The following is a 195,074-nucleotide window of genomic DNA, read 5'->3' on the forward strand; positions in this document are numbered from 1 at the left end:
GCCGCCCACAACCTCGCGATCGCGAAGGTCCTCGGGCGTTCGAAGTTCCACATGGTGGTCAACCCGGACGTGTACTTCGAGCCGGAGGCGATCGAGCAGCTCCACGAGTTCATGCTCGAGCACCCCGAGGTCGGGCACGTCATGCCGAAGGTGCTGTACCCCGACGGATCCCTCCAGTATCTGGTCAAGCGGAACCCCTCCGTCTTCGACCTGTTCGCCCGCCGGTTCCTGCCCGGTCCGCTGAAGCCGCTCGTCGCGAAGCGCATGGCCCGCTACGAGTACCGCGACATCGACGAGAACCCGGCGCACGACTACAACAAGACGATGTTCGACGTGCCCTACCTCTCGGGCTGCTTCATGTTCCTCCGGACCTCCACCCTGCACCGCGTCGGCTTCTTCGACGAGCGGATCTTCATGTACATCGAGGACGCCGACCTCACCCGTCGCTTCCTCCAGGTGTCCCGGACCGCGTACTACCCCGGCGCGACGATCCACCACCACTTCGCGAAGGGCTCGCATCACAACCGGAAGCTGATGTGGTACTCGATCCAGGGGGCCTTCGTGTACTTCCGCACGTGGGGATGGTTCGGACGATGAGCCGGGTGCTCGTGACCGGTGCGACCGGCTTCATTGGGACGAACCTCGTCCCCGTCCTCGAGGCGGCCGGACACGAGGTCGTGCCGTTCTCGTTGCGCGGGTGGACGGGGGAGCCCTTCCCCGCGGATGTCGATGTCGTGGTGAACCTCGCCGGGAAGGCGCACGACCTCGACGGCACCGCCTCTCCCGAGGTGTACCGCCGGATCAACACCGACCTCGCCGAACGCGCGTACGTCGCCTTCCTGGCGTCGGACGCCGCCACCTTCATCCAGCTGAGCAGCGTCGCCGCGGTGAACGAGGCGACGGTCGACGGCGTGCTCGACGAGTCCGCCGAGCCCCACCCGGTGACCGCGTACGGGAAGTCGAAGCTCGCAGCCGAGCGGCTCCTGCTCGCCGTCGAACCGCCCGCCGGTCGCCGGACGATCGTCCTCCGTCCGACGATGGTGCACGGGCCGGGGGACAAGGGCAACCTGCGCCTCCTGTTCGGTCTGCTGTCCCGCGGTATCCCGTACCCGCTCGACGCCTTCCGCAACGAGCGCAGCTTCGTGTCGATCCAGAACCTCACGTGGGCGATCACGAGCATCATCGACACGCCCGCCGTCACGACGGGTGTCTACCTCGTCGCCGACGACGAGCCCGTGTCGACGGGGCACCTCGTCACCCTCATCGGCGAGGTCACCGGTCGCCGGGTCCGTCGCCTGGCGCTCCCACCGGCCCTCGTGCGGTTGGCGGCCGCCGTCGGCGATCGCGTCCCCGCCGTGCCGCTCAACTCCGGGCGTCTCGCGAAGCTCACCGAGGACTACCGCGTCTCCGGAGCCCGACTGCTCGGTGCACTCGGGCACGAGCGCATGCCGACGGCGACGGACGACGGTCTCCGGTCCTCGATCGCAGCGCTCGCCGCGGAGCGCGGTGCGCCCGGCCCCGACGCGCAGTCCGTGCGCAGCCAACGCGAAGCCGGCGATCGGTAGGATCGACACGTTATGACCTCCACGCTCCCCGACGCCCCCCGTAGATGGACGCAGGCGCCCGGTCCTCGTTTCGCCGCGAAGACCGCCCTCGACGCACTGTGCTGGGTGCTCGCCATCGTGGTCGCCCAGCTCGTCCGGTTCGAGCTCGAGTACGAGCGCGTGGCCCTCGTGGGGACGGTCCTCCTGTGCGTCATCGCCGTGGTCGCCCAGCTCGTCGTGGCCTACCTGTGGAGCTACTACCACGGCCTGCACAGCTTCGGCAGCTTCTACGAGGCGAAACAGCTCATCGTCGTCGCGCTGATCGTCACCGCGATCCTCATCGCGGTCAACGCGGTGTTCGGCGTCGCGTGGGGGGTTCCACGGTCCACCACGGTGATCGCGTTCCCGTTCGCGATCGTCTTCATGGGCATCACGCGCTACGTCAAGCGACTCTTCGTCGACAGCCGCAGCCGGCCGATCGAGGCGCAGCGCGTCCTCGTCTACGGAGCCGGTGCGCTCGGGATGTCGATCATCCCTCGGCTCATGCGCGACCCGCAGTCGCCCTACCTCCCGGTGGGTGTCATCGACGACGACCCCTCGAAGCGCAACTTCCGCATCGCCTCCGTCGCCGTGGTCGGCACGGGAGCCGACCTGGTGGCGGCCGTCAAGCGCACCGGGGCGCAGGCGCTCATCATCAGCATCGCGGACGTCGACAACGACTTCATCCGCCAGGTCAGTGAGCGAGCCGACGAGGCGAAGCTCCGGGTGCTCGTCGTGCCGCCCATCGACACGATGCTGGCTCCCGGGACGGGCGAGAGCGCGCCGAGCCTGCGCGACCTCAACGTCGAGGACTTCATCGGCCGCAACACCGTCGACCTGCAGGTCGAGAGCATCGCGGGGTACCTCACCGGCAAGCGCGTGCTCGTCACCGGTGCCGGCGGATCCATCGGCTCCGAGATCGCCCGGCAGGTCAACCAGTTCGGTCCGGCGGAGCTCGTCCTGCTTGACCGCGACGAGACGGGGCTCCACACCACGCAGCTCTCGATCTCCGGACACGGTCTGCTCGACACCAAGGAGGTCGTGCTCGCCGACATCCGCGACCTCCCGTCGCTCATGGAGATCTTCGAGGACCGCCGTCCCGACGTCGTCTTCCACGCGGCAGCACTGAAGCACGCTCCGATGCTCGAGCAGTACCCCGACGAGGCCTGGAAGAACAACGTCCTCGGCACCCTGAACGTGCTGAACGCGGCGCGGGCCGTCGGCGTCGGCACCTTCGTCAACATCTCGACCGACAAGGCCGCGAACCCGACGACCGTCCTCGGCTACAGCAAACGCATCGCCGAGAAGCTCACCGCCTGGATGAGCGCCCAGGAGACCGACGCGCGCTACCTCTCGGTCCGGTTCGGCAACGTCATCGGCAGCCGCGGCTCCGCCATCCCGGCGTTCACCGCCCAGATCGAGGCCGGCGGTCCGGTCACGGTCACGCATCCCGACGTCACCCGCTTCTTCATGACGATCCCCGAAGCGTCGAAGCTCGTCATCCAGGCCGGCGCGATCGGCGACCCGGGCGAGGTCCTCATCCTCGACATGGGCCGTCCGGTCCGCATCCTCGACGTCGCCAAGCGCATGATCGCCGCGTCCGGCAAGGACGTCGAGATCGTGTACACCGGTCTCCGGCACGGCGAGAAGCTGCACGAGGTCCTCATCGACACCGACGAGATCGCCGACCGCTCGAAGCACCCGAAGGTCTCGCACACGCGGATCCAGCCGCTCGACCCGGCACTGCTCGACATCGCCGTCTGGCGGGAGACGATCGCCGACGAGGGCGCCGGCACCCACCACCTGGTGCAATGACGGTTGCCATCCTGGCGGGGGTGTTCGCGCTCGTCGTGAGCCTGCTGTCCCAGCTCGCCATCCGCCCGATCCTCATCCGTCGGTCGGTCGTCGACACCCCGAACCACCGATCCATGCACGTCACCCCGACGATCCGCGGGGGAGGGATCGGCGTCGCCGTCGCGGTCGCCGTCGGTCTCGGCACGGCGGCGGTCCTGCTCCACAGCCTGCCGCTCTGGATCGTCGCCGCCGTGTCGGTCGTGAACGCTGCCATCGGAGCCGTGGAGGACGTCCGCGGACTCCCGGTCCGGGTGCGCTTCGGGTTGCAGGTCGTGCTCGGACTCGTGGCGACCTGGGTGCTCGTCGTGTCGATGGCCGCGAGTTTCTGGTGGATCCCGCTCGGGATCCTGGCACTCGTCGCTTACACGAACATCGCGAACTTCATGGACGGCGTCAACGGCATCTCCTCGATGCACGGCACGGTCGTCGGCGGGTTCTACGCCGGTCTCGGCGCCGTGGCCGGTCTCCCGGGCGTCACGGCAGCCGGCCTCGTCGTGGCGGCCGCGTTCCTCGGGTTCCTGCCGTGGAACCTCGCTCGGCGCCGGATGTTCCTGGGCGACGTCGGCAGCTACCTCCTCGGCGGCTCCCTCGTCGCGGTCGCCATCTACGCGGCCTTCAGCGGTATCTCCTTCGTCGCGCTGATCGGCCCGGTCCTCGTGTACGTCGCGGACACCGGGACGACGATCATCGCGCGCTGGCGGCGGGGGGAGCCGCTGCACGAGGCACATCGCAGCCACGTGTACCAGCGTCTCGCCGCCGGCGGACTCGGTCACCTCGGGTCCACCGCCGTCGTCAGCGTCGCGACCCTCGCCACCGGACTCCTCGGGGTGGTCGTCGCGACCGGCGCCTGGCCCTTCCAGGTCCTCGCCGTCCTCGGCATCCTGCTCGTCCTCGCCGTCTACCTGTGCCTGCCCAGACTGCTCGGAAGACGCCCGAGGCTATGATTGAGCGTCGTCACCCCGATCATCCGGCCGACTGATCACCGATCGGCGGCCCCGTTCAGCCAGGACCCACCACATGCCGCAGACCTTCGATTGCCAGGATCACGCGCAGTTGCTCGCCGGGATGCGCCTGGCGCGGACGGCCCTGGCGAGGGGTGAGCTGGTCGTGCTCCCGACCGACACGGTCTACGGGGTGGCCGCCGACGCGTTCTCGCCGGCCGCGGTACAGCGCCTGCTCGACGCGAAGGGTCGGACCCGGCAGTCACCGCCGCCCGTCCTCGTCTCGGGTGTGAACACGCTCGAGGCCTTGGCGGCGTCCGTGCCCGATGCCGTGCACCGGCTGGTCGAGGCGTTCTGGCCCGGTGGCCTGACCATCGTGCTCGAGGCCCAGCCGTCGCTCGCCTGGGACCTCGGCGAGACCGCCGGCACGGTCGCGCTCCGGATGCCGTCGAACCCGGTGACCCTCGAACTCCTGCAGGACACCGGCCCGCTCGCGGTCTCCTCGGCGAACCTCACCGGCCGACCGGCCGCCACCTCCGCCGCTGCCGCGCTCGAGATGCTCGGCGACTCGGTCTCGGTCTACCTGGACGGCGGCGAGAGCGGCGAGCAGTCGTCGACGATCATCGACGCGACCCGACTCGGAACGGCCGACGAACGGATCGTCGTCCTGCGCGATGGAGCCGTCTCCCGCGAGGCGATCCGCGGCGTGGTGGGCGATCTGCTCCCCGAGCCGCGCGAACCATGAACCAGTTCTCCGGGTACCTCATCGTGCTCGTCGTGAGCGCGGGCATCACCTTCGGCTTCGCCCACCTCGCGCGGCGGGTCGGCGTGAAGTACGGTCTCCACCCGCCGATCCGCGAACGGGACGTCCACCAGACGCCGACGCCGCGCCTCGGTGGGGTCGCGATGTTCATCGGCATCCTCGTCGCGTTCGGCGTGGCCTGGCAGCTGCCCTTCTTCGACCTCGTGTTCGCCGATCCGGAGCCGGTGCTGGCGATCCTCGGTGCCGCCCTGTTCATCGTCGGGATCGGCGTCGCCGACGACCTGTGGGACCTCGACTGGATGATCAAGCTCGCCGCACAGTTCATGGCGGCAGGGCTCGTCGCCTGGCTCGGTGTGCAGATCTACTCCTTGCCCATCGGTGGCCTGACGGTCGGCTCGTCGTGGGTGTCCTTCTCGATGACGGTCTTTGCCATCGTGCTCGTGATGAACGCGATCAACTTCGTCGACGGGCTCGACGGGCTCGTCGCCGGTGTTGCCGTCATCGCGAACACCGTGTTCTTCGTCTACACACAGCTGCTCGTGACCTCCACCGGGGCGAGCGACTACTTCAACCTCGCTTCGCTGATCGCCGCGATCCTCGTCGGTGCGTGCCTCGGCTTCCTCCCGCTCAACTGGCACCCCGCCCGACTGTTCATGGGCGATGCCGGTGCGCTGCTCGTGGGGCTGCTCATGGCGACCTCCGCAGCCGCCGTGACCGGCCAGGTCGACCCGGCTGCCCTGGGCCGCACGCAACTCTTGCCCGCGTTCATCCCGATCCTGCTGCCGTTCGCCATCCTGGTCGTGCCGCTCGCCGACTTCGTGCTGGCCGTCCTCCGTCGTCTCCGCGCCGGCAAGTCGCCGTTCAGCGCCGACCGGATGCACCTCCACCACCGGCTGCTCGACCTCGGTCACAGCCAGGTGCACGCCGTCCTCATCTTCTACGGCTGGACGGTCGTCATCTCCGTCGGATGCCTGGCGTTCTTCGCGGCCCCGACCTGGCTGGCCGTGCTCTTCGTCTCCGTGGGCGTCGTCACCTGCACGGCGTTCACGCTCCTGCCGATCGGTCGCCGCAGGCGGGCCGACCGGCTCGCGCAGCGCGTGGCCGCCGGCACGGAGGGCGCTCCCGGGTCGGCGCTGTACGATCGGCTCGACGAGGCCTCCGGGCAGCGCGACCCCGAGGCGCCCGTGAGCGGCGACACCCTCGACACCCTCGACTCTCTCGCCAAGAAGGACCAGCACCCATGACTCCTCCCGCCCAGGCCGGCTCGCACGCGAGCGCCAACCGGGTCTTCCGCACGGCACTCCGGTACAGCGCGCTCCTCGCGCTCGTGATCGCCGTCGTCGGGGGAGTGGTCGGCTGGAGCGTCGACGGTTCCCGCGGCCTCACGAGTGCGCTCATCGGCACCGCGATGGCGCTCGTGTTCCTCGGCATCACCTCGGTGAGCATCCTCTTCGCCAACCGCTGGTCCGGCCAGGAGTTCTTCGTCGGCATCCTGTTCGGGGTGGTGATGGGCAGCTGGCTCGTGAAGTTCGTCATCTTCCTCGTGCTCGGCTTCATCCTGAAGGACCAGCCGTGGGTCAACGCACCGATCCTGTTCGGGAGCGTCATCGTCGGTGTCGTCGGATCGCTCGTGATCGACGCCGTCGTGGCGGCGAAGGTGCGGGTGCCCTACGTCTCGGACGACATCCTCCCGAAGGCGTCGCCGCAGGACTCCGACCAGGGCTGACGCTGCGGACGCATCCAGGTCGCGCGGGAGCATGCCGGAACCGGTATTCGAGGCGCAGCCGAGGTCGCGGCTCGGAATATAGCCGTGGAATACCACCCCTGGGTTCGTCGGGGCCCGGTTTCCTTGCTAGACTCGTCAACGAATCCTCCCACTAGCACCGCTTCGGCGTGCGGCGAGGAGACATCCCCCCTGTTCGTCGCCGCGAGAGCTCTGCTCCACGCCCCCGAAACTGGAGATACGTGCTGTTCGCTAACGCCGTGCACCTGATCGCACCGATGGCCACCGATGATGGTGGGTTCCATGGTCCAACGATCAATGAGTTCTTCCCAGACGCCATCTTCTTCGAGGGGACGCCGTTCGAGATCAACCGGGTCATCCTGATCCGGTTCATCGCGGTCATCGCCCTCCTCCTGTTCTTCTGGCTGTCGACGCGCAAGATGCGCCTCGTGCCCGGCCGCGCTCAGAGCCTCGCCGAGATGGGGCTCGGCTTCGTCCGCGTCAACATCGCGGAAGACCTGCTCGGTAAGAAGGACGGCCTGCGGTTCCTCCCGATCCTGACGACCATCTTCTTCATGGTCCTCGCCATGAACCTGACGGGCATCATCCCCTTCCTGAACCTCGCCGGCAGCTCGGTCATCGGCGTCCCGCTCGTGCTCGCCCTGGTGTCCTACGTCACCTTCATCTACGCGGGCGTCAAGAAGAGCCCGGGCAAATTCTTCAAGAACTCCCTCTTCCCGTCCGGTGTGCCGTGGCCGGTGTACATCATCGTCACGCCGATCGAGCTCATCTCGACCTTCGTCATCCGGCCCCTCACGCTGACGCTCCGACTCCTCATGAACATGATCGTCGGGCACCTGCTGCTCGTCCTGTTCTTCGCGGCGACGCAGTTCTTCCTCTTCACGGCCGGCGGATGGTTCGCCCTCATGGGTGTCGGCACCCTGGCTTTCGGCCTCGCCTTCACTCTCTTCGAGCTCCTGGTGGCCGTCCTCCAGGCGTACGTCTTCACCCTCCTCACCGCGGTCTACATCCAGCTCGCGGTCGCAGAAGAGCACTAACCGAGCCCGGCGCCCGCCAGGTCTCACCCAACGGAAGGAAACAAACGTGGACGCAACTACCGTTCTCGCCGCCCTTGAAGGAAACATCGCGACGGTCGGTTACGGTCTCGCAGCCATCGGCCCCGCCATCGGTGTGGGTATCGTCGTCGGCAAGACGATCGAAGGCACCGCGCGTCAGCCCGAGCTGGGTGGTCGTCTCCAGGTCCTCATGTGGATCGGTATCGCCTTCACCGAGGCGCTCGCCTTCATCGGCATCGCGACCTACTTCATCTTCCAGTAAGCCCCCTTTCACATCTCCGAAGGAGGCAAGATGTCTCACGCAGTGATCACCGCTGCTGAAGAGGCGGCCAAGAACCCGCTGATTCCAGAGTGGTACGACATCATCTGGTCTGCGGTCGTCTTCATCATCATCCTCGGTTTCTTCTGGAAGCTGATCCTGCCCAAGGTGCAGAAGCTCCTCGACGACCGCGCAGCGGCCATCGAGGGCAACATCGCCAAGGCCGATGAAGCGCAGAAGCAGGCCGAAGCGGCGCTCGAGCAGTACAACGCTCAGCTCGCCGAGGCCCGTCAGGAAGCCGGCCGCATCCGCGAGCAGGCTCGTGTCGAGGGTCAGACGATCCTCGCCGAGCTCAAGGAGCAGGCCACGGTCGAAGCCGCTCGCGTCACCGCGAGCGCTCAGGCACAGATCGAAGCCGAGCGTCAGGCGGCCGTCGTGTCGCTGCGTGCCGAGGTCGGCACGCTCGCGCTCGACCTCGCCAGTGGCGTCATCGGCGAGACGCTGAACGACGACGCGAAGGCCACGGCGGTCGTCGACCGGTTCCTCGCGGAGCTCGAAGCGTCGGAGAAGGCAGCCAAGTAATGGGAAGCGCGACCAGAGAAGCACTCGCCTCGTCGAAGGAGGCCCTCGCCGCCCTCGGCGCCGGGGCCGATCTGGCCACCGCGGACGGACTGTTCGCAGCGGGCCGGGCCATCGGCGGCTCGAGCCACCTGAGCGCGGCGCTCAGCGACCCCGCAGCCGACGCCGGTGCCAAGCGCACCGTCGTCGAGCGGATCTTCGGCACCCAGCTGAGCGCGCAGGCGCTCGGCCTGCTGCAGACCGTCGTCTCCGGCCGCTGGTCCAGCGAGGCCGACCTGCTCGCAGGCATCGAGGAGCTCGGCCTCCGGGCCGCCTCGATCTCCGCCGGTGCGCAGGGCGACATCGAGGCCGAGTTGTTCGAGTTCGGGAAGCTCGTGTCGAGCAACCACGAGCTCGAACTCGCGCTCAGCAGCAAGCTCGGTTCGTCCGCTGCGAAGGGCGCCCTGGCGGCGTCCCTCCTCGCGGGCAAGGCGAGCCCGCAGACCGTCAGCATCGTCGGTCAGCTCGTGCAGCAGCCGCGAGACCGTCGGATCGGAGAACTGCTCCGGTACGCATCAGGCATCGTCGCCGACCAGCAGGGCCTCGCGGTCGCCACGGTCACGGCAGCCGCACCGATCGAGGCGTCGCAGCTCCAGCGCCTCGAGCGCCACCTCGCCACGGCCTACGGCCGTCAGGTGAAGATCAACCAGGTGATCGACCCCGCCGTCGTCGGTGGACTGCGCGTGCAGCTCGGGGACGACGTCATCGACGGCAGCCTCGCTGCCCGACTGAACGACCTCCGTCTGCAACTGGCCGGATAACGGCCCGTGCAGCGCGGGGACCGGCCCGACGGTCTCCACAACTCAAGACGTTGATCCTGACGGATCGCACCTCTCGGAACCCCCGGGTTCCACAACCAAAAGGAACATGATGGCAGAACTCACGATCAGCCCAGACGAGATCCGGGATGCTCTCAAGGACTTCGTCAAGGCCTACGAGCCCGGCACCGCCGCGGCCACCGAGGTCGGACGCGTGATCGATGCCGCTGACGGCATCGCCCACGTCGAGGGCCTCCCGGGCGCCATGGCGAACGAGCTCCTCCGCTTCGCGAACGGCACCCTCGGCCTCGCGCTGAACCTCGACGAGCACGAGATCGGCGTCGTCGTCCTCGGTGAGTTCGACGAGATCGTCGAAGGCATGGACGTCACCCGCACGGGCGAGGTCCTCTCGGTCCCCGTCGGCGACGGCTACCTCGGCCGTGTCGTCGACACGCTCGGCAACCCGATCGACGGCCTCGGCGAGATCGCCAGCACCGGCCGCCGCGCACTGGAGCTCCAGGCTCCCGGCGTCATGCAGCGCAAGTCGGTTCACGAGCCGCTCCAGACCGGCATCAAGGCGATCGACGCCATGATCCCCGTCGGCCGTGGCCAGCGCCAGCTCATCATCGGCGACCGCCAGACCGGCAAGACCGCGATCGCGATCGACACCATCATCAACCAGAAGGCCAACTGGGAGTCGGGCGACGTCAACAAGCAGGTCCGCTGCATCTACGTCGCCATCGGCCAGAAGGGCTCGACCATCGCCTCCGTCAAGGGTGCGCTGGAAGAGGCCGGCGCGCTCGAGTACACGACGATCGTCGCCTCGCCTGCGTCCGACCCGGCCGGCTTCAAGTACCTCGCCCCGTACACCGGTTCGGCCATCGGCCAGCACTGGATGTACGAGGGCAAGCACGTCCTGATCATCTTCGACGACCTGTCGAAGCAGGCCGAGGCCTACCGTGCCGTCTCCCTCCTCCTCCGTCGTCCGCCGGGACGCGAGGCCTACCCGGGTGACGTCTTCTACCTGCACTCCCGTCTGCTGGAGCGTTGCGCGAAGCTGTCCGACGAACTCGGCGCCGGTTCGATGACGGGTCTGCCGATCATCGAGACCAAGGCGAACGACGTCTCGGCGTACATCCCGACCAACGTGATCTCGATCACCGACGGTCAGATCTTCCTGCAGTCCGACCTCTTCAACTCCAACCAGCGCCCCGCGGTCGACGTCGGTATCTCCGTCTCGCGCGTCGGTGGTGACGCTCAGGTGAAGAGCATCAAGAAGGTCTCCGGAACGCTGAAGCTCGAGCTCGCGCAGTACCGCTCGCTCGAGGCGTTCGCGATGTTCGCCTCGGACCTCGACGCGGCCAGCCGCCGTCAGCTCGCCCGAGGCGCCCGCCTCACCGAGCTGCTCAAGCAGCCGCAGTACTCGCCGTACCCCGTCGAGGAGCAGGTCGTCTCGATCTGGGCCGGAACCAAGGGCAAGCTGGACGACGTCCCGGTCGAGGACGTCCTCCGCTTCGAGCGCGAACTGCTCGACTACCTGGGTCGGAACACCGAGGTCCTCACCACGCTGCGCGACACGAACGTGCTCGACGACGACACCGTCTCGAAGCTCGATGCCGCTGTCGACCAGTTCAAGCTCGAGTTCCAGACGGGCGAGGGCGCTGCCCTCGGTTCGGAGCAGGTCGAGGAGCTCCCGGTTGAAGACGTCAACCAGGAGAAGATCGTGAAGGGTCGCCGCTAGTCCATGGGCGCTCAACTCCGGGTCTACACGCAGAAGATCAAGTCTGCGCAGACGACCAAGAAGATCACGAAGGCGATGGAGCTCATCGCCGCGTCGCGCATCCAGAAGGCGCAGGCGCGGGTGGCGGCATCCGGACCCTATTCTCGTGCGATCACTCGTGCCGTGTCCGCCGTCGCGACGTACTCCAACGTCGACCACGTGCTCACGACCGAGCCGGAGAAGGTTGAGCGGGCTGCGGTCGTCGTGTTCGCATCCGACCGAGGCCTCGCCGGCGCCTTCAACTCGCAGGTCCTCCGTGAGGCCGCCGAGCTGACCGAGCTCCTGCGTAGCCAGGGTAAGGACGTCACGCACTACCTCGTGGGCCGGAAGGCCGTCGCCTACTTCACGTTCCGACGGATGCAGGCTGCAGGGGAGTGGGTCGGCAACACGGAGAACCCCGACTTCGCCACGGCGCAGGAGATCAGCGAGTCCATCCTCAAGGCGTTCCTCACGGACGCCTCCGAGGGTGGCGTCGACGAGATCCACATCGTCTACAACCGCCTCGTGAGCATGATGACGCAGACCCCCGAGGTCGTCCGTCTCCTGCCGCTCGAGGTCGTCGAAGGCGTCGAGGAGCCCACCGACACCGCTGTGCTGCCGCTGTACGAGTTCGAGCCGGATGCCGAGAGCGTGCTCGATGCACTGCTCCCGAACTACATCGAGAGCCGGATCTTCAACGCGCTGTTGCAGTCCTCCGCCGCGAAGCATGCCGCGACGCAGAAGGCGATGAAGTCGGCCAGCGACAACGCCGACAAGCTCATCACCGACTACACCCGCCTCCGCAACAACGCGAGGCAGGCCGAGATCACCCAGCAGATTTCCGAAATCGTTGGCGGCGCAGACGCGCTCTCGTCCTAGTCATCGCAACACGCACACGTATCTGTAGAGACAGAGAAGAGAAGAACATGACTCCCACCGCAACTGCCGAGCAGGGCGCTGCAGAGGTGAAGGCCGGCGCCGTCGGCCGCATCTCCCGCGTCACCGGCCCGGTCGTCGACATCGAGTTCCCGCACGACGCGATCCCGGGCATCTACAACGCCCTGAAGACCAGCGTCGTGATCGGCGAGCAGACGATGGTCCTCACGCTCGAGGTCGCACAGCACCTCGGCGACGACCTCGTGCGCGCCATCGCCCTGAACCCGACGGACGGCCTCGTCCGCGGCCAGGAGGTCACCGACACGGGTTCGCCCATCTCGGTGCCCGTCGGCGACGTCACCAAGGGCAAGGTCTTCAACGTCATCGGCGAGGTGCTCAACGCCGAGCCCGGCGAGCAGATCGAGATCACCGAGCGCTGGCCGATCCACCGCCAGCCGCCGTCGTTCGACCAGCTCGAATCGAAGACGCAGCTGTTCGAGACCGGCATCAAGGTCATCGACCTCCTGACGCCGTACGTCCTCGGTGGCAAGATCGGTCTGTTCGGTGGTGCCGGTGTCGGCAAGACCGTCCTCATCCAGGAGATGATCCAGCGCGTCGCGCAGGACCACGGTGGTGTGTCGGTGTTCGCCGGTGTCGGTGAGCGCACCCGTGAGGGCAACGACCTCATCCACGAGATGGAAGAGGCGGGTGTCTTCGAGAAGACGGCCCTCGTGTTCGGCCAGATGGACGAGCCGCCGGGAACGCGTCTCCGCGTCGCCCTCTCCGCGCTGACGATGGCGGAATACTTCCGCGACGTCCAGAAGCAGGACGTGCTGCTCTTCATCGACAACATCTTCCGCTTCACCCAGGCCGGTTCCGAGGTGTCGACCCTGCTCGGTCGTATGCCGTCCGCCGTGGGGTACCAGCCGAACCTCGCAGACGAGATGGGTCTCCTCCAGGAGCGCATCACCTCGACGCGTGGTCACTCGATCACCTCGCTGCAGGCGATCTACGTCCCCGCCGACGACTACACCGACCCGGCACCGGCGACCACCTTCGCGCACCTCGACGCGACGACCGAGCTCTCCCGTGAGATCGCGTCGAAGGGTCTGTACCCGGCCGTCGACCCGCTGACCTCGACGAGCCGTATCCTCGACCCCCGCTACCTGGGTGCCGACCACTACCGCGTCGCCACCACGGTCAAGCAGATCCTCCAGAAGAACAAGGAACTGCAGGAGATCATCGCCATCCTCGGTGTCGATGAGCTCTCCGAGGAAGACAAGATCACGGTGTCGCGTGCGCGCCGGATCCAGCAGTTCCTCTCGCAGAACACCTACATGGCGAAGAAGTTCACCGGTGTCGAGGGTTCGACCGTTCCGCTCAAGGAGACGATCGAGTCGTTCGACGCCATCGCCAAGGGTGAGTTCGACCACGTGGCCGAGCAGGCCTTCTTCAACGTCGGTGCCATCTCCGACGTCGAAGAGAAGTGGGCTCAGATCCAGAAGGAGAACGGCTAGTCATGGCCTCCGCTCCTCTGACCGTGAGCGTCGTCGCGGCCGACCACGAAGTGTGGTCGGGCCCGGCACGCCAGTTGATCGCGAAGACCGTCGACGGCGAGATCGGTATCCTGCCCGGCCACGAGCCGATGCTGGCCATCCTCGCCGCCGGTGAGGTCCGTGTCACGCTCGAAGACGGCTCGAAGATCGTCGCGAACGCTGAAGACGGCTTCCTGTCGGTCGAGAACAACACCGTCACCGTCGTGGCCGGCAACGCCACGCTCGTGACCAGCTCCTGATTCGGTGCTGATCCTCCTTCCCCCTTCGGAGACGAAGCGGGACGGCGGCGACGGACGAGCCCTGGACACCGCCCTGCTGCGGTTTCCAGGGCTCTCCTCGTCCCGGAACGATGTCGTTGACGCCCTGGTGTCGCTCGCTGCCGATGAGACCGCGACGGTCAAGGCCCTGAAGCTCGGTCCCAAGCAGCTCGGTGAGGTCCAGCGCAACCGCGTGGCGGCGACGTCCGCGACGATGCCGGCGATCGACCGGTACACGGGGGTGCTGTACGACGCGCTCGAAGCAGACACGCTCTCAGCGGACGCGCGACGCTTCGCCGCTGAGCACCTGGTCGTGCACTCGGCGTTGCTCGGCCCGGTCGGCGCGCTCGATCCCATTCCGGCCTATCGGCTCTCCCACGACTCCAGGCTCCCGGGGTTCGTGCTCAAGCGGCACTGGGCGGGGCCCGTCGCCCGCGAGTTGAACGTCGTCCCGGCTGTCCTGTTGGACCTGCGCTCGGAAGGCTACGCGGCGCTCGGGCCGTTGCCGGACCGCGTCGGGGCCGTCTACCTGCGTGTGCTCACGGTCGGCGACGATGGCCGCCGCCGCGCGCTCAACCACTTCAACAAGCAGGGCAAGGGCCGGTTCACCCGCGCGGTGTTGGAGGCCGGTGTCGACCACCCTGATGTCGACTCGTTGCTCGACTGGGCGCGATCGACCGGATGGGTGCTCGACGTCCACGCCCGTGCCGACGACGGTCGGGCGACCGAGCTCGCCCTCGTCGTCTGACCCCTCCGGATCAGGGAGCGCTGTCGGAGCGCCAGCAGCCGACGAGGTGGTCGTCGACGAGGCCTCCGGACTGCATGAGGGCGTACATCGTCGTCGGGCCCACGAAGCGGTAGCCGCGCTTCCGCAGGTGGGCACTGAGTGCGGTGGACTCGGGGGTCACCGCGGGGACCTCGGTCCACTGGGCGAACCGCGCGGGCCGTGGCGGGGGAGCGAAGCTCCAGAGGAGCTCGTCCAGGTCGTCGCCCAGCTCGAGGGCGGTGCGGGCATTGCCGATGACCGCGTTGATCTTCCCGCGGTGGCGGATGATCCGGGCGTCATCGAGCAGGCTCTCGACATCCGCCTCCGTCATGGCTGCGACGGCGTCGAGGTCGAAGCCGTGGAACCGTTCCCGGAACGCCGGTCGCTTCCGAAGGATCGTGATCCAGGAGAGCCCGGCCTGGAACCCTTCGAGACTGATCTTCTCGAAGACCTGCCGCTGTCCGTGGAGCGGCACGCCCCACTCCTCGTCGTGATAGCGCTGGTACTCCGCGTCCGTCCCGGCCCAGGCGCAGCGGGTCAGGCCGTCGGTGCCGACGATGGTCGGGGAGGCTGGACTCATCGGCGGTACGGGATCCCTTCGTGGTCGAGGAGCCAGCGTTTGGTGGCCGGTCCGTCTCCGCCAGAATAGCCCGTCACGATCCGCCCGGTTCCGAGGACGCGATGACAGGGGATGAGGAGCGCGATGGTGTTCGCCCGAACCGCCTGGCCGGCCGCCCGGCCGCCCTGCGGGGCACCGGCCGCGGCCGCAAGGGCGCCGTACCCGATGGTGTCGCCGAACGGCACTTCGCCGAGTGCCGACCAGACCGCCTGCTGGAACGGCGTGCCGGTCGTGACGAGCGGGAGGTCGAACACGGTGCGTCGTCCGCGGAAGTACTCGTCGATCTGCTCCGCGGCGTCGAGGAGGACCGCGGTGGGGCGTTCGTCCACCCCGTCGAGTGGGAGTCGCCCGTGGTGCTCGAAGCGCACGGCTGAGACCGCGTCGTCGACGGAGCGGAGCTCGATCCGCCCCACCGGTGTCGGCATCCTGAGGAAGCCCTCGGCGGTCGGGTCGGCGATGACGGAGCAGGGGAGTACGGGATCGGTGATGGTGAGGTGTGTGGTCATGCACCGAGCGTAGGAAGCCCGTGATCGGCGCGATGCGTCGCGTGGGCCTGGCCGCGGCGTCGGGGGCCGACGGGTGCCTGTGGAGGACGCTCGGGCTAGCCTGGATGCATGTCTGATCTCAACTATCGCCCACTCGGTCGCAGCGGCCTCCTCGTCTCAGCGGTCGGTATCGGCTGCAACAACTTCGGACGCGAGGGCACGGTCACCGAGAGCCTGGACGGCACGCGAGCCGTCGTCGACACGGCGATCGACGCCGGGGTCACCCTCTTCGACACCGCGGACATCTACGGCCGGGAGTGCGGGCTGAGCGAAGAACTCCTCGGGCAGGCGATCGCCGGGCGGCGGGATGAGATCGTGCTCGCTACCAAGTTCGGCCATGTGGACTACGAGAGCCCGATTCCGAACTGGGGGGCCAAGGGCTCCCGTCGCTACATCCGGCTCGCGGTCGAGGGCTCGCTCCGCCGTCTGGGCACCGACTGGATCGACCTGTACCAGCTGCACACCCCCGACCCGTTCACGCCGATCGAGGAGACGATCGCGGCCCTGGACGAGCTCGTCCAGGAGGGGAAGATCCGCTACGCCGGCCACTCGAACTTCGCCGGTTGGCAGCTGACCGAGGCGGACTGGGCGGCTCGTACCGCCGGCCACCCCGCCTTCATCTCGGCCCAGAACGAGTACAGCCTGCTCGTCCGGGGCGCGGAGCGCGAGCTGTTCCCGGCCATGCGCGCCGCCGGTGTCGGCTTCCTCCCGTACTTCCCGCTCTACAACGGCCTGTTCACGGGGAAGTTCTCCCGCGACGGCGGGCCGGCCGACAGCCGCATCATGCGCCAGCGCAAGCACCTCCTCGACACGGCGCCCTGGGATGCGATCGAGGCCTACCAGGCCTTCTGCGACGAGCGCGGCATCTCCATGCTCGAGGCGACCTTCGGCTGGTTGCTCGCTCAGGACGGGCTCACGAGTGTCATCGCCGGTGCGACCACTCCGCAACAGATCCGCGCGAACGCCGCGGCCGGTTCGGCGTGGTCGCCGACCGCCGAGGAAGCGGCCTGGATCTCGGACCGCTTCCCCGTCGGTTGAGCCGTCCGGTCAGTCCTTCGAGCGGCGCTGCTCCGGGTCCTGCGTCTGCGGTTCCGTGGATGCGGCCGATGGCCCCGGTGCGTCCGGGGACGCGAGCTGCCGGAGGTCGAGCTGGGCGGTCATCGTGCCGAAGTGCTCCGTGACCTGCTCCGAGACCTGATCGGACAGCTGTTCGCTCACGTCGGCTGAGACGCTCTCGGTGAGCTCTGCGGCGAACAGGCGGCGCTTCGCCCGCTGCTCCCGTCGCACCTCGATGCCGAAGGCCTTGAACGACGAGACGCACATGAGGATGATCACGACGCTGAAGGGCAGCGCGGTGATGATGGCCGCCGTCTGCATCGACGCGAGACCGCCCGCGATGAGCAGCGAGATGGCCAGGAGGCTCGTCACGAGTGCCCAGGCGATCCGGACCCGGTTCCGCGGCTCCGTCCCGCCGGTCGTGAGCATGCCCATCACGAGTGATCCCGAGTCGGCCGAGGTCACGAAGAACAGGAGGATGAGCAGCAGGGCGCCGACGGTCGCGATCGATCCACCGGGGAGGCCGGCGAGCATGTTGAACAGGGCGGTGTTGAGGTCGACGGGACCATCCGCACCGCTGAAGTCACGGCCCTCCAGCGACTGCATGATGGCGGTGCCGCCGAGCACGGCGAACCAGAGGAAGGTCACGAGGGTCGGGACGAGGAGGACGCCGAGCACGAACTGCCGCACGGTGCGCCCCTTCGAGATGCGGGCGATGAAGACGCCGACGAAGGGTGCCCACGACATCCACCAGCCCCAGTAGAAGGTCGTCCACGAGGACTGCCAGGCCTCGCCGGCAGCACCCTGGTACGCGGAGACGTTGAAGGTGAGTCCGACCACGTTCTGGAGGTACGCGCCCATCGACTGCACCCACTCGCGCAACAGGAACAGCGTCGGGCCGGCGAACAGGACGAAGAACAGGAGGAGCCCGGCGAGGATGAGGTTGGTGTTCGAGAGCCACTTCATGCCCTTGTGCACGCCGGAGACGAGGGAGAAGATCGTGACGCCGGTGATCACGAGGATGAGGACAACCTGGGTGAGGATGTTCGGCTCGGCGATGCCCGTGTAGCCGAGTCCTGCGGAGATCTGCAGCACACCGAGCCCGAGTGAGGTCGCGACGCCGAAGACGGTGCCGATGACGGCGATGGTGTCGATCGCGTTGCCCCAGCCGCCCTGCACGCGCTTGCCGAGGAGCGGTTCGATCGCCCAGCGGATCGACATCGGCCGTCCCTTGCGGTGCACGGCGTAGGCCAAGGCGACGCCGACGACCGCATAGATCGACCAGGCGTGGAGTCCCCAGTGCAGGTACGTCTGACTCATCGCCTGTTGGGCGAGGGACTGCTCGGACCCCGTGACGCCGGGGCGCGGCTCGAGGAAGTGCGTCAGCGGTTCACCGACGCCGTAGAAGACGAGCCCGATGCCCATGCCGGCGGCGAAGAGCATGGAGAACCAGGACAGGAGCGAGAACTCCGGTTCGTCGTCGTCCTTGCCGAGCTTGATGTCGCCGAACTTCGACACAGCGAAGACGATGGCGACGATGACGAAGGCCGCGACGAGGAGGACGTAGTACCACCCGAGACTCCCGATGATGCCGGACTGGATCGAGCCGAAGACGGACTCGGCCTGCTTCGGGAGCAGGATCGAGAACAGCGCGACGCCGAGGATGACGACGAGCGAGGGCCCGAGCACCCACGGGATGACCTTCGCTGGCGCACCACCGGCGGCCGCGTCGGAGGTGGGGATGGTCTTCGTGCTCACGTGTGCGCTCCTCGGGCCCTGGGGCGACCCTGCGTCGCTCCGATCATCAAGGGTAGGGAGCCGCGGCGATCCGGACAACGTTGCGGAGCGGGCCCTGGTGTGCAGTCCCAGTGGCGTGTCACTGGCGGAGCTCGGCGCGTCCCCGGGCCGTCCGTGCGGCCACTGAGCGAATACGTCCCCCACTCGGGGCACGGATTCACGGGAATCGGCACCGTGGCGAGGCTTTGTCGGGCACAATTGCGGATGACCATGCAGGAGGATCCGTGCCGAGAACGCCCCGCGACCGACGACGTACCCGGACGGCCGTCGCCCTCGGCGTCGTCGCCGTCCTCCTCGCCGGCGGTGCGCTCGCGGTGTCGCTCGTGAGCCGCGTCCCGAACGCCGCCGCCGGCCCGTTCGACGGAGCGCAGTTGTACGTCGATCCGTCCTCGCTGGCCGCTCGCGCCGCCGCGGCCGATCCGGCGGCCGCGACCGAGGAACCGACGAGTTCCGCCACGGCCGGGACGAGCGGTGGTTCGAACGGCGACCCGAGCGACGTCGCCCAACAGCTCGCAGCGGCGGAGCGGCTCGCGGCGGAACCGACCGCGATCTGGCTCGTGCCGGAGCGCTATCCGATCGGAACCGTCCGGGACACCGTCTCCGAGGTCGTCCGGTCCGCCGAGCGCTCCGGGTCCATGCCGGTCTTCACGGTCTACGGCATCCCGGAGCGGGACTGCGGCAACCAGTCCGCCGGTGGGTTGTCGAGCGACGAGTACCAGGACTGGGTCGCCGAGATCGTCGCCGCCGTCGCGGATCACCGCGTCGCCGTCATCCTCGAACCGGATGCCGTCGCGCTCGCGCCGGACTGCGGTGACCGCACCGCGCGGATGCGGCAACTGGCAGCCGCGACCGAGCAGTTCGCGGACGCATCCGTCCCCGTGTACCTCGACGGCGGGCACTCCGACTGGCGACCGCCCGCCGAGATGGCCGAGCTGCTCCGGGAGGCCGGTGTTGCCGACGCCACCGGCTTCGCCACCAACGTCTCCAACTACAACACGACCGAGGACGAGATCGCCTATGCGGAGGAACTGAGCGGCCTCCTCGACGGCGCCCACTACGTGATCGACACCTCTCGGAACGGCAGCGGCTCGAACGGCGAATGGTGCAACCCGTCCGGCCGGACGGTCGGGCAGCAACCCCTCACCGCACAGGCCGAACACCTCGACGCGAACCTCTGGGTGAAAGCCCCCGGCGAGAGCGACGGAGCGTGCAACGGTGGCCCCCTTGCTGGGGTATGGTGGCCGGAGCAGGCCGTGCAACTGGCCAAGGGATTCAGCGCGTGGTGAGTCGGGAACGGCCACATCCGGCACGTCGCTGACGGGTGGAACGGGTAGGGGCATCGTGACCGAAGAGCTGAGCGAACGTCGGACCGCGGTCGTCATCGAAGACGACGCGGACATCCGCCAACTGCTCGAGACCGTCCTCGAGCAGGCCGGCTTCGAGACGGTGTCCGCGGCGAACGGTCTCGACGGCGTCGAGGCGGTGCGGACGCACAACCCCCTCGTCACGACCCTCGACGTCAGCATGCCGGGTATCGACGGGTTCGAAGCGGCCAAGCGCATCCGCGCCATCAGCTCCACGTACATCGTCATGCTCACCGCCCGCGGCGACGAGATCGACACCCTGCAGGGCCTCGACTCCGGCGCAGACGACTATATGACCAAGCCCTTCCGTCCGCGCGAGCTCCGTGCCCGCATCGAGGCGATGCTCCGTCGGCCTCGCGCGAACGGAGATGCTCCAGCGGTCGCCGCGGCGGCACCGGCACAACCGGCTCCGACCGCGGTCGCGCCGGCTCCCGTCACTCAGGTCGCGCAGGCCCAGGTCGCGGCACCGCCGCTGCAGCAGCAGGTGTCGTCGCCCGACCCCACGATCGTCCACGAGACCGTCGCGCGTCATGCCGCTCCCGTCGGTCAGTCGGTCGTCCCGATCATCATGCAACCGACCGCCGCAGCGCCCGATGACGGCGAGGGGTGGCTCGTCCACCGCGGTCTGAAGCTCAGCTCCGCCACCCGCATCGTCGAGGTCGACGGCACCGAGGTCGACCTCACGCGGAGCGAGTTCGACCTGTTGCAGGCACTGATGGAGTCCCGCCGTCGGGTGCGCAGCAAGGCGGACCTCGCGCTCATGCTCCGTGGCGAGAGCTACATCACGGCTTACTACGTCAGTGAAGCCGACAAGCGTGCGATCGAGGTGCATCTCGCCAACCTGCGACGGAAGCTCGCGGACAGCACCGTGGCCCCGCGGTTCATCGAGACGGTGCGCGGCGTCGGCTACCGCATGACCTCCGACGACTGAGACCGCCGCGGTCCCGACCGCGACGGAGCCTCGCCGGCGACCAACGACGCCTGGTGGACGGAGCTCAGGATTCCGCCGCGTCCGCCGCGTCGAGTTCGAGCAGTCGTTCGCAGCTGCGGCGGCCGACCTCCTGGAGGGCGGTGTGGATCTCGCGTGCGCGTTCGAGTCGCCCGAGCTCGATCGCCTGGAGACCGGCACTCGCGAGTCCGGCCACCCCGATCACGCCCAGCATGACGCTGGAGGAGCGGATGCTGAGGAGGACGACCTTGGACTCGTCGGTGTCATGCGCGTCGAGCGCCGCTCCCAGACGTGCCAGACGGGTGGGCCACATCTCGACGTAGGTCTGGACGAACCGACGACGACTGCGCAGGTCGCCCGAGAGTTCTCGGAGCAACCTGCGCAGTTCGTCGGCGTCGACCGTGCCCGGGTCGGGGGACGTCACACGCGGTAGCCGCGCTGACGACGGATGAGCTTGCCGAACATGCTGAGCGTCTGCAGCACGGTGATGACGCCGAGGACCGGCCAGCCCGCCCAGAGGATCGTGGACTGGACGACGGGGGAGAGCTGGGTCCAGGCGGCGACGATCGCGATGATGGCGGCGAGGACGAACAGGAGCGGCGCGAGGTGCGCGTTGCCCGAGCCGCGTTCTGCCTTCGCCTGCTCGGCCCAGTTGTCGACCTTCTTGTTCGACGCGAACTTCGACCAGGCACGGATGAAGTGGCCCATGCGGATCCACATGTAGAACTCGGCTGGGAAGATGAGGACCGCGAAGAGGATGTCGCGGGCGTTCCGCTTCTTCATCGACAGCGCGATGCGCAGGTTGAGGAAGATCGCGACCAGCGGCGGGATGAGCCACACGGGGCTGAACACGAAGGCGTGGATCGACAGCGACCCGGCGAGCAGCACGACGAAGAGGATGCGCGTGACGATGTTGAGGAGCATCTCCGCGTTCTCGAGCCACCGCAGTCGGAGGTTCGGGTGGAACGGCTGCCCCTTGGTGTCGCCGCGCTGGCCGGGCCACATGAGCTCGATCGCGCCGTAGTTCCACTTGACCTGCTGGGCGTCGAGGGAGCGGACCGTGGTCATCCCGCCGACGTCGGCACGGGCACGGGCGCTGATCTTCGTGAGGTAGCCGGCGCTCTTGATCTGCAGCGACAGGAGCGAGTCCTCCACCTCGGAGTCCTTCACCCACGGGGTGGACTGGTGGTTCTGCTCCATGGCGTCGCGCAGGGCCTGGACGGAGAAGATCGAGTACTGCCCGCCGAGCACGGCCATGTTGCGGCCTCGGAGCATGTTCTGCATGTTGAACGCGGCGAACTGCGTGCGCTGGCCGGCGATGAGGAACGCCGGGACGAGCTGCTTCTTGAACGGCTCGTCGTCGATCGAGAAGATCGCGGAGATGCCGCCGATGCGACTGTCCGAGACGATCTCGGCTTCGAGCGACTCGATCGCGGTCGGGTCGGCGACCGTGTCACCGTCGACACCGAGCAGGTAGTCGTAGCCTTCGACGAGCGTGAAGCCGTAGTTGAGCGCGCCCACCTTCTTGTCGGGGTTCTTCCCGATGTCGTGGATGAACACCTCGGTGAACTGCTCGTAGCCGTCCTCGTCGACCCGGGAGTGCGGGCCGGCGTAGGGCGCGGCGACGTCGACCGACCGGTCCGTGGTGTTGTTGATGACCACATGGATCACATCGGGCATCCGCGTCTGCTCGAGGAGGGACGCGAGCACCGCCGGCAGCGACTCCTCCTCGTTGTAGGCGGGGATGATGCACCCGATGGTCGCGCGGTACTCGGGGAGCGAGTTGACCGAGTCGATGAATTCGTTGGCATACGCTTCAAGTTCGGGCGCGAGAAGCGGCTGCGTCTGAATGTACCGAGGGTCAGGCTGCTGGGCGTTGGGCCGAGAGCTGTCCGGTCGCGCTTCGAGTTCTGACATCAGGGGTCCTGTTCCGAGTGGGTCGAGTGCAACGGTTCGCGCTGCAGTTGCAACTCTGCCGCGTTGGGCGCGGCTTTCGCGCGTGAATGCGATAGCGTCGGCTCAGGATTTCCTCAAGATTCGCGCTGGCCCCAGTTCGTGGGTCATACGGACCCTCGAGGGTCACTCGATCATCCCTCCGACACCCGCCAGGAGCCTCATGTCGAACCACCCAAGCCCGGTCCGGAACCGGCACGTCAGGCACGCCCTCCAGGCCGCGACCGCCGCCGCGCTCGTCCTCGGGCTGAGCGCCTGCGGGACGCCTCCGTGGGAGGAGCCGGGCGCGCAGCCGACCAGCTCGCCGCGCGTGTCGAAGACACCGAGGCCGACGGTGAGTGCGATCACCAACGAACTCGCGAGCGGGAGTGCCAAGCACACGCTCACGGCGGGCTCCGCCACCCTCACGGTCGACTACTGGTCCACACTGTCGATGGACGCGTGGACCGCGGACGTCAACAAACCGGTGAGCTTCTCGCTCAGCGGCGTGCTCAACCCCGACGACCTCCAGGCGCTCTATCTCTCGCGGGTGACGCTCACCACGACCGTCCACGGACCGAAGGGGCAGCTGGAGTCGCCTGCCCCGTTCACCGACCAGTCGACGGTGGCACCGGGGTACCTCATCAAGGCACCGTACAGCTACAGCCAGACGTTCGTCCTCCCCGAGGTGGACAGCTCCGCGACCGGCGTCACCTTGACGATCACCTACGAGCTGCTGGTGCAGGCGACGCCGACGTCCGCCGAATATGCGAAGCAGACTGCGGTGGACACCCTGACCATCGCGATCGCCCCGCCCGCCTGACCGAGCTCGATCCGATCCGTCAGCGGCCCGTCGGCGAGGACGAGGCGAGGACCGTGCGGTTCCCGCCGGACGCTGCGGCACGCAGGCTGGCGTCGCTGGCGGCACGCGTGAGGACGGCGACGTCGTACCCGAGGTAGTCGGTCAGAGCGATCCCGATGCTGGCCGTCGGGCGCAGGCGCGGCGTGGTCTCGACGGGGTGGTCGAGCAGGCCGTCCTGGATGCCCTTGGCCGCCTGGAGCGCGACGTCGGCGTCCGTTGCGGGGGTCGCGATCAGGAGACACCCCGCGCCGTCCTCGCCGATGTCGGAGAGCGTCGGGCCGTACCGACGGACCGAGGAGATGAACCCCTCGGCGACCTCACTGCTGAACGCTGCTCCGAACGCCGTCTTCATCTCATCGAGGTCGTCGAGCCGGACGTGGAGGATCGCGAGCTGCTCGTCATGGAAGTTCGCCCGTTCCAGCCAGTCGTCGACGATCCGGACGAAGGACTCCTGGAGGAGGACATCGTCGCCCGTGTACGCGACGATGCTCCCGTGCCGTCGGCTGGCGGGTGCGGCGCGCTCGGCCCGCAGGACCGAGAGCACCACGGTCGCGACGATGAGGAGCGCGATGAGCAGCAGCGAGGCGGCCACGGTCCCGAAGAGCGTCGTGAACAACGAACCGTCCGGCCCCTCCACGAGGAGTGCGACCAGCCGAGCCGCGAAGAACGCCGACGCGATGCCGAGCACGATGGTGAAACCACGGGTGGTCGGGTTGTCCCGCATCGCGCCGACGAGCGTCTCAGCCGCGCCGAGGCCCGCGAAGAGGGCGATGCAGAGGAACGTCGCAGGCGCGCCCGCCCAGGGGCCTCCCGAGGGGCCGGCGGCGAGCGCGGCGACGATCGTGACCGCCGTCCCGATGAGTGAGACCCAGAGCAGACTCGATTTGCCGTTGAAGAGCCGCGCGCCGGACCACAGGGCGGCGATGCTCAGCACGTATCCACCGTTCCCGGCGGCGATCGCCCACCAGGCCTCCTGGCTCAGGGCGCTGACGACGTAGGAGAAGCTGGTGAACATCCCGGCCATGTAGGACACGGACCACACCCTCCCGCTCGCGTCGTCCTTCCGCATGAAGGTGTTGACGATGAACGTCGCGCCGCAGACGAAGATGACGAGCGCGTTGATCACCGCGACGGTCTGGCTGTCGAAGGTCATTCGGTGCCGCCTCTCGGAATACGGACGACCGCGGTCGTGCCCTCACCGAGCACGCTGTGGACGGTGAGGTCGCCGCCGTGCAGACGGACGATGTCCCGACTGATCGCGAGGCCGAGACCGCTGCCGTGCACCGTGGAGTTGCGGACGAGGTCGGAGCGGAAGAACCGCTCGAAGAGCTTCGGTTGGTCCTCCTCGGAGATGCCGATGCCGGTGTCCCGCACGATGACCCAGGCGGTGTCGCCCTCCGCGGTGACACCGACGCTCAGCTCGCCGCCGTCCCGGTTGTACTTGATGCCGTTCGAGAGCAGGTTGTCGACGACCTGCCGGAGGCGGAACGGGTCGGCGAACAACGGCACGGCCTCCTCGTCGTGGCGCACGATGGTGATGCTCCGTTCGGCGGCCACGTGCGCCAACGACTCGACCGAGCGGTCGACGATCTCCCGGAGCTCGCACTCGGAGCGTTCGAGCACCATGGTCCGGTTCACGTCGCGGGAGGCTGCGAGGATGTCCGCGATGAGTTCGAGGAGTCGATCGCCGTTCGTCTGGGCGATCGTGAGCTGCTTCGCGACCCGCGGTGGGAGCCCCGGGTCGTCGAGCGCGAGGTCGAGGTACCCGAGGATCGACGTCAGCGGCGTCCGGAGCTCGTGCGACACGGAGGCCACGAGGTCGTCCCTGGCGCGGATCGCGTTGATCTCGCTCGTGACGTTGCGTGAGACGAGCACCGTGCCGTCGTAGCCGCCCTCGTGGTCGTAGAGGCGGCGGGAGGTGAGGGCGAGGGCGATCCGCTCGGTACCGGGGGCGCCGAGCCACACCGTGAGGTTCTCGAACTCCTCACCACGGCGTGCACGGATGTACGGCTTGTCCTGCGGCTGGAGGAGGGTCAGTCCGTCCTCGGCCCACACCGGGAGTGCGGGATTGACGTCGGACAGCTCGCCGACCTCGTCCTGCAGCCGCGTCTGGAACCGGTTGACCATCGCCCGGGCTCCGATGCGGTCGAAGCGGACGACGCCGAAGTTCACGGCGTTCAGGATCTCCGCGAGGCGGCTCTCCTGGTCCTGTGCACGCCCCAGGGCGGTCTCGAGCTGTCCGGCCTGCTTGTTCAGCAGCACGCGCTGCGCCTCCGTCCGCTTCGCGGTCATCGCGGTGGAGACGGCGACGAACGCGAGGACCGTGGGCAGGATGACGAGCGCCGGCAGGTTGGCGATGGTGATCTGTCCCGGCGTCATCGCGAGCGTGGACCAGCTCGAGGTGCAGACGAGCACGATGGCGGTGATGGCACCTGCGAGGCCGAAGGCCGTCGCCATCCAGATGGTCGGGAAGACCCAGAGGAGTCCCGCGCCGATCAGGGGTTCGCCTTGCCGGATGAGCGCGATGGCGATGATGTCGAGGATCGGGAGCGCGATGAGGAGCCGCGGCACCTGGTGCCACGGCACGATCGGCGCGAGCGCCGTCGCGATGAACGCCAGGATCACCCCGATGTAGAAGAGGACGGAGTTGTCGTCGACGCCCTGGAACAGGAGCGTGGCGAAGAGGATGGCGACGACTGCCAGGCCGAAGAGCAGCTGTGGGAAGGCGCTGTAGCCGGTCATCCGACCGACGCGTCGTGGGACCTCGACCGCGTGCGGGCCCGTTCTCGTGGGCCCGGTGTCCGCGAGACCGGGTGCCGAGGCGGTGTCACCCGACGCCGACGGGCCGGACGGGGGAGTCCGTTCTCCGATCGGCTTCGCGGGCATGGGTTGAGCGTACCTCTGTCGGGGGTGGCGGAACGTCATACTGGGGACGGCTTGCGCCGGTGCGGGGATCCCCTCTAGCGGGTGCCCCAGTCGTAGAGCTGCTTGTGCAGGCGCAGGTAGACGAAGGTCTCCGTTCCGGAGACACCGTCGACGGTGCGGATCTCGTCGTTCAGCAGCGCGATCAGTTCCTCGTCGTCCTCGCAGACCACTTCGACCAGCAGGTCGAAGGAGCCGGCGGTCAGGACGACGTAGTCGACGGCCGACAACGCGGACAGGCGGTCCGCGACCACGCGGGTGTCACCGGTCACCCGGACGCCGATCATCGCCTGTCGGGTGAAACCGAGCTGCATCGGGTCGGTCACCGCGACGATCTGGATGACGCCGGACTCCGTGAGCTTCTGCACCCGTTGCCGCACCGCGGCCTCGCTGAGTCCGACGGCCTTCCCGATCTCGGCGTAGGAGCGGCGTCCGTCGGTCTGGAGCTGCTCGATGATCGCCTTCGAGGTGTCGTCGGGCGGCGCCGCCTTCGCCGGTGCATCGGAGCTCGCTCGTGTCATGCGTCGATCATGACAGCGTGGACGGGTCGCGGCAAGCGGATCCGTAGGACCGACCGACCCCGGCGCCCGGATCCGTCGTCGCCGATCCCCGGACGGAATCCGCCGAGCCGGGTGGGGCGGTCCTGCGGTCGGCCGGTACCGTACTATCGTCGAGGGTGCATCAGCCACCGCCAGCCGTATTAGAGGAGCAGACGTGACCGAGCACGGGCAACGGATCGTCACGCTGCCCGGCGGGCGTCGAGTCTCACTCGCGTGGGCCGGCATGACCGATGTCGGCAAGCGACGCGAGTTGAACGAGGACGCCTTCGTGGCGCTCCCTCCCGTGTTCGCCGTGGCCGACGGCATGGGTGGGCACTCCGCCGGCGAGGTCGCGAGTGCCGCGGTCGCGCACCGCCTGACCAAGGCCACCGAGGGAGCCGAGATCCTCACCGTCGACGGCCTCGTCGACGCGCTGCGCATGGCCGTCGCGGACATGATCGACACCGCGGAGGAGGGCGAACTCGGCATGGGCACCACCGTCACCGGTGTCGTGCTGACTGCCGACGAGGGCGAGGGTCGCGTCGCGGTCTTCAACATCGGCGACTCCAGGGTGTACCGGCTGCAGGACGGCGAGCTGGTTCAGGTCACCGAAGACCACTCGATCGTCCAGGAGCTGATCCGCGCGGGAGCGATCAGCCCGGAGGAGGCCGAGTTCCACCCGAACAGCAACATGATCACCCGGGCCGTCGGACCGTCGGACGACCCCGTACCTGACGTCGAGCTCTTCCCGATCGAGACCGGTGCCCGATGGCTCGTCTGCTCGGACGGGCTCACGAAGGAACTCACCGACCACGGGATCTGGTACTTCCTGACGGAGGGGGCCACGCCGGTCGACGCGGCCGAACTCCTCCTGCGTGCCGCCCTCGACAACGGCGGACGCGACAACGTCTCGGTCATCGTGCTCGACATCGCGGCGGTCGACGAGAGCGTCGAGCAGCCCGCCTCCTGAGCCCGCTCCACAGCCGCTGCTCGCGCGGGCTTCGCGCCCGGTCGGATCGTCCCGTCAGCCGGTCAGGGCCGCAGGGTGCTCCACTGGAGCCATGAGCCCTTCGGACGTGACGCCCTCCGCGACCACCTCGCACCGGCCCGCGACGACGCCGGCCCGCCTCCGTGCCCCCAGCCCGCCGGCAGAGCCGCCCACCGGGTCGCTCCCGATCCTCGCAAGTCTCGCCCCGGTCGTCGGGTCGGTCGCCCTGTTCGCGATCACCGGCTCACCCGTGACCCTCGTCTTCGCCGCGCTCGGGCCCCTCATCGCCGTCGCCGGCTACATCGACGCACGCTGGACCAGACGTCGGCGCGGACGGCGGGCGCGCGCGGCGTATGACGCTGCGGCGCTGGAGCTGGAGCAGGACATCGCGCGAGCACACGTCGAGGAACGCGAGGAACTGCGAGCACTCCACCCTGCCGGTCGGCTCCTCGAGGTCATCGACGGACCCGATCGTGCCAGGTGGCGGGTACCGGAGGCCCGCCGCACGCTCGTCTGCGTCGGGCGAGGGGAGACGAGGAGTGCCGTCCGAGTGGACGCGGGGGCGGACGACGACCGATGGGAGTGGGCGGCACGGCTGTCCGAGGCGCCGGTCGTGGTCGAGGCGGTCGAGGGGATCGGCATCGTCGGTGGGAAGGTGTTCGCGCGCGCGGTGGCCCGCAGCATCCTCCTGCAGCTCGCCCGACAGCTCCCGCCGCAGGCAGCGCAGTTCTCCGGTGAGCCCGCGGCTCCCGACGACCGCACCTGGGCGTTCCTCGAGGACCTCCCGCACCGTGCGGTCTCGGACCCCGCCGACCCGATGCCCGGTGGGCGACCGGCGGAGCCGACCCTCGTCTCGGTCGTCGAACGCTGGGAAGCGGTCGGGTCCGCCGCGGGGCGATCGGGAGGACGCCCGCCGACCGGCGGTGTACTCGTCGCCCTGTCCGACACCGTCGAGCTCATCCCCACCCGCTGCCGACACTTGCTCGTCCTCGATACCGACGGCCAGACCGTCCTCGCCGACGGTACCGGCGCCTCCACGTCCGTGCCGGTGTCGCCGACCCTGCTCGCGGAAGCCGAGGCGGAACACGTCGTCGGGGCGCTCACCGCCGCCGCACTCACGACGGGGGAGTCCCCGACCCTCTCGAGTCTGCCGACCGACGTCGCCTTCGCGCAGGTGCATCCGGTGCGGGGCCGTCGCCCGTCGGCGGGATCCGGCTGGCGGCCCGATGCGCTCCGGGTCGCCGTCGGCACCGGCGTCGAGGGCGTGCAGCTGCTGGACCTCGGAGCGGACGGACCCCATGCACTGGTCGGCGGCACGACCGGGAGCGGCAAGAGCGAGCTGCTCATCACCTGGATCACGGCTCTCGCCGCGCAGTGCTCGCCGCAGGAGCTCTCCCTGCTCCTCGTCGACTGCAAGGGCGGCGCCTCCTTCCAAGCGGTGGAGACCCTGCCGCACGTGGTCGGGATGGTGACCGACCTCGAACCGGGAGCGGCGGACCGCGTCGTGTCGAGTCTGCGTGCCGAGCTGCGCCACCGCGAGCGTGTGCTCGCCGGACACGGGGCGCGGCACCTGCTCGACCCCGTGCTCCTGCTGGAGCATCGCCCGGCACGGCTCGTCGTCGTCGTCGACGAGTTCCAGGCACTGCTCGACGCGAGCCCGCACCTCCATCAGGTGTTCGCCGACCTCGCGGCCCGCGGGCGATCACTCGGCCTGCATCTGATCCTCTGCAGTCAGCGTCCTGCGGCGGTCGCCGCCGACGCCATCCTCGCGAACTGCACGCTCCGCCTCTCGCTCCGGGTCACCTCGCGCCCCGACAGCGCCGCGATCCTCGGTGTGCCCGATGCGGCCGCGATCCCGGCCGGAACACCCGGCCGCTGCATCGTCTGGAACGGCGACCGACGACTCGTGTTCCAGTCCGCGGTCACCACGTCCGACGACATCCTCGCGGTCCGTGAGCGCTGGCGCGACGCGCCTGCACCTCGGCGACCATGGCTCGACCCCCTGCCGGCACGCCTGGCCTTGAGCGCCGTCTCGGCGATCGAGGCGGGACGTGCCGGAGGCTCGGAGCGCACCGGTGTCGACTGTCCTCCCGGGGAGGGCATCGTGTTCGGCCTCGCGGACCTCCCCGAGGAGCAGGCACAACGCCCCGCGGTGTGGTGTCCGGAGCACGACGGCTCGCTGCTGGTGCTCGGCACCGGACGTTCCGGTCGAACGACCCTGCTGGACACGCTCGAGGTCGGCGCGCGCGATCGCTTCCGCGTGGAGCGCGTCGGCCAGGATGCCGAGCAGGCCTGGGACACCGTCATGGCGCTGTCGGATCCGCTCCGCCCGACCGAGCGCACCCTCCTGCTCGTCGACGACGTGGAGTCGCTCCTCGCCACCGCCGGGGACGAGCACGGCGCCGCACTCCGCGATGCACTGCTCGGCCTGCTTCGAGACGGGGGACGCCGCGGCATCAGCGTCGTCCTCGTCGCCTCCCGGCTCGGCGGTGTGGTCCACCGGTTCTCGGCTCAGCTGGGCAGCACCCTGGTCCTCCGCCTCGCCGATCGGCAGGATCATCTCGTCGCCGGCGCACCCGCCTCCTGCTTCGATCCACGCCGACCCGCCGGCCGCGCGCACTGGCAGGACTCGGAGGTGCAGATCGCGCTCGCTCCACCGTCGCCGACGTCACCGTCCTCTGCGCCCGGGGTCCACCGCTGGCGGCCGAGCCCGGCACGCGCGACCGTCATCGTCACGCGCGCGACCGGAGCGGTCCGGGCGATGCTGCAGCGCTCGACCGGGACGGAGCAACGCGTGCGGCTCATCGAACCGGCAGCGCACCTGTTCCCGTCCGCACCGCTCGCGGGCGTCGCGGGCATCGAGAGCGACGTCCTGGAGGACGACGCCGCGATCGTCGTCCTCGTCGACCCCGAGACGTGGCTGTCGGGCCGGTTGGTCGTCGGGCGAGACCTTCCGCCGAGCACCGCCGGTGCCGACCTGGTGGTCCACAGCTGTTCCGCCGCCGACTTCCGGCAGGTGACCAGGAGCCGTGAGCTCCCGCCGCTCCTCGGCTATGCGAGCGGCCGTGCCTGGTGGTGGCGGGCCGGACAGGAGGCGATGCGTGTGGACCTACTCGGCTCCTGACCCGAAGCCGCCGAGGCTGTCGGCCGGGCGGTCAGACCGCGGTGACGGCGATCCGGCCGACGACGGCGGCTCCGCCGTGGATGGCCAGGTCGAGTTCCGGTTCGAGGGCGTCGACGGCGGCCGCATCGAGCGCTCCGACCGAGACGAGCAGTCGGAGGGCGACGATCGTCGAGGCCCGGAGCGAGCCGTCGAGGACCTTGAGCGCGACGGTCGCGCCGCCGGGTGCTGACATGACCATCACGCCTTCCGCCCCGAGCTTCGCGAACAGGCCGAGGCGTTCGATGACGAGCGTGTTCGCCCGGCCTGGTCCGTCGAGCGCCCAGCCGTTGGCGAGCACCGCAGCCGTGAGCAGCCCGGCGTTCCGGTACAGGGCGAACGGCGAGGTGGGGGAGGAGTTGACGACGCGTCCGATGCCACGCGCGAGTCCGGTCAAGGAGACGGCGTACACCGGCGCCCCGCAGCCGTCGACCCCGCTGGCGGCGGGCTTCTCGCCGGTGAAGCGCTCGACGGTGTCGCGGACGGCGAGCTGCAACGGATGGTCGGGCTCGAGATACGTCGCCTGGTCCCACCCGTTCTGCGCGCAGGCGAGCAGCATGGCCGCGTGCTTGCCGGAACAGTTCATGTACAGGGGGCTCGTGCCGAGGCCGTCCCGAACCAGCTCGTCGCGGGATGCTCGATCGCCGGGCCAATCGGCCGGGCACTGCAACGCCGAGTCCTCGATCCGAGCTCGGCCGAGCATGCTGCGCACGACCTGGACGTGCTTCCGGGTCCCCGCATGGCTCGCGGTCGCGAGCACGGCCTGAGCGCCCTCGAGGGACACCCCGGCGTTCATGATCGTGATCGCCTGGAAGGGCTTGAGGCATGAGCGGGGGAAGACCGGTGCGTCCGGTGCTCCGAGGCTCGCGAGGACTTCACCCTCCGGCCCGAGGACGATCGCCGATCCGGCGTGACGTGACTCGATGAAGCCGCTGCGCTCGACGACGGCCAACTCCACCGCGTCCGCGACGCCGAAGGTCTGGGGGACCGCCGTGCTCACAGTGCTGCGAGCGCCTGATCGATGACCGTCATCGCGTCCGCGATGAGCTCGTCGGAGACGGCGAGGCTCGGGAGGAAGCGGAGGACGTTGCCGTAGGTGCCGGCGGTGAGGACGAGCACGCCCTGCTGCGCGGCGGCTGCGGCGATGGCGCTGACGGCGGCCGGGTTGGGCTCCTTCGTCGTCGAGGCGGTACCCGGCTGGACGAGTTCCATCGCGATCATCGCGCCGATGCCGCGGACGTCGCCGATGATGTCGTACTTGCCCTGGAGCTCGAGCAGCGCCGCCGTCAGGGTGGCACCGATGCGATCCGCTTCGGCCAGCAGACCGCGCGACTCGATCGACTCGAAGACCGCGACCGACGCGGCACACGCGACGGGGTTGCCGCCGAAGGTGCCACCGAGCCCGCCGGGCTGGCTGGCGTCCATGATCTCGGCGCGTCCCGTGACCGCAGCGAGCGGCAGACCGCCGGCGATGCCCTTCGCGCTCAGCACGAGGTCGGGGACGAGGCCGAAGTGCGAGCTCGCGAAGTACTCGCCCGTGCGCGCCATGCCGCTCTGGATCTCGTCGGCGATGAACACGACGCCGTTGGCCGTGCACCACTCCTGGAGCGCGGGGAGGTAGCCCTCCGCGGGGACGACGAAGCCGCCCTCGCCCTGGATCGGCTCGACGACGAGGCACGCGAGGTCGGTGGCACCGATGCGCTTCTCGAGGTAGGCGATGGTGCGGGCCGCAGCCGCAGCTCCGGACAGGCCGTCGTGGTAGGGGTAGGAGTTCGGAGCGTGGTAGACGTCGCCGGCGAACGGACCGTAGCCGGTCGCGTAGGGGGCGGCCTTGTAGTTCATCGCCATGGTCAGGTTGGTGCGACCGTGGTAGCCGTGGTCGAGCACCGCGACAGCCCGCCGACCCGTGTACTTGCGAGCGATCTTCACGCCGTTCTCGACCGCCTCGGCGCCCGAGTTCACGAGTACCGACTTCTTCGCGAAGTCGCCCGGGGTGTGCTCGGCGAGCAGCTCCGCGACGCGCACGTACTCCTCGTAGGGGGTGATCGTGAACAGGGTGTGCAGGACGTCGGCCGCCTGGTCCTGGACGGCGCCGACCACGGAGGACTCCGTGTGGCCGATGGTGGTGACGCCGATACCGGCACCGAGGTCGATGAACTGGTTGCCGTCGACGTCGACCACGATCGCGCCGTGCGCGCGCTCGATGTACACCGGGAGGACACTCGACACGCCATCGGACACGACGGCGGTCCGGCGGGCGTGCAGCGCCTGTGAGCGCGGGCCCGGGACGGCCGTCACGATGCGACGCTCCTGCGTCACGCTGGGGGCGGAGGCGGTCGTCTGGTCCGTGGTGTCGAGCGTGTCAGTCATAGTCCTCCAGCGTAGCGCGACCTCCCGACAGCGGGGCCGCGAACGCGGGCCGCGGTGGAGAGGCCAGTGGGATACTGGTGGCATGATCACGGGCCACCACGACTACACCATCGGCGTCCGCTGGGACGGAGACCTCGGGACGGGCACGAGCGGGTACCGGGATTACTCCCGGGAGCTCACGGTGACGGCCGCCGGGAAGCACGACCTCGAGGGCTCGGCCGACAAGCCGTTCCGCGGCGACCCGGGTCGATGGAACCCTGAGGAGCTGCTCCTGGCGGCCCTCGCGCAGTGCCATCTCCTGTCCTACCTGCACGTCGCCGTGACCCTTGGCGTCGTGGTGACCGCCTACACGGACGACGCCGTCGGGACCATGGTCGAGGACGGCGCGGGGAGCGGTGCGTTCACGGAGGTGGTCCTGCGTCCGCAGGTCACGGTCGCCGATGCATCGATGGTCGAGGCGGCGCGAGCAGGGCACGCCCGCGCGAACGAGCTGTGCTTCATCGCCAACTCGGTGAACTTCCCGGTCCGTCATGAGCCGACGATCGTGGTCGCGACGACCACCTGAGGAGTGGACCGACGCCGCGGCTCAGAGCCGCTCGGGGCGGAAGGCGCGCTTGATGCGCTCGACGGTGTCGGCGGGCGGTGACTCGTTGTAGGCGTTCGCGAGCTCCTGGCCCGTGAGGGCGTGGATCGCCGCCATGATCTCGTCCGTCGCCTTGCGTCTGGCGCGTCCTGAGGTCGCCGGTCCATGGTGGCTCACGTCGATGGGTTCTCCGAAGATCACCGTGACCGGTTTGAACTTCGGGATCGTCGTGCCCACCGGCATGAGGTCGTCGGTGCCGATGAGGCCGACCGGGACGACCGTCGCGCCCGTGGTGAGTGCCAGCCAGGCGACACCGGTCCTGCCGCGGTACAACCGTCCGTCGAGCGACCGGGTGCCCTCGGGGTAGATGGCGAAGGCCTCGCCGCTCTCGAGGATCCGGCGCCCCTGGTCGAGGGCTTCCTGTGCTGCCTGCCCGACACCACGCTCGACCCCGACCGCGCCGATCGAGGTGAAGAACGTGCGCGAGACCCAGCCCTTCAGGCCCCGTCCGGTGAAGTAGTCGGACTTCGCCAGGAACTGCACCCGTCGTGGCGCGCTGATGGGGATCGCGATGCTGTCGATGAACGAGAGGTGGTTGCTCGCCAGGATGACCGGCCCACGCTTCGGGACGTTCTTCCGGCCGATGATCTTGGGACGGTAGAGCAGCTTGGCCGTCGTGTTCAGGACGGCTCGTCCGAAGTAGTAGACGACACCGGGTTTCGAGGGCGTGGCCACCGTGTCGTCCGTCGACGGCTCGACCGTGGCCTGGTCGGAAGGTTCCTGGGCGCGTCGCTGCGTCTGTTCCTCATCGGCCATGCGCACGACTGTACCCGCCGACGCATGCGCGACTCGGCATACTCACGTGCGACCGCGCACCGCGGATGTTCGGCGCGCTGTCAGCCAGCATGGAGCCTGGTGGGTGAGACTGGACCGACCCCTCAGCAACGACCGAAAGTTCCCCTGTGCGCAAGAGCCTCTGCCTTCTGGCCGTCATCGCGTCCCTCGTGTCGCTGACCGCGTGCAGTTCGGCGACGTCGCAGTCGCAAGCGCTTCCCAGCCCGGGGGAGTGTGCAGACACGAGCGCAGGCAAGGCGTCCAAGGCGATCAGTGTCAGTGGCGACTTCGGCTCGATCCCCGAGGTCACCTTCGCCAAGGGCACCCTCGCCGCAGACACGACTGAACGCACGATCGTGGCCAAGGGCGACGGAGAGCGGGTCGATCCCGGCGACACGACGTTCGTCGAGATGTCGATCTACAACGCCGTGACCGGGTCGATCGTCGCGCAGACCGCCTACGGTGCGAGCCCGGCGACGGCGATCGTGGTCAACGACCAGAAGTACCTGAAGGGCCTCGTCCGCGCCGTCGAGTGCACGAACGTCGGATCCCGCGTCGCGGCGTTCGTCACGGCGGGCGACGGGTTCGGTTCCGCAGGGTCGAGCGACGGCACGGTCCAGGCCGACCAGCCGCTGGTCGTCGTGGCCGACGTCCTCAGCACGGTGCACAGCGACGCCAAGGCGGACGGCGTCCCGCAGGAGCCCGTCGCCGGGATGCCCGCGGTCGAGCTCGACACCGCCGGACGACCCACGGTCACCATCCCCGAGGAGCCCGCTCCGGCCGATCTCCAGGTCGCGGTCCTCAAGCAGGGCGACGGAGCGGTGGTGCAGCCCGACGCCGAGGTCATCATCAACTACCAGGGTGTGAACTGGCGGACCGGCGAGGTCTTCGACGAGAGCTGGGGCAACGGACCGACCAACTTCCAGCTGTCCGCCGTGGTGAAGGGCTTCTCGAGCGCCATCGCCGGCCAGCACATCGGATCGCAGGTCATCGCCGTCATCCCACCCGACCTCGGGTACGGACCGAGCGGCGGCAACAGCCAGGCGGGCATCGAGGCCGACGACACCATCGTGTTCGTCATCGACATCCTCGACGCGAGCAGCACCACGGCTCCCGCCGCGGGCTGAGCGGCCCGCACCGCCGCCGACGTAGACTGACCGCCGTGAGACGCGTCATCATCCTCGGATCAACCGGCTCGATCGGCACACAGGCACTCGACGTCATCCGGGGTGACCGCGACCGCTTCGAGGTCGTCGGCCTGACGGCCGGCTCGAACGCCGAGCTCCTCGCCGAGCAGGCCGCCGCCTTCCACGTCGACGACACGGCCCTGGGCGCGGCCGACGCCGAGCGGCTCATCCGCAGCGTCGACGCCGACGTGGTGCTGAACGGCATCACGGGCTCCATCGGGCTCGGCCCGACCCTCGCGGCCCTCGAGACGGGCAGGACGCTCGCGCTCGCGAACAAGGAGTCGCTCATCGTCGGTGGCGACCTCGTCCGGCGGATCGCGACACCCGGCCAGATCGTGCCCGTGGACTCCGAGCATTCCGCGATCGCCCAGGCCCTCCGATCCGGCACCGCCACGGAGGTGCGACGGCTCGTCCTGACCGCCTCGGGAGGACCGTTCCGCGGACGGGACCGCGCGTCGCTCGCCGGCGTCACGCCGGCCGAGGCACTCGCCCACCCCACCTGGGACATGGGTCTCGTCGTCACGACGAACTCGGCGACCCTCGTCAACAAGGGGCTCGAGGTGATCGAGGCGCACCTGCTGTTCGACGTCCCGTACGACCGCATCGAGGTGACGGTCCACCCGCAGTCGATCGTCCACTCGATGGTCGAGTTCATCGACGGTTCCACGATCGCCCAGGCCTCACCTCCCGACATGCGGCTCCCCATCTCCCTCGGGCTCGACTGGCCCAACCGGGTCGGAGGTGTCGGCGTCCCGCTCGATTGGACCTCGCCCCAGCAGTGGACGTTCGAGCCCCTCGATCACGAGGCCTTCCCAGCGGTGCGACTGGCCAAACTCGTGGGCGGACAGGGCCGCACCTATCCGGCCGTGTTCAACGCCGCGAACGAGGAGGCCGTTGCGGCCTTCCATGCGGGTCGACTGGGCTACCTCGGCATCCTCGACACCGTCCGCGCGGTCGTCGACGACCACGAGGCGCCCGACGGCGAGCTCACCCGTGAGGCGCTCGCGGAGGCTGAGCGCTGGGCGAGGGCTCGCGCGCAGCAGCGCATCGGCTGACGTGCCCGCTCATCGTCGGAGGCTTCCGAGCGGCCGTACAGCCGGCGTGCAGCCGGTGACCCGACCGCGCGAGTAGGGTTGCGCCGTGGAATCCGTCCTCCTCTACCTCCTCGGCATCGTGATCGTGCTCGTGGGCCTCATCGTGTCCATCGGGCTGCACGAGGTCGGTCACCTCGTGCCCGCGAAGCTGTTCGGCGTGCGGGTCACCCAGTACATGATCGGCTTCGGTCGTACCATCTGGTCGCGCCGCAAGGGCGAGACCGAGTACGGGGTCAAGATGATCCCGCTCGGCGGCTACATCTCGATGATCGGCATGTTCCCGCCCAAGCAGCCCGGCGGTGCCGCCAGGAACGCCAGCACCGGCTTCTTCGACACGCTGGTCCAGGACGCGCGTGAGGCGAGTGCCGACACGATCGGCGCCGGCGACGAGGAGCGCACCTTCTACCGGCTGCCCGTCTGGAAGCGGATCGTCGTCATGCTCGGCGGGCCGTTCATGAACCTCGTCCTCGCCGTCCTCTTCATCGGTATCGCCGTGTCGGGGTTCGGCGTCCCCCAGCAGAGCAGCACGCTGACCTCGGTGTACGAGTGCGTGCTGCCGTCGACAAGCGACCGCCAGAGCTGTGCAGCGGGGGATCCGCAGGGTCCGGCCGCCGCCGCAGGCTTGAAGCCGGGCGACACGATCCTCTCGATCGACGGCACCCCGATCTCCACCTTCGCCGAGATATCCGCGGCCGTGCAGGATTCGCCGGGCAAGCCGTTGGCCCTCGAGGTCGCCCGCGGCGAGCAGCGACTCGATCTCACCCTGACGCCGTTGCTGCTCGAGCGGGACGTCGTCGACGCCCAGACCGGAAAGATCGTCACGAACGCCGACGGGTCGGCGAAGACCCACGAGGTCGGCTTCGTCGGCATCACGCCGCAGCAGCAGATGGTGGCGCAGCCCGTCACCACGATCCTGCCGACCGTCGGCGACACGATCGCCCGGACCGCCAACATCATCCTGAACCTGCCCCAGCGACTCATCGACGTCGGGCAGGCCGCGTTCGGATCCGGTGAGCGCGATCCCAACGGGCCGATGAGCGTCGTGGGCGTCGGACGGGTCGTCGGCGAGGTGGTCAGCCTCGACGAGATCCCCGTCGCGTCGAAGGCGGCGACCGTGTTCGGCATCCTCGGGTCGCTCAACGTCGCGCTCTTCGTCTTCAACCTCATCCCCTTGCTGCCCCTCGACGGCGGGCACGTCGCAGCAGCGCTCTGGGAGGCGATCCGTCGCCGCTTCGCGAAGGTCTTCCGACGTCGCGACCCGGGACCGGTGGACGCGGCGAAGCTCATCCCGCTCACGTTCGGCGTGGTGATCGTCCTCGGCGGCATGAGCGCGCTCCTCGTGTACGCCGACATCGTCAAGCCGGTCAACCTCTTCGGCTAGGACGACGCGACCGGAGCCCGCGGGACCGTCCCATCCCGGTACGGCCGTACTCCCCGGGGAGTACGGCGCAGGCTCCGTGCGGGCGACGCGGCGGCTCGGACCCGCGAGTAGCATGCAGGGATGGCATCGGTCGAGACGGGTTCGGCACCCTGGATGACGCCGGGCGATCGCCGACCCGGACGCCCCGTCTGGCGCCTCTGGGCGCCGGTGGTGGTGTCCTTCCTCGTCCAGGTGCCCGCGACAGCGGTGCTCGCCCTCCACGGTTCCTTCGGCCCGGGTGCCGGTGCCTCGGGGTGGTCCCGTTCCTCGGCCGTCCTCCTGGCACTCGCCGGCGTGCTCTGCCTGCTCGCTGCCAGGCGGTCGCCCGGGCCGACGGTCGCGGCGGTCGCCATGCTGTCGAGCGCCTCGATGCTGACGGGTCCCACCTGGGGCCCTCCCGCCGTGGCGCTGGCGTTCGCCGCGGGTTCCGGCATCGTCCGTGGGGCGCGCGGCTGGACCTATCCGTCGCTGGGACTCGGGTGGGCGCTCGCCCTGACCGTCGCGCTCGCCGTCGGTTGGAAGGTGTCGGGCTTCCGCGTCGGGGCGACGACCGCCCTCGTCATCGTCGCCGTCCTCCTCGCCGAGGGACTCCGCACCCGGCGCGAACAGCTCGACGCGGATCGCCGGCGTCAAGGCGAACGTCGGGCGTCCGCCGCCCAGGAGGAGCGCGTGCGCATCGCCCGTGAGCTGCACGACGTGGTCGCCCACTCACTCGCGCAGATCACCGTCCAGGCCGGTATGGGGCTGCACCTCATGGACACCCAGCCCGAACGTGCCAGGGAGGCGCTGACGAACATCAAAGGGTCGAGTAAGGCGTCGCTCGACGAGGTCCGTGGCCTCCTCGACGTCCTCCGTGGTGCCGATGCGGCCCAGGACCCCACGACAGGCGCGCCGAGGCGACCTGGGCCGGATCTCGAAGCACTGCCGCTCCTCGTCCAGTCCCTCCGGGACCAGGGTGTCGACGCGGTCCTCGAGCAGCGCCTCGTCTCCACGCCCGGCGCGGCCGTGCAGCAGGCGCTGTACCGGATCGCACAGGAGAGCGTCACGAACGTCCTCCGGCACGCGCAGGCCGGACGGGTCTCCGTCGAGCTCGTCGAGGTCGACGGCACCTACCGCCTGCTCGTGGAGGACGACGGAGTCGGTGCCCCACCCGGACCCGCGGAGCACGGCAACGGCCTCCTCGGCATGACCGAGCGCGCCGAGCTCCTCGGCGGCACCCTTGAGACCGGGCGGAGTCCGCTCGGCGGCTTCCGTGTCACGGCCCGGGTGCCGGTCCGAGGCGTCGCATGATCCGCGTGGTCGTCGCCGACGACCAGGCACTCATCCGCGGCGGGTTCCGCGCCCTCCTCGACGCGGAGCCCGACATCGCGGTCGTCGGTGAGGCGGCCGGTGGGGACGAGGCGCTCGTCGTCGTCCGTCGGGAACGCCCGGACGTGGTCCTCATGGACATCAGGATGCCCGGAGGGGACGGCCTGGCCGCCACCGAAGCCATCGTCGCGGATCCGACGCTCGAGGCCACCCGCATCATCGTCGTCACCACCTTCGAACTCGACGAGTACGTCGCGCAGGCGATCCGGGCGGGCGCGAGCGGCTTCCTCGTCAAGGACACCGAGCCGGCCGAGCTCATCCGAGCCGTCCGCGTGGTCGCGTCTGGTGACGCCCTGCTGTCGCCCGGGGTCACGAGGCGGCTGCTCACCCAGGTCGCCGGAGCGATCGCCGCGCCGCTCGACGATGCCGTGATCGCCGGGCTCACCGAGCGCGAACGCGAGGTGCTGGGTCTCGTCGGACGCGGACTCACCAACGAGGAGATCGGAGCGGCGCTGTTCCTCAGCCCGCTCACCGCGAAGACCCACGTGTCGCGCATCATGTCGAAGCTCGCGGCGCGCGACCGGGTCCGACTCGTCGTCATCGCCTACGAGACCGGGCTCGTCAGTCCCGGCGTCTGAGCGCCGGGTGGTCGTACTCCCGGGGGAGTGCGGTGATCCGTCCCGTCGTCGGATGCCCTCGGTCCTCATCCGGAGGAGGCTCGGGGTCGTGATGCGGACGACGTTCGTCGTCCGCCCGACGAACGGAGTCCTCCATGTCCACCTCCCTGATCGTGCTCGCCGCGACCGCCATGCATCCCGGTGGTCCCGGGCCGGGCTTCCACCTCCTCTGGCTGCTGCTCATCCCCGCGTTCTGGATCGCCGTGATCGTCCTCATCGTCGCGCTGGTCGGTCGGCGGTGGCGTCGCCGAGCCTGGTCCGGGGCGACGCCGGACGGCCACCAGGGCCCGCCGTGGGCCTGGCGTCAGGACGGGTCCCGGAGCGCCGAGCAGACGCTCGCCGAACGCTTCGCCCAGGGCGACATCGACGAGGTCGAGTACCGGGAACGGCTCGGCGTCCTGCGTGCGAATCGCGAGGCACCGCCCGCCCGTTGACCGTGGATCGCGACGTCCCAGCAGGCATTCAGCTCACGGGGAGCCTGCGGGGCGTCGCGCGCGTAAGCTGAGGCTCGTGGTAGCTATCAATCTGGGTCTTCCGTCGGTTCCCGAGACGCTCAGCCCGCGGCGCAAGTCGCGACAGATCAAGGTCGGCAAGGTGCTCGTCGGCGGCGACGCCCCGGTGAGCGTCCAGTCGATGACGACGACCCAGACGACCAACATCAACGCGACCCTCCAGCAGATCGCCGAGCTCACGGCCTCCGGTTGCGACATCGTCCGCGTGGCCGTCCCGACCCGCGACGACGCCGAGGTGCTGCCGATCATCGCGAAGAAGAGTCAGATCCCGGTGATCGCCGACATCCACTTCCAGCCCGCCTACGTCTACGCCGCGATCGACGCGGGGTGCGCGGCCGTCCGGGTCAATCCCGGCAACATCCGGAAGTTCGACGACCAGGTCGGCGAGATCGCCCGGCGCGCGAAGGCCGCCGGCGTCTCCCTCCGCATCGGTGTCAACGCGGGTTCCCTCGACCCGCGGCTGCTGCAGAAGTACGGCAAGGCGACCCCCGAAGCGCTCGTCGAGAGCGCCGTCTGGGAGGCGAGCCTGTTCGAGGAGCACGACTTCCACGACTTCAAGATCTCCGTCAAGCACAACGACCCGGTCGTCATGGTGAAGGCCTACCGGCTGCTCGCCGAGCGCGGTGACTGGCCGCTGCACCTCGGCGTGACGGAGGCAGGTCCCTCCTTCCAGGGGACCATCAAGAGCGCGACCGCCTTCGGCATCCTGCTCTCCGAGGGCATCGGTGACACCATCCGTGTCTCGCTCTCCGCGCCGCCGGCTGAGGAGATCAAGGTCGGCCTGCAGATCCTGCAGTCGCTGAACCTCCGCGAGCGCAAGCTCGAGATCGTCTCCTGCCCGAGCTGCGGGCGCGCCCAGGTCGACGTCTACAAGCTCGCGAACGACGTGACCGACGGCCTCGAGGGGATGAGCGTCCCCCTGCGCGTCGCCGTCATGGGCTGCGTCGTGAACGGCCCCGGGGAGGCTCGTGAGGCCGACCTCGGCGTCGCGAGCGGCAACGGGAAGGGCCAGATCTTCGTCAAGGGCGAGGTCATCAAGACGGTGCCGGAGTCCGAGATCGTCGCGACGCTCATCCAGGAGGCCAACCGCCTGGCCGCCGAGATGCCCGCCGACGACACCTCCACGGGCGCACCGGTGGTGACGGTCGGCTCCAATTGAGCCTGGAGCGCCGCCCGACCGGTCTCCGGTCGAGCGGCGCTCCCGTCAGCGGGCCGTGCGGTGACGAGCCCCGTGCGGAGCGCGCACCGGCGTCTCCGTCTCGATCGGCGCGAGCCGGCGGGAGGCGATCGGTTGCCGCTCGGCCGGCTGGACGCCCCGAGCGCGACGGACCAGACGGCGAGCGATCTGCAGCGGCCGCCCGATGACGAAGGCGACCGTGCCCAGCGCGCTCGTGTCGGCCCGCCCGAACGCCCGACGACGCTCCCAACCGGTGCGGAGCATGCCGCCGCGACTCTGTCGTGCCCGAGGACGGATCGGCAGGGTCCCGAGGTCGCGCGCGGCGAACGCCGCCTCCGACCGCTGGATCCAGTCGTCCTCTTCGGCGGGGTGGAAGTAGTTCTGCTGCAGCCAGTCCGGGTTCGGGTGCCGGAACCGGGCGGCCATGAGGTCGTCCTTGGAGGCCAACAGCCCGCTGCCCTCGAAGACGGTGTTGATGAGCGCCGGGTCCACACCGAAGTCGTCGAGCAGGATGACCGGGACCCCGGCCGCGATGGCCTCGATCGCGGCGGTGGAACTCACGGTGACGAGCCCGGCCGCATGGCCGAGGTGGACCGCCATCGAACCGGTGGCGACCCTCAGATTGTCGGGTGTCGGACCGGTCAGGAGGGTGTCGAAGGGGTAGTGCTCGTGATGGGTCTGCGGGTCGCCGGCGAGGCCGCGCACCTTGATCACGACGTCGAGGTCGCGGTGCCGGTTCGCGAGGGTCCGGAGCCAGGAGAGGATCCGGAGCCGGTCGCCGCGATCGGCCGGGACGGTGGCCTGGGCGGCGAAGACGACCCGGGTACGCGGGGCGGGCTCGGCCGGTGACTCGGTCGCCGTGTCCGACAGGAACGGCAGGGTCGCGAGCGCGAACGCCGGTTCGACCCCGTGCGTCAGGGCGAGTTCACGGTAGGCGGCGACCTCGCGATGGCTGTGCAGGACGAAGACGTCCGCCTGCGCGCGGAGGAAGATCCCCTTCCACTTCGCCGGGATCGAGATGCCGGGCAGACCGGTGAGCAGCACTGGGCGGGTGGCGCGCCCGAGCGCGAGGAGTTCCGAGATGACGACCTCGGCGACCGGGCCACGTGTGGAGACGAACACGCCGTCCGGCTGCTCGGTCCGGATGAGGTCGATGAGTCGTCGGAGCGACAGGCGACGGACGGTCCGCCCCTCGAACGCCGTGTGGAGCAGGGCGATGTCCACCTGCCGGTCCGTGGCGGACACGTCGCTCTCGATGAGGACGAGGTCGACGTCCCAGCCGGTCGCGCGGGACAGGGTGGCGGCGCCCCACTTCACGAAGGAGTCGGAGTCCACCACCCCGATCACCCGACGGCGGGGCCCATGATCAGGCATCGACCCTGCGCAGCTTCGCGAGCGGGGCGAGTTCGCCGGGGAAGATGCGCTTGACGCCGTCACCCATGGCGGTCTCGATGACCCGGATGTCGCGGACGAGGTTCGAGAAGCCGTGCGGTTCGAGCGACGCGGCGTGGTCCGAGCCCCACATGGCACGGTCGAGCGTGATGTGGCGTTCCACCATCGTGGCCCCGAGGGCGACCGCGGCGAGGGAGATCTGCAGACCGGTCTCGTGGCCGGAGTACCCGATCGGCACACCGGGGTACCGGGCGGCGAGGCTGTCGATCATCCGGAGGTTCGCCTCTTCGGCGGGCAAGGGGTATGTGGAGGTCGCGTGCAGGATGACCAGCGGCGAGACCCGGAGGATCTCGACGGCGCGGTCGATCTGCTCGAGCGTCGACATGCCGGTCGAGAGGATGATCGGCTTCCCGGTCGCGGCGAGACGGGTCAGGAGGCCCGAGTCGGTCACCGAGGCGGACGCGACCTTGTGTGCGCTGACGCCCAGGTCCTCGAGGAAGTCGACGGACGGTTCGTCCCACGGAGAGGCGAACCAGCTGAGGCCGCGCAGGGTGGCGTGGTCGCCGATCTCGATGTACTGCTCACGGTCGAACTCGACCCGGTAGCGGTAGTCGAGGTAGCTCATCTCACCCCACGGCGTCTGCCGCGGGACGTCGCGCATGTGCGCCGGCGTCGAGATCTCCGGCGTGCGCTTCTGGAACTTGACGGCCTGTGCGCCCGCGTCGGCGGCCACGTCGATGAGTCGCTTCGCGAGCTCCACGTCGCCGTTGTGGTTGAGACCGATCTCCCCGATGACGTACGCGGGGGCGCCGCCGCCGACGGGGATGCCGTCGATGCGCACGGGAGACGGCTGCGTCCGGCCGTCGAGGTCGGTGGTGTCGTTCGCGTCCTGGTGGATGCTCATGGTCGTGCTCCGTTCGATTGCAGCGTGGACAGCTTCAGGGGGTCGAGGACCGCGCGTGCGGCGAGGACGAGGTCGGCGAGTTCTCGGACGGCGCCGTCGCCGCCTCGGCGTTCCAGGACGAGACGGGAGACGGCACGCGCCTCCGGGTGCGCGTCGGCGACGACGATCGGCCAGCCGACGATCTCGAGGGCCGGGATGTCGTTGACGTCGTTGCCGAGGTACGCGATGCGGTCGAGTGGGACGCCCTTCGCCCGTGCCCAGTCGCGGAGCGCGGTCGCCTTGTCGGCTGAGCCGTACACGACGTCGACGCCGAGCTTGGCCGCGCGTGCGGCGACGATCGGTACCCGCTCGGTCGACAGGATCAGGAACGGCAGCCCGGCCTCGCGCAGCAGGCGGACGCCGAGGCCGTCACCGCGATGGACGCTCACCCGTTCGACCCCGTCGGCGTCGATGCTGGCGCGGTCGTCGGTGTGGACCCCGTCGAAGTCGGTGACGACGGCGTCGACGTCGAGGTGGTGCTCCGAACGCTCCGACCCCGACGGGATGCCCAGCTGACGTTCGGCGAGTCCGGCGATCGCCTCGGCGACGAGCAGATCCTCCGGTTCGTCGATGTCGAGCGCGGCGAAGGACCTGGTGACGGCCGGCGCGATACGGCCGAAGAAGCGGTGCCCGGCCTCGAGGAAGCCGTCCGTGTCGAAGACGTAGAACGAGCCGGTCTCGCGGTACTGCGGCGCGCGGTCCTGCCGTCGGGGACGCTCGCGGTGGTCGTGACCGATCCCTCGGGCACCCTTCGTCTTCTCCGTCCAGAGGAATCCGTGGTCGAGCACCGCGGCGAAGACGGAGTCCGCCCGCCCGGAGGAGACCAGCGCGACGGCGTCGTCGAGCGCTTCCACGTCGAGGAAGGGCGACGTCGCCTGCGCGAACACCGTCACGGGGGTCAGCTCGCCGCGCTCCGCGAGGACACCGAGCGCGTGGAGGAGCGCGGCCTCGGAGGAGGTGCTGTCCTCGGCGAGTTCGGCCGGCCGGTCGATGACCTCGGCACCGGCGGCGACGGCGGCGGCGGCGAGGTCCGGGTGATCGGTCGTGACGACCACGCGCGAGACTCCACCCGACCGCAGCAGTCCTTCGACCGATCGTGCGATGAGGGTGCTCCCGCGGACCGTCCTGAGGTTCTTGCGGTGGATCCCCTTCGAACCGCCCCTGACCGGGACGATCGCCGTCGCGCCGTCGGTCTCCGGGTGCCTCCCGTGCGCTGCAGATGTCATCGATCCACGGTAGGAAGCGGCGGTGGACGCGAGGGGGACGGTGGGCGAACGGCGGCCGACGCCCTGGTGGCCGTCCGGTGGCCGAGGCGTCCGAGCTCCGGATCTTCACACGTAGACTGTTCGGACCGCCGGGTTCCACCAGGCGGATCCGCGTTCGACGGTCATCCGTCCGGACCGCCAGCCTCGCCAGGGAGACCAGTGACCGTGACGCCGAGCACCCCCATCGCGCCAGCCGAGCTGCAGCGGGCCCGCAGCATCCTCTCCGAGATCGTCGGTGCCTACGACGCGAAGGTGGTCGGCCAGCAGGGCCTGCGCACCACCCTGCTCGCGGCACTCGTCTCGGGCGGGCACGTCCTGCTCGAGAGCGTCCCAGGACTCGCGAAGACGACCGCGGCGGAATCGATCGCCCAAGCGGTGAACGCCTCGTTCAAACGCATCCAGTGCACCCCCGACCTGTTGCCGAGCGACATCATCGGCACCCAGATCTACGACGCCCGCACCGGCGCGTTCCAGACCCAGCTCGGTCCCGTGCACGCGAACTTCGTGCTCCTCGACGAGGTCAACCGGTCGAGCGCGAAGACCCAGAGCGCGATGCTCGAGGCGATGCAGGAACGCCAGACCTCCATCGGCGGCACGCACTATCCGTTGCCGAAGCCGTTCTTCGTGCTCGCCACGCAGAACCCCATCGAGCAGGAGGGCACGTACCACCTGCCCGAGGCGCAGCTCGACCGCTTCCTCCTCAAGGAGGTGCTCGACTACCCGACGATCGGCGAGGAGGCCGAGATCGTCCGTCGGGTGAACTCCGGGCTCTACGAGACCGACCAGGACCGCCCGGGGGTGAGCCTCGAGGACGTCCTGTTCCTGCAGTCCCTCGCCAAGCGGGTCTACCTCGACGCATCGATCCTCAACTACATCGTCCAGACGGTCTACGTGACCCGCCATGCGGGCGACTACCTGCCGCCGAAGCTCGCGAGCTACATCGAGTACGGGGCGAGCCCGCGTGCCAGCATCGCGTTCAGCACGGTCGCGCGGGCGCTCGCGATCCTCGCCGGGCGTGACCACGTCATCCCCGAGGACGTCAAGGGCTACCGCCACCAGGTGCTGCGGCACCGCATCATCCTGAACTTCGAAGCCGCGGCCGACGACGTCTCGCCCGAGACGATCATCGACGCCGTCTTCGGAGCGGTCCAGGCGCCGTAGGCCCGTGTCAGCCCCGCTGCTCCACCGGGTGAAGTCCAAGCTCTTCATCCACGCCCACCGCCGCGTGCGGGGGATGCTCGACGGCGAGTACCGTTCGGTGTTCCAGGGGAGGAGCCTCGACTTCGATGACCTCCGCGAGTACACCCCGGGCGACGAGATCAAGGACATCGACTGGAAGGCGACGGCCAGACACGGTGCTCCACTCGTGAAGCGCTTCATCGCCACGCGGAAACACCAGGTGCTGTTCGTCGTCGACACGGGTCGTGATCTCGCGGCGCTCGCCGAGGGTGGGAGCACCAAACGCGAGGTCGCCATCCTCGCGGTCGGCATCCTGGGGTACCTCGCGATCCGGCACGGCGACCTCGTCGGTCTCGTCGCCGGCGACGCCGCCGCACCGGAACTCGTCCGACCCGCCGGCACCGAATCGGCACTCGAACGCCTGCTGCAGCACATCGACCGGCGTGCATCGCTCGCGGCGCCCCAGAGCGATCTCGACGAGCTGCTCGGCTATGCGGCACGGTCGGTCAAGCAGCGCTGTCTGCTCGTGATCGTCTCGGACGACGAGGAGATCACGCCGAAGCGGTCGGAGATCCTCCGTCGCCTGCACGTCCAGCACGAGGTGCTCTGGATCTCGGTCGGGGACGCCGACCTCATGCGCGCGGAGTACACCGGTCGGGCGATGGTCGACGTCGCCGACGAGCGGTCCCTGCCGGCCTTCATCCGGTCGGACGACGCGCTCCGTCGCGAGTTCACCGAGGCCGTCACCAGCGCGACCGCCCGACACCTCGACCAGCTCGAGGAACTCGGCATCAGCGGTCAGCGCGTGACCGGGGCCGACGACGTCGTCCCCGTCCTCTTCCACCTCCTCGAGGCCCACCGACATGCCCGGCGATAACGGCTACTACGCACCGGTCCAGTACACGCTGCTCTGGCCGGTGCTCGGACTCGTGCTCATCGCGCTCGTGATCGGGTGGTACGTCTGGATGCTCGCCCACGTGCGCCGTCGCGCGCGCGGGAGCGCTCCGCGCCCGGCGCCGCAGCCGTCGCCGACCGTCCTGCGCGACCGCTACCTCGCACTCATCGGCGAGATCGAGCGCGAGCACGTGGACGGCGCCCTGAGTACGCGGCGCGCCCACCAACGGCTCGGCGCGATCCTCCGGATGTACGCGCACGAGTCCAGCGGCGTCCGCGCCCAGGTCATGACCCTCGCAGACCTCGATCGCGCCGGACTCGCGCCACTCAGTCGTGCCGTGTCGGCCTACTACCCGGTCGAGTTCCGCGAGGCCGAGACGGGCAGCGTCGCCGAGGCCGCCGCGCTCGCCCGCCAGGTGGTGACGACGTGGAGCTGATCTACTGGTGGATGCCGCTCGTCTGGCTCCTCGCCGTGGCAGCGGTGGTCGCCGTCGTCGTCCTCGTGGCCCGCACCGGGCGGCGCCGGAAGGCGAACGCCGAGCCGCTGTGGGTCGCGCACTCCGAACGGCTCACCGCGCTCCCCGGATACCGTCGTGCGCTGTCGCGGTACCGGCGCCTCATCATCGCGACGATCGCCGCGCTGGGGGTGCTGCTGCTCGCCGGCACGGCCCTCGGGTCCCGCGTGGTGAGCACGACGGTGTTCCAGCCCGAACTGCGCAACCGCGACATCGTGCTCTGCCTCGACGTGTCCGGGTCGATGACGGAGTACGACGCCGCGCTGGTCGGGGTGTTCGAGAAGCTCGTGCAGCGGTTCGACGGTGAGCGGATCGCGCTCGTCCTGTTCAACGCGTCCGCGACCACGTACTTCCCGCTGACGAGCGACTACGACTACGTGGCCGCGCAGCTCGACCACCTCGTCGAGGACCTCACCTCGCCGGAGAGCGACTACGAGTACTGGAACGGCACCGATCTCGGGAACGGGTCGTCCCTCATCGGCGACGGTCTCGGGTCCTGCGTCATGCGGTTCGACCAGGTCGGCGAGGAACGGTCGCGCTCGATCGTGCTCGCGACCGACAACTACGTCGCCGGCGAGCCGATCCTCACGCTCAAGGAGGCCGGCGCGTATGCGAAGGCGCAGGACGTGACGGTGTACGGGATCAACCCCGGCGACGTCTCCAGCAAGGACTACCTCGACGACCTCGCCGCGGAGATGGACGAGGTCGTGACGTCCACCGGCGGGGACTACTACGCGCTCGCCGACCCCGGCGCGGTCGGCGGCATCGTCCAGCAGATCACGGCGGAGCAGACGAAGACGCTGAAGGGCGCCAAACAGCTCGTGCAGGTCGACGAGCCGTTCGTGTTCGTGCTGGCGGCGTTCGGCGGCCTCGCGGCGCTCATGCTGCTCGCCTGGAGGTTGCGCCGATGACCATCAACCCCGTTCTGCCGATCTGGGCCGTCGCCGTGCTGGGCACCGTCCTCGCGGCCTTCGCCGTCTGGCAGTTCCTCGCCGGGGTGCGGCGGCCAGGAGCCTGGCACTGGATCGCCCGACTGGCCATGGTCGTCGTGCTCGTGATCATCGCCCTCCGACCGACCATCCCCGGCAACCATCGCCCGCCGTCCGCGATGGGCGACCTCGACGTCTACTTCGTCGTGGACACGACGAGCTCGATGGCCGCCGAGGACTGGCCGGACGAGACCGCGTCGGGGACGGACGAGAACGGCGCCCCGAAGCCGCCGACCCGACTCGACGGTGCAAAAGCCGACATCACCGGTATCGCCGACCGGCTTGCCGGTGCCCGCTACGCGCTCGTGACGTTCGACGCCGTGGCCGTCCAGCGCATGCCCCTCACGACGGACGCGACGGCGCTCCGGTCGGCTGCGGAGGCGATGACGCAGGAGATCACCACCTACTCCCGCGGCAGCAGCATCGACGCTCCGGTGGAGTTCATGACCACGCTGCTGACCCAGGCCGAGGAGCAGGAGCCGGGTCGGAACCGGATCATGTTCTACCTCGGTGACGGCGAGCAGACGAGTGGCGCGGCGCCCGGATCGTTCGAGAGCATCGCACCGCTCATCGGCGGCGGTGGCGTGCTCGGCTACGGGACCGAGGCCGGTGGGACCATGCGCGAGTTCTCCGGGTACCAGGACGGCAGCGTCCGCTACATCCAGGACTACTCGACCGGTGAGCCCGCCGTGTCCCGGCTGGATCCGGGCGCACTCGAGACGATCGCGTCGCAGCTCGGCGTCGAGTCGGAGATCAGGACACCCGGCGCGTCGCTCGACGACGCACTCGACGGCCTCGCCGTCGGCGGCGTCACCGTCGAGGACGAGGTGGACATCCGGCGCACCGATGAGCTGTACTGGGTGTTCGCGCTCGGGTTCGGTGTGCTGCTCCTCACCGAGCTCCCCGGCCTGGTCGGCGCGCTGGGCGAGCTCCGACGGACGAAGGGTGGGCAGGCATGACCCTCTTCGACGATCGGACCCGCACCGACCGGCCCGACGACGCGCCGCGCAGCCCGGAGCCACGGCCACGACTCGAGGAACCGCGGCGTCCGCCGCTGGCCCCGGCCGAGGTCGCCCGGTTGCGCCGTCGGCTGTTCTGGTGGTCCCTTCCGCTGGTGCTCGTCGCCCTCGTCGTCGGGGTCAAGTTCGTGAGTCTGCCGGTCGTCGCGCAGTCGGCGATCGCCGAGTACCGCGCCGAGGACTACTCCGGGGCGCAGCTGAGCGCGGGGCACCTCTTCACGGCGAACGTCGTCGAGCCGTGGATCGCCTGGTTCGACCGGGGCACCGCAGCCGCGGCCGGGCAGGACTGGGTGCAGGGGACCGACGACCTCGGGAAGGCGCTCGAGCTCGCGCCGACGGAGGAGACCGCCTGCATCGTCCGGGTCAACCTGGCGCGCGCGTACGAGACCCAGGCCGACGAGTACGTGAAGGGCCAGTTCTTCCAGGGCGCCATCAACCTCTACGACACGGCGAAGCGGATCGTCGACGAGGGCGAGGGCTGCTTCGAGGGGGAGTCCCAGGATCAGAACGAGGACCCCCAGGACCCGCAGGACCCGCAGGACCCGCAGGACCCGCAGGACCAGGGTGATCAAGGTGGTCAAGGAGGTCAGGACGACCAGGGCGGTCAAGGTGACCAGGGCGATCAGGGCGACCAGGGTGACCAGGGCGACCAGGGCGGAACCGGGCAGCAGCCCGACGTGATCGATCCGAAGGGTACGCCCGGTGAGAACCTGCAGGACACCGGCGATCGCATCGACCGCAAACGTCAGGATGCGACCGACCAGCGCGACCGGTCCGGCGGGCAGGGCCAGCAGGATCCTTCGAACGGGGGACAGGGCGACGGCGACTCGAGCGGCTCGAGCGGTACCGGTGACAGCGAGGTCGACGGGAAGGTCGACAAGTTGAAGGACGCCGGCCAGGACGCCCAGCAGGACAAGTCGACCGAGGACGCCAAGAACCGCGGTCGGAACAACGACAACGGGAACTTCGCCGATCGCCCCTGGTAGCGGTTCCGGGCTGCCTGCGTGTGACGGACTAGCATGGACAGGTGGTTACGCGCCTTTCGAATTACTTCCTCCGTACGCTCCGTGAAGACCCTTCCGACGCGGAGGTGACGAGTCACCGCCTGCTGGTGCGGGCGGGGTACATCCGACGCCAGGCGCCGGGTGTCTTCGCCTGGTTGCCGCTCGGGTTGCGGGTGAAGAACAAGATCGAGGCCATCGTCCGCGAGGAGATGGCGAACGCCGGCGCGTTCGAGGTGCACTTCCCCGCGCTCCTGCCGCGCGAGCCCTACGAGGTCACCGGCCGGTGGGAGGAGTACGGCGACGCCCTCTTCCGCCTGCACGACCGCAAGGGTGCCGACTACCTGCTGGCGCCGACGCATGAGGAGGTCTTCACCCTGCTCGTGAAAGACCTGTACTCCTCCTACAAGGACCTGCCCCTGTCGATCTATCAGATCCAGGACAAGTACCGCGACGAGGCCCGTCCCCGGGCAGGCCTCCTGCGCGGTCGTGAGTTCACCATGAAGGACGCCTACTCGTTCGACGTGTCCGATGCCGGGCTCGACGCGAGCTACCAGGCGCAGCGCGACGCCTACGAGCGCATCTTCACGCGGCTCGGCCTGGAGTACGAGATCGTGCAGGCCGACGCCGGCGCGATGGGCGGTTCACGGAGCGAGGAGTTCCTGCACCCCACCGCGGTCGGTGAGGACACCTTCGTGCGTTCGGCCGGCGGGTACGCCGCCAACGTCGAGGCCTACACCACCGAGGTCCCGGAGGCCCGCCCCATCGAGGGTCTGGCACCCGCGACGGTCTTCGATTCGCCGAACACCCCGACGATCTCGACGCTCGTCGACCTCGCCAACGAGCGGCACCCGCGCGACGACGGACGGGCCTGGACGGCCGCCGACACCCTCAAGAACGTCGTGCTGGCACTGCGGCACCTCGACGGCACACGCGAGCTGGTCGTCATCGGCCTGCCGGGCGACCGCGACGTCGACCTCAAGCGCGTCGAGGTGGCCTTCAGCCCCGCGGAGGTGGAGGCCGCGACCGAAGCGGACTTCGCCGCGAACGCCGGGCTCGTCAAGGGCTACATCGGACCGTGGTCCCCGCAGGGGCCCGTCCTCGGTGAGGAGTCGGCAACGGAGATCCGGTACTTCCTCGACCCTCGGGTCGTCGACGGCACCGAGTGGATCACCGGCGCGAACGTCGATCAGCAGCACGTCTTCGGCCTCGTCGCCGGGCGCGACTTCACCGCCGACGGCTTCGTCGAGGCGGCCGAGGTCCGCGCGGGCGACCCCGCGCCCGACGGCTCCGGACCGGTCGAGCTCGCTCGAGGCATGGAGATCGGACACGTCTTCCAGCTCGGGCGCAAGTACGCCGAGGCGCTCGGACTGAAGGTGCTCGACGAGAACGGCAAGCTCGTCACGGTGACCATGGGCTCCTACGGCATCGGGATCACCCGCATCCTCGCGATCATCGCCGAGGGCAACAACGACGAGCGCGGCCTCATCTGGCCGAAGGCCGTCGCCCCGTTCGACGTGCACGTCGTCGCAGCAGGACGAGACGCGGCGATCTTCGAGGTGGCCGAGGAACTCGTGGCCTCGCTCGAGGCGAGCGGGAAGGACGTCCTCTATGACGACCGCACCGGCAAGGTGTCCCCGGGCGTCAAGTTCGGCGACGCCGAGCTGATCGGCGTGCCCGTCGTGGTGGTCGTCGGTCGCGAGGCCACCGAGGGCTTCGTCGAGCTCTGGGACCGGGCCGCCGGCACGAAGGACCGGGTCGCGATCGCCGATCTCGCCCTCTGAGCCACGAGAGCGCAGGAACGGTCGTCATCCCGTCCGGATGACGACCGCTACTGCGCTCTCGTGCTGAGGCGGTAGCCGGCTCCGCGGACCGTCGCGATGGCGTCCTTGCCGATCTTGTTCCGGAGATACCGCACGTAGACGTCGACGACGTTCGAACCGGGATCGAAGTCGTAGCCCCAGACCCGGCTGAGGAGTTCCTCCCGGCTGAGGATCTGGTCCGGGTGGCGGAAGAACTCCTCGGCCAGGGCGAACTCGCGGGTGGACAGCTCGACCGGCACACCGTCGACGAGGACGCGCCGTTCGCGCAGCTCGAGCTCCAGATGACCGACCGACAGCCGTTCCTGGACGGCGGTGGTCGACGCCGGAGCCCGCTCGGCCAGGCGTCGGCGGATCCTGGCCAGGAGCTCCTCGAACCGGAAGGGCTTCGACATGTAGTCGTTCGCCCCGCCGTCGAGGCCCGCCACGAGGTCTCGCGCGGAATCGCGGGCGGTCAGGATGATGACGGGGAGCTCGCTGCCGTCGTCGCGGAGCCGTCTGAGCACCTCGAAGCCGTCGACGCCGGGGAGTCCGATGTCGAGGACGAGCAGGTCGAAGTCGCCGCTCTCCGCCAGCTCGACGACCTGCGAGCCGTCGACCGTCACGTCCGCCGTGTGTCCGGCGGCACGCAGGCCCTTGCTCACGAACGCGGAGATCCGCGTCTCGTCCTCGGCGACCAGGATCCGGCTCATGCGTGGTCCTCCGGCGCACTCCGCCGAGCCGAGGTGTCGACGAGGTCCGGGAAGTCGTCCTCAGGGGACGGTGCTCGCGAGCGTGGTGGTGCGTCGATCGCGGGGCGTGCATCGCCGGGTGTCGGTCCGGCCTCCATCGCCGCGGTCGTCTGCGCCTCGGCGGCTTCCTGAGCCGCCTGCGCCTCTCGCAGCGCGATCGCCTGGGCCATCGCGCTGCGTGGGATCGCCGCGGTCTCGTCCGGGTCGAGGTCGAGGTCCGCGTCGGACCCCTCGTCGTCGTCCGCCACCGCGAGCGGCAGTCGGATGCTGAAGAGGGAGCCGGCCTGCTGCGTGTCCTCGACCTCGGCCCACCCGCCGTGTGCCGCGGCGATCGCCTGCACGATCGACAGGCCGAGGCCGGAGCCTGCGACACCCCGTCCACCGCTCACCCGGGTGAACCGGTCGAAGATGCGTTCGCGGAGCGCCTCCGGCACCCCGGGCCCGTCGTCGGCGACGGAGAGCACGAGCGCCGGGTCGTCCGACTCGTCGAACCGGCTCGAGATCACGATCGTCGACCCGGCCGGGGAGTACTTCGCGGCGTTGTCCGCGAGCTGCAGCCAGGCCTGGGCCAGTCGCCCGGCGTCGACGTCCGCGGTGAGTGCGGCCTGCTCGCCCAGGGTCCACTCGTGTTCGGGCGAGATCGCCGTGGCCTTCTCGTGGACCGAGGCCGTGAACGCCTCGATGTCGACCGGCTCCCGGTCGAGGGTCGACGCGAGTCCGGCCGTCGAGAGCTCCGTGATGTCGGCGACGATGGAGCTCATCCGGTCGAGTTCGTCGAGGGCGAGGTCCCGGGTGGCGGCCACCTCCGCGGGGTCGGACGGATCGAGGAGCTCGAGGTGTCCGCGCACGATCGTCAGCGGCGTCTTCAGCTCGTGGCCGACGTCGTCGAGCAGCTGGCGTTGACTGGTGAAGGCCTCGTCGAGCCGGTCCAGCATGCCGTTCACGGTCGTGGTGAGCTCCGAGACGTCGTCGCGACCGACGACCGGGATCCGCTCGTCGAGGTCCGACTCGGTGATGCGGGCCGCGGCGTCCCGCAGCAGCCGGATGGGGTGAAGCAGTCCGCCCGCGAGCTGCCAGCCGACGAGGCCGAGCAGGAGCAGGCACACCACGGCGACCACGATCTCGACGGCGAGGATGCCTCGGGACTCCGCGAGTGCCGCGTGCACGTCGGTGGCGATGACGACGTGGGCCACACTCGGGTCGCCGACGACCTGCACCGGGATGATCGCGTACCGCACGGTGCGGTCACCGGTGGCCTCACCGGTCACGACGCCGCGGGACGATCGGGCCGTGATGGTGTCGAGGAGCTGCGGGTCGTCGTCCAGGCGGAAGGCGGACGGGGCGCTGGGCGCGACCGTCGAGCCGTCGGCGCGCACACCGATGGCGGTCTCGTCCTCGGCGAAGATCCAGCGTCGCATCACCGCGTCGACTGCCGCGTCGCTCGTCGCCGGGGCATCGGCGGAGTCGCCTGAACCGACCACCATGAAGGCGATGAGCTCGGCGCTGTGCTCCAGGCGGGCGTCGATGGTCGCGAGGGTCTGCTGTCGGCCGAGCGTGTAGGTGGAGACGCCCACGAGCGTCATCGCGAGCGTCGTCGCGAGCAGGATCGCGACGAGGATCCGCACCCTCGTGCTCCGCATGACGTTCCGCAGCTCGCCCAAGACCATTGGCCAATCATGTCACCCGCCCCGAGACGCGGTCGAGCCGGGAGCGGGACCCTCGAGGACGCGCGGCGGCTTCCCAGCTGGGTGGATGACGTACCCCTCGGCATCCGGTACCGTAGACAGACGGGTTCGGCAGCACGGCAGCAGCATGCCCGTCGTGCCGCTGCACGTCTTGCCGCGGCACCACCAGTTGAATAGAGGAGGCCATCGATGGACATCGATCTCGGTTTGTTGAAGTCGATCGAACGCGAGAAGGAGATCCCGTTCGAGGAGCTCGTCGTGATCATCGAGCAGGCCATCCTGAGTGCGTACCTGAAGAGCACCGAGGGTACCGACACCACCTCGCGCGGCGACGTCCCGGCAGCGCGGGTCCAGCTCGACCGCAAGACCGGCCACGTCGGGGTGTTCGTGCCCGAGTTCGACGACGAGGGTGTCCTGATCGGAGAGGCCGAGAGCACGCCGGACGACTTCGGCCGCATCGCCGCCTTCGCCGCGAAGCAGGTCATCTTCCAGCGGCTCCGCGACATCCAGGACGACGCCGTCCTCGGCGAGTTCAAGGGCCGCGAGGGCGACATCATCGCGGGCGTCATCCAGCAGGGCCCGAACCCGCGCATGATCCACGTCGACCTCGGCACCATCGAGGCGATCCTTCCGCCCGAGGAGCAGGTGGCCGGTGAGGAGTACCCGCACGGTGCACGCATCCGCGTGTACGTGACGAGCGTGACGAAGGGCCTCAAGGGTCCGCAGATCACCGTCTCGCGCACCCACCCCGGACTCGTACGGAAGCTGTTCGCCTTGGAGGTCCCGGAGATCGCATCCGGCATCGTCGAGATCGTCTCACTCGCTCGCGAGGCCGGACACCGGACCAAGATCGCGGTGAAGGCGAACGACCCGAGCATCAACGCCAAGGGCGCCTGCATCGGTGAGCTCGGGCGTCGTGTCCGCGCGGTCACCGACGAGCTGGGTGCCGAGAAGATCGACATCGTCGACTACTCGCCCGACCTGCCGACGTTCGTCGCGAACGCGCTCTCGCCGGCCAAGGTCACGAGCTCGTACGTCATCGACCAGTCGCTCAAGGCCGTCCGGGCGCTCGTGCCGGACTACCAGCTGTCGCTCGCGATCGGCAAGGAGGGGCAGAACGCCCGTCTCGCCGCCAAGCTCACCGGCGCCAAGATCGACATCCAGCCGGATTCGATCCTCGAGTCGGACTGAGCCGGATGGAACCGGTGCGGACCTGCGTCGGCTGTCGCCGTCGCGAGCCGCGCTCGGCACTGCTGCGCGTCGTCGCGGTCGAGGGGGCGCTCGTCCCCGACGCCGCGACGCGCCTGCCGGGCCGCGGATCCTGGGTGCACCCGACGTCGGCGTGCGTCGACCAGGCGGTGCAGCGTCGGGCGTTCACGAGGGCGCTCAGACTGACCACGGGACCCGACGCGTCGGCGGTCCGGGCCTTCGTGTCGACGGAACCGGCCGCGCCGACGGCTGAATGACGTCGTCGGGCTCGAACGACCCGCTCACGATCCGGTGGTGAGCCCGCACCCAGGGTCGGGGTGTACGATGGTGACTGCACGCGAGAGCGCTCCGGCGCACACCGTGCTTCCCACCGCAGGTATCAGGCCCGGATCCCGGGCCTGCATCCTGCTGCCGCCCCACCCGGGTGCGGCATTCCGAGAGAACAGGCTGAACGGCTAATGGACAACTCATGAGCGGCTCGAAATGAGCACCGTCCACCACTAACGCTTGCCCCTGCCTGGGTGCAAGCTCAGACAGGAGAATTGTGGCTGCAAAACCACGTGTACACGAGATCGCATCCGAACTCGGAGTAGACAGCAAGATCGCCATGGCGAAGCTCAAGGAATTGGGCGAGTTCGTCAAGGGACCGTCTTCCAGTATCGAACCACCGGTGGCCCGCAAGCTGCGCGCGGCCCTCGAGGCCGAGGGCGCGAAGGCGTCAGCCGCCCCCGCCGCCCCGGCGAAGCGACCGGCCACGCCCGGCGCTCCGACCCCGGGTCCCGCCGCTCCCAAGGCTCCGGCCCCCGCGGCACCCGCCCCCAAGGCCGAGGCGCCCGCTGCGCCTGCGCCGAAGCAGGCCGCCCCAGGCCCGAAGGCTCCGGCCGCCCCCGCCCCTGCGGCGGAGGCACCCGCAGCCGCTGCTCCGGCGGCACCGTCCGCACCCGCGGCTCCGACCGCCGGCGACTCGCCCTCCGGCGACGCCGCGAAGCCGGGCGGCCCCCGTCCCGGTGCTCCGCGTCCGGGGAACAACCCGTTCGCGTCCTCGCAGGGCATGGGCCAGCGCCCGACCGGCACGCCGCGTCCGGGGAACAACCCGTTCGCAGCGGCTCAGGGCATGGGTCAGCGTCCGAACCCCAGCAACATCCCGCGTCCGCAGGCTCCGCGCCCCGGCTCGCCCCGTCCGGGCGTCGGGCAGGGTCAGCGTCCCGGTGGCCCCGGTCGTCCGGGTGGCGCAGGTCGTCCCGCCGGTGGCGGCGGCTTCCGTCCCGGTGGCGCCGGTGGCGGCTTCCGTCCCGGTGGTGCCCCCGGTGGTGCACCAGCCGGTGGATTCGCGGGTCGCCCTGGTGGCGGCGGCGGTCGTGGTCGCGGACCCGGCGGTGGTACCGCAGGTGCCTTCGGTCGCGGTGGCGGCAAGAGCAAGGCACGTAAGTCGAAGCGGACGAAGAGGGCCGAATTCGAGCTGCGGGAAGCCCCGTCGCTCGGCGGCGTGAGCGTCCCCCGCGGCGACGGCAACACCATCATCCGTCTGCGTCGTGGCGCGTCCATCTCGGACTTCGCCGACAAGATCGACGCCAGCCCCGGCAACCTCGTCACCGTGCTGTTCCACCTCGGTGAGATGGCGACGGCGACGGAGTCGCTCGACGAGGCGACCTTCGACGTGCTCGGTTCCGAGCTCGGCTACAAGATCCAGATGGTCTCGCCCGAGGACGAGGACCGGGAGCTCCTCGAGGGCTTCGACATCGACCTCGACCAGGAGCTGGAGGACGAGTCCGACGAGGACCTCGCCGTCCGTCCTCCCGTGGTCACCGTCATGGGTCACGTCGACCACGGTAAGACGCGCCTCCTCGACGCCATCCGCAACGCGAACGTCGTCGCCGGCGAGGCCGGTGGCATCACGCAGCACATCGGTGCGTACCAGGTCGTCGCAGAGCACGAGGGCATCGAGCGTCCGATCACCTTCATCGACACCCCGGGTCACGAGGCGTTCACCGCCATGCGTGCTCGTGGTGCGCAGGTCACCGACATCGCGATCCTCGTGGTCGCGGCCGACGACGGCATCATGCCGCAGACGGTGGAGGCCTTGAACCACGCGCAGGCGGCCAACGTGCCGATCGTCGTCGCGGTCAACAAGGTGGACAAGCCCGACGCCAACCCGGCCAAGGTGCGCCAGCAGCTGACCGAATACGGCCTCGTCGCCGAGGAGTACGGCGGAGACGTCATGTTCGTCGACGTCTCGGCTCGTGCCGGCACCGGCATCAAGGACCTCCTCGACGCCGTGCTGCTCACCGCGGACGCCGGTCTCGACCTGCGCGCCAACCCGAACAAGGATGCACGCGGTGTGGCCATCGAGGCCAAGCTCGACAAGGGCCGCGGTTCGGTCGCGACCGTCCTCATCCAGTCGGGTACGCTCCGCGTCGGTGACGCGATCGTCGCCGGTACGGCCTACGGCCGCGTCCGTGCGATGGTCGACGAGAACGGCGACACCGTCGCCGAGGCGGGTCCCTCGCGTCCCGTCCAGGTGCAGGGCCTCTCGAGTGTTCCTCGGGCCGGCGACACCTTCCTCGTCACCGAGGAGGACCGCACCGCGCGTCAGATCGCCGAGAAGCGTGAGGCCGCGGAGCGCAACGCCGCTCTGGCCAAGGCTCGCAAGCGCATCTCGCTCGAGGACTTCACCCGTGCACTCGAAGAGGGCAAGGTCGAGTCGCTCAACCTCATCATCAAGGGTGACGTCTCCGGTGCCGTCGAGGCACTCGAGGAGTCGCTGCTCAAGATCGACGTCGACGACAGCGTCCAGCTGCGGATCATCCACCGCGGTGTCGGTGCGGTCACCGAGTCCGACGTCAACCTCGCCACGATCGACAACGCGATCATCATCGGGTTCAACGTGCGCCCCGACCCGAAGGCCCGCGAGCGTGCGGCCCGTGAAGGTGTGGACGTCCGGTTCTACTCGGTCATCTACAACGCACTCGAGGACGTCGAGCAGAGCCTCACCGGCATGCTCAAGCCCGAGTACGAAGAGGTCCAGTCCGGTGTCGCCGAGATCCGCGAGGTGTTCCGTTCCTCCAAGTTCGGCAACATCGCGGGTGTCATCGTCCGCTCGGGCACGATCACGAGGAACGCCAAGGCGCGGGTCATCCGCGACGGCGTCGTGGTCGGCGACAGCCTGGCGATCGAATCGCTGCGTCGGTTCAAGGACGACGTCACCGAGGTGCGTACGGACTTCGAGGCCGGTATCGGTCTCGGCAAGTTCAACGACATCCAGATCGGCGACGAGATCGAGACGATCGAAATGAAGGAGAAGCCGCGCGGCTAGTCCGCTCGGCCGGTCCCCGTCGTCCTCCTCCGGGAGGGCGGCGGGGATTCCTGCTTGTATTGTGTGTGCAGCATCCGTCGGGCGGCCCTCCGCCCGACGGTCATCAGAGGAGGACGAGATGGCAGAGAACCCCAGGGCCCGCAAGTTGGCGGACCGCATCAAGGAAGTCATCGCCAAACGGCTCGACAAGGGCATCCGCGACCCGCGGCTCGGCTTCGTGACGATCACCGATGTACAGGTGACCGGCGACCTCCAGCACGCGAACGTGTTCTACACGGTGTACGGCTCCGACGAGGAACGCGCCGACACTTCGGCCGCGCTCGAGTCCGCCAAGGGCCTGTTGCGTGCCGAGATCGGCCGCAACATCAACACCCGGCTGACGCCGAGCCTCGACTTCTTCCTGGACGCGATCCCGGAGAACGCGCAGCACATCGAAGACCTGCTGCGCGAGGCGAAGAACCGCGACACCGAGGTGGCCGGGCTTGCCGCCGGTGCCGCCTACGCCGGCGACGAGGACCCCTACGTCAAGCCGCGCGACGTGGACGCCGAGGACTAGACACCTCGCACAACCCCTTCGACAGGCTCAGGGACCGGGATTCCTTCATCCGGTCACTGAGCCTGTCGACGAGGGGATTCCTTCGTTCGGTCACTGAGCTTGTCGACGAGGGGATTCCTTCGTTCGGTCACTGAGCTTGTCGAAGTGCGGATTCCTTCGTTCGGTCACTGAGCTTGTCGAAGTGCGCCCTTCGACAGGCTCAGGGCCCGTTTGAGGCTGAGGGGCCGTTTGGGGCTCAGGGGCGGTTCGGGCTGAGGGGCCGCATAAGGCTCAGAGACCGGGCAGGGCTCAGGGACCGGTCAGTCGTGGGGGAGGGCGTACCCGCCGTCGACGCGCACCGCGAGGCGGTCGGCGACCAGTCCGGCGAGTGCGCGGTCGAACTGCTCGCCGTCGGGCCAGAGCGCCCGGAGCTCCTCGTCCGTCAGTGAGCGGTGGGTCGAGCGGAGCTCGGCCATGATGATGCCCCGGACCTGTCGGTCGCTGCCCGCGAACTGCTTCTGCTTCGTCTTGACCGGTCCGTCGTAGGCCGGGTATCCCGCCGCGCGCCACGCGCACACCTCGCGGAGCGGACACTCCTCGCACCGCGGGGCTCGAGCCGTGCAGACCACCGCGCCGATCTCCATCAACCCTGCGTTGAAGACGGCTGCCTCCGAGCGGGACTCCGGCAGGAGCGCCTCCATGGCGGGGAGGTCCGCCTTGGCGTTCGGTGGGCCGGGCTCGCCTTGGCCGCGGACGGCGCGGGCGATGACCCGTCGGGTGTTCGTGTCCACCACCGGGTGCCGGTCCCCATAGGCGAAGACGGCGACGGCGCGGGCGGTGTAGTCGCCGATGCCGGTGAGCGCCAGGAGCTGGTCCACGTCCGACGGGACGATGCCGTCGTGCCGTTCGGCGATCTGGGTGGCCGCCGCATGGAGCCAGAGCGCTCGGCGCGGATAGCCGAGTCGGCCCCAGGCGCGGACGGCTTCGGCCGGTGGTTCGGCCGCCAGGTCGGCGGGCGTCGGCCAGCGCCCGAGCCACTCCTCGAGCCGCGGGATCACCCGGCTGACCTGCGTCTGCTGGAGCATGAACTCCGACACGAGCGTGCCCCAGGCGGGGAACCCCGGGCGTCGCCACGGGAGGTCGCGCGCGTTGGTGCGGAACCATCCCGTCACGAGCGGGGCGAGGTCGGAGGGTTCGGGCGGCACCGCACCAGCCTACGATCCGCGCGGGTAGGCTCGGCGCTATGAAGCTCGTCACGACACCACGGATCGAGTTGCTCCGGCAGCTGCGAGACCAGTTCCAGCGGGACTACCCACGAGGCCGCACCCTCATCGCGGTGGACGGCGTCAGCGGCTCCGGCACGGCGGCGTTCGCCGACGGACTGGCCGAGGTGTTCGACGAGGCCGGACGCGCGGTGTTCCGTGCCTCGATCGACGACTTCCACCGTCCTCGCGAGGAACGGTACGCGCGGGGGCGGGACTCGGCCGAGGGCTACTGGCTCGACTCGTTCGACTATTCGCTGTTCCGCCGGGTGCTCGTCGAACCCTTCCGACTGGCAGGCAGCGCCGGCTTCCAACTCGTCGGGTTCGACGAGCAGCGCGACGTCGGCGCTCCCTTGCGTTGGACGACCGGCCCGCAGGACGCCGTCCTCATCGTCGACGGCGTCTTCCTGAACCGTCCCGAGCTCCGCGGCCTCTGGCATGCGTCGGTCTGGCTCGACGTCCCGATGGCGACGGCCTACGAGCGGCTGCACGAGCGCCTCGGCGTCGACGGCGACCCGACGGCGCCGTCCAACGCGCGCTACGTGGGCGGGCAGGCGCTCTACCGCAAGGACGACGACCCGACCGCGCGGGCGACCGCCCTCGTGGACAACACGGACGAGCGGCACCCACGGCGGATCTTCGCCGACTTCTGCTGAGCGCCGCCGCCCAGGGGTGCTCCGGCCGCCCGGCGGTGCCGACCGCCGCTGGTACCGTTGCAAGGTGGTCGAGAACAGCACAGCAGCACCCGGGTCGGCGTCCGCCCGTCCCGGTATCCTCCTCATCGACAAACCGCAGGGGCACACCTCCCACGACGCGGTCGCCCGGGTGCGACGGCTCGCCGGCACGCGCAAGGTGGGGCATGCGGGAACGCTCGATCCCATGGCCACCGGGCTGCTCGTGTTGGGCACGCGCTCGTCGACCCGACTGCTGACGTTCATCGTCGGTCTCGACAAGGAGTACACGGCGACCATCCGCCTCGGCGAGGCGACCTCCACCGACGACGCCGAAGGTGAGGTCACCGAGCGCGCCGACCAGGCCGCGGTGGCAGCGGTGGACGACGATGCGATCATCGCCGCGATCCGTCCGCTGACGGGCGACATCGAGCAGGTGCCGAGCACGGTGAGCGCCATCAAGGTGGGCGGGAAGCGCGCCTACGCCCTGGCCCGCGAGGGGATCGAGGTGGAGCTGAAGTCCCGTGCGGTCACCGTCAGTGCGTTCGACGTGCTGGCCATCCGTCGGGATGGTGCGGCCGTCGACGTCGACGTCCGGGTCGTCTGCTCCTCCGGCACCTACATCCGTGCCCTCGCCCGCGACCTGGGGGCTTCCCTCGGCGTCGGCGGCCATCTCACCGCGCTTCGCCGGACCCGGATCGGACCCTTCGACGTCACAGACGCGTCGACGATCGACGACCTCGACGTTGAGACGGCGCTGTTGCACCCGGCCGACGTCGCGAAGCGCCTGTTCGGTGCCCTCGAGCTCACGGAGCAGGAGGCGGTCGACCTCGGCCACGGGAAGCGGCTCGAACGCGAGCTGCCGGCCGGCCACACCGGTCCGATCGCCGCCCTCGCGCCGGACGGCAGACTGGTGGGGCTCGTCGAGCGCCGTGGCGGTTTGCTCAAGTCGGTCGTGAACTTCCCGGCGGAGGAATCGGCATGATCGAGTGGTTCACCCTCGCCCAGATCGCGGTCGCGGTCGTGGCCGGGCTCCTCTGCATCGTGCTCGGGTTCGCCGGGCGCGCGCCGAACGACCTGACGATGGGGGCGACGGCACTCGTCGAGGTCCTCCTCATCGCGCAACTGGTGGTGGCGATCGCCGCGCCCGCGTTCGGGAACACCGCCACGGGGAGTGTGCCCGAGTTCTACACCTACCTCGTCTCCGCGATGATCCTGCCGATCGCCGGCGGGTTCTGGGCGCTCGTCGAGCGCACCCGATGGTCGACGGTCGTCCTCGGCGTCGTCTGTCTCGCGATCGCGGTGATGCTCTACCGCATGGAGCAGATCTGGACCGTCCAGCTCGGCTGACCGTCGGCGCACCGACGGCGGTGGAGGACGACGGCACCGCAGCTCGCGTGACCGTCGCGAAGTGTCTGGGCGAGGGCCTGCGTCGCATAGAATCGTCGGGTCATGCCTCTCCCCACCACCGCTCCAGCCCGCCCACGCGTCCGTGGTGTCGGGGTCGTGCTCGTCGCCGTCTACGGCATCCTGGCGCTCGCCGCCACCGGCCGGTCCGTGGTGCAGATCACGACCAAGTTCGACGAGGCGCCACTGGCCTATCTGCTCTCGGCCGTCGCCGCGGTGGTGTACATCCTGGCGACCGTCTCGCTCGTCGCTCCAGGCGCCGTCTGGCGGCGGATCGCATGGGCCACGATCTCCTTCGAGCTCGCCGGGGTCCTGATCGTCGGCTTGCTGAGCCTGCTCGATCCCGAGCTGTTCCCCCACGACACGGTCTGGTCCGGCTTCGGCCGCGGCTATGTCTACATCCCGCTCGTCCTCCCGGTCCTCGGACTGTGGTGGTTGGCCGGACATCGGCGTACCGGCAAATGATCACGTTCACCGAGCTCGACCAGGTCCCAGACGCGTTCGGACCGTCGGCCGTCACCATCGGCAAGTTCGACGGCGTCCACACGGGTCACCGTGCGGTCGTCGCCGCGCTCCTCGAGGAGGCCGCGGCAGCCGGTCTCAGCTCCGTCGCCGTCACCTTCGACCGCAACCCGCTGAGTCTCATCAACCCCGACCGCTGCCCGGCGTCGCTCGTGAGCAACGAGCAGAAGCTCGGTCTCCTGGCGGACGCCGGGGTCGACGCGGCCCTGCTGCTGCGCTTCGACCAGACCCTGGCCCAGCTCACGCCGGAGGAGTTCGTCACCTCGATCCTCGTCGGAGCGTTGCATGCCAAGACGGTCCTCGTCGGCGAGGACTTCCGCTTCGGCCATCGCGGCCTCGGCACGGTCGCCACGCTGGAGTCGTTCGGTGAGGTCTACGGCTTCTCCGTGCGCGTCGTGGACGACGTCCGTCCCGGCGGCGGGCGTCGGGTGTCGTCCACCTGGATCCGCGAACTCCTCGAGGAGGGGGACGTCCGCGAGGCGTCGCGGCTCCTCGGTCGTCCGCCCGGCGTGCGGGGTGTCGTCGTCCACGGCGCCAAGCGTGGCCGGGAACTCGGCTTCCCGACCGCCAACCTGTCTCCCGATTCGCAGGGTCTCATCCCCGCGGACGGCGTGTATGCAGGGTGGCTGTTCTGGCGAGGACGTCGGTATCCGGCGGCGATCTCGGTCGGGAACAACCCGACCTTCGACGGCGTCCCGCAGAAGCAGGTCGAGGCCTACGTCCTCGACGAGACCGATCTCGACCTCTACGACGACGAGGTCGAGGTGCAGTTCGTCGAGCGCATCCGCGGGATGGTCGCCTTCACCGGGATCGAGCCGCTCATCGTGCAGATGACCGACGACGTCGAGCGCGCGCGCCGGATGCTGTCCTAGCCGACGCGCTGCGTCTCGGGGTGTCTCCGACGCGCATGAACGTGCCGATCGATAGGCTGGTGAACGCCCGTTCGGGCCACATCACCCGGGGGAATCCAACCATGCACTCACGTCTTCGTGTCCTGCCTGCGCTCGTCGCGGGTCTCCTGCTCCTCGTCGGCTGTGCGCCGCAAGCGGCTGCGCCGAGTGCCAGCCCGACGACGACCGCAACGTCGTCCACACCCACGGCGGCACCCGCGCCGGTGGCCTCGCGCGTCGTGATCGGCGCGGAGACCGTGGAGGTCGTCGCGGAGGACGACACGCTGATCGCCTCTGCGCGCTACTTCGACCCCGCCGCATCGCTCGTTGCAGCCCTCACGGCCGCGTTCGGCGCAGACCCCGTCGTCTCAGCCGATCCCGCTGGGAACGAGACCCCACCCGGCACCCGCTACACCTGGGGTGGCCTGGCCGTCGTCGAGAGCGACGTCGAGCAGAGCGAGCCGTACACCCCTGCGACGGTCGTGTTCGTCGAGTCCGCCGAGGAGTCGGGTGTCCGGATCGAGGTGGTCGGTGGCTACGCTGTGGGCGACGACACCGAAGCCGTGGCTGCGGAGGTCTCGGGTGCCGAGGGAGCCGCACCGGAGGATGTCCAGCGCTACACCCTGCCTGACGGTACGCCAGGGGTGTTCATCCGGGCCGACGTCACGCCCATCCCGCCGGTGGGGGACGAGCCGGGAGTCGAATCCCGGTCCTGGGCGGTCGGCGTGATCGGTTCGGACGCCGCACCGATCGAGCGTGTCGTGGCGCCGTCGCCGAACTGGGGCGCGTGACTCCCGAAACCCCGCCCCTGTGGCGGGGGAGGGCCCTCGCGCTCGTCGGTATCGTGCTGGTCGCGGCGAACCTCCGCACGGCCGTCACCTCGCTGTCGCCGATCTTCGCCGAGATCGACGGCGACATCGGCGTGGGGTCGGTCGGGCTGGGGCTCCTCGGGATGCTGCCGCCACTGTGCTTCGCCCTCTTCGGCGTCTTCACCCCGCGACTCGTGCGTCGGCTGCACCTCGAGCCGGTGCTGCTCATCGCACTCGGGTCGATCGTGGCCGGGCACCTCATGCGCTCGCTCGCCCCCGACTTCGCCGTCCTCGCGATCGGGAGTGCGCTCTGCTTCGCCGGGATCGGCATCGGCAACGTCGTGCTCCCACCGCTGGTCAAGAAGTACTTCCCCGACCGCGTCGGCCTCGTCACCTCCCTCTATGCGACGGTCCTGTCGGTCAGCACGTTCATCCCGCCGCTGATCGCCGTACCGGTCGCCGATGCGGCGGGGTGGCAGGTGTCGCTCGGGGTGTGGTCCATCGTCGCCATGCTCGCCGTGCTGCCCTGGATCACGCTCATCGTCCGGGAGCGTCGAGACGCCCGGGCCGCCGCCGCGACGGACCCCGAGATCGAGGAGGTGCCCCGCGCCGGTCGCGTCCTCGTCCACCGCTCGCCGATCGCGTGGGCCATCGCGGCGGTGTTCGCCACCTCGTCGCTGAACGCCTACGCGATGTTCACCTGGCTCCCGACCATCGTCGGTGACGTCGCCGGCGTCACCCCGGCCCAGGGTGGCCTGCTGCTCTCGCTCTTCTCCGCGATGGGTGTCCCGGCGAGCTTGATCGTCCCGATGCTCGTCGCGAGGCTGCGGAACGTCGCCGTCCTCGTCTACGTCGCGAGCGCGTGCTTCGTGCTCGGCTATCTCGGGCTGCTCCTGTGGCCGGCGACGCTCACGTGGCTGTGGGTGCTGCTGGCCGGGCTCGGCCCGCTGCTGTTCCCGCTCGCCCTCGTGCTCATCAACCTGCGGACGGCGACCCACGAGGGCGCGGTCGCCTTGAGCGGCTTTGTGCAGAGCGTCGGCTACACCCTCGGTGCACTCGGCCCCCTGGTCGTGAGCCTGTTGCACGCCGTGACCGGATCGTGGACCGTCCCGTTGCTGCTCCTGCTGGCCACGGGCGCGCTGTGCGCCATCGCCGGCCGGATCACCGGCCGACCGACGACGATCGAGGCAGACCTCGCAGCACGCGGTCGCTGACCGGTCTGTTTCGACCTCCGGACGGATCCCCGGCGGCGATGCGCATCCGCGCACCGGCCTCTGCTCATCTGAGCATGGGTACCAACAGGCGTTGTCCGGGTGGTGACGGCGTCCTAGGCTGGAGACGATCCGGAGGAGGCCCGAGGTGATCGAAAGCGACGAGCTGCTCGCGGTGCGCGCCGCGGAGCTGTACTACGACGAGACGAAGACCCAGGACGAGATCGGCGCGCTGCTCGGCATCACGCGGTGGAAGGTCGGTCGGCTCCTCGCCCAAGCCCGCGAACTCGGCTACATCCGCATCGAGATCGTGCACCCGCGCGCACGCCGCCTCCCACTCGAACGGGCGCTCCGCGAGCGCTTCGGACTCACGGACGCGGTCGTCGTGCCGAGTCCGAGTGACAGTGCCGACCTCCACGAACGCGTCGCGCGCGCGGCGGCCGACTACCTCGGTGCCATGCGACCGGTGCCGCGGACGCTCGGCGTGAGCTGGGGGAGGACACTCCGCGACATCGCCGACCACCTGTCCGACGGCTGGGCGACGGGGCTCTCCGTCGTGCAGATCAACGGCGGCGTGAGCCTCAACCAGCGCGTCGGCACCGCGGCCGCCACGGCTGCACGGATCGCCGAGAAGGGCCGTGGCGACGTCACCCTGCTCCCGAGCCCGGCGATCTTCGAGCGCCTGGAGACGAAGCTGAGCATCGAGTCGGACCGCACCGTCGCGGAGGTGCTCAGCACGGCCGCAGCGGCCGACACCTACCTGTACGGTGCCGGCGTGGCCGGGCCGGACTCCGCCCTCGTCCACAGCGGGTACCTCACGGCCGCGGACGTCGACGTCCTGGTCGCACGCGGTGCCGTCGGCGACGTCGTCGGGCGCTACATCGACGCCGAGGGCATGATCGTCGACCCCACACTCGACGAGCGCACGGTCGGGCTCGGACTCGAAGCGCTCCGACGTGCCGGTCGCAGCATCGCGGTCATCGCCGGAGCCCAGAAGCACGCCGTCGCGAGAGCCGTCGTCAGCAGCGGCCTCTGCACCGTGCTCGTCACCGACGAGGCGACCGCGACGGCACTCCTCGCCGACCACGAACCATCATCCGCCAAGCAGCACACCCCGGAGCAGGAACTGCTCGGAAGGAACGCACCATGACCACACCACCAGGCGACCTCGTGGCGAAGCCGACGGCGCTCGAACTCGTCGACGGCCCCGTCACCGATGCCAGCCTCAGACGCTACCTCGACGGCCTCGCGGGCGTCGACGCCGTCGGGCTCGAACAGCGCGCAGCGGATCTCGGAACGCGCTCGATCAAGACGACGTCGAAGGCCTGGGCGCTCGACCGCATCATCGAACTCATCGACCTCACCACCCTCGAGGGCGCCGACACCCCCGGCAAGGTGCGCTCCCTCGTGGCCAAGGCGATCACGCCGGACGCCGGGGACCCGACCACCCCGCGCGTCGCCGCGGTCTGTGTCTACGGCGACATGGTGCCGTACGCCGTCGAGGCGCTCGGCGCGGCGCACACGCAGCCGGGTGCGGGACACGACGCAGGCGGGATCAACGTCGCGGCGGTCGCGACGGCCTTCCCGAGCGGACGCGCCTCCCTCGCGGTCAAGCTGGCCGACACGGCCGACGCCGTCGACGCCGGAGCGGACGAGATCGACATGGTCATCGACCGGGGTGCGTTCCTCTCCGGTCGGTACGGCCAGGTCTTCGACGAGATCGTCGCGGTCAAGGAGGCCTGCCGTCGCAGCGACGGCACCTCGGCGCACCTCAAGGTCATCCTCGAGACCGGCGAGCTGAACACCTACGACAACGTGAAGCGCGCCTCCTGGCTCGCCATCCTCGCGGGCGGCGACTTCATCAAGACGTCCACCGGCAAGGTCGCGCCCGCGGCGACCCTCCCGGTCACCCTCCTCATGCTCGAGGTCGTCCGGGACTGGCACCGCCTCACCGGTGAGCAGATCGGTGTGAAGCCCGCCGGCGGCATCCGTTCCTCGAAGGACGCGATCAAGTACCTCGTGACCGTCGCGGAGACGGTCGGCGAGGAGTGGCTTCAGCCGCACCTGTTCCGCTTCGGTGCCTCGAGCCTCCTCAACGACGTGCTCCTGCAGCGTCAGAAACTCACCACCGGCCACTACTCCGGCCCCGACTACGTCACCATCGACTAGGACATCATGAGCTTCCTCGAATACGCACCAGCCCCGGAGTCGACCTCCGTCCTCCACCTCCGTTCCGAGTACGGCCTCTTCATCGACGGCGAGTTCACCGAGGGCACTGGTGGGACCTTCCAGACGATCTCGCCGAGCACCGAGCAGTCGATCGCGACGATCTCCGCCGCGAGTGACGCCGACGTCGATCGCGCCGTCACCGCCGCGCGGCGTGCCTACGACCGCGTCTGGTCGAAGCTGTCGGGCGCCGACCGCGGCAAGTACCTCTTCCGGATCGCGCGCCTCGTCCAGGAGCGCGCCCGCGAGCTCGCCGTGGCGGAGAGCCTCGACAACGGCAAGCCGATCAAGGAGTCCCGCGACGTCGACGTCCCGCTCGTCGCCGCCTGGTTCTTCTACTACGCCGGTTGGGCCGACAAGCTCGACTACGCGGGCCTCGGCGCGAACCCCCGTGCCCTCGGCGTGGCCGGGCAGGTCATCCCGTGGAACTTCCCGCTCCTCATGCTCGCGTGGAAGGTCGCACCGGCGCTCGCCGCGGGCAACACGGTCGTCATCAAGCCGGCCGAGACCACGCCGCTCACGGCGCTCATCTTCGCCGAGATCCTCCAGCAGGCCGAGCTGCCGGCCGGTGTCGTGAACATCGTCACGGGTGCCGGAGCGACCGGGGCGGCGATCGTGCGCCACCCCGACGTCAACAAGGTCGCCTTCACCGGGTCGACCGCCGTCGGGCGCGAGATCGCGAAGACCATCGCCGGCAGCGACAAGCGCCTGACGCTCGAGCTCGGTGGCAAGGCCGCGAACATCGTGTTCGACGACGCCCCCATCGACCAGGCCATCGAAGGCATCGTCAACGGCATCTTCTTCAACCAGGGTCACGTCTGCTGCGCCGGATCCCGGCTCCTCGTCCAGGAGAGCATCCACGACGAGGTCGTCGACCGCTTGAAGAGCCGTCTGCAGACGCTGCGCGTCGGCGACCCGCTCGACAAGAACACGGACGTCGGCGCGATCAACTCGGCCGAGCAGTTGGCCCGCATCCGCGAGCTCTCGGACATCGGCGAGCTCGAAGGCGCCGAACGGTGGAGCCCGGACTGCGAGCTGCCCCAGAACGGGTTCTGGTTCGCGCCGACGATCTTCACGAACGTGTCCACCAGCCACCGGATCGCTCGCGAGGAGATCTTCGGGCCGGTCCTCTCGGTCATGTCCTTCCGGACGCCCGCGGAGGCCATCGCGAAGGCGAACAACACCCCGTACGGACTGTCGGCCGGGATCTGGAGCGACAAGGGCAGCCGGATCCTCGCGGTCGCGGACAAGCTCCGCGCCGGCGTCATCTGGGCGAACACCTTCAACCGGTTCGATCCCGCCAGCCCGTTCGGCGGGTACCAGGAGTCCGGGTACGGCCGCGAGGGTGGCCGCCACGGGCTCGGTGCCTACCTCGCGCCGGCCGGTTCCGCACTGTCCGCCCCCACCGCGGCCCCCAAGGCTGCCAAGAAGGGAGCCCAGCGATGAGCCGGCTCACCATCCCGAAGACCTACAAGCTCGCCATCGGCGGCAAGTTCCCACGCAGCGAATCCGGAAGGACGTACGAGGTGACGAACGCCAAGGGGGAGTTCCTCGCGAACGCATCGCTCGCCTCGCGGAAGGACGCCCGCGACGCGGTGGTCGCCGCACGATCGGCACTCGCCGGTTGGTCGGGTGCCACCGCCTACAACCGCGGGCAGGTGCTGTACCGCATCGCCGAGCTGCTCGAGGGTCGCCGGGCGCAGTTCATCGAGGAGATCGTCCAGGCTGAAGGCGTCTCGCAGGCGAAGGCCGCAGCACAGGTCGACGAGGCCATCGACCTCTGGGTCTGGTACGCGGGCTGGGCGGACAAGTACGTCCAGGTGGTCGGGGGAGCGAACCCCGTCTCCGGTCCGTACTTCAACCTCTCGGTTCCGGAGCCGACGGGCGTCGTCGCGCTCATCGCGCCGCAGGACTCGTCGCTCCTCGGATTCGTGAGCGTCGTCGCTCCAGCGCTGGTCGCGGGGAACACGGTCGTCGTGATCGCGAGCGAGCGCCTGCCGCTCTCGTCGATCAGCCTCGCCGAGGTGCTCGCCACGAGTGACGTCCCCGGCGGCGTCGTGAACGTGCTGACCGGATCGCCGGCTGAGATGGCTCCGTGGCTCGCCTCGCACGCCGACGTCAACGCGATCGACCTCGCCGGCGCCGGAGCACTCGACTGGATCGAGCTCGAGGTCCTCGCGGCCGAGACGCTCAAGCGTGTGGTCCGCCCGAACGGTTCCCGGGGCTCGGTCCCGGCGAGCCTCGACCGCATCACCGCGTTCACCGAGGTGAAGACCGTCTGGCACACGAAGGCGCTCCTCTAGCGGATCGCGACGCCCACGGGGTGCTTGCACAGCGGCGCCCGGCTGTACAGCCGGGCGCCGCTGGCGTCGACGGGTCGTAACGTTGCATCCATGACCGAATCATCGACTCCGAAGCGCGTGCTCGTCACGGGTGCCACCGGCTACATCGGCGGGCGGCTCGTGCCGCGGCTGCTGGAGGCCGGGTACACGGTCCGGGTGCTCGTGCGCTCGCCGCAGAAGCTCACCGACGTGCCCTGGCGCGATCAGGTGGAGGTCGTCGAGGGTGATCTCGGTGACGCGGCTCAGGTCGCATCGGCCTGCGTGGACGTCGACGTCGTCTACTACCTCGTGCACTCCATGGGCGGCAAGGGCGACTTCGAGCAGACGGAGCTCGACGCCGCGGAGCACGTGGCCGCCGGCGCTGCCGCTGCAGGGGTGTCGCGCATCGTCTACCTCGGTGGCCTGCACCCCGAGGGCGTCGAGCTGTCGAAGCACCTGCGGTCCCGCACCGAGGTCGGGCGGATCCTGCTCGCCTCGGGCGTTCCGACGATCGTCCTGCAGGCCGGCGTGGTCATCGGTTCCGGATCGACCTCGTTCGAGATGATCCGCCATCTGACGGACATCCTGCCGTACATGCCGGCGCCGCGCTGGGTCCGGAACTTCATCCAGCCGATCGCGGTCCGTGACGTCCTGCACTACCTGCTGGCGAGCGCCGAGGTCGACCGCGACGTGAACCGGGCCTTCGACATCGGCGGCCCCGACGTCCTCCGGTACGGACAGATGATGAACGGCTACGCGGTCGAGGCCGGCCTCCCGCAGCGCCCGATCGCGCCGCTCCCGGTCCTCACCCCGTGGCTGGCCTCGCAGTGGGTGAACCTCGTGACGCCGATCCCACGCCGGCTCGCGTCGCCGATCATCGAGTCGCTGCTCGTCGACTGCGTCATGGGCGACCACGACATCGACGCGGTCATCCCGCCGCCGGAGGGCGGCCTGACGGGGTACCGACGCGCGGTGCGCCTGGCACTGCAGCGCATGCGGGACGGTGAGGTCGAGACCTCCTGGCGGAACGCGACCGTGGACGGCGCGCCGAGCGACCCGCTGCCGAGCGACCCCGACTGGGCCGGACACACCGTCTACATCGATCTCAAGGAGCGGAAGACCTCGGCGAGCGCCGACCGTCTCTTCTCGGTGATCGAGTCCATCGGCGGCGAGAACGGTTGGTACTCCTTCCCGTTGGCGTGGGCGATCCGTGGCTGGATGGACAAGCTCGTCGGTGGTGTCGGGTTGCGACGTGGTCGCGACGATCCGCAGCACCTGAGCGTCGGGGACGCCCTCGACTTCTGGCGCGTGGAGTACCTCGAACGCGGTCGGATGTTGCGCCTGCGCGCGGAGATGCGCGTGCCCGGTCTGGCATGGCTCGAGATGAGCGCGACCCCGGTCGGCGACGGCTCGGTCTACCGGCAGCGCGCCGTCTTCTTCCCGAAGGGGCTCGGCGGACGCCTCTACTGGTTCGCGATCCTGCCCTTCCACGGGATCATCTTCAACGGGATGGCGAACCGCATCACGGAGGCGGCGGTCGCGCTGCCGTCCGAGACCTCGGCCCAGCGGAAGAGCCGGGTGGGCCCGGTGTCTCCCGAGGAGCACGACGCAGTGGACTCCGCAGAGGCGGACATGCAGGCCTCCCGACCCACGCCGGAGGCCGCGGAGTAGCGTGGGCGTATGAGCGAACCCACCGTCGTCACCGTCACCGGAGCCGGAGGCCAGATCGGCTACTCCCTGCTCTTCCGCATCGCGTCAGGTCAGCTGCTGGGGCCGGATCGGCCCGTCGTCCTGCGCCTGCTCGAGATCCCGCAGGGTCTCGGAGCGGCCGAGGGCACGGCATTGGAACTGCAGGACTGCGCGTTCCCGCTCCTGGCGGGGGTCGAGGCGACGACCGAGATGTCGCGCGCCTTCGACGGGGTGGACGTCGCCCTGCTCGTCGGTGCCCGTCCACGTGGTCCGGGCATGGAGCGAGCCGACCTCCTCGCGGCCAACGGCGGGATCTTCGCACCGCAGGGCGCGGCGATCGGAGCCGGCGCGGCCGATGACGTGCGCGTCCTGGTGGTGGGCAACCCGGCCAACACGAACGCACTCATCGCGCAGTCGGCGGCAGGCGGGGTGCCGGCCGAACGGTTCACCGCCCTGACCCGACTCGACCACAACCGTGCCGTCGCGCAGTTGGCCGCCAAGACCGGCGCACCCGTGTCCGAGATCGACGGCGTCGTGATCTGGGGCAACCACTCGGCGACCCAGGTGCCGGACCTCTCCCACGCGACGGTCGGAGGTCGTCCGGCCCTCGAACTCGTCGACGAGGAGTGGATCGCCGACGAGTTCATCCCACGGGTGGCGAAGCGCGGTGCGGAGATCATCGCGGTGCGCGGCTCGTCGTCCGCCGCCTCGGCCGCTGCCGCCGCCATCGACCACGTGCATGACTGGGTGAACGGCACGGCGATCCCGGGCCGGCCGGAACGCTGGACCTCCGTGGCGCTTCCATCGGAGGGCTGGTACGGCGTGCCGGAGGGGCTCGTGAGTTCGTTCCCGGCCCGCTCGGTCGACGGACGCTGGGAGGTGGTCGAGGGGCTCGACGTCGCGCCCGTCTGGCAGCGCCGCATCGACGCCTCCGTGGCGGAACTCGAGGAGGAGCGGGCGGCGGTGCGGGCGCTCGACCTGCTCGGCTGACCCGGCGATCGCGTCCCGCGGACGGTTGCAAGGGGTACCCCCTGGGGGTATAGTGAAGGCTCCGATCCACTGAGGAGGACGCATGTCCGAAACCACCGCAACCACCACCTACCGGGTCGACGGCATGACCTGCGCGCACTGCGTGTCCGCCGTTACGACCGAGCTCTCCGCGCTCTCCGGCGTTGACGGGGTCGCCGTGGATCTCGACGCGGGGACGGTCACGGTCTCGGGTGCCTCATCGGCCGACGAGGCGGCCATCGGTGCCGGTGTCCAGGAAGCCGGCTACACCCTCGTGGGTCGTCGCTGATGAGCGCTCCACTCATCCAGCTCGACCTCGACATCGAGGGCATGACCTGCGCGAGTTGCGTGGCACGCGTCGAGAAGCGGCTGACCGCGCTCGACGGTGTCGAGGCGCAGGTCAACCTCGCGACCGAACGGGCGACGGTGACCGCGCCCTCCACCGTCACCGCGGACGAGCTGGTCGCGGCCGTCGCGAAGGCCGGCTACACGGCGACGGTGCGTCCGCCCGCTGACGAACGCGACGCGGCGAACCGGGAGCAGACTCCGACGTCGGGACCGCCGTCGGACCCCTCGGCGACCGTGACGACGCTCCGTACCCGCCTCGTCGTCAGTGCGGTGCTGGCGTTGCCCGTCGTGCTGCTCGCGATGATCCCCGCCTGGCAGTTCGACCACTGGCAGTGGCTCTCGCTGACCCTCGCGACGCCGGTCGTCTTCTGGGGTGGGTACCCGTTCCACCGGGCGACGTTCGTGACGCTGCGGCACGGCTCGGTGACGATGGACACCCTCATCACGCTCGGGACGGGGGCCGCGTACCTGTGGTCCGTCTGGGCGCTCTTCTTCGGCATGGCCGGGATGACGGGCATGCGGCACGAGTTCACCTTCTTCGCACCCGACGCCGACCCGTCGAGCGCGCTGTACCTCGAGGTGGCCGCCGGCGTGACCGTCTTCCTGCTCGCCGGCCGCCTCATCGAGCAGCGGTCGAAGCGTGCCGCCGGCGAGGCACTCCGCGACCTCATGACGCTGGGCGCCTCCGAGGTCTCCGTGCTCCGGCACCGTGCGCCGGACCCCACCGACCTCATGGCGCCCACCCGCACCGAGGAACGGATCCCGATCGAGCAGCTGCTCGTCGGAGACCACTTCCTCGTGCGTCCCGGCGAGTCCGTCGCCACCGACGGAATCGTCGTCGAGGGGGCGGCGAGTGTCGACGAGAGTCTCGTGACGGGGGAGTCCGTCCCGGTCGAGCTCACGGCAGGCTCGCGGGTCATCGGTGGCACGATCGCACGCGGCGGCAGTCTCGTCGTGCGGGCGACGGCCGTCGGCGCCGAGACGCAGCTGGCGCGCATGGCTCAGGCGGTCGAGGCGGCGCAGCTCGGGAAGAGCCGGGTCCAACGGCTCGCCGACCGCGTCTCGAGCGTGTTCGTCCCGGTCGTCCTGGTGATCGCCCTCGGCACCGCCATCGTGTGGGCGTTCACCGGCTCGACCATGGAGGCGGCGTTCACCGCCGCGGTCGCCGTCCTCATCATCGCCTGCCCGTGTGCGCTGGGACTCGCGACCCCGGTGGCCCTCCTCGTCGGGACGGGGCGTGGCGCGCAGCTCGGCATCCTCATCGCCGGACCGGAGGCGCTCGAGCGGGCGAGCGGCATCGACCGCATCCTGCTCGACAAGACGGGGACCGTCACGTCCGGGCGGATGAGCGTCAGGGAGGTCTGGGCGGCCGGTGCGACGGACGAGGTGCTCGCGCTCGGCGCGGCGCTCGAAGCGGCATCCGAGCACCCCATCGCCGAGGCGATCGTCGCGGAAGCGACCCGCCGCGATGCAGCTCGTCCGGTGGTCTCGGACTTCGCGAGCCTCGAGGGTCTCGGCGTCACCGGCACGATCAACGGCGGAAGCGTGCTGGCCGGACGTCCCGCCTTCGCGGAGGACCAGGGCTTCCGCATCGGGCCGGACGCGGCGAGCGCCCTGGCTGCAGCCGCGGAGCGTGCGAGCACCGTGGTGGTCGTCGCCTGGGACGGCGAGGTCCGCGGCGTCGTCGAGGTCGCCGACACCGTGAAGCCGGAGGCCCGCGCCGCCATCGGACGTGCCGTGTCCCTGGGGATGACACCGGTGCTCCTCACCGGCGACAACGCGGCCGTCGCAGCGCGGGTCGCGGCCGAGGTCGGGATCACCGAGGTGATCGCCGACGCGAGCCCCTCCGACAAGGTCGCCGCCGTCGAACGGCTCCAGTCGGCTGGTCACCGCGTCGCGATGATCGGCGACGGGGTGAACGACGCCGCGGCGATCGCCACGGCCGATCTCGGGATCGCCATGGGGACGGGCACGGATGCGGCCAAGGGTGCAGCCGACCTCAGCATCGTCTCCGGTTCCCTCGCCACGGCGATCGACGCCGTGCGGCTCTCCCGACGGACGCTCGGGATCATCCGCGGCAACCTGTTCTGGGCGTTCGCGTACAACGTGGCGGCGATCCCGCTCGCCGCCCTCGGCCTCCTCAACCCGATGATCGCGGGTGCGGCGATGGCGTTCTCCAGCGTGTTCGTCGTGCTCAACAGCCTGCGCCTCCGCCGGTTCCGTCCGGCCGCCTGAGGTTACCCGTCGACCGGCGGGCTGCGGCGGATACACTGTCCGCAGAACCGGTCGACGTGGATGGGTGGTGGTGAGGTGTCCAGTCCGTGGCTGGCGGCCCCGGCGCGTGCCGAAGCGCAGCGCGGACTCGTCCGACGGCTTGTCCGCGAGTCGTGGGAACGGTCGATGGGCCGTCATCTCGACCCGGACAACCTCATGCCGGAGCTCGCCTTCGACGAGGACGAGTTGCGCGACCATCGGCTCGGACACCCGCTCGCCGGCGTCCTCCCGGTGATCACCAAGCTGCTGGTCAACGACGCGGACGACGACTCCGGCATGCTCGTCGCGGTGGGCGACGCCATGGGCAGACTGCTCTGGGTGGACGGCGACCGCCATCTGCGGCGACGGGCGGAGGGCATGCTCTTCGTCGAGGGTGCCGGGTGGTCGGAGCGGGAGGTGGGGACGAGCGCACCGGGCACCGCGCTCGAACTCGACCACGGCATCCAGATCCACGCGGCCGAGCACTTCAACCGCCTCGTGCACCCGTGGAGTTGCACGGCCGTCCCGGTGCACGATCCCGAGACCCGGCAGATCATCGGCGTGATCGACATCACCGGTGGCCCGCAGGCGGTCGCCTCGCATGCACTGCCGCTCATGGAGGCGACCGCGGCCGCCGTCGAGTCCGAGATCATGGTGCAGCGGCTGCGCGCGGTCGCCGACCGTCGGTTCGCCGGTCGCCCACGCACGGACACACCCCGCCGGACGACCACGGTGCGGCCCGGCCTGCAGGTGCTCGGCCGTGACACCGGCCTGCTGGTCGGACACGGGGCGAGCCGCCCGACCGAACTCAGCCGACGGCACGCCGAGATCCTGACCCTCCTGGCCTGGCACCACCAGGGCCTCAGCGCCGACGCGCTCGCCGGGCTGCTCTACGACGCGGACGAGGCGTCGGTCACCCTCCGGGCGGAGCTCGTCCGGCTGCGGAAGGTGCTCGGCGGGACCGCGCCGACACTCGTGCCGGCCTCGCGGCCGTACCGGCTCACCACCCCGCTCCAGCTCGACGCCCACCAGGTGCTGTCCCTCCTCGACCGCGGCGCCCACCGCGCAGCGCTCGCCGCGTACCCGGGTCCGCTCCTGCCGGACTCCACCGCCCCCGGTGTCATCGACCTCCGCGACCGGGTCGCGACGCGCCTCCGCGAGGCGATGCTGACCGACGCCTCGGCGGACCTGCTGCACGACTACATCCGGACCGCGGCCGCGCCCGACGACGTCGAGGTCCTGCACGCCTGCCTCCGACTGCTGCCGCCGCGGTCACCGAAGCGTGCTGGCCTCGTCGCTCGCATCGAGGCGATCGACGCCGACCTCTCGGCGTCCTGACGGCCGATCCGGTCCGCGGTCCTCGACGCAACCTCCTGCAACCTCCGGCCGACTAGCGTCGACGGCACGCACCTGAGCGGTGCGACACCGACAACGTCGTCGACAAGGAGTGACATGACCGTCTACGCCAACCCGGGTACCGAAGGTGCCGTGTTCAGCTACGCCCCCCGCTACGACCACTTCATCGGGGGCGAGTACGTCCCGCCCGCGAACGGTCAGTACTTCGAGAACCAGACCCCGGTCACCGGAGCCGTGTTCACCGAGATCGCCCGAGGCACCGCGGCCGACGTGGACCGAGCGGTCGAGGCGGGATGGAAAGCGTTCCCCGCCTGGTCGAAGACGAGCGTCGCCGAGCGCGCGGTGATCCTCAATCGCATCGCCGACCGCATGGAGGAGCACCTCGAGGAGATCGCCGTCGCCGAGAGTTGGGAGAACGGCAAGCCGGTCCGCGAGACCCTGGCCGCCGACATCCCCTTGGCGATCGACCACTTCCGGTACTTCGCCGGGGCGATCCGTGCGCAGGAGGGCGGCATCTCGGAACTCGACCATGACACGGTCGCCTACCACTTCCACGAACCGCTCGGCGTCGTCGGACAGATCATCCCCTGGAACTTCCCGATCCTCATGGCCGTGTGGAAGCTCGCACCGGCGCTCGCAGCAGGCAACTGCGTCGTGCTGAAGCCGGCCGAGCAGACCCCGGCGTCGATCCACCTCATCGTCGACCTCGTGAAGGACCTGCTGCCGGCCGGGGTGCTCAACGTCGTCAACGGCTTCGGCATCGAGGCCGGCGCCCCGCTGGCCTCCCACCCGCGGATCCGGAAGATCGCGTTCACCGGTGAGACCACGACCGGTCGCCTGATCATGCAATACGCGAGCGAGAACCTCATCCCGGTGACGCTGGAGCTCGGCGGCAAGAGCCCGAACGTGTTCTTCGAGGACGTGGCGCGCGAGCACGACCAGTACTACGAGAAGGCGCAGGAGGGCTTCACGATGTTCGCCCTGAACCAGGGCGAGGTCTGCACCTGCCCGAGTCGGGCGCTCGTCCAGCGTTCCATCTACGACGGCTTCGTGGGCGACGCGCTGGCCCGCATCGGCAAGATCAAGCAGGGTAATCCGCTCGACACGGACACGATGATCGGTGCCCAGGCGTCGAACGACCAGCTCGAGAAGATCCTCTCCTACATGGACATCGGCAAGCAGGGCGGCGCGAAGCTGCTCATCGGCGGCGAGCGCGCCGACCTCGGCGGTGAGTTGAGCGGCGGGTTCTACGTCCAGCCGACCGTCTTCGAGGGGGCGAACGACATGCGGATCTTCCAGGAGGAGATCTTCGGGCCCGTGCTCGCGCTCACGAGCTTCGCCGACTACGACGAGGCGATCTCCATCGCGAACGACACCCTCTACGGCCTCGGCGCCGGTGTGTGGAGCCGTGAGGCGACGACGCTGTACCGGGCCGGGCGGGCCATCGAGGCGGGACGCGTCTGGTCGAACACCTACCACCAGTACCCGGCGCACGCGGCGTTCGGCGGGTACAAGCAGTCGGGCATCGGCCGGGAGAACCACAAAATGATGCTCGACCACTACCAGCAGACGAAGAACCTGCTCGTGAGCTACGCGGAGGGGCCGATGGGCTTCTTCTGATCGACATCCCCGGTCCCTGAGCCCCCATCCGGTCCCTGAGTCCCCATCCGGTCCCTGAGCCTGTCGAAGGGCGCCCTTCGACAGGCTCAGGGACCGGCGGAGGGGCAGGGCCGGATCCACGACACGACGAAGGAGGACACCATGACCGGACGGGTCGACGTCACCGACGCTGCGGCCGCACTGGTGCGGGAGATGACCGCGCTGCACGGACCGCTCATGTTCCATCAGTCCGGCGGCTGCTGCGACGGGAGTTCGCCCATGTGCTACCCCGTCGGGATGTTCCGCACGGGCGCGGTCGACGTCCTGCTCGACACGCTCGACGTGCCCGGGCTCGACGCGCCCGTCGAGGTCTACATGTCGCGTTCCCAGTTCGAGTACTGGAAGTACACGCACCTGACGATCGACGTGGTGCAAGGGCGCGGCAGCGGGTTCAGTGTCGAGGCCCCGACGGGGCAGCGCTTCCTCATCCGCTCGCGCATGCTCGACGACGCCGAACTCGAGCGGTTCGGACTCGTCGACAGCGCGCCGGACTGAGCGCTCGCGACCGATGCGGCCGATGGCGTAGACTGGGCACACGCCCGTCGGGCGCCCGTGTCGGTCTCGTGCAACGCTCTGTTGCTCCACGACGACCAGTCGGGCCCGGCGCCCGTCTCTTCCGGCCCCTCGGCCGATGAGGCTCTTCGACTGCTCAGGAGGAGCATGCCGCACACCGGCCAGCAACGCCGTTCCCAGGGGCGTTCCAGCACCCGTTCATCTGGCCGCTCGAACCCCAGAGGGTCCTCGTCGCGTCACGACGACGACGCGCCGATCATCCCCATCCTCGCCCGCAAGGTGCGCGAGGTCGAGGCGAAGGCGCAGAAGGGCAAGGTCGGGCCAACCAACCGGACCAAGTACCAGGTCATCGCCTTCCTCGTCCGCGAGGAACGTGCCAGGGTCAAGGCCGACACGAGCTACAGCGACGCCACGCGGGCCGAGCTCCTGAAGCGTCTCGACGGTGTGGCGACCATCCTCGCCAAGACGGCGGCGCGCGACACCTCGCTCATCCAGCTCCTCGAGGCCGACGCCGCGACGAGCCCCGTCGCGCAGCGGCTCCGGCGCGACTGGCTCCTCGAGTCGGGCGCCGAACTCAGCGCCGACGAACTCATCATCACCGTCGAGAAGCCCGTCGTGGAATCAGTCGTCCCGGCCGAGCTCGCCGAGAAGCAAGTCATCCCGCAGTCGGTCAAGGCACGTCAGTTGGCCAATCCGTTCCTCGCCCCGGACTTCAGCCAGGCGGCACCGCAGCCGACCGTGCGTCGACGACTCGACAGCTGGGAGCTCATGGGCCCCCTGTACAAGGCGTTCGAGCTCGGTTCCGGCGGGGGAGCGGCCTCGATGGACCTGCCCGAGGCCCCGAAGCTCGACCGGCTCTCGCCGCGCGGGCTCGAGGTCATGAAGCACCAGGCGCGCTTCGTCGAGAGCGTCCGTGAAGGACACCGTTCCTTCCTGCTCGCCGACGAGCCGGGCCTCGGCAAGACCGCGCAGTCGGTCCTCGCCGCCTCGGTCGCCGAGGCGTACCCGCTCCTCGTCATCGTCCCGAACGTCGTCAAGATGAACTGGGCGCGCGAGGTCGAGCGCTGGACGCCACACCGACGCGCCACGGTCATCCACGGCGACGGCCAGGCGCTCGACGCCTTCGCCGACGTCATCATCGTGAACTACGAGGTCCTCGACCGCCACCTCGCCTGGCTCGGGACGCTCGGCTTCCGCGGCATGGTGGTCGACGAGGCGCACTTCATCAAGAACCTCCACTCCCAGCGCTCGCAGCACGTGCTGTCACTCGCGAACCGGATCCGGAAAGCGACGCCCGGCCAGGACCCGCTGCTGCTCGCGCTGACGGGTACGCCGCTGATCAACGACGTCGAGGACTTCAACGCCATCTGGCAGTTCCTCGGCTGGATCAAGGACGGCAAGCCGACCGCCGAACTCATGGAGCGGCTCGAGGACACCGGCCTGACCCCGGCCGAGCACGCCTTCTACGCCGCCGCGCGGTCCGCCGTCATCGACATGGGCATCGTGCGCCGCAAGAAGCTCGACGTCGCCAAGGACCTGCCCGCCAAGCGCGTCGCCGACCTCCCGGTCGAGCTCGACGACGAGGCGATCCGGTCCATCCGCGACGCGGAGGCCGAGCTCGGGCAACGGCTCAAGTCCCGCTACGTGCGGGTCCTGGAGTCGCGTGGTGAGCGCGTCGACGCGCTGCACGAGCCGAACACCGACCTCATGCGCATGGTCGCCCAGGCCGAGCTCGACGAGTCCAAGGCCGCCGGTGGCACGGAGAACGTGTTCACCATGATCCGCAAGATCGGTCAGGCGAAGGCCGTCCTCGCCGCCGACTACACGGCGCAGCTCGCGAGGTCCGTGGGCAAGGTCGTGTTCTTCGCGAAGCACATCGACGTGATGAACGCGGCCGAGCAGTTGTTCGCGGGTCGCGGCTTGAAGACGGTGTCGCTCCGCGGCGACCAGACCGCGCAGGCGCGTCAGGCCGCGATCGACGCGTTCAACACCGATCCGGAGGTCGCGGTCGCCGTCTGTTCGCTCACCGCCGCCGGCGTCGGCGTCAACCTGCAGGCCGCGTCCAACGTCGTGCTCGCCGAGTTGTCCTGGACGGCCGCCGAGCAGACCCAGGCGATCGACCGCGTGCACCGCATCGGTCAGGAGGAGCCGGTCACCGCCTGGCGGATCATCGCCGCGCACACGATCGACGCGAAGGTCGCGGAACTCATCGACAGCAAGCAGGGCCTGGCCGCTCGCGCGCTCGACGGCAGCGACCAGGACGTCGCGTCGGTCGACTCGGTGCAGCTGAACGCCCTCGTCCACCTGCTCCGCGAGGCGCTGGGCGCCTGACGTCCGGTTCGTCCGGCCGGGTGACCACGGGTCGCCCGGCCGGACGTCGTCGGCTGGTCAGACGCCGAGTGCCGCCTTCACCTGAGCGAGCGACGGGTTCGTCGCGGTCGAGCTGTCGGGGAAGATCACCGTCGGGACCGTCTGGTTGCCGCCGTTCAGCGAGGCGACGAGGTCGGCGGTCCCCGGGACCTGCTCGATGTCGACCTCGGTGAACGGGATGCCGGCTGCGGACAGCTGGTGCTTCAGTCGGGCGCAGTACCCGCACCAGGTCGTGGAGAACATCGTGATGCCGCCATCGGCGGGCAGGTAGTCGTCGGCACTCATCCCAGCAGCCTAACCCCGGTGGACGAGGCACCGACCCTCTGGGCCGGAGGACCGTCCGCGCCGGATGAAGCACCGTCGGCGAGACGGTATTGTCGGGGATGACTCCCGGCACCTGAGGTGCCCCGATCCCCATGAGGACTGTTGATATGAGAATTGGTGTGCTCACGAGCGGCGGCGACTGCCCCGGCCTGAACGCGGTCATCCGAGGAGCGGTCCTCAAGGGGACGAAGATCCACAACCAGGAGTTCATCGGCATCCGCGACGGCTGGCGAGGAGTCGTCGAGGGCCTGACGATGCCGCTCGACCGCCACAGCGTGCGTGGTCTCGCCAAGCAGGGTGGCACCATCCTCGGCACGAGCCGCACCAACCCGTTCGAAGGACCGCACGGCGGCCCGGAGAACGTCCAGCACACCATGGACCGGCTCGGCATCGACGCGCTCATCGCCATCGGCGGAGAGGGCACGCTCGCCGCTGCGAAGCGGCTCACCGACGCCGGCCTCAAGATCGTCGGCGTCCCGAAGACGATCGACAACGACCTCGACGCCACCGACTACTCCTTCGGCTTCGACACCGCCGTCGAGATCGCGACCGAGGCCATCGACCGCCTCCGGACGACTGGCGAGTCCCACAAGCGGTGCATGGTCATCGAGGTCATGGGCCGGCACGTCGGCTGGATCGCCCTGCACGCCGGCATGGCGGCGGGTGCCCACGCCATCCTCATCCCGGAACAGCCGCAGTCGATCGAGCAGATCTGCGAGTGGGCGGACAGCGTCTACCAGCGCGGTCGCGCCCCGATCATCGTCGTGTCCGAGGGCTTCACGCTCGACACCATGGAGACCGCGCACTCCGAGAAGGGACTCGACGCGTTCAACCGTCCCCGTCTCGGCGGCATCGCCGACGTGCTCGCACCCGAGATCGAGCGCCGCACGGGCATCGAGTCCCGCGCGACCGTGCTCGGCCACCTGCAGCGCGGTGGCGTCCCGAGCGCCTACGACCGCGTGCTCGCCACCCGCCTCGGTATGGCCGCCATCGACTCCGTCATGGCCGGCGACTGGGGCACGATGATCGCACTCCGCGGCACCGAACTCGTCAACTGCCGCTTCGAAGAGGCGCTCGGCAAGCTGAAGACCGTGCCGCAGGAGCGCTACGACGAAGCGGCGATCCTCTTCGGCTAGACACCCGCCGCACCGACGACGCCCCTGCTCCGGACGGAGCAGGGGCGTCGTCGCTTCCGATCAGGCCGGATCGGTGTCCGTGAGTTCGAGCACATCGAGCAGCCAGGCGAGCTCCTCGGCGCGCTCACGCCACGCGTTGTAGCGGCCGCTCACCCCGCCGTGCCCGGCGCTCATCTCGATCTTCATCAGTGCCGGTGCTCCGGCGTCCCGCAGACGGGCCACCCACTTCGCGGGTTCCACGTACAGGACGCGGGTGTCGTTGAGGCTCGTCGTCGCGAGGATGCGCGGGTAGCGCTTCGCCGGGTCGACGTTCTCGTAGGGGCTGTACGCCTTCATGTACGCGTAGACCTCGGGGTCGTGGAGCGGATCGCCCCACTCGTCCCATTCGATGACCGTCAGGGGGAGCGACGGGTCGAGGATGCTCGTCAGCGCGTCGACGAACGGGACGCCGGCGAGGATGCCGGCGAAGCGGTCGGGAGCACGGTTCGCCACGGCGCCCATGAGGAGGCCACCGGCGCTGCCGCCCTCGGCGACGAGCCGGGCAGGCGTCGTCCAGCCCTCGCGGATGAGGTGGTCGGCCACGTCGACGAAGTCGCTGAAGCTGTTCTGCTTGTGGAGCTTCTTGCCGTCCTCGTACCAGTGACGCCCGAGTTCGCCGCCGCCGCGCACATGGGCGATCGCGAAGGTCACGCCGCGGTCGAGCATCGACAGCCTCGCGATCGAGAAGGACGGGTCCATGCTCGCCTCGTACGAGCCGTACCCGTAGAGGTGGAGCGGCCCTGGCCCCTGGACACCGACCCGGCGCACGATGGAGATCGGCACGCGGGTCCCGTCCACGGCCGTCGCCCACTCCCGGAACTGCTCGTAGTCCGCCGGGTCGTAGTCGCCGAGGACCGGCTGCTGCTTGCGCACGAAGCGTTCGCCGGACCGGACGTCGAGTTCGAGCACCGTGGACGGCGTCACGAGCGACCCGTATCCGAACCGGAGCATCGGTTGGGCCCATTGACCGTTGCCGTGCCAGCCGACGGTGGACAGCGGTTCGTCGAAGGCGATCTCGTCGATGTCGCCACTCGTCGGGTCGAGCAGGCCGATGCGGGTCAGGCCGTCGCGCCGGTAGGAGACGGTGGTCACGGCCTCGAACGCCTCGACGTCCTCGAGCCGGCGCTCGCTGCTGTGCGCGACGACGACCCGCGCCGTGCCGAGCGGATCCGACAGCGGCACGTCGACGAGCTCGAAGTCCGGCGCGTCCCGGTTGTGCAGGATGAGCAACCGGTCTGCGCCGTCGGCCACCCGGTGTTCGACGCTGTACTCGACGCCGTCGGTCCGCGGCCAGACGACCCGCGCCTCCTCGGACAGTGCGTCGGCGGGGACGAGCCGGGTCTCGCTCGTGACCGAGGAGCCGGCCTCGATCAGGAGCAGCGCGCGGCTACGGGTGAATCCGGCGCCGACCCAGAACCGCTCGTCGGGCTCGTGGAAGAGGACCGTGTCGTCGTCCTGGGACGTCCCCACCCGGTGCAGGTGCACGGTGTCGGGGCGCCAGCTCTCGTCGACCGTCGTGTAGACGATGGCGGTGCCGTCGGGGGAGAACTCCGCCCCGCCCGCGGTCCCGAGGAGCTCGTCGTCGAGGTCGACGCCACTCGCGAGGTCCCGGACACGGACGGTGTACCGCTCGTCGCCTTCAACGTCGACGCCGTAGAGCAGTCGCGTGCCGTCGTCCGACACGTCGAAGCTGCCGAGGGAGAAGAACTCGTGGCCCTCCGCCTCGACGTTGGCGTCGAGGATGATCTGCTCGCCGGGGGCCGCGCCGCCCTCGGGCAGGGTCGGCGGCGTCCAGTCCTCCGGGTCGGTGACCGGGATGCGGCACTGGATGCCGTACTGGCGGCCTTCGACACTGCGGCCGTAGTACCACCACGCACCGGAACGGGTCGGGACCGAGAGGTCGGTCTCGAGCGTGCGACTCTTGATCTCCTGGAAGATGCGCTCGCGCAGTCCTGCCAGATGGGCCGTCTCCTGCTCGGTGTAGGCGTTCTCCGCCTCCAGGTGCGCGATCACCTCCGGTGACTCCTTCTCGCGGAGCCACTCGTACGGGTCCACCACGGTGTCGCCGTGGTGGGTGCGTTCGGTCGGTCGGGTCTGGGCACGGGGGGCAGAGAGCTTCGCCATGGTCCAACGCTAGTCGAGAGGCGCCCTCCCAGCCCGCTCGGAGCCATCCGAGGGCCGCCGGGTCTAGCGTGGGGTGATGACGACCATCCCAACATTCGCGCTCAACGACGGTTCGAGCGTCCCCGCGATCGGTTTCGGCACGTACCCCCTGCGAGGCCGCGAGGGCACCGACGCCACGCTGTCCGCCATCGACGCGGGCTACCGACTGATCGACACCGCCGTGAACTACCGCAACGAGGACGCCGTCGGCGCCGCGGTCCGCGAGACCGACGTCCCCCGCGACGAACTCGTCGTCGCGACGAAGCTGCCCGGCCGCGACCACGGCTTCGAGGAGACCATCACCTCGTGCCGCGGATCCCTGGCCTCGCTCGGCCTCGACCACATCGACCTGTACCTCATCCACTGGCCGAACCCCTCCGTCGGCCGCTTCGTCGAGTCGTGGAAGGCCATGATCCAGCTGCAGCGCGAGGGCCTCGTCCGCAGCATCGGCGTCTCGAACTTCACCGAGGAGTTCCTGACCCGCCTCGCCGACGACACGGGTGTGCTGCCGGCCGTCAACCAGGTCGAGCTGCACCCGTACTTCCCGCAGGAGGAACTCCTCGCCTTCCACCGCGAGCACGGTGTCGTCACCGAGGCGTGGAGCCCGCTCGGCAAGGCACAGGCGCCGTTCGCCGAGGAACCCGTCGCAGCGGCCGCCGCGGCGCACGACGTCTCACCGGCGCAGGTCGTCCTGCGCTGGCACCACCAGCGCGGCGTGCTCCCGATCCCGAAGTCCGCCTCCCCGGAACGCCAGCGCACGAACATCGACGTCTTCGGCTTCGAGCTCAGCGACACCGAGGTGCAGGCGATCACCGCACTCGGGCGAACCGACGGCAGGCTCTTCGACGGAGACCCCAACACCCACGAGGAGATGTGAGTCCCGGCGGGCGCGTCCGCGCGCCCGCCGGCACCCCTCCTAGACTTGGCCGGGTGAAGCCCAGACGTCGTCGCCTGTCCCCGGTCCGTGCCCGCTCCTCGCGGGTGCTTCTCGTCGCCCTGGCCCTGGGGGTGGGTGCACCGCTCGTCGCGACCCTGGCGAGCACGCAGCCCGCCGCGGCCGACGCTCGGACCGACGTGTCCGACTTCACCTTCGCGTCCTTCGACGGCGACTACACCCTGAGTCGTGGCGGCGACGGTCAAGCCGAGCTGCGCGCGGTCGAGACCTTCGTCGCGGAGTTCCCCGACTCCGACCAGAACAAGGGCATCATCCGAGCGATCCCCGACGAGTTCGACCGGGCACCACTGCACACCGAGATCGTCTCGGTGACCGACGCCGACGGTGCGCCATTGGAGTGGGAGACCGACCGCGACGGTGACTTCCTCGAGCTGTCGCTCGGGACGGACGACTACGTGCGCGGCACGCAGAGCTACATCATCACCTACACGCAGCGCGGCGTCGTCGGCGCCTATCGCGACACACGCTCCGACGAGTTCTACTGGGACGCGCCCGGGACCGGCTGGGACCAGCCGTTCGCCGACGCCAGCATGACGGTGCGGGTCGCGCCCGACATCGCCGACACGCTAACCGGTGACGGCGCCTGCTACCGCGGGGATCCGGACGACAGCTCGCCGTGCGACCTCTCCCAAGCGGAGGACGCCGACGGAGACGTCTTCACGACCTCCTCCGTCCCGTTGCAGGCCCGCCAGACGCTGACGGTCGCGATCGGGTTCGAACCGGGCACGTTCGTCCAACCGGCCCGCCCCGGCGAGGCACCGGTCTTCTCCATCGTCCCGATCGTCCTCGGCGCGCTGTCGGCCGCGGGGCTCGGAGCACTCCTGTGGATCCGACTGCGCTTCTGGCGGGACCACCCTGGTCGTGGCGTCATCGTGCCGCAGTACTCCGCCCCGAAGCAGATGAACCTCCTGCTGGCGGGCGACCTCGCCGGTCGCGCCGCCTCGTCGATGGCCGCCGAGATCGTCAGCCTCGCCGTCCGCGGCAAGCTCCGGATCGTGGACGGACCGGGCGAGAAGGACTATTCCCTGCAGTACCTCGACGACAGCGCGACGGATGAGCAGGAACGGCGCGTGCTCGCCGCGCTCTTCCCCGACCGGAACCGACCGCGGGAGATGAAGGAGGTCGACCCGGCGCTCGGCAAGGCGGTCACCGCGGAACTCGCGGCCGCCAAGCGGAACGCCCTCGACCTCGGCCTCCGACGCTCGGTCTCCTCCGGGCGGGCGTGGATCATCGTGGGGGCGCTCGCCGTCCTGGGCGTCGCCGGGATCGTCTTCTTCGGGGTCGCCTACTCCCAGCGAGCGGACAACGGCTGGTCGGTCGCCGCGCTCTTCGTGACCGGGATCGCGCTGCTCGCCGGGATCGTGTTGGCCATCGCACCGAAACCGCTCACCGCCACCGGTGCCGATGCGCGGGACGAGTTGCTCGGCCTCCGCGACTACCTCGCGCTGGCGGAGCAGGACCGCTTCCGCATGTTGCAGAGCCCCGACGGTGCCGAACGGGTGGACCTCGGCGACCCCGGCCAGCTCGTCCGGGTCACCGAACGGCTCCTGCCCTTCGCCGTGCTCTGGGGCGTGGAGCGCGAGTGGGCGAAGGAACTCGGCATCCGCTACGAGCAGGCCGGGAGTGCGCCGTCGTGGTACGCCTCGAACACCCCGTTCCAGGCGGCGATGTTCGCGAACGCGTTCTCCGGCTTCTCCGGATCGGCGTCGAGTACGTCGGCGTCCTGGTCGACCAGTGGGGGAGCGAGCTCGTCCGGCGGCTCGACCGGCGGCGGCTTCGCGGGCGGCGGCGGAGGCGGCGGAGGCGGCGGCGGGCGCTGATCGGCGTCGAGTTGACCTCGACCGGGCAGGGTGTAAGGATCATGTACGGCGGGTGAACCGCCCGTATCCAGCACGTGAATTCCCCCCAAACATCTCGTCGGGGAGCACTGTGTCCGTATTCGCTCCGCCTCGAGAAAGACACCAGTGGAACTCGTTACCCTGACTGTCGTGCTGGTCATCGCACTGGCACTGTTCTTCGACTTCACGAACGGGTTCCACGACACGGCGAACGCCATGGCGACCCCGATCGCCACGGGCGCCCTCAAGCCGAAGACCGCCGTCCTGCTCGCCGCGATCCTCAACCTCGTCGGTGCGTTCCTGTCCACGGAGGTCGCGAAGACCATCTCGGGCGGGCTCATCCGAGAGGGCGAGGGCGGCATCCGGATCGGACCGGAGCTGATCTTCGCCGGGCTCATCGGCGCGATCGTCTGGAACATGCTGACCTGGCTCCTCGGTCTGCCGTCGTCGTCCAGCCACGCACTGTTCGGCGGGCTCATCGGCGCGGCGATCGTCGGCGCCGGCTTCGGCTCGATCGACTTCGGTGTCGTCCTCTCCAAGGTCATCCTCCCGGCGTTGATCGCCCCCGTCACGGCGGGGCTGGTCGCCTACTCGGCGACGAAGCTCGCCTATCGGATCACGCGCCGCTACGACGGCAAGCCCGACGGTCGCGACGGGTTCCGGTACGCGCAGATCTTCTCCTCGTCCCTCGTCGCCCTCGCGCACGGTACGAACGACGCACAGAAGACCATGGGTGTCATCACGCTCACCTTCATCGCGGTCGGCGTGCAGGCGGTCGGGACCGGCCCCGAGCTCTGGGTCATCGTCGTCTGTGCCCTCGCCATCGCGCTCGGCACCTACATGGGCGGCTGGCGGATCATCAAGACCATCGGCACGGGACTCACCGACGTCAAGCCGGCGCAGGGCTTCGCGGCCGAGACGAGCACCGCCGCGACGATCCTCGCGTCGAGCCACCTCGGCTTCGCCCTCTCCACCACGCAGGTCGCCTCCGGATCCGTCATCGGCTCCGGTCTCGGGCGGCGCGGATCGAAGGTCCGCTGGGGGACCGCCGGGCGCATCGCCCTCGGCTGGTTGATGACCCTGCCCGCGGCCGGCATCGTCGGGGCACTCGCCGCCGCCGTCGCCCACCTCGGTCTTGTCGGCATCATCATCGACGCCGTGGTGGGGGTCGGTGTCATCCTCACCATCTTCCTGATCTCGCGCCGGAACCAGGTCGACCACAGCAACGTCGTCAGCGAGGTCGCCGACTCCGGTCGTGCGGTCAAGATCAAGCGCAACCCCAAGCCCAAGAAGGTGAAGAAGTGATCGACTGGGCAGCATTCCTGATCGTCTTCGCGACGTCGCTCATCGGTGCGACCGCGATCGTCAGTCTGTACTCCCTCGGGCTCCGGCTCCTGACCACCGCCGGACGCGTGCCCGTGGTGGCGCCGGCCGAGTTCACCGACGCGATCACGGTCATCACGCCGGAGGAGGCCGCGAAGGCGGCGAAGCGGGCCGCGAAGGCCGCTCGGAAGAACCCGTTGACTCCGGCGCAGCAGAACCTGGCCCGCGCCGGCGCCTACGCCTGCTTCGCCCTGTGTGCGGCGGCGGTCCTCTTCGGCATCTACCTGATCGTGCCGTTCTTCCACCAGGGCTGACCCCTCGGATCCGCCGGCGCACCGCGCTGACGCGAGCGCGGGCCACAGGTCCGGGACCGATCCGTGTGGGGGCGCCAGCGCGGTGCGCTGACGCGAACCGCACCTACCCGGCGTGACCGCGCGTCACACACGTGAGCGCGGGGCTCGAGAGACCCGCGCTCACGCGTACGACCCGCGCTGACGCCAGCGCACCGCGCTGACGCACCCGCACCGGACGGGTCAGGCGGTCTTCCGCCAGCGGCCGATGGTCGTCATCACGTGGTAGATGACGATCGCGGCGATCGTGCCGAGCGCGATCCCGTTGAAGCTGACGTCGCCACCCGCCACCCAGGTGAAGTCCGCGATGCCGATGATGAGCGCCGTCGCCGCGGTGAACTGGTTGACGGGCTTCGAGAAGTCGACCTTGTTGTCGAGCCAGATCTTCACGCCGATGATCCCGATGAGTCCGTACAGGGCCGTCGTGACGCCGCCGAGGACGCCCGCCGGGATGGTGTTGATGACCGCACCGACCTTGGGGGAGAGGCCGAGGAGGACCGCGAACAGACCGGCGACCCAGTAGGCCGCCGTGGAGTAGACCCGCGTCGCCGCCATGACGCCGATGTTCTCGCCGTAGGTCGTCGTGCCCGAACCGCCGCCGAAGCCGGCCAGCATCGTCGCCAGGCCGTCGGACAGGAGCGCGCGACCGGTCTGCTTGTTGACCGAGGCGTCGGTCATCTGCGCGACGCCACGGATGTGGCCGACGTTCTCGGCGATGAGGACGAGCACGACGGGGAGGAACGCCGGGAGGACCGCCCAGACCGCCGGGTTCGAGATCGGGTTGTCCGCGAGGTGGAACTCGGGGAGGCCGACCCACGCGGCGTCCGCGATCTTCGAGAAGTCGATCTCCTGACGGATCGCCGCGACGATGTACCCGACCACGACACCGATGACGATCGACAGTCGGCCGAGGATCCCGCGGAAGACGACGGTCGACAGGATGACGGCCGCGAGCGTCACGAGGGCGGTGATCGGAGCCGCCACGAAGTTGTTCTTCGCGGCGGGGGCGAGGTTGAACCCGATGAGCGCGACGATGGCACCGGCGACGACCGGCGGCATGAGCGCATCGATCCACCCGGTGCCCGTGACCTGCACGATGACGCCGACGAGCGCCAGGAGGAGCCCCACCGCGAGGATGCCGAAGAGGGCGCTGCCCATGCCCTGGCTCGCGACCGCGGCGGAGATGGGGGCGATGAAGGCGAACGAGGAGCCGAGGTAGCTCGGCACGCGGTTCTTGGTGATGACGAGGAACAGGATGGTGCCGACGCCCGAGAAGAACAGCGTCGTGGTGGGCGGGAACCCGGTCAGCACGGGGACGAGGAACGTGGCGCCGAACATCGCGACGACGTGCTGCATGCCGAGTCCGATGGTCCGCGGCCAGGTGAGCCGTTCTCCGGGGCCGACGATCGCGTGGGTCGGGACGTGCTTGCCGTCGCCGTGCAGAGTCCAGGGCAGCGCCATGTGAGCTCGATTCCGTGAGGAGGGTGCTGGGTAAGGGGTCCAGCCGATCGTAGCGGCACCCTCGCATCCCGGTCGTCGCGGGGCGGTCCGCCGTGCCGGTACGCTGGTTGCTTCGATGCAGACCCAGGAGGTCCAGTGACCACGACGCCCACCGCTCCGCGCTCGTTCCGAGAGCGTCTCGACGGTTTCTTCGAGATCAGCAAGCGCGGCTCGACCGTCGGAGGCGAGGTGCGCGGCGGCCTCGTGACCTTCGTCGCGATGGCCTACATCGTCATCCTCAACCCGATCATCCTGAGCGGCTCGGCCGACGTCACCGGTGGCGAGCTCGGCTTCGCCCAGGTCGCCGCCGTGACCGCCCTGACCGCCGGCGTCATGACGATCCTCTTCGGTCTCGTGGCGCGGCTGCCGTTCGCCTTCGCGGCCGGCCTCGGCATCAACTCGTTCCTCGCGGTCAGCGTCGTCGGTCAGGTCACCTGGGCCGAGGCGATGGGGCTCGTCGTCATCAACGGGCTGATCATCGTCCTCCTCGCGGCGACCGGACTCCGCGCCATGATCTTCAACGCGGTGCCCATCCAGTTGAAGATCGCGATCACGGTCGGCATCGGCCTCTTCATCGCGTTCATCGGCTTCGTCGACGCCGGCTTCGTCCGCTCGACGGGCGCCGGTTCGCCGCCCGTCGGCCTCGGGATCGAGGGCTCGGTCGCCACCGTGCCGACCGCCGTGTTCGTCATCTCCCTGCTGCTCACGGGGGTGCTCGTCGCACGCAAGATCAAGGGCGCCCTGCTCATCGGCATCGTCGCCTCCACGATCATCGCCATCATCGCCGAGGCCGTCTTCAAGGTCGGCGCCTCCAACGGCGGCGAGAACCCCGGTGGCTGGAACCTCAGCGTCCCGACCCTGCCCACCCAGGTCGTCGGGGTGCCCGACCTCAGCCTGCTCGGCCAGGTGAGCTTCGGCGGCTTCGAGCGCATCGGCGTCCTCGCCGCGCTCATGCTCGTCTTCACCCTCGTGTTCACGAACTTCTTCGACGCCATGGGCACGATGACCGGGCTCTCGAAGGAGGCCGGTGTGGCGGACGCCAAGGGCGACTTCCCGCGACTCCGCTCGGCGCTCATCGTCGAGGGTGTCGGTGCGGTCGCCGGTGGCGCGACCTCGTCCTCCTCCTCGACCGTCTTCATCGAATCCGGTGCGGGCATCGGCGAAGGGGCACGGACCGGCCTCGCGAACCTCGTGACCGGTGCGCTGTTCCTGCTCGCCATGTTCTTCACGCCGCTCACCCAGATCGTGCCCTCCGAGGTCGCCGCCGCCGCGCTCGTCATCGTCGGGACGCTCATGATGTCGCAGATCAAGGACATCGTCTGGACCGAGTTCTCGGTCGCGCTCCCGGTGTTCCTGACGGTCGTCGTCATGCCGCTGACGTACTCGATCGCCAACGGCATCGGCGCCGGCTTCATCGCCTGGGTCGTGCTCCGCTCCCTGTCCGGCAAGGCGCGCGAGATCAGCCCGCTGCTGTGGGTCGTCGCAGCCGGGTTCCTCGTCTTCTTCGCCCGCGGACCCATCGAGCAGCTCCTCGGCGTCGCGTCCTGACCGTCCGCGGTCGGCCGCCCTCGGGTGGTCGACCGCGGCGGAGCACGTCGGCGGTGGCTCGTAGACTCGGAGCATGACTTCCGACGTCCGTTTCGGTCAGTACCCGGCTCCCGACAGGGTCATCGTCCATCTGAGCGACCCGCACCTCCTGGCGGACGGCCGACGCCTCTACGACGCGGTCGACGTGCAGGCCAACCTGGAACAGGCCCTGCGCCAGATCGAGCGCATGCAGCTCCGGCCCGACGCGATGGTGTTCACGGGCGACCTCGCGGACCTCGGAGAGGCCGACGCCTACCGTCGACTCCGGGAGCGGGTCGAGCCCGTCGCCGAGCGACTCGGCACCACCATCGTCTGGCTCATGGGCAACCACGACGAACGGTCGGTCATGCGGACGGAGCTCCTCGACCTGCCGGCAGGGGAGCAGCCGCTCGACGCCGTCTGGGACTTCGGCGGCTTGCGCGTCATCGGCCTCGACTCGACCGTCCCGGGGTGGCACCACGGCGAGCTCGAGGACAGCCAGCTGCAGTGGCTGGAGTCGGTGCTGGCCACGCCGGCGCCGCTCGGCAGCATCCTCGCCATGCACCACCCGCCGGTGCCGTCGAGTATCCCGTTCTTCGACATCCTCGAGCTCCGCGACCAGCACCGGCTCGAGGCCGTGCTGCGCGGGAGCGACGTCCGGGCCATCCTGGGCGGCCATCTGCACTACTCCACCTCGAGCACCTTCGCCGGCATCCCCGTCCAGGTCGCCAGCGCGAGCTGTTACTCGATGAACCTCTCGCTCCCGTCCGTGGAGGTGAACGGGATGTTCGGCGGTCAGTCCTTCAACCTCGTGCACGTCTACGACGACCGCATCACCCACTCCACGGTCCCACTCGGTGACTACACCACCGCCGACACCTTCAGTGCGGCGTTCATCGACCGCATGGCCGCCCTGAGCCCGGCCGAGCGGCTGGAGGCGTTCTCGCGCAAGCGGTGACCCACGGTCGCTGAACCGCAGGCACGGAACCGTCTCGGGTCCAAGACACCGCAGAGGCATCGCGGATCGCACCCGGCTACGCTGGAAGGGACATCCACCCACCAGGCAACGGAGCCACGAGTGACGATCAGCACCACCAGCAGCAGCACCCCCACCACCCTTGGAGCAGACGACGACATGGCGGACAGGACGAACAGCGACGAGACTCGGACGGAGTCGGATTCACTCGGTTCAATGGAGATCCCGGCCGACGCGTACTGGGGCATCCACACGGCACGCGCGCTCGAGAACTTCCCCATCACGAAGCGTCCGATCTCCGTCTACCCCGACCTCGTCGTCGCCATCGCGAGCGTCAAGCAGGCCGCCGCCCGCGCGAACGCCGAGATCGGGGTCCTCGACCCGGCGAAGGCGAACCTCATCGACCGCGCGTGCCAGATCATCATCGACGGTGACTTCCACGAGGAGTTCATCGTGGGTGTGATCCAGGGCGGCGCAGGTACGTCGACGAACATGAACGCGAACGAGGTGATCACGAACATCGCGCTCGAGCTCGCTGGCCACGCCAAGGGCGAATACCAGTTCCTGCACCCGCTCGACGACACCAACCGGTCGCAGTCCACCAACGACGTCTACCCGACCTCGATCAAGATCGCGCTCGCGTTCTCGCTGCAGTTCCTCCTGACGGAGCTCGGCCTGCTGCGCGACTCGTGCAGCGCGAAGTCCGTCGAGTTCTCCCACGTCCTCAAGGTCGGGCGCACGCAGCTCCAGGACGCCGTCCCGATGACCCTCGGGCAGGAGTTCCACGGCTTCGCCACGACGCTGAACGAGGACTACGACCGCCTCCACGAGACCCTCTGGCTGCTCGCCGAGGTCAACCTCGGCGCCACCGCGATCGGGACGGGGATCACCGCCGACCCGCGCTACGCGGAGGCCGTCGTCCGTCACCTCAACCAGATCACGGGCCTCGCGCTCACCACGGCACCCGACCTCATCGAGTCGACGAGCGACGCCGGCGGGTTCATGTCGTTCAGCGGCACCCTGAAGCGGAGTGCCATCAAGCTCTCTAAGATCTGCAACGACCTGCGTCTGCTGTCGAGCGGTCCGCAGGCAGGCCTCGGCGAGATCAACCTGCCGCCCCGACAGGCCGGATCGAGCATCATGCCGGGCAAGGTCAACCCGGTCATCCCGGAGGTCGTGAACCAGGTGGCGTTCAGCGTCGTCGGCGCCGACATGACGGTCACGATGGCGGCCGAGGCCGGGCAGTTGCAGCTCAACGCCTTCGAACCGGTCATCGCCCACTCGCTGCTGCAGAGCATCGTCTGGATGGCACAGGCGTGCAAGACGCTGCGGGTGAACTGCATCGACGGCATCACGGCGAACGAGGAACGGCTCGAGGTGATGGTCGGCGCGTCCGTCGGCGTCATCACCGCCCTGACCCCGTTCATCGGGTATCAGTCGGCTGCGGCGCTCGCGAAGACCGCGCTGCTGACGGGCCGCAACGTCGCGGACCTCGTGGTCGAGGCCAACCTCATGACGCGCGACGAGGTGACGAAGCAGCTCTCGCCCGCACGGCTCTCGGGGATCGAGGCCATCACCTCGGCCATCCCGATCATCGACCTGCCGATCCCGGGCGCGGACTCCGACCCGAGTCGCTGACCGACGCGGCTGTGCACGACGAAGCCGTCCGGACCAGGGTCCGGACGGCTTCGTCGTGTGCTGTGGGGGAGTCGCTACCCGGCGGTGACCGTGCAGTGCGTCGTGAGCGATCCGACGCCTTCGACGGACACGGTGACCGTCGCGCCGTCGGTCAGGAAGACCTGCGGGTCGCGCGAGTATCCCGCGCCGCCCGGGCTGCCCGTCGAGATGAGCGTTCCGGGCAGGAGGGTCGCGGAGCCCGACAAGTGTTCGATGAGCGTCGCGACGCTGCGGACCATGTGACTGGTCGAGGAGTCCTGGAGCGTCACGCCGTCGAGGACGGTCGAGATGTGGAGGTCCTGCGGGTCGGGGATCTCGTCCGCGGTCACGACGACCGGGCCGGTCGGGGTGAACCCGTCGAAGGACTTGCAGCGCGACCACTGCGCCTCGGAGTACTGGATGTTGCGGGCGGTGATGTCGTTGACGACGGTGTACCCGAACACGTACCCGAGGGCGTCGGCCGCATCGACGTCGCGAGCGGCCCGGCCGATGACGACACCGAGCTCCGCCTCGTAGTCCACCTGCTCGCTGATCGCCGCTGGCCAGCTCGTGGTGCCCTCGTGACCGGTGAGCGAGTTCGCCCACAGGCCGAAGATGGTGGGGGCGTTGTCGGTCTTGAGGTTGAGCTCCTGCGAGTGCGCCGAGTAGTTGAGCCCGACCGCGAGGATCGTCGGCGGACGGAGGACCGCGGATGCGTGGACAAGCCCGTCGAGGGGTTCTCCGCTGACACCGTGGGCGAGCGACGTCTCGACGAAGCTCCGTACACGGTCCAGCTCGGCCGGGCCGCGCTCGATGAGCTCCTGGAGGTCGCGCGGGGCGTCCTCGAGGATCTCGTCGAGGAACACCGCCCCGGTGTCGCTGATGACGGCGAGTCGGACCCGCGGCTCTGCGGGGGTACTCGGCTGGTGGTCTGTGGCGACGAAATGGGCGAACTTCACCCGTCTACGGTATCGCAGGCGCGTCGGGCGCGGGCGTTGTGGACATAGCGGTCCGAGCTGCGGGTGCCCGGACACGATGGAACGGGATGCGAGGCGGATCCTCGGGCGACGGCCCCGGACAGACTCATCGCCCGGTGCTGCGGCAATGCCTGCGAGTCGCCCGGGCGATGAGTTGGTCTGTCCCTCCAGCATGCACCCGGGGGCCACGGCCCGCAACCCCCAAGTACCGGGTGCGGCGCCACGACCACGCCACCAGGGGCCGGCCCGGGACGTCACGCGCTCAGCGAAATCCGCATGAACCGATCGGGCGGAACTGCTTGGATGGAGTCATGACCGATTCAGCACGCACCAAGCCCGAGGTCGACGCCCCCACGGGCCCGGCCCCCACCGAACTCGTCATCGAGGACATCTTCCTCGGCGAGGGCGACGAGGCCCAGGCCTCCTCGACCGTCGACGTCCACTACCTCGGCGTCGGCTACGACTCCGGCGAGGAGTTCGACTCCTCCTGGAGCCGCGGGCAGTCCATCAACTTCCCGCTGCGCAACCTCATCCAGGGCTGGCAGCACGGCATCCCCGGCATGAAGGTCGGCGGTCGCCGCAAGCTCACGGTCCCGCCGGAGCTCGCCTACGGCCCGGCCGGCGGTGGCCACCAGCTCTCCGGCCAGACGCTCGTCTTCGTGATCGACCTCCTGGGCGTCAAGTAACCATCCGCAGGTCACCCCTCGTCTCTCTCGACCGACGTGTCGCGGAGGCGAGGGGTGTCGCATGTCTCCCAGACCGAACGAGGACCACATGACCACCGCAACCCAGTACGTCGACCGCCTGACGGCGACCATTCCGGACTTCCCGACGCCCGGCATCCTGTTCCGCGACCTGACCCCGGTCTTCGCCGACGCCGACGCCTTCCGCGCGATCATCGACGAGCTGGCGGCGCGCTTCGAGGGTCGCTTCGACGCCGTCGCCGGTGTCGAAGCCCGTGGGTTCCTGCTCGCCGCGGCCGTCGCGTACGCGACCCACACGCGACTGGTCCCCATCCGCAAGGCGGGCAAGCTGCCGGGTGAGGTGCTCCGCGAGGACTACGGACTCGAGTACGGTGCCGCCGCCCTGGAACTGCGCACTGAGCAGCTACCGGCCGGGACGCGCGTGCTCATCCTCGACGACGTGCTAGCGACGGGCGGCAGCTGCGGTGCGGCGGTCAACCTCATCGAGCGCGCCGGATACGAGGTGGCAGGGCTCGGGCTGGTGCTCGAGCTCGAGGGACTGCCCGGCCGAGCCTCGCTCAGCGGTCGCGACGTCTTCTCGATCGCCACGGCTCCCGCCTAGACGCTACGGCGTCGGCGTCCGGGCGTCGTAGCGGCGGAAGGCCCCCTGGACGCGGACGAGCGTCCAGACGAGGACGACGACCAGGAGTCCGCCGGCGAGCGCCGGTACCCAGAGCGCGAAGGCCGAAGCCGCGAGGCCGATGTAGAGGTCGCCGACGCGGGGTCCACCGGTCACGACGACGGTGAAGACGCCCTGCAACCGGCCCCGCACGGCATCGGGCACGGCCGCCTGGAGGATCGTCATCCGGAAGATCGAACTGATGTTGTCGGCCGCTCCGGCGACGGCGAGGGCGATCGCCGCGATCACGATGGCGGGGAGGTTCGCGTCGGCGGCATCGTGCGTCGCCGTTCCGGAGAACGTGACCCACGAGAGGACCGCGCCGAAGCAGGCGATGGCGAGCCCGTAGACGATGATGGCCCGCTCGATGGCGCGGCCCTGGCGGTCGATCCGGCCGAGTCGTCCGGAGACGAGGCTCGACAGCAGGGTGCCGACCGCGCCGGCCGCGGTCAGGACCCCGACGGTGATCGCGCCGCCGCCGAGCAACAGGGTGCCGACGGCGGGGTAGAGCACCCGCGGGTTGCCGAACGTCATCGCGACGATGTCGACGATGAACGTCATCCGGACGTTGGGGGCCGTCCGGAGGAAGGTCCAGCCGTCGACCAGGCTCGCGAGGCCCGGGAGCCGGCTGACGCCGCCTTCGGGCAGGATCTTCGGCAGCGACGCGATCCCGAGGAAGGCGGCGACGAACAGCACGACGTCGATCGTGTAGGTCCAGCGGAATCCGACGCCGGCCACGAGGACGCCGGCGAGTGCTGGTCCGACCGTCACCATGACCCCCGCGGCGATGCCGGACAACGCCGCGGCGGACGGCAGGAGGCGGGCCGGCAGCAGTCGGGGGAGGATCGCCTGCCGCGTCGTCCCGACGACGGTCGTCGACACGGCGTTGATCGTCGTGAGGAGGTACAGGGGCCAGACCAGCTCCGAACCGCTCCAGGCGAGCACCGCGATGATCGCCGTGGACACCCACGTGACCACGGCGGCCGTCAGGGCGACCGTGCGTCGGTCGAACGCGTCCGCGAGCATGCCCCCGTAGAGCCCGAAGCAGATCATCGGGATGAGGGCGATGACGCCCACGAGCGAGACCGCGAACGTCGACGCGGTGAGGTCGTAGACCTGGAGGCCGACGGCGACGATGGTCATCTGGCCGCCGATCCCGGTGATCGCCCCGCCGATCCACAGGCGGGCGAAGGCGGGACTCTCCCGGAGTGGACTCAGATCGACGAGGAGCCCGCGCCGGCCGGATCCGGGTGCAGCGCTCACCGGGGCATCGGGTGACGGGATGTGGCGCGCTCAGACATGCACCTCAGCCTACGCGCGTCGCGGCAGGGCTCCGCGGCGAGGGTCATGCGCTGCGGCGAGGGGCAGGGGCTGCCCGGAGTCGGTTGTCAGCGCGCTCGGGCAGGATGGAGACATGCGTCTCTGGTCGATCCATCCCCGGTACTTCGACGCCCAGGCGCTGACGTCGTCCTGGCGTGAAGGGCTGATCGCCCAACGGGTCCTGCAGGAGCCAGGATCGAGCCTCCGTGCACACCCGCAGCTCCAGCGCTTCCTCGAGGCCGACGAACCGTTGGAGGCGATCGCGGCCTATCTCAACGGTGTCGCCGACGAGGCGCAGGAGCGCGACATCGTCTTCGATCGCGCGCGGGTCGTCGCCTCCGGCGTCCTCCGGGACCCTCTCGTCGTGACCGACGGCCAGCTCGACTACGAATGGGGCAACCTGCGGCGGCACCTGCTCGGACGCAGCCCGGACGTCGCGTCGCGATGGGCGAAGGTCTGGCGACCGCAGCCGCACCCGGTGTTCGTCGTCGTCGGCGGTGGCGTCGCCTCGTGGGAACTCGCCTGAGGTCCTGACGGCCCGAAGACCCGGCCGAGGTCGGTCAGGACCGAGCTGCTCGACGGTTGCCGCCTGACCCACTACCGTTGCGGCATGGGCAGACACGCTGATGTGGGAGCCGCGCCGCTCTCGGCGACCGGCACGGTGGTGCGGCTGCGGCCGGACCTCGAGGAGGCGATCGACGACGCCGGTCGACTGTCGTTCTTCCGCGGCCTGCCGAACAGCGCACAGCGGGAACTCGCGACGTGGGTGGAGCGATCCGACGACGCGCACCGGGATGCACGGATCGAAGCGGTCATCGAGTTGCTCGCCCAACGGGCCGTGGAGCTCCGGACGGCCGCTCCGGCGCGAACCGCGGGTGGTCAGCGGCGCTGACGGACGCATGGCGCCGCGCCCGGGCGTCGGCAGGGCTCAGAACCCGAAGTCACCGCCACCACCGAAGTCACCGCCACCACCGAAGTCGCCGAATCCACCGTCACCCCAGCCACCGCCGTCGGCGGAGACGTCTGTCGCCGCGCCGTCTCCCGCCCCGGCCTCGGCACCGCTCTGATCGGCGCCACCGGCGTCGGCTGCGGGATCGGTCCCGACGGTGTCCGGGATGAACGCCTGCGCGATGGCCGAACCGACCACGACACCGGCGATGGTGCCGAGCATGGAGCTCGCCAGCATGCCGCCGAAGCCCATCCCGCCGCCCTGCGGACCGAGGTTGCGCTCGAGGGTCCCGGGCTGCCGCACCTCGGCCCGGGTGGCCGAACGCGCGAGGGCCTTGGGGGAGTCGTCTGCCGGTGCCTCACCGGTTGGAGCGTCCTCGGACAACTGTCGGTACAGGATGCCCCGCTGCTCGGGGGTGAGCTTCGTGAAGGCCTCTTCGTGGACCTGTTCGATGGTCTCCGGCGGCGCGGTCCGCAGGAGGTAGCGGTAGCGTTCGACGGCGATCTCGTCCTCCGTCCGCGCGCGGGCCGGAGCCGGGCTCCCGCCGGCCGTCGCCTGGACAGCTCCATCGGACTCTGGGCGTCCGAGCAGTCGATCGAGGAATCCCATGCTGTGCTCCTTCACGGTCGCGGGCGTCCAGCGTACGCGTCAGGTGTGGCATCTGGCTTGGATCGCCCTGGGAATCCACTGCGGTCGCCGAGGCGGAATATGTCGGGCCGTCCGAGCGCTGCACCCTGATGCGTCTGTCGCCGTTCGGCAGCGCGACGAAAGGTGACCATGCGACTCTCGATACTGGATCTCATCCCCGTCCGCACCGACCAGGACACCGCGGCTGCCCTCGCAGCGACGATCGCCCTGGCGAAGCGCGCCGACGAGCTGGGGTATCACCGGTATTGGGTGGCCGAGCACCACAACATGCCGTCCGTCGCATCGACGAACCCCGCGGTCGTCATCGGCATCCTGGCCGCCGCCACGCAGCGGATCCGGGTCGGCTCCGGCGGCGTGATGCTCCCGAACCACGCGCCGCTCGTCGTCGCCGAGCAGTTCGCGCTCCTCGAAGCGTCCGCGCCCGGCCGCATCGACCTCGGCCTCGGCCGGGCACCGGGCAGCGACCCGGTCATCTCCGCCGTGCTCCGCCAGTCGGGCAACACGAGCGACGTCGACCGGTTCCCGAACAACGTGCAGGACATCGTCGCCCTCCTCGGCGTCGACGGTGCGAGCGTGCGGATGACCTCCGGCGAGGAGTACGCCCTGCGGGGAACGCCGAAGGCCGGCAGTGTGCCGGACGTGTGGTTGCTCGGTTCGAGCGACTACTCGGCGGCGCTCGCCGCAGCACTCGGACTGCCCTACGTCTTCGCGCACCACTTCTCCGGCCAGGGGACGGCTCGGGCCCTCGAGCTCTACCGGTCGAGTTTCCAGCCGTCCGCACATCTCGACGCGCCTCGCACCTTCCTGACCGCGAACGCAGTGGTCGCCGACACGGCCGCCGAGGCGGAAGCGTTGGCGCTCCCCAACCTGCAGCAGATGGCGAGACTGCGTTCCGGCAAGCCGCTCGGACCCATCGCGACCGTCGAAGAGGCCGCCGCGACCGAGCAGAGCGATCTCGAGCTCGGTTTCGTCGAGCAGATGCGCGCTGCCTGGATCATCGGCGACGCCGACCAGGCTGCGGCGGAGCTGCAGGGTCTCGCCGACCGCTTCGGTGTCGACGAGGTCATGGTGTCGCCCGTCGGGTCTGCACGGGAGGGCACGCCGTCGAAATCGGCGCCCGCACGTGAGCGGACGATCGAACTGCTGGCGGAGCGCTTCCCGCAGCACTGACGCCGTCGGCGTCACCCGACTGGCGAGGAATCGTCAGTCGCGTGGCGGCTGGACGGCGCGCACCCGTTCGACGAGTTCCTGCCAGGGACCGGTGAGCTGCTGCTCGCCGAGGGTGGCCTCCTTAGGCGCACATCTGATGCGGTAGACGTACCGATCCGGGACCGGTGGTCCTTGTGGGGTGTCGTCCCACGGGAGGCGGTCGAGCAGGACGATCCACCGGTCGACGTCGGGCTGCTCGTCGACGACGACCTCCCAGCGTCGGGTGAGACCGGCTACACCGCCGCTCCTCGTCACCGTGACCTTCATGCCGCGATGCTACTCCGCGAGCCCGGGCGCTGCCACGACGCTCACGCGGACGGCTCGATGCCGACGAGCGCCCACGCCTGCCCGACCGCGGTGTGCTCCTCCGAGTCCACACCGAACCTGGCGGCGGCCGCAGCGATCGTCGCCGCGGCGAAGGTCGCGAAGTCGGCGCGCTCCGACAGGCCGCCGATGAGGGTGTCGTACCAGATGAGCCCCGCACGCTCCCAGGCGTTGCCGCCGAGGGCGACGGCGAGCGTCGCGAACGCCCGGTTGGGGATGCCGGAGTTGAGGTGGACGCCTCCGTTGTCGTCGGTCGTCTCGATGTAGTCGTCGAAATGCGCCGGCTGCGGGTCCTTCCCGAGGACGTCGTCGTCGTAGGCCGTGCCCGGGGCGAGCATGGAACGCAGTGCGTTGCCCTCGACCTCGTCCGTGAAGAGCCCTTCGCCGATGAGCCAGGACGCCGATGCCGCGTCCTCGCCGCGCGCATGCTGTTCGACGAGGGCGCCGAAGACGTCGGACACGTGTTCGTTGAGCGCTCCAGGCTGCCCCTCGTAGACGAGGTTCGCCGTGTACTGCGTCACGCCGTGGGCCAGCTCGTGGCCGATGACGCTCAGGGAGCTCGTGAAGCTGCGGAAGACCTCGCCGTCGCCGTCGCCGAAGACCATCTGTTCGCCGTTCCAGAACGCGTTGTCGTAGTCGTCGCCGTAGTGCACCGTGGCGAGCAACGGCAGCCCGCGGCCGTCGATGGAGTCGCGTGCGAACGCCTCGGCGAAGAGGGCGTGGGTGTCGCCGAGGCCGTCGTAAGCGGCGGAGACCGCGGCGTCGGTGGTGGCGGGCTCACCCTCCGAGCGGACGAGCGTGCCCGGGAGGGTCTCGGTCCGCCGGGCGTCGTGGATGCTGCGTTCCGGGGTGCCGACCGGACGCTTGCCGGCCGTGGCGCTGCGCACGGGATCAGCGGCCCGCTCCGACCCTGGCTCGGGGAAGCGGTATGGTCGCGTGGCGAGCAGCGAGTACCGTGCGGCACTGGCGGCGCGTGCCAGCTGCGGAGCGTCGAGTTCGGCGATGCGCTCGAGCAACCAGGGCGGGACGATGCCGCACACGTGCCGCGGGGCCGGTGTCGGCATGCTGGACGAAGGGTTCGGTGAGCCGTTCATGCGGTGATCCTGCCATAGCCGGCCGACACGGCGTACGGCTCGCGCGGCGCGCTGTGGACAGGATGCCGAACGGGCCGGGAATAGCGCGGGTGTGAACGCCGTTGTCCTGGATATCCATGCAAACGCATGAAAGAAGGAGTGGGAGCGCATGATGCAATTCGGAATCTTCACGGTGGGGGATGTCACCACCGACCCGACCACCGGGATCACGCCCACCGAGCACGAGCGCATCGAGGCGATGGTCGCGATCGCCGTGAAGGCGGAGGAGGTCGGTCTCGACGTCTTCGCGACCGGCGAGCACCACAACCCGCCCTTCGTCCCGTCGAGCCCCACGACCATGCTCGGCTACATCGCGGCGAAGACCACGGACCTCATCCTCTCGACGAGCACGACGCTCATCACCACGAACGACCCGGTGAAGATCGCCGAGGACTACGCCATGCTGCAGCACCTGGCCGGCGGCCGGGTCGACCTCATCATGGGCCGTGGCAACACGGGGCCCGTCTACCCCTGGTTCGGCAAGGACATCCGCGAGGGCATCAACCTCGCCATCGAGAACTATGCGTTGCTCCACCGCCTCTGGCGAGAGGACTACGTCGACTGGCAGGGCCAGTTCCGCACCCCGCTGCAGGGCTTCCAGTCCACACCGCGACCGCTCGACGGCGTGCCGCCCTTCGTGTGGCACGGCTCCATCCGGAGCCCCGAGATCGCCGAGCAGGCGGCCTACTACGGCGACGGCTTCTTCGCGAACAACATCTTCTGGCCGAAGGAGCACTACATGCGCCTCATCCAGCTGTACCGTCAGCGGTTCGAGCACTACGGGCACGGCACGGCCGCGCAGGCGATCGTCGGACTCGGCGGTCAGGCGTTCATGGCGAAGAACTCGCAGGACGCCGTCGCCCAGTTCCGGCCGTACTTCGACAACGCCCCCGTGTACGGTCACGGGCCGACGCTCGAGGACTTCACCGAGCAGACGCCGCTCACCGTCGGCAGCCCGCAGCAGGTCATCGACCGGTACGCCGGGATGCGCGAGACCTTCGGCGACTACCAGCGTCAGCTGTTCCTCATGGATCACGCCGGGCTCCCGCTCGCGACGGTGCTCGACCAGCTCGAGATCCTCGGCGGCGAGGTCGTGCCGGTGCTGCGCAAGGAGTTCGCGAAGGACCGTCCGGCCGACGTGCCGGAGGCGCCGACGCACGCGTCGATGGTCGCGGCCGCTGAGGCGGAACTCGCTTCGCGCTCCGGTGCGGTCGAGACGAGCCGGGTCGCATCCGGTTCGGCGTTCGGCGCGGCGGCGGTCGGGGCGACCCGATGACCGCGAAGCGCACGCTCGCCGTCGTCTCGGCCGGCCTCAGTCAACCGTCGTCCACACGCCTCCTCGCCGACCGCCTCCGCGACGCCACCGTGGCGCGCCTCGAGCAGGACGGGTACACGGTCGAGACGACGTCGATCGAGCTGCGCGACTTGGCGCAGGACATCACGAACAACCTGCTGACCGGGTTCCCCAGTCCACGGTTGTCCGAGGCGATCGAAGCCATGACCGCCGCCGATGGCGTGATCGCGGTGACGCCGATCTTCTCCTCCAGCTACTCCGGCTTGTTCAAGTCGTTCTTCGACGTGGTGGAGCCGACCGCCTTGACCGGGGTGCCCGTCGTCCTCGGTGCGACGGGTGGGTCGGCCAGACACTCCCTCGCCCTCGAATACGCCGTGCGTCCATTGTTCGCCTACCTGCGGGCGGTGACCGTGCCGACCGCCGTGTTCGCGGCCTCCGAGGACTGGGGGTCGGGCGACGCGCAGGTCGGTGCCCTGCCGGCGCGGATCGACCGTGCGGCCGGTGAGTTGAGCGCACTCGTGGCGGCCTCGGATCGTTCCGGGCGCCTGGACGACCCGTTCGCCCTCGATCGCCCGTTCTCCGAGCTGCTCGGCGGTCTCGGGGCCTGATCGGACGACTGCGTCCGACCACCCCGATGCGGGCGGGGACCGCCCGGTGCGGTCCCCGCCTCCGTCGTTCCCAGGCTCGGCGCCGCGGTCTTTGGGATACTGGTGGCGTGCGTCGCCGTCCGGCGTCGCCGGAGGGAATGGTGACCAGGTGATCCCCGGAGCGCGTCGACTCGGTTCGCTGCTGCAGCGTGCCGCTCGTACCGCGGCGCTCGCCGTGGTGGCGGTGTCGATCGGCGCCGGATCCCTCGTCCTGCCCCTCGCCGCATCCGCTCCCGCGTCGGCCGCCGGCACTGGCACGATCGAGAGCCCGACCGACGGCGACACCGTCTACCGCGTCGACTACACCCTGGACGGTGAGCAGGTGAGCGGATTCGACGTCACCGGCACCGCCGATGCAGGTGCCGACGTCGTGCTGTCCTACTGGCGCTCGATCGACCTCTACGACTCGGCGAAGGCCTGCTTCAGCAGCTCCACGGCCGATGACGCGTCGTGCGACCTGCAATCCACCGGCGGGACGGGGGCGACCGAGTTCCGCTTCGACGGCCAGCCGATCGAGATCGGGAGCGACGGCGGATGGTCCACCAGGATCAACATGACCCAGTGGCTTCGCGGCGCGGACGCGGGGGAGTACGACATCACCCTCGCTCTCGTGTCGACGAACGCCGACGGCGGGGCCACGCTCGGCGACCCGGTCCGACTCGTCTACGACTCCACGACGACCGCGGAGGCGGCGGAGGCGGCGGCCGAGCCCGCGCCGAACGCCGGTGCCGGACCGCCGCTCTGGGTCTGGTTGCTCCTCGCCTTCCTGGTCCTGGACCTCATCGCGCTCGTCCTCATCCTCGTGCTGCGTCGCCGACGCCGGGTCGCCGCCACCGAGGCGGAGGAGCGGGCGAACGCGAAGCGGCGCTCGACGCACCGCGAACCTCCCACGCTCTGAACCTGCTAGAATCACAAGGTTGCCGTCGAACGGCCGCGGATCAAGAGAGCCCACGCATCAGGCGACGGGCACCGCGCAACGAACAGAGAGGGGATCACCACTATGGCGCTTGAAGGAGACCGTAAGAAGGCGATCATCGAAGAGTACGCAACCCACCCAGGTGACACCGGATCCCCCGAGGTCCAGGTGGCGGTCATGACCCGCCGCATCAAGGACCTCACCGAGCACCTCAAGGAGCACAAGCACGACCACCACTCGCGTCGTGGCCTGCTGCTCCTGGTCGGACAGCGTCGCCGCCTCCTCGGCTACCTCCAGGCCGTCGACATCGAGCGCTACCGCTCGCTGATCGAGCGCCTCGGACTCCGCCGCTAGGCAGCACTCTGAACCCTCCGCCAGCTCACGAGACCCACGGTCCCTGAGCCTGTCGAAGGGCGCTGACACCGCGAGCTTCTTCGTGACGGGCCGTCATCCTCCGGGATGGCGGCCCGTTCGTGTTCGATCAGGAACCCTGCAGCCGGAGAACATCACGTCTGCGACTCGACCTCAGCCTGCTCATCTGGCAAGGTCGAGAGTCGGCTTCGAGCGAGGCCACGAGGTATCGCACCACGGCAAGGAGCACCATGAGCATCTGGCGGACGAAGAGCATCGAGGACTCCCTCGCGGATTCCAGCGTCGAAGGGCGCAGCCTGAAGCGCACCCTCGGCACCTGGGACCTCATGATCATGGGTGTCGCGGTCGCGGTCGGCGCCGGCATCTTCTCCGTCGGAGCCAAGGCCGCGGGCAACTACGCGGGTCCGTCCGTGTCGCTCGCGTTCATCCTCGCGGCCGTCACCTGTGCCCTGGCCATCATGTGTTACGCGGAGTTCGCCTCCACGGTGCCCGTCGCCGGCTCCGCCTACACCTTCACCTACGCCACCCTCGGTGAGCTCCTCGCGTGGATCATCGGGTGGGACCTCATCCTGGAGATGCTCACGGCGGCCGCCGTCATCGCCAAGTACTGGGGCATCTACCTCAGCAACGTCTTCCTGCTCTGGGGCTGGGACGTGCCGAGCGAGCTCGACGTCTTCGGGCTCAAGGTCAGCTGGGGCGCGTTCGTCATCGTCGCGATCTTCACCACCCTGCTCGTCCTCGGGACGAAGCTGTCCTCGCGTGTCGCGAGCGTCTTCACGATCATCAAGGTCGCGATCGTCATCTTCGTCATCGTCGTCGGCGCCTTCTTCGTCAAGGCCGCGAACTACACGCCGTTCATCCCCGACGAGGTCCCGACGAAGGGCGGGGCGTCCGACGCCTGGTCGCAGTCGCTGTTCTCCTTCATGACGGGGGCCGCGCCCGCGCAGTACGGCGTCTTCGGTCTGCTCGCCGGTGCCTCACTCGTCTTCTTCGCCTTCATCGGGTTCGACGTCGTCGCCACGAGCGCGGAAGAGGTCAAGAACCCGCAGCGCAACCTGCCACGCGGCATCTTCGGTGGCCTCGCCATCGTGACCGTCCTCTACGTCGGCGTGAGCCTCGTCCTCACCGGCATGGTGCCGTACACGACGCTCGCCGAGGCTGAGGACCCCTCACTCGCGACGGCGTTCATCGCGGTCGGCGCGGACTGGGCGGCGCAGGTGATCTCGATCGGCATCCTCGCCGGCCTGACGACCGTCATCATGGTGCTCCTGCTCGGCCTCGCCCGCGTGGTCTTCGCCATGAGCCGCGACGGCCTGCTCCCGCGCTCACTCAGTGTCACCTCCGAGAAGCGCAAGACACCCGTGCGGGTGCAGCTCATCGTCGGCGCGCTCGTCGCGCTGATCGCCGGCCTGACCGACGTGGGCATCCTCGAGGAGATGATCAACATCGGCACGCTCTCCGCGTTCGTGCTCGTCAGCATCGCCGTTATCGTCCTGCGGAAGAAGTACCCGAAGCTGCCACGCGCGTTCCGCGTCCCGTGGTCGCCGTTCCTCCCGATCCTCTCAGCGGTGCTCTGCGTCTGGCTCATGCTCAACCTGACGACGCTCACCTGGGTGCGGTTCCTCGTCTGGCTGGCGCTCGGCTTCATCATCTACTTCGCCTACAGCCGGCGGCACTCCATCGTCGGCAAGAAGGCGCGGGGCGAGCTCGTCGAGTGAGGCCTGCGTCCGTCGCCGTCGTGCGGCCAGGGCCGCGCTGATCCGGTCGACGGTCACGCCCAGGCCGACGGCGACGACGATCGAGACGGCGGTCGCGAGTACCGGCTGATCCGGGAGGAACCGGCCGACGACGGCTCCGACGCCCACGTTCCACAGTGCCCAGGCGAGCCCTGCGAGGACGGTGATCGGAAGGTACCGACGGGGGCGGAGGCCACTCGCCCCGGCGACGAGGTTGACCGCGATGCGCGCGAACGGGATGTAGCGCGCGGTGAGGATGGCTGCAGCGGCGCGGCGCTCGAGTGCGACGCCCGCGCGTCTGATCGCGCCGGCGACCCGCGGGCGCCGCATCCAGGCGAAGCGCGTGGTCCCGATCCGTCGTCCGAGGAGGTAGCAGGACACGTCGCCGGTCACGGCGCCCGCCCAGGCCACGCCGATGAGGAGGGCGAGGTCCGGCGAGCCGCTCGACGCCGAGATCGCCCCGAGCGCCGTCACTGCGGTCTCGCTCGGCAGGACGACCAGGAACGCGTCGGCGACCGTCAGCAGGTACAGCGCCGGGAACACCCAGCCCGACGCGGCGATCTCGAGCAACCACGCCGTGATCGCCGTCTGCAGCTCATCGACCCATGCCATGTCCGCGATTCTCGCTCGGCCGGGTGAACGGCGCGTGACGTCCCCTGCGGCCAGGGTGGTCCTCGCCCGGGAAGCGTGTGAGCATGGAGGTCGGCGGAAGCCGGCAGAGGAGGCATCATGGCGAGGTTCGTGCGGTTCGACCGGTTCGGTGGCCCCGAGGTGTTCCACCTCGTCGAGGGCGACATCCCGGTGCCCGGCCACGACGAGGTCCGCGTCCGTGTCCTCGTCGCAGGCCTCAACCCCGTCGACCACAAGCTCGCGGTATCACCCGAAGCGCTCGCCTCCTTCGGCCGAGGCGTCCCGAGCGGGAACGGCAACGACTTCGCCGGGGTGGTGGACGGCGTGGGGAGCGGCGTCCAGGGATTCGCGACGGGCGACCACGTCTACGGTGGACACCGGTTCCACGCGCAGGCGGATTTCCTCATCGCCCCGGCCTGCATCCTCCATCACGTGCCGGACGGGCTCACCATCGAGCAGGCCGGCGCGCTGGACATCGCGGGACGCGCGGCGATCGCATCGGTGGCCGCCGTCGGCGTCCAGCAGCCGGACACGGTGCTCGTGAGTGCTGCGGCCGGCGGGGTCGGCGTGCTCGCGGCGCAGCTCGCCAGACGGACCGGCGCGGTCGTGCTCGGCACCGCCGGTGCGGCCAACCAGGAGTTCCTCCGCGGTCTCGGCATCGTCCCCGTCCAGTACGGCGACGGGCTGCGCGAGCGTGTCCTCGAGGCGGCCCCTGGCGGGATCACCGCCGTCATCGACACCCACGGTCGGCCCACCCTCGAGCTGGCGCGCGACCTCGGCGTTGCGCCGGAGCGGGTCAACACGATCGCGGACCGACCCTTCGCCGCCGAGCACGGGTTCCGGGGCGTCGGCGGACAGGACGCGACGCTCGACGAGCTGGCAGCGCTCGGCGAGTCGATCGCGCGGGGTGAGATCGTCCTCCCGATCGACAGCGTGTGGCCCATCGAGCGGGTCGTCGACGCCTACCGTCACCTCATCGACGGTCACGTCCGCGGGAAGGTCGTCCTCGTCACCTCGTGACGTCGCGGCGGGACCCGGTCGGGTCGCTCCGAGGGGGCTCCGGGTCGAAGGCCCGCTTGCGACTGAAGATGAACGCCGCGCGGGGTTCGATGAGCGGTCTCGTGATGCGGCGCACGGGTCCGCTGGAGAGCACGATGACGATCAGGACCGACAGCGCCAGCAGGCCGATGAGGACGAGCTCGGGGCTGCCCGTGTCGGTGAGGACGCCCGACTCACGCAGGGGGTAGAGCACGAAGGAGTGCAGCAGGTAGACGTACATCGTCGACTGTCCGTACCGGGTGATCCACGACTGGCCGCGGGGGACGAGCACGAAGAACGCCGCGGTGAGGACGACGGCCAGCAGGATCGCCGCGAGTCGCACCAGGCCGCCCGTCCCGTCCTCGTTGCCGAGCGCGGTGTAGCCCCGGTCGTAGAAGAACCAGTAGCGCAGGTCGATGCGCCGCCACAGGTCGATCCCGCCGACGAGGACGACCGCCCAAGCGATGAGGACGACGGCGGCGGCGATCCGGATCCACCAGGCCCTCGTGCGGACGAGGCGCCAGCGGTCCACGAGCCGCCACCGGTTGATCTGCCACCCGAGCACGAAGAACGGGAGGATCCCGAGTGCGCGCGAGAGCGAGAACGTGCTGTCGACGTTGTCCAGGTAACCGACGCCGATCGAGATCACCACGCTCCAGAGTAATGGCCAGCGCAGGAGCGCGAGATAGGGCAGGACGAGGCGGAAGATGCCGAGCGCGAGGAGGAACCAGAGGGTCCACGACGGTTGGGTCGGGTTGAACGCGCGTTTGCCCTCGACGAGGAACTGCACGAGGGACCAGATCCCCTCCATGATCAGGTAGGGCAGGAGGATGTCCGTGATCACCCGGCGCATCTGTCGTCGTCCGGGAGGGGCCGACTTCGAGAAGTACCCGCTGATGATGGCGAACGCCGGCATGTGGAAGGCGTAGAGGAACAGGTACACGACGAGCGCGGGGTCGGACTCGGAGGTGAGGCGCTGGATCGCGTGGCCCATGACCACGAGCGTGATGCACGCGAAACGGGCGTTGTCCCAGAACGGGACGCGCTGCTTCGGGCGAGCGGCTGCCGGCGCGGGATGCGTCAACGTCACCTCCTGGGGTCCGCACCAGCGTAGCCCGGGAGGCCCCGCGCGACGGCGGGGCCCGGGCGCCGGGCTCAGGATGGCGTAGCGTTGGATGGTTGCACGAGAGCGGAGGACCGGATGGCTGAACGCGGTCTGAAGACCTCGCTGATCAGCTTCGCGCCGTCGCCGAAACGTTGGCCCGCCGCGCTGACCGCGGCCATCGCGATGGCCGTGCCGGTCGCGGTCGCGACGTTCTTCGGACTCACGCCGCTCGGCCTGCTCACCGGCCTCGGGGCGTTCACCGCGCTCTACTGCGCGCCGCTCAGCCGCCGGGACCGTCTGCGGGTGCTGCCGCTCATCGGAGCAGGACTCGTCACTGCCGCGGCGCTGGGTGTCGCGATGTCGGGTTCTCGGCCGCTGACCGCGATCGGCCTCATCGTCGTCGGGTCGGTGGTGATCTGGCTGGTGCAGGGCATCGTCCTCGGCCCTCCGGGCGCGCTGTTCTTCATCCTCGTGTTCGGCATCGCCGGCCACCTGACCGCGCCCGTCCCGATCGGCGGCGCCGGGCTCGACGGCGGACTGGTCATCCTGCTCGTGGCGGCCGGTTCCGCCTTCGCCTCGCTGGTGGTCGTCGCGCCGTTGCTCGTGCCGGCCGTCCGCCGCAGCGCGGGGAAGCCGACGCCGATGCGCGTGCTGTTCCCCGAGTACCGGCTGAGCGCGACCGACCGCCGGATCGCGACACGCCTCACGGTCGCGCTCGCGATCAGTGCGGTCCTCGGAGCGGTCCTCGGCCTCGGTCACGGGTACTGGATCGCCGGGTCCGCCGTCGCGATCCTCAGCGTCGGGCACTCGCGCACCCTGAGCGCGACACGCGGCGTGCACCGCGTGCTCGGGACGGTCGTCGGCGCCGGGATCTTCCTCGCCGTGGCCTCGCTCCAGCCGCACGGCTACATCCTCGCGCTCGTGCTGGCCGCCCTGCAGTTCACGATCGAGCTCGTCGTCATCCGGCACTACGCGTTGGCGCTCGTCTTCATCACGCCGCTCGTGCTCATCATCAGCACGTCCTCGTCGACGCAGCCGGTGCTCGCGATCGTGGGGGAGCGCGTGCTCGACACCCTCCTCGGAGCGGCCGTCGCGATGCTCCTCCTGCTCGTGTCGTGGGGACACGACCGCCGGCGCGCGGCGTCTTCGGACGCCCCTGGCACCCCGCCCATCACCTGAGGATCCGTGTCGTTCCGGGGATCGCCGAACCCCCCTCTGCTAGGCTGACCGACGGCGGACCGTGAAGGTCCGCTCCGCGCACAGCCAGCCGACAGGAAGCTGGTCCTCGGTGGTGTATCCCTCGCGATCCGCGGGTGGTGTTCTACTGGTGGCCAGCCAAGTCCCGGAAGACCGGGCGGCTTGAGCAAGTACTGCGGCTGTGTTGCGCGCTGCATCATGCACGACCGCGCTCGACGGCGCGTCCATTCGGGACGCGCGGCCCGTCACCCGACGGGAGCGCACACGTACGAAGGAGAGACCTGTGGAAGGTCCAGAAATCAAGTTCGCCGAGGCCGTTCTCGACAACGGCAAGTTCGGCAAGCGCACGGTCCGGTTCGAAGCCGGCCGCCTCGCGCAGCAGGCACAGGGCGCGATCGCCGCGTACCTCGACGAGGAGACCATGCTCCTCTCGGCCACCTCGGCCGGAAAGCATCCCAAGGACAACTTCGACTTCTTCCCCCTCACGGTGGACGTCGAGGAGCGCTCCTACGCCGCCGGCAAGATCCCCGGTTCGTTCTTCCGTCGTGAGGGCCGCCCCTCGACCGAGGCGATCCTCGTCTGCCGCCTCATCGACCGGCCGCTGCGCCCGTCGTTCGTCACCGGCCTCCGCAACGAGGTCCAGATCGTCATCACCGTCCTCTCGATCGCTCCGGGTGAGTTCTACGACGCCCTCGCGATCAACGCGGCGTCGATGTCCACCCAGATCTCGGGTCTGCCGTTCTCCGGTCCGATCGGCGCCGTCCGTCTCGCGCTGATCCCCGGCCAGGCCGGCGAGGCCGACCAGTGGGTCGCCTTCCCGAAGGTCGACCAGCTCGAGGAGGCCGTCTTCGACATCATCGTCGCCGGTCGCATCGTGACCGACGCCAACGGCAACGAAGACGTCGCGATCATGATGGTCGAGGCGGAAGCCACCGAGAACAGCTGGAACCTCATCAAGGGCGGCGCCACGAAGCCCGACGAGGCGGTCGTCGCTGCCGGTCTCGAGGCCTCCAAGCCGTTCCTCAAGCAGCTCGTCAAGGCGCAGAGCGAACTCGCGGCTCAGGCGGCCAAGGAGATCGCGGCCTACCCCGTGTTCCTCCCGTACACGCAGGAGAGCTACGACGCCGTCGCCGGTCTCGCACACGACGAACTGGTGAACGTCTACCAGATCGCCGACAAGATCGAGCGCCAGAACGCCGACGACGCCCTCAAGGACCGCGTCAAGGCGGAGATCACCGAGCGTGTCGAGGCCGGTTCGCTCGACGCCGAGGTGCTCACGCAGTTCTCGGCGGCGTACAAGTCCGTCTCGAAGGTGGTCATGCGCGGCCGTGTCCTCCGCGAGGGCATCCGCATCGACGGCCGTGGCCTGACCGACATCCGTCCGCTCGACGCCGAGGTGCAGGTCATCCCGCGCGTCCACGGTTCCGCGATCTTCCAGCGCGGCGAGACCCAGATCCTGGGTGTCACCACGCTGAACATGCTCAAGATGGAGCAGCAGATCGACTCGCTGTCGCCCGTCACGAAGAAGCGCTACCTGCACCACTACAACTTCCCGCCCTACTCGACCGGTGAGACCGGCCGGGTCGGTTCGCCGAAGCGTCGCGAGATCGGGCACGGCTTCCTCGCCGAGCGCGCACTCGTGCCGGTGCTGCCGAGCCGTGAGGAGTTCCCCTACGCGATCCGTCAGGTCTCCGAGGCCCTCGGGTCCAACGGTTCGACCTCGATGGGTTCCGTCTGCGCCTCGACCCTGTCGCTGCTGAACGCCGGTGTGCCGCTCCGCGCACCCGTCGCCGGTATCGCCATGGGCCTCATCTCCGACGTCGTCGACGGTGAGACCCGCTACGCGGCGCTCACCGACATCCTCGGCGCCGAAGACGCCCTGGGCGACATGGACTTCAAGGTCGCCGGTACCTCCGAGTTCGTCACGGCCATCCAGCTCGACACGAAGCTCGACGGCATCCCGACCTCGGTCCTGACCGGTGCGCTCCAGCAGGCCAAGGACGCCCGCACGACGATCCTCTCCGTGCTGAACGCGGCGATCGACGCTCCCGACGAGATGGCGCCGACCGCGCCTCGCGTCATCAGCGTCCAGATCCCCGTCGACAAGATCGGCGAGTTGATCGGCCCGAAGGGCAAGACGATCAACTCGATCCAGGACGAGACCGGCGCCGACATCTCCATCGAGGAGGACGGCACCGTCTACATCGGCGCCGTCGACGGTCCGTCGGCCGAGGCCGCTCGCGCCCAGGTCAACGCGATCGCGAACCCCACCAACCCGGAGGTCGGCGAGCAGTTCCTCGGAACCGTCGTCAAGATCGCCGCGTTCGGCGCGTTCGTCTCGCTGCTCCCGGGCAAGGACGGCCTGCTGCACATCTCCGAGGTCCGCAAGCTCGCCGGTGGCAAGCGTGTGGAGAACGTCGAAGACGTGCTCGGCGTCGGCCAGAAGATCCTCGTCGAGATCACGAAGATCGACGACCGCGGCAAGCTCTCGCTCGCTCCGGTCGTCGCCGATGAGGCCGACACGCACGGCAGCGACGCTGCCAGCGAAGGCCCCGAGGCCCCGGCCGAAGGCTAAGCCTCAGCAGCTGCACCCGAACGCCCGTCCCGCTTCCGCGGGGCGGGCGTTCGCCGTTGCGCGGAGTGTCGACGGTTGAGCGCCAGGGTGATCCGGCGTAGCCTCGGACCACCTCGCGATGACGCGAGGGCACGGCATCGCTCACGAGGCACCGCCGTGAGGTCACCGAACTCAAGGCGGCGTGCATCGTGTCGATGGAGACTCACACCCAATTCCCGCAGGATTCTGACGAGCGGGGCGGTGATGCACGCGAACCGGTCCCGGTCGACCACGGGTGCGTCCAGCTCCTCGATCCGGACGGCGTCCGTCAGGAGGACGCCCTCTACGACCTCTTCGTCGCCGACCTCGGTCACACCGAGCTGCTCGCGCTCTACGAGGACATGGTCGTCACGCGTCGCATCGACACGGAGGCGACGGCTCTGCAACGGCAGGGCGAGATCGGTCTGTGGCCACCGTCGCTCGGGCAGGAGGCCGCCCAGGTGGGGTCGGCGCGGGTCCTGCGGCGCGGGGACTTCGTCTTCACGAGCTACCGCGAACAGGCCGTCGCCTATTGCCGTGGCGTCGAACTCGACCAACTGATGGCGATGTGGCGGGGGACCGCGCTGTCGGGCTGGGACCCGTTCGCGGTCGGCATGGCGACGCCGGCGGTCATCATCGGGGCCCAGACGCTCCATGCGACGGGCTACGCGATGGGCTGTCAGCGCGACGGGTCCGACGCGGTGGCCGTGGCCTACTTCGGCGACGGGGCGACGAGTCAGGGCGACGTGAACGAGGCGCTGGTGCTGGCCGCGAGCTTCCAGGCACCCGTGGTCTTCTTCTGCCAGAACAACCAGTACGCGATCTCCGAGCCCGTCGGGCTGCAGGCCCAACGCCCCATCGCGGACCGGGCACCGGGCTTCGGGGTGCCGAGCATGCGGGTCGACGGCAACGACGTGCTCGCCGTGACGGCGGCGATGCGGATCGCCGTCGACCGCGCACGTTCCGGTGGTGGGCCGACCTTCATCGAGGCCGTCACCTACCGCATGGGGCCGCACACCACCTCGGACGATCCGACGCGGTACCGGGACGAGAGCGAGGTCGCGTCATGGCGTGCGAAGGATCCGATCGCCCGTCTCGAGCGTCTGCTGGAGTCCGAGGGGGTCCTCGACGAGACGGCCCGAGCCCACGTCGCGTCCGTCGCCGACGCCGCGGCCGCCCGGGTCCGTGCGGGGTGCCTCGCATTGCCTGCCCCTGACCCGCTCTCGCTCTTCGACGAGGTCTACGCCACCGCCCACCCCGGGCTCGAACGGCAACGCGAGGAGTACCGCTCGTACCTCGCGATGTTCGACGGTGGTGCCCGATGACCACGCTCACCCTCAGCAAGGCGATCAACACCGGACTGCACCACGCCCTCGCCGATGACGACCGGGTCCTGTTGCTCGGCGAGGACATCGGCAGACTCGGTGGGGTGTTCCGGGTGACCGACGGCCTCCAGGCGGAGTTCGGTGCCGATCGCGTCGTCGACATGCCGCTGGCGGAGTCCGCGATCATCGGAGCGGCGATCGGTCTGGCGTTCAGGGGCTTCCGCCCGGTGTGTGAGATCCAGTTCGACGGGTTCATCTATCCGGGGTTCGACCAGATCGTCGCGCAGTTGGCGAAGCTGCACTACCGGACGAAGGGGGCCGTGCGCATGCCGGTCACCATCCGGGTGCCGTACGGCGGAGGCATCGGCGCCGTCGAGCACCATTCCGAGTCCCCGGAGGCGTACTTCGCGCACACGGCGGGACTGCGCGTGGTGACGTGCTCGGACCCCCAGGACGCGCACACCATGATCCGTCAGGCGATCGCGTGCGACGACCCGGTGCTGTTCTTCGAGCCGAAGCGGCGGTACTGGACGAAGGGCGAGGTCCTCGACGACCTCCCCGCCGATCCGCTCGCCTTCACCCGTGCGCGGACGGTTCGCGCCGGCACGGACGCGACGTTGGTCGCCTACGGGCCGCTCGTCCAGACGGCGCTCGAGGCTGCGGAGGCTGCGGCCGACGAGGGTGTCGACCTGGAGGTGATCGACCTCCGATCCCTGGCGCCCCTCGACGTCGACGCCGTCGCGGCCTCGGTCGAGAAGACGGGGCGACTCGTCATCACGCACGAGGCGCAACGCTCCGGAGGGGTCGGAGCCGAGCTGGCGGCCTCGATCACCGAACGCTGCTTCGACCTCCTCGAAGAGGCCCCGGTGCGGGTGACGGGGTTCGACACGCCCTATCCCGCGTCGGCGCTCGAGGACCACTTCCTCCCGGACCTCGACCGGATCCTGGACGGGGTGGATCGCGCACTGGGGCGTCGGTCCTCCGCCTCGGCCGTGGGCAGGGCCGATGCCCGGCCTGTGACCGGTGGGGAGGGACGGCGATGAAGCGGTTCTCCCTGCCCGATCTCGGTGAAGGCCTGACCGAGAGCGAACTCGTGTCCTGGCGCGTCGCCGTCGGCGACCACGTCGAGCTCAACCAGGTGATCGCCGAGGTCGAGACCGCGAAGGCGCTCGTCGAACTGCCCGCGCCGACCGCCGGCGTGGTCACGAGGCTCCACGTCGAACCGGGGACGACGGTCCTCGTCGGTGAGGCGCTCGTCGACTTCGCGCCCGATGGTGAGACCGGTCCGCCCCCGTCGGTCCCCGAGGCCGACCGAGCGGAGGTCGACCGACCGAGTGGGGCGGCGGACCGCGAGCCGGTCCTCGTCGGCTACGGCCCTCGCACGGCGAGCGGTGAACGGCCACGGCGCCGTGCCCGGGCCGCCGGCGATGACACACCTGCCCCGGCGCACACCGCCCCGGTGCCGGAGCGTTCCCGGCCCCGCGCGACACCGCCGGTCCGGCGACTCGCCCGTGATCTGGGCGTCGACCTCGGGACGCTCGTCGGCACCGGCGTCGGTGGTCGGATCGCGCGTGAGGAGGTCGAGCGCGCTGCGACCGACCTGAGCGGGCAGCTGCCGGAGCGTGCTCGCGGAGCAGCAGCGGCACCGGCCGGGACCCCAGAGGTGCTGGCCACGGCGGCCGACGGCTCGGTGCGTCGGCCGATCACGGGGGTCAGGCGCCGGACCGCCGAGGCGATGGTGAGCAGCGCGTTCACGGCTCCCCACGTGACGGAGTTCCTGACGGTCGACGTGACGCCGACGATGTCGCTGCTGGACGCGCTCGCCCGCTCGCCTCGGACCGGGGACCACCGGGTCAACATCCTGACCGTCCTCGCCAAGGCGGTGTGCATCGCCGTGAGACGCACCCCGGCGGTCAACGCGAGTTGGGATGAGGCTGCCGGGGAGATCGTCGAGTACGGCCACGTCGGACTCGGGATCGCCGCAGCGACGCCGCGGGGACTCCTCGTCCCGAACATCGCACGGGCCGAGGAGCTCAGCCTGTTCGAACTCGCGGACGCCGTGTCGGACCTCGTCCGCACGGCCCGCGAGGGACGCACCGCTCCGGCGGAACTGCGAGGGGGGACGATCACGATCTCCAACGTCGGCGTCTTCGGCGTCGATGCGGGGACGCCCATCCTCAACCCCGGTGAGGCGGCGATCATCGCGCTCGGTGCCGTCCGTCACCGGCCGTGGGAGTTCGAGGGGCAGGTCGCGCTGCGACACGTCGTGACGCTGTCGCTGTCGTTCGACCATCGGCTCATCGACGGGGAGCAGGGGTCCCGGTTCCTCGTCGACCTCGGGACGATGCTGTCCGATCCGGCGATGGTCCTGACGATGGTGTGATCGTCGAGTCCAGGCCCTCGCGCCCGCCCTCCCAGGCGGCCGTTTGGGCCTGGACGCGACGACCGCGACGTGGCATCGTGCATCGTGTACGCATCGGGAATCAGCGAAGGAGCGCCTCATGGTCTCGTACACGGATGTCTTCAGCGGGTTCTCGGTCGACGACATCGACGCGGCGAGGGCGTTCTACCGGGACGTCCTCGGTCTCACGGTCACCGACAACGCCATGGGGTTCCTGGACGTGGCGCTCCCCGCCGGCGGGTCGGTGCTCGTCTACGGCAAGCCGGACCACACACCAGCCTCGTTCACGGTGCTGAACCTCGTTGTCGAGGACATCGACACGGCGGTCGACGAGCTGCAGGCGCAGGGCGTGGTGACGAAGCTCTACCCGGACGACGTCCTGCCGACGGACGCGAAGGGGATCATGCGCGGGAACGGCCCGGACATCGCCTGGTTCACCGATCCAGCGGGGAACGTCCTGTCCGTGCTCGTCGACTGAACCGGTCCCGCGTCCTCACTCGGCGAGCAGGGCGGCCAGTGCCATCCGCTCGAGCGTCGAGCGCACCGCCTCGCGGTCGGGTGTCCCGGCCTCGTTCCGGCCGAGGGAGGTGCTGTGGGACGTGGAGTTGATCAGTCCGAAGCCCGCGAGCGCGCGGACCCGCAGGTCCGCCGCGGGGATCGTGGGATGGAGCGTCGTGAGGACGTCCACCCACCGCTCGACGTACCGCCGCTGGAGGGTGCGGACCGCGCGGCGGTCGTCCGGTGCCAGGCTGTCGAGGTCGTGGTCCTGGATGCGGATCACGTCGGGGTCGTCGAGGGCGAAGGCCACGTGGAAGGTGACCAACGAACGCAGTGCCCGATCGCTGTCCGGAGCCTGCTCGACCTCGCGGGTCCCCCCGTCCAGCAGATCCTGACTGACGCCGACGAGGAGTGCTGCGAGGACGGCCTGCTTGCTCGGGAAGTGGCGGTAGACGGCGGGTCCGCTCATGCCGACGGCTGTTCCGAGGTCCTCCATCGACACCCCGGCGAAGCCGCGCTCGGCGAACAGTCCGGCCGCTGACCGCAGGAGGGCGGAGCGACGTGCCGCTTTCGCCTCCGAGCGCCCGAGGTGCGGCGGGTTCGGGGACGGCGTGTCACGACCGGTCATCGGATCTCCTCGGGGTGGACTTTTTCAGTTAATGAACTGTAACCTCTCTTTCAGTGAGTGATGAGTAACTGAATGCACTCACGGTCGATGACGACAGGAGCCCGAGTGCCCACCCTCACGAGCGGTGCCGATCCCACCTCAGCCCGATTCCGCGAGCAGGAGGCGGCGCAACGGGAGCTCGTGACAGTGCTCGAACAGACGATGGCGACCGCGGCCCTGGGCGGACCGGAGGCGTCGCGGGCCCGGCACGTCGCCCGGGGGAAGCTGCTGCCGCGCGATCGGGTCGACCGCCTGCTCGACGAGGGGAGCCCCTTCCTGGAGATCGCGCCCTTGGCCGCGCACGGCATGTACGACGACGCGACTCCCGGCGCCGGGGTCATCGCCGGGATCGGCCTCGTCCACGGACGACACGTGCTCGTCGTGTCGAACGACGCGACCGCGAAGGGCGGCTCGTACTTCCCGATGACGGTGAAGAAGCACCTCCGGGCCCAGGAGATCGCTGCCGCGAACCGGCTGCCCTGCCTGTACCTCGTCGACTCCGGGGGAGCGAACCTCCCGACGCAGGACGAGGTCTTCCCCGATCGGGACCACTTCGGCCGGATCTTCTTCAACCAGGCCCGGATGTCGGCGGCCGGCATCCCGCAACTCGCCGCCGTACTCGGGTCCTGCACCGCCGGAGGTGCGTACGTCCCCGCCATGAGCGACGAGAACGTGATCGTGCGCGGCCAGGGCACGATCTTCCTGGGCGGTCCACCCCTCGTGAAGGCCGCGATCGGCGAGGTCGTGACGCCGGAGCAGCTCGGCGGCGGCGACCTCCACGCCCGGGTGTCAGGGGTCACCGACCACCTCGCCGACGACGACGCGCACGCGCTCGACATCCTCCGGGACGCGGTCGCGACGCTGCCGGCGCCCCACCAGCGCGCGTGGGAGGTGCGTCCGAGCGTGCCGCCGGTCGTCCCGGAGGCGCAACTGTACGGGGTCGTCCCGGCGGAGCTGCAGACGGCCTACGACGTCCGTGAGGTGATCGCGCGGCTCGTCGACGGCAGCGACTTCTCGGAGTTCAAGCGCGAGTACGGCGACACCCTCGTGACCGGGTTCGCGAGGCTGCACGGGCACCCCGTCGGCATCATCGCGAACAACGGCGTGCTCTTCAGTGAGTCGGCCCTGAAGGGCGCCCACTTCATCGAGCTCGCCGACCAGCGCGGCATCCCCTTGCTGTTCCTCCAGAACATCTCGGGCTTCATGGTCGGCAGTGACGCTGAGGCCGGAGGCATCGCCAAGCACGGCGCGAAGATGGTCACCGCGGTCGCGACCACCCGGGTGCCGAAGCTGACGGTCGTGATCGGCGGTTCGTTCGGCGCCGGCAACTACTCCATGTGCGGCCGGGCCTACGATCCCCGGTTCCTCTGGATGTGGCCGGGCGCGCGCATCTCCGTCATGGGGGGACAGCAGGCGGCGAGTGTCCTCGCGACCGTCAAGCGCGACCAACTCGAGGCTCGCGGTGAGGCGTGGACGGCCCAGGCGGAGGAGGATTTCCGGGCGCCGATCCTCGCCGACTTCGAGGAACAGGGCAACCCGTACTACTCGACCGCACGGCTCTGGGACGACGGCATCATCGATCCCGCCCGGACCCGCACGGTCCTCGGACTCGCGCTCGAGGTGTGCTCCCGCGCGCCCCTGCCAGAACCCGGCTTCGGCCTCTTCAGGATGTGACGGCATGACGATCCAGACACCGAACCGGCCGGGCCACGCATCCGCGCGTCCCTTCCGCTCCGTCCTCGTCGCGAACCGCGGCGAGATCGCCTGTCGCGTGATCCGCACGCTCACAGCGATGGACATCGAGAGCATCGCGGTCTTCAGCGACGCTGACCGCGACGCCCCACACGTCCGGCTCGCGGACCGCGCCGTCCGCCTGGGACCCCCGCCGGCCTCGGACAGCTACCTCGACGTCGACGCCGTCGTCCGAGCCGCCGTCACGACCGGGGCCGAGGCGGTGCACCCGGGCTACGGCTTCCTGTCCGAACAACCCGCGCTCGCGAGGGCGCTCGCCGCTGCCGGGATCGTGTTCATCGGACCGGACGAGCGCGCCCTGGTCCTCATGGGCGACAAGATCCGGGCGAAGGACCACGTCGCGGCTCGAGGCGTCCCGATCATCGAGGGCGTCGCCGACGCCTCGCTCGACGACGACGCGCTCGTCCGTGCCGGCGCCGCCATCGGCTTCCCGCTCATCGTCAAGCCGGCGGGCGGTGGCGGCGGCAAGGGGATGCAGGTGGTGGAGCGCGCCGAGGAGCTCCCATCGGCCATCGCCTCCGCGCACCGGGTGGCCGAGGCGGCCTTCGGCGACGCCACGCTCCTCCTCGAGCGGTTCGTCTCGAGACCCCGGCACATCGAGGTGCAGGTGCTCGCGGACGCCCACGGTGCGGTCGTGCACCTCGGCGAGCGCGAGTGCTCGCTCCAGCGTCGGCACCAGAAGGTGGTGGAGGAGTCCCCGTCGCCGCTCATCGACGACCGCCAGCGCGCGCGACTCGGCGAGGCGGCCTGCACGGTCGCCCGGAGCGTCGGCTACCGAGGGGTGGGGACCGTCGAGTTCCTCGTCGCCGACGACCGACCCGACGAGTTCGCCTTCCTCGAGATGAACACGCGGTTGCAGGTGGAGCATCCGGTCACCGAGCTCGTCACGGGTCTCGACCTCGTGGAGTGGCAGGTGCGAGTCGCCGCCGGTGAACCGCTGACGATGACGCAGGACGACGTCGTCCTGCGTGGTCACGCGGTGGAGGCGCGGCTGTACGCGGAGGATCCGTCGAGCGGCTTCCTGCCCCAGACCGGGGTGCTCGAGCGGGTGCGTCTGCCGCACGGGCCGGGCGTCCGCGTCGACGGCGGCATCGTCGCCGGGCAGTTCGTCGGCCCCTGGTACGACCCCATGCTCGCGAAGATCGTGTGCTGGGCCGAGGATCGCGGGACCGCGCTCCGGCGACTCGACGCCGCGCTCGCGGCGACGGTGGTCTTCGGTGTCCGCACGAACCTCGGCTTCCTCCGGCGGCTCCTCGCCGACGAGGACGTCCTCGCGGGACGACTGCACACCGGTCTCATCGCCGACCTGCTCGACGACAGCCCGTCCGCCGCGACGTCCGAGCGGGTCCTGACCGCCGTGGCGCTCGCCGAAACGGACGACCGGCGATCCGAGGCCGCAGCACGGACCGCCGGACTCGGGACGCCGTGGTCGGATCCCGGTGGGTGGCGCCTCGGCGCGGCAGCACCGACGCGACAGCACCTGCGTCTTGAGGACGGACGCATCGTCCGCATCGAGGTGCGTGGGTCGAGCGACGATGCGAGCGTCTCCGTCGATGACGCGGCACCGGCCCGGGCCGCGGTCCGCAGCCGGTCGGACGGCACCCTGCGGTTCGAGCACGACGGTGTCAGCACCCCGTTGGAGACCGTCCGCGTGGGGGACGAACGATGGATCGCGCTCGACGGTGCCATCAGTGTGGTCGAGGTGGTCCCGCGTGAGGCGCTCCCAGCCGGCGGGGATCCGACTGCGGCCGGTGCGGTCGATCCGGAGGTGCGGACGCCGATGCCCGGCACCGTCACGGCCGTGCACGTCACGAGCGGCGACGCCGTCACCGCCGGTCAGCCGCTGGTCACCGTCGAAGCGATGAAGATGGAGCACCTCCTCACCGCCACGACCGACGGCACGGTCACCCTCCACGTCGCCACGGGTGGCACGGTCGCCACCCGTCAGTCGGTCGCGACGATCGCCGCAGACCCCGTCGCAGCACACCTGAACGCAGCCCCAACCGATGCAGCACCCACGAACGGAGCATCAGCATGAACACCGAGCTCAGCCCCGAGCACCAGCGGATCGTCGACACGGTCAAGGCGTTCGCCGACGAGGTCGTCGCGCCCGCCGCCTATCAGTACGACACGGAACGGCGTCTGCCGTACGACATCATCGCGCAGATGGGGGAGCTGGGACTCTTCGGGCTGCCGTTCCCGAAGGAACTCGGCGGCGGGGGGATGGACTACTTCGCGCTCTGCCTCGCCGTCGAGCAGCTCGGACGCGTCGACCAGAGCATCGGCGTCACCCTCGAGGCCGGCGTCGGCCTCGGAGCCATGCCGATCTACCTGTACGGCACCGACGCCCAGCGCGAGGAATGGATCCCGCAGCTCGCGAGCGGGCAGGCGCTCGCCGCGTTCGGCCTCACCGAGGCGCGTGCCGGCAGTGATGCAGGCGCGACGGAGACCACCGCCGAGCTCGTCGACGGTGAGTGGGTGATCAACGGCACGAAGCAGTTCATCACCAACTCCGGGAGCGAGATCACCCGTCTCGTGACGGTCACGGCCGTCACGGGGGAGCGGGTCCGATCCGACGGCCGGGTGACGAAGGAGCTGTCGTCGATCCTCGTGCCGGTCCCGACGCCGGGCTTCACCGCGCTACCGCCCTACGACAAGGTCGGGTGGCACACCTCCGACACCCACCCGCTGCGGTTCGAGGACGTCCGCGTACCGGAGGGCAACCTGCTCGGCGAACGCGGGCGCGGGTACGCCAACTTCCTCACAGCGCTCGACGGTGGACGGATCGCCGTGGCCGCGCTCGCCGTCGGAGCTGCCCAGGGCTGCCTCGAGGAGGCGATCCGCTACGCCAAGGAGCGGGTCGTGTTCGGTCGGGCGATCGGTGACAACCAGTGGATCGCCTTCCGGATCGCGAAGATGCAGGCGCGGGTCCACACCGCCAGGCAGGCCTACTACGACGCCGCGTCGCGCATGCTCCGGGGAGCGCCCTACAAGATGGAGGCCTCCATCGCGAAGATGGTCGCCGGGGAGGCCGCGATGGACAACGCCCGCGACGCGACCCAGATCTTCGGCGGCTACGGGTTCCTCAACGAGAACCCGGTGGCGCGGCACTACCGGGACTCGAAGATCCTCGAGATCGGTGAGGGCACCACCGAGGTGCAGCTCATGATCATCGCCCGCGAACTCGGCTTCGCGTCGTGAGGTCATGATGACCGACTCGTCCGAGACGTCGTCCGGCCCCGTGATCGAGCAGCGAGGCCTGTACTTCGAGGAGTTCGTGGTGGGTGCGACCTACCGCCATCGCCCCGGGCGCACCCTCACGGAAGCCGACAACGTCCTGTTCTCGACCCTCACGATGAACGGGCAATCACTGCACGTGGATGCCGCGTGGTCTGCGACCGGGCCCTTCGGGGAACGGCTCGTGAACTCGATGCTGACCCTCTCGACGCTCGTGGGGCTGTCGGTCGCGCAGCTCACCGAGCAGACGATCGTCGCGAACCTGGGCTTCACCGACATCGCCTTCCCGAACCCGATGCACCACGGCGACACGCTGTACGCCGAGACGCTCGTGACGGCCAAACGGTTGTCGTCGTCAAGGCCGGGCGAGGGTGTCGTCACCCTGCTCCACACGGGTCGGAACCAGGACGGCGTCGTCGTCGCGACCGCGACCAGGAGCACGCTCGTCCAGTGCTCGGGTGCATCGTGACCGGCGCCGCGGCGTTCGACCTGGGGCCGGCGATCCTCTTCGTCCCAGCGGACCGTCCGGACCGCTTCGCGAAAGCGGCCGAGCGCGCGGATGCCGTCATCCTCGATCTCGAGGACGCCGTGGCCCCGGCCGACAAGCCGGCCGCCCGCCGGGCGATCGTCGACCATCCGCTCGATCCCTCGCACACGGTCGTCAGGGTCGACCCGGCTGGAACCGTCGACTTCGACGACGATGTCGCGGCGCTCGCGGACACCGCCTATCGCACGGTCATGCTTGCGAAGACGGAGACGACCGCGGCGCTCGACCGGCTCGTGGACGCGATCCCGGACGTCCGGATCATCGCGCTGTGCGAGACCGCTGCCGGTGTCGTGCAGGCACCCGCGTTGGCCGCCCATCCTGCGGTCGTCGCGCTCATGTGGGGCTCTGAAGACCTCATCGCCTCCCTGGGCGGCACGAGCAGTCGGCGGGCCGACGGGCGATACCGGGACGTCGTCAGACAGGCGCGGTCGTCGGTGCTGCTCGCCGCGGGAGCCGCCGGGGTGGCCGCGATCGACGCGGTCCACCTCGACATCGACGATCTCGACGGGCTCGCGGACGAGGCGGCGGACGCGGCCGCCGTCGGCTGTATCGCCTCCGCGTGCATCCACCCCGGACAGGTCCCGACCGTTCGCGCCGCCTACCGCCCGGACCCCCGATCGGTCACAGCGGCGCGTGCGCTGCTCGACGCTGCAGCGGGAGCCGCCGGCGTGTTCCGACACGAGGGACGCATGGTCGACGAGCCGCTCCTGCGGCACGCGCGACTCGTGCTCGCCCGTGCCGAGGTGTCCGTCGATCCGAGGTGATCGACCGACTCCCGCAATCGTTACGAATCAGTTGCCACCCGGTCGTGATGTCGTCCAGCCGAAGTCGCCGGTCTCCTCTAGCCTGGTGAGCAAGCACCGGCCCGTCGCGCCACGCACGGATCCCGACGGTGCAGCGCGTCACCGGTCGGCGGACCGAGAGAGGGGCAGGGGATGCCACACCTCTGGCGCTCGTCGAGCACCCGTGGCAGTTCTCTCGTCGGCGGAGCAGCGGACGGCGTCGACGACGACGCGAGTCGGCGTCCCGAGCAGCTCGTCCCGCACCCGTCCTTCCCGACGCCCGTCCAGGACCCCGAGCCCTCCGAGGCACCGAGGCGCACGATCGGCGACTCCGAGTTGTCGGTCTTCCCGGTCGTGCTCGGCGGCAGCGTGTTCGGGTGGACCGTCGACCCCGACACGACATCGGACATCCTCGACCGGTTCCACGACTCCGGCGGCAACATGGTGGACACCGCCGACAGCTACGCGGGCGGACGCAGCGAGATCCTCATCGGCAACTGGATGCGGAAGCGCCGCAACCGGGACGACATGGTCGTCGCGACGAAGATCGGCCGGCACCCCGACTACCCGGGTCTCGGCTCGGTGAGCATCATCCGCGCGGTCGAGGCGGCGCTCGAACGGTTGCAGACCGACCACATCGACCTGCTGTCCTTCCACGACGACGACCCGAGCATCCCGTTGGCCGACAGCCTCGGGACGGTCGACTGGCTGATCGAGACCGGCAAGGTCCGCTACCTCGGCACCTCGAACACGACCCCTGAACGGCTGATGGAGGCGCGGATCCTCTCGGCGAGCGGCTTCACCCAGTTCGTCGCGCTCGAGACGCACTACAGCCTCATGCACCGGGAGCCGTACGAGAGCACCCTCGCGCTCGTCGCGACGGCCCAGCACCTCGGTGTCCTGCCCTACTTCGCCCTCGCGAACGGGTTCCTGACGGGCCGCTACCGCACTCGTTCCGACCTCGACCCGAGCACCCGCGGCAGTCGCGCCGCGACCCATCTCCACCGCCGCGGACTGCGGGTCCTGCACGTCCTCGACGAGATCGCGGAGGAGAACCGCTGCACGGTGGCCTCGGCCGCGCTCGCCTGGGCCATGTCACGTCCCGGCGTCGTCGCGCCCATCGCGAGCGCGTCCCAGCCGGCTCACGTCGACTCGCTCATCGCGGCGGCCGACGTGCGGCTGAGCCGCGGGCAGATCCTCGAGCTCGACCGCGTCTCCGGTCGCTTGCGCTGAGTCGACCGGCGGTCGCCTGCGCACGGTCGCTCGCGCGCGACGCCCGGGAACCTGACGTATGGTTGGGGTGATGAACGCCGCCGTCGACTTTCCGCTCACTCGTCCCGAGCTCGCGTTCACCGCATCCGGGGACGCGCTCGTCCGCCGGACGGTCCTGCCCAACGGGCTGCGCATCCTGAGCGAACACATGCCGGGCAGCCGTAGCGCGACGATCGGCTACTGGGTGGCCGTCGGCTCCCGCGACGAACAACCGGCGACCGCCGATCGACCGGCGACCTTCGGCTCGACGCACTTCCTCGAGCACCTCCTGTTCAAGGGCACGCCGTCGCGTTCCGCCCTCGACATCGCGGTCGCCTTCGACGCCGTCGGCGGCGAGCACAACGCGCTCACGGCCAAGGAGCACACCTGCTACTACGCCAAGGTGCGCGATCGCGACCTGCCGATGGCGGTGGACGTCATCACCGACATGCTCACCTCCTCGCTGCTCGACCCGGAGGAGTTCGAGAACGAACGCGGCGTCATCCTCGAAGAGCTCGCGATGATGGACGACGATCCGGGGGACGTCGCCAACGAACGGTTCTTCGAGCGCGTGCTCGGCGAGCACCCCCTCGGGCGTCCCATCGGCGGTCACCCGCAGTCGATCGTCGAGGTCGGCCGGGACGCCGTCGTGGCGCACTACCGAGCCAACTACCGCGCGAACGACGTCATCGTGACGGCGGCCGGCGCGGTCGACCACGACGCGCTCGTCGCCCAGGTGTCCGAGGCGCTCGTGCATGCGGGCTGGCCGGCGGACGCGGTGGCCGCACCGGTCGCGCGTCGGACGCTCGCTCCTGCTGCCATCGTCGGCGGCTCGCCGCTCTCGGTCGTACACCGGCCCACCGAGCAGGTCCACCTGCAGATCGGCGGAGCGGGCCTCATCGCGGGCGATGAGCGACGATTCGCCATGAGCATGCTCAACTCCATCCTCGGTGGCGGCATGTCCAGCCGCCTGTTCCAGGAGATCCGCGAACGGCGCGGGCTCGCCTACTCGGTGTACTCGTTCGCCGGCAGCTACTCGGACGCCGGCGTCTTCGGCCTCGCTGCCGCCTGCTCCACGGCGAAGGCGGCGACCGTCGCCGAGCTCATGCTCGCCGAACTCCACCGGCTCGCCGAGCACGGCGTGACGGACGAGGAGTTGTCGCGCGCGCTCGGCCAGCTGAGCGGCGCCTCGGCGCTGGCGCTGGAGGATTCGGACTCGCGGATGAGCCGCCTCGGTCGAGCGGAGCTGACCCTCGGCGAGTTCATCGACCTCGACGAGAGCATCCGTCGCCTGCAGTCCGTCGGTCAGGACGACGTCCAGCGGCTCGCGCAGCACCTCGCCGCGCAGCCCATCACGGTGTCGGCGGTCGGAGCCGTCGACGAGGACACCTTCGCTCCGATCATCGCGGGGGTGCGTTGAATGTCCCATTACCTGTATCTCGTCAGACACGGCGAGCAGCAGCACGCTGAGCACGGCTTGCCCGACGGACCACTGTCGGCACGCGGTCGGCGTCAGGCACAGCTGCTCGCGGAGCGCCTCGGCGGTGTGCCCATGACCGCGGCATGGCACTCGCCGTTGCAGCGGGCTGCGGAGACCGCCCAGATCATCGCGGAGCGGATGCCGGCCGTTACACCGGAGCCGTCGTCGCTGCTCTTCGACTGCGTCCCGAGCGGTCGGACACCGGAGACGCCGTCGGCGTTCGACCCCTTCTTCGGTTCGATCACCGAGGCGGAGATCGAGGCGGGCGAAGCGCAGATGGCCGACGCCGCCGCCGAGTTCCTCTCGCCGAAGCGCGGTGACCATCACGAGCTGCTCATCACGCACAACTTCGTCATCGGGTGGCTCGTCCGCGAGGCGCTCCAGGCGCCCGCATGGCGCTGGGTGAGCATCAACCAGGCCAACGGCGGACTGACGGTGCTGCACCAGCGCGCCGGGCGTCCGTGGAGCCTCATCACCCACAACGACCTCGCGCACCTCCCCATGGAGCTCCGCACGGGTCTTCCCGAGCCGCACATCGTCTAGCCGGGCGGCCCGCCTCCTCCCGGACGGGCAGCACGTAAGCTGAGGGCATGACGACACGAGTGGCGCTAGCCGGCGCGAGCGGCAAGATGGGCCGACTGTTCACCAGCATCATCGGTTCACTCGACGACTTCGAGCTGGTCGCGTCGCTCGGTTCGTCGAGCGAGCTGAGCGAGATGGACGGGGCGGACCTCGTCGTCGACGTCACGGTCCCGGGTGTCAGCCAGCGGATCGTCGACCACGCCGTCGCTCAGGGCATCAACGTGCTCGTCGGGACGAGCGGTTGGTCGGCCGAGCGTATCCAGCGACTCGACCGCCGGCTCGCCGAGCTGCCCGAGCAGGGCGTCGTCATCATCCCCAACTTCTCGCTGGGGTCCGTCCTGTCGACGAGTCTCGCGACCGTCGCGGCCCGCTTCTTCGACTCGATCGAGATCATCGAGTCCCACCGCGACACGAAGGTGGACTCGCCCTCCGGGACCGCCGTGCGCACCGCCGAGCTGATGATGGCCGCGCGTGGCGACCGTGGGCCCGTCGCCGCTCCGCACACCGACCAGCGGGCGCGGGGACAGCAGGTCTCGAGCATCCCGATCCACAGCCTGCGGCTCCAGGGCGTCGTCGCCCGCCAGGAGGTCGTGTTCGGTGGCGTCGACGAACTCGTCACGATCACGCACGACACGATCTCGCCCGCGTCCTACGAGCGGGGCATCCGGCTCGCCCTCGTCGCCGCCCGCGACGCCCGGGGGGTCACCGTCGGTCTCGACAGTCTGCTCGACCTCGGACTCGATCGCCCTGGGCCGGCGGGTCGGCGGGCCGCCCAAGGGGCGCCCGAGCACGTCTCCGGCCAAGCCGCGGCGGCCAGCGCCCTGTGAAGACCCGCGTCATGGTCGCGATCATCGCGGCGCTGCTCGTCCTCTACATCGTCCTCGTCGGGTACCGTGCCGTCGTCCTCCTCGGCACGGGCGAGCCTGTCGGCATCGCCATGGGTGCGGCGCTCATCGTCCTGCCGATCCTCGGCGTCTGGGCGCTCTGGCGCGAGATCGCCTTCGGGCTGGGCGCCGAGCGACTCGGAGTCCGCCTCGAGGCCGAGGGCGGCCTTCCGCCCGAGCAGGTCGAGACCCGCGAGAGCGGCCGGCCGATGCGTGATGCCGCAGACGAGCTGTTCCCGAAGTACCGCGACGCGGCCGAGGCCGCTCCAGACGACTGGCGGTCCTGGTACCGCCTCGGACTCGTCTACGACGGTGCCGGAGACCGCCGCCGCGCACGGCAGGCCATCCGACAGGCGATCCGGCTCTCGCGGAGCTGACCGGAGCGGCGGCGTCCCGTCGTTCAGTCGCGAGCGAGTGCTTCGGCCAACGCCTGCTCGACGGTCGGCGTGCTGAACGTGAAGCCGTCGTCCAGGAGCCGACGAGGTTCGACGCGCTGATCGCTCAGCAGCAGTCCGTCGGCGGCGTCGCCGAGGAGCGCCTTGAGGGCGAACTTCGGGACGCGGAGCAGATAGGGCCGGTTCATCCGTCTGGCGAGCTCGAACATGAGGTCGTCGGCGCGGGCGGCCTGCGGACCGCACAGGTTCACCGGTCCGGAGAGCGTCGAGGTCAGGAGGTGGGTGATCGCCCGGACCTCGTCCTGCAGCCCGATCCACGGCCAGAACTGGCGGCCCGAACCGAGCGGACCGGCGACCCCGAACCGGGTGAGCGGTGCCAGCGGCTTGAGCACGCCTGCCAGGTCGACGACGATGCCGTTGCGGAGCAGCACGGTGCGGACGGCGTCGGGCGCCGCGAGCGCCGAGTCCTCCCAGGCGACGACGACATCGGCGAGGAATCCGGTCCCTCTGGAGGAGTCCTCCGTGAGGGTCTCTCCCGGACGGTCGCCGTAGTACCCGACCGCCGAACCACTGAGGAAGGCGGCCGGTGGCTGCTCCGCCCGGTTCATGGCGTCGACGAGTGTCCGGGTGGCGCTGAGTCGTGACCAGAGGATCGTGGATCGGTAGGCCGCCGTCCAAGGCAGCTTGCCGAGGGAGGCGCCGGAGAGGTTGACGACCGCATCGGCGCCGCTCAGGACCGCCGGATCCAGTACGCCTGCCAGCGGATCCCACTCCGCTTCTCCGGCACCACGCGCCGGACGTCGTACGAGCCGGACGACGTCATGGCCGTCGGTCTCGAGGGAGCGCCCGAGCGCCGTTCCGATGAGCCCGGAGGCTCCGCCGATCACGATGCGCATGCGCGTCGCCTTCCTGGTCGTGCTGCTGGACGGTGGTGGTTACGCGAGGCTGGCCTCGAGGGTGATCGGGATGCCGGCGAGCGCCTGTGAGACCGGGCAGCCGTCCTTCGCCGCCGTGGCGATGCGCTCGAAGTCGGCCTCGGAGATGCCGGGCACGACCGCGCTGACGAGCAGGTGGCTGCCGGTGATGCCGGTGCCGGGGGTGAAGGAGACCGCTGCGGTCGCCTGGATGCGCTCCGGCGGGAATCCGGCGCTCGTGAGCTCGTTGGCGAACGCCATCGAGTAGCAGGAGGCGTGTGCAGCCCCGAGCAGTTCCTCCGGGGTCGTCGTCGTGTTGGACCCCTCGGAGCGTGCCTTCCAGTCGACGGCGAACTCGGCCGCCTCGGAGGTGTCGAGGCTCGTGTGCCCGGATCCCTCGAAGAGCGTGCCGTTCCAGACCGTCGTGGCTTCGCTTGTTACCGCCATGGTGCAACCTCCATCGTCGGGCCGTGCAGGAGCGCATCGGCGCTGGTGTTCGTGGGGTCAGCCTAACCGGATCGACCTGGACGGTCACCCCGTCGACAAACGGTGTCGACAGGTGCTTCAGGCCACCGTCACGCTTGTCGTCCGATGACGCGGGCGCGGAGGAGGAGCACATACAGGCGGCAGCCGAGGCAGAACCCGAACGCCGCGTTGAGGAAGGCGGCGACGAACGCGGCACCGGCGGAGACGGCGAGGGATCCCGGCAACCCGACGAGGTGCAGCACGAGTCCGATCGCGACCACCACGAGCCCGACGCCCTGCGCGAAGGTCGGTGGTTCAGGTGCCTCGAGTTCGACGGGCGGGCCGAGCCTCGGGCGGATGAGGCGTCGGAACACGACGCCGTACGGGTGGCGTCGGATCCCGGCGAACGCGCCCCACGCGAACAGGGCTGCGATGACGACGAGGAGGACGAAGGCCGGTTGGCCGGCCCGCGCGGGCAGCGTGTCGGCGAGCGGCGCCGTCAGCGCGAGGAAGACGGCGACGAGGAGGAGCACGGCGGTCACGGTCGCGCCGAACCGCGGGCTGCGCGGGTCGATGCCGGTCGGCTGTGCTGCTGGAGGGTTCGAGGTCATGCTGGTCTCCCGAGGACGGATCGGAGCTCGCCGGCGAGTACCGCACGGCGTGCGGCCCCGGAGAACCGACCGCGCACGATCCCGGCGCGGTCGAGGAGGAGGACGGTGGGCGTCTGCAGGACGGAGAAGCGGTCCGCGAGGTCGGGACGGTGGGTCAGGTCGACGTCGAGGACGCCCACGCCCGCCTCCCCGTCGGCCAGCTCGTGCAGCAGTCGTCTGGTCCCGGGGCACTGGGCACAGAACTCGGTGCTGAACTGCACCAGGGTGGCCGATCGGCCGAGCGGAGTGGTCGTCCCGAGTGCCGCCGACGAGAGGCGGTCCCCGTCGGTGCGGTGCGACGCACGCCCGCTCCGTGCACGCACGACCAGACCCACCGCCGTCGTGGACAGGACGAGGACGAGCATCAGCGAGAGGGCGGGCAGCGGGGACATGGTGTCCGTCAGCATAGGTTCCGGGTGCCGGTCCCTCGGCCAGTGTGACGCGAGGTGACGGCCGTGCGGATGGTGACCCGCAAGAGGGAAACCCGATAGCCTGAGAGGGTGTCGCGTGCAGAGAACCCCTTCGGTCAAGTCCTCGTCGCCCTGGTGACGCCGTTCACCGCCGACGGCGAGGTCGACTGGAAGGCCGTCGAGCGACACATCGACGACGTCGTGACCGCGGGGGCCGACGGCATCGTCGTCACCGGCACCACGGGTGAGACCTCGACGCTGACGGACCCGGAGAAGGTCAAGCTCGTCGAGGTCGGCAAGGCCGTCGCGGGCGGGCGCGCGAAGATCATCACCGGTGGTGGCTCCAACGAGACGGCCCACGCGATCGAGCTCGCGAAGAAGAGCGAGCAGGCGGGCGCCGACGGCAACATGATCGTCACCCCGTACTACAACAAGCCCACCCAGGCCGGCGTGCTCACCCACTTCCGCATGATCGCCGACTCCACGGATCTGCCGGTCATCCTCTACGACATCCCGGGGCGAACCGGCATCCCCATCACCTACGAGACGATCCTGCGTGCGGCCAAGCACCCGAACATCCTCGCGGTGAAGGACGCCAAGGGCGACCTCAGCGAGGTGAGCCGGGTCATGAACCAGACGGACCTCATGTACTTCGCGGGCGACGACGCCAACGCACTGCCGACGCTCGCCATCGGCGGCACCGGCCTCATCGGCGTCACGGCCAACATCGCGCCGACGCCCTACCGACACATGGTCGACGCGGTGAACTCCGGCGACCTCCCCGCAGCCACCGCAGCGCACCGGCAGCTCGAGCCGCTCGTGCGCGCGGTCATGACCCACGTCCCCGGCACCGTCGCCGCCAAATACATCTTGCACGGCCTCGGCCGGATCCAGAGCCCGCGGGTACGTCTTCCGCTGGTCGGTCCGGAGGAGTGGGAGGCCGCGCAGATCGAGGATGAGATCGACCTGGTGAAGGACATCCCAGGCGTCGACTTCCGCAACTTCCGGCCAGACCGCAACGCCGCCGCCGGTGGCGCGCTGCCCAAGGTCGCCGGTACGACTCGCTAGACAAACCAGAGGGGGGCTACATGCCCAATACCATCATCGATCCGCCAGTCCTCGAGCCGGGGACGCTCCGCGTCATCCCCATCGGAGGACTCGGCGAGATCGGCAGGAACATGACCTGCTTCGAGATCGACGGCAAGATCCTGATCGTCGACTGCGGCGTGCTCTTCCCCGAAGAGCACCAGCCGGGCGTCGACCTGATCCTGCCCGACTTCACCTCCATCAAGGACCGGCTCGACGACATCGTCGGGGTCGTGCTCACGCACGGTCACGAGGACCACATCGGCGCCGTGCCGTACCTCCTGAAGCTCCGCAAAGACATCCCGCTGATCGGTTCCGGCCTGACGCTCGCGCTCATCGAGGCGAAGCTCAAGGAGCACCGCATCGTCCCCTACACCCTGCCGGTGAAGGAGGGCCAGATCGAGGCGCTGGGGCCGTTCGACCTCGAGTTCGTCGCGGTCAACCACTCGATCCCGGACGCGCTTGCGGTGTTCATCGACACCGACGCCGGCACCGTCCTCGTGACCGGTGACTTCAAGATGGACCAGCTGCCGCTCGACGGCCGCCTGACGGACCTCCGCGCCTTCGCCCGCCTCGGTGAAGAAGGCGTCGACCTCTTCCTCGTCGACTCGACGAACGCCGACGTGCCGGGATTCACGCCGCTCGAGCGGTCCATCGGGCCGGTCCTCGACCAGGTCATCGCGAAGTCCGAGCGCCGCGTCATCGTCGCGAGCTTCTCGAGTCACGTGCACCGCGTCCAGCAGGTCCTCGACGCGGCTCACGCCCACGGCCGCCGCGTTGCGTTCCTCGGTCGTTCCATGGTGCGCAACATGGGTATCGCAGCCGACCTCGGGTACCTGAACGTCCCCGAGGGCCTGCTCATCGACTACAAGAAGGCGAAGGACCTCCCCGAGGACAAGATCGTCTACATGTCGACCGGGTCACAGGGCGAGCCGATGGCCGTCCTCAGTCGGATGGCGAACCTCGACCACGCGATCGAGCCGGGCCCGGGCGACACCGTCATCCTCGCCTCGAGCCTCATCCCGGGCAACGAGAACGCGGTCTACCGCGTCATCGACGGCTTGACGAAGCTCGGCGCCACCGTCGTCCACAAGGGCAACGCGAAGGTCCACGTCTCCGGTCACGCGGCCGCCGGTGAGCTGCTCTACTGCTACAACATCCTCCAGCCGAAGAACGTGCTCCCGGTCCACGGCGAGTACCGTCACCTCGTTGCGAACCAGAAGCTCGCGATCGACAGCGGTGTCCCGGCGCAGAACACCTTCATCGGCGAGGACGGCATCGTCATCGACCTGAAGGACGGCGTCGCGAAGGTCGTCGGCCAGCTCGACGTCGGGCTCGTCTACGTCGACGGCTCGACCGTCGGCGAGATCACCGACGCCGACCTCAAGGACCGTCGCATCCTGGCGGAGGAGGGCTTCATCTCGGTCATCGTCGTCGTCGACTCGAAGACCGGACACATCATCTCCGGCCCCGAGGTGCACGCGAAGGGCTTCGCCGAGGACGACAAGGTCTTCGCCGACATCAAGCCGAAGGTCGCCAAGGCACTCGCCGAGGCGGCGGAGAACGGCGTCCGAGACACGCACGCGCTGTCGCAGGTGATCCGTCGGACCGTCGGCCGCTGGGTCAACACGTCCTTCCGCCGCCGCCCGATGATCGTCCCGCTCGTCATCGAGGCCTGATCACCGGTCGGGTCCGCTCGGTCCCACCCGCCAGGAGGCGGTCGAACATCATTCGCGAGGGTGATGTCCGGCCGCCTTCCGCGTTGCTACCTTGGAATCCCCTATGGCCGCTCGTCACTCCGACTGCGGTGGATTCCGGAGGTCGGCGTGGGCATTGTCCGCACCTGGGTGTTCCCCATTCTGAAACTGCTCGTCTTCGCCGCGATCGCGGTGGCGCTCGTGAAGGTCGCGTTCTTCCCGGACGCACCACAGGAGGAGGGGCCGACGCAGCCGACGGGGAGCCTCGTGGAACCACAGGTCCAGGCCGCGCTCGGCACCGTGGTCAACACCGTCTCGGTGGAGGGCCAGGTCGTCGCCGACCCGGCCAGCACGGCGAAGTCGACCGTCGCCGGCACCGTCGACGAGGTGTTCGCCGCCAAGGGGGCCGTCCTCGCGGAGGGTGATCCCATCCTCGACGTCAAGACGATCGACGAGGAGGGCAAGGAGCGGTACGTGCAGGTGACCGCGCCGGTCGCGGGCACCCTCGGCAACGTCAAGCTCATCCACGGGCAGTCGGTGCAGATCGGCGACGCGGTGGCGCAGGTGTCGCCGGCCACGTTCTCCATCACCGGGGCGTTGAGCGCCGACAAGCAGTACCGTCTGCTCACCATCCCCGGCGAGGCGACGGTCACCATCAACGGCGGCCCGGCCCCGTTCGTCTGTCCGGCGGTGCGCGTCACGACGCCGTCGAGTGGTGGCGACGAGGAGGAGCCGACGACGGGCGGTGGATCCGGGCAGACACCCGGTGCCGGCGGAACCGCCGTCACCTGCGCGGTGCCCGGTGACGTCCGGGTCTTCGCCGGACTCGCCGCGACGATCGAACTCGCGGGCGGCGTCGCCGAGAACGTCCTCGTGCTCCCGACGACCGCGGTCAAGGGTTCTGCCGGGACCGGGACCGTCTGGGTCGTCGGCGCCGACGGTGCGCAGGAGGAACGGCCGGTCACGCTGGGACTGAACGACGGGCAGCAGGTGCAGATCGTCGACGGTGTCGCCGAAGGCGACTCGGTGCTCCAGTTCGTCCCTGGAGCCGTCGCACCCGCGCCCGAAGGCTGCACCACGCTTCCGGACGGCAGCATGGCTTGCGACGGGTCGGTCGGGTGACGCTCCTCGAACTCCGCGGGATCACCAGGGTCGTCCAGATCCCCGATGCGCCGCCGCTGACGATCCTCGACGGCGTCGACCTCGAGGTGCACGAGGGCGATCGCGTCTCCATCGTCGGTCGGTCGGGTTCGGGCAAGTCGACGCTCCTGAACCTGCTCGGCCTGCTCGACAAGCCGACCTCCGGATCGCTCGTCTTCGACGGCCGGCCGGCGGAGCGTCTCGGGTCCGGTGCGCGCGACCGCCTGCGCGGAGCCCAGATCGGCTTCGTCTTCCAGCAGTTCAACCTCCTGCCGGGCCGGACCGCGCTCGAGAACGTCACGACGCCGCTCCTCTACGCGAGCGGACGCTCGTTCTGGCGTCGCCGTGAGATCGCCGCCGCGATGCTCGAACGCGTCGGACTCGGCGACCGCCTCGACGCGATGCCGACGAAACTGTCCGGCGGCGAGCAGCAGCGCGTCGCCATCGCACGGTCGCTTGTCCGCGGGCCACGGCTCATCCTCGCGGACGAGCCGACCGGCGCTCTCGACGTCGAGACCGGCACCTCCGTCATGTCCCTGCTCGACGAGGTGGCGAGCTCCACGGGCGCCGCCCTCGTGACGATCACCCACGACCGGGCGATCGCCCGACTCGCGACGACCCACCACCGTCTCGACCACGGCGTGCTCACCCCCGATCACGAACTGGAGGCCGCGGATGTCTAGGATCCTGACCTCGATCGTCGGAGCGGTCGTCGAGGCCGCCCAGGAGCTGCGGATCCATCGTGGCCGGGTCATCCTGTCGCTCATCGGCGTCGGCGTCGCGGTGTGCGCCCTCACGAGCATGGTCGGCATGTCGTCGCTCGCGGCGCAGGCCCAGACCGAGTCGCAGGAACGCTACGGTGGCCGACCCGCCACGCTCATGGCATCGGCCTACGGCACCGGAACGGAGCAACCCGACCCGGAGACCTACATCACGGCGGTGCACGACCTCGCCGAGCGGTACGGCATCGGGTACGTCTCGCAATCCGGCAGCACCCAGCTCAACGTGCAGTTCGCCGATGGGACGGTTGCGGTACCGGCGACCGTCGTCGATGTCCCGTACGGCGAGATGCACCGCATCAGACTCGACGAGGGCACCTGGTTCCAGGAGGACGACGGCGACCGCCTCGCACCCGCGATCGTCGTGAACCCGGCGTTCTGGCAGCGCCTCGGGTCGCCGCCCATCGAGGCGCACCCGACGGTCACGGTCCACGGTGAACACCCGGTCACGGCCGTGATCGTCGGGGTGTACGCGAGCAACGAGTGGGACACCGAACCGCAGCTGTCGATCCTGCCAGCGGGGACGGCGCTCGTCGGTCCGGTGGCCGGCGCCGAGGAGGGCATGGGCCAGCCCGGTCAGCTGCCGCAGTTCGAGTTCTGGGTCCCGAACGCGGACGCCGAAGCCTTCACCCAGCGGATCCAGTCCGACCTGCGTGCCGAACTCGGTGACGCGTACAGCGTCGACGTGTTCCGCAACGATTTCGGCCAGACGGGGGAGGACCCGCTCCTGTCGTTGAAGCTCGTGGTCGGTGCCGTCGCCGGACTCATCCTCCTGCTCGGGGCCCTCGGGCTGATCAACCTCTCGCTCGTCACCGTCCGCCAGCGGATCCGCGAGATCGGGATCCGACGCAGTTTCGGGGCGACCGCGCCGCGGGTGTTCTTCGCCGTGATGATGGAGAGTGTCGTCGCCACCTTCGTCGCCGGGGTCATCGGTGTCATGCTCGCCGTCGCCGTCGTGAAGAGTCCGATCGTCGAGCAGTTCATCGGTCAGGGGCTCGTGACGGACTTCCCGCCGTTCCCCATCGAGGCGGCGGTCCTCGGGCTGGTCAGCGCCACGGCCGTCGGGGCGATCGCCGGGCTCCTCCCGGCGCTCGTCGCCGTCCGCGTGAAGGTGATCGACGCCATCCGGTACTGAGCGCCAGCGACCCCTCACGCGTCATCTGCTCGAAACACCGTTGGCGTACCATCCGTCCATGGCGGTCTACTCGATCCGCGAAGCCGCGGTGGCTGATGTGCGCGTCCTCACCGACATGATGGTCGAGGCGGCGAACTGGAACGCCGTCGCGCCGCGTCCCCGGTCCGCCGTCCTCGCCGATGCGCAGCACACCCGGTATGTGCACGGCTGGCGTCGACCCGGCGACGCCGGGGTCGTCGCCGTCGGGCAGGACGGAGCGCCCGTCGGCGCGTGCTGGTATCGACTCTTCCCGTCCGATGCACCCGGCTTCGGCTATGTGGCGGGCGGGGTCCCCGAACTCATCCTCGGGGTCAGCCCGATCCACCGCGCCCAGGGCGTCGGACGGCAGTTGCTCCGTTCGACCGTGCAGCTCGCCAGAGCAGCCGGGTACCAGCGCATCAGCCTGAGCGTGGAGCGGGCGAACCACGCCGTCTCGCTGTACCGCACCGAGGGGTTCGCGACCGTGGACCGGCGGGGGACCCGCGACACGATGGTCCTGAATCTGCGCTGACCGCCCGGCGGATCGCGGATCGTGGACACCCCGCCAGCTTGCCGGGCTGCGTCGGTGGCGACGAGTACCGTGAACGCATGGCCGCACGTTCCAACTCGACCAGCCGTTCGCGCAGCGCTTCCTCGCCGAGTGGCGCTTCGTCGCGCACCACGAGCACGAAGACGAACACCAAGCCCGGCCCCAAGGCGGGCGCGTCGACGACGAAGCAGCAGAAGACCGTCGCCTATCCGGCCGCCGAGGAGCAGCGCAGTGTGCTGACCTCGATGTGGCTCGGTCTCGCGCACGGCGTCGGTGGAGCGGTCCGCGCCCTCGGTCCCGAGCGCATCGCCAAGGAGGACCGTCGCGACGGCTTCCCCTTCCTGCTCTTCCTCCTGGCCGTCGTCGGTGCCGTCGTCGAGTGGTTCGGCGCGGCCGACCCGGTCGCTCAGACCTTTGACGCCTGGTCGTTCGGTGGCCTCTTCGGCCGACTCGCCTTCGTGCTCCCGGTCATCATGATCGTCTTCGCGGTCTGGCTGTTCCGGCACCCGGCCTCGGTCGACGACAACGGTCGCATCAGCATCGGCCTCGGTCTGCTCCTGATCAGCATCTCGGCGCTCTGTCACATCCACGGTGGCCAGCCGAACCCGAGTCAGGGCCTGCCCGCGTTGGCGCAGGCCGGCGGTCTCCTCGGGTGGATCCTCGGCGCTCCGCTCGCCGCGATCATCACCCCGATCGGCGCGACCGTCCTCATCTCGCTCCTGATCCTCCTCAGTCTCTTCATCGTGACCAAGACGCCGCCGAACCGCGTCGGTGCCCGCGTGCGGCAGTTCTCCACCTGGATGTTCGGCGAGCAGCCGGAGGCACCAGAGGGAGAGCCCGCAGAGCCGAAGAGTGCGCGGACGAAGCGACTCGACGACCTCGACGAGGAACCCGACGAGCCGGCGGCCCTGCCGTGGTGGCGTCGCAACACGAGCCGACGCGAGGACGACCCGACGTTCGAGGACCCGCTCATGGGCGACAACATGACCGAGCTCCTCGGCCTCGAGAAGCCGTCCGGCGGATTCGACTCGCCGCTCGAACCGGTGGCCGCGCCTGCCGCGTCGCCGAAAGCCGCGCCGGTGCACGACGCCTTCGGCTCCGAGCTCCTCGGCGACCTCGAAGCGGCGGAGAGCGCCGTCAAGCGGTTCAACACGGGCGAGATCAAGCCGCAGACGGGTCTGCACGACGACAGCATCCCCGGCGCGACCGAGGTCATCGAAGACCTCGATCCGGCGCTCCTCGGCGCACCCGACCAGATCGACTTCTCGGCGCGCCCGATGGCGCAGCAGGGCCAGGACGACACGCCGTACCGTCTCCCGTCCGCAGGGACGCTGGCGGCGGGGGAGCCCGCGAAGACCCACAGTGCGGCCAACGACGAAGCGGTCGCCGCGATCACGAGCGTCCTCGACCAGTTCGGCGTCGACGCGAAGGTCACCGGCTTCTCCCGCGGCCCGACCGTGACGCAGTACGAGATCGAGCTCGGCCCAGGCGTCAAGGTCGAGCGCGTCACGGCGCTCAGCAAGAACCTCTCCTACGCCGTGGCGTCCAACGAGGTCCGCATCCTCTCGCCCATCCCGGGGAAGAGCGCCATCGGTATCGAGATCCCGAACACCGACCGCGAGATCGTCACCCTCGGCGACATCCTGCGCTCGACGGCGGCCACGAACAGCAACCACCCGATGACGATCGGTGTCGGCAAGGACGTCGGCGGCGGCTACGTCGTCGCGAACCTCGCGAAGATGCCGCACCTCCTGGTCGCCGGGTCCACCGGCTCCGGCAAGTCGGTCTTCGTGAACTCCATGATCACCTCGTTGCTCATGCGCGCGAAGCCGAGCGAGGTGCGCATGGTCCTCATCGACCCCAAGCGCGTCGAGCTCGCGCCGTACGCGGGCGTCCCGCACCTCATCACGCCCATCATCACGAACCCGAAGAAGGCGGCGGAAGCGCTGCAATGGGTCGTGAAGGAGATGGACATGCGGTACGACGACCTCGCGAGCTTCGGGTACCGGCACATCGACGACTTCAACAAGGCCGTCGTGGCCAACGAGATCGTCCTCCCCGCGGGCAGCGAACGCGTGCTGAAGCCCTACCCGTACCTGTTGGTCGTCGTCGACGAGCTCGCCGACCTGATGATGGTCGCCCCCCGCGACGTCGAGGACTCCATCGTCCGCATCACGCAGCTGGCCCGTGCGTCCGGTATCCACCTCGTCCTCGCGACGCAGCGTCCGTCGGTCGACGTCGTCACCGGCCTCATCAAGGCGAACGTCCCCTCGCGCCTCGCCTTCGCCGTGACGAGCGTCACCGACTCGCGGGTCATCCTCGACCAGCCGGGCGCCGACAAGCTCATCGGTCAGGGCGACGCCCTGTTCCTGCCGATGGGTGCGAACAAGTCCATCCGCGTGCAGGGTGCATGGGTCGGCGAGAACGAGATCCAGCGGGTCGTGGAACACGTCACGAACCAGGCGCGGCCGGAGTACCGGAAGGACGTCCAGGCCGTCGCGGAGCGCAAGGAGATCGACGCGGACATCGGCGACGACCTCGAACTCCTGCTCGCCGCAGCGGAGCTCGTGGTGTCGACGCAGTTCGGATCGACGTCGATGCTGCAGCGGAAGCTCCGGGTCGGTTTCGCGAAGGCTGGCCGGCTCATGGACCTCATGGAGTCCCGCGAGATCGTCGGCCCGTCCGAGGGCTCGAAGGCCCGCGACGTCCTCGTCACCGCCGAGCAGCTGCCGGGGGTCCTGGCCCGTCTGCGCGGCGAGGACGATGGTTCGGCCGCTCCGGCCCCCGCAGCGGCGGCCTCGGCAGCCGCCGTGGCCGCCCCGGTCGTCGGTGCCGCCGGCGGCGTCGAGCCCGACCGCTACGGTGCGGACCCGGTCGAGGCCCAGTTCCAGGACTATCCTGAGGTCGAGGGCGGTTCTGACGAAGACGCCTGGAGTCTCACCGGTCGGGAGTAGACATGACGGCATCGAACGCGTCGGCTGCTGCGCCGCGCATCTCGAACTGGAACCTCCCGAACGCGATCACCGTCGCGAGGATCGTGCTCGCGCCCGTGTTCATGTGGATGCTGCTGGCGGACGACGGATCCGACGGCGCACTGCGGTGGTGGGCGGCCCTGCTCTTCGTCGTCGCGATCGCGAGCGATGGCATCGACGGGCACATCGCCCGCAGTCGCAACCTCGTGACGGACCTCGGCAAGATCCTCGACCCGATCGCCGACAAGGTGCTGACGGGCGGAGCGCTCGTCGCGTTGTCGATCCTCGGCGAACTGCCGTGGTGGGTCACGATCGTCGTGCTCGTGCGCGAGATCGGCATCACCGTCCACCGCTTCATCGTGATCTCCGACCATGTCGTCGCCGCCGCGTGGATGGGGAAACTCAAGACTCTCGCACAGGCCGTCGCGATCTCACTCGCCCTCGCGCCGTTCTGGGTGCTCCTCGGTGACTGGGTGCTCTGGGTGAACGGGGTCTTCATGACCATCGCCGTGCTCCTGACCATCGCGAGCGGCATCGACTACGTCGTCACCGCCGTCCGGGGGTCGCGCGCCGACCGGCAGGTCAAGCGATGACGTCCGATGCCGTCGAGTCGGCCGATGCCGGTGCCGCCTCGGCGGTCCACGCCCTCATCAACGCCCGGTTGACGATCGGTGTCGCGGAGTCCCTGACCGGCGGGCTGCTGGCCGCGGCGCTCATCAGCGTTCCCGGTGCGTCCGCCACGGTTCGAGGCGGTGTGGTCGCCTACGACACCCGCCTGAAGCACTCGTTGCTCGGAGTCGACGCCGGCCTCCTCGCGCTCCATGGCGCCGTGCACCCGGAGGTGGCCCTCCAGATGGCCGACGGCGTGCGCCGTGCCCTGGCGATCGACGGGCTTCCGGCAGACGTCGGTATCGCGACGACCGGCGTCGCCGGGCCTGACCCGCAGGACGGCCAGGCCGTCGGGGCGGTCTTCGTCGGGATCGTGACGCGAGCGGGTGGACGGGTGGTGCCGCTCACCCTGGACGGAGGCCGTCAGGAGATCCGACACCGGACCGTCGAGCTGGCGTTGGAAGCCCTCGTGCGCGAACTCGGCGCACTCGAGTGAACGCCGACTCCGATCGGCGGAATACCGTCCGTTTCCATCGCGTTACAGATGACGTATTCACAAGAAAAGCCCAGTGATCCTGGTTACTGTTCGGCATACGGTGGTTGTAATGTTGGCCATCCACGAACGAGACGGCGATCAGCTGGGACGACGTGAATCCGCGTTGCAGAAGCAGAGCGCTGTACGACACGAGGTCGTAGAGCACAGAGGGAGGGTCACGTGGTTCTAGTCCGTCAAGAGATCGGCGACGTGCTGAGGGACTTTCGGTTGCAGAAGGGTCGCACGCTGCGCCAGGTGGCGAGCAAGGCGAGCGTCGCACTCGGATACCTGAGCGAGGTCGAACGAGGCCAGAAGGAGGCATCGAGCGAGATCCTCGCATCGGTGGCCGACGCCCTCGACACCCCCATCTCCGTCATCATGCGAGAGGTCGGAGACCGCCTCGCGGTCATCGAGGGTCTCTCCCCGAACATCCCGGACACCGTTCCGGACGAACTGGTCAACGAGCTGGACGAACTCGTCTCCCGCTGATCGAGCGAGCACGGCAGCAGAACGCCCCGGGATCCCTCTCCCGGGGCGTTTCCGCGTCCGGACGGACGACGGAGGAAGGGACAGGAGCAGGAATGAAGCTGAGTGAGTTCAGGACGGCCGTCGCCGACGAGTTCGGCGCGGCCTACGGAGCGGTACTCACCGGTGACCTCGGACTCACCGAGTTCGGCTCGAAGACCGCCGAGGAGGCGTTGCGCGCCGGTGTCCCGCCCCGCGACGTCTGGATCGCGCTCTGCACCGCGACCGACGTGCCGGACGAGCGACGCCACGGCGTCGGACGACTGCAGCCGGGCGCGTAGCGCGTCCAGGGCCACGGGCGAAGCGGTCTTCGACACGCCGCCCGATCGGTATCGAACATCCGTTCTAGTGGTGCTAGTGTCCTCCACAGGATCATTCGTGAGTGCGTTCTGCACGGATCGGGCCGTCCGCCGGTGTATGTCGGTGGTGGCGCGTACCGTCGGAGACATCAGGAACGACCGACGCCTTGTCGCCCTCGGGCCCCGACCTTCAGCAGAAGCGGGTCCCGGAACACGCGGCGACAGCCTATAGGCACCCGACACCGAGCAGAGAGAAGCACACCATGCCAAGTCCAGCTGAACGCGAGAAGTCCCTCGAAACCGCACTCGCCCAGATCGACCGTCAGTTCGGCAAGGGCTCGGTGATGCGCCTCGGTAGCGACGAGCGCGCACCGGTCGAGGTCGTCTCCACCGGCTCGATCGCCCTCGACGTCGCACTCGGCATCGGAGGGCTCCCGCGTGGCCGCATCGTCGAGATCTACGGGCCTGAGTCCTCGGGTAAGACGACGCTCACGCTCCATGCCATCGCGAACGCCCAGCGTGCCGGGGGCATCGCCGCCTTCATCGACGCGGAGCACGCACTCGACCCCGAGTACGCCAAGAAGCTCGGCGTCGACATCGACTCGCTGCTCGTCTCCCAGCCCGACACTGGTGAGCAGGCGCTCGAGATCGCCGACATGCTCGTGCGCTCGGGTTCCATCGACCTCATCGTGATCGACTCCGTCGCGGCGCTCGTGCCCCGCGCCGAGATCGAGGGCGACATGGGTGACTCGCACGTCGGTCTGCAGGCCCGCCTCATGTCGCAGGCGCTGCGCAAGCTGACCGGTGGCCTGAACCAGACGAACACGACGATGATCTTCATCAACCAGCTGCGCGAGAAGATCGGTGTGATGTTCGGCAGCCCCGAGACGACCGCCGGTGGTAAGGCCCTGAAGTTCTACGCCTCGGTCCGCCTCGACATCCGACGCATCGAGACGCTGAAGGACGGCACGGAGGCCGTGGGTAACCGCACGCGCGTGAAGGTCGTCAAGAACAAGATGGCTCCGCCCTTCCGGCAGGCCGAGTTCGACATCCTGTACGGCGTGGGCATCTCGCGCGAGGGGTCGTTGATCGACTTCGGTGTCGAGCACGCCATCGTCAAGAAGGCCGGCGCCTGGTACACCTACGAAGGCGACCAGCTCGGTCAGGGCAAGGAGAACGCCCGGAACTTCCTGCTGAAGAACCCGGACATCGCCGCTGAGATCGAGCGCCGGATCCTCGGCAAGCTCGGTGTCGGGGCCGAGGGTGCCGCCACCAAGAAGGCCGCGGATGCCGCCGCAGCCGAGGTCGCTGCTGCCGAGGCCGCCGCGCTCGAGGCGGCGACCGGTGGAGCCCCGCAGCTCGCAACCGCCGGCGCACCGAAGTCCGCCGCGAAGCGCAGCGCGTAGCGCGCGCCCCGAACAGCGAGGTCACCATGGTCGTCTCCTTCCCTCCCGCCGGTCCGGCCGACGAGTCGTCGGAGCACGTGGCCCCCGTGACCTCGCTGTTCGGTCGCCGTCCGGCGCCAGATGCCGCTGCCGAGCCCGACGGTTGGTTCGTCGGGCAGCCCGACGAGGCTCCGGTCGTGGCCGCGCCCGTCGCGCGTCCCGTCGCTCCGTTGCGGCGGACGTCCACCGAGCGCGCCGAGACGATGACCACCCCGCCGGGCGACGCATCGAGCGATGCCCCCGCGGCGACGAGCCCGACGACACCACCCGCGCCCGCCCCGCGGACGCTCGCCTGGACCTCGGCCGTCCAGGCGCCGGAAGACGACGACGCAGACGACCGCGCCGAAGCCGATGAGGTCGAGGCTCCGGTCGATCCGGAGGTCCGGCTGGCCGAACTCGACCTGCTCGCGGTGCGACGACTCGCTCGCCGCGGGTGCTCCGAGTGGGAGATCGCGGAACTCCTCCGCGGCCACGACGCCGCACCCGACGAGGTCGAGCACGTCCTCGCCGAGCTCCGCCGACGCGGCTATCTCGACGACGCCGAACTCGCGCGTCAGCTCGTCGAGAGCCTGCACACCCGCAAGGGGCAGTCCCGTGCGGTGATCGGCCGCGAACTCTCCTCGCGACGCATCGACGCCTCGATCGTCTCCGAGGCCCTCGAAGCCATCGACGACGACGACGAGCTCCGACGAGCGCTCGTCGTCGCCGAGAAGCGCGCCGGTCAACTGCGCTCCCTCGATCAGGCGACGGCCGAGCGACGTCTGTCGGCCTATCTCGCGAGACGCGGATACGGCTCGGCGATCATCCGTGAGGCGTGCTCGCGCGCCCTGTCGGGGTCGAAGCGTTCCGGCGTGAGTTTCCGCTGACCGGAGGCATCTCAGGCCGCGCGTAGACTGCCGGTATGAGCAGCATCGTCGAGACGCCCACGGTCATCAGCGCCTCACCCGCCGCGATCGACGAGTCAGGTCGGCAGCGGAGCTATGAGGTCCGCACCTACGGGTGCCAGATGAACGTGCACGACTCCGAGCGGCTCAGCGGGTCGCTCGAGGCAGCCGGTTACGTCAAGGCGGACGGCGAGCAGGCCGACATCGTGGTCATCAACACCTGCGCGGTCCGCGAGAACGCCGACAACAAGCTGTACGGCAACCTCGGCCACCTGGCATCGATCAAGAAGCAGCGCAGCGGCATGCAGATCGCCGTCGGCGGTTGTCTGGCGCAGAAGGACAAAGAGGTCATCCTCCAGAAGGCCCCGTGGGTGGACGTCGTCTTCGGGACGCACAACATGGGCTCACTGCCGTCGCTGCTGGAGCGGGCCCGGCACAACGACGAGGCCCAGCTGGAGATCCTGGAGTCGCTCGACACCTTCCCCTCGACCCTCCCGACCAAACGCGATTCCAGCTACAGCGGTTGGGTCTCGATCTCCGTCGGGTGCAACAACACGTGCACCTTCTGCATCGTGCCGTCGCTCCGTGGCAAGGAGAAGGACCGTCGTCCGGGCGAGATCCTCGGTGAGCTGCGCGCGCTCGTCGAGGACGGCGCCATCGAGGTGACGCTGCTCGGGCAGAACGTGAACTCCTACGGTGTCGAGTTCGGGGATCGTCAGGCGTTCGGCAAACTCCTGCGGGCGGCCGGCACGATCGAGGGCCTGGAGCGCGTCCGGTTCACGAGCCCGCACCCGGCCGCCTTCACCGACGATGTGATCGACGCGATGGCCGAGACGCCGAATGTGATGCCGCAACTGCACATGCCGCTGCAATCGGGTTCCGACCGCATCCTCAAGGCGATGCGTCGCTCCTACCGGTCCGAGCGCTTCCTCGGGATCCTCGACCGGGTTCGTGCCAGAATCCCGCACGCGGCCATCTCGACCGACATCATCGTCGGGTTCCCCGGCGAGACGGAGGAGGACTTCCAGGAGACGCTCCGCGTGGTCGAGGCCGCTCGGTTCGCCAGCGCCTTCACCTTCCAGTACTCGATCCGAGCGGGTACACCGGCGGCCACCATGCCCGATCAGGTCCCGAAGGCCGTCGTGCAGGAGCGGTACGAGCGACTCATCGCGTTGCAGGACCGCATCAGTCTCGAGGAGAACCAGCGCCAGGTGGGCCGGCAGGTCGAGTTGCTCGTCGCGGTCGGCGAGGGTCGCAAGAACGACACCACGCATCGACTGAGCGGGCGGGCCGAGGACTCCCGGCTCGTCCACTTCGAGGTGCCGGCGGGCTCCGAGGTGCCGCGACCGGGCGACGTCGTGACCGTGACCATCACCGAGGCGGCGTCGTTCCACCTCATCGCCGACGCACCGGGCGGTGAGCCACTGCGGGTCCGTCGGACGCGTGCCGGAGACGCCTGGGATCGAGCTCAGGCCGATTCCTGCGGTGTGCCGACGACGACGGGTGCTGCGGAGCCAGGCCGCGTCTCCCTCGGCTTGCCGGGCCTGCGCATCGGGGCAACGACCGTCGGCGTGACCACGTCTCCCATCTACGACCCGAGCGACGGCGAACGTCGGTGACCGGCTTCCTCGCGGTCGTCGGAGCGACCGGGACGGGGAAGTCCGCACTGTCGCTCGAGCTGGCGACCGCTCTCCGCGAGGCGGGGCGTCCAGCCGAGATCGTCAACGCCGATGCCATGCAGTTCTATCGCGGCATGGACATCGGGACCGCGAAGCTGCCCATGGAGGAGCGGCGCGGGATCCCGCACCACCTCTTCGACGTCCTGGACGTCACGCAGGAGGCGTCCGTCGCCTGGTACCAGCCGACGGCCCGTGCCGTGATCGACGAGCTCACCGCGCGTGGGGTGACGCCGATCCTCGTCGGCGGTTCCGGGCTGTACGTCTCGAGCGTCATCCACGACTTCCGGTTCCCGCCGAGAGACCGCGCCCTGCGCGAGCGCCTGGAACGGGAACTCGAGGAGGAGGGGCTCCCGGCGCTCATCGAGCGGCTCCGCCTGGCGGATCCCACGACCGCCGACCGCATCGATGCGGCGAACGCCCGTCGGGTCGTGCGCGCACTCGAAGTCCACGAGTTGGCCGAGCGCGGCCACGGTGCAGCGCTTCCGGAACGCCCCGTCCCGTGGCGGCCGGTCGAGGTCATCGGGGTCTCGACACCGCGAGAGGTCCTCGTCGAGCGCCTCGACCGGCGCGTCGAGATGATGTGGGACGCGGGACTCGTCGCGGAGACGGCCGAGCTGCTCGGCCACGGCCTCGAGCAGGGTGTGACCGCCGGCCGTGCGATCGGCTACGCGCAGGCGGTGGCGCAACTGCGGTCGGAGCTCACCGAAGCGGAGGCGATCGCCGAGACCCAGCGCCTGACGAGGCGGTACGCGCGCCGTCAGGTCAGCTGGTTCAAGCGCTATCCGGCGATTACCTGGGTGGAGGGCGGCAGCGCCGAGGCGAGTGAGCTGGCCCGCCGAGTGCGCCCGTAGACTGGTCGGATGGCGTCGACACTCTCCTTCACGAAGGGCCACGGCACGGGCAACGACTTCGTGCTCTTCTCCGATCCTGACGGCCAGGAGGCCCTCGATCCGGGCCAGATCGCGGCGCTCTGCGACCGGCACTTCGGGATCGGTGCTGACGGCGTCATCCGCGCCGTCCGGTCCGCGCACCTCGATGCCGGGGCGGCCGTGCTCGCTGAAGACCCTGCCGCGGAGTGGTTCATGGACTACCACAACGCCGACGGTTCGGTCGCGGAGATGTGCGGCAACGGCATCCGGGTGTTCCTGCACTACCTGCTCGAGAGCGGGCTCGTGGAGCTGGCCCCCGGCGAACAGCTCGCCATCGGCACGCGCGCCGGCGTCCGGATGGTCGGCTACGACCCGCTCGGCTACGTCGTCGACCTCGGCCGCTGGAGCCTCGACGAGCGGGAGACGCTCGTCCGGGTGAAGGGGCTGCCCGTGGCACGCCCGGGGATCGGGATCGACGTCGGCAACCCGCACATCGTCGTCGCGGTCGCCGACGCCGCCGAACTCGACGGAGCGGAACTGGAGTACGTCCCACAGCTCGACCCCGCACCGCCGCACGGTGCCAACGTCGAGTTGGTCGTCCCGGGTGAGCCGCTCATCGCCGACGGCGTGGCCCGGATCCGCATGCGCGTCCACGAGCGCGGGAGCGGTGAGACCCTGAGCTGTGGCACCGGGACGGCTGCCGCGGCGCTCGCGTTCCGCCACTGGGCGGGCGCGGCGGCTCCGAACGACTGGCGCGTCGAGGTGCCGGGCGGGGTGCTCGGGGTGCGCATGGTTCCCGGCGCAGATGGCGAGCACGTGGTGCTGGCCGGTCCGGCGACGCTCGTCTACTCCGGGACGATCACCCTGGCCTGAGCCGGTCAGGCCGAACGGAGCTCCCGGCGCCGGGCGTGCAGGACGCGGAAGCCCTTGGCCATGGCCGCACGTCCGACGTGGAACGACGTCGGCAGCTGCTCCTGCAACCACTTCTGCAGTGAGTCCGAGCCGAGGTTCTTCTGCACGACGAGCCAGGCGTCACCCTCGTCCTCGAGCCGCGGCAACCAGTGCATGAGCATGCGGTGCAGTTCGTCCTTACCGACGCGGATCGGCGGGTTCGACCAGATGGTCACGAAGCGGACCGTGTCGGGGACGTCGTCGGGGAGGACGGCACGGATGTTGACGAGTCCGAGGCGTTCCGCGTTGATCCGGGTCAGGTCGAGCGCGCGTTCGTTCACGTCGACCGCCCAGACGGTCGCGTCCGGCGACGCGAGCCCGAGCGACAGGGCGATCGGACCCCAGCCGCAGCCGATGTCGAGGAGGTCGCCCGTCGGCGGGGGAGGAGGGGTGTTCGCGAGCAGCACCTGGGTGCCCTGATCGAGGTGACCCGGACTGAAGACGCCGCCCGCCGAGACGAGCGAACGGTCGACGCCGCCGAGGCGTGCGGTGATCGGTTTGAGCTGCAACTCGCTCGCGGGTTCGGCGGTGAAGTAGTGCTCGTTCGACATACAGGAACGGTACCGGACCAGGAGGAAGTAGGGTTAACGCGATGCCTAGACCACCGATGGACGCACCCCAGGACCACGCAGACGACACCGATGTCGATGTCGAGGCGGTGGTGGACGACGCCTCGGTCACCGATCCCGACGACGTCGTCGCACGTGTGCTCACGAGTGCCGCGTCCCGATCGAGCGGGTACACCCTGTTCGGCAGTGGTGCCGCGGCGTTGCAGACCGGCGATGCCTCGGGCGGCAGCTCCGACGACGGCGAGCAGTACGACCGCGAGGACCGACAGGCCCTCCGTCGCGTCGCCGGGCTCTCGACGGAGCTCGAGGACGTCACCGAGGTCGAGTACCGGCAGCTCCGGCTGGAGAACGTCGTTATCATCGGCGTCTACCCGCAGGGTGCGCTCCACGACGCGGAGAACTCCCTCCGCGAACTCGCAGCGCTCGCGGAGACCGCCGGCGCCGTCGTCCTCGACGGGCTCCTGCAGCGCAAACCGCACCCCGACCCGAGCACGTATCTCGGTCGAGGCAAGGCCCAGGAGCTGAAGTCCATCGTCCAGGCGCTCGGCGCCGACACGGTGATCGCCGACACGGAGCTCGCACCCAGCCAGCGTCGCGCCCTCGAGGACGCGGTCGGCGTGAAGGTCATCGACCGCACGGCGGTCATCCTCGACATCTTCAGCCAGCACGCGAAGAGCCGAGAGGGCAAGGCGCAGGTCGAGCTCGCCCAACTCGAGTACCTCCTGCCCCGCCTCCGAGGCTGGGGTGAGTCCATGAGCCGTCAGGCCGGTGGCCAGGTCGGTGGTGCCGGTGCCGGTATGGGGTCGAGGGGCCCCGGTGAGACGAAGATCGAACTCGACCGACGCCGCATCCACACCCGGATGGCGAAACTGCGCAAGTCGATCACGGCGATGAAGCCTGCGCGCGAGGCCAAGCGGGCCAACCGTCGCCGTAACACGGTGCCGTCGGTCGCGATCGCGGGGTACACGAACGCCGGGAAGTCCAGCCTGCTGAACCGCATCACGAAGGCCGGCGTCCTGGTTGAGAACTCGCTCTTCGCGACGCTCGACGCGACGGTCCGCCGCAACGTGACCTCCGACGGACGCGAGTACACCCTGGCCGACACGGTCGGCTTCGTGCGCAACCTGCCGCACCAGCTGGTCGAGGCCTTCCGCTCGACGCTCGAGGAGGTCGCCGACAGCGACGTCATCGTGCACGTCGTCGATGCCGCCCACCCCGATCCTGCCGGCCAGATCGCCACCGTGCGCGATGTCATCGGTGAGGTCGGAGCTCGGCACATCCCCGAGCTGGTCGTGTTTAACAAGGCCGACCTCGTGGACGACGGCCAGCTGCTCGTGCTCCGCGGTCTCGTCCCGGACGCCGTCTTCGTGTCGGCCCGCACCGGTCTCGGGATCGACGAGCTCATGGAGCGCATCGAGACGCTGATCCCGTCGCCGAGCAACGAGGTCCACGTCATCGTGCCCTTCGACCGCGGAGACCTGGTCACACTGCTGCACGAACGCGGCAAGGTGCTGTCGACGGACTACGACGAGCGTGGCACGATCGTGCACGCCCTGGTCGGTGCCGAGCTCGCCGCCGCCCTCGCGCCGTTCGCCGAGGTCGTCCCGGCACCCGCCGTGGCCGGCTGACCGGACCCCCCACCGACTCCTCACGCGCAGCGCGCGCGGACGGCATCCTTGAGCGCCTCCGCCGTGTCGGCGTCGAGCGGCAGGGTCATGACGGCCTCCGGCCCGTTGCCGATCCGCACGACGAGTGGGAAGAGGGTCCCCACCTTGTCCTCCGCCAGGGCGTGCGGGTCGCACCGGGTCGGCACGATCCGCAGTTCGATGGACTGCGGACCGTCGGCGGCGTCGACGGTCCGGCTGAGCGGCCAGTCCTGGGGTGGGTCACCGCCGCCGTCCGTCGGCGCCGGTCGCAGCAGGACCGTCGAGCGCAGCGCGACGAGCTCCAGCCGACCCGGAGCGCCGGTCGGCACGGCCGTGATCGTCAGGACGGCGACCGTCGTGGCTCCGGCACCCTCGAGGCGGATCCCGGGAGCTGCGGCCACCTCGGCGATGCGTTGCACGGCCGCCAGGGTGCACGTCGAGGCACGGATCGGCTGCAGCGCGTTCGTCGGATCGGGGAGGTCGGCGGCGGACAGGACCGCGCCGTCGTCGAGTCGGAGCAGGAGATCGACCTGCGCGTCCTCGTCGCGTGCGTCGCAGTCGATCGGGGGCAGCTCGACGGCGAGGTCCGTGGTCTGTCCAGCGCGGATCGTCGAGGAGCGGTCCCGGACGGTCGGCGCGGTGAACGCCGACCCCGCCAGCTCGAGTCCGACGATCGTGATGTCGTGGTCGCCGCCGTTGCCGACCCGGACGATCGCGGCGTCGCTCGCGGACTGGTCCCGGTTCTGACGGAACTCGACGACGAGGTCCTCCGCTGAGGCTGCACGTGTCGCCGTCGGCGCGGACGAACCGGCGGCCGTGCACCCGGACAGGGCGATCACCACCGCCACGCAGGACGCGATGACGCGCGAACCGAGTACTCGGCGCTCGGCGCCCCGGTGCCTGGTGCCCGCGGTCATGGCATCAGCGTAGGACCAGAGCGCCGCCGGGGGAATGTGTCGCAGGATGACGCTGTCGGACAGATGTCCGTCGCGCGGATCGTCGGGCGTTGCTATCGTCGTGCGCATCGTAACCGCCCTCACCGGCGGAATCGGAGCGACAGCCGAGCCCGGCACCCGCCCACGACACACCAGCGGAACCGCTGCGTGCTGCGTGGTCGCCGGCTCTCGATCCGCTGCCACCGAGACGAGACCCCATGACCATGACGGAGCCCGCCTGTCCCGGGCGTACCCCCTTCTCCTTCGAGCTGTACCCGCCCAAGACGCTCGACGGCGGCGTCGCGCTCGCACGGACGGTCGAGCACCTGGCCGCCGCCGGCCCGGAGTTCATCTCGGTCACCTTCGGCGCCGGCGGTTCCTCGCGAACGGCGAGCCTGGACGTGCTGCGGAGCATCCGGACGTCGACCTCGGTGGACCCGATGGCCCATCTCACCTGCGTCGGTTCGACGCACGCGCAGGCCAGCCGACTCATCAAGGACTTCCTCGATGCCGGGGTGCACAGTTTCCTCGCGCTCCGCGGCGACCCGCCTGCCGGAGCCGTCGAGGGGGACGCCTTCCTCGGTGATCTGGGGAGTGCCGCGGAACTCGTGCAGCTCATCGGCCGGGTCAGTGCCGAGCACGAGCCCTACGCCGAGGGGTCGCTGGTCGGCCTCCCGGGCGCGGTGCAGCTCGGGCGACGCCATCGGCCGCGGATCGCGGTCGCCGCGTTCCCCAACGGCCACCCGCGCTCGCGGTCGACGACGCAGGACCTCGACACCCTGTTGGCCAAGCAGGCGGCTGGGGCGACGCTCGCCATCACCCAGCTCTTCTTCCACGCCGACGACTACCTCGCCTTCGCCGAACGCGCGAGACGTCACGGCGTCACCATGCCCATCCTGCCGGGCGTGATGCCCATCACGAGTCCGGCGCGGTTGCGTCGAGTGCTCGAGCTCAGCGGCGAGGCGCTCCCGAGCGACCTGGCCATCGCGCTCGAGGTCGAGCCGGACGAAGCGGGACGGATCGACATCGGCACCGACTACTCCGCGAGGCTCATCCGCGACGTCGTCGCGGGCGGCGCGCCGGGCGTCCACCTCTACGCCTTCAACCAGCATCGGACGGTGCTCGACGTGTTGCACCGTGCCGGCATCCCCGTGCAAGGCGGCCGACCGGTCCGTCATCCCATCCCCGATCCACTCACCAGCAAGGACGCACGATGAACCCCACTTCCGCATTCCCCGTCGGCACCATCCTCGGCTACCCGCGCATCGGGCCGAACCGGGAGTTGAAGCGCGCCGTCGAGTCCTTCTGGGCCGGCCGGATCGACGCCGAGGCGCTCGAGCGGACGGCCTCCGAGCTGCGCGCCGCCACGCGTGCCCGCCTCGCGGGGCTCGGCCTCGACCCGACGAACGCCGCGATCCCCGAGAGCTTCTCGTTCTACGACCAGGTCCTGGACGCAGCGCTCACCGTCGGCGCCGTCCCGGAGCGCTTCTCGTCGCTCGTCGGGGCCGACGGTCGGGTCGACCTCGTCGGGGCGTTCACGATCGCTCGTGGCGCCGGCGACCTCGCCCCGCTCGAGATGACGAAGTGGTTCGACTCGAACTACCACTACCTCGTCCCGGAGATCGGCGAGTCGACGCCGTTCGCGCTCTCCGACGACCGAGTGGTCGAGCAGTTCCGCGAGGGCCTCGCCGAGGGGTACGTGACGCGGCCGGTCATCGTGGGCCCCGTGACGTTCCTGCTGCTGTCCAAGGCGGCCGAGGGGGCCTCAGCGGGATTCGCCCCGATCGACCGACTGGAAGCGTTGCTGCCCGTCTACGCGGAACTCCTCCAGCGCCTGGCCGCTGCCGGCGCGCCCTGGGTGCAGCTCGACGAACCCGCACTGGTGTCGGAGACGTTCGACGTGCCGAGGTCGACGGTCCTCGCGGCGCTCGAACGATCGACGGCCGTCCTGTCCGCCGTGTCCGACCGTCCGTCGATCTTCGTCGCGGCTCCCTACGGCGCCTTGGGCGATGCCCTCCCGGTGCTGGCCGACTCGGGGGTCGAGGCTGTCGGTGTCGACCTCGTCCGAGGAGGCCTGCCGGACTCGTCTCCCGGACTCGCGTCGAAGACCGTCGTCGCGGGAGTGATCGATGGCCACAACGTGTGGCGCGGCGACCTGGCCGCCGCGGCCGATCTCCTGGAGCGCGCGGCGGACCGTTTCCCGCAGCTCGCGGTGTCCACCTCGACGTCCCTCCTGCACGTCCCGCACGACGTGTCGGTGGAGACGAAGCTCGACCCACGTTTGCGGAGCTGGCTCGCCTTCGCCGACCAGAAGGTGGATCAGATCGCGGTCCTCGCACGTGGTCTCACCCAAGGGCGTGCGTCCATCGCGGCCGAGCTCACCGCAGCGTCGGCCGCGCTCGACGATCGGCTCGCCGCGCCGGGGGTGGTCGATGCCGCCATCCGCGCACGGACGGCAGCGCTCGCACCAGCGGACTTCACCCGAGACGACTACCAGGAGCGCGCCACGGCGCAGGAGCAGGCGCTCGGCCTGCCGTTCCTCCCGACGACGACGATCGGCTCCTTCCCGCAGACCGGCGACATCCGTCGCGCCCGCGCGCAGCGGGTCGCCGGGACGCTCGACGAGGAGGCCTACGTCGCGACGATGCGCGCGGAGATCGGGCGCGTCGTGGCGCTGCAGGAGGACCTCGGGATCGACGTCGTCGTCCACGGCGAGCCTGAGCGCAACGACATGGTCCAGTACTTCGCCGAGCACCTCGACGGGTTCGCCGTGACGGAGCACGGGTGGGTGCAGTCCTACGGTTCGCGATGCACCCGTCCGTCGATCCTGTGGGGTGACGTCTCGCGACCGGCGCCGATCACGGTCGAGTGGTCGGCCTACACGCAGTCGTTGACCACCAAGCCGGTGAAGGGCATGCTCACGGGCCCGGTGACGATCCTCGCCTGGTCGTTCGTGCGCGACGACCAACCGCTCGCCGAGACGGCGAACCAGGTCGCCCTCGCCCTGCGTGACGAGATCGCCGACCTGGAGCGGGCCGGCATCCGCATCATCCAGGTCGACGAACCCGCACTCCGCGAACTGCTCCCGCTCCGGCGGGCGGACCAGGGGCGGTACCTCGACTGGTCGGTGGGCTCCTTCCGGCTGGCGACCGCGGGCGTGCGGGCCGAGACGCAGATCCACACCCACCTCTGCTACTCCGAGTTCGGCGTGGTGATCGACGCGATCCGACGACTGGACGCCGATGTGACGAGCATCGAGGCGGCACGGTCTCGGATGGAGGTCGTGTCCGACATCCGGGCGAGTGGTTTCGACCACGGCATCGGCCCGGGCGTCTACGACATCCACTCGCCTCGGGTGCCGAGCGTCGCGGAGGTGACCGCGTTGCTCGAGATCGCGCTGGAGGGGATCCCGCAGCGACAGGTCTGGGTGAACCCGGACTGCGGACTCAAGACGCGAGGGTACGAGGAGACGGTCGCCTCCCTCGCCAACATCGTCGAGGCCACGCGTGTGGTCCGCGCACGGGTCGGTGCGACCGGCTGACGTCGTCGGTCCGGCACGGACGAAGGCCGGGACGATCCACGGATCGTCCCGGCCCTCGTCGGTGTCGCGGAGTGGTCCGGTCGGTCAGACCGTCCGGAGCACGGCGACGACCTTGCCGAGGACCTCGGCGTGGTCGCCGAGGATCGGTTCGAAGGCCGAGTTCCGGGGGAGCAGCCAGGTGTGACCGTCGCGCTGGCGGAACACCTTCACGGTCGCCTCCTCGTCGAGCATCGCCGCGACGATCTCGCCGTTCTCGGCGGTTTTCTGCTCGCGGATGACGACCCAGTCGCCGTCGCAGATCGCGGCGTCGACCATCGAGTCGCCGACGACCTTCAGCATGAACAGACTGCCCTTGCCGACCAGCTGACGCGGCAGGGGGAAGATCTCCTCGACCTGCTGCTCGGCCGTGATCGGGATGCCGGCGGCGATGCGACCGACGAGCGGGACCATGGCGGCGTCGCCGACCGGGGGAGCGGAGTCGGGATCGCTGCCCTCGACGGCGCTCGGCAGGTCGATGAGCACCTCGATGGCGCGGGGACGGTTGGGATCGCGTCGGAGGTATCCGCTGAGTTCGAGCTGTCCGAGTTGGTGCGTGACACTCGACAGGGAGGCGAGCCCGACGGCGTCGCCGATCTCGCGCATGCTCGGCGGATATCCGCGCTGAGAGACCGAGCGCTGGATGACGTCGAGGATCGCCAGCTGCTTGTCGCTCAGGCTCTTCCGTCGCCGGGTGCCGCCGATCTGGCGCTCCCGGGCTCCGTCGCCCGCCGTGTTCGCTGCCATCTTCGCTCCTGCCCTGATCGGCTGTCGGTGACCGATGTCGGTGGGTGGTGGTGTACTGCTTCCAACACTCGAAACTGTATCCGCACCAGCTCGTCCAGACAAACATCTGTTCGAGCGTGTCGCCGATCCCGCGCGTCTCAGGTACGAAGACAGGGTTGAGTATTCGAACAATCGAAGATATATTCGGAACACAGGTTCGTATCCGGCACTCCTGGTCGAGTGTCGGGTACGAGTCCTCATCACATGATGAGCACACTCTTGGAGGGTTGACATGAGCGCAGCACTGATCGGGTCCCACCGGGCGCTTCCCGCACGGACGGCGCAGGCACCGACGTCGGACGCACCGTCCACACGCCGACTCCGCCTGACGAAGCGCGGCCGCGTCGTCTTCACCACGCTCGCCGCCATCCCGCTGGTCATCGGCGTCGCGGTCGTCGGACTCTCCGCAGGCGGTGCCGCGGCCAACACGGCGGCGGCGGGAGCCACGTTCACGTACATCACGGTCGACCCGGGCGAGTCGCTCTGGCAGCTGGCCGAGTCCATCGCACCCGACGCCGACCCGCGCGACGTCATCGCCGAGATCATGAACCTCAACCAGCTCAGCACCGCCGGTGTCGAGCCTGGGCAGCGCCTGGCGATCCCGCAGCGGTACGCGGCCGAGTAGGCCGACAATCGGCGGGTCACTCCGCGCTGGTTCTCAGCTATCGTCGATGGCGCGGTGCAACGACGCCCGCAGCATCGTCGGAGGCAAGCATGAGTACAGACGATCGGAGCCGCTCGCTGCTCCGGAAGAAGCCGATCGCGGAGATCGAGGATGAGACCTCCGGTTCGAAGCTGTTCAAGAGCCTCGGGCTCTGGCAACTCACGGCCATCGGGGTCGGTGGCATCATCGGGGTGGGGATCTTCTCCCTCGCCGGACTCGTCGCTCATGGGAGCGAGGCCTCGCCCGCTGTCGGGCCGGCCGTCCTCTTCTCGTTCCTGATCGCGGGTCTCGCCTCCGCGGCCGCGGCGTTGTCGTACGCGGAGTTCGCCGGCATGATCCCGAGAGCCGGGTCCGCCTACACCTACGGGTATGTGGCGCTCGGCGAGATCATCGGCTGGTTCATCGGCTGGGACCTGTTGCTCGAGTACATCGCGATCGTCGCGGTGGTCGCGATCGGGATCTCCGGCTACTTCGACGCCTTCCTGTCCGGCATCGGGATCCACATGCCGGCCTGGATGACCTCGACCGCCGACGAGGGGAAGGGCGGCCTCGTCAATCTCCCCGCCATCTTCGTCTGTCTCCTCGTGACCTTCATCCTGAGTCGCGGGACGAAGGCCTTCGGTCGATTCGAGCTCATCGCGGTCGGCATCAAGGTCCTGCTCATCCTGTTCATCATCGGCCTCGGGGTCTTCTACATCAACGGGGAGAACTACGATCCGTTCCTCCCCAGCGGTTTCGGGCCGGTGTTCGCCGGTGCCGCGACGGTCTTCTTCGCGGTCTTCGGATACGACGCGATGAGCACGGCGGCCGAGGAGGCGAAGGACGGCAAGAAGCACATGCCGAAGGCGATCATCCTCTCCCTCATCGTCGCCATGCTCCTGTACGTCGCGGCCACCCTCGTCCTGACCGGTATGCAGAACTACACCGACATCGACCCCACCGCCGGGTTCGCATCGGCGTTCCAGAGTGTCGGCCTGCCCGTGGTGGCGACGATCATCTCCGTGTTCGCCGTCCTGTCGATCCTCACCGTGATGCTGACGTTCCTGTTGGGCGTCACCCGTGTCTGGTTCTCGATGAGTCGTGACGGTCTCCTTCCGCGGTGGTTCTCGCGCACGGACCGGCGAGGCGTGCCGCAGCGGGTGACCTGGATCGCCGGCGGCGCGGCAGCCGTCTTCGCCGGGGTGTTCCCGATCAAGCAGGTCGCCGACCTCACGAACATCGGCATCCTGGCCGCCTTCATCGTGGTCTGCGTGTCGGTGATCGTGTTCCGGTACACGAAGCCGGACGAGCCCCGCTCCTTCCGGTTGCCGTTGATGCCGTTCGTCCCGGCGTTCGGCGTCCTGGCGTCCGGCTTCCTGATCCTGCAGTTGCACTGGGAGACCTGGCTGCGGTTCGGGGTCTGGCTCGTGATCGGTCTCATCGTGTACTTCGCCTACGGGCGACGCCACTCGCTGTTGAACCCGGCGAGCCCCCGGCACGAGGTCCTTCGTCGGGAGCGTCAGGCGGAGTGAGCGCGCCGGTCGGAGTGGCTAGCATTGTGGAGTGACCGCTCTCGACGACCTCCCCATCCGCGACGACCTCCGAGGACAGCGCCCGTACGGCGCTCCCCAGGCCCTGGTGCCGGTGGCGCTCAACGTCAACGAGAACACGCACCCGATCCCTGAAGCGGTCGCGCACGACATCGTCGCCTCGCTCGCGTCGGCGGTCCTCACGGTGAACCGATACCCCGATCGCGAGTTCACGGAACTCCGCGAGGCCCTGGCGGGATACTTGGGTCACGGGGTGTCCCCGGAGCAGATCTGGGCGGGGAACGGGTCGAACGAGGTGCTGCAGCACATCCTGCAGGCCTTCGGTGGTCCCGGGCGATCGCTCCTCGGGTTCACGCCGACGTACTCGATGTATCCGCTCCTGGCCGCCGGCGTCGGCACCAGGTGGATCCCCGCGACGCGCGACGCCGAGTTCGAGCTCTCGCCCGAGACCGCCGCGCGTCAGGTGGCCGAGGCGGATCCTGACCTCGTGTTCCTCTGCTCGCCCAACAACCCCACCGGAACACCGTTGTCGCTCGAGACCGTCACCGCGGTCTACGAGGCCTCGCGGGGCATGGTGATCGTCGACGAAGCGTATGCGGAGTTCGCTCCTGACGACGAGGCGAGCGCGCTCACGCTGTTGGAGGGGCGTCCGCGCCTGATCGTCTCCAGGACGATGAGCAAGGCATTCGCCTTCGCCGGGGTCCGTCTCGGGTACCTCGCCGCCGACCCCGCGGTCGTCGACGCGCTGAGACTCGTCCGGCTCCCGTACCACCTGAGCGCCCTGACGCAGGCGGCCGCGACCGCCGCACTCCGACACGCCGACGAGATGCTGGCGATGGTCGACGACATCCGGACCCAGCGCGATCGCCTCGTCGTCGAGCTCGGGCGTCTCGGCTACGACCCGAAGCGGAGCGGATCCAACTTCGTCCTGTTCGGCGGCGTCGCCGATCCGCACGCGGCGTTCGAGGCGCTCTTGGCGCGGGGGATCCTCATCCGTGACGTGGGTATCCCAAACCACCTGCGGGTGACCGCAGGCACCGAAGCGGAGACGACCGCGTTCCTCGAGGCCTTGGCGGCGATCAGCCCCGCCTGACCAGCCCTCGGCCGGGCGGAGGTGGGCGCCTGCTCACGGCAGGCGGGTCAGGGCCGCCTCGGCGGCGACCCAGGGGAGCATGGCGCACTTCACGCGGGCGATGTAGCGCGAGACGCCGCTGAACGCCGCGGCGTCTCCGAACCGTTCCTCGTCGAACTCGAGCGTGCCCCGCGAGCGGATGACCGTCCGGAACTCGTCGACCAGGGCCTGGAGCTCGGCCGGTGTGAGGCCTGCCGCGAGGTCGCTCAAGCAGGAGCTCGACGCCTGCGAGATCGAGCAGCCGTGCCCCTCCCAGGCGATCGGTGCGAGACGACCGTCGGGCCCGGGGTGGAGCTGCAGGGTGACCTCGTCGCCGCAGGTGGGGTTGAGCTGGTGCGACTCGGCGGCGGGCGCGTCCCGCAACCCGAAGCCGTGGCGCTGGCGGGCGTGGTCGAGGATGAGCTCCTGGTAGAGGCTCTCCAGGCCGCTCATCGGGACACCCCGAAGAACGGACCGACGAGGGTGGCGGCCTCGAGGAAGGCGTCGATCTCGGCCTCCGTCGTGTAGAGGTAGCTGCTCGCGCGGGTGGACGCGGTGAGGCCCAACCGGCGGTGGAGTGGTTGCGCGCAGTGGTGACCGACGCGCACCGCGATGCCGCGATCGTCGAAGAACTGACCGACGTCGTGGGCGTGCACGCCGGTGAGGTCGAAGCTCGCCAGCCCGGCGCGAGGCGTCCCGGGCGGCGGCCCGATGAGCGTGACGCCGGGGATGGCAGCGAGTCCGGCCGCGAGACGCTGTCCGTAGGCCGCCTCGGTGGCGTGGACACGGTCCATGCCGACCGCTTGCAGGAACCGGACGGCGCTCGCGAGGGCGATCGCCTGCGACACCGGCTGGGTCCCGGCCTCGAACCGTTGCGGAGCGGGCAGGAAGTCGGCGCCGTCGAGTGTGACGGTCGTGATCATCGACCCGCCGGTGAGGAAGGGGGGAAGGGCGTCGAGCAGCCGGCGGCGACCCCACAGGGCCCCGATGCCGTTCGGACCGAGCATCTTGTGGCCGGAGAACACGAGGAAGTCGACGCCGAGGGACGCGACGTCGACGGGGAGGTGCGGCACGGACTGGCAGGCGTCGAGCACGGTCAGCGCGCCGACGCGTTCGGCGAGCGCGACGAGCTCGGAGACCGGCGCGATCGCCCCGGTGACGTTGGACACGTGTGCGAACGCGATGATGCGCGTGCGTTCGCTGATGACGTCGCCTGCGGCCTCGAGGCGCAGCACGCCGTTGTCGTCGACCGGCAGGTGACGGAGGGTCGCACCGGTGCGTGCGGCGAGTTGCTGCCAGGGGATGAGGTTCGCGTGGTGTTCGAGTTCCGTGACGACGATCTCGTCGCCTGGACCGAGTTGGAACCGCTCGGCGGCAGCACCACCGAGGCCGGCGCTCGCGGTCCCGATGGCTCCGGCGATGAGGTTGAGGGCTGCGGTCGCGCCGGAGGTCCAGACGAGTTCCCGCTCGTCGGCACCGATGAACGCGGCGACGGTCGCGCGAGCGTCCTCGAAGAGCTCCGTCGCCTCAGCTGCCAGGAGGTGGGCACCACGGTGGACGGCGGCGTTCTGGTGCGTCGCGTAGTCACGCTCCGCGTCGATGACCTCGATCGGGCGTTGCGAAGTGGCTCCGGAGTCCAGATAGACGAGCGGGTGTCCGTTCATCTCCCGGGCGAGGATCGGGAACCGTTCACGGAGAGCGGCGATCTCCGTCGCGTCGAGTGGGACGGCCGGGGCGATGCTGGGTGTGGAAGTCATGACCTCTCAACGATAGGCGTCGGCACGGCCTGGTGCAGCCGCATGACGCGACGATGCCCACCCGTCGACACGCGGCGTGCAGCGGCGGTGCGCTCGATACACTGGATCCCATGACCACCCAGCAGCGCACGGCCCGGATCCAGCGCGCGACGAGCGAGTCCAGCATCGAGCTGGAGTTGAACCTCGACGGCACCGGCACGAGCAGCATCGAGACCTCCGTCCCGTTCTACAACCACCTGCTCACGGCCTTCGCGAAGCACTCGCTGACGGACCTGACCGTCCGTGCGACGGGCGATGTCGACATCGACGTCCACCACACGGTCGAGGACGTCGGTATCGTCCTGGGCCAGGCGATCCGTCAGGCGCTCGGCGACAAGGCCGGCATCTCGCGATACGGGGACGCGCTGGTCCCGCTGGACGAGGCCCTCGTGCAGGCCGTGGTCGACATCTCCGGTCGTCCGTACCTCGTGCACGGCGGGGAACCGGCCGGATTCGAGTTCCACCTCATCGGCGGGCACTTCACGGGTTCGATGGTGCGTCACGTCTTCGAGGCGATCACCTTCAATGCGGGCCTCACCGTGCACGTGAACGTCCTCGGCGGTCGCGATCCGCACCACATCGCCGAAGCGGAGTTCAAGGCGTTCGCGCGGGCCTTCCGGCAGGCGAAGGCGTTCGACCCCCTGGTCCAGGGCATCCCGTCGACGAAGGGCGCGCTGTGAGTGCACGCCCGTCGGTGGTCGTCCTCGACTACGGCTCCGGCAACGTGCACTCCGCCGTCAAGGCCCTCGAGCTCGCCGGCGCCGACGTCGTGCTGACGGGCGACCGCCAGGCCGCCCAGGCCGCCGACGGTCTCGTCGTGCCAGGGGTCGGTGCCTTCGATGCGGTGATCGGCGCCCTCCGTTCTTCCCACGGCGACGAGGTCATCGACCGTCGTCTCGCGGGAGGCCGTCCCGTCCTCGGCATCTGCGTGGGGATGCAGGTCATGTTCGAGCGTGGTTTGGAGCGCGGTTCCGAGGCCGAGGGCCTGGGGGAGTGGCCCGGCGCGGTCACAGAACTCGAGGCGCCCGTCCTGCCGCACATGGGCTGGAACACGGTGTCGCCGGACGCGGGGTCCGTGCTCTTCGACGGCCTCGCCGACGAGCGCTTCTACTTCGTCCACTCCTATGCCGCACAGCAGTGGACCCTCGAGGTCATGCCGCCGTTCCCCGAGCCGCGCCTCACCTGGGCGACCCACGGCGTGCCGTTCCTCGCGGCCGTCGAGAACGGTCCGCTGTCGGCGACGCAGTTCCACCCGGAGAAGTCGGGCGACGCCGGTATCCGTCTGCTGTCCAACTGGCTCGGCACCCTGTAGCCGACTAGGATCAGGTGCTTGTGCCACGAGGCATGCTGTGCGCCGGGAACCGAGGGGCTCGCAGCTCCCGAAGAGACGGTGGATCATGAACGAGTTCAACACGACGGCCGGACTGACGCTGCTCCCCGCGATCGACATCGTGGACGGCAAGGCCGTCCGGTTGACGCGCGGCGAGGCCGGTTCGGAGACGAACTACGGCGAGCCCGTCGACGCGGCCCTGGACTGGGCTCGCCAGGGGGCGGAGTGGATCCACCTCGTCGACCTCGACGCCGCGTTCGGTCGTGGCGACAACCGGTCGATCATCCGCAAGGTCATCTCGAAGGCGCGCGGCGTCAACATCGAACTGTCGGGCGGCATCCGCGACGACGCCTCCCTCGAGCAGGCGCTCGAGACGGGCGTCGCACGCGTGAACCTCGGGACCGCAGCGCTCGAGAACCCCGAGTGGGCCGCGAGCGTCATCGCCCAGTACGGCGAGGCGATCGCGGTCGGCCTCGACGTCCGTGGCACGACGCTCGCCGCTCGCGGGTGGACGCAGGACGCCGGCGACCTGTGGACCGTCCTCGACCGTCTCGAGGAGGCGGGCTGCGCACGCTACGTCGTGACGGACGTCACGAAGGACGGCACGATGCAGGGGCCGAACATCGAACTGCTCCGACAGGTGCTCGAGCGCACGGAGCGGCCGGTGGTGGCCTCCGGCGGCATCTCGAGCCTCGACGATCTGGTCGCGCTGCGCGAGCTGGTCCCCCTCGGGCTCGAAGGGGCCATCATCGGGAAGGCGCTCTACAACGGCGCATTCACCCTGGCCGAGGCGCTGGATGTCTCGGGCCGCTGACGAATCCTCCGAGCCCGACCGGCAGGGTCCGTCGGGCGGGCATGCCCACCGTGCGATGGGTGGTGCCGATTCGGCCGGCCAGCCCTGGGCCGGTCGGAGCTTCCAGCCGAACGCGAGTTCCGGTGACGACGGCAGTGCGCCCGAGCGGCTGATCGAGTCCCTCCGACGCTTCCGGGCCGGCGAGGTCGGCGAGGCAGAGGTCGTCGACGCGTTCCGGGACTCCCGCCTGCTCATCCCGCTCGTGGCCCACCTCGGTGAGGCCGGCGAGAACGAGCACGGCCAACTGGTCGACAAGTCGCAGGAGCTGTCCATCGTGACCGTGACGGGTCCGGACGGCCGCACCGTGCTCCCGGTGTTCAGCTCGGTGCAGGCGATGTCCGCCTGGAACCGGACGGCGAGGCCGATCCCGGCCGACGGCGTCCGGGTCGCCCTGGCGGCCGCGAGTGAGCAGACGGACGTGGTGGTCCTCGATCCGACGTCGAGCACCGAGTTCGCCGTACGCCGCCCCGCGCTGTGGGCGATCGCGCAGTCGCAGCCGTGGACGCCCAGCTTCGCGGACCCGCTGGTGCGCGGCGCGTTCGAGCGATCGATCGAGCAGGAGCTCGCGGTCGTGAGTGTGCGTCTGCGAGCCGGAGATCCGGAGGCGAAGCTCGCCGGATCCGAGCTCGTGGTCGAGCTCGGCCTGCTGCAGGGACTGACCCAGCAGGAGCTCGACGCGGTGCTCGCGCGGCTCGCTCAGCGCTGGGCCGCGGACGAGGTCATCGCGACGCGCGTCGACTCGCTCGCGGTGTCGCTCCGCCCCGCCGACTGATCGGCGAGGCGGAGCACCTCCCTGCCATCAGGTGACCGGGCCGGTCCACTTCTCGCCGGGACCCTTGCCGATGGGATCCTGGATGGTGGACGCCTCCCGGAAGGCGAGCTGCAGGGACCGCAGGCCGTCGCGCAGCGAGCGGGCGTGCATGTCGCTGATCTCCGGGGCACCTGCGGTGATGAGCCCGGCGAGGGCGTTGATGAGCTTGCGGGCTTCGTCGAGGTCCGTCTGGGCGTCGGGGGCATCCGCGAGGCCGCACTTGACCGCTGCAGCGCTCATGAGGTGCACGGCGGCGGTGGTGATGACCTCGACGGCGGGGACGTCGGCGATGTCCCGGGTGGCCTGATCGGCCCCTCCCGACTCGTCGTCGTGGTCGTACGGGCTGGTGGTGTTGTTCACGTGGATCCTCTGTTAGACTCGTGCGGTGCTCCGAGACATGTCTCGGTACGAAAGAGGAGATTCTCCCACCCGCGCTTGACCGCTTCACAAGGTTACCGGGTTGTCACGCTCCGCCTGTCGCTTCACCGCTTCGGGTCGTCGGGCGTGGTGCCTTCCGACAGGTGTTTTGAACACCGGCGGAGGGTACGGGTGTGTGGTGAACCGATTTCGTCGCGTCGCAGGTATCGGACCTGGTCGCGTGGCATCCCACCCAGTCAGAGGAGCTCCGCATCAGCGATCCCCGTACCAATGACCGTATCCGCGTCCCGGAGGTCCGACTCGTCGGTCCCGGCGGAGAACAGGTCGGCGTCGTCAAAATCGAGGTCGCCCTTCGCCTCGCGCAGGAAGCGGATCTCGACCTCGTCGAGGTCGCACCCAACTCCAAGCCGCCCGTCGCGAAGATCATGGACTACGGCAAGTTCAAGTACGAGGCTGCGCAGAAGGCCAAAGAGGCCCGGCGCAACCAGGCGAACACGATCCTCAAAGAGGTCCGGTTCCGCCTCAAGATCGATCAGCACGACTACGAGACCAAGCGCAAGCGCGCCGAGGGCTTCCTCAAGGCCGGTGACAAGGTGAAAGCCATGATCCAGTTCCGCGGCCGCGAGCAGTCCCGCCCAGAGCAGGGCGTCCGCCTGCTCCAGAAGTTCGCCGAGGACGTGTCCGAGTGGGGCACCGTCGAGTCCACCCCTATGGTCGACGGTCGCAACATGGTGATGGTCGTCGGTCCACTCAAGAACAAGTCCGAGGCGAAAGCCGAAGCCAACGCACAACGTGCGGCATCCAAGGCACGTCCGGCTGACGCCGACGAAGCCGACGAGGCTGCTCCGGTGGAGTCATCCACCGACGAGAACCGATAAGAAACGAGGAATCCCATGCCGAAGCAGAAGACCCACTCCGGGGCCAAGAAGCGATTCAAGGTCACCGGCAGCGGCAAGCTGATGAAGCAGCAGGCCGGTATGCGACACAACCTGGAGAGCAAGTCCAGCCGTCGCACCCGTCGCCTGAACCAGGACCAGGTGCTGGCGCCCGCCGACGCCAAGGTCATGAAGAAGCTGCTCGGTCGCTAGACCGTTTACCCGTAAGGAACTAGGAACATGGCAAGAGTCAAAAGGGCGGTCAACGCTCACAAGAAGCGTCGCGTCATCCTCGAGCGCGCCGCCGGTTACCGCGGTCAGCGTTCGCGTCTGTACCGCAAGGCCAAGGAGCAGGTCACTCACTCCCTCGTCTACTCGTACCGCGACCGTCGTGCGCGCAAGGGTGACTTCCGTCGCCTCTGGATCCAGCGCATCAACGCGGCTTCGCGTGCCAACGGCATGACGTACAACCGCTTCATCCAGGGTCTCGGCCTCGCCGGGATCGAGGTCGACCGCCGTATCCTCGCGGACCTCGCGGTGCACGAGCCCGCCACCTTCGCGGCCCTCGTCGCGTCGGCCAAGGCCGCGCTGCCCGCCGACACCTCGGCGCCCAAGGTCTCCGCGTAGTCGGAAGCCCTGCGTCCGCCCGGACGATGTGTTCGAACGGCCCGATCCCACCAGGGATCGGGCCGTTTCGTCTGTCCGGAGTGCGACCCATAGGATGGGTGCGTGCTTGACAATCCGCGGTCACCGCGCGTCCGTTCCGTCGCCAAACTCGCCAAGCGTCCGGCGAGACAGGAGACCGGCCTGTTCCTCCTCGAAGGACCACAGGCGGTCTCGGAGGCCCTGCAGTTCCGGCCCGACCTGATCCTCGAGCTGTACGCGACGCCGACGGCCCTCGAGCGCTACACCGACATCGGGGCCGCGGCCACCGATGCGGGACTCGAGGTCGAGTTCGTCACCGAGCAGGTCCTCGAGTCGATGGCCGACACCGTCACCCCGCAGGGGTTCATCGCGGTCGCGCAGCAGTTCCCGACCTCGATCAAGGACATCTTCGCCGGAGAGCCGCAGCTCGTCGTCATCCTGGAGGAGGTCCGCGACCCGGGCAACCTCGGGACGATCATCCGAGCCGCGGACGCCGCCGGCGCGGACGCCGTCGTCCTGAGCGGACGGACCGTCGACCTCTACAACCCGAAGGTCGTGCGCTCCACGACCGGCTCGCTCTTCCACCTGCCCGTCGCGGTCGGTGTCGAGCTGCCCGCCGTGCTGGAACGGGCCCGCGCAGCGGGACTGCAGGCGCTCGCTGCCGACATCAAGGGCGAGGACCTCCTCGTGGCCCGGTCGGAAGGCGTGCTCGCGCGGCCGACGGCATGGGTGTTCGGCAACGAGGCCAGGGGACTCACCGATGAGCACCTCGAGCTCGTCGACCGTGCGGTTACGGTACCGATCTACGGCCGTGCCGAGAGCATGAACCTGGCCACTGCGGCGTCGGTGTGCGTCTTCGAGAGCGCGTTCGCGCAGCACGCCTGAGCGCCTGAGGCGTCGACCGTCGAGGTTACGAAACGGTAACCGTAGCGCTTCCGTCATGCGCACGAAACACACGGTCACCTAGTTTGGGTTACATGGAGCCAACAGCGTCCCCGAACTCCGGCCCGACGGAACCCGATGCAGCAGCCTCGCATGGTGCCGCCGGCGCATACGAGACCACGAGCAACCCGATCCAGGCAGGGCGCGGCGAGCCCCTCGTCGTCATGGAGAACGTCGAGAAGCACTACGGCGAGTTCCACGCCCTGAAGGACATCAACCTCACCGTCAACAAGGGTGAGGTCGTCGTCGTGATCGGACCGTCCGGGTCCGGCAAGTCCACCCTCTGCCGGACGATCAACCGGCTCGAGACGATCAGCTCGGGGGAGATCCGGATCGACGGCAAGAAGCTGCCGGAGGAGGGCAAGCAGCTCGCCGAGCTGCGCGCCGACGTCGGCATGGTGTTCCAGTCGTTCAACCTGTTCGCGCACAAGACGATCCGCGAGAACGTCACCCTCGGCCCGATCAAGGTGCGCAAGCAGAAGAAGCGCGACGCCGACGATGCGGCGAAGGTGCTGCTCGAGCGCGTCGGCATCGGCGTGCAGGCGGACAAGCTGCCGGCACAGTTGTCCGGCGGGCAGCAGCAGCGCGTGGCGATCGCCCGCGCCCTCGCGATGAAGCCGAAGGTCATGCTGTTCGACGAGCCGACCTCGGCCCTCGACCCCGAGATGATCAACGAGGTCCTCGACGTCATGGTGCAGCTCGCCAGTGAGGGCATGACCATGATCGTCGTCACCCACGAGATGGGCTTCGCCAGGAAGGCCGCCGACCGCGTCGTGTTCATGGCCGACGGCGAGATCCTCGAGGACACCGACCCCGAGTCGTTCTTCACGAACCCGCAGTCCGAGCGGGCGAAGGACTTCCTGTCGAAGCTCCTCACCCACTGACCCATCCGACTCCGGATCGCGCGACCCGCGCGGCGACCCGGAACTGACCAACCGATCGGCCCGTCCCGGGCACCAAGGAAGGAAGGAAAACATGCGCAAGAGGCTCATGTTCATCACCGCGGGAGTCGCTGCAGCAGCGCTCGCGCTCAGCGGGTGCAGCGGCGGCGACGCCGGCACCGGATCGACCGACGGCGCGTCCGACGGCGGCGCACTCTTCGAGGTCGCCACCGACGTCCAGCTCGAGGGCAGCCCCACGTACGACGCGATGGTGAAGGCCGACAAGGTCCGCATCGGCGTCAAGGAGGACCAGCCCGGTCTCGGCTACCTCGACGCCGCCACCGGCGAGCGTTCCGGCTTCGACGTCGAGATGGCCACCTGGATCGCCGCGTCGCTCGGCTTCGATGCCGACAAGATCGAGTTCAAGGCGATCCCGAGCGCCAACCGCGAGTCGGCCATCGTGAACGGTGACATCGACTACTACGTCGGCACCTACTCGATCACCGACAAGCGCAAGGAGCAGATCGACTTCGCCGGACCGTACTTCGAGACCGGCCAGGGCCTGCTCGTCGCCGCGGACAACGACGACATCAAGGGCGAGGACGACCTCGCCGGCAAGACCGTGTGTTCGGCGACGGGCTCCACGCCCATCCAGAACATCAAGGACAACTTCCCCGACACCAAGACGGAGGAGTTCGACACCTACTCGCAGTGTGTCGAGGCCCTGAACGACGGCAAGGTCGACGCGGTCACGACCGACCAGGCGATCCTGATCGGGTACGCGGCGCAGTTCCCCGACGACCTCAAGGTCGTGGGCGAGCCGTTCAGCACCGAGCTCTACGGCATCGGTCTGCCGAAGGGTGACGACGCCCTCCGCCACTTCATCAACACGATGTTCACCGATGGCGGCGACACCTGGACCAAGATCTACGACGCCACCCTCGGCGCCTCCGGCACCAAGGTGACCCAGCCGGCGGTCGACGACTACTAAGCAGCGCCCCGGGCGGCCGCCGACCAGCGGCCGTCCGGGGGAGCTGTCCCGTCGACTCCGCCCAGGCGCCCGCCACGGGCGTCCCCCTCTCGAAAGGCGTGCGCGACATGAACGTCCTGCTCGACAACCTCGACCTCTTCGTCACGGGCTTCCGCAACACCCTGCTGCTCTTCGTGGTGTCGGGGTTCTTCGCGCTCATCCTCGGCACCATCGTCGGTGCCATGCGGGTCTCGCCGGTCCCGGCGATGCGCCTCTTCGGCACCGTGTACGTCAACACGGTGCGCAACACCCCGCTGACCCTCATCCTCTTCTTCTTCGCCTTCGGCTACCCGAAGCTCGGGCTCCCCGAAGTGAGTTACACGACGCTCGCGATCATCGGGCTGAGCCTCTACACCGCGACCTACGTCGCAGAGGTCCTGCGGTCCGGCGTCAACACGGTGCCGATCGGTCAGGCCGAGGCCGCACGCGCGATCGGGCTGCCGTTCGGACAGACCATGACGCTCGTCATCCTGCCGCAGGCGTTCCGTGCCGTCCTGCCACCGCTGTTCAGCGTGCTCATCGCCCTGCTCAAGAACACGACGGTCGCCGCCGGCTTCTCCGTCGCCGAAGCGGGCGCGATCCGCGCGAACCTGTCCGAGCGCGGTGAGCCGCTCCTCATCGGACTGCTGTGGGTGGCCCTCATCTTCGTGGCGCTCGTGTCGCTCCTGTCCCTCGCCCAACGGGCCTTCGAGAAGAAGTGGAGGATCGCGCGATGAGCTCCGTCCTGTTCGACACCCCCGGCCCGAAGGCCATCGTCCGCTATCGCTGGATCGGTGCGGCGACGGTGCTCGTCGTCGCCGGCATCCTCGCGTTCGTCGTCTTCCGCTTCATCGAGACCGGACAGTTCACCGCCTCGAAGTGGAAGCTCTTCACCTTCCCGCGCGTCTGGGAGCAGATCCTCCAGGCGACGGGTGCCACCCTGTCCGCGTTCGCGGTCGCCGCGGTCTGCAGCGTCGTCCTCGGACTGGTGCTGGCGATCGGCCGACTGTCCGACCACAAGATCATCAGCGTCCCGTTCACGATCTTCATCGAGTTCTTCCGGGCGGTCCCGGTCCTCATCCTGATGATGCTCATGTACTACGGGCTGCCGCCCCTCGGCTTCACCTTCGTGACGCCGTTCGTCGCCGTCGCCATCGCGCTGACGCTGTACAACGGCGCGGTGTTCTCCGAGATCTTCCGAGCGGGCATCGAGTCGTTGCCGAAGGGGCAGGGCGAGGCCGCCTACGCCATCGGCCTGCGGAAGTCCGCGGTCCTGCGCCTCATCCTGTTCCCGCAGGCGATCCGCGCGATGCTGCCGGTCATCATCGCCCAGCTCGTCGTCGCCCTCAAGGACACGGCACTCGGCTTCCTGATCACCTACCAGGAGCTCCTCTACCTCGCGAAGCAGTTCGGGTCGCAGGCGCTCTACGGCAGCCCGATCATCCCCTCGATCATCGTGATGGGCTCGATCTACATCGTGCTCTGCCTGATCCTCTCCGGCGTCGCGAAGATCGTCGAGGTGCGTACCCGACGGTCGCCACGCACGCCGAAGGAACAGGCCGTGACCGAGGACACGACGACCAAGATCCTCGGCATCCAGGCGGGGAACCAGTCGTCCGGCGCGAGCATCTGACGTCGTCCCGACGGAGCCCGGGCGACCGGGTCCCCGTCGGGGCGAGGACGATCGCCCATGCGGGCCGACCGCCTGGGTAGACTTGGCTCTCGTGTCCGACGCATCCCCAATCTCCGAACCAGCGGTGAACGCCGCGGTCGACGCCGCTCTCGAAGCGATCGCCGCAGCCACCGACTCGGCCGCCCTGAAAGTGGTCCGATCAACCCACGCCGGCGAAGCGTCACCGCTCGCCGCCCTCAACGGATCGCTCCGCAGCGTGCCGAACGACCAGAAGGCCGCGCTCGGCAAGCTGGTCGGTCAGGCTCGCGGGCGCGTCTCGAAGGCGTTGAGCGAGCGCGAGGGCGAGATCGTCGCCGCAGAGACGGAGGCGCGCCTCGCCGCCGAGGCGATCGACGTCACCGCCGTCCCGCTGCGACGCCTGCCCGGTGCCCGGCACCCCCTCACGCTGCTCCAGGACCGCGTGTCCGACATCTTCGTCGGCATGGGGTGGGAGATCGCCGAGGGGCCAGAGGTCGAGAGCGAGTGGTTCAACTTCGACGCCCTGAACTTCGACGCCGACCACCCGGCCCGCGCGATGCAGGACACCTTCTTCGTGGAGCCGCTGGAGTCGCACCTCGTCCTGCGGACGCACACCTCGCCGGTCCAGGTGCGCTCGCTGCTCGAGCGCGAACTTCCCGTGTACGTGCTCGCCCCCGGGCGGGTCTACCGCACCGACGAGCTCGACGCGACGCACACGCCCGTCTTCATGCAGTTCGAGGGTCTCGCCGTCGACAAGGGCCTGACGATGGCGCACCTCCGCGGAACGCTCGACCACTTCGTGAAGAGCGTCTTCGGCGACGACGCGAAGGTCCGCCTGCGTCCCAGCTACTTCCCCTTCACCGAGCCGAGCGCCGAGCTCGACTTCTGGCACCCGACCTTCAAGGACGGACCGCGTTGGATCGAGTGGGGTGGGTGCGGCATGATCAACCCGAACGTGCTCCGGTCCGCCGGTATCGACCCCGAGGTCTACTCGGGCTTCGCCTTCGGGATGGGCGTCGAGCGCGGCCTGATGCTGCGCGACGGCGTGCAGGACATGCGAGAGATGGTGGAGGGCGACGTCCGCTTCTCCCAGCAGTTCGGGATGGTGGTGTAGTCGTGCGTGTTCCATTGAGCTGGCTCGGGGAGTTCGTCGAACTCGCCCCGGGGACCACCCCTGAAGACGTCCACGCCGCGCTCGTGCGCGTCGGGCTCGAGGAGGAGGACGTCCACCGCTTCGAGCTGACCGGTCCCATCGTGGTCGGCGAGGTCCTCGAGTTCGTCGAGGAGCCGCAGTCCAACGGCAAGACCATCCGCTGGTGCCAGGTCCGCGTCGCCGAGGGTGACGCCGAGGGCGCCGTGCGGGGCATCGTCTGCGGTGCCGGCAACTTCTTCGTCGGCGACCAGGTGGTCGTCACCCTGCCCGGCGCCGTCCTGCCCGGTCCGTTCCCGATCGCCGCTCGCAAGACCTACGGCCACGTGTCGGACGGCATGATCGCCTCGGCTCGCGAGCTCGGCCTCGGTGAGGACCACGACGGGATCCTGCGTCTCTCGACGATCGGGGTCGAGGCACCCGTCGGCACCGACGCGATCAGCCTGCTCGGTCTCGACGACGCTGCGGTCGAGCTCAACGTGACGCCCGATCGCGGCTACGCGTTCTCGATCCGAGGGGTCGCTCGCGAGTACTCGCACGCGACCGGTGAGGCCTTCCGCGACCCGGCGGCGAGCGTCCCCGAGGCGTTCACCGGGCCACTCGACGGCTTCCCCGTCACGATCGAGGATGCGGGGCCGATCCGCGGTCGCGTCGGGTCGAGCGTGTTCGTCACCCGCGTCGTGCGCGACGTCGACCCGACGAAGCCGACCCCGCCGTGGATGGTTGCCCGGTTGAAGCTCGCCGGCATCCGCTCGCTGTCGCTCGTCGTCGACATCACGAACTACGTCATGCTCGAGCTCGGGCAGCCGATCCACGGGTACGACCTCGACAAGCTCACTGGCGGCATCGTCGTCCGGCGCGCGCGGTCCGGCGAGACCTTCGTCACGCTCGACGGCCAGGAGCGGAAGCTCCACGACGAGGACCTGTTGATCACCGACGACTCGGGCCCGATCGGGCTCGCGGGCGTGATGGGTGGCCTCGACACCGAGATCACCGATGCCACGCGTAACGTCCTCATCGAGGCCGCGAACTTCGACCAGGTGTCCATCGCGCGGAGCGCGCGTCGCCACAAGCTGCCGAGCGAGGCGTCCAAGCGGTTCGAGCGCGGTGTCGATCCACAGATCGCCGTCGCGGCCGCCGGTCGCGTCGCGCAGTTGCTCGTCGACCTGGCCGGCGGCCGGACGGACGACCTCGGCTCCACCGTCACCACGGCGCCGGATCGCGAGCCGATCCTGCTCCCCGACGACTACATCAACGGCCTCATCGGCGTCACGTTCGGAGCGGACGAGACACGATCCGCGCTCGCCGAGATCGGCGCGGCCGTCGAGGCTACCGATGGCGGCCTGCTCGTGACGCCGCCGAGCTGGCGCCACGACATCACCGGCAAGGAGGACCTCGCCGAGGAGGTGGCGCGGATCCTCGGATACGACCGCATCCCGTCGGTGCTCCCCGTCGCGCCTCCGGGACGCGGGCTCTCGCGTTCGCAGCGGCTGCGCCGTGGGGTCGCCGACGCGCTCGCCTACGGCGGCGCCACCGAGGTGTTGGCCTACCCGTTCGTCTCCGCCGAGGAGAACGCCCGGTTCGGCGCTCCGCAGCCGGGTGAGTTCCCGGCCGTGAAGCTCGCGAACCCGCTCGACGCGAAGGCCCCCTTCCTCCGCGCGTCGATCCTGCCCGGTCTCCTCGCGGTGGCCCACCGGAACGTCTCGCGCGGTCTGACCGACCTCTCGATCTTCGAGGTCGGCGCGGTGTTCCGTCCGTCCCGTCACGGCGCGTTCGGCCAGGCCGAACTCCCGCAGGCGGCGGTCCGTCCGAGCGAGGCCCAGCTCGAGGAGCTCGAGGCGGGCGTCCCGGCCCAACCGCGTCATCTGGGATTCCTCGCGGTCGGCAACGCCGTCGCGAAGCAGCCGGGCCAGCCCGCCGTCGCGGCCGGTATCGCGGACGCGCTCGAGGCCGTCCAGGCCGTCGCAGTGGCGACCGGTGTCGACATCACCGTCTCGCAGGGCAGCCACCAGGCACTGCACCCCGGACGGACCGCGGCCTTGCACGTGGGCGACGTCCTGGTGGGATACGCGGGGGAGGTCCACCCGGCCGTCGCCGAGGAGGCGAACTTGCCGCGCGTCGTAGCGGTCGCGGAACTCGACCTGGATCGCATCATCGCGCTCGGCGACGCACTGCCCGAGGCCGTCGGCATCGGCACCCTGCCCGCTGCGACGCAGGACCTCTCGCTGCTCGTCCCCGCGACGGTCTCCGCCGGCGAGGTCCTCGACGCCGTCCGGGTCGGAGCCGGTTCGCTGCTCGAGCACATCCGCCTCGTCGACGACTACCGCGGCTCGGGCGTCCCCGAGGGCGGCAAGAGCCTGACCTTCGCGCTGCGGTTCCGCGCGCCGGACCGCACGCTCACCGCGGCGGAGGCGAGCGACGCGAAGCTCGCCGGCGCGGCAGTGGCGGCCGAGCGTTTCGGCGCGAGCATCCGGGACTGAGCCGGTCGTACCGGACGACAGCGGCCCCGCGGATCGACGATCTGCGGGGCCGCGTCCGTCGGACGGGACGGACTCAGTCGCGGAAGGTCTCGATCGACGCACCCAGGGTGATGAGCCGCTCCTGCAGCTGCTCGTACCCGCGAGCGATGATGTCGACGTTCCGGAGCACGCTCGTACCTTTCGCGGCGAGCATGGCGAGCAGGATGACGACTGCCGGTCGCAGCGCGGGAGGGCAGCTCACCTCGGCGCCGGACCAGTGCGTCGGCCCGGAGACGTCGATGCGGTGCGGGTCGCGCAGGCGGACGTTCGCCCCGAGTCGGGTCAGGTCGGTGAGGTGGATCGCCCTGCCCTCGTACACCCAGTCGTGGATGAGCGTGTCGCCCTCGGCGCAGGCCGCGATGACCGCGAAGAACGGGAGGTTGTCGATGTTGAGCCCCGGGAACGGCATGGGGTGGATCTTGTCGATCGGGGCGTGCAGCTTCGAGGGGTGCACGGTGACGTCGACGAGTCGGGTCCGGCCGTTCGCCGCTGCGTACTCGGGGGAGCGGGTGTAGCGCAGTCCCATCTCGCCGAGCGTCGCGAGCTCGATCTCCATGAACTCGATCGGTACGCGCGTGACGGTGATCTCCGAGTCGGTGACGATCCCCGCGGTGAGCAGACTCATCGCCTCCACCGGGTCCTCACTCGGCCAGTAGTCCACGTCCTCGTTGATGACGCTGCGGCCGGTGATCCGGAGCGTCGTGCTCCCGATGCCCTCGATGGTGATGCCGAGGAGCTCCAGGTAGAAGCACAGGTCCTGCACCATGTAGTTCGGGCTGGCGTTGCGGATGGTCGTGACGCCGTCGCGGACCGCGGCGGCCATGATGGCGTTCTCGGTCACGGTGTCGCCGCGCTCGGTGAGCACGACGCTCAGCTCCTCGGGCACGTCGGGGGCGACGGTGGCCTGGTACCAGCCAGCGGTCGCCTCGATGGACAGGCCGAACGGCCGGAGCGCGATGAGGTGCGGTTCGACGGTCCGGGTCCCGAGGTCGCAACCACCGGCGTAGGGGAGGGCGAAGGTGTCGTAGCGGCCGAGCAGCGGACCGAGGAACATGAGCACACTGCGGGTCCGGCGACCGGCGTCCTCGTCGATGCTCTCGAGTGAGAGGTCGTCCGGGACGTGGATCTCGACGTCCTGGCCGTCGGGCGACCAGACCACGGAGACGCCCAGGCTGCGCAGGACGTCGATGATGCGGTCGACCTCGACGATCCGGGCGATGCCGTGCAGCGTGGTGCGGCCGCGGTTCATGAGCGCGGCGCACAGGAGCGCGACCGAGGCGTTCTTGCTCGAACGCACCGCGATGGTCCCGTGCAGCTGTCGGCCGCCCTGGACGCGGAGGTGCGAGTTCTTCTTCTGTTCGCCGAAACTGACGATCTCACTCTCGAGCGCGGTGCTGATCCGGCTCAGGAGGTCGATGCTGATGTTCTGACTGCCCTGCTCGATCCGGTTGATCGCGCTCTGGCTCGTGCCGACGCGTTCCGCCAGCTGGGCCTGGGTGAGTTTGCGTCCCTGACGGGCGCCGCGGATGAGTGCTCCGACCTGCCGGAGCGGTGCCGCAGGGTCCGTTCGTTCAAACGTTGCCGTGTCTTCCATGTCGTCACTCTATCTCAGATATGAGATAGAGCGCCGTTAGGTACGCCCCTGAGATGTCGGAACGGAATCCGAAACCCGCTCCGTGGTGTCAGGCGCGGGCGCGGAGCTCCGGAAGAGGACGGCGTACACCGGGCCTGCGGCGAACCAGATGGCGGTGACCGCGACGAGCTTGATGATCATGCCCCAGATGACGTCCTCGTTCGCGAGGGCGAAGGAGGCGGGGACGGTCCAGCCGACCATGGCCTGCATCGCGAGGAGCCCGGCGACCGCGATCGCGACGGCGAGGACCACCCGACGCCACTCCGACCAGGCGGCCCGGACGTACGCGGGCCCGGACTTCGGCTTCGGCCGCGGTGCTGGACCGCCCGCGAACCGGTGTGCGAACCAGACGTCCGCCTTCGTGATGAGCGCGTGGCCGAACGCCACCGTGAAGCCCAGGTAGATGGTCGCGAGGAGGTGCGTGACGTTCGGCTCCTCGCCGGACGCGAGGTCGGTCGCGGTCAGGACCAGGAGGACGAGGTCCACGACCGGTACACCGATCAACATGATCGCGCTGAGCCGGCGCCGCCGGAGGAGGTAGCGGACCGCGAGCCCGCCGAAGAGGAGAATCCAGAACGCGGCCTCCGCGCCGAGGATGGCCCAGATGAGTGGGCTCGTGCCGAAGAGTTCAGTGAAGCTGTCCATGTTCCGATGGTGTCGCGGGGTGATGCCGTGCCACATCGACCGTGCTGCTGATCCTCCGGCGACTGGGTCAGCGGAACTGCGTACGCCGGCTCGTCCCTCCGACGCTCGCGCCGCGCGGCTCGAGCTGGTGTGATGGAGGTATGGCTGCTCTCGAAGGACCGCGCGCATGGGTGGATCGACACCGTGAGCCGGTCATCACCACGGTGTGCGCGGCCATGGGACTCCTGTTCGCCCTCCTCGGGATCCATGTCCCCTGGGGGACGACCGTGTCGGAACCGCCGCTCCTCCTCACGCTCGCGTTCCTCGTCGCCATCCTGACGGTGCACCTGCTCCGCCGCCGACGCCCGTTGACCACGCTGGCCGTCGGCGTCCTGATCGCCCTCGCCGAAGCGCTCACCACCGGAGGCAGCGGCCTCGGGATGCTCATCGTCGTGTCCGACCTCGCCTACGCGGCGGCGCTCTACTCACGGTCCCGGGTCATGGACGTCGCCGCGTTCGCCTGCACCGCGCTCGCCGTCGTGTCGGTCGGTGTCTTCGCGGTGATCTGGTTCACCGACGACGTCGAGGCCGTCACCCGGCTCGGTCGCGGAGTGGTCCTCGGCTCGCTCATCATCGTCCCGGTCATCCTGGCGAGCTCGATCTGGTACGGCAGGATGGTCCGGTATCCCCGTCTCGAGGCCGAACGCCAGCGCGAGCGCGCGGACACGATCGCCCAGGCAGCGGCTGCGCTCCGGCAGGACGCCGTGACCCGTGAACGGCTCGAGCTCAGCCGGGAGCTGCACGACGTCATCGCCGGTCACCTCTCGGCGATCGCGATGCAGTCGGCGGCGGCCCTGGAACGACGCGACGGCACCGACCCGGTGGCGCTGCGGCGCAGCCTCGCACTCGTCCGGACCAGCAGTCTCGACGCGCTCGCCGACATGCGCACGATGATCGACGTGCTCCGCGGTGACCAGTCGGCCGACGAGCTGGCCCAGGCGCCAGACCGGCTCACGGCCGAGTCGGTCCGCCGCGCGGTCGAGGTCGCCCGTGCCAACGGACTGGAGGTGGAGGTACGGGCACCGGACGACGCGGCGCTCGCCGAGGTCCCCGCGCAGACCTCGATCGTCGGGCTCCGCACGCTCGTCGAAGGCCTGACGAACACCGCGAAGCACGCACCGGGTGCCTCCGTGCGGGTCGAGGTCTCGCTCCCGCCCGGTGCCCTGTCCGTCACGCTCAGCAACCCGCTGCCGACGGCGACCTCGTCTTCGGTGCTCGCCGGGTCCGGTGGGGTCGGCCTCGTCGGCCTGGCCGAGCGGGCACGTCTGGTCGGAGGCGACCTCGTCGCGGGGCCGGACGGTCCCGACTGGCGGACGGCGCTCACGGTGCCGACCCGGGTGCCGACCTCCACCGCCGCGGTCGCCCTTGTAGGAGGGGCGTCATGACCATCACGGTCCTCATCGCGGACGACCATGCGGCCGTCAGAGCGGGTCTGGGAGCGCTGCTCGACGAGCCGGACGACATCCTGGTCATCGCCGAGGCGGCGGACGGGGAGGCCGTCGTCGCGCAATCCGTGCGACACCGACCGGACGTCGTGTTGCTCGACGTCCAGATGCCGCGTGCCTCAGGGATCGACGCGATCCCGGCCATCCTCGCTGCGGCCACCCCACCGCCGAGCATCATCATGCTCACCACCTTCGCGCTCGACCGGTACGTCGACGAGGCGCTGGCGGCCGGGGCGAACGCCTTCCTGGTGAAGACGGTCTCCGCTGCCGGCCTCGTCGATGCGATCCGACGAGTGCACGCGGGCGAGGCGGTGCTCGCCCCTGAGGTGACCCGCCGAGTCCTCGAACGTCTCGCCGCAGCCCGACCTCCGGTCGTGCCGGCGCCGGCGCCGGCGCACCCCGGTCTGGCCACGCTGACACCGCGGGAGCGTGAGGTCCTCGAGCAGCTGCGCGAGGGGCTGAGCAACGCCGGGATCGCGACCGCGCTCGGGCTGTCCGAGGCGACGGCCCGCACGCACGTGTCCCGGATCCTCGTGAAGCTCGACGCACGGTCGCGGGTCCAGGCCGCGCTCATCGCGGAGCGGGCTGCGCCGGGCGCGGATTCGTCGGCATCCTCGTCGTCGTAGTACGCTCTCGACATGGCACGTTTCCAGGCACAGGGTTCTTCGCGGGCGATCACGCTCCGCGCCCTCCGCCGTACCGTGTCCGCACGCGCTACCGCAGAGCGACGATAGGCGACCCCGGTGCTCGCACGGTCCAGGTGACCGTGCAGTCGTCCAGGAGTCGCCGCCTCCGCCCCTCGAGCGTCCACTCAATAAGGTAGAGCCATGTCCTTCTCTGTAGCGGTGGCCGGAGCATCCGGCTACGCAGGAGGCGAGCTGCTTCGGCTGCTCGCCGACCACCCCGACTTCGACGTCCGGACGGTGACCGCGCACGCGAACGCCGGTCAACCGCTCGTCGACCACCAGCCACACCTCCGATCGCTCCGGCATCTCGTCCTCGAGGCGACGACGCCGGAGGTGCTCGCGGGACACGACGTCGTCTTCCTCGCCCTGCCGCACGGCAAGTCGGGTGAGGTCACGGCATCGCTTGCACCGGAGACCCTCGTCGTCGACTGCGGAGCCGACCACCGGCTCGTCGACGAAGCCGACTGGGACGCCTTCTACGGCGGCGACTACTTCGGCGCCTGGGCCTACGGTGTGCCGGAGCTCCAGACGTCCACCGGTCGGGGGCGTGACGCTCTCGTGGGCGCCAAGCGGATCGCCGCTCCTGGATGCAACGCGAGCACCGTCGCCCTGTCCCTCGCGCCCGGCATCGCCGCGGGGGTGATCGAGCCGCTCGACCTCGTCTCCGTGCTCGCCGTCGGGCCGTCCGGCGCGGGGAAGAGCCTGAAGGTCAACCTGCTCGCGAGCGAGGTGCTCGGCACGGCCAACCCGTACGCCGTCGGCGGTACCCACCGGCACATCCCCGAGATCACGCAGAGCCTCCGGGCGGCCGGTGCCGATCGCGCGTCCATCTCGTTCACCCCGGTCATCGTCCCGATGTCGCGCGGCATCCTGGCCACCTCGACGGCACGCATCGTCCCGGGCACCACGGCGGCAGCGGTCCGCGAGGCCTGGGAGACGGCCTACGCCGACGAGCCGTTCGTCCACGTGCTGCCCGAGGGCTCGTTCCCCCGGACGGCCGACGTCCTCGGCGCCAACACCGCGCTGATCGGACTCGCCGTCGACGAGACGGTGGGACGGGTCGTCGTCGTGACCGCCGTCGACAACCTCGTGAAGGGGACCGCCGGCGCGGCGATCCAATCGGCGAACATCGCGCTCGGGCTCCCCGAGACGACCGGCTTGAGTGTGAATGGAGTGGCACCGTGAGTGTGACAGCAGCAGCAGGGTTCCTCGCGGCGGGCGTCGCCTGCGGCCTCAAGACCTCCGGGGGCCTCGACCTCGCGGTGGTCCACAACGTCGGTCCGCTGCAGCACGCGGCGACGGTGTTCACGAGCAATCGGTGCAAGGCCAACCCGGTCCTCTGGAGCGAGCAGGTCATGCAGGACGGCATCGTCTCGGCGATCGTCCTGAACTCCGGCGGCGCGAACTGCTACACGGGGACGCGCGGTTTCCAGACGACGCACGCGACCGCGGAGGCCGTCGCCGAGCGGCTCGCGATCTCGGCCGGCGACGTCCTCGTCTGCTCCACGGGGCTCATCGGCGAACAGCTCGATCTCGACAAGCTGACCGCGGGCGTCTGGGACGCCACCCGCGCGGTCGCCGACGAGGACGGTGCGAGCGAAGCTGCCGGGCTCGCCGCGGCGACCGCGATCATGACGACCGACACGAAGCCGAAACAGGCCGTTCGGAGCGCGGACGGATGGACCGTCGGCGGCATGGCGAAGGGCGCGGGCATGCTCGCCCCCGGGCTCGCGACGATGCTCGTCGTCATCACGACCGACGCCGTGCTCGAGCCGGCGCAGCTCGATCAGGCGCTCCGCAGCGCGACCCGTGTCACCTTCGACCGTCTCGACTCCGACGGTTGCATGTCCACCAACGACACGGTGTCACTCCTCGCCTCCGGGTCGAGCGGCGTGACCCCGGAGCTGTCCGCCTTCACCGAGGCGCTGACGGAGGTGTGCCGCGACCTCACCCTGCAGTTGCAGGCCGATGCCGAGGGCGCGGCCCACGACGTCGCGATCGAGGTCGTCGGCGCGGTGTCCGAGGACGACGCGGTCGAGGTCGCCCGCGCGGTCTCCCGCAGCAACCTCTTCAAGGCGGCCATCTTCGGCAACGACCCGAACTGGGGCCGGGTGCTCGCGGCCGTCGGGACCACGGGTGCCGAGTTCGACCCGTACGGGATCGACGTGGCCATGAACGGCGTCCAGGTGTGCACGGCCGGCGAGCCGGATCAGTCGCGCGACCTCGTCGACCTCTCACCGCGCGCCGTGCACGTGCTCATCGACCTCCACGCCGGTGACACGGGAGCCACCATCTGGACGAACGACCTCACGCACGACTACGTGCACGAGAACAGCGCGTACGCGAGCTGATGATGACCCAGTACCGAGACAACTCTCCCGAGGAGGCGGCGATCAAGGCCGCCACCCTCATCGAGTCGCTTCCCTGGCTGAAGACCTTCCGCGACCAGACGATCGTCGTCAAGTTCGGCGGCAACGCGATGGTGAGCGACGAACTCGCGCAGGCCTTCGCCGAGGACATGGTCTACCTGCGCTACGCGGGGCTGAAGCCCGTCGTCGTGCACGGTGGCGGCCCGCAGATCTCCGCGATGCTCGACCGGCTCGACATCCACAGCGAGTTCCGCGGCGGGTACCGGGTCACGACCCCCGAGGCCATGGAGGTCGTCCGGATGGTCCTCACCGGTCAGGTCAACCCCGAGCTCGTGGGGCGGATCAACGAACACGGCCCGCTCGCCGCAGGACTGTCCGGCGAGGACGCGGGCCTGTTCGGCGGGCGACGTCGCTCGATCGTCGTCGACGGCGAGACCGTGGACATCGGGCTCGTCGGCGACGTCGTCAGCGTCGACCCCACCTCGGTGCAGGCCTACCTCGACGCCGGCAACATCCCGGTGGTCTCCTCGATCGCCCCAGACCTCGACCAGCCCGGCCAGACGCTCAACGTGAACGCCGATGCGGCCGCCGCGGCGCTCGCCGTGGCACTCGGTGCCGCGAAGCTCGTCATCCTGACCGATGTCGCCGGGCTGTACAGCGACTGGCCCAACCGCGACTCGCTCGTCTCGCAGATCACGACGAGTGAGCTCCGAGCCATGCTGCCCACGCTCGAATCGGGCATGATCCCGAAGATGACCGCCTGCCTCGACGCCGTCGACGGCGGGGTCGCCAAGGCTGCCATCATCGACGGCCGCGTACCCCACTCCATCCTGCTCGAGGTGTTCACCCAGAACGGCTCAGGCACCGAGGTCGTCCCGGAGGACTCATGAGCGACTGGAAGAGCCGCGTCGACCGCGACATGATGCGCACGTTCAACACGCCGATCGCCATGCTGACGCGCGGTGAGGGATGCCATGTCTGGGACGCCGAGGGCAACCGCTACCTCGACTTCCTCGCGGGCATCGCGGTGAACGCACTGGGACATGCGCATCCGGCGTTCGTCGGTGCGATCACGCGACAGGCGAGCACGCTGGCGCACGTCTCCAACTACTTCTCGAGTCCGCCGCAGCTCGAGCTCGCGGCCCGACTCAAGCGTCTCGCCGGAGCGGACGAGGGCGGTCGGGTGTACTTCGCGAACTCCGGTGCCGAGGCGAACGAGGCGGCGTTCAAGCTCGCCCGACTCAACCACGGCGACGGATCGCGGACCCGGGTCCTCACCCTGGAGAACTCCTTCCACGGGCGGACCTTCGGCGCGCTCGCACTGACCGGCAAGCCTGCCCTGCAGGAGGGGTTCCACCCGCTCCCGGGTGGCGTCGAGCACATCCCGACCACGATCGAGGCACTCGAGGCGGCGATCGACGACCGGGTCGCCGCGCTGATCCTCGAACCGATCAAGGGCGAAGCCGGCGTCATCGACCTGCCGGAGGGCTACCTCGCCCGTGCCAGGGCACTCACCGAGGCACACGGCGTGCTGCTCATCATCGACGAGATCCAGACCGGGGCCGGTCGGACGGGGGAGTGGTTCGCGTTCCAGCGGGACGGCATCGTCCCGGACGCGATCACCGTCGCCAAGGGGATTGGCGGTGGCATGCCGATCGGCGCCCTCGTCACCTTCGGCGCCGCCTCCGAGCTGTTCGGACCCGGCCAGCACGGCAGCACCTTCGGCGGCAACCCGCTCGCGACCGCGACGGCGAACGCGGTGCTCGAGGAGATCGAGCGCGCCGGCCTCGTGCAGAACGCCGCTGCGCGCGGTGAGCAGTTGCGGGCCGTCATCACCGCCATCGGTTCCCCGCTCGTCGAGGAGGTCCGCGGACACGGGCTGCTCATCGGCATCGGCTTGAGCGCCCCGGTGGCGGCCGAGCTGTCTGCTGCTGCGTTCGACCGTGGGCTCATCATCAACGCCCCGAACGCGACGAGCATCCGGATCGCGCCGCCGCTCATCATCGGCGACGCCGAGATCGACGAGTTCACCTCCCTCTTCCGCGCGGCGCTCGACGCCGTCCTGGCCTGACCGGCCATCGACCCACACGAACAGGACCACCAGCCATGACCCGTCACTTCCTCCGCGACGACGACCTCAGCCCGGCCGAGCAGGCCGAGATCCTCGACCTCGCCACCGAGCTGAAGCGCGACCGCTGGTCGCGGAAGCCGCTCGAAGGCCCGCAGACCGTCGCGGTCATCTTCGACAAGTCCTCGACGCGGACACGCGTCTCCTTCGCCGTGGGGATCGCCGACCTCGGCGGATCCCCGCTCATCATCTCGACGGCCAACAGCCAGCTCGGCGGCAAGGAGACGGCCGCCGACACCGCTCGCGTCCTCGAACGTCAGGTCGCGGCGATCGTCTGGCGGACCTACGCCCAGTCCGGTCTCGAGGAGATCTCGGCCGGGACGACGGTGCCCGTCGTCAACGCGCTGTCCGACGACTTCCACCCGTGCCAGCTCCTCGCCGACCTCCTCACGATCCGCGAGCACAAGGGCGAGCTCGCCGGTCTGACGATGTCGTTCTTCGGCGACGGAGCGAGCAACATGGCCCACTCCTACCTGTTGGCCGGCGCGACGGCGGGGATGCATGTCCGCGTCGCCGCCCCGGCCGAGTTCGCCCCGGCTGCGGACGTCGTCGCCGACGCGGAGCGCATCGCCGCGACGACGGGCGGCTCCGTGCTCGTGACCACCGACCCCGACGCGGCGGCGGCGGATGCCGACGTGATGATCACCGACACCTGGGTGTCGATGGGCAAGGAGGACGAGAAGGCGCAACGCGTCGCCATCTTCGGCGGCTACCGGGTCGACCGCAGGCTCATGGGGCTCGCCGCGTCCGACGCCGTCTTCATGCACTGCCTGCCCGCCGATCGCGGCTTCGAGGTCGAGGCCGAGGTCATCGACGGGGCGCAGAGCATCATCTGGGACGAGGCGGAGAACCGCCTCCACGCGCAGAAGGCCCTGCTCGTGTGGCTGCTCGAGCAGCAGCACGCCGGCTCCGCGGCCTGACCCTTCCCCGGCTGCGGCCGACCGACCAGTCCGGAGCACTCCGGACGCCAGCAGTACAGGAGGCCCATCGTGGCAGATCAGCAGAACCGAGCAGGCGAGTCCGGGGCCCTCTGGGGTGGACGCTTCGCGAGCGGACCGTCGCCGGAACTCGCCCGTCTGAGCAAGTCCACTCAGTTCGACTGGGTCCTCGCCGCATACGACATCGCGGGTTCCCGTGCCCATGCCAAGGCGCTCGCGTCGGCGGGGTACCTCGACGAGGACGAGCTTCGCGGGATGCTCGCCGCCCTCGACGTCCTGGACGCCGACGTGGCCGACGGGACGTTCGTCGCGGCGGAGAGCGATGAGGACGTCCACTCGGCGCTGGAACGCGGGCTCGTCGAACGGGCCGGCAAGGAACTCGGTGGGAAGCTGCGTGCCGGCCGGAGCCGGAACGACCAGATCGCGACGCTCGTGCGCCTCTACCTCATCGATCACGGACGGGTGATCGCCCGCGACGTCATCCACCTGATCGACGCGATCGTCTCCCAGGCCGAAGCACACCCGGACGCGGTGATGCCCGGCCGCACGCACCTGCAGCACGCCCAGCCGGTGCTGCTCGCCCACCAGCTGCTCGCGCACGCCTGGCCGCTCACCCGCGACCTGGAACGGCTCCGCGACTGGCTCGCCCGGGCGAGCGCCTCGCCCTACGGTTCCGGAGCACTCGCCGGCAGTTCCCTCGGGCTCGACCCGGTGCTCGTCGCGCACGAGCTCGGGCTCGACCGGCCGACGGAGAACTCGATCGACGCCACCGCCAGCCGCGACGTCGTGGCCGAGTTCGCGTTCATCACCTCGCTCATCGGGATCAACCTGTCCCGGTTCGCCGAGGAGATCATCGTCTGGAACACCCGCGAGTTCGGGTTCGTGACCCTCGACGACGCCTACTCGACCGGCTCGAGCATCATGCCGCAGAAGAAGAACCCCGACATCGCCGAACTCGCCCGCGGGAAGTCCGGGCGACTCATCGGGAACCTGACCGGGTTGCTGGCGACGTTGAAGGCGCTGCCGCTCGCGTACAACCGCGACCTGCAGGAGGACAAGGAGCCGGTGTTCGACTCCGTGAACCAGCTCGAGGTGTTGCTCCCGGCGTTCACCGGGATGGTGGCGACGCTCCGCTTCGACACGGCACGGCTGCGCGAGCTCGCACCGGAGGGGTTCTCCCTCGCGACGGACGTCGCCGAGTGGCTCGTCAAGCAGGGTGTGGCCTTCCGCGACGCGCACGAGATCAGCGGCGAGCTCGTGCGGTACTGCGAGGAGCGCGGGCTGGCACTCGACGAACCCGACGACGCGGCACTGGCGGGTGTCTCGGAGCATCTCACGCCGGCCGTGCGGAGTGTCCTGACCGTCGACGGCTCGATCGGCAGCCGACTCGGCGTCGGCGGGACGGCTCCGGAGCGGGTCCAGGACCAGCTCGTGACGCTCGTCGGTCGGGTGGGCGCGCTGTCGCAGGCCCTCTCGCTCTAGACGGGGCGGGGTCCGATGACGACGGCCGGTCCGCTGCGGGCGCTGACCTCGGGATCGGCCCTCGAGGTCGCGCCCGCGCTGCTCGGAGCGGTGCTGTCCCACACGACGCCCGAGGGCACCGTGTCGGTCCGCCTCACGGAGGTCGAGGCCTATCTCGGGGTCGGCGAGGATCCCGGATCCCACGCGCATCGCGGTCCGACGCCGCGCACGAGTCCGATGTTCGGTCCGCCCGGGCATCTGTACGCGTACTTCAGCTACGGCATGCACGTCTGCATCAACGTCGTGTGTTCACCGGTCGGCACGGCGTCGGCCGTCCTCCTGCGTGCCGGCGAGGTCGTCGCGGGGCTGGAGCTCGCGCGGCTGCGACGCGGTGAACGGGTGCCGGATCGCGACCTGGCCAGAGGACCGGCACGGCTCACCGTGGCGCTCGGGATCGCGCTCGACCAGTCGGGTGACGACCTCGCCGAGCCGCCCTTCGATCTGCTCCTGCCCGAGCGCCCGCTCGCCTCGGCGACCGGTCCGCGGACGGGCGTCAGCGGGCTCGGTGGGGGAGCCGCCTACCCGTGGCGGTTCGTGCTCCCGGGGGAGACGACCGTCTCGCCGTACCGCCGCTCGCCCAGGGCGGTGGACTGATCCGCCGACTCAGCCTCGCGCGAGCAGCAGGATCGACGCCACCCCGGCAGCCCAGAGGAGGCTGGCGAGCGAGCCGATGATGAACCGCTCGCGCGCCTCGGCCGAGTCGAGTTCGGTGAAGCGTCCGACACCCTTCACGGCGACGATGACCGCGATCGCCTCCGGATAGCCGGAGAACAACGCGGCGACGAGGGCGAGCCGTTCGAGGATCCCGATCGCGGTCCCGCCGCGCAGCACTTCGATCGGACGTCCGACGACCTGCGAGGCGCTCGGGTTCCGGTGCTCCACGAGGATGCCGCCGTGGATCCCGGGGGCGACGCTGCCCTTCGTCGCGAGGGCGAGGACGAAGGAGGCGACCGGACCACCGCCGGCGACCGCGACGGCGAGGACGAAGACGCCGAGGAGCACGAGTGCCGGACCGGTCGGCGGAACCGAGGGGACGAGCGCGACCAGGAGGGCCCCGATCACCATGAGGGCAGCCGCCACGACCATGAGACGATCCGCGAGACGCGCGGTCAGCACCCGGGCCAGCAGGAGGAAGACGAGCGCGCTTCCGAGGAGGCCGATGACGGTCGGCCAGGTGATGGGCGTGAGCGTGATGAGGTTCATCGCTCGTCCTTTCGGTCGTCGGGGTGGTGCACGGAGGCGTCCTGGTCGAGCTTCGCCAGGAGGCGGATGAGCGCGGTGGTCGCTGCGGCTTCGGCTCGGACTCCGGCGGCCGAGACCCGGCGACTGACCGAACTCTCGGTGATGCCGAGTCGTGCCGCGGCCTCGGACTGGGTCACGCCGGCCGCGAGCAGGTCGGCGACCTCCCAGCCGCCGGCGGTCCTCCGGTCGCGGAGGTGGAGGAGGAGCACGATGAGCGCTTCGACGTCGGCGCCGCCCTGCTGGTCGGCCGCCTCGAGCGCGAACCGGAAGGGCGCCCGCTTGGCCCGCGTGACGGCCTCCCTCGCGGCGTAGAAGGCCTGACCGGTCGCGGCTCGGGTCGAATCGGGGAGCGGACGCCGGACGTCGCCTTGTCCGACACCCACGCTCCAGCCGCGATCCCGGAGGAGGTCGAAGGCGATGGCGAGCGCGACCTCGGCGTCCTCGGTGGCGAGCTGGAACTCGTCGCCCGCCGTGCGTTCGGCCTGGAGGAGCAGGCGGTCCGGGAACCGGTCGTTGATCGACTCGATGACACCGGCGGCTCGATCAGGGCCGGTCCGGCTCGCTATCTGATCGACGGTCAGCACGTACACGGTTCTCCTCTCGGCGGTGGGTCGGCTCGATCACCCTAGTCGCAACATGCAGGTATTTCCACAACTCTGACGAATGAGAGGAATTCCTGCACGTCACGGTCGCCGCGATCACGCCGGTGCCGATGCGCCCGATCCGGCAGCCGATGCCGCGCTGATAGCCTTGCAAGCGTGTCGAACCTCGCTCTTCCTGACCAGCGCAACGATCCGACCTTCGAGGACGTCTGGGACGAACTCGTCTGGCGCGGGCTCGTCCATGTGTCGACGGATCAGCAGGAGCTGAAGCGCCTGCTCGGCGGAACGCCGATCACCTACTACTGCGGGTTCGACCCGACGGCGGCGAGCCTCCACCTGGGCAACCTGGTCCAGCTGCTCGTCATGCGTCGGCTGCAGCTCGCCGGACACCGCCCACTCGGGCTCGTCGGCGGTTCGACCGGCCTCATCGGCGACCCACGACCGACCGCCGAGCGCACGCTGAACACGCCGGACACCGTCGCCGAGTGGGTGCAGTCCCTCCGCGCGCAGATCGAACGCTTCCTCAGTTTCGAGGGCGACAACGCCGCGCGCATGGTCAACAACCTCGATTGGACCGCACCGCTCTCCGCGATCGACTTCCTGCGGGAGATCGGCAAGCACTACCGCGTCGGCACGATGCTGAAGAAGGACGCGGTCAGTGCCCGTCTCAACTCGGAGGCGGGGATCAGCTACACCGAGTTCAGTTACCAAATCCTCCAGGGGATGGACTACCTCGAGCTGTACCGCGAATACGGCTGCGTCCTGCAGACCGGCGGGAGCGACCAGTGGGGCAACCTCACGAGCGGCACCGACCTCATCCACCGGGTCGAGCGGGCCACCGTCCACGCGATCGGGACCCCGCTGATCACGAACTCGGACGGCACGAAGTTCGGGAAGAGCGAAGGCAACGCGGTCTGGCTCGACCCGAGCATGACGAGCCCGTACGCGTTCTACCAGTTCTGGGTCAACACCGACGATGCGGACGTCATCGCCCGGCTGAAGGTGTTCACGTTCCTCGATCGGGTGGAGATCGAGCGACTGGCGGCCGCGACCGAGTCGGAACCGTTCAAGCGTGAGGCGCAGAAGACCCTCGCCTACGCCGTCACCGCGCTCGTCCACGGGGTCGCCGCGACGGATGCGGCCATCGCCGCGTCGGCCGCGCTCTTCGGTCAGGGCGATCTGGACGCACTCGACGCGGACACGCTGCGGTCGGCCGTCACGGAGTTGCCGAATGCGCGGGTGGCCGCGGAGACGCTCGTCATCCAGGCGCTCGTCGACACGGAGCTGTGTGCGAGCCTCGGTGAGGCTCGACGCGCGGTCGCCCAGGGAGGGGTTTCGGTGAACAACCGCAAGATCGACGACGTCGACGCGACCCTGGACGACCGGTTCCTCACGGGCGGGGTGGCCGTGCTGCGCCGCGGCAAGCGCACCCTCGCCGGGCTGTTCCTCGACGGAGCGCCCGCCTGATCCGCCGACGACGGCATCGCCGTCGTCATCGAACCTGAAGGGGATGCTCCGAGTGCAGCTCTGCGAGGCGTGCGGGACCGAGATCGTCGACCGTCGCGACGGTGTGTGCCCGAGTTGTGGGGCCATGCTGCCGCTGCGCACGGATGAGCTGTCGACGGTGGAGACGCCGGCCGAGGCGGCGGCCGAGCCGGAGCCGGCGGACGAGCTCCAGTCGGAGTCGACGGACGACCGGCCCACGCCGGCCGATGACGGCGACCTCGTCGAGACCGATGCACCCCACGTCGAGACCGGTGCCCCAGCAGCGGAAGCCGATCGACTGCCGTCGCCGGACGTCGACACGATTGAGCCCACGAACCCCGGTACCGCGACGTCGATCGCCCCGAGCGCGGTGCCGACACCGGTCCCGGATCCCGAATCCACCGACCCGGCGCCGGCGCAGGCGTCGACTCCGCACCCGGCGACAGTCGCTGCGGCCGAACCGGCCTCGGCAACCGCCGCGGGGGAGGCACCGCAGGAACCGACTGCGCCCCGCGCCCTCTGGCACCCTGATTCGTTGCCCACCACGGTCAAGCGGACCACCTCGCGCCGACGATGGTTCCTCCTCGGCGGACTCGCACTCGCCGTGGTCGCTGCGATCGTCGCGGTCGTGCTCATCGTGGTCGCGGCCGTTCCCCACCGCGTCGAGGGGCTCGCGCTCCTCCGCGACCTCCCGACGAAGCCGACCGTCGGAACCTGGGAACTCGCGCATCCGCTGGACGACGAGGTGCCCGCGGGCGACGAGCTCTACCTCAACGGGTACACCGCGAGCCCCAACACCGCGCTGCTCGTGTGGTCGACCGACCGGCCACTGGATCAGACGACCCTCGACGACGCTCCGGGCGAGACGGTGGTCTCCCTGGTGAACACGGCGAACGGCCACACCCTCTGGGACCGTCGCGTCACCGAGCTCTCTCCGGAGTTCGACCGCTTCGACGCACCGGTGGTCGTCTCCCCACCGGATGCGGCCGCGATCGTGCTGAGCCAGGGTGACCTCATGGTCGCCGTGAGCCGTCGCGACGGGCACGTGGTCTCCACCTCGCAAGAGCACTCGAGTGTCGAGGGGATCGGCTTCGCCGACTTCGCCGCGCCAGCGGCGTTCGTCCCGAGGCTCGAGGGTGACCTGCTCATCTCGTCGACCACGGCCGACGGCACCGGGACGGTCGGTCGCTATCGGTCGACGGATCTGACCGACCCGGTCTGGGAGGTCAACGGTGATGCCGGCGAGCGGGCGACCACCGCGGGCGACAAGCTCTTCTACGACGGTGCGGTCTACTCGCTCGACGACGGATCGACCATCGACTGGCAGGGCGACCTCTCCTGGTACTACCAGCAGGTGGGCGGCGATCTCGTCGCGATCGACTACTCCGGCAACGACACCACGATCCGCGGGGTGGACGACCGCACCGGCGCCGAGCGCTGGAAGGCGACCGGGGCGCTGCCGGTGGTGCTCGACGCGAGCGGGCTGTTGGTCGTCGCCGACCAGTCGGGGGAGCGGGTCCGCCGCCTCGACCCGCGATCCGGCGAGGTCGAGTGGCGCAGCGGACTGACGAGCACCTGGGACGGCGCATACACCGTGGGCGACACGATCATGCTCGGTGACGGCGAAGGCGGATACACCGGGGTCGGCGCTCGAGACGGTGAGATCCGATACGAGGAGCAGGACGCCGAGGGCAGCCTCGTCGGATACAGCGGCCGGACCCTCCTGCTCACGCTCGACGGCACGCTCGTCGGCATCGACGCGACCACGGGCGAGCGCGGTTGGTCGGTCGACTCCGCCGGAGACGAGTACTCGTTCACCGCCTGGGGCGGAAGCCCACTCGCCGTCGCGACGGTCGTCGCGGCCGGTTCCGGCTCAGCGGCCGTCCTCGGCATCGGTGACGCTGATCGGGACTGAAGCGCGTGGATCCGGGCGACACGCCCGGGATGCAGCGATGATTTGCCAGCCCCTGGCGGTCTGCGTAAAGTAATCACTCGTCACCCCAAAGGTGCGGGAAGCGGAAGAGCTTCCCGGCCTCAAGTGGGACTGATACCCAGCCAAAAGCCGAGCATCTCCACGTGAGTCAAACTCACACTTGAGATCGTCTCACTTCAAGACTAGGTTGGAACTTCCCAGCTCTCGGGTCATCGAAGCGGTGAGGATCAAACGGACTCCGGTCCACTCAGATCAGCTCCTGGTTCGACTTGACAAGAACCGAAGAAGTGGTAAGTTAGAGAAGTTGCCCTGCAGGGCGGTCGTGATGGCCAAAGGCAGGAGCATCCGATCCTTGAGAACTCAACAGCGTGCA

Annotated in this window: 183 protein-coding genes and 1 pseudogene (1 of these 184 only partly in view); 142 read left to right on the forward strand and 42 right to left on the reverse strand. The window is 69.7% G+C overall.

Translation table 11 applies throughout. The features are described from left to right. The 16 genes from ITJ66_RS18685 to ITJ66_RS18760 all read left to right on the forward strand — a co-directional run. A protein-coding gene (locus ITJ66_RS18685) for a glycosyltransferase family 2 protein (RefSeq protein ID WP_137243298.1) crosses the window boundary here: on the forward strand, positions 1 to 597 show its 3' portion. The gene continues 201 nt to the left of window position 1, outside the view; the window shows 597 of its 798 coding nt (coding positions 202-798); its start codon lies beyond the left edge, outside the window; it ends in the stop codon at positions 595 to 597. Then, positions 594 to 1,565: an NAD-dependent epimerase/dehydratase family protein gene (locus tag ITJ66_RS18690; protein ID WP_191941409.1), complete on the forward strand. Its 972-nt coding sequence runs from the start codon at positions 594 to 596 to the stop codon at positions 1,563 to 1,565. Before ITJ66_RS18685 ends, ITJ66_RS18690 begins: the two co-directional genes overlap by 4 nt. A gap of 12 nt (positions 1,566 to 1,577) precedes the next feature. Next, on the forward strand, positions 1,578 to 3,398 hold the full coding sequence (locus ITJ66_RS18695) for a nucleoside-diphosphate sugar epimerase/dehydratase (RefSeq protein WP_079002758.1): 1,821 nt from the start codon (positions 1,578 to 1,580) through the stop codon (positions 3,396 to 3,398). Next, the gene (locus tag ITJ66_RS18700) at positions 3,395 to 4,381 is read left to right on the forward strand and encodes a glycosyltransferase family 4 protein (RefSeq protein WP_191941408.1); all 987 of its coding nucleotides are present in this window, start codon (positions 3,395 to 3,397) and stop codon (positions 4,379 to 4,381) included. Before ITJ66_RS18695 ends, ITJ66_RS18700 begins: the two co-directional genes overlap by 4 nt. A gap of 73 nt (positions 4,382 to 4,454) precedes the next feature. After that, the gene (locus ITJ66_RS18705; protein WP_079707193.1) at positions 4,455 to 5,123 is read left to right on the forward strand and encodes an L-threonylcarbamoyladenylate synthase; all 669 of its coding nucleotides are present in this window, start codon (positions 4,455 to 4,457) and stop codon (positions 5,121 to 5,123) included. Then, a complete protein-coding gene (locus tag ITJ66_RS18710; RefSeq protein WP_086473957.1) occupies positions 5,120 to 6,385 on the forward strand; it encodes an MraY family glycosyltransferase in 1,266 nt (421 codons plus the stop codon). The genes ITJ66_RS18705 and ITJ66_RS18710 overlap by 4 nt, the downstream gene beginning before the upstream one ends. After that, positions 6,382 to 6,867: a hypothetical protein gene (locus tag ITJ66_RS18715; protein WP_085513235.1), complete on the forward strand. Its 486-nt coding sequence runs from the start codon at positions 6,382 to 6,384 to the stop codon at positions 6,865 to 6,867. The genes ITJ66_RS18710 and ITJ66_RS18715 overlap by 4 nt, the downstream gene beginning before the upstream one ends. A 275-nt stretch (positions 6,868 to 7,142) precedes the next feature. After that, on the forward strand, positions 7,143 to 7,922 hold the full coding sequence (atpB, locus tag ITJ66_RS18720; protein WP_194645808.1) for a F0F1 ATP synthase subunit A: 780 nt from the start codon (positions 7,143 to 7,145) through the stop codon (positions 7,920 to 7,922). A gap of 46 nt (positions 7,923 to 7,968) precedes the next feature. Continuing rightward, on the forward strand, positions 7,969 to 8,202 hold the full coding sequence (atpE, locus tag ITJ66_RS18725) for an ATP synthase F0 subunit C (protein WP_056012441.1): 234 nt from the start codon (positions 7,969 to 7,971) through the stop codon (positions 8,200 to 8,202). Between the two features lie 30 nt (positions 8,203 to 8,232). Beyond that, complete coding sequence (locus tag ITJ66_RS18730) at positions 8,233 to 8,781, forward strand: F0F1 ATP synthase subunit B (RefSeq protein WP_194645561.1); 549 nt, start codon at positions 8,233 to 8,235, stop codon at positions 8,779 to 8,781. Then, on the forward strand, positions 8,781 to 9,578 hold the full coding sequence (locus ITJ66_RS18735) for a F0F1 ATP synthase subunit delta (protein ID WP_071262369.1): 798 nt from the start codon (positions 8,781 to 8,783) through the stop codon (positions 9,576 to 9,578). The genes ITJ66_RS18730 and ITJ66_RS18735 overlap by 1 nt, the downstream gene beginning before the upstream one ends. Before the next feature lie 109 nt (positions 9,579 to 9,687). Beyond that, on the forward strand, positions 9,688 to 11,316 hold the full coding sequence (gene atpA, locus ITJ66_RS18740; protein WP_071262368.1) for a F0F1 ATP synthase subunit alpha: 1,629 nt from the start codon (positions 9,688 to 9,690) through the stop codon (positions 11,314 to 11,316). Positions 11,317 to 11,319: 3 nt separating this feature from the next. Beyond that, positions 11,320 to 12,213 (forward strand): F0F1 ATP synthase subunit gamma, encoded by an 894-nt coding sequence (locus ITJ66_RS18745; protein ID WP_064295314.1) that lies wholly within the window; start codon positions 11,320 to 11,322, stop codon positions 12,211 to 12,213. A 47-nt stretch (positions 12,214 to 12,260) separates the two neighbouring features. Beyond that, positions 12,261 to 13,727, forward strand: coding sequence for a F0F1 ATP synthase subunit beta (gene atpD, locus ITJ66_RS18750; RefSeq protein WP_064295315.1), 1,467 nt, complete (start codon positions 12,261 to 12,263; stop codon positions 13,725 to 13,727). A 2-nt stretch (positions 13,728 to 13,729) separates the two neighbouring features. Further along, positions 13,730 to 14,005 (forward strand): F0F1 ATP synthase subunit epsilon, encoded by a 276-nt coding sequence (locus ITJ66_RS18755; RefSeq protein WP_064295316.1) that lies wholly within the window; start codon positions 13,730 to 13,732, stop codon positions 14,003 to 14,005. A gap of 4 nt (positions 14,006 to 14,009) precedes the next feature. Next, a complete protein-coding gene (locus tag ITJ66_RS18760; RefSeq protein ID WP_194645562.1) occupies positions 14,010 to 14,771 on the forward strand; it encodes a peroxide stress protein YaaA in 762 nt (253 codons plus the stop codon). A 10-nt stretch (positions 14,772 to 14,781) separates the two neighbouring features. Here the strand turns inward: ITJ66_RS18760 and ITJ66_RS18765 are convergent, their stop codons facing one another. Together ITJ66_RS18765 and ITJ66_RS18770 are read right to left on the reverse strand one after the other, a co-directional pair. Next, positions 14,782 to 15,369: a DNA-3-methyladenine glycosylase I gene (locus ITJ66_RS18765; protein WP_194645563.1), complete on the reverse strand. Its 588-nt coding sequence runs from the start codon at positions 15,367 to 15,369 to the stop codon at positions 14,782 to 14,784. Next, positions 15,366 to 15,914: a methylated-DNA--[protein]-cysteine S-methyltransferase gene (locus tag ITJ66_RS18770; RefSeq protein ID WP_228501987.1), complete on the reverse strand. Its 549-nt coding sequence runs from the start codon at positions 15,912 to 15,914 to the stop codon at positions 15,366 to 15,368. Before ITJ66_RS18770 ends, ITJ66_RS18765 begins: the two co-directional genes overlap by 4 nt. A 108-nt stretch (positions 15,915 to 16,022) precedes the next feature. On the opposite strand from ITJ66_RS18770, the gene ITJ66_RS18775 reads away from it, so the two are divergent. Then, positions 16,023 to 16,991 (forward strand): aldo/keto reductase, encoded by a 969-nt coding sequence (locus ITJ66_RS18775; RefSeq protein WP_194645564.1) that lies wholly within the window; start codon positions 16,023 to 16,025, stop codon positions 16,989 to 16,991. Positions 16,992 to 17,000: 9 nt separating this feature from the next. Here the strand turns inward: ITJ66_RS18775 and ITJ66_RS18780 are convergent, their stop codons facing one another. Beyond that, entirely contained in the window at positions 17,001 to 18,767 is a 1,767-nt protein-coding gene (locus tag ITJ66_RS18780) for a BCCT family transporter (protein WP_370582707.1), read from the reverse strand. Positions 18,768 to 19,030: 263 nt separating this feature from the next. On the opposite strand from ITJ66_RS18780, the gene ITJ66_RS18785 reads away from it, so the two are divergent. Then, complete coding sequence (locus tag ITJ66_RS18785) at positions 19,031 to 20,092, forward strand: glycoside hydrolase family 6 protein (RefSeq protein ID WP_194645565.1); 1,062 nt, start codon at positions 19,031 to 19,033, stop codon at positions 20,090 to 20,092. A gap of 55 nt (positions 20,093 to 20,147) precedes the next feature. Further along, positions 20,148 to 21,101, forward strand: a complete 954-nt coding sequence (locus ITJ66_RS18790; RefSeq protein ID WP_370582708.1) for a response regulator transcription factor — start codon at positions 20,148 to 20,150, stop codon at positions 21,099 to 21,101. A gap of 64 nt (positions 21,102 to 21,165) precedes the next feature. Here ITJ66_RS18790 and ITJ66_RS18795 read toward each other — a convergent pair whose 3' ends face one another. Further along, positions 21,166 to 21,543 (reverse strand): hypothetical protein, encoded by a 378-nt coding sequence (locus tag ITJ66_RS18795; RefSeq protein ID WP_137243289.1) that lies wholly within the window; start codon positions 21,541 to 21,543, stop codon positions 21,166 to 21,168. Continuing rightward, entirely contained in the window at positions 21,540 to 23,036 is a 1,497-nt protein-coding gene (locus ITJ66_RS18800; protein ID WP_079707182.1) for a glycosyltransferase family 2 protein, read from the reverse strand. Before ITJ66_RS18800 ends, ITJ66_RS18795 begins: the two co-directional genes overlap by 4 nt. A 199-nt stretch (positions 23,037 to 23,235) precedes the next feature. On the opposite strand from ITJ66_RS18800, the gene ITJ66_RS18805 reads away from it, so the two are divergent. Beyond that, positions 23,236 to 23,874, forward strand: coding sequence for a hypothetical protein (locus ITJ66_RS18805; RefSeq protein WP_228501988.1), 639 nt, complete (start codon positions 23,236 to 23,238; stop codon positions 23,872 to 23,874). Between the two features lie 19 nt (positions 23,875 to 23,893). Here the strand turns inward: ITJ66_RS18805 and ITJ66_RS18810 are convergent, their stop codons facing one another. From ITJ66_RS18810 to ITJ66_RS18820, 3 genes are all read right to left on the reverse strand, one after another. After that, entirely contained in the window at positions 23,894 to 25,066 is a 1,173-nt protein-coding gene (locus ITJ66_RS18810) for a diguanylate cyclase domain-containing protein (protein WP_079707181.1), read from the reverse strand. After that, positions 25,063 to 26,799: a cell wall metabolism sensor histidine kinase WalK gene (locus tag ITJ66_RS18815; protein ID WP_192018556.1), complete on the reverse strand. Its 1,737-nt coding sequence runs from the start codon at positions 26,797 to 26,799 to the stop codon at positions 25,063 to 25,065. Before ITJ66_RS18815 ends, ITJ66_RS18810 begins: the two co-directional genes overlap by 4 nt. Before the next feature lie 74 nt (positions 26,800 to 26,873). After that, a complete protein-coding gene (locus ITJ66_RS18820) occupies positions 26,874 to 27,356 on the reverse strand; it encodes an Lrp/AsnC family transcriptional regulator (RefSeq protein ID WP_064295326.1) in 483 nt (160 codons plus the stop codon). A 193-nt stretch (positions 27,357 to 27,549) separates the two neighbouring features. Here ITJ66_RS18820 and ITJ66_RS18825 point away from each other — a divergent pair, with 193 nt between their 5' ends. Further along, positions 27,550 to 28,344, forward strand: a complete 795-nt coding sequence (locus tag ITJ66_RS18825) for a PP2C family serine/threonine-protein phosphatase (protein ID WP_229939081.1) — start codon at positions 27,550 to 27,552, stop codon at positions 28,342 to 28,344. A 91-nt stretch (positions 28,345 to 28,435) separates the two neighbouring features. Further along, positions 28,436 to 31,486 (forward strand): FtsK/SpoIIIE domain-containing protein, encoded by a 3,051-nt coding sequence (locus tag ITJ66_RS18830; protein WP_194645567.1) that lies wholly within the window; start codon positions 28,436 to 28,438, stop codon positions 31,484 to 31,486. A 31-nt stretch (positions 31,487 to 31,517) separates the two neighbouring features. Here ITJ66_RS18830 and ITJ66_RS18835 read toward each other — a convergent pair whose 3' ends face one another. Next, positions 31,518 to 32,522 (reverse strand): asparaginase, encoded by a 1,005-nt coding sequence (locus ITJ66_RS18835; RefSeq protein WP_194645568.1) that lies wholly within the window; start codon positions 32,520 to 32,522, stop codon positions 31,518 to 31,520. Next, positions 32,519 to 33,892, reverse strand: coding sequence for a 4-aminobutyrate--2-oxoglutarate transaminase (gabT, locus tag ITJ66_RS18840; RefSeq protein WP_121291798.1), 1,374 nt, complete (start codon positions 33,890 to 33,892; stop codon positions 32,519 to 32,521). The genes ITJ66_RS18835 and gabT overlap by 4 nt, the downstream gene beginning before the upstream one ends. 82 nt (positions 33,893 to 33,974) lie before the next feature. Between gabT and ITJ66_RS18845 the strand changes: the two genes are divergently transcribed. Beyond that, entirely contained in the window at positions 33,975 to 34,457 is a 483-nt protein-coding gene (locus tag ITJ66_RS18845; protein ID WP_086473942.1) for an OsmC family protein, read from the forward strand. A 21-nt stretch (positions 34,458 to 34,478) separates the two neighbouring features. On the opposite strand, the gene ITJ66_RS18850 is transcribed toward ITJ66_RS18845, so the two are convergent. Beyond that, positions 34,479 to 35,291 (reverse strand): 1-acyl-sn-glycerol-3-phosphate acyltransferase, encoded by an 813-nt coding sequence (locus ITJ66_RS18850; RefSeq protein ID WP_191941397.1) that lies wholly within the window; start codon positions 35,289 to 35,291, stop codon positions 34,479 to 34,481. 146 nt (positions 35,292 to 35,437) lie between these two features. On the opposite strand from ITJ66_RS18850, the gene ITJ66_RS20280 reads away from it, so the two are divergent. From ITJ66_RS20280 to ispG, 7 genes are all read left to right on the forward strand, one after another. Continuing rightward, positions 35,438 to 36,436, forward strand: coding sequence for an FKBP-type peptidyl-prolyl cis-trans isomerase (locus ITJ66_RS20280; RefSeq protein ID WP_079707174.1), 999 nt, complete (start codon positions 35,438 to 35,440; stop codon positions 36,434 to 36,436). A 35-nt stretch (positions 36,437 to 36,471) separates the two neighbouring features. Continuing rightward, positions 36,472 to 37,551 (forward strand): 1-deoxy-D-xylulose-5-phosphate reductoisomerase, encoded by a 1,080-nt coding sequence (locus ITJ66_RS18860; protein ID WP_194645570.1) that lies wholly within the window; start codon positions 36,472 to 36,474, stop codon positions 37,549 to 37,551. 85 nt (positions 37,552 to 37,636) lie between these two features. Continuing rightward, entirely contained in the window at positions 37,637 to 38,971 is a 1,335-nt protein-coding gene (locus ITJ66_RS18865; protein WP_191941394.1) for an RIP metalloprotease, read from the forward strand. Between the two features lie 120 nt (positions 38,972 to 39,091). Next, complete coding sequence (locus ITJ66_RS18870; RefSeq protein WP_194645571.1) at positions 39,092 to 40,300, forward strand: sensor histidine kinase; 1,209 nt, start codon at positions 39,092 to 39,094, stop codon at positions 40,298 to 40,300. Next, on the forward strand, positions 40,297 to 40,956 hold the full coding sequence (locus ITJ66_RS18875) for a response regulator transcription factor (RefSeq protein ID WP_194645572.1): 660 nt from the start codon (positions 40,297 to 40,299) through the stop codon (positions 40,954 to 40,956). The genes ITJ66_RS18870 and ITJ66_RS18875 overlap by 4 nt, the downstream gene beginning before the upstream one ends. Positions 40,957 to 41,090: 134 nt before the next feature. Continuing rightward, the gene (locus ITJ66_RS18880) at positions 41,091 to 41,429 is read left to right on the forward strand and encodes an SHOCT domain-containing protein (RefSeq protein ID WP_085513187.1); all 339 of its coding nucleotides are present in this window, start codon (positions 41,091 to 41,093) and stop codon (positions 41,427 to 41,429) included. Positions 41,430 to 41,505: 76 nt separating this feature from the next. Next, positions 41,506 to 42,666, forward strand: coding sequence for a flavodoxin-dependent (E)-4-hydroxy-3-methylbut-2-enyl-diphosphate synthase (ispG, locus tag ITJ66_RS18885; protein ID WP_064295337.1), 1,161 nt, complete (start codon positions 41,506 to 41,508; stop codon positions 42,664 to 42,666). A gap of 45 nt (positions 42,667 to 42,711) precedes the next feature. On the opposite strand, the gene ITJ66_RS18890 is transcribed toward ispG, so the two are convergent. From ITJ66_RS18890 to ITJ66_RS18900, 3 genes are read right to left on the reverse strand one after another with little or no spacing between them, the layout of a single operon-like run. Next, positions 42,712 to 44,019 (reverse strand): DUF6716 putative glycosyltransferase, encoded by a 1,308-nt coding sequence (locus ITJ66_RS18890; RefSeq protein ID WP_194645574.1) that lies wholly within the window; start codon positions 44,017 to 44,019, stop codon positions 42,712 to 42,714. 31 nt (positions 44,020 to 44,050) lie between these two features. Further along, positions 44,051 to 44,980, reverse strand: a complete 930-nt coding sequence (locus ITJ66_RS18895; protein ID WP_194645576.1) for an N-acetylneuraminate synthase family protein — start codon at positions 44,978 to 44,980, stop codon at positions 44,051 to 44,053. Next, positions 44,977 to 46,245 (reverse strand): acylneuraminate cytidylyltransferase, encoded by a 1,269-nt coding sequence (locus ITJ66_RS18900; protein ID WP_194645578.1) that lies wholly within the window; start codon positions 46,243 to 46,245, stop codon positions 44,977 to 44,979. Before ITJ66_RS18900 ends, ITJ66_RS18895 begins: the two co-directional genes overlap by 4 nt. 198 nt (positions 46,246 to 46,443) lie before the next feature. Here ITJ66_RS18900 and ITJ66_RS18905 point away from each other — a divergent pair, with 198 nt between their 5' ends. Genes ITJ66_RS18905 through ITJ66_RS18935 form a run of 7 tightly spaced genes read left to right on the forward strand, consistent with a single transcriptional unit; the run spans position 46,444 to position 53,665 of the window. Next, positions 46,444 to 47,445 (forward strand): MoxR family ATPase, encoded by a 1,002-nt coding sequence (locus tag ITJ66_RS18905; protein ID WP_191941387.1) that lies wholly within the window; start codon positions 46,444 to 46,446, stop codon positions 47,443 to 47,445. Positions 47,446 to 47,449: 4 nt separating this feature from the next. Further along, positions 47,450 to 48,340 (forward strand): DUF58 domain-containing protein, encoded by an 891-nt coding sequence (locus tag ITJ66_RS18910; protein WP_229939091.1) that lies wholly within the window; start codon positions 47,450 to 47,452, stop codon positions 48,338 to 48,340. Beyond that, on the forward strand, positions 48,327 to 48,794 hold the full coding sequence (locus ITJ66_RS18915) for a hypothetical protein (protein ID WP_194645579.1): 468 nt from the start codon (positions 48,327 to 48,329) through the stop codon (positions 48,792 to 48,794). The genes ITJ66_RS18910 and ITJ66_RS18915 overlap by 14 nt, the downstream gene beginning before the upstream one ends. After that, positions 48,785 to 49,783, forward strand: a complete 999-nt coding sequence (locus tag ITJ66_RS18920; protein ID WP_137243278.1) for a VWA domain-containing protein — start codon at positions 48,785 to 48,787, stop codon at positions 49,781 to 49,783. The genes ITJ66_RS18915 and ITJ66_RS18920 overlap by 10 nt, the downstream gene beginning before the upstream one ends. Further along, a complete protein-coding gene (locus ITJ66_RS18925; protein WP_159879161.1) occupies positions 49,780 to 50,820 on the forward strand; it encodes a VWA domain-containing protein in 1,041 nt (346 codons plus the stop codon). Before ITJ66_RS18920 ends, ITJ66_RS18925 begins: the two co-directional genes overlap by 4 nt. After that, positions 50,817 to 51,866, forward strand: coding sequence for a hypothetical protein (locus tag ITJ66_RS18930; protein WP_194645580.1), 1,050 nt, complete (start codon positions 50,817 to 50,819; stop codon positions 51,864 to 51,866). The genes ITJ66_RS18925 and ITJ66_RS18930 overlap by 4 nt, the downstream gene beginning before the upstream one ends. 41 nt (positions 51,867 to 51,907) lie before the next feature. Next, positions 51,908 to 53,665 (forward strand): proline--tRNA ligase, encoded by a 1,758-nt coding sequence (locus tag ITJ66_RS18935; RefSeq protein ID WP_079707162.1) that lies wholly within the window; start codon positions 51,908 to 51,910, stop codon positions 53,663 to 53,665. A gap of 47 nt (positions 53,666 to 53,712) precedes the next feature. Here the strand turns inward: ITJ66_RS18935 and ITJ66_RS18940 are convergent, their stop codons facing one another. Further along, the gene (locus ITJ66_RS18940; protein WP_064295346.1) at positions 53,713 to 54,393 is read right to left on the reverse strand and encodes a response regulator transcription factor; all 681 of its coding nucleotides are present in this window, start codon (positions 54,391 to 54,393) and stop codon (positions 53,713 to 53,715) included. Beyond that, positions 54,390 to 56,099 (reverse strand): HAMP domain-containing sensor histidine kinase, encoded by a 1,710-nt coding sequence (locus ITJ66_RS18945; protein WP_194645582.1) that lies wholly within the window; start codon positions 56,097 to 56,099, stop codon positions 54,390 to 54,392. Before ITJ66_RS18945 ends, ITJ66_RS18940 begins: the two co-directional genes overlap by 4 nt. A 207-nt stretch (positions 56,100 to 56,306) precedes the next feature. Between ITJ66_RS18945 and nusA the strand changes: the two genes are divergently transcribed. The 4 genes from nusA (at position 56,307) to rbfA (ending at position 61,195) form a co-directional block, all read left to right on the forward strand. Further along, positions 56,307 to 57,308, forward strand: coding sequence for a transcription termination factor NusA (gene nusA / locus ITJ66_RS18950; RefSeq protein WP_192006629.1), 1,002 nt, complete (start codon positions 56,307 to 56,309; stop codon positions 57,306 to 57,308). A gap of 5 nt (positions 57,309 to 57,313) precedes the next feature. Then, the gene (locus tag ITJ66_RS18955) at positions 57,314 to 57,583 is read left to right on the forward strand and encodes a YlxR family protein (protein WP_137243273.1); all 270 of its coding nucleotides are present in this window, start codon (positions 57,314 to 57,316) and stop codon (positions 57,581 to 57,583) included. Positions 57,584 to 57,870: 287 nt separating this feature from the next. After that, a complete protein-coding gene (gene infB, locus ITJ66_RS18960; protein ID WP_194645584.1) occupies positions 57,871 to 60,639 on the forward strand; it encodes a translation initiation factor IF-2 in 2,769 nt (922 codons plus the stop codon). A 118-nt stretch (positions 60,640 to 60,757) separates the two neighbouring features. Beyond that, complete coding sequence (rbfA, locus tag ITJ66_RS18965; RefSeq protein ID WP_079707157.1) at positions 60,758 to 61,195, forward strand: 30S ribosome-binding factor RbfA; 438 nt, start codon at positions 60,758 to 60,760, stop codon at positions 61,193 to 61,195. Positions 61,196 to 61,494: 299 nt separating this feature from the next. Here rbfA and ITJ66_RS18970 read toward each other — a convergent pair whose 3' ends face one another. Continuing rightward, a complete protein-coding gene (locus ITJ66_RS18970; RefSeq protein WP_307783492.1) occupies positions 61,495 to 62,379 on the reverse strand; it encodes an A/G-specific adenine glycosylase in 885 nt (294 codons plus the stop codon). A gap of 38 nt (positions 62,380 to 62,417) precedes the next feature. Here ITJ66_RS18970 and ITJ66_RS18975 point away from each other — a divergent pair, with 38 nt between their 5' ends. The 19 genes from ITJ66_RS18975 to ITJ66_RS19065 all read left to right on the forward strand — a co-directional run bounded on the left by ITJ66_RS18975 (position 62,418) and on the right by ITJ66_RS19065 (position 83,650). Next, positions 62,418 to 63,092: a uridine kinase gene (locus ITJ66_RS18975; RefSeq protein ID WP_137243271.1), complete on the forward strand. Its 675-nt coding sequence runs from the start codon at positions 62,418 to 62,420 to the stop codon at positions 63,090 to 63,092. Positions 63,093 to 63,156: 64 nt separating this feature from the next. Then, positions 63,157 to 64,092, forward strand: coding sequence for a tRNA pseudouridine(55) synthase TruB (truB, locus tag ITJ66_RS18980; RefSeq protein ID WP_137243270.1), 936 nt, complete (start codon positions 63,157 to 63,159; stop codon positions 64,090 to 64,092). After that, positions 64,089 to 64,457 (forward strand): hypothetical protein, encoded by a 369-nt coding sequence (locus tag ITJ66_RS18985; RefSeq protein ID WP_064294504.1) that lies wholly within the window; start codon positions 64,089 to 64,091, stop codon positions 64,455 to 64,457. Before truB ends, ITJ66_RS18985 begins: the two co-directional genes overlap by 4 nt. A gap of 102 nt (positions 64,458 to 64,559) precedes the next feature. Then, positions 64,560 to 64,979, forward strand: coding sequence for a hypothetical protein (locus ITJ66_RS18990; protein WP_064294503.1), 420 nt, complete (start codon positions 64,560 to 64,562; stop codon positions 64,977 to 64,979). Beyond that, entirely contained in the window at positions 64,976 to 65,908 is a 933-nt protein-coding gene (locus tag ITJ66_RS18995; protein ID WP_064294502.1) for a bifunctional riboflavin kinase/FAD synthetase, read from the forward strand. The genes ITJ66_RS18990 and ITJ66_RS18995 overlap by 4 nt, the downstream gene beginning before the upstream one ends. A gap of 101 nt (positions 65,909 to 66,009) precedes the next feature. Next, positions 66,010 to 66,717 carry a hypothetical protein gene (locus tag ITJ66_RS19000; RefSeq protein WP_137243269.1) on the forward strand — a complete coding sequence of 236 codons (708 nt, stop codon included), beginning with the start codon at positions 66,010 to 66,012 and terminating at the stop codon, positions 66,715 to 66,717. Beyond that, entirely contained in the window at positions 66,714 to 67,949 is a 1,236-nt protein-coding gene (locus ITJ66_RS19005; RefSeq protein ID WP_079707148.1) for an MFS transporter, read from the forward strand. The genes ITJ66_RS19000 and ITJ66_RS19005 overlap by 4 nt, the downstream gene beginning before the upstream one ends. 145 nt (positions 67,950 to 68,094) lie before the next feature. Further along, a complete protein-coding gene (locus ITJ66_RS19010) occupies positions 68,095 to 69,096 on the forward strand; it encodes a sugar-binding transcriptional regulator (protein WP_137243268.1) in 1,002 nt (333 codons plus the stop codon). Then, the gene (deoC, locus tag ITJ66_RS19015) at positions 69,093 to 70,115 is read left to right on the forward strand and encodes a deoxyribose-phosphate aldolase (protein WP_194645585.1); all 1,023 of its coding nucleotides are present in this window, start codon (positions 69,093 to 69,095) and stop codon (positions 70,113 to 70,115) included. The genes ITJ66_RS19010 and deoC overlap by 4 nt, the downstream gene beginning before the upstream one ends. A gap of 6 nt (positions 70,116 to 70,121) precedes the next feature. Then, a complete protein-coding gene (locus ITJ66_RS19020; RefSeq protein ID WP_192018573.1) occupies positions 70,122 to 71,618 on the forward strand; it encodes an aldehyde dehydrogenase family protein in 1,497 nt (498 codons plus the stop codon). Beyond that, entirely contained in the window at positions 71,615 to 72,475 is an 861-nt protein-coding gene (locus ITJ66_RS19025; RefSeq protein ID WP_194645587.1) for an aldehyde dehydrogenase, read from the forward strand. The genes ITJ66_RS19020 and ITJ66_RS19025 overlap by 4 nt, the downstream gene beginning before the upstream one ends. A 90-nt stretch (positions 72,476 to 72,565) precedes the next feature. Further along, complete coding sequence (locus ITJ66_RS19030) at positions 72,566 to 74,164, forward strand: SDR family oxidoreductase (protein ID WP_086473915.1); 1,599 nt, start codon at positions 72,566 to 72,568, stop codon at positions 74,162 to 74,164. A gap of 9 nt (positions 74,165 to 74,173) precedes the next feature. Beyond that, the gene (locus tag ITJ66_RS19035; RefSeq protein ID WP_191941373.1) at positions 74,174 to 75,172 is read left to right on the forward strand and encodes a malate dehydrogenase; all 999 of its coding nucleotides are present in this window, start codon (positions 74,174 to 74,176) and stop codon (positions 75,170 to 75,172) included. Positions 75,173 to 75,254: 82 nt separating this feature from the next. Further along, positions 75,255 to 75,479, forward strand: a complete 225-nt coding sequence (locus ITJ66_RS19040; RefSeq protein ID WP_137243265.1) for a heavy-metal-associated domain-containing protein — start codon at positions 75,255 to 75,257, stop codon at positions 75,477 to 75,479. Then, on the forward strand, positions 75,479 to 77,773 hold the full coding sequence (locus tag ITJ66_RS19045; protein WP_194645589.1) for a cation-translocating P-type ATPase: 2,295 nt from the start codon (positions 75,479 to 75,481) through the stop codon (positions 77,771 to 77,773). The genes ITJ66_RS19040 and ITJ66_RS19045 overlap by 1 nt, the downstream gene beginning before the upstream one ends. 165 nt (positions 77,774 to 77,938) lie before the next feature. Then, positions 77,939 to 79,129 (forward strand): GAF domain-containing protein, encoded by a 1,191-nt coding sequence (locus ITJ66_RS19050; protein WP_161578599.1) that lies wholly within the window; start codon positions 77,939 to 77,941, stop codon positions 79,127 to 79,129. Between the two features lie 114 nt (positions 79,130 to 79,243). Then, positions 79,244 to 80,767: an aldehyde dehydrogenase family protein gene (locus tag ITJ66_RS19055; protein WP_194645590.1), complete on the forward strand. Its 1,524-nt coding sequence runs from the start codon at positions 79,244 to 79,246 to the stop codon at positions 80,765 to 80,767. 141 nt (positions 80,768 to 80,908) lie between these two features. Further along, positions 80,909 to 81,301 carry a DUF779 domain-containing protein gene (locus ITJ66_RS19060; protein ID WP_079707135.1) on the forward strand — a complete coding sequence of 131 codons (393 nt, stop codon included), beginning with the start codon at positions 80,909 to 80,911 and terminating at the stop codon, positions 81,299 to 81,301. Positions 81,302 to 81,466: 165 nt separating this feature from the next. Continuing rightward, positions 81,467 to 83,650 (forward strand): DEAD/DEAH box helicase, encoded by a 2,184-nt coding sequence (locus ITJ66_RS19065; protein ID WP_159879123.1) that lies wholly within the window; start codon positions 81,467 to 81,469, stop codon positions 83,648 to 83,650. Between the two features lie 57 nt (positions 83,651 to 83,707). Here ITJ66_RS19065 and ITJ66_RS19070 read toward each other — a convergent pair whose 3' ends face one another. Then, complete coding sequence (locus ITJ66_RS19070) at positions 83,708 to 83,974, reverse strand: mycoredoxin (protein WP_192018576.1); 267 nt, start codon at positions 83,972 to 83,974, stop codon at positions 83,708 to 83,710. A gap of 146 nt (positions 83,975 to 84,120) precedes the next feature. Here ITJ66_RS19070 and ITJ66_RS19075 point away from each other — a divergent pair, with 146 nt between their 5' ends. Beyond that, on the forward strand, positions 84,121 to 85,149 hold the full coding sequence (locus tag ITJ66_RS19075; RefSeq protein ID WP_064294489.1) for a 6-phosphofructokinase: 1,029 nt from the start codon (positions 84,121 to 84,123) through the stop codon (positions 85,147 to 85,149). Between the two features lie 60 nt (positions 85,150 to 85,209). On the opposite strand, the gene ITJ66_RS19080 is transcribed toward ITJ66_RS19075, so the two are convergent. Then, positions 85,210 to 87,312, reverse strand: a complete 2,103-nt coding sequence (locus ITJ66_RS19080) for a S9 family peptidase (protein WP_194645592.1) — start codon at positions 87,310 to 87,312, stop codon at positions 85,210 to 85,212. A gap of 76 nt (positions 87,313 to 87,388) precedes the next feature. Between ITJ66_RS19080 and ITJ66_RS19085 the strand changes: the two genes are divergently transcribed. The 4 genes from ITJ66_RS19085 (at position 87,389) to ITJ66_RS19100 (ending at position 91,781) form a co-directional block, all read left to right on the forward strand. Continuing rightward, positions 87,389 to 88,228 carry an aldo/keto reductase gene (locus tag ITJ66_RS19085; RefSeq protein ID WP_194645594.1) on the forward strand — a complete coding sequence of 280 codons (840 nt, stop codon included), beginning with the start codon at positions 87,389 to 87,391 and terminating at the stop codon, positions 88,226 to 88,228. A 53-nt stretch (positions 88,229 to 88,281) separates the two neighbouring features. Beyond that, positions 88,282 to 90,126 (forward strand): DUF2207 domain-containing protein, encoded by a 1,845-nt coding sequence (locus tag ITJ66_RS19090; protein ID WP_194645596.1) that lies wholly within the window; start codon positions 88,282 to 88,284, stop codon positions 90,124 to 90,126. Between the two features lie 144 nt (positions 90,127 to 90,270). After that, the gene (locus ITJ66_RS19095; RefSeq protein WP_079707130.1) at positions 90,271 to 91,449 is read left to right on the forward strand and encodes an inorganic phosphate transporter; all 1,179 of its coding nucleotides are present in this window, start codon (positions 90,271 to 90,273) and stop codon (positions 91,447 to 91,449) included. Next, complete coding sequence (locus ITJ66_RS19100) at positions 91,446 to 91,781, forward strand: peptidase (RefSeq protein ID WP_079707129.1); 336 nt, start codon at positions 91,446 to 91,448, stop codon at positions 91,779 to 91,781. Before ITJ66_RS19095 ends, ITJ66_RS19100 begins: the two co-directional genes overlap by 4 nt. A 219-nt stretch (positions 91,782 to 92,000) precedes the next feature. Here ITJ66_RS19100 and ITJ66_RS19105 read toward each other — a convergent pair whose 3' ends face one another. Next, positions 92,001 to 93,278 (reverse strand): uracil-xanthine permease family protein, encoded by a 1,278-nt coding sequence (locus ITJ66_RS19105; RefSeq protein ID WP_079707128.1) that lies wholly within the window; start codon positions 93,276 to 93,278, stop codon positions 92,001 to 92,003. A gap of 135 nt (positions 93,279 to 93,413) precedes the next feature. Between ITJ66_RS19105 and ITJ66_RS19110 the strand changes: the two genes are divergently transcribed. The 3 genes from ITJ66_RS19110 (at position 93,414) to ITJ66_RS19120 (ending at position 97,497) form a co-directional block, all read left to right on the forward strand. Continuing rightward, entirely contained in the window at positions 93,414 to 94,865 is a 1,452-nt protein-coding gene (locus ITJ66_RS19110; protein WP_137243259.1) for an NCS2 family permease, read from the forward strand. 73 nt (positions 94,866 to 94,938) lie between these two features. After that, positions 94,939 to 95,841, forward strand: coding sequence for a phosphodiesterase (locus ITJ66_RS19115; protein WP_191941368.1), 903 nt, complete (start codon positions 94,939 to 94,941; stop codon positions 95,839 to 95,841). Positions 95,842 to 96,018: 177 nt separating this feature from the next. Further along, positions 96,019 to 97,497 carry an aspartate ammonia-lyase gene (locus ITJ66_RS19120; RefSeq protein WP_086474295.1) on the forward strand — a complete coding sequence of 493 codons (1,479 nt, stop codon included), beginning with the start codon at positions 96,019 to 96,021 and terminating at the stop codon, positions 97,495 to 97,497. A 74-nt stretch (positions 97,498 to 97,571) separates the two neighbouring features. Here ITJ66_RS19120 and ITJ66_RS19125 read toward each other — a convergent pair whose 3' ends face one another. Then, entirely contained in the window at positions 97,572 to 98,474 is a 903-nt protein-coding gene (locus ITJ66_RS19125; RefSeq protein ID WP_370281973.1) for a fumarylacetoacetate hydrolase family protein, read from the reverse strand. Positions 98,475 to 98,803: 329 nt separating this feature from the next. Here ITJ66_RS19125 and ITJ66_RS19130 point away from each other — a divergent pair, with 329 nt between their 5' ends. Together ITJ66_RS19130 and ITJ66_RS19135 are read left to right on the forward strand one after the other, a co-directional pair. Then, complete coding sequence (locus ITJ66_RS19130) at positions 98,804 to 99,178, forward strand: FKBP-type peptidyl-prolyl cis-trans isomerase (protein WP_137243256.1); 375 nt, start codon at positions 98,804 to 98,806, stop codon at positions 99,176 to 99,178. Positions 99,179 to 99,266: 88 nt separating this feature from the next. Then, entirely contained in the window at positions 99,267 to 99,797 is a 531-nt protein-coding gene (locus ITJ66_RS19135) for an adenine phosphoribosyltransferase (protein WP_124769542.1), read from the forward strand. Between the two features lie 3 nt (positions 99,798 to 99,800). Here the strand turns inward: ITJ66_RS19135 and ITJ66_RS19140 are convergent, their stop codons facing one another. Next, positions 99,801 to 101,117, reverse strand: coding sequence for an MFS transporter (locus ITJ66_RS19140; RefSeq protein WP_194645598.1), 1,317 nt, complete (start codon positions 101,115 to 101,117; stop codon positions 99,801 to 99,803). Between the two features lie 151 nt (positions 101,118 to 101,268). Between ITJ66_RS19140 and ITJ66_RS19145 the strand changes: the two genes are divergently transcribed. Beyond that, positions 101,269 to 101,700 (forward strand): pyrimidine dimer DNA glycosylase/endonuclease V, encoded by a 432-nt coding sequence (locus ITJ66_RS19145; RefSeq protein ID WP_064294478.1) that lies wholly within the window; start codon positions 101,269 to 101,271, stop codon positions 101,698 to 101,700. An 84-nt stretch (positions 101,701 to 101,784) separates the two neighbouring features. Then, the gene (locus ITJ66_RS19150; protein ID WP_137243255.1) at positions 101,785 to 102,066 is read left to right on the forward strand and encodes a YdeI/OmpD-associated family protein; all 282 of its coding nucleotides are present in this window, start codon (positions 101,785 to 101,787) and stop codon (positions 102,064 to 102,066) included. Between the two features lie 36 nt (positions 102,067 to 102,102). Here the strand turns inward: ITJ66_RS19150 and ITJ66_RS19155 are convergent, their stop codons facing one another. After that, positions 102,103 to 102,732 (reverse strand): hypothetical protein, encoded by a 630-nt coding sequence (locus ITJ66_RS19155; protein WP_194645600.1) that lies wholly within the window; start codon positions 102,730 to 102,732, stop codon positions 102,103 to 102,105. Between the two features lie 168 nt (positions 102,733 to 102,900). Here ITJ66_RS19155 and ITJ66_RS19160 point away from each other — a divergent pair, with 168 nt between their 5' ends. Then, entirely contained in the window at positions 102,901 to 103,941 is a 1,041-nt protein-coding gene (locus tag ITJ66_RS19160) for an LLM class flavin-dependent oxidoreductase (protein ID WP_194645602.1), read from the forward strand. Positions 103,942 to 103,974: 33 nt separating this feature from the next. Here the strand turns inward: ITJ66_RS19160 and ITJ66_RS19165 are convergent, their stop codons facing one another. Continuing rightward, on the reverse strand, positions 103,975 to 104,247 hold the full coding sequence (locus ITJ66_RS19165) for a protealysin inhibitor emfourin (protein WP_064294474.1): 273 nt from the start codon (positions 104,245 to 104,247) through the stop codon (positions 103,975 to 103,977). 41 nt (positions 104,248 to 104,288) lie between these two features. Beyond that, positions 104,289 to 105,398, reverse strand: coding sequence for a M4 family metallopeptidase (locus tag ITJ66_RS19170; protein ID WP_228501989.1), 1,110 nt, complete (start codon positions 105,396 to 105,398; stop codon positions 104,289 to 104,291). Positions 105,399 to 105,549: 151 nt separating this feature from the next. On the opposite strand from ITJ66_RS19170, the gene ITJ66_RS19175 reads away from it, so the two are divergent. The 5 genes from ITJ66_RS19175 to ITJ66_RS19195 all read left to right on the forward strand — a co-directional run bounded on the left by ITJ66_RS19175 (position 105,550) and on the right by ITJ66_RS19195 (position 110,384). Then, positions 105,550 to 106,713, forward strand: coding sequence for an LLM class flavin-dependent oxidoreductase (locus tag ITJ66_RS19175; protein ID WP_079707385.1), 1,164 nt, complete (start codon positions 105,550 to 105,552; stop codon positions 106,711 to 106,713). Then, the gene (locus tag ITJ66_RS19180) at positions 106,710 to 107,339 is read left to right on the forward strand and encodes an FMN reductase (RefSeq protein WP_194645604.1); all 630 of its coding nucleotides are present in this window, start codon (positions 106,710 to 106,712) and stop codon (positions 107,337 to 107,339) included. The genes ITJ66_RS19175 and ITJ66_RS19180 overlap by 4 nt, the downstream gene beginning before the upstream one ends. Before the next feature lie 148 nt (positions 107,340 to 107,487). Continuing rightward, positions 107,488 to 108,276 carry a hypothetical protein gene (locus tag ITJ66_RS19185; protein WP_137243251.1) on the forward strand — a complete coding sequence of 263 codons (789 nt, stop codon included), beginning with the start codon at positions 107,488 to 107,490 and terminating at the stop codon, positions 108,274 to 108,276. 102 nt (positions 108,277 to 108,378) lie between these two features. Next, positions 108,379 to 108,648: a 30S ribosomal protein S15 gene (gene rpsO, locus ITJ66_RS19190; RefSeq protein ID WP_056012204.1), complete on the forward strand. Its 270-nt coding sequence runs from the start codon at positions 108,379 to 108,381 to the stop codon at positions 108,646 to 108,648. Between the two features lie 248 nt (positions 108,649 to 108,896). Next, positions 108,897 to 110,384: an amino acid permease gene (locus ITJ66_RS19195; protein WP_071262327.1), complete on the forward strand. Its 1,488-nt coding sequence runs from the start codon at positions 108,897 to 108,899 to the stop codon at positions 110,382 to 110,384. 144 nt (positions 110,385 to 110,528) lie between these two features. Here the strand turns inward: ITJ66_RS19195 and ITJ66_RS19200 are convergent. Continuing rightward, positions 110,529 to 111,014: pseudogene (locus ITJ66_RS19200) on the reverse strand (DedA family protein); the annotation flags it as partial. A gap of 117 nt (positions 111,015 to 111,131) precedes the next feature. Here ITJ66_RS19200 and ITJ66_RS19205 point away from each other — a divergent pair. Beyond that, positions 111,132 to 112,052 (forward strand): NADP-dependent oxidoreductase, encoded by a 921-nt coding sequence (locus tag ITJ66_RS19205; protein ID WP_194645605.1) that lies wholly within the window; start codon positions 111,132 to 111,134, stop codon positions 112,050 to 112,052. Here the strand turns inward: ITJ66_RS19205 and ITJ66_RS19210 are convergent. Continuing rightward, a complete protein-coding gene (locus ITJ66_RS19210) occupies positions 112,042 to 113,154 on the reverse strand; it encodes an acyltransferase family protein (RefSeq protein WP_228501990.1) in 1,113 nt (370 codons plus the stop codon). The two genes, ITJ66_RS19205 and ITJ66_RS19210, sit on opposite strands and share 11 nt — an antisense overlap. A gap of 117 nt (positions 113,155 to 113,271) precedes the next feature. Here ITJ66_RS19210 and ITJ66_RS19215 point away from each other — a divergent pair, with 117 nt between their 5' ends. The 6 genes from ITJ66_RS19215 (at position 113,272) to ITJ66_RS19240 (ending at position 121,169) form a co-directional block, all read left to right on the forward strand. After that, positions 113,272 to 114,354, forward strand: a complete 1,083-nt coding sequence (locus ITJ66_RS19215) for an FUSC family protein (protein WP_194645607.1) — start codon at positions 113,272 to 113,274, stop codon at positions 114,352 to 114,354. Between the two features lie 301 nt (positions 114,355 to 114,655). Then, a complete protein-coding gene (locus ITJ66_RS19220; protein WP_079707114.1) occupies positions 114,656 to 116,947 on the forward strand; it encodes a polyribonucleotide nucleotidyltransferase in 2,292 nt (763 codons plus the stop codon). A 194-nt stretch (positions 116,948 to 117,141) separates the two neighbouring features. Then, positions 117,142 to 118,290: a pyruvate dehydrogenase (acetyl-transferring) E1 component subunit alpha gene (gene pdhA, locus ITJ66_RS19225; RefSeq protein ID WP_137243248.1), complete on the forward strand. Its 1,149-nt coding sequence runs from the start codon at positions 117,142 to 117,144 to the stop codon at positions 118,288 to 118,290. Further along, the gene (locus ITJ66_RS19230; protein WP_124769533.1) at positions 118,287 to 119,333 is read left to right on the forward strand and encodes an alpha-ketoacid dehydrogenase subunit beta; all 1,047 of its coding nucleotides are present in this window, start codon (positions 118,287 to 118,289) and stop codon (positions 119,331 to 119,333) included. Before pdhA ends, ITJ66_RS19230 begins: the two co-directional genes overlap by 4 nt. Further along, positions 119,330 to 120,673, forward strand: a complete 1,344-nt coding sequence (locus ITJ66_RS19235; protein WP_194645609.1) for a dihydrolipoamide acetyltransferase family protein — start codon at positions 119,330 to 119,332, stop codon at positions 120,671 to 120,673. The genes ITJ66_RS19230 and ITJ66_RS19235 overlap by 4 nt, the downstream gene beginning before the upstream one ends. Positions 120,674 to 120,791: 118 nt before the next feature. Further along, positions 120,792 to 121,169 (forward strand): VOC family protein, encoded by a 378-nt coding sequence (locus ITJ66_RS19240; protein ID WP_137243246.1) that lies wholly within the window; start codon positions 120,792 to 120,794, stop codon positions 121,167 to 121,169. Between the two features lie 15 nt (positions 121,170 to 121,184). On the opposite strand, the gene ITJ66_RS19245 is transcribed toward ITJ66_RS19240, so the two are convergent. Then, positions 121,185 to 121,817, reverse strand: a complete 633-nt coding sequence (locus ITJ66_RS19245) for a TetR/AcrR family transcriptional regulator (RefSeq protein ID WP_194645612.1) — start codon at positions 121,815 to 121,817, stop codon at positions 121,185 to 121,187. 87 nt (positions 121,818 to 121,904) lie between these two features. Between ITJ66_RS19245 and ITJ66_RS19250 the strand changes: the two genes are divergently transcribed. The 10 genes from ITJ66_RS19250 to ITJ66_RS19295 all read left to right on the forward strand — a co-directional run bounded on the left by ITJ66_RS19250 (position 121,905) and on the right by ITJ66_RS19295 (position 132,748). After that, the gene (locus ITJ66_RS19250) at positions 121,905 to 123,530 is read left to right on the forward strand and encodes a carboxyl transferase domain-containing protein (protein WP_194645614.1); all 1,626 of its coding nucleotides are present in this window, start codon (positions 121,905 to 121,907) and stop codon (positions 123,528 to 123,530) included. 4 nt (positions 123,531 to 123,534) lie between these two features. Next, the gene (locus tag ITJ66_RS19255; protein WP_194645616.1) at positions 123,535 to 125,646 is read left to right on the forward strand and encodes a biotin carboxylase N-terminal domain-containing protein; all 2,112 of its coding nucleotides are present in this window, start codon (positions 123,535 to 123,537) and stop codon (positions 125,644 to 125,646) included. Then, positions 125,643 to 126,809 (forward strand): acyl-CoA dehydrogenase family protein, encoded by a 1,167-nt coding sequence (locus tag ITJ66_RS19260; RefSeq protein ID WP_064294458.1) that lies wholly within the window; start codon positions 125,643 to 125,645, stop codon positions 126,807 to 126,809. Before ITJ66_RS19255 ends, ITJ66_RS19260 begins: the two co-directional genes overlap by 4 nt. Before the next feature lie 7 nt (positions 126,810 to 126,816). Continuing rightward, entirely contained in the window at positions 126,817 to 127,314 is a 498-nt protein-coding gene (locus ITJ66_RS19265) for a MaoC family dehydratase (RefSeq protein WP_079707383.1), read from the forward strand. Next, on the forward strand, positions 127,311 to 128,156 hold the full coding sequence (locus ITJ66_RS19270) for a CoA ester lyase (RefSeq protein WP_194645618.1): 846 nt from the start codon (positions 127,311 to 127,313) through the stop codon (positions 128,154 to 128,156). Before ITJ66_RS19265 ends, ITJ66_RS19270 begins: the two co-directional genes overlap by 4 nt. A 171-nt stretch (positions 128,157 to 128,327) precedes the next feature. Next, positions 128,328 to 129,407, forward strand: coding sequence for an aldo/keto reductase (locus ITJ66_RS19275; RefSeq protein ID WP_079002693.1), 1,080 nt, complete (start codon positions 128,328 to 128,330; stop codon positions 129,405 to 129,407). A gap of 70 nt (positions 129,408 to 129,477) precedes the next feature. Continuing rightward, positions 129,478 to 130,845 (forward strand): pitrilysin family protein, encoded by a 1,368-nt coding sequence (locus ITJ66_RS19280; protein WP_194645620.1) that lies wholly within the window; start codon positions 129,478 to 129,480, stop codon positions 130,843 to 130,845. Continuing rightward, positions 130,846 to 131,448 (forward strand): histidine phosphatase family protein, encoded by a 603-nt coding sequence (locus tag ITJ66_RS19285; RefSeq protein ID WP_071262315.1) that lies wholly within the window; start codon positions 130,846 to 130,848, stop codon positions 131,446 to 131,448. A 47-nt stretch (positions 131,449 to 131,495) separates the two neighbouring features. Further along, positions 131,496 to 132,314, forward strand: a complete 819-nt coding sequence (gene dapB / locus ITJ66_RS19290; protein ID WP_194604657.1) for a 4-hydroxy-tetrahydrodipicolinate reductase — start codon at positions 131,496 to 131,498, stop codon at positions 132,312 to 132,314. Positions 132,315 to 132,325: 11 nt separating this feature from the next. After that, positions 132,326 to 132,748: a hypothetical protein gene (locus ITJ66_RS19295; RefSeq protein WP_194718991.1), complete on the forward strand. Its 423-nt coding sequence runs from the start codon at positions 132,326 to 132,328 to the stop codon at positions 132,746 to 132,748. 23 nt (positions 132,749 to 132,771) lie between these two features. Here ITJ66_RS19295 and ITJ66_RS19300 read toward each other — a convergent pair whose 3' ends face one another. From ITJ66_RS19300 to ITJ66_RS19315, 4 genes are all read right to left on the reverse strand, one after another. Next, positions 132,772 to 133,662, reverse strand: a complete 891-nt coding sequence (locus ITJ66_RS19300) for a TIGR01777 family oxidoreductase (protein ID WP_137243239.1) — start codon at positions 133,660 to 133,662, stop codon at positions 132,772 to 132,774. Positions 133,663 to 133,701: 39 nt separating this feature from the next. Then, the gene (locus tag ITJ66_RS19305; protein ID WP_064294452.1) at positions 133,702 to 134,127 is read right to left on the reverse strand and encodes an OsmC family peroxiredoxin; all 426 of its coding nucleotides are present in this window, start codon (positions 134,125 to 134,127) and stop codon (positions 133,702 to 133,704) included. 128 nt (positions 134,128 to 134,255) lie between these two features. After that, the gene (locus tag ITJ66_RS19310; protein WP_137243238.1) at positions 134,256 to 134,756 is read right to left on the reverse strand and encodes a DUF4395 domain-containing protein; all 501 of its coding nucleotides are present in this window, start codon (positions 134,754 to 134,756) and stop codon (positions 134,256 to 134,258) included. Then, the gene (locus tag ITJ66_RS19315) at positions 134,753 to 135,187 is read right to left on the reverse strand and encodes a thioredoxin family protein (protein WP_137243237.1); all 435 of its coding nucleotides are present in this window, start codon (positions 135,185 to 135,187) and stop codon (positions 134,753 to 134,755) included. Before ITJ66_RS19315 ends, ITJ66_RS19310 begins: the two co-directional genes overlap by 4 nt. A gap of 108 nt (positions 135,188 to 135,295) precedes the next feature. Here ITJ66_RS19315 and dapA point away from each other — a divergent pair, with 108 nt between their 5' ends. From dapA to dapF, 16 genes are all read left to right on the forward strand, one after another. Then, positions 135,296 to 136,273, forward strand: a complete 978-nt coding sequence (gene dapA, locus ITJ66_RS19320) for a 4-hydroxy-tetrahydrodipicolinate synthase (RefSeq protein ID WP_137243236.1) — start codon at positions 135,296 to 135,298, stop codon at positions 136,271 to 136,273. Positions 136,274 to 136,293: 20 nt separating this feature from the next. Further along, complete coding sequence (locus tag ITJ66_RS19325; protein ID WP_064294449.1) at positions 136,294 to 137,970, forward strand: ribonuclease J; 1,677 nt, start codon at positions 136,294 to 136,296, stop codon at positions 137,968 to 137,970. Between the two features lie 147 nt (positions 137,971 to 138,117). Continuing rightward, entirely contained in the window at positions 138,118 to 139,110 is a 993-nt protein-coding gene (locus ITJ66_RS19330; RefSeq protein WP_124769515.1) for an efflux RND transporter periplasmic adaptor subunit, read from the forward strand. Beyond that, the gene (locus ITJ66_RS19335; RefSeq protein WP_191941351.1) at positions 139,107 to 139,811 is read left to right on the forward strand and encodes an ABC transporter ATP-binding protein; all 705 of its coding nucleotides are present in this window, start codon (positions 139,107 to 139,109) and stop codon (positions 139,809 to 139,811) included. Before ITJ66_RS19330 ends, ITJ66_RS19335 begins: the two co-directional genes overlap by 4 nt. Beyond that, entirely contained in the window at positions 139,804 to 141,042 is a 1,239-nt protein-coding gene (locus ITJ66_RS19340; protein WP_194645622.1) for an ABC transporter permease, read from the forward strand. Before ITJ66_RS19335 ends, ITJ66_RS19340 begins: the two co-directional genes overlap by 8 nt. A 58-nt stretch (positions 141,043 to 141,100) precedes the next feature. Then, the gene (locus ITJ66_RS19345) at positions 141,101 to 141,592 is read left to right on the forward strand and encodes a GNAT family N-acetyltransferase (RefSeq protein WP_086473880.1); all 492 of its coding nucleotides are present in this window, start codon (positions 141,101 to 141,103) and stop codon (positions 141,590 to 141,592) included. A gap of 77 nt (positions 141,593 to 141,669) precedes the next feature. After that, positions 141,670 to 144,564, forward strand: coding sequence for a DNA translocase FtsK (locus ITJ66_RS19350; RefSeq protein WP_194645624.1), 2,895 nt, complete (start codon positions 141,670 to 141,672; stop codon positions 144,562 to 144,564). A gap of 2 nt (positions 144,565 to 144,566) precedes the next feature. Further along, a complete protein-coding gene (pgsA, locus tag ITJ66_RS19355; protein WP_137243233.1) occupies positions 144,567 to 145,175 on the forward strand; it encodes a CDP-diacylglycerol--glycerol-3-phosphate 3-phosphatidyltransferase in 609 nt (202 codons plus the stop codon). Beyond that, the gene (locus ITJ66_RS19360) at positions 145,172 to 145,687 is read left to right on the forward strand and encodes a CinA family protein (RefSeq protein WP_191941350.1); all 516 of its coding nucleotides are present in this window, start codon (positions 145,172 to 145,174) and stop codon (positions 145,685 to 145,687) included. Before pgsA ends, ITJ66_RS19360 begins: the two co-directional genes overlap by 4 nt. Before the next feature lie 219 nt (positions 145,688 to 145,906). Then, the gene (locus ITJ66_RS19365) at positions 145,907 to 146,215 is read left to right on the forward strand and encodes a helix-turn-helix domain-containing protein (protein ID WP_056012120.1); all 309 of its coding nucleotides are present in this window, start codon (positions 145,907 to 145,909) and stop codon (positions 146,213 to 146,215) included. Between the two features lie 92 nt (positions 146,216 to 146,307). Next, entirely contained in the window at positions 146,308 to 146,532 is a 225-nt protein-coding gene (locus tag ITJ66_RS19370) for a DUF3046 domain-containing protein (protein WP_079707086.1), read from the forward strand. A 281-nt stretch (positions 146,533 to 146,813) separates the two neighbouring features. Next, complete coding sequence (gene recA, locus ITJ66_RS19375) at positions 146,814 to 147,956, forward strand: recombinase RecA (RefSeq protein WP_194645626.1); 1,143 nt, start codon at positions 146,814 to 146,816, stop codon at positions 147,954 to 147,956. Between the two features lie 26 nt (positions 147,957 to 147,982). Further along, the gene (locus tag ITJ66_RS19380; RefSeq protein ID WP_191941349.1) at positions 147,983 to 148,861 is read left to right on the forward strand and encodes a regulatory protein RecX; all 879 of its coding nucleotides are present in this window, start codon (positions 147,983 to 147,985) and stop codon (positions 148,859 to 148,861) included. A 35-nt stretch (positions 148,862 to 148,896) separates the two neighbouring features. After that, positions 148,897 to 150,498 (forward strand): tRNA (N6-isopentenyl adenosine(37)-C2)-methylthiotransferase MiaB, encoded by a 1,602-nt coding sequence (gene miaB / locus ITJ66_RS19385; RefSeq protein WP_191941348.1) that lies wholly within the window; start codon positions 148,897 to 148,899, stop codon positions 150,496 to 150,498. Then, the gene (gene miaA / locus ITJ66_RS19390; RefSeq protein WP_194645628.1) at positions 150,495 to 151,409 is read left to right on the forward strand and encodes a tRNA (adenosine(37)-N6)-dimethylallyltransferase MiaA; all 915 of its coding nucleotides are present in this window, start codon (positions 150,495 to 150,497) and stop codon (positions 151,407 to 151,409) included. The genes miaB and miaA overlap by 4 nt, the downstream gene beginning before the upstream one ends. Positions 151,410 to 151,418: 9 nt before the next feature. After that, entirely contained in the window at positions 151,419 to 152,300 is an 882-nt protein-coding gene (dapF, locus tag ITJ66_RS19395; RefSeq protein ID WP_194645630.1) for a diaminopimelate epimerase, read from the forward strand. Between the two features lie 5 nt (positions 152,301 to 152,305). Here dapF and ITJ66_RS19400 read toward each other — a convergent pair whose 3' ends face one another. Continuing rightward, positions 152,306 to 152,929: a class I SAM-dependent methyltransferase gene (locus ITJ66_RS19400; RefSeq protein WP_194645632.1), complete on the reverse strand. Its 624-nt coding sequence runs from the start codon at positions 152,927 to 152,929 to the stop codon at positions 152,306 to 152,308. 41 nt (positions 152,930 to 152,970) lie between these two features. Here ITJ66_RS19400 and hflX point away from each other — a divergent pair, with 41 nt between their 5' ends. Continuing rightward, on the forward strand, positions 152,971 to 154,575 hold the full coding sequence (gene hflX, locus ITJ66_RS19405; RefSeq protein WP_228498742.1) for a GTPase HflX: 1,605 nt from the start codon (positions 152,971 to 152,973) through the stop codon (positions 154,573 to 154,575). A 20-nt stretch (positions 154,576 to 154,595) separates the two neighbouring features. Here the strand turns inward: hflX and ITJ66_RS19410 are convergent, their stop codons facing one another. Further along, positions 154,596 to 155,510, reverse strand: coding sequence for a hypothetical protein (locus tag ITJ66_RS19410; protein WP_194645634.1), 915 nt, complete (start codon positions 155,508 to 155,510; stop codon positions 154,596 to 154,598). 236 nt (positions 155,511 to 155,746) lie between these two features. Here ITJ66_RS19410 and ITJ66_RS19415 point away from each other — a divergent pair, with 236 nt between their 5' ends. Both ITJ66_RS19415 and metE read left to right on the forward strand, forming a co-directional pair. Continuing rightward, positions 155,747 to 156,745, forward strand: a complete 999-nt coding sequence (locus ITJ66_RS19415) for a methylenetetrahydrofolate reductase (protein ID WP_228501991.1) — start codon at positions 155,747 to 155,749, stop codon at positions 156,743 to 156,745. After that, positions 156,742 to 159,069, forward strand: coding sequence for a 5-methyltetrahydropteroyltriglutamate--homocysteine S-methyltransferase (gene metE / locus ITJ66_RS19420; protein ID WP_194645636.1), 2,328 nt, complete (start codon positions 156,742 to 156,744; stop codon positions 159,067 to 159,069). The genes ITJ66_RS19415 and metE overlap by 4 nt, the downstream gene beginning before the upstream one ends. 84 nt (positions 159,070 to 159,153) lie before the next feature. On the opposite strand, the gene lexA is transcribed toward metE, so the two are convergent. Continuing rightward, positions 159,154 to 159,852: a transcriptional repressor LexA gene (gene lexA, locus ITJ66_RS19425; RefSeq protein ID WP_071262299.1), complete on the reverse strand. Its 699-nt coding sequence runs from the start codon at positions 159,850 to 159,852 to the stop codon at positions 159,154 to 159,156. A 271-nt stretch (positions 159,853 to 160,123) separates the two neighbouring features. Between lexA and ITJ66_RS19430 the strand changes: the two genes are divergently transcribed. From ITJ66_RS19430 to ITJ66_RS19440, 3 genes are all read left to right on the forward strand, one after another. Further along, positions 160,124 to 160,516, forward strand: a complete 393-nt coding sequence (locus tag ITJ66_RS19430) for a LysM peptidoglycan-binding domain-containing protein (RefSeq protein WP_083397438.1) — start codon at positions 160,124 to 160,126, stop codon at positions 160,514 to 160,516. Positions 160,517 to 160,605: 89 nt separating this feature from the next. Continuing rightward, entirely contained in the window at positions 160,606 to 162,066 is a 1,461-nt protein-coding gene (locus ITJ66_RS19435; RefSeq protein ID WP_137243223.1) for an amino acid permease, read from the forward strand. Positions 162,067 to 162,097: 31 nt separating this feature from the next. Next, positions 162,098 to 163,177 (forward strand): histidinol-phosphate transaminase, encoded by a 1,080-nt coding sequence (locus tag ITJ66_RS19440; RefSeq protein WP_137243222.1) that lies wholly within the window; start codon positions 162,098 to 162,100, stop codon positions 163,175 to 163,177. A 33-nt stretch (positions 163,178 to 163,210) separates the two neighbouring features. Here the strand turns inward: ITJ66_RS19440 and sufU are convergent, their stop codons facing one another. Beyond that, positions 163,211 to 163,648 carry a Fe-S cluster assembly sulfur transfer protein SufU gene (gene sufU / locus ITJ66_RS19445; RefSeq protein WP_137243221.1) on the reverse strand — a complete coding sequence of 146 codons (438 nt, stop codon included), beginning with the start codon at positions 163,646 to 163,648 and terminating at the stop codon, positions 163,211 to 163,213. Further along, positions 163,645 to 164,952, reverse strand: coding sequence for a SufS family cysteine desulfurase (locus tag ITJ66_RS19450; RefSeq protein WP_194645638.1), 1,308 nt, complete (start codon positions 164,950 to 164,952; stop codon positions 163,645 to 163,647). Before ITJ66_RS19450 ends, sufU begins: the two co-directional genes overlap by 4 nt. 110 nt (positions 164,953 to 165,062) lie before the next feature. On the opposite strand from ITJ66_RS19450, the gene hisB reads away from it, so the two are divergent. From hisB to ITJ66_RS19470, 4 genes are all read left to right on the forward strand, one after another. Beyond that, positions 165,063 to 165,671, forward strand: a complete 609-nt coding sequence (gene hisB / locus ITJ66_RS19455; protein ID WP_079707070.1) for an imidazoleglycerol-phosphate dehydratase HisB — start codon at positions 165,063 to 165,065, stop codon at positions 165,669 to 165,671. Next, positions 165,668 to 166,303: an imidazole glycerol phosphate synthase subunit HisH gene (gene hisH, locus ITJ66_RS19460; RefSeq protein ID WP_137243219.1), complete on the forward strand. Its 636-nt coding sequence runs from the start codon at positions 165,668 to 165,670 to the stop codon at positions 166,301 to 166,303. The genes hisB and hisH overlap by 4 nt, the downstream gene beginning before the upstream one ends. An 85-nt stretch (positions 166,304 to 166,388) precedes the next feature. After that, positions 166,389 to 167,135 carry a bifunctional 1-(5-phosphoribosyl)-5-((5-phosphoribosylamino)methylideneamino)imidazole-4-carboxamide isomerase/phosphoribosylanthranilate isomerase PriA gene (gene priA / locus ITJ66_RS19465; protein ID WP_079707068.1) on the forward strand — a complete coding sequence of 249 codons (747 nt, stop codon included), beginning with the start codon at positions 166,389 to 166,391 and terminating at the stop codon, positions 167,133 to 167,135. Then, positions 167,119 to 167,946: an SseB family protein gene (locus ITJ66_RS19470; protein WP_370582709.1), complete on the forward strand. Its 828-nt coding sequence runs from the start codon at positions 167,119 to 167,121 to the stop codon at positions 167,944 to 167,946. The genes priA and ITJ66_RS19470 overlap by 17 nt, the downstream gene beginning before the upstream one ends. Positions 167,947 to 167,973: 27 nt before the next feature. Here ITJ66_RS19470 and ITJ66_RS19475 read toward each other — a convergent pair whose 3' ends face one another. Continuing rightward, positions 167,974 to 168,345, reverse strand: a complete 372-nt coding sequence (locus ITJ66_RS19475) for a DUF1844 domain-containing protein (protein ID WP_056012072.1) — start codon at positions 168,343 to 168,345, stop codon at positions 167,974 to 167,976. Positions 168,346 to 168,641: 296 nt separating this feature from the next. Between ITJ66_RS19475 and infC the strand changes: the two genes are divergently transcribed. The 10 genes from infC (at position 168,642) to pheT (ending at position 177,996) form a co-directional block, all read left to right on the forward strand. Continuing rightward, a complete protein-coding gene (infC, locus tag ITJ66_RS19480; protein ID WP_229939662.1) occupies positions 168,642 to 169,241 on the forward strand; it encodes a translation initiation factor IF-3 in 600 nt (199 codons plus the stop codon). Between the two features lie 15 nt (positions 169,242 to 169,256). Then, on the forward strand, positions 169,257 to 169,451 hold the full coding sequence (gene rpmI, locus ITJ66_RS19485) for a 50S ribosomal protein L35 (RefSeq protein WP_056012069.1): 195 nt from the start codon (positions 169,257 to 169,259) through the stop codon (positions 169,449 to 169,451). A gap of 27 nt (positions 169,452 to 169,478) precedes the next feature. Further along, the gene (gene rplT, locus ITJ66_RS19490) at positions 169,479 to 169,865 is read left to right on the forward strand and encodes a 50S ribosomal protein L20 (protein ID WP_064294422.1); all 387 of its coding nucleotides are present in this window, start codon (positions 169,479 to 169,481) and stop codon (positions 169,863 to 169,865) included. Positions 169,866 to 169,967: 102 nt separating this feature from the next. Further along, positions 169,968 to 170,768 (forward strand): RNA methyltransferase, encoded by an 801-nt coding sequence (locus tag ITJ66_RS19495; RefSeq protein ID WP_194645640.1) that lies wholly within the window; start codon positions 169,968 to 169,970, stop codon positions 170,766 to 170,768. A 221-nt stretch (positions 170,769 to 170,989) separates the two neighbouring features. Then, entirely contained in the window at positions 170,990 to 171,709 is a 720-nt protein-coding gene (locus ITJ66_RS19500; protein WP_079707380.1) for an amino acid ABC transporter ATP-binding protein, read from the forward strand. 91 nt (positions 171,710 to 171,800) lie between these two features. Next, positions 171,801 to 172,697, forward strand: a complete 897-nt coding sequence (locus ITJ66_RS19505; protein ID WP_137243216.1) for a glutamate ABC transporter substrate-binding protein — start codon at positions 171,801 to 171,803, stop codon at positions 172,695 to 172,697. A gap of 107 nt (positions 172,698 to 172,804) precedes the next feature. After that, a complete protein-coding gene (locus ITJ66_RS19510) occupies positions 172,805 to 173,452 on the forward strand; it encodes an amino acid ABC transporter permease (RefSeq protein WP_079707378.1) in 648 nt (215 codons plus the stop codon). Further along, a complete protein-coding gene (locus ITJ66_RS19515; RefSeq protein ID WP_138944586.1) occupies positions 173,449 to 174,348 on the forward strand; it encodes an amino acid ABC transporter permease in 900 nt (299 codons plus the stop codon). The genes ITJ66_RS19510 and ITJ66_RS19515 overlap by 4 nt, the downstream gene beginning before the upstream one ends. Positions 174,349 to 174,439: 91 nt before the next feature. Then, complete coding sequence (gene pheS / locus ITJ66_RS19520) at positions 174,440 to 175,480, forward strand: phenylalanine--tRNA ligase subunit alpha (protein WP_194645642.1); 1,041 nt, start codon at positions 174,440 to 174,442, stop codon at positions 175,478 to 175,480. Positions 175,481 to 175,482: 2 nt separating this feature from the next. After that, positions 175,483 to 177,996, forward strand: coding sequence for a phenylalanine--tRNA ligase subunit beta (gene pheT, locus ITJ66_RS19525; protein WP_194645644.1), 2,514 nt, complete (start codon positions 175,483 to 175,485; stop codon positions 177,994 to 177,996). Between the two features lie 73 nt (positions 177,997 to 178,069). Here pheT and ITJ66_RS19530 read toward each other — a convergent pair whose 3' ends face one another. Both ITJ66_RS19530 and ITJ66_RS19535 read right to left on the reverse strand, forming a co-directional pair. Then, positions 178,070 to 179,629 carry a UDP-N-acetylglucosamine 1-carboxyvinyltransferase gene (locus ITJ66_RS19530; protein ID WP_124769494.1) on the reverse strand — a complete coding sequence of 520 codons (1,560 nt, stop codon included), beginning with the start codon at positions 179,627 to 179,629 and terminating at the stop codon, positions 178,070 to 178,072. A gap of 36 nt (positions 179,630 to 179,665) precedes the next feature. Then, positions 179,666 to 180,313, reverse strand: coding sequence for a hypothetical protein (locus ITJ66_RS19535; RefSeq protein WP_194645646.1), 648 nt, complete (start codon positions 180,311 to 180,313; stop codon positions 179,666 to 179,668). Between the two features lie 140 nt (positions 180,314 to 180,453). Here ITJ66_RS19535 and ITJ66_RS19540 point away from each other — a divergent pair, with 140 nt between their 5' ends. The 9 genes from ITJ66_RS19540 (at position 180,454) to ITJ66_RS19580 (ending at position 190,033) form a co-directional block, all read left to right on the forward strand. Beyond that, complete coding sequence (locus tag ITJ66_RS19540) at positions 180,454 to 181,737, forward strand: sensor histidine kinase (protein ID WP_194645649.1); 1,284 nt, start codon at positions 180,454 to 180,456, stop codon at positions 181,735 to 181,737. Continuing rightward, on the forward strand, positions 181,734 to 182,423 hold the full coding sequence (locus ITJ66_RS19545; protein ID WP_137243209.1) for a response regulator transcription factor: 690 nt from the start codon (positions 181,734 to 181,736) through the stop codon (positions 182,421 to 182,423). Before ITJ66_RS19540 ends, ITJ66_RS19545 begins: the two co-directional genes overlap by 4 nt. 201 nt (positions 182,424 to 182,624) lie before the next feature. Next, on the forward strand, positions 182,625 to 183,668 hold the full coding sequence (gene argC / locus ITJ66_RS19550; RefSeq protein WP_192018605.1) for an N-acetyl-gamma-glutamyl-phosphate reductase: 1,044 nt from the start codon (positions 182,625 to 182,627) through the stop codon (positions 183,666 to 183,668). After that, the gene (argJ, locus tag ITJ66_RS19555; RefSeq protein ID WP_194645651.1) at positions 183,665 to 184,834 is read left to right on the forward strand and encodes a bifunctional glutamate N-acetyltransferase/amino-acid acetyltransferase ArgJ; all 1,170 of its coding nucleotides are present in this window, start codon (positions 183,665 to 183,667) and stop codon (positions 184,832 to 184,834) included. Before argC ends, argJ begins: the two co-directional genes overlap by 4 nt. 2 nt (positions 184,835 to 184,836) lie before the next feature. Next, on the forward strand, positions 184,837 to 185,742 hold the full coding sequence (argB, locus tag ITJ66_RS19560; protein WP_194645653.1) for an acetylglutamate kinase: 906 nt from the start codon (positions 184,837 to 184,839) through the stop codon (positions 185,740 to 185,742). After that, positions 185,739 to 186,923, forward strand: a complete 1,185-nt coding sequence (locus ITJ66_RS19565) for an acetylornithine transaminase (RefSeq protein ID WP_194645655.1) — start codon at positions 185,739 to 185,741, stop codon at positions 186,921 to 186,923. The genes argB and ITJ66_RS19565 overlap by 4 nt, the downstream gene beginning before the upstream one ends. Before the next feature lie 35 nt (positions 186,924 to 186,958). Then, on the forward strand, positions 186,959 to 187,900 hold the full coding sequence (gene argF, locus ITJ66_RS19570) for an ornithine carbamoyltransferase (RefSeq protein WP_124769488.1): 942 nt from the start codon (positions 186,959 to 186,961) through the stop codon (positions 187,898 to 187,900). 69 nt (positions 187,901 to 187,969) lie between these two features. Then, complete coding sequence (argH, locus tag ITJ66_RS19575) at positions 187,970 to 189,400, forward strand: argininosuccinate lyase (RefSeq protein WP_124769487.1); 1,431 nt, start codon at positions 187,970 to 187,972, stop codon at positions 189,398 to 189,400. Positions 189,401 to 189,415: 15 nt separating this feature from the next. Beyond that, on the forward strand, positions 189,416 to 190,033 hold the full coding sequence (locus ITJ66_RS19580) for a DNA-3-methyladenine glycosylase (protein ID WP_194645657.1): 618 nt from the start codon (positions 189,416 to 189,418) through the stop codon (positions 190,031 to 190,033). A 9-nt stretch (positions 190,034 to 190,042) separates the two neighbouring features. Here the strand turns inward: ITJ66_RS19580 and ITJ66_RS19585 are convergent, their stop codons facing one another. Together ITJ66_RS19585 and ITJ66_RS19590 are read right to left on the reverse strand one after the other, a co-directional pair. Continuing rightward, a complete protein-coding gene (locus tag ITJ66_RS19585; RefSeq protein WP_194645660.1) occupies positions 190,043 to 190,642 on the reverse strand; it encodes a hypothetical protein in 600 nt (199 codons plus the stop codon). Next, positions 190,639 to 191,271 (reverse strand): DNA-binding protein, encoded by a 633-nt coding sequence (locus ITJ66_RS19590; RefSeq protein ID WP_194645662.1) that lies wholly within the window; start codon positions 191,269 to 191,271, stop codon positions 190,639 to 190,641. The genes ITJ66_RS19585 and ITJ66_RS19590 overlap by 4 nt, the downstream gene beginning before the upstream one ends. Before the next feature lie 168 nt (positions 191,272 to 191,439). On the opposite strand from ITJ66_RS19590, the gene tyrS reads away from it, so the two are divergent. After that, positions 191,440 to 192,750, forward strand: coding sequence for a tyrosine--tRNA ligase (tyrS, locus tag ITJ66_RS19595; RefSeq protein WP_194645665.1), 1,311 nt, complete (start codon positions 191,440 to 191,442; stop codon positions 192,748 to 192,750). A gap of 43 nt (positions 192,751 to 192,793) precedes the next feature. Continuing rightward, on the forward strand, positions 192,794 to 194,683 hold the full coding sequence (locus ITJ66_RS19600; protein ID WP_194645667.1) for a PQQ-binding-like beta-propeller repeat protein: 1,890 nt from the start codon (positions 192,794 to 192,796) through the stop codon (positions 194,681 to 194,683). Positions 194,684 to 195,074 lie beyond the last annotated feature (391 nt).

The sequence above is a fragment of the Plantibacter sp. VKM Ac-2885 genome (assembly GCF_015351205.1).
GTDB lineage: Bacteria > Actinomycetota > Actinomycetes > Actinomycetales > Microbacteriaceae > Plantibacter > Plantibacter auratus.

What these genes read in the sequence shown, in the direction of transcription:
- ITJ66_RS18690 (WP_191941409.1), top strand. Translation starts at nt 594, where the DNA reads ATGAGCCGGGTGCTCGTGACCGGTGCGACCGGCTTCATTGGGACGAAC.
- ITJ66_RS18695 (WP_079002758.1), top strand. Translation starts at nt 1,578, where the DNA reads ATGACCTCCACGCTCCCCGACGCCCCCCGTAGATGGACGCAGGCGCCC.
- ITJ66_RS18700 (WP_191941408.1), top strand. Translation starts at nt 3,395, where the DNA reads ATGACGGTTGCCATCCTGGCGGGGGTGTTCGCGCTCGTCGTGAGCCTG.
- ITJ66_RS18705 (WP_079707193.1), top strand. Translation starts at nt 4,455, where the DNA reads ATGCCGCAGACCTTCGATTGCCAGGATCACGCGCAGTTGCTCGCCGGG.
- ITJ66_RS18710 (WP_086473957.1), top strand. Translation starts at nt 5,120, where the DNA reads ATGAACCAGTTCTCCGGGTACCTCATCGTGCTCGTCGTGAGCGCGGGC.
- ITJ66_RS18715 (WP_085513235.1), top strand. Translation starts at nt 6,382, where the DNA reads ATGACTCCTCCCGCCCAGGCCGGCTCGCACGCGAGCGCCAACCGGGTC.
- atpB (WP_194645808.1), top strand. Translation starts at nt 7,143, where the DNA reads ATGGCCACCGATGATGGTGGGTTCCATGGTCCAACGATCAATGAGTTC.
- ITJ66_RS18730 (WP_194645561.1), top strand. Translation starts at nt 8,233, where the DNA reads ATGTCTCACGCAGTGATCACCGCTGCTGAAGAGGCGGCCAAGAACCCG.
- ITJ66_RS18735 (WP_071262369.1), top strand. Translation starts at nt 8,781, where the DNA reads ATGGGAAGCGCGACCAGAGAAGCACTCGCCTCGTCGAAGGAGGCCCTC.
- atpA (WP_071262368.1), top strand. Translation starts at nt 9,688, where the DNA reads ATGGCAGAACTCACGATCAGCCCAGACGAGATCCGGGATGCTCTCAAG.
- ITJ66_RS18745 (WP_064295314.1), top strand. Translation starts at nt 11,320, where the DNA reads ATGGGCGCTCAACTCCGGGTCTACACGCAGAAGATCAAGTCTGCGCAG.
- atpD (WP_064295315.1), top strand. Translation starts at nt 12,261, where the DNA reads ATGACTCCCACCGCAACTGCCGAGCAGGGCGCTGCAGAGGTGAAGGCC.
- ITJ66_RS18755 (WP_064295316.1), top strand. Translation starts at nt 13,730, where the DNA reads ATGGCCTCCGCTCCTCTGACCGTGAGCGTCGTCGCGGCCGACCACGAA.
- ITJ66_RS18765 (WP_194645563.1), bottom strand. Translation starts at nt 15,369, where the DNA reads ATGAGTCCAGCCTCCCCGACCATCGTCGGCACCGACGGCCTGACCCGC.
- ITJ66_RS18770 (WP_228501987.1), bottom strand. Translation starts at nt 15,914, where the DNA reads ATGACCACACACCTCACCATCACCGATCCCGTACTCCCCTGCTCCGTC.
- ITJ66_RS18775 (WP_194645564.1), top strand. Translation starts at nt 16,023, where the DNA reads ATGTCTGATCTCAACTATCGCCCACTCGGTCGCAGCGGCCTCCTCGTC.
- ITJ66_RS18800 (WP_079707182.1), bottom strand. Translation starts at nt 23,036, where the DNA reads ATGTCAGAACTCGAAGCGCGACCGGACAGCTCTCGGCCCAACGCCCAG.
- ITJ66_RS18805 (WP_228501988.1), top strand. Translation starts at nt 23,236, where the DNA reads ATGTCGAACCACCCAAGCCCGGTCCGGAACCGGCACGTCAGGCACGCC.
- ITJ66_RS18810 (WP_079707181.1), bottom strand. Translation starts at nt 25,066, where the DNA reads ATGACCTTCGACAGCCAGACCGTCGCGGTGATCAACGCGCTCGTCATC.
- ITJ66_RS18815 (WP_192018556.1), bottom strand. Translation starts at nt 26,799, where the DNA reads ATGCCCGCGAAGCCGATCGGAGAACGGACTCCCCCGTCCGGCCCGTCG.
- ITJ66_RS18820 (WP_064295326.1), bottom strand. Translation starts at nt 27,356, where the DNA reads ATGACACGAGCGAGCTCCGATGCACCGGCGAAGGCGGCGCCGCCCGAC.
- ITJ66_RS18830 (WP_194645567.1), top strand. Translation starts at nt 28,436, where the DNA reads ATGAGCCCTTCGGACGTGACGCCCTCCGCGACCACCTCGCACCGGCCC.
- gabT (WP_121291798.1), bottom strand. Translation starts at nt 33,892, where the DNA reads ATGACTGACACGCTCGACACCACGGACCAGACGACCGCCTCCGCCCCC.
- ITJ66_RS18845 (WP_086473942.1), top strand. Translation starts at nt 33,975, where the DNA reads ATGATCACGGGCCACCACGACTACACCATCGGCGTCCGCTGGGACGGA.
- ITJ66_RS18850 (WP_191941397.1), bottom strand. Translation starts at nt 35,291, where the DNA reads ATGGCCGATGAGGAACAGACGCAGCGACGCGCCCAGGAACCTTCCGAC.
- ITJ66_RS18870 (WP_194645571.1), top strand. Translation starts at nt 39,092, where the DNA reads ATGGCATCGGTCGAGACGGGTTCGGCACCCTGGATGACGCCGGGCGAT.
- ITJ66_RS18875 (WP_194645572.1), top strand. Translation starts at nt 40,297, where the DNA reads ATGATCCGCGTGGTCGTCGCCGACGACCAGGCACTCATCCGCGGCGGG.
- ITJ66_RS18880 (WP_085513187.1), top strand. Translation starts at nt 41,091, where the DNA reads ATGTCCACCTCCCTGATCGTGCTCGCCGCGACCGCCATGCATCCCGGT.
- ITJ66_RS18895 (WP_194645576.1), bottom strand. Translation starts at nt 44,980, where the DNA reads ATGAGCATCCACCAGGACGCGAACGACACCACCGACCTCGACGGCCGG.
- ITJ66_RS18900 (WP_194645578.1), bottom strand. Translation starts at nt 46,245, where the DNA reads ATGACATCTGCAGCGCACGGGAGGCACCCGGAGACCGACGGCGCGACG.
- ITJ66_RS18915 (WP_194645579.1), top strand. Translation starts at nt 48,327, where the DNA reads ATGCCCGGCGATAACGGCTACTACGCACCGGTCCAGTACACGCTGCTC.
- ITJ66_RS18925 (WP_159879161.1), top strand. Translation starts at nt 49,780, where the DNA reads ATGACCATCAACCCCGTTCTGCCGATCTGGGCCGTCGCCGTGCTGGGC.
- ITJ66_RS18930 (WP_194645580.1), top strand. Translation starts at nt 50,817, where the DNA reads ATGACCCTCTTCGACGATCGGACCCGCACCGACCGGCCCGACGACGCG.
- ITJ66_RS18940 (WP_064295346.1), bottom strand. Translation starts at nt 54,393, where the DNA reads ATGAGCCGGATCCTGGTCGCCGAGGACGAGACGCGGATCTCCGCGTTC.
- ITJ66_RS18945 (WP_194645582.1), bottom strand. Translation starts at nt 56,099, where the DNA reads ATGGTCTTGGGCGAGCTGCGGAACGTCATGCGGAGCACGAGGGTGCGG.
- nusA (WP_192006629.1), top strand. Translation starts at nt 56,307, where the DNA reads ATGGACATCGATCTCGGTTTGTTGAAGTCGATCGAACGCGAGAAGGAG.
- ITJ66_RS18955 (WP_137243273.1), top strand. Translation starts at nt 57,314, where the DNA reads ATGGAACCGGTGCGGACCTGCGTCGGCTGTCGCCGTCGCGAGCCGCGC.
- rbfA (WP_079707157.1), top strand. Translation starts at nt 60,758, where the DNA reads ATGGCAGAGAACCCCAGGGCCCGCAAGTTGGCGGACCGCATCAAGGAA.
- ITJ66_RS18975 (WP_137243271.1), top strand. Translation starts at nt 62,418, where the DNA reads ATGAAGCTCGTCACGACACCACGGATCGAGTTGCTCCGGCAGCTGCGA.
- ITJ66_RS18985 (WP_064294504.1), top strand. Translation starts at nt 64,089, where the DNA reads ATGATCGAGTGGTTCACCCTCGCCCAGATCGCGGTCGCGGTCGTGGCC.
- ITJ66_RS18990 (WP_064294503.1), top strand. Translation starts at nt 64,560, where the DNA reads ATGCCTCTCCCCACCACCGCTCCAGCCCGCCCACGCGTCCGTGGTGTC.
- ITJ66_RS18995 (WP_064294502.1), top strand. Translation starts at nt 64,976, where the DNA reads ATGATCACGTTCACCGAGCTCGACCAGGTCCCAGACGCGTTCGGACCG.
- ITJ66_RS19000 (WP_137243269.1), top strand. Translation starts at nt 66,010, where the DNA reads ATGCACTCACGTCTTCGTGTCCTGCCTGCGCTCGTCGCGGGTCTCCTG.
- deoC (WP_194645585.1), top strand. Translation starts at nt 69,093, where the DNA reads ATGACCACACCACCAGGCGACCTCGTGGCGAAGCCGACGGCGCTCGAA.
- ITJ66_RS19020 (WP_192018573.1), top strand. Translation starts at nt 70,122, where the DNA reads ATGAGCTTCCTCGAATACGCACCAGCCCCGGAGTCGACCTCCGTCCTC.
- ITJ66_RS19025 (WP_194645587.1), top strand. Translation starts at nt 71,615, where the DNA reads ATGAGCCGGCTCACCATCCCGAAGACCTACAAGCTCGCCATCGGCGGC.
- ITJ66_RS19030 (WP_086473915.1), top strand. Translation starts at nt 72,566, where the DNA reads ATGACCGAATCATCGACTCCGAAGCGCGTGCTCGTCACGGGTGCCACC.
- ITJ66_RS19035 (WP_191941373.1), top strand. Translation starts at nt 74,174, where the DNA reads ATGAGCGAACCCACCGTCGTCACCGTCACCGGAGCCGGAGGCCAGATC.
- ITJ66_RS19040 (WP_137243265.1), top strand. Translation starts at nt 75,255, where the DNA reads ATGTCCGAAACCACCGCAACCACCACCTACCGGGTCGACGGCATGACC.
- ITJ66_RS19045 (WP_194645589.1), top strand. Translation starts at nt 75,479, where the DNA reads ATGAGCGCTCCACTCATCCAGCTCGACCTCGACATCGAGGGCATGACC.
- ITJ66_RS19050 (WP_161578599.1), top strand. Translation starts at nt 77,939, where the DNA reads ATGGGCCGTCATCTCGACCCGGACAACCTCATGCCGGAGCTCGCCTTC.
- ITJ66_RS19055 (WP_194645590.1), top strand. Translation starts at nt 79,244, where the DNA reads ATGACCGTCTACGCCAACCCGGGTACCGAAGGTGCCGTGTTCAGCTAC.
- ITJ66_RS19060 (WP_079707135.1), top strand. Translation starts at nt 80,909, where the DNA reads ATGACCGGACGGGTCGACGTCACCGACGCTGCGGCCGCACTGGTGCGG.
- ITJ66_RS19065 (WP_159879123.1), top strand. Translation starts at nt 81,467, where the DNA reads ATGCCGCACACCGGCCAGCAACGCCGTTCCCAGGGGCGTTCCAGCACC.
- ITJ66_RS19070 (WP_192018576.1), bottom strand. Translation starts at nt 83,974, where the DNA reads ATGAGTGCCGACGACTACCTGCCCGCCGATGGCGGCATCACGATGTTC.
- ITJ66_RS19075 (WP_064294489.1), top strand. Translation starts at nt 84,121, where the DNA reads ATGAGAATTGGTGTGCTCACGAGCGGCGGCGACTGCCCCGGCCTGAAC.
- ITJ66_RS19080 (WP_194645592.1), bottom strand. Translation starts at nt 87,312, where the DNA reads ATGGCGAAGCTCTCTGCCCCCCGTGCCCAGACCCGACCGACCGAACGC.
- ITJ66_RS19085 (WP_194645594.1), top strand. Translation starts at nt 87,389, where the DNA reads ATGACGACCATCCCAACATTCGCGCTCAACGACGGTTCGAGCGTCCCC.
- ITJ66_RS19105 (WP_079707128.1), bottom strand. Translation starts at nt 93,278, where the DNA reads ATGGCGCTGCCCTGGACTCTGCACGGCGACGGCAAGCACGTCCCGACC.
- ITJ66_RS19115 (WP_191941368.1), top strand. Translation starts at nt 94,939, where the DNA reads ATGACTTCCGACGTCCGTTTCGGTCAGTACCCGGCTCCCGACAGGGTC.
- ITJ66_RS19120 (WP_086474295.1), top strand. Translation starts at nt 96,019, where the DNA reads ATGGCGGACAGGACGAACAGCGACGAGACTCGGACGGAGTCGGATTCA.
- ITJ66_RS19130 (WP_137243256.1), top strand. Translation starts at nt 98,804, where the DNA reads ATGACCGATTCAGCACGCACCAAGCCCGAGGTCGACGCCCCCACGGGC.
- ITJ66_RS19135 (WP_124769542.1), top strand. Translation starts at nt 99,267, where the DNA reads ATGACCACCGCAACCCAGTACGTCGACCGCCTGACGGCGACCATTCCG.
- ITJ66_RS19145 (WP_064294478.1), top strand. Translation starts at nt 101,269, where the DNA reads ATGCGTCTCTGGTCGATCCATCCCCGGTACTTCGACGCCCAGGCGCTG.
- ITJ66_RS19150 (WP_137243255.1), top strand. Translation starts at nt 101,785, where the DNA reads ATGGGCAGACACGCTGATGTGGGAGCCGCGCCGCTCTCGGCGACCGGC.
- ITJ66_RS19155 (WP_194645600.1), bottom strand. Translation starts at nt 102,732, where the DNA reads ATGGGATTCCTCGATCGACTGCTCGGACGCCCAGAGTCCGATGGAGCT.
- ITJ66_RS19160 (WP_194645602.1), top strand. Translation starts at nt 102,901, where the DNA reads ATGCGACTCTCGATACTGGATCTCATCCCCGTCCGCACCGACCAGGAC.
- ITJ66_RS19165 (WP_064294474.1), bottom strand. Translation starts at nt 104,247, where the DNA reads ATGAAGGTCACGGTGACGAGGAGCGGCGGTGTAGCCGGTCTCACCCGA.
- ITJ66_RS19170 (WP_228501989.1), bottom strand. Translation starts at nt 105,398, where the DNA reads ATGAACGGCTCACCGAACCCTTCGTCCAGCATGCCGACACCGGCCCCG.
- ITJ66_RS19175 (WP_079707385.1), top strand. Translation starts at nt 105,550, where the DNA reads ATGCAATTCGGAATCTTCACGGTGGGGGATGTCACCACCGACCCGACC.
- ITJ66_RS19180 (WP_194645604.1), top strand. Translation starts at nt 106,710, where the DNA reads ATGACCGCGAAGCGCACGCTCGCCGTCGTCTCGGCCGGCCTCAGTCAA.
- rpsO (WP_056012204.1), top strand. Translation starts at nt 108,379, where the DNA reads ATGGCGCTTGAAGGAGACCGTAAGAAGGCGATCATCGAAGAGTACGCA.
- ITJ66_RS19195 (WP_071262327.1), top strand. Translation starts at nt 108,897, where the DNA reads ATGAGCATCTGGCGGACGAAGAGCATCGAGGACTCCCTCGCGGATTCC.
- ITJ66_RS19205 (WP_194645605.1), top strand. Translation starts at nt 111,132, where the DNA reads ATGGCGAGGTTCGTGCGGTTCGACCGGTTCGGTGGCCCCGAGGTGTTC.
- ITJ66_RS19215 (WP_194645607.1), top strand. Translation starts at nt 113,272, where the DNA reads ATGGCTGAACGCGGTCTGAAGACCTCGCTGATCAGCTTCGCGCCGTCG.
- pdhA (WP_137243248.1), top strand. Translation starts at nt 117,142, where the DNA reads ATGGAGACTCACACCCAATTCCCGCAGGATTCTGACGAGCGGGGCGGT.
- ITJ66_RS19230 (WP_124769533.1), top strand. Translation starts at nt 118,287, where the DNA reads ATGACCACGCTCACCCTCAGCAAGGCGATCAACACCGGACTGCACCAC.
- ITJ66_RS19235 (WP_194645609.1), top strand. Translation starts at nt 119,330, where the DNA reads ATGAAGCGGTTCTCCCTGCCCGATCTCGGTGAAGGCCTGACCGAGAGC.
- ITJ66_RS19240 (WP_137243246.1), top strand. Translation starts at nt 120,792, where the DNA reads ATGGTCTCGTACACGGATGTCTTCAGCGGGTTCTCGGTCGACGACATC.
- ITJ66_RS19245 (WP_194645612.1), bottom strand. Translation starts at nt 121,817, where the DNA reads ATGACCGGTCGTGACACGCCGTCCCCGAACCCGCCGCACCTCGGGCGC.
- ITJ66_RS19250 (WP_194645614.1), top strand. Translation starts at nt 121,905, where the DNA reads ATGACGACAGGAGCCCGAGTGCCCACCCTCACGAGCGGTGCCGATCCC.
- ITJ66_RS19255 (WP_194645616.1), top strand. Translation starts at nt 123,535, where the DNA reads ATGACGATCCAGACACCGAACCGGCCGGGCCACGCATCCGCGCGTCCC.
- ITJ66_RS19260 (WP_064294458.1), top strand. Translation starts at nt 125,643, where the DNA reads ATGAACACCGAGCTCAGCCCCGAGCACCAGCGGATCGTCGACACGGTC.
- ITJ66_RS19265 (WP_079707383.1), top strand. Translation starts at nt 126,817, where the DNA reads ATGACCGACTCGTCCGAGACGTCGTCCGGCCCCGTGATCGAGCAGCGA.
- ITJ66_RS19275 (WP_079002693.1), top strand. Translation starts at nt 128,328, where the DNA reads ATGCCACACCTCTGGCGCTCGTCGAGCACCCGTGGCAGTTCTCTCGTC.
- ITJ66_RS19280 (WP_194645620.1), top strand. Translation starts at nt 129,478, where the DNA reads ATGAACGCCGCCGTCGACTTTCCGCTCACTCGTCCCGAGCTCGCGTTC.
- ITJ66_RS19285 (WP_071262315.1), top strand. Translation starts at nt 130,846, where the DNA reads ATGTCCCATTACCTGTATCTCGTCAGACACGGCGAGCAGCAGCACGCT.
- dapB (WP_194604657.1), top strand. Translation starts at nt 131,496, where the DNA reads ATGACGACACGAGTGGCGCTAGCCGGCGCGAGCGGCAAGATGGGCCGA.
- ITJ66_RS19295 (WP_194718991.1), top strand. Translation starts at nt 132,326, where the DNA reads ATGGTCGCGATCATCGCGGCGCTGCTCGTCCTCTACATCGTCCTCGTC.
- ITJ66_RS19300 (WP_137243239.1), bottom strand. Translation starts at nt 133,662, where the DNA reads ATGCGCATCGTGATCGGCGGAGCCTCCGGGCTCATCGGAACGGCGCTC.
- ITJ66_RS19305 (WP_064294452.1), bottom strand. Translation starts at nt 134,127, where the DNA reads ATGGCGGTAACAAGCGAAGCCACGACGGTCTGGAACGGCACGCTCTTC.
- ITJ66_RS19310 (WP_137243238.1), bottom strand. Translation starts at nt 134,756, where the DNA reads ATGACCTCGAACCCTCCAGCAGCACAGCCGACCGGCATCGACCCGCGC.
- ITJ66_RS19315 (WP_137243237.1), bottom strand. Translation starts at nt 135,187, where the DNA reads ATGTCCCCGCTGCCCGCCCTCTCGCTGATGCTCGTCCTCGTCCTGTCC.
- ITJ66_RS19325 (WP_064294449.1), top strand. Translation starts at nt 136,294, where the DNA reads ATGCCCAATACCATCATCGATCCGCCAGTCCTCGAGCCGGGGACGCTC.
- ITJ66_RS19340 (WP_194645622.1), top strand. Translation starts at nt 139,804, where the DNA reads ATGTCTAGGATCCTGACCTCGATCGTCGGAGCGGTCGTCGAGGCCGCC.
- ITJ66_RS19345 (WP_086473880.1), top strand. Translation starts at nt 141,101, where the DNA reads ATGGCGGTCTACTCGATCCGCGAAGCCGCGGTGGCTGATGTGCGCGTC.
- ITJ66_RS19350 (WP_194645624.1), top strand. Translation starts at nt 141,670, where the DNA reads ATGGCCGCACGTTCCAACTCGACCAGCCGTTCGCGCAGCGCTTCCTCG.
- pgsA (WP_137243233.1), top strand. Translation starts at nt 144,567, where the DNA reads ATGACGGCATCGAACGCGTCGGCTGCTGCGCCGCGCATCTCGAACTGG.
- ITJ66_RS19360 (WP_191941350.1), top strand. Translation starts at nt 145,172, where the DNA reads ATGACGTCCGATGCCGTCGAGTCGGCCGATGCCGGTGCCGCCTCGGCG.
- ITJ66_RS19370 (WP_079707086.1), top strand. Translation starts at nt 146,308, where the DNA reads ATGAAGCTGAGTGAGTTCAGGACGGCCGTCGCCGACGAGTTCGGCGCG.
- recA (WP_194645626.1), top strand. Translation starts at nt 146,814, where the DNA reads ATGCCAAGTCCAGCTGAACGCGAGAAGTCCCTCGAAACCGCACTCGCC.
- ITJ66_RS19380 (WP_191941349.1), top strand. Translation starts at nt 147,983, where the DNA reads ATGGTCGTCTCCTTCCCTCCCGCCGGTCCGGCCGACGAGTCGTCGGAG.
- miaB (WP_191941348.1), top strand. Translation starts at nt 148,897, where the DNA reads ATGAGCAGCATCGTCGAGACGCCCACGGTCATCAGCGCCTCACCCGCC.
- dapF (WP_194645630.1), top strand. Translation starts at nt 151,419, where the DNA reads ATGGCGTCGACACTCTCCTTCACGAAGGGCCACGGCACGGGCAACGAC.
- ITJ66_RS19400 (WP_194645632.1), bottom strand. Translation starts at nt 152,929, where the DNA reads ATGTCGAACGAGCACTACTTCACCGCCGAACCCGCGAGCGAGTTGCAG.
- hflX (WP_228498742.1), top strand. Translation starts at nt 152,971, where the DNA reads ATGCCTAGACCACCGATGGACGCACCCCAGGACCACGCAGACGACACC.
- ITJ66_RS19410 (WP_194645634.1), bottom strand. Translation starts at nt 155,510, where the DNA reads ATGACCGCGGGCACCAGGCACCGGGGCGCCGAGCGCCGAGTACTCGGT.
- ITJ66_RS19415 (WP_228501991.1), top strand. Translation starts at nt 155,747, where the DNA reads ATGACCATGACGGAGCCCGCCTGTCCCGGGCGTACCCCCTTCTCCTTC.
- metE (WP_194645636.1), top strand. Translation starts at nt 156,742, where the DNA reads ATGAACCCCACTTCCGCATTCCCCGTCGGCACCATCCTCGGCTACCCG.
- lexA (WP_071262299.1), bottom strand. Translation starts at nt 159,852, where the DNA reads ATGGCAGCGAACACGGCGGGCGACGGAGCCCGGGAGCGCCAGATCGGC.
- ITJ66_RS19430 (WP_083397438.1), top strand. Translation starts at nt 160,124, where the DNA reads ATGAGCGCAGCACTGATCGGGTCCCACCGGGCGCTTCCCGCACGGACG.
- ITJ66_RS19435 (WP_137243223.1), top strand. Translation starts at nt 160,606, where the DNA reads ATGAGTACAGACGATCGGAGCCGCTCGCTGCTCCGGAAGAAGCCGATC.
- sufU (WP_137243221.1), bottom strand. Translation starts at nt 163,648, where the DNA reads ATGAGCGGCCTGGAGAGCCTCTACCAGGAGCTCATCCTCGACCACGCC.
- ITJ66_RS19450 (WP_194645638.1), bottom strand. Translation starts at nt 164,952, where the DNA reads ATGACTTCCACACCCAGCATCGCCCCGGCCGTCCCACTCGACGCGACG.
- hisB (WP_079707070.1), top strand. Translation starts at nt 165,063, where the DNA reads ATGACCACCCAGCAGCGCACGGCCCGGATCCAGCGCGCGACGAGCGAG.
- priA (WP_079707068.1), top strand. Translation starts at nt 166,389, where the DNA reads ATGAACGAGTTCAACACGACGGCCGGACTGACGCTGCTCCCCGCGATC.
- ITJ66_RS19470 (WP_370582709.1), top strand. Translation starts at nt 167,119, where the DNA reads ATGTCTCGGGCCGCTGACGAATCCTCCGAGCCCGACCGGCAGGGTCCG.
- rpmI (WP_056012069.1), top strand. Translation starts at nt 169,257, where the DNA reads ATGCCGAAGCAGAAGACCCACTCCGGGGCCAAGAAGCGATTCAAGGTC.
- rplT (WP_064294422.1), top strand. Translation starts at nt 169,479, where the DNA reads ATGGCAAGAGTCAAAAGGGCGGTCAACGCTCACAAGAAGCGTCGCGTC.
- ITJ66_RS19500 (WP_079707380.1), top strand. Translation starts at nt 170,990, where the DNA reads ATGGAGAACGTCGAGAAGCACTACGGCGAGTTCCACGCCCTGAAGGAC.
- ITJ66_RS19505 (WP_137243216.1), top strand. Translation starts at nt 171,801, where the DNA reads ATGCGCAAGAGGCTCATGTTCATCACCGCGGGAGTCGCTGCAGCAGCG.
- ITJ66_RS19510 (WP_079707378.1), top strand. Translation starts at nt 172,805, where the DNA reads ATGAACGTCCTGCTCGACAACCTCGACCTCTTCGTCACGGGCTTCCGC.
- ITJ66_RS19515 (WP_138944586.1), top strand. Translation starts at nt 173,449, where the DNA reads ATGAGCTCCGTCCTGTTCGACACCCCCGGCCCGAAGGCCATCGTCCGC.
- ITJ66_RS19530 (WP_124769494.1), bottom strand. Translation starts at nt 179,629, where the DNA reads ATGGAAGACACGGCAACGTTTGAACGAACGGACCCTGCGGCACCGCTC.
- ITJ66_RS19535 (WP_194645646.1), bottom strand. Translation starts at nt 180,313, where the DNA reads ATGGACAGCTTCACTGAACTCTTCGGCACGAGCCCACTCATCTGGGCC.
- ITJ66_RS19540 (WP_194645649.1), top strand. Translation starts at nt 180,454, where the DNA reads ATGGCTGCTCTCGAAGGACCGCGCGCATGGGTGGATCGACACCGTGAG.
- ITJ66_RS19545 (WP_137243209.1), top strand. Translation starts at nt 181,734, where the DNA reads ATGACCATCACGGTCCTCATCGCGGACGACCATGCGGCCGTCAGAGCG.
- argC (WP_192018605.1), top strand. Translation starts at nt 182,625, where the DNA reads ATGTCCTTCTCTGTAGCGGTGGCCGGAGCATCCGGCTACGCAGGAGGC.
- argB (WP_194645653.1), top strand. Translation starts at nt 184,837, where the DNA reads ATGACCCAGTACCGAGACAACTCTCCCGAGGAGGCGGCGATCAAGGCC.
- ITJ66_RS19565 (WP_194645655.1), top strand. Translation starts at nt 185,739, where the DNA reads ATGAGCGACTGGAAGAGCCGCGTCGACCGCGACATGATGCGCACGTTC.
- argF (WP_124769488.1), top strand. Translation starts at nt 186,959, where the DNA reads ATGACCCGTCACTTCCTCCGCGACGACGACCTCAGCCCGGCCGAGCAG.
- ITJ66_RS19580 (WP_194645657.1), top strand. Translation starts at nt 189,416, where the DNA reads ATGACGACGGCCGGTCCGCTGCGGGCGCTGACCTCGGGATCGGCCCTC.
- ITJ66_RS19585 (WP_194645660.1), bottom strand. Translation starts at nt 190,642, where the DNA reads ATGAACCTCATCACGCTCACGCCCATCACCTGGCCGACCGTCATCGGC.
- ITJ66_RS19600 (WP_194645667.1), top strand. Translation starts at nt 192,794, where the DNA reads ATGCTCCGAGTGCAGCTCTGCGAGGCGTGCGGGACCGAGATCGTCGAC.